Below are 226,786 nucleotides of genomic sequence, written 5' to 3' on the forward strand. Positions count from 1 at the left end.
TAGCCGAACGATTGCAGCTGCGCGTCGGTGAATTCCCCGGCCCGGACGGTGAGCCAGTCCTTGTCGGTCGGATGCCACCAGCGATGCACCGCCGCGGTGCCGGGGCGTTGGGTGGGAAACGCGTAGTACTGGAACGTCTTGCTCTGGTAGCCCCAGGCGGTCATCTGCGCATCGGTGGCCATTCCGGCGGGCATGTCGATCCAGTCCTTGTCCACCGGGTGCCACCAGCGGAAGACCTCGACCATGTCGCCGCTGCCGATCAGGCTGACGTAGAACTGAGGCCCGGTCGGGGCCTGGTATCCGAAGGACTGCAGCGTCGCGGTGGTCGGCTGGTTGCCGTGTGCCGGTACCGAAATCCAGTCCTTGTCCGTCGGATGCCAATATCGCCGGACCGCGGACGGCGCGCCGACTCCGGGCTGCAAAATCTGTTGTTCCGAGGAGTGCTCCGCGAATTCAGTGCTCATGAACATCTTCTCCCCACGTGACTTCGAAGCGAGTGACTAGGGGGATGTCGTCCGAGCCCGCCGAATAGTTTGCTCCGCAGCGCAATTGTGATGGTGTACGCACCGGAGTCGAGTGGTCGCACGATGTCGGCAACTGTGCTCGAGCCGGCGCGAGTTACGAGGTCAGGGCGGGGAGGGTTTCGCTGAGGGGGCCGCGGACGACGGCTGTCGCCATGGAGTCGTAGGGCGTTTCGGAGCCGTTGCAGATCACCACGGCGGATCCGGACCGGGAAGCGACGCTCACCAGCGAGGCGGCCGGCTGTACCCGTAGTGAGGATCCGGCCACCAGCAGCAGGTCGCTGTCGGAGACGGCGGTCCGAGCGGCCCGGAGCAGGTTCTGGTCCAGGTGCTGGCCGAACGAGACGGTGGCCGACTTGAGGATGCCACCGCACACCAGACAGGGCGGATCGGTCTCGCCCGCGCGGACGCGCTCCAGCGTCGAGCGCATGTCGCGGTGGTCATCACAGGACAGGCAGACGGACTCGAACATCGTCCCGTGGAGTTCCAGCACCCGCTCGGGTGGAGAGCCCGCCTTCTGATGCAGCCGGTCGATGTTCTGGGTGATGATCCACGTCGGAGACAGGCGCTCGAGCGCGTAGTGCGCGGCGTTCGGCGTCGCGTCCCAGCCGGGGTGCACCAGCCGAGCCTGCCAGGTCCGCTCTCGGACCTCACGGCTGCCTTGGTAAGCCTTGAGGTTCGACATCTTTTCCGCGGCCGGATCGCGGGTCCACAGGCCCTGCGGGCCGCGGAAGTCGGGGATCCCCGAATCCGTGGAGATCCCGGCGCCGGTCAGTGCGACGACCCGGCCGGCGCCGGCCACGAGTGAGCGGGCGGTGCTCAGGGTGCTGGTCACCGGCCCATCATGCCTCTACTTGAGCGCGCTGCCCGCCTGCCAGTCCGCCCACGACTTCGACCAGTCGCCGTAGAGGTCCCACACCGGCAGCTGCGGGCCACCGGAATTGGTCACCTCGACGACGTCACCGAGCCCCATGTTCTGGTAGAACCACTGGGCGTTGGCCGCGTTGAGGTTGATGCAGCCGTGCGACACGTTGGAGCTGCCCTGCGCGCCGACGCTGTTCGGGTTCTCGTGGACGAACTCGCCGTCGTTGGAGATGCGCAGCGACCACTTCTCGTTCGCCTTGTAGTACCCCGGCTGGCCCTGGCAGACGCCGTAAGTGCACGAATCCATCACGTAATTCTCGTGTTTGTCCGAAATGACGTGGGCGCCCAAATGCGTCGGCGTGGCGTCCTTGCCCATGGAAATGGGCATCGACTTCGCCAGCTGGCCATTGTGGAAGATCTGCATCTGTTCGGTGTTGCCGTCGGCCTTCGCGACCCACGAATCGTGCACTTTGTACGTTTCGGTGCGATCGGTCGCGCCGTATACGCCATTGCCGAAATCGACGCCGTAGATCATCGCCGACACCTTGAGCGTCGTCCCCGGCTGCCAGTACACCTTGGGGCGGTAGTGGACGTTCTTGTCGTCGATCCAGTACCAGGAGCCCTCCTGTTTCGGCGTGGACTCCACGGACAGCTTCTTCTCCACCTCGGCCTTGTTCTTCACCGCCTGGCCGAAGGCGAACACGATCGGCTGCCCGACGCCGACGCCGGCGGACGTCACCGCCGCGGGAGCCGGGATCAGGTTCGGGTTCGCCTGTTGCTTCGGACTCAGCGTGGAAACCCTGCTCTGCTGCTCGACGGGCTTCCCGTCGGTGCCCTGGGCGTGCGCCACGATCTTGTAGGTGCTGCCGTAGCCGAGCGGTTCGGTGGTCTTCCAGCTGAGCCCGTCGCTCGCCAGTTCACCCTTCACCTGGCTGCCCTTGTCGGCGTTGCTGACGGTGACGTCGATCAGCTTGCCGTGCTCGGCCTTGACCACCACCGGGGTCGCCGGATTGACGTTCGTCCCGCCTGCCGGATCGATGGTCACCGAAACCGGATTCGTGTCCGGTTCGGCGCTGGTGCCGGGTGAAGTGGTGCCGCCCGAAGGCGAGCATGAGGAGATCAGCACCACCGAGGCGAGAATTCCGGCCGTCGAAAGTAATGTCTTCTTGGGAAACATATGGTTCTCTTTTTATGTCGCGCTATCAGCGGAAAGTTCTCTCTTTCAAAACTACGCGACGAAGAAGACGTGATCGATGCCGGTCGGTTGCTCGTCACTACACAACGAGACCGGGAGCACCATAAAGACCCGGGCCATCGACACTCAATTCACCCAAATAGGTCTTCGCGGACTCGTAAGCTTCGGCGGTCAGCGCGGTGGTGTGGCTGAAGTCCAGCGGGCTGACCCGCACCGGCTTCGGCCCGGGCACGTACACCACGGGCACTTCGGCCGCGGCGATCGGCGCCTCCAGGACCGCCTGGTTCCGCATGCTGATCATCGCGGTGAACATCAGCACCTCGGCGAAGGTCTGCGGGGTGCCGGGCATCTTGCCGGGGAAGGCGCAGTCGAGGACGACGAGCGATTTCGCGCCCATGGCGAGCGCTTGGCGCATCGGCACGTTGGCGACCAGGCCGCCGTCGTAGAGCATGCGCTCCCCGAACGGCACCGGCGGATAGATCCCCGGAATCGCGCAGCTGGCCAGCAGGGGCGCCAGAACGGGCCCTGAGCGGATGAGGAGCGGTTCGGCGGTGTCGACGTCCGTCGCGACGACACCCAGCGGCAGCGCGAGATCTTCGAACCGGACGCCCTCGCCGATGTGCTCGTCGACGATCGCGGCGAGACCGGTGTTGGGGAACAGGTTGGTCTTGCTGTGCCGGAGTGTCCGCACCTGGCTGAACACGCCACCGGGGAACGCCTCGTGCCGGGTCATCCGCGACCAGATCCGGTCCAGCCGAGCACCCGATTCACCCCCGAGGGCGAGCACGGCGGCGTTCAGCGAACCCACCGAGGTACCGACGACGAGGTCCGGGGTGATCCCGGCTTCGGTCAGGGCACGCAGCATCCCGACCTGCATGGCCCCGAGACTGCCGCCGCCACCGAGCACGAAACCGAGGGGCTGGGGCAGGTTCAGGGCGGCCATACCCGGGAATTTAGTCGTCCGCGCCGATCTTCGCCGGAGTGGCTTCCTCGGCTGTGACGGCGAGCGCCTTCTTCTTCTTGTAGCGCAGCAGGAAGTACACGGCGACGCCGACGAGCACGCCGACGATGATCAGGCCACCGGTGTTGAGCGCGCCTTCGACCTTCTTGGCGGCTTCACCGAGAGCGGCGCCGATGCCGATGTGGATGGCCGACCAGCAGGCCGCGCCCGCCGCGGCGGCGGGCAGGAACTTGCGGAAGGGCAGGCCCGACGTGCCCGACGCCGCCGGAGTCAGCGTGCGGATCACCGGGAGGAACCGCGCGAAGAACACCGCCCACGCGCCTCGCCGTTCGAGCACGCCCGTCGCCTTGTCCCAGGCGTCGAGGCCGTACTTGCGGATCAGTTTCGTCTCGCGCAGACGCGGACCGAAGCGTTTGCCGATCGCGTAGCCGAGCGAGTCGCCGAGTGCGGCGCAGACCGTCACGACGGCCCACAGAGTCAGGAAACGGGAGACCGAAGTCGCCGTCGTTGCCGCGACCAGCAGCCCCGATTCACCGGGGGCGATGAAGCCGAGCCCGATGGTGCACTCGGCGAACACCAGTCCGCCGGTCGCCGCGACCAGTCCCGGTTCCGGGAGACTCTGCAGCCAGTTCAGAAGATCGGTTACCAACGCCACCAGGTCACTTTACTGATTCGTGACCTGGTGGGTGGTGATGTCGCGAAGAGGGTGACCGGAGTCACCTGGCCAGCAGCGAGCTGGCTTCCTGCGCGGCGGGACCTTCGGCGGCCAGGTGGGCCAAGTTCTTCGACAGCGGCTCGCCGCGGTGGGCCTTCGTCTGCGCGAACAGGCGTCCGGCGCGGTACGAGGAACGGACCAGCGGCCCGGCCATCACTCCGGCGAAGCCCATGGCCTCGGCGGCGTTCGAGTGCTCGACGAACTCTTCCGGCTTGACCCAGCGGTCCACGGGGTGGTGCCTGGGCGAGGGACGCAGGTACTGGGTGATCGTGAGGATCTCGCAGCCGGCGTCGACCAGGTCCTTCATCGCGGGCGCGACCTCTTCGGGGGTCTCGCCCATGCCGAGGATCAGGTTCGACTTCGTCACCAGGCCGGCCTCGCGAGCGCGGGTGATGACTTCCAGCGACCGCGCGTAGCGGAAGCCGGGGCGGATGCGCTTGAAGATCCGCGGCACCGTCTCGACGTTGTGCGCGAGCACCTCGGGGCGGGAGCCGAAGACTTCGGCGAGCTGGTCGGGATCCGCGTTGAAGTCCGGGATCAGCAGCTCGACACCCGTGCCCGGGTTCAGCGTGTGGATCTGGCGCACGGTTTCGGCGTACAGCCACGCACCGCCGTCTTCGAGATCGTCACGGGCGACGCCGGTGACCGTCGAGTAGCGCAGGCCCATCGCCTGGACGCTTTCGGCGACCTTGCGGGGCTCGGTGCGGTCCAGCTCGGCGGGCTTGCCGGTGTCGATCTGGCAGAAGTCGCAGCGCCGGGTGCACTGGTCCCCGCCGATCAGGAAGGTCGCCTCGCGGTCTTCCCAGCATTCGTAGATGTTGGGACAGCCGGCTTCTTCACAGACGGTGTGGAGGCCTTCGCGGCGCACCAGGCCTTTGAGTTCGGTGAACTCCGGACCCATCCGGGCGCGCGTCTTGATCCACGACGGCTTCTTTTCGATGGGAGTCTGGGAATTCCGGACCTCGAGCCGCAACAACTTGCGGCCATCTGGGGCAGCACTCACACCGCCACCCTACGCCCGCCGGAGCAGTGGCCGCCGCTCACGCGGGGTCGGGGGTGACGCCCGTCAACTTGGTGGTCACGTCCCACAACGCGGCGCCGAGCGACTCGCTCCTCGCGGCGGCCAAAGGCCGCACTTTGACCGGCGCGCCGCGAAGCCCGCCGAGCCCGCGCGGGCCGATGTAGTCGCCGCCTTCGACCTCGGGAGCCGTTGCCGCGAACAGCTGCGGGAGCGTGCCCTGGCGCGCGTTCTGCGCGATGAAGATCTCGCCGATCCGGTTGCCACCGGCGACGAGCGCGCGCACCACGGGGTTGCGGTAGGAGCGAGCCATCCCGGAACCGAGCCCGGTCCACGTGTAGCCCGGGTGGGCCGCCACGCTGATGACGTCTTCGCCCGCGGCGCGCAGCCTGCGGTCCAGTTCGAGCGCGAACACCTGATTGGAGAGTTTCGACTGGCCGTAGGCCGAGCCCGGGTTGTACATCCGGCGCTCGAAGTTCGGGTCGGCGATGTCGATGCGCGCGCCGGTCGCCGCGACACTCGACAGGGTGACGACACGCGCCGAGGAGCCGTTGCGCAGGGACGGCATCAGCAGCCAGGTCAGCACCGCGTGCCCGAGATGGTTCGTGCCGAACTGGGTCTCGAAGCCGTCCTTGGTGTGGCCGCGCGGGGTCGCCATCACGCCCGCGTTGTTGACCAGGACGTCGAGCTTGTCACCCGACAATTCCTGGACCTTCTTCGCGGCTTCGCGGACCGAGCCGAGGTCGGCGAGGTCCAGCCGCACGAGTTCGGGCGCTTGCCCGGTCGCGGCCGCGCGCACCTGTTCGAGCGCTTTGGCGCCACGCTCCGGTGATCGGCAGCCGAGCAGCACGCGGGCCCCCTTGCCCGCGAGCACCTCGGACATCCGCAGCCCGAGGCCTGAGTTCGCCCCCGTGACGAATACGGTCCGGCCGGTCTGATCCGGGATGTCGGCCTCGGTCCAGCGCGCGTGAGCAGCCATGCCGGTCACCTAACTACATCGTCGCCTGTGCCGCTACGCCAGGTCAGGCGCTCGGCGCGAGCAACCGGAGCAGGTGACCCATGGGGCTGCGGCGACGGGCGGGCTTCGCGTGCCGTCCGTGCCGGAGCAGGGTGGCGAAGGCGCTGCCGACCTTGGTGATCTCGTCGGCGGGCTCGTCGCCGTCGGCCAGTCCCGCCGTCAACGCGAGGGTGCGCAGTTCGGCTTCGTGCGACGGGATCAGCGCGGGGCACCGGTCGAGGGCCGCGTCGAGAACGGCGCGGAGGGTCTCGTGCTCGGCCGTGGCGCTGTTCCAGGCGCGGGTGACGGCTTCGACCCGGTCGAGCGCGAGATCCTGATCGGCGTAATCCGGATCGGTCATCTCGGCGCGGAGGTGACCGGCGAACACCTGGTTCCACTTGTACCGAAGTGCGAGCAGAAGCTCGTCCTCGGTCGCGAAGTACTGGGTGGCGCCAGGGATTTCTTCGAGTGAGATCGCGTCGGACGGCTGGTGACCCGCCTGGCGCAGTGCGGCTTCGAGGATGTCGCGCCGCCGGTAGAAGTCGTTCCAGCTCATGATGTGGGCTCCCCTCCGTGACCCGGTTCATACCGCAGGTTTGCGGCATACTCCCGGTACGGACCTGACAGCAGTCAACATACCATGGGTATGGACCGGGACCGGCGGCGTAAAGTTGTGAAGGTGGCGACAATGAGGTCAAGGCGGCTGGACTATTCCGAGTCCACCCGGTCGGCACTCGTCGAGAGTGCCGTGGAGCTGTTCACCAAACGCGGGTACGCCGGCACATCTCTCGACGAGATCGCCAAACGGGCCAGGGTGACGAAGGGTGCGCTCTACCACCATTTCAGTGGGAAGCAGGCGCTGTTCGAGGCTGCCTTCGACACGGTCGAGAGCCAGGTCTTCGACCGGCTCGAGAAGATCATGAACGGTCCGGCCTCGCCGTGGGAGCGGGCGCTCTCCGGGCTGCGCGGCTTCCTGCAAAGCTGCCTCGACCCGGCGTACCAGCGCATCGCGATCCACGAGGCGCCGGTGGTCATGGGCTGGGAACGCTGGCGCGAGGCCGAGGAGCGGTGCAGCTTCGGCCTGGTCCGCACCGGGATCCAGTCGCTCATCGAGGTCGGCGAGGTCGACGACGTCCCGGTGGACGTCACCGCGCGGCTGCTGTTCGGCGCGTTGTCCAGCGCCGCCATCGAGATCGCGAGTTCGCCGGAGCCGAAGAAGGTCAGCGCCCAGGTCGAAGAGGTCTTGGTGCGGCTGCTCGTCGGATTCCGCCGTGTCCCGCCCGCCGAGCACGGGAAAGCGAGCTGACCGCGCCCTGGCTAGGGTGGCGGCGTGGACCTCAGGATCTTTACCGAACCCCAGCAGGGGGCCAGTTACGAAGACCTGCTCCGGGTGGCCAAGGCCACCGAGGACGCGGGTTACGACGCCTTCTTCCGCAGCGATCACTACCTGAAGATGGGCTCGGCGACCGGGCTGCCCGGACCGACCGACGCGTGGATCACCCTCGCGGGTCTCGCCCGGGAGACCCGCCGTGTGCGGCTGGGCACCCTCGTCACCGCCGCCACGTTCCGGCATCCGTCGGTGCTCGCGATCTCGGTCGCGCAGGTGGATCAGATGTCGGGCGGCCGCGTCGAACTCGGCCTCGGTTCCGGCTGGTACGACGATGAGCACACCGCGTACGGCCTCGACCTGCCGCCGATGAAGGAGCGCTTCGACCGCTACGCCGAGCAGCTCGCCGTCGTCACCGGGCTGTGGGAGACGCCGGAAGGGGAGACGTTCTCCTTCGACGGTGAGCACTACAAGCTCGTCGACTCGCCGGGCCTGCCGAAGCCGGCGCAGCGGCCCCGGCCGCCGGTGATCATCGGCGGTGGCGGCAAGAAACGCACCCCGGCGCTCGCCGCCCGCTATGCGGACGAGTTCAACCTGCCGTTCGTGGGCCCGGACGTCGCCGCGGAGCAGTTCGGCCGCGTCGACGACGCCGCCCGCGAGATCGGCCGCGACCCCAAGGAGATCATCCGCTCCGCCGCGCTCGTGGTCGCCGTGGGTCGCGACGACGCCGAGGTCGCGAAGCGCGCCGGCGTGCTGGGCCGCGAGGTCTCCGAGCTGCGGGAGAACGGGCTCGCGGGGACGCCGTCGGAGGTCGTCGAAAAGGTCGGGCAGTGGCGGGAGAAGACCGGGATCACCCGGCTCTACCTGCAGCTGCTGGACCTCTCGGATCTGGACCAGATCGAGTTGATCGCGTCCGAGGTCGCCCCTCAGCTGGACTGACGTTTCGCGCGTGAAGGCCCCCTTCCCTCGGCTCAGCCGAGGGAAGGGGGCCTTCACGCGCTTCTCAGTTCTGCAGGGCGAAGGTGACGCCGGGGGCGGCCGGGGCTTCGGGGCGCGGGAGCCAGCGCTCGTCGCTCACCGGAAGGTCGCCTTCCAGCGCCGCCAGCACGGCGTCGCGCGCCATCGGCAGCACCGACGCCACGGTGACCTCGCGGTCGAGCTCGTAGGAAAGCGACGTCACGCCGGCGTCCCGGATGCCGCACGGGACGATCTTGTCGAAGGCGCCGAGGTCGGCGTTGCAGTTCAGCTCGAACCCGTGCATGGTCACGCCACGCTGGACACGGATGCCGATCGCGGCGATCTTCCGCTCCGGGCCGCGGTCGTCGGCGGGGATCCAGACGCCGCTGCGGCCCTCGACCCGGCCGGTGTGCACGCCGAGCTGGTCGCAGACGGTGATCAGGGCCTCTTCGAGCCGCCGCACGTAGTGCACGACGTCGATCGGGTCGGCGAGTTTGACGATCGGGTACCCGACCAGCTGGCCCGGCCCGTGCCAGGTGATCTTGCCGCCGCGGTCGACGTCGATCACCGGGGTGCCGTCGGTCGGCCTGTCCTCGGCTTCGGTGCGCTTGCCCGCGGTGTACACCGACGGGTGCTCCAGCAGCAGCATGGTGTCCGGGCCGTCACCGTCGGCACGGGCTGTCACGTGCTCTCGCTGGAGTTCCCAGGCTTCGGTGTAGTCGATCGTCCCGATCTCGCGGACGTCGACGGGCTCGGTGGAGGCGCGGCATGACGTGGTCGAAGAGCTCACGTCAGCGACACTACGCCGGGTCTTTCGGCAGGGGGAGCAGGCCCAGTCCGGCCGCCGCGATCAGGCCGACGCCGCCCACCGCGAGCACGGAACCCGCGGTGTCGGTCAGCCAGTGCACGCCGAGCACGATGCGGCAGAGGGCACCCGCCACCGTCGCCGCGGCGGCGATGATGATGATCGCCAGGCGCGCGAGGTGCGGACGGGTCCACGCGCACAGCAGTACCGCGACGAACCCGGTGCACGCGACGGCGACGACGTGCCCGCTCGGATAGCTCAGATCGGGGAATTCGCGCGGCCGCTCCCGGTAGAAGACCGGCTTCGCGATCAGGCTGGTCATCCGGCACAGCAGCAGGACGACGGCGAGTTTGACGCACAACACGGTCAGGTTCCGGCGGCGCCAGGCGAGCACCACCAGCACCGCGCCCAGCACGAACGGCAGGACCGGGCCGAGGACGTTTGTGACCAGGCCCGCCACCTGACCGGCAGGCTCGGTGTGCTGGCCGCGGAACGCGTCGGCGAGCGCGACGTCCACCGGCGGCGGCCGCTCGTCGACGGACAGGCCGAGGACGACGAAGCCGATCAGCAGGAGGAACCCGGCGAGGGTGTACAGACCGCGCCGCACGGTCATGTCGCGGCGGCCAGCGCGTCCTCGAGGGTCGGATGGCGGAACGCGTATCCCGCCTCCTCCAGCGCACGCGGCATGGCACGCTGCCCGAACAGCGCCATCTCCTCGGCCGCCTGCCCGAGGGCGATCTTCATGGCGAAACCGGGCACCTGCCAGATCGCCGGCCGGTGCACGGCGCGGCCCAGGGCCTTCGTGAAGGCGGCGTTCGTGGCGGGCTGCGGGCCGGAGAGGTTGACCGCGCCGGACAGCGTTTCGTTCTCCAGCGCGAAAACGATCGCGCCGACCTCGTCGTCGAGCGAGATCCACGGCATGTATTGCTTGCCGTCACCGAGTTTTCCGCCGAGCCCCAGGCGGAACAGCGGGCGCAGGACGTCCAGTAGCCCGCCTTCGCGCGCGAGCACCAGCCCGGTGCGGATGCGCACGACGCGGACGCCGGCGGTGGCCGCCGTCTCGGTGGCGGCTTCCCAGGCGGTGCAGAGTTCGGCGAGGAAACCCCGGCCCACCGGGCTTGTTTCGTCCACAAGGGACGGACCGGCGTCGCCGTAGTAGCCGACGGCGGAGGCGTTGACCAGTACGGGGATGCCGTGTTCGGCGACGGCTTCCGCGAGGACCTCCGTCGGTTCGACCCGGCTGTCGAGGAGGACCTGTTTGCGGGCCGCGCTCCAGCGCCCGGGCAGCAGCGGCGCTCCCGCGAGGTTCACGACGGCGCCGACCCCGTCGAGTGCGCCGTCCGCTATCTCGCCGGCGGGAGGATCCCAGCGGCGTTCGTCGGCCGCCCGCTCTTCCCGGCGGACGAGCCGGACCACTTCGTGCCCGGAACGGCGCAACCGTGTCGTGAGGGAGGTACCGATCAGTCCGCTCGCGCCCGCGATCAGAACTCGCATGATCCGATCGTGTCCTATCCGCGATCCGGGCGCACGCTCAGGTTCTTCAGTTGCCCGGCGACGTCGGACGCGGCGGTGAGCAGCACCAGCACCGGGATCGTCGCGGCGGGCCGGAGCCGGTAACTGCCGCGTTTGTCCTGCTCGACGATCCCGGCGCCGGTCAGCGCTTTGAGATGGTGGTACAGCTGGCCCGGCGAACCGAGTTCGGCGGCCTCTTGAAGGGCGGGCGCGGTCTGCGCGCCCTTCTCGGCCAGCGTCCGCACGAGTGCCACCCGTGCGGTGCTGGACAGGGCCGCGAGCACTTCGACCCGCGGCCCGTCCGCGAACGCCAGCATCGGACCGGGCGTGACGCTGATCGCCCAGTTCAATTCGAACGGCTCGGTCAGTTCGCCGTGATAACCGACCAGACCGCCAGGGCTCGCCGCCGGTTCGGTCTGCTGGCTGTGTCCTCCTTCGAGCGCGGCTACCCGTGCTTCGAGGGCGGCGATCCGCTCGGCGAACTCGGCGTTCATACCGGTTATCTATACCGCCGCCTCAGTGAAGCGCTTGTTCCAGGGCGGTGAACCGGGCCGGGTCGGACAGCGCCGCGAGCAAGAGGTCGATGAGCGGCAGGGCGTTCTGCATGTCCTGGTCGCTCACGCCGGTGAGCAGGACCGCCGCCGTGCCCGAACGTCCGCCCGGCCAGCGGACGGAAAGCCCGATGGTCAGCGAACGCGGCAGGCTTCCGCCCTTGAAGAGCACTTCGCTCGCTCCGGGCGGTACGCGATCCGAGAGCGGTTGTGCGAGGATCTCGCGCGCGGGTGTGTAGAGGCCTTTCGCGATGCTTCGGTGAAGCGAGAACAGATCCGACGCCGAGCCTTGGCCGTGTCCCTTGGCCCACGGCCATTGGGCGTCGGAGGTGCCGGGCATCTCGGGCCAGCGCTTGAAGGCTTCGGCGCGGAACCCCGGATCGCGGACGAACCGCCGCGCGACCGCGTCGCCCATCGCCCGCCGGACGGCGACCGGGCTACCGGGTCGAGGCGCGTACTCCGACATCATCAGCATCAGGACCTCGCCGCCGAGCGATCGGGTGTCCGGCCGGAACCAGCCGCCTCGCGCCGCCGCGTGCCGGAGGGCGGGATCGCCCAGCCGGGTGCGGAGATAGTCCGCGGCGGCGTTGTCGCTGAAGAAGATCATCGCTTCGGCGAGCCTCGCCAGGGGAACACGCTGTTCGGGGTCCTTGGCGATGCCGTAGTCGTCGCAGGGGACGCCCAGCCAGTTGAGCGCCTGGAAATGCGCGCGGCCGTCGGAGACGAAGGGGTGGTGGGCGTCCCAGTCGCCCATCCGGATCTGTTCTTTCGGGTCGAGCCTGCCGTCGGCCACCGCGACGGCGTACGCGCTGAGATGCACGACTTTGACGGACGAGGCCAGAACGCGCCGGACGTCGGCATTGCGCGAGGCGCGCCGACCCGCGCCATCGTCGATCAGGACGGAGACATCGCTCTGGTGGGCGGCGATCCAGTCGAGCCAGCCCTGTTCGGTCGCCGTGTCCGGCTGGGCCGCGGTCGCGGTTCCCGGCAGCAGCAACGCGGCCGAGCCCGCGGCGGCGCCCGCCAGCAGATGGCGTCTCGTCAGCATGGGTGACGTCCCTCCTCTTGTTTTCCGTAATTCCGGAATACTAGAGTAAGAGACGCCTGTCAAACCCCGCAATTCGTCATCTGGTTGCGGTAGTTGGTCATGCCCACTACCGCAACCAGATGACGAATTGCGGGGAGAAAGAGGAAGGCCCTCGCCCCGCCGAAGCGGGACGAGGGCCTTCACGGACCACCGGAGGATCAGAGACCGAGCTCGTCCTCGAAGTTGCCCTCTTCCAGACGCTGCTTGATCGTCGTGACGAAGCGGCCCGCGTCGGCCCCGTCCACCAGGCGGTGGTCGTAGGTCAGCGGCAGGAACGCCATCGACCGGACGGCGATCGTGTCGTTGCCGTCGGCGTCCGCGATCACGACCGGGCGCTTCACGACCGCGCCGGTCCCGAGCATGCCGGACTGCGGCTGCACGATGATCGGCGTGTCGAACAGGGCGCCGTTGGAGCCGATGTTCGTGATCGTGAAGGTGCCGCCCGACAGCTCGTCCGGCTTGATCTGGCCCGAACGCGCGCGGCCCGCCAGGTCGGCGATGCGGTGCGCGAGACCGGCGAGGCTGAGCTCACCCGCGTCGTGGATGACCACCGACAGCAGACCCTTTTCGGTGTCCACCGCGATCCCCAGGTGCACCGCACCGTGGTAGGTGATCTCCTTCGTGTCCTCGTTGTAGGACGCGTTGACGTTCGGGTGCTGCTTGAGCGCCTCGACGGTGGCCTTCGCGAAGAACGGCAGGAACGTCAGGTTGACGCCCTCGCGCTCCTTGAAGGCCGCCTTCGCCCGCTGGCGGAGCTTGGCGATCTTCGTGACGTCCACCTCGTGGACCTGCGTGAGCTGCGCGGAAACCTGCAGCGACTCGCGGGTCTTCGTGGCGGTGATCTGGCGGATCCGGCTGGCCTTCTGCACGGTGCCGCGCAGGGCCGCGAGCTCCGGCGAAACCGCGGCCTTGCGCGGAGCCGACGGGGCGGCGGCGGGGGCCGGGGCGGCGGCGGGCTGCGCGGCGGGAGCCGGGGCGGCCTTCTGCTTGGCCTCGGCGGCCGCGAGCACGTCCTGCTTGCGGATGCGGCCACCGACACCGCTACCGGACAGCGACGACAGGTCGATGCCGTGCTCCGAAGCGAGCTTGCGGACCAGCGGCGTCACGTACGGCGCGTTGTCCGAGCCGTTGTCGCTGCTCGCCGCCGGCTTCGGGGCCTCGGCCTTGGGAGCCGGGGCGGCCTGCGGAGCCGGGGCGGGCTTCGGCGCGGGAGCCGCTTCGGCCTTGGGCTCGGGCTTCGGTTCCGGCTTCGGCTCGGGCTTGGGTTCCGGCTTGGGTTCGGGCTTCGGCTCGGGCTTGGACTCGGCCTTCGGGGCCGGGGCGGAACCGGCGGCACCGATCACCGCGAGCACACCGCCGACCTCGACGGTCTCGTCCTCGCCGGCGCGGATCTCCAGCACGGTGCCGGCGACCGGGGACGGGACCTCGGTGTCGACCTTGTCCGTGGAGATCTCGAGCAGCGGCTCGTCGACCTCGACGCTCTCGCCGACCTGCTTGAGCCACCGGGTGACGGTGCCCTCGGTGACGCTCTCGCCCAGCTCGGGCAGCTTCACCTCGGTGCCTTCGCCGCCCGAAGCCGGCGCGGTGTCCGGCTGAGACGGAGCGGAAGCCTCTTCCTTCGCGGGCTCCGGCTCCGGCTCGGGCTGCGCCTCTTCGGCGGCCGGCTCGGCGGAACCGGAGGACTCCGGCACCCCGCCGGTCCCGTCGTCGATGACGGCGAGCTCGCCGCCGACCTCGACGGTCTCGTCCTCCTGCGCGCTGATCTTCACGACCTTGCCGGCGACCGGGGACGGGACCTCGGTGTCGACCTTGTCCGTGGAGATCTCGAGCAACGGCTCGTCGACCTCGACGGTGTCGCCCTCCTGCTTCAACCACCGGGTGACGGTGCCCTCGGTGACGCTCTCACCGAGCTCCGGCAACGTGACGGAGTAGGCCATCGTTCGCTGACTCCCTTGATATGTCTTGCTTGGTCTGGTTCTTCGACGGTGAGACGTCAGCTGTGGACGTGCAGCGGCTTGCCCGCGAGGGCGAGGAACGCTTCACCGAGGGCCTCGGTCTGAGTGGGGTGCGCGTGGATGAGGGGAGCCACGTCCTCGGGGAACGCCTCCCAGCTGTAGATCAGCTGCGCTTCGCCGATCAGCTCGCCGACGCGGTCGCCCACCATGTGCACGCCGACGACCGGCCCTTCCGGAGCCTTGATCAGCTTGACCCCACCGGAGGTCTTGAGGATCTGGCTCTTTCCGTTGCCGCCGAGGTCGTAGGTGAAGGTGGTGACGTCGGAGCCGTACTTCTCCTTCGCCTGCGACTCGGTGAGGCCGACCGAAGCGACCTCGGGGTGCGAGTAGGTGACGCGCGGGATGCCGCTCTCGTCGATCACGCGCGGCTCCTGGCCGGCGATCTCCTCCGCGACGAAGATGCCCTGCTGGAACCCGCGGTGCGCGAGCTGCAGGCCGGGGACGATGTCACCGACGGCGTAGACGTTCGGCAGGTTGGTGCGCAGGCGGTCGTCGGTGAGGACGAAGCCGCGCTCCATCTTGACGCCGGCCTCCTCGTAGCCGTGCCCGGCCGAGTTCGGGCCACGGCCCACGGCGACCAGCAGCAGATCGGCTTCGAGCGTCTCGCCGGACTCCAGCGACACGCTGACGCCGTTGTCGTCCTGCTTGGCGCCGGTGAACCGGACGCCGGTCTTGAAGGCGATCTTGCGACGGCGGAAAGCGCGCTCGAGCTGCTTGGACGCGTACTCGTCCTCGTTCGGCACCAGGCGGGGCAGCGCCTCCACGATGGTGACGTCGACGCCGAAGGACGCCCAGACGGACGCGAATTCGACACCGATGACACCACCGCCGAGGACGATGACCTTCTTCGGGATGTAGTCCAGCGAAAGCGCCTGCTCACTCGCGATGATGCGGCCGCCCAGCTCCAGGCCGGGCAGCGTCTTCGAGTACGAGCCGGTGGCCAGGATGACGTTCTTGCCGGTGTAGCGGGTGCCGTCGACCTCGACGGTCGTGCCGCCGACGAACGTCCCGGTGCCCTCGACGAGGTTCACCTTGTGCGCCTTGGCCAGGCCCTGGAGGCCCTTGTACAGGCGCGAGATGATCCCGTCCTTGTACTTGTTGACGCCGGCGATGTCGATACCTTCCAGCACGGCCTTGACGCCGAAGGTCTCGGCGTCGCGGGTCTCGTCGGCGACCTCCGCCGCGTGCAGGAGGGCCTTGGTCGGGATGCAGCCTCGGTGGAGGCACGTCCCGCCAAGCTTGTCCTTTTCGATCAGGGTGACGGAAAGGCCCAGCTCGGCCGCGCGGAACGCGGCGGCGTAGCCGCCCGATCCGCCACCCAGGATCACAAGGTCGGCGGAGGTGTCGGTCACTTCAATAACTCCTCGGCAAGCGGTAGGGGTGGTGCTCTGGCGCCGCTTTGCGCGGTATACGCGCGCGCGGACACTTGCCATCTTGTCACTACGTGTGGAGAGCCTGCGACCTAGGCCGCGTCCTGTGACCCACGGGACACGACCCGCGCGGGTCGCCACGGTGAGCACACACCCGAGTCGGGATAATGGACACTGGACGCGAGTGGGAAGTGAGGTGGTCGGAGTGGGTCTGTTCGACTCGCTGCGCCGGCGCTCTAAAGGCGGGCAGAAGCCCGGTACGCTGCGGAAAGCCTCTTCAAACGACTTCAAGCACCTCGAAGAGTGGGCGGCTTCGAGGACCGGCGTCGAGGCTTATGTCGAGCCCAAGACCAACGTCACGGAGACCACTGTCGTCCTCATCGCCCACGACGGCGAGTGGACCCGGCGCCGGATCGAGAGCCTGGACGCGGCGCAGCAGTTCGGCCGCAAACGGTCGATCCCCGTGTACGAGGTGGCGCGGGTCGGCTACCCGAAGCGGATGCGGGAGTACACCGAGCGGAAGAAGCGCGGCGAAGCCTGAAGTCGCCTTGTCCACGCGAAAGTGCCGCTTCGGTCCGGGTGGTCGTGAGTGGCAAGTGTCGTTCTAACGACACTTACCACTCACGACCACGGTGACCGAGGCCCTCACGGACTTTCACGCGGATTGCGCCAAAAGGAGTAGGTGCCGCTCCAGCAGCGCCCGGAACGTCGGATGCACCGTCGTGCCCAGCGCCGGGTCGATCTCGACCGTCCGCCACTCGTCGCCCGCGGCCGTCAGCAGCACGACGGCCGGTTCCGCGATCACGACGACACCGCCTTCCGCGCGGAGTTCCGCTGTCCCGAGCAACCGCGGGAAGACGACGTCGGCGGGCAGGCCGTCGCAGGTCTGCAGGAACTCGCGGTAGTCGTCCGGCAGCTGGAGCCCTAGCCGCGCTTCGGCGGCGCCGATGGTGCGAAGGGACGCGGCCGGGGGAGCGGTGCCGCCGCCGCGCAGCCGCAGGATGCCCGCGATCATTTCGCGCCAGGAGCCGGTGTCCGGCGGGTAGCGTTCGTACAGCGCCGCGACCAGCGCCCCGGCACAGACTTCCGGCCACTCGCCGAGCCCGAGCGGGTCGGCTCCCGCGATCAGACGTGCTGCGAGCCGTCGTGTCGCGGCGAGCACGGCGACGTCCGGGCGGCCCTGGCGCGACGCGATCTCCGCCCAGGCGTCCAGATCGCCTCGCGCGACGGCTTCGCGCAACCGGTCCGGCCGCGACGGCCCGAGCTGCGCGACGGCCTCGCCGATCGGGGAACCGCCGAGCAGACCGTCGAGATCGGACGCCCGCCGGGCGAGGTACTCCTCGTGCGCGCGTTCCTCGGCGTCGAGATCGAGCGGAGTCAGCGCCGCGGCCCACTCCGGCCGCGTCCCTCGCGCCTCGAAGAGCATCGCCCACGCGCGGGCCCGCACCGCGCCGGGCACGAGCGCGGTGACGGGGCGTTCGGTGAGCGCGTGCCAATGCGTGACCAGCCTGTCGGCCTCCGTCATCGCCCCGGAAACGGCGAACAGCAGCGCCGCGTGCGCGATCCGATCGTCGAGCGCCGCGTCGTCACCGCTCAGCACGTCCTTGATCGCGCCTTCGAGATACGCGTCCTTGTCCACGGGACCGACCTTGCCACAACGAGCGGCCTACGAATTCGGCGGACGGCCCCCGCTCCGAAAGGCAGGAATGAAGACGCACGGCCGCCGGACGCTCGGAATCATGGTGAGTACAGGGAATCCCGTTCCCGCAGACCTCGAACCGAGCGCCGTCTTCCCCACCGGCCAGCTCCCAGACAGACGGGTACGAGCCGTGCGTCCTTTCCGTATCGATGTTCCGCAGTCCCAGCTCGACGACCTCGCCCGGCGGCTGGACAACGTCCGCTGGCCGGATCCGGGCCCCGTCTCCGGATGGGAACGCGGTGTCCCACTGGACTACCTGCGGGAGCTCACCGAATATTGGCGCACCCGATACGACTGGCGGGCGGCCGAGGCGCGGTTGAACCGCCATCCCCAGTTCACCACCGAGATCGACGGCGCGAACGTCCACTTCCTCCACATCCGTTCGCCGCGGCCCGACGCGACGCCCTTGCTGCTCACCCACGGCTGGCCCGGGTCCTTTGTGGAATTCCTCGACATCGTCGAACCGTTGACACAAGGGGATCCCGCCTTCCATCTGGTGATCCCGACCATCCCCGGCTTCGGCTTTTCCGGTCCCACCGGTCAGGAGGGCTGGGACGTGCCGCGGGTCGCGCGCGCGTGGGCGGAACTGATGCGACGGCTCGGCTACGACCGGTACGTCGCGCAGGGCGGCGACTGGGGGAGCGTGATCTCGCTGCAGGTCGGGCTCGCCGACCCCGAGCACGTCGCCGGTGTGCACCTCAACATGCTCGTCACGTTCCCGCCGCCGGATCCCGCGGCGATGGCGGATCTGGACAGTGAGGATCTCGCGCGGCTGGAACACGGTCAGTGGTTCGCCGACGACGGGATCGGCTGGCAGAAGATCCAGTCCACCCGGCCGCAGACCCTTTCCTACGCGCTGACGGATTCGCCGGTGGGGCAGCTGGCCTGGATCGTGGAGAAGTTCCAGGAGTGGAGCGGCTCGACGACGGTGCCCGAAGAGGTCTTCGACCGCGACGACCTGCTGACCAACGTGATGCTCTACTGGCTCACCGGGACCGCCGGTTCGAGCGCCCAGATCTATTACGAGACAACGCATCTCACCCCTCAGTTCATCAGCACGTGGGGCGGGCCGTGGCCGCTGACGATGCCGGTCGGGGTCGCCGTGTTCCCCGCCGACGCCACCCGGCCGATCCGCAAGTTCGCGGAGCTCAGCCTGCCGACTTTGGCGCGGTGGACCGAATACGACCAGGGCGGCCACTTCGCCGCGCTGGAGCAGCCCGGGCTTCTCGTGGAGGACGTGCGGAAGTTCGTGATCTCGCTGGGGGACTAGGCCGGGGGGCCTGGGAATGACCGATCCATATCTAGGGGAGAGAGCGGAAACACTATGTACGAACGGATACGTGTCGAAGACGTGCCCGAACGATTCAATGTCACCGAGTACTTCCTCGATCACGCCGAGGATCACCGGATCGCCTTGATCGACGACGGCGAACCGGTGTTCTACGGCGAGCTCAAGGCCGTGACGAATCAGGTGGGGCACGCGCTCCGGCACATGGGGGTCCGTCGGGGCGACCGGGTCCTGCTCGCGCTCAACGACGGCGTGGAGTTCGTCGCCAGCTGGTTCGCCGCGCAGAAGATCGGCGCCGTGACGGCGGAGATCTACAGTTTCCTGCACCCGAAGGACTTCCGCTATTACCTGGACTACGTGTCGCCCGCCGTCGTGGTGGCCGACGCGTCCACAGTGGACAAAATGCGGGAGGCGGGGGCGAAGAACCTCCTCGTGGCCGGAGTGGCCGCGGAGGAGCTGCGTGACGACGAATGCGCCTTCGACGAGATGACCGCGGACTGGCCCTCCGAGCTCGAGGCCGTCGCGACCCTCAGCGACGAAGAGACCATCTGGAAGTTCACCTCGGGCAGTTCCGGCGCGCCGAAGGCATGCCCGCATCCGACGCGGAGCCCGCTGCTCAACTACGACTGGTTCGCCCGTGGCGTGCTCGACCTGGGCCCGAACGACGTCGTTCTCGCCGTTCCCAAGCTTTTCTTCGGCTACGCGCGGGACATGGTCGCGCTCTATCCGTTCCGGGTCGGCGCGACGGGCATCATCTTCAACGAGCGCACCACCGTGGAGAAGATCTTCGAACTGGTCGCGCGGCACAAGCCGACGATCCTGGTGAACGTGCCGACGATGATGAGCGCGATGGTCGCGCATCCCGACGCGGCGAAGCAGGACTTCAGCTCGCTGCGCGCCTGCCTTTCCGCGGGTGAGGGACTGCCGCCCGACCTGCACCGGCGGTGGAACGAGGTCTTCGGGGTCGAGGTGATCGACTGCCTGGGGTCGGCGGAGGGGTACCACGCCTATCTTTCCAACCAGCCGGGGCAGATCCGCAGCGGCAGCCTGGGGCGGCTCGTGCCCGGGTACCAGGCCGCCCTGGTCGACGATTCCGGGCAGCCGGTGCCGGACGGCGAAATCGGGCGGCTGGAGCTCGTCGGCCCGACGTCGGCGAGGGAATACCGTGGGGCGCCGGAAAAGACCGCGGAGACCTTCGTCGCGGAGAACACCATCCGGTTCGGGGATCTCTTCGAGCGGGACGCCGAAGGCTACTTCTACTACCGGGGCCGCGCGGACGACCTGCTCAAGGTCCGCGGCGTATGGGTCGCGCCCGCCGAGGTCGAGAACTCGCTGCAGGCGCACCCGGCGGTCGTGTCCTGCGCGGTGGTCGGCTACGAGGAAGGGGGACTGACGAAGCTGCGCGCCTACGTCATCACCTCGGATCCGCTGGAGGCCGAAGACCTGCGGGACTTCGCCAAGGCGAACCTTTCGCCGCACAAGCGCCCGCACGACTTCCGGTTCGTCGACGTCATCCCGAAGACGCCTTCGGGCAAGCTCGACCGGCGCGCGCTGCGCGGGGAAAGGAAGCCTCACGATGTTTGAGGTGGATGTCGCCGGCTACCTGGCCCGGCTCGGGGTGCTCGACGAGCACCATCCTTCGCCGCACGGACTGCGGGCACTGCACCGCGCCCATGTCGAGCGCGTGGCCTATCAGACGGTCGACATCCACCTCGGCAGGCTCACCTCGGTCGATCCGCGGGCGAGCGCGGACCGGATCGTCCGGCTCGGCCGGGGTGGGTACTGCCTGGTGCTCAACGGGGCGTTCGGCGCGCTGCTGGACGCACTCGGGTATCGGATGCGGCGGCATCGCGGCGCCGTCTTGATCCGTCGGGACCGCCCCGCGCCCGCGCTCGGCAACCACCACGCGCTGACCGTGCACGACCTGCCGAGCGAGGACAACCCGAGCGGGCAATGGCTGGTCGACGTCGGTCTCGGCGACGCGCTCCACGAGCCGTTGCCGCTGGTCGCCGGCGAGTACCGGCAGGGTCCGTTCACCTATGACCTCCGGCCGTCGCCGACGCTCTCGGACGGGTGGCGGTTGGGCCACGACCCCGCCGGGGCCTTCGTGGCGATGGACTTCCTCTCGGAACCCGCCGTGCCCGCGGATTTCGCCGCCAGGCACATCGAACTCTCGTCCGCGCCGAACTCCCGGTTCGTCCAGGTGTTCTCGGCGCATCGCCGGGACGCGACCGGGGCGGACGCGCTCCGCGGTTGCGTGCTCTCCCGGATCGGGACCGGCGCCGACGCCGGTCCGCGCGAGCTGGCCCGCCGCGAGGAATGGTTCGAGGCGCTCGGCGACATCTTCGGAATAGGTCTCGGTGACCTTACCGACGCGGACCGTGAGCGGCTGTGGCGCAGGGTCCGCACGGCCCATGGGGTATGGCGCCAAGGGCGCAGTCCAGAAGACGTCATCAAACCGGCGATTCGGACAGGATTAATCGCGTAATAACCGGGCCGATCAGCAGAGGGGCCATAATCATGTCCAGTGGAAAGGCCGGGCGTGTCGGGACATTAGAGGGACTTCGCGGGGTGCTCGCACTCGGGATTCTGCTCTATCACGTCGCCTTCATGACCGGAGTAGCCAGTTTCATCGATCAGCCCGGCCACCCGTTCTGGGGTGTCTTAATCGACGGCCTGATGATCCTTTTGCCGCCGTTCTTCGTGATGTCCGGCATGTTTCTTTTCCGCGCACATGCGCGGAACACCGTCCTCGGGACGAAGAAGCCGTCGACGAAGTCCTTTCTGTGGGGACGCGCGCTGCGCATTCTTCCCGGGTATTGGGTCTTGGTGATCGTCGGTCTGCTCACGATCAACCTGACGGCCATCGACGGCGCCGGTGACATTCTGCGCCCGCTCACGATGCTGCACTTCTTCTGGTGGGAAGGTCAGCCGGTCATCGGGCTCGAGCACACCTGGACGGTGCCCGCCGAATTCACGTTCTATCTGCTCATGCCGATTCTCGGGTGGATGGCACACCGATTCGCGCGGAATGGTGCGACGCCGGCGCAGCGTGCTCGCCGGATGCTGATCCCGCTCGCCGGTTTCTCGCTGATCGGCTTCGGCTGGATCCTGCTGACCAACTTCCCGGGCTTCACCGCGCCGTCCCAGCTGTGGTTCTGGCCGATCTACTTCTTCCCGGTGTTCGCGGTCGGCATGGCGCTGGCGGTGCTGGCGGCCTACGCGGAGGTCGCGCCGCGGAAGCCCGCGATCTATCGCATGGTGCTCAAGCGGCCGAACCTGTTCTGGGTCGTCGCGCTGGCGCTGTTCGCGGTCTACACCTGGAAGCCCATCGGCATCCCCGGTATGGGTGACGTTCCCGCCATGCTGCAGGAGTTCCTCGGCTTCTTCCTCGGCCTCGCCTTCGCGGTGCTGCTCGTGCTGCCGCTTTCGGTGCCGGGTGCCACGTCGAAGTTCCAGGAGCGGGTGCTGGCCAATCGGCCGATCCGGTTCGCGGGCAAGATTTCGTTCGGAATCTACCTCTGGCACGTGGTGATCGTCGAATACTGGTTCGCCAATGGCAGCATTTTCGGTGTCGAAGCCGTGCACGACATCGTTTTCCGCGGTACGACCGGATTCTGGCCGATGCTCGCGTTCGTTCTCGGCTTCACCGTGGTCGCGGCGACGCTCAGCTATTACCTGATCGAGCGTCCGGCGCAGCGATTGCGTCACCGTCGCGCCAAGGCGCCTGTCACCCCATTGAGTGTTACCGGTGACCAGCAGCCGCAGCCGGACACCCGTGCCGCCTGAGGCGTGATCGGAATACAGCAACCAAGGAGATGCTTCACCGAATCGGGCGACCCTATCGTTCGCTTCGAGGCGGCCTATGAGGTCGTCCTGATTCGGACTCCTGTTTTCGGGAATCTTCAGAGAGGAAACCGATGAGTGACATCCAGGCGAAAGTCCAGCAGGTACTCGACGAAGCCGTGGCATCCGGCGCGGAACGAGGCGTGCAGGCGGCCGTCTATCAGAACGGAAAGCTGGTGGTCGACGCCGCGGCCGGCGTGACCGACGCCGAGTCGAACACGCCGGTCACGCCGGACACGCTGTTCTTCGCCACCTCCACCGGCAAGGGCCTGACTTCCACGATCGTCCACGTCCTCGCCGAGCGCGGCGTCCTCGACTACGACGAGCCGATCGCGAAGTCGTGGCCGGAGTTCGCGGCCCACGGCAAGGAGAACGCGACGCTGCGCCAGGCGCTCTCCCACACCATCGGGCTGCCGGAGATGCCGGGCGACATCACCCCCGAGGGCCTCGCCGACTGGGACGCGGTCTGCTCCTTCATCGCCGACTCCGAGCCGTGGTGGACGCCGGGCACCAAGACCGGTTACCACGCGCTCAGCTTCGGCTACATCATCGGCGAGGTCGTGCGGCGCAAGACCGGCAAGCCGATCGACGAGGTGCTGGACGAGGTCGTCGCCGGCCCGCTCGGGATCTCGAAAGAGGTCTTCTTCGGCGTGCCGGAGTCGGAGCTGGGCCGCGTGGCCAAGCTGGAGGACGTGGAGGGCGCGGCCGAGGCGCTCGCCTCCATGCCCGCCGACATGCCGCTGTTCAAGGCCGTCCCGCTGGGCGTGGCACCGCAGGCCGACATCTACAACCGTCCCGGTTACCTCAAGGCGAACGTCCCCGGTGGCGGCACCATGACCGCGCGCGGCGTCGCCCGCGTGTTCGCGGCACTGGCGGGCGAGGTCGACGGCGTCCGGCTCATCTCGGACGAGCGTCTCCACGAGGTCGCCAAGCCCGCGGCGACGGACGAAGACCAGATCTTCGGCTTCCCCGCCACCAAGACGCTGGGCTACGACTTCGGCATGCCGTTCAAGAACGCCGCCGAGACCCCGAACGAGTTCGGCGCGGGTGGTCTCAACGGGTCGGCGGCCTCGATCGACATCGCGACCGGCACGGCCATCGCGGTCAACAAGAACCGCATCACGATGGGCGACTACAGCCTCTTCGAGAAGGTTGCGGAAGTTGTCCGCGAGCACGTCAGCTGAACCCCGTGGTGACGGCGACGCCGAAGACGTCGCCGTCACCACTCCGGGCGAGGCGACGACCGCCGAGGGTTCCCACGACACCGCGTACAGCACCTATCTGGCGCTGGACACGCTCCTCGCGATCCAGCGGCCGAAAACCGAACAGCACGACGAACTTCTCTTCGTGATCGTCCATCAGATCCACGAGTTGTGGTTCAAGCAGTTGCTGCACGAGCTCGGTAACGCGCAGAGGAGCCTGGCCTCGGCGGCCGACGGCCCCGCCCTCCGGGCGCTCAGGCGCACCCGGTCCATCATCCGGGTCCTGATCACCCAGATCGACGTACTCGAGTCGATCACACCGGAACAGTTCGACGCGTTCCGTGAGTTGCTCGGTGGAAGCGGGCACCAGTCCGCGCAGTTCCGGGAGATCGAGGTCGTCTTCGGCCGAAGTGACCGGTTCGCCGCCGAGCAGTTCGCGCCGGGCAGCCCCGATCGCAAGCGGATCGAGGGCAGGCTCGGGGAGCCCGCGTTGTTCGATTCCCTCCTTCGTTACCTCGCGGCGTCGGGTTATCTCCCGGCGCCGCGGGGCGCGCGGGTGGCTCCGGACAGTCCCGAGATCCAGAAGGCGCTGCGCGCCGCGTATCGCGACGACGGGGTGGCGGCACAGATCTGCGAGCGATTCGTGGATCTGGACCAGCTGCTGCAGGAATGGCGGTTCCGGCACTCCGTGCTCGCCAGGCGGGTCATCGGGGACCAGACCGGCACCGGTGGCTCCACCGGTGCCGCGTACCTGCGTGAATCCGTTTTCAAGCCGTCCTTTCCCGCGCTGTGGCACGTGCGGGACACCGGGTGGGCGGCGGACTAGGAGAGGACGTCAGGTGGAAGCGGTGGATGCGTCGTCCATAAGGGACGGTGTCGGTGTGGGGGGCGTCAGGCGCCCGGGGAGGCACCGGTCCCCGGTCAAGGCGCTCAATCACCTCCACCGGTGGTGGCGGGGTGGCGCGTCCGCGGCTTCCTTCCCCTACCGGCCGGTCCTCGGGCACTTCCAGGCGGTGGGCCGCAATCACGCGGACCCCGGCCTCGTCGCCACCCTGCGTGCGGCGCGCGACGTGCTGCCCGCGGGCCATGACGACGTCCGCGCGCTGGTCCTCCGGCAGTGGCTGCCCAGCACGGTCGACCAGGAGGACGGCGACTACGACACCTACGCCGGTGTCTCGCTGCTGAATCTCCTGGCCGACTCGTACGGCTCCGGCGAGGTGGTGGACGACACGCTCGACGCCCTGCAGGTCGTCATCCTGGCCGATCTGCTGCGTTACGAGACGTCGGCCCTCGCCGAGGAACCCGATCTGCTGCGTCAGCAGGTCCGCGTCAAGGCGTGTCTGCGCGCCTTGGCGCGGGCCGACGAGCTCGCCCCGCGAGCCCGCGGCCTGGTTCCGGCGAACCCGTTGGGGGACAACGCGATCCGCGATCTCGGCAGGGACGATCTCCTGGCGCGCGGCGCCGAACTGTCCCGGGCCGTGCGGTCGGCGGCGTCCCCCGCGATGCGGGACGCGGTCGAATTCGCGATGCTCCCGACCACCTGGCTGCACGACGAAGTCATGTTCATCCGCAGCATCCAGTCGTTCGAAGTGGTCTACCGGCAGGTGGCACGCTGCCTCGAACGGGCGACCGCGGCGCTGGACGCGGGCCGTCCGGCCGCGGCGTCGGACGAACTGCGGGACGCGACCAGGCGGATCACCGCGACGAGCATGCTGTACCGGATCCTCACGTCCATGCCGCCGGACGCGTTCGCGATCATTCGCGCCTACACGCACGGCCGCAGCGCCGTGCAGTCCCGGTCCTTCCGGCTGGTGGAGCAGTACAGCGCTCCGGCGGCCGAAAGCGAGTTTCCCGGACCGTCGCTGCAAGAGGTGTACGAAGCGCGGCTCGCCGCCGGGGGACCGGCGTCACTGAGCTATCTCACCGAGACGATGCGCGGCCTCGACTCGGCGTGGCGGTTGATGAAGCGCACCCACTGGGGCATCACCCTCAAGGTCATCGGGAGGGTGCCGGGCACCGGGGGGACCGCCGGTGCGGCCTATCTGGAGCAGGCGGCGGCTCGTCCGCTGTTCCCCGTGCTGCATCCGCGGCAAGACGACTGGAGGGACCGGATTGCCTGAGCACGAGGGCGACTACCGCGCGCTGCGCCGGAAGATCATGGGATACATCGTCTCCCAGGCGATCTTCGCGGTGACCGATGCCGGCGTCGTCGACCTACTCGCCGAAGGGCCGGTCGAGGTGGAGACCCTCGCCGGCGAAGCCAGGGTGGACGCGGACGCGTTGACCCGCTTCCTGCGCGTCCTCGTCGCCGAGGACCTGTTCGTCGAAGAGCCGCGTGGCACCTTCGGGTTGACCGCGAGCGGAGAACTCCTGCGATCCGACCAGCCGGGTTCACTGCGGCATCTGGTCACGCTGATGCGGGGGGAGTCGTACCTGGCCTGGCAGGACGCCGGGCATTCCCTCCGCACCGGGGAGGCGGGTTTCGACGCCGTGTTCGGCAAGCCGCTGTTCGAATGGCTGGCCGCGCACCCTTCGCAGGCGGCCGACTTCGACGCCGCCCAGGCGGGTCTGGTGGCGAAGCGGATGGAACCGCTGTTGGACTCGGCTTGGTGGGATTGGAGCGGTACGTCGTCGGTCGTCGACATCGGCGGCGGCAACGGCACCCTGCTCGGTGCGCTGCTGGCACGCCACGGTCACCTGACCGGGCGGTTGTTCGACCAGCCGCATGTCGTCGAGCACGCCGACCTGACCGCGCACGGCGCCGGCGTCGCCGGCCGCTGCGAGGTGGTCGGCGGGGACTTCTTCGCCGCGGTCCCCGGCGGCGCCGACGTCTACCTGCTGGCGCAGATCCTGCACGACTGGAGCGACGAGGACGCCGTTCTGATCCTCCGCCGGATCCGGGAGGCGATCCCGCCGCACGGCAGGCTGCTGATCCTGGAACAGATCATTCCCGACGACGACCGGCCACATCCCGAGAAGCTGCTCGACCTGCACATGCTCGTGCTGCTCGGCGGGCGCGAACGCGGGGAGGCGGAATGGCGCGGGCTGCTCGTCGAGGGCGGTTTCGACCTGGTGGAGGTCCACCGCGGTCCGCGTTCTTCGCTGCTGGTGGCCGCCTCGGCCTCGTGACCTGAGTATCTGAAGGCCCCCTTCCCTGCGCTCGCGCAAGGAAGGGGGCCTTTTGTCGTTGGAGGCGGCGCCGGCGTGGGCGAAACTCGCGTGATTGAAGACGTAACTAGTGGAGTTGCCCCCGGATGGCGGACACGGGGTTTTCACGCGGCTTGTTGGTGACTGTAGTTGGTTCGGGTTTCGTGGGGTGTGCGGTGGCCGAGTGTCGAATGTAGACGGTTGTGGTTGTAGTAGTGGAGGTAGCGGTAGAGGTCGTGTCGTGCCTGGTGGCGGGTGGGCCAGATGGTGGTGCCGATCTCGGTTTTGAGGGTGGCGAAGAACGCTTCGGCGACGGCGTTGTCGTAGCAGGATCCGGTCCGTCCGATCGAGGGCCGGATCCGGTGTTCGGTGAGCGCGGCGCGGAACTGGGCCGAGGTGTATTGGACGCCGCGGTCGGAGTGGAAGACCGCGTCGGGGTGGATCAGGCCGCGTGCGGTGGCCAGGGTGATCGCGTCGCAGACCAGGTCGGCGCGCAGGTGATCGCCCATCGCGTGCCCGACGATCTCGCGGTTGTGCAGGTCGATCACCGTGGCCAGGTAAAGCCAGCCCTGGAACGTGGGCAGGTAGGTGATGTCCCCGACGAACCGACGACCAGGATGCTCGGCGGTGAAATCACGGCGGATCACGTCCGCCACCGGTGTCACCGCAGCAGCGGCGGGTTTGGTCAGGCTCCGGCGTTTGCGGCGGGTGATCCCGGCCAGGCCCTGCTCCCGCATCAGCCGCTCGACTCGTTTGTGGTTCACCACGTGTCCGCGGCGGCGCAGCTCCGCGGTGATCCGGGGCTGCCCATAGGCGCCCCGGTGCTGCGTGTGGATCGAGGCGATCACCGCTATCAGCTCCCGCTCCTGTTCCGCCGCGGCCTCCCGGGCCGCCTCGGCGGCGGCCCACTCGTGGAAACCCTGCCGGCGCAGACCCAGGACCTGGCACAACCGCTTCACGCCGAACTCGGCGCGATGCTCGGAGATGAACCGGTAGCGGTAGATCATCGATCCATCTCTTTGGCAAAATAAGCGGCTGCTTTGCGCAGGATCTCCTTCTCTTTCTGCAGCTCAGCGACTTGTTTCCGCAGTCGTTGGACCTCGTCGGTGACCGCGGGATCCTCCACCGGCCCGACTTCAGCGGCTTGCTTGGCGGTGTTCACCCACGACCGCAGGGTCTCGTGATTGACACCCAGCTCACGAGCGATCTGACGCAACGGCCTGTCACTCGTGTTGACCAGCTCGATCGCGTCACGACGGAACTGCTCCGGATACTTCGACCTGCGAGACACCAGGACATCCTCCCTCCAGACCAGCGTCTGGAATCAAGGTGTCCGCTCCCAGGGTGCAACTCCACTAGCGTGATCAGACGCGGCACACGTGAGTTACGTCTTCAAGCACGCGAGTTCCGTCTCTGATCACGTGAGTTACGAGTTCGGCTCGGCCGGCACGTGTGATCAGGTGGACGACACGCGTGATTGGACGGACGACACGCGTGATGGGGCGGACGTGAAAGATCCCCTCCGGCGAAGGGGAGCCGGAGGGGATCGGGGGAGGGATCGGTGCGGCGGGGTCAGCCGTTGAACATCGTGGAGCGCAGCCGGGCCAGGTCGTCGAAGGACGAAAGGTCCGGCACCGTCCAGCCGTTCAGGTCGTACTCGCCGAGGCACTTCTCGGCGAACTCGCGGTATTCGTCGAGTTGCCCGCCCGCGCGCTGGCCGGCGAGCAGCTCGAGCCGGATCGACTCGTGGTTGCCCGAGTAGTTGCGTTCGTACAGTTCGTGCCTGCCGCCGAATTCGGTCCCGACGGCGTCCCACAGCAGTTTCATCACCTTGACGCGTTCCTCCGCGTCGGCGCCGTGCGAGCCGCGGAGGTACTTGTCGAGGTACGGCCGGATCTCGGGATTGCGGAAATCGTCCGTGGTGGAGTTGACGTAGATCAGGCCGCTCGCGACGTCCTGCTGGATGATCTCCTTGATCTTCGGATACGCGAGCTGCATGAACCACCGGTAGGCCTGGCCGTACTGGGGGTTGGGCAGCACCGCGCCGTTCTTCCACGGCACCGGATTGCGCGCGGCCGCGTCCGAAAGTCCCCAGAAAAGGTTGCGCCAGGCCAGAACCTCGCCCACGCGGGTCTGCACGCCGCGGAAGTTCAGCGTGCCGGTCAGTTCGAGGGCCTTGATCAGCAGCCCGACGATGAAGTCGAGTTTGACCGCGAACCGGGTACAGCCGTGGAACGCGGCGCGCTCCATGAACCCCGACTGGCTGGAGAACACCTGGACCTTGCCGAGGTGGCCGTGGACGAAGACGTTCTCCCAGGGGATGAGCACCTTGTCCAGCACCATGAGCGTGTCGTTCTCGTCCATCCGCGAGGAGAGCGGGTAGTCGAACGGACTGCCCATCACCGCGGCCGACGCGCTGTAGGACGGACGGCAGACCAGCTTCAGGCCGGGCGCGTTCATCGGCACGGTGGCCATGATGGCGAACTTGCGGTCCTTGATCGGCAGGCCTACGTGCGCGAGGAAGTTGTAGTGGGTGAGCGCGGACCCGGTCGCGACCACCTTGGCGCCGCTGACCACGACGCCGGCGTCGGTCTCCTTCTCGACGTGGACGAAGACGTCGGCGACCTCGTCCGGCGGGCGGTCCCGGTCGACGGGCGGGTGCACCAGCGCGTGGTTCCAGTAGAGCACCTTCTCCTGCGACTCCCGGTACCACCGGCGCGCGTTGTCGGCGAAGGGCTCGTAGAAGTCCGCGTTGGCGCCGAGCGTGCCCAGGAACGAGGCCTTGAAGTCGGGGCTGCGGCCCATCCACCCGTAGGACGCCCTGGCCCAGGTCGCGATCGCCTGCTGATCGGCGACCAGGTCTTCGGCGCTGTGCGGCGTGGTGAAGAACCGGTGCGTGTAGCCGTCGCCGGAGTCGGTCGGCCGGGTCAGCACGTCGTGCGTTTCCGGCGCGTGCAACGAATCGTAGAGCCGGGCGATCATCCGCACGGGATTGTGGAACGCGGGATGGGCCGTCACGTCCTTGACCCGCTCGCCGTAGAGGTAGATCTCCCGGCCGTCCTGGAGGCTCTGGATGTACTCGTCCCCGGTGAAGGGGCGCGTGCCGGGCGCGGTCACAGCGAACCCAGCGTCGCGTCGGGGTTCGTGACGACCTTGCGCAGCACGGTCAGATAGTCGGCCAGCAGATCCGACATCGTGTCCGCGGTGAACCGGTTGGTGTTGAACCCGAGGCTGCCGACGGCGTCCGTGCCGGGGCCGAGGTGCAGCGTCCAGAGGATGCCGTCCGGGACGTCGGAGCCCGCCGGCTGCGACAACTCGCGGCGCCACAGCTTCGTGAACTTGAGGTCGCCCACTTCGACCGCCTTCATCATGTGCGGCGACCTGAGCGCCTGGAACGCGCCGACCTGACGGTGCTCGTCCATCGCCGGCACCATCAGCTGCGGTGCCTCCGCCATCAGGTGCATGAACGGGATGTCGTGCGAGTACGCCTCGACGCAGACCCGCCGGGTCAGCGCGATCGCGTCGCCGACCGTGGCGCAGTCCCGCAGATCCGTGCGCAGCGGCATGAAGTTGACGAACGAGCCGACGGTGTCGCGGAACCTGCTGTGCCCGCGGCCCGGCGTGAAGGTCGGAGTGACCACGTCGGTCACTCCGGTCAGCTTCCGGAGCAGGAGCTGGTGCGCGGTGAACAGGACCATGAACGGCGACGACTTGGTCTTGCTCGCCAGTTCCGTGGTCGCGGCGACGAGATCGGCGTCGATCCGGAACCGGTGCCACGCCGTCTCTTTCGGGATCCCGCTCGACCTCGGCAGGTCGGTGGGCAGCGTGGTGACCCCGGCGCCTTCCAGCGTCCTGCGCCAGTAGGCGCGTGCCTTGTCCGCCGCCGGGCTCGCCAGGTGCTCGCTTTCCCAGCGCGCGTAGTCCTGGTACTGCAGGGTTTCCGGCAGCTCGGGCGGTTTGCCCGCGCTCCGGTCCCGGTAGCAGGCGCCGATGTCGCCCGCGATCCGGTCCATCGCCCACGCGTCGGCCGCGGTGTGGTGCGCGTTGAGCATCAGGACCGAGTCGTGCTCGCCGAACCGGCCGAGGACCGCTTGGACCAACGGGAGTTCGTTGACGTCGTTGCCCTCGGCCTCGACCTCGTTGAGCAGTTCTTCGATCTGCCGCTGACGGTCCCCGGTCGGCGAAAGCTCGCGCACCGTGAGGCGGGGTTGCGTCGGCGGCTGGATCGACTGGTGCGGTGGATCCTGATCACGGACGACCACCGTGCGCAGTGCCTCGTGCCGCGCGACGACGTCGTACAGCGCCCGGCGCAGCAGGTCGAGGTCGAGACTTCCCTCGACCTGCCACGCGCCGACGACGTGGTAGAGCGGGCCGAACGGTCCGTCGGTGGGGCCCGCGTCGAACATGCGCAGGAATTCCTGGGCTGCGGTGAGCGGAATTCGGTCCGTGGGAGCGTCCGTGACGGACATGGCTGCACCTTTCGTTGGCGGCCGGTGTGGATGAAGTGCTTTCTCCGACGTCAGGAACGGACCCAGCTCAGCCCGTCGTCCGAGGCACGGAGGCCGCCCGGTTCGAGCGCCGCGCCTTCGCCGGACCTGGAACCGAGCAGAGCCCTGCCCTGCAGGCCGGCGCCGGCCTTGAGCATCCGGGTGAGGACGGTTCCGTTCGCGGCTCCGCCGGGCTTGTGCTCCACCGATTCGACGGTCGCGGCGAGGTCGTCGGCGGTGAGCCGGAGATCGTTCGAAGCGACGCCGCCCACCAGTTCCACGAAGGCCTCGACATCGTTCGAAGCGCTTTCGGAGACCTTGCGCGCCTGCCAGAAGTAGGAGTCCTCGGACTTGTTCATGTCGTAGAACCCGATGAGGAACTCGTGGAAAAGGCCGTACTCGCGCCGGTATCGCTTTTCGAACTCGGCGAAGGCCGCGTCCTCGTCGACCGTTCCGGCGAGGCAGCCGTTGATCGACCTGGCCGCGAGCAGACCGCCGTAGGTGGCCAGGTGCACGCCGGAGGAGAAGACGGGGTCGACGAAGCACGCCGAGTCGCCGACCAGCACCATGCCCGGGCCGGAGAAGCGGGAGTTGCAGTACGACCAGTCCTTGCGGACGCGGTACGAACCGTACGGCCCCTCGGTGATCCGCTTGGCGTCGCCGAGGATGTCCTTGATCCGCGGGCAGGCGTCGATGAACCGCCGCATCGCCTCGTCGGGGTCGCCCTGCACCAGTTCGGCGGAATCCTGGTGGACCACGGCGCCGACGCTGGTCAGATCCGGGCTCAGCGGGATGAACCAGAACCAGCCGTGCTCGAAGGCGACGCTGAAGATGTTGCCCGCGTTCGGCGCCGGAAGCCTCCCGGCGCCCTCGAAATAGGTGAAGAGCGCGAGGTTCCGGAAGAACGGCGAATAGTGGCGCTCGGCCCCGGACGCCTTGAAGAGACGGCTCGTGTTTCCCGAGGAGTCGACGACGTAGCGCGCGAACACCTCGTGCACCTTGCCGTCGGAATCCTTGTAGTGGACGCCGCGGACCCGGCCGGTTTCGTCGGTGATCGCCTTGACCACGGAGCTTTCCTCGCGGACCTCGACGCCGTGCTTGCGCGCGTTGCGCAGCAGGATGTCGTCGAACTTCATCCGCTCGACCTGGTACGCGAACGACGTCGGGCCGGGCATCTTGCTGGAGACCGCGAACTCGAAGGTCCACGGCTCCGGGCGCTTGCCCCATTTGAACGTGCCACCGCGTTTGACGGTGAAACCGGCTTCGGCGACCTCCTTCTCGACGCCGAGAATCGGGATCACGCCGTGGACCGTCGCGGGCAGCAGCGACTCGCCGATCTGGTAGCGGGGGAACTTTTCCTTCTCCAGCAGGAGAACCCGGTGTCCGGCCTTGCTCACGAGGGTGGACACGGTCGAACCGGCCGGCCCTCCTCCAACCACGATGACGTCGTACTGCGGCGAACTCACCGGTTCTCCACCTCTTTCCGTTCAGGGGACGGCCTGACCACCATCGTCGCTGGCGGCCAGGCCGGATCACGACTTCCGGATTGCCGATTGCGTTGAGAGGAAAGGCGAAACTGGCTTTCGCGACACGGCCACCGGTCTTGCGCAGGGGCCAGGTGGTCGTGAGTGGTAAGTGTCGTTAGAACGACACTTACCACTCACGACCACGGTGACTCAGGCCGCGGCGTTGAGGCCGAGCCGGTCGGCGGCGGCGCGGGCGGCGTCGATGTCGTCGTGCTCGAGGACCATGTGCGGGTCCTGCAGTTCGAACCAGCCGACGCCCGGCGCGCAGCGGTCGTAGCCGAGCAGTCGCCGCACCTCCTCCGGGTACGCCAGCACCTTTTCCTTCGGCACCGCGAGGTACTGGTTCTCCTCCTGCCGCAGGCTGCCGAGGTCCAGCGAGAGGGTCAGCCCGGTGCGCGGCTTGTCGGTGTCGTTGCGGCCACCGCTGTGGTAGGTGCCGCCCTGGAAGATCAGGCCCGATCCGGCGGGCATCGCGGCGGGCACGCACTCGGCGTAGCGCGGGGCGCGGGTGTCGTCCCAGAGGTGGCTGCCCGGGATGACCAGCGTGGCGCCGTTCTCCGCGGTGAAATCGCTCATCGCGAGCATGAGCTGCATCCGGATCACCGGGCCGGGGTGCGGGCGCAGGTACAGGGTGTCCTCGCGGTGCAGGGGCTGCTTGCCCTGGCCGGGGTCGATCTGGATCGCCTGGCTGGCGCTGATCTGGATGCTCGGCGTCATCTCGATCTGCGACCGGCCGATCCAGATCGGGACGGGCTTCTGGATCAGGCGGCGGGACGCGCCGAGGTAGAGCGGCTGGGTCACGATCGGCGTCAGCCGCGTGGTGCGCGCGAACAGCGAGGAGATGCGACGCGTGCGGTGGCCGTCGTAGCCGACCTCGCAGTAGTCGGAGTCCTGCAGATCGGGGCCGAGGTCCTCCCACAATCCCGCCAGTGTCTCGGAATCCGCGAAGTTCTCGATGATGATCGCGCCGTCGCGTTCCATGATCTCGGTGACGTGGTCGAGATCCGCGTCCGGACCCACATGCTGCAGCTCAGCCATGTTCATCGCCTTTCTGGTGCCGGGAGTCGCCGCCGGTCGACTTTGCCGATGGCGTTGCGCGGGAGCCGTTCCCGCAGGACCGTGAACAGGATCGGCGGCATGTCCCGCCCGAGCCGTTCACGCAGTGCCGTCCGCCAAGCCCGCGGCGGCCGTCCATCCGGTGCCGCGCCGGGCGCGGGCACCACATAGGCGACCAGCTGGGCCGCCAGGCCGTGGTGGTCGGTCTTGGCGACGACGGCGCATTCGACGATCGTCTCCTGCGCCGAAAGGGTCAGTTCGATGTCGGTGAGTTCGATGCGGTGGCCCGCCACCTTGACCTGGTTGTCACTGCGGCCGCGGAATTCCAGCGCGCCGTCGGCGCGACGGCGGGCGAGATCGCCCGTCCGATAGGTGCGGACGCCTTCGTCGAGCCCGGATTCCGTGCGCAGCGGCCGGAAGGCGGCGTCCCGGCCGGCGGCGGCGCCGGTGTACCCGGGGGAGACGTACGGGCTCAGCACGACGATCTCGCCGGTGACGCCGTCGGGGCAGGGCCGGTCGTGCTCGTCGACGACGAGGATCCGCCGTCCGGGGATGGCCCGCCCGATCGGGACGGCCTCGGTATCCGGCTCGGTGATCGGATGCCAGGTCGCCGCGATCGTCTCGGTCGGTCCGTAGAGGTTGACCAGCCGGGCGGCGGGCAACGCCGCGCGGAGCCCGCGCACGAGGTCGCCGGACACGGCTTCGCCCATGAGCACGAACTGCTCGAGTGACGTCAGCCTGGCGGCGAGGTCGTGTTTTTCGATCGCGCGCACGATCTCGGCGGCGAAGCTGGGGATCGTCTGGAGATGCGTGATCCCGTTGTCCCCCAGCCATTCGGCCAGTTTCACCGGATGCGCCCGGACGCCCTCCGGTACCGGGTGGACGGTCCCGCCCGCGACCAAGGTGGCGAAGAGTTCGATCAGCGCCGGGTCGTGTTCCGGCGTGACCCATTGCGCGACCCGTGATCCCGGGCCGATACCGAACTCCGCGGCGAACCAGGTGGTGAACTGCGCGAACGCGGCGTGCGTCTGCGGCACGCCCTTGGGCACGCCGGTCGACCCGGAGGTGTGCGCGACGTAGGCCCGGCCTGATGGGTCCACTGTAGACGGTGCTGCGAGCCCTTCGGTGCCGAGCCCGCCGGCGTCGACGAGCTTGCCGCCGCACTCGTCCCGGTACCACGACGCCAGCGCGTCGTCCGTGCCGTCGCCGTCGATCAGCAGGTACGCCGGGCGGAGATCACCGAGGATCACCCGGCCCCGCTCGCCGAGGTCGCCGGTGCCGAGCCAGGACAGGTGCGCGCCGGCGCCGAGCACGCCGAGCAGCGCCGCGATCCGCGTCTCGCCCTGCGGCAGGCGGACCGCGACCGCTTCGTCGGTGCCACCGAGGGCGGCGGTCACCGCGGCGGCGCGGTCCACCAGTTCCCGGTAGGACAGATTCCCGCCCTCCCAGTGGATCGCCGTGGCCTCCGGGGTCCGGTCGGCGTGGGCGCGGACGAGCTCGTGGACCAGTTCGGACACCATTTCGCCCGCTCTCAGCCGATCGAAAGGGAACTAGGGGTACGCGGCACGTCGCAGTCGGCGTTGTAGTCGTCGAGCAGCCGCTGCGCCTCTTCGGTGGCCTGCCGGAACCGTTCGGCCGGAACGGCGTCCCGGACGAGCACGTCCTCCAGCGCCTGCGTCATCGCCGCGTTCACACCGGCCGACGGGCCGATGACGGGTCCGCGCGCGGCGGCCGAGCCGTCGCCGGAGCGGAGCTGCTCGGTGCCCGCGCGCTGGTACGGGTGCTCGGCGAACCAGCCCTGGTCCGCCAGCAGGAGGTCCGCGGTCCCGGTGACCGGCACGAAACCGTGCGCGCGATGCCAGGCGGCGGCGTTGACCGGATTGGCGAGATACTGCAGGAAGGCCAGCGCGCCGTCCCGGGTGACCGGGTCGATGTCCCTGGCGAGCCACAGGGAATCACCGGAGACCGGATTCCCGGCGTAAGGCGCGTTCTCGTTGCGCGGCATCGGGCCGACGCCGACCTCGAAACCCTGGCCGCGTCCCGTCCGCACGAGATCCCACGCCGCCTTCGACGAGTCGACGACGAACGCCGTCCGGCCGCTCGCGAACGCCTGGAAGTTCCCCATCCAGTCGCCCTGGGTCCCGGTGTAGTGGTAGAGCCCGTCCTTGTGCAGGCGGCGGCACCAGTCCACCCACGCCAGCATCTCCGGCGAGTCCAGTTCGACCCGGTTCGCGCGGCCGTCGCGGCCGTTCCCGTTGTCGGCGAACACCCCGCCCTGGGCGGAGACGGCCTGCTGGACCAGCCAGCCGTGGATCGGCCAGGTGATCGAACCGGGGCCGATCTTCTGGCAGGCGGCCGCGATTTCGGCCCAGGTGCGCGGAATCTCGGTGATTCCCGCCGCGCGCAAAAGATCCATGTTGGCGTACAACAGGAATGTGGTCACGCTGAACGGCTGGGACAGGAGCTCTCCGCCGCGCCCGGTGTAGGCCTCGCGCAAGGCCGGTTCGAGGTCGTTCAGCACGACCGGTTCGCCGAGGATCTCCTCGCGTCCGGCGACCGCGCGTTCCACCGAGGTGAACATCGGCAGGCCATCCCGGTCGAGCGTGTCGAGGGCGAGCCTGCTCGCGCTGGCGTAATAGCCGGCCACGTCGGGTGGTTCGGCGGCGCGGGCGACCTCCTCCGCCATCGCGGGGAAGGGATGCCCGGTCACCTCGATCAGGTAGTCCGGGTGCGCCCGGCCGAATTCCTCGGCTCGATCCCGGACGGGATCGAGGAACGGCCTGCCGTCGTAGGTCTGGAACGGGTAGTCCGCGAACCAGACGCGCACGACGACGCGGCCGTCCGGCGTTCTGCGGATCGGGCGCATGTATCCCTCCAAGTGCGATTACGCTGCCGCTCCAGCACATACGTTCTCACCTGTTCGGGGCTACTTTTCCTTTGCGGACCAGGCCGGACGGAGCCGCAAGTCTGAAGGTGCGGGCGGCCGGACGACGCGCCCATAGTGGGGGAGTGACTATGGATACAGCTGCCCCCCGAGCCGCCGGGCGCCGCGAGTGGATAGGCCTCGCCGTCCTGGCCTTGCCGACCATGCTCGTTTCGCTGGACATCAGCGTCCTCTTCCTCGCGCTCCCGCATCTGGCCGCCGATCTCGGCGCCAGCGCCACGGAACAGCTGTGGATCACCGACATCTACGGGTTCCTGATCGCCGGTTTCCTGGTCACCATGGGCACCCTCGGTGACCGCATCGGCAGGCGCAAGCTCCTGCTGATCGGCGCGACCGGGTTCGGTGCCGCGTCGGTGCTCGCCGCCTTCTCCGGCAGCCCCGAGATGCTGATCGTGTCCAGGGCGATCCTCGGTTTCGCCGGCGCGACCCTGCTGCCGTCGACGCTGGCCTTGATCAGCACGATGTTCCAGGTGCCGCGGCAGATGGGCGTCGCGATGGCCATCTGGGGGACGGCCTTCATGGCGGGCGTCGCGCTCGGCCCGGTCGTCGGCGGCATCCTGCTTTCGGTCTTCTGGTGGGGTTCGGTGTTCCTGATGGCCGTGCCGCTGCTGGCGATCCTGCTGATCGCCGGACCGCTGCTGCTACCGGAAAGCCGCGCACCGGAGTCGGGACGGATCGACCTGGGCAGCGTGGCGTTGTCGCTGCTGGCGATCCTGCCGCTGGTGTACGGCCTGAAGGAGCTGACCAGGACGGGCGCGGGTGTCGTGCTGCCGATCGTCGCCATCGTGATCGGCGCGACCGCCGCGACCCTGTTCGTGCTGCGCCAGCGCAGGCTCGAAGATCCCTTGCTCGACCTCAAACTCTTCCGCAACCGCCAGCTGAGCGCGGCGGTGCTGATCGGGCTGATCGTGGGCGCCGTCCAGAGCGGCACCGGGCTGTACATCGCGCTGTATCTGCAGACGGTCGAGGGATTCGGCCCGCTGCAGGCCGGGCTGTGGCTGCTCGTCCCGAACGCGGCGCTCGTCATCGGCATCAACGTCTCGCCGAAGCTCGCCCAGCGCTTCCGGCCGGGCTACGTGCTCGCCGCCGGGCTCGCGGTCTCGGCGGTGGGGCAATTCCTGCTGACCCAAGTGGACAGTGCCGACGGGCTGGCGCTGCTCGTGATCGGCGTGAGCGTCGGCTACCTCGGGGTCGGGCCGGCTTCCGCGCTCTTGAACCACCTCGTGATGGATTCGACCCCGCCGGAGAAGGCGGGCTCCGCGGCGTCGCTTTCGGCGACCGGTGGCGAATTGGGCGTCGCGGGCGGGATCGCCGTGTTCGGCAGCATCGGCGCGGCCGTGTACGGCAGCACCCTGCTCATCCCGGACGGCGTTCCCGCGCCGGCCGCGGGTGCCGCGGAAGAAAGCATCAGCGGTGCCGTCACGGTCGCGGGCGAGCTGGAGCCCGCCGTCGGGGCTTCGCTGCTCGATTCCGCGCGCGAAGCCTTCACCAGCGGCCTGACGACCATCGCCGGGCTGAGCGTCTTCCTCTTCCTCGCGCTGGGGGCGCTCGCCGCCTTCCTGCTTCGGAACGTCCGGCCCGTCGAACACGAAGAGGCGGGGACCGAAACGGGGGACGAGGTGGAGGCGGGCCAGTCGCCCGACTCGGTGCCGACCCGCGGCTGAGCCGACGGCGACAGCACGACCAAGTGGGCACGGTATCGCGGGTGAAGTCTGCCCGGACCAAGGAACGGCCGGTCGAACGGCCAAGGGTGGAGGCGAATCCGGATGGGGCAACTGATCGGAGACCGGGCCGTCGTGCTCGGCGCTGGCATGGCTGGATTGCTGACGGCGCGGGTGCTGTCGGAGTCCTACCGGAGTGTCGTCATCGTCGACCGGGACGAGGTCGAGGGAGTCGAGGGGGCCCGCCGCGGTGTGCCCCAGGGGCGGCACGCGCACGCGTTGCTCGCCAAGGGACAGCAGATCCTGCAGGAGCTCTTTCCCGGTCTGGACGGTGAATTGGCCGCGTCCAACGTGCCCGCCGGCGACCTCGCGGGTGATCTCCGCTGGTACTTCAACGGGCAGCGGCTGGCTCCGGCGCGGTCCGGGCTGATGAGCGTCTCCTCGACCCGCCCGGTGCTGGAGCTCCACGTGCGCACCCGGGTCGCGGCGCTGCCCCAGGTCAGCTTCAAGACGCCGTTCGCCGTGCGCGGCCTGCGCACCGGCGGCCAGGGCCGGATCATCGGGGTGACGATCGCCGGCGATGACGGCGAGATCGAGGAACTCGCCGCCGATCTCGTGGTGGACGCGACCGGCCGCGGCTCACGGTCGCCGGTCTGGTTGAAGGAGCTGGGTTTCGCCCCGCCCGAAGAGGACCGCATCGTCATCAACCTCGCGTACACGACCCGGCGGTTCCTGCTGAACTCCGACCCGTACGGCGCGGACCTCTCGATCAACCCGGTGGCCTCGCTCGACAACCCGCGCGGCGGGTTCTTCCCGAAGCTCCACGACGGCAGCTCGATGCTGTCGCTGACCGGGATGCTCGGCGACCACCCGCCCACCGACCCCGAAGGGTTCCTCGCCTTCGCGAAAACCCTTGCCGCGCCCGAGATCTACGAAGCCGTCAAGCACGCGGAACCACTGGACGACCCGGTCACCTTCAAGTACCCGGCCAGCGTGCGGCGCCGCTACGAGCGGCTGGTCGACTTCCCGCGCGGGTTCCTGGTGATCGGCGACGGCGTGTGCAGCTTCAACCCCGTCTACGGGCAGGGGATGACGGTCGCCGCGCTGGAGGCGACGGTGCTGCGGGAGCAGCTCGCCCAGGGGATCGAGCCGGACGCGATCCAGTTCTTCCGCGCGATCGCGCCGCTGATCGACTCCCCGTGGGACATCTCGGCGGGCGGTGACCTCAACTTCCCCGGTGTGGAAGGGCCGCGCACGCTGAAGGTCCGTATGGGCAACGCGTTCATGGGCAAGCTGCACACCGCCGCGACGCGCGATCCCCGGGTCACCGAGGCCTTCTTCCGGGTCGCCGGTCTGGTGGATCCCCCGCAGGCGCTGATGCGTCCGTCGATGATTCTCCGTGTCCTTCGCAATTCCAAGCCGGCCGCCGATACCGGGCGGCTGCCCGTCTCCGAGCAGGTACACGTCGAAAGTGGGAGCAGAAATGACCAGTGAGAACGTCAGCGCAGCCGGTCGGATCGAGGCGATCTGGAAGGACGTGCTGGACGTCCAGGAGATCCGCCAGGAGGACACGTTCTTCGAATTGGGCGGGCAGTCGGTCACCGCGGTCTTCGTCGTCGAGCGGATCGAGGCGGAGTTCGGTGTCTCCCTCGACATCGGCGACCTCTTCGAGGACCCGGATCTCGCCACGTTCACCCAGGACGTGCTTTCCCGCAGCCGTAAAGCGGCGTGACGGCATGCCGCTGCGAAGGCTGCCCAACGGGTGGGAAATCGCGCAGGTCGATCCGGGCGAGGCCGCGTTCCTCTACCGGGAGATCTTCGTCGAGCGGTCCTATCTCCGTGACGGGTTCCCGAATCCCACGCCGGAAGTGATCTTCGACATCGGGGCCAACATCGGCATGGCTTCGATGTTCTTCGCGCAGACCTTTCCGGACGCGTTCATCGTCGCGGCGGAACCCGCGCCGGAGCCGTTCGCCGCGCTGACGGAGAACTTCCGCAGGCACGTGCGCGGCGGGGTCACGCACAACGTCGCGCTGGCCGACCGGGAGGGCACGCGGCGGCTCGGCTACTACCCGAACGCCACTGCCGAGTCGGGGTTCTACGCCGACCAGGACAGCGAGACGGAACTCGCGCGCCGTCTCCTGGTGGAGCGGGGGCTTTCCCCGGCTCAGGCCGAGGCGGTCGCCGAGTCCCGGCACAAGCTGTCCTACATCGACTGCCGGACGACCACGGTGTCCGCGCTGATCCGCGAGCACGCGGTCGACCACGTCGATCTGCTGAAGATCGACGTGGAGAAGAGCGAGATCGAAGTACTGGCGGGGATCGAGGAGCCGGACTGGGGCCGCATCCGCAACGTCGTCATGGAGATCCACGACTTCGACGATCGGCTGCATCAGGTCCTGACCCTGTTGAAGGAACGCGGTTTCACCTGCGAGACGGAGCAGGAGACCGAGCTTTCGGCGTCCGACATCTTCATGATCTACGCGACGAAACCGGTCTGAGTCTCCGCCGCAAACGTGGAGACGTCCCGGCGGGTGCTCCTGTCCGAGGATAGAGCAGGAATGCTTGTGCGACAACAGTTCTGACACGGAAAGGGAACACGATGCGGGTGATGTTCTGTGTTTTCCCCGCACCGGCGCATTTCCTGCCGCTGGTCTCCTACGCCTGGGCGCTCCAGGCGGCGGGACACGAGGTGCGCATCGCCGCGCCGTCGGGGCAGGACACCGGGATCACCTCGGTCGATTTCGACCGGGTGGTCACGGCCACCGGGTTGATCCCGGCGGTGTGCGGGGAGCCGGAGCCGCTCGCGGTGCACGACCGCGGCCATCCCGGCTGGCTGGACCTGCTGCCGACCGAAGCGGAGACCGCGCGGTTCTCCAAGGTGCTCGACCTCGACGCCGCCGGCCTCCACGTCTGGGAGATGTTCCACTGCTTCCAGGTGCTCGCGGCTCGTGACTACCATCCGCCGAAGCCCCGGCAGGACGTGCTGGCGCTGGTGGACTTCGCCGTCGAGTGGCGGCCGGATCTGGTGCTGTGGGATCCGTGGCTCCCGGGCGGTGCCGTGGCGGCGCGGGTTTCCGGCGCGGCGCACGCACGGGTGCTGAACGCCCCCGACTACTCCGGTTTCGTGCTCGACCGGATCGCGCGGCGGCGGGCCGAAGGCGTCGACGTGCCGGAGGACCCGCTGACCGCGACCGTCCGCCCGCTCGCCGAGCACTTCGGCCTCACCCTGGACGAGGAGCTGCTGCTCGGCCAGTGGACGGTCGATCCCTTCCCCGACGGTCTGCGGCTGCCGAGCCGGGTCCCGTCGGTGTCGGTGCGCAACGTGCCGTTCAACGGCGCGGCACCGGCGCCGGACTGGCTGCACACTCCCTCCGATCGGCCGAGGATCGGCCTGTCACTGGGGGTTTCGGTCCGCAAGTTCATGAAGGGCGACTGGGGCCGGACGGCGAAGCTGCTCGACGCCGTCGCCGATCTCGACGTCGACGTGATCGCCACCCTCGACAAGAACCAGCTCGCCGACCGCCCGGCAGGTGTGCCGTCGAACGTCCGCACCGTGGACTACATCCCGCTCAACCAGTTGCTGCCGACCTGTGCCGCGCTGATCCATCACGGCTCGACCGGCACCTTCGCCTCGGCGACGGCGTTCGGGGTGCCGCAACTGATCTGCGACACCGATGAGCCCGTCCGGTGCTACGGGAAACCCACCGAAGACGGGATCGAATGGCGGTTCGACTGCCAGAAGCAGCTCACCGCCACCGAGACCGCCGAGGTGGTCACCCGGCACGGCGCCGGTTTCCGCATCGATCACCAGAAGCAGAGCGCGGAGGAGATCCGGGATCGCGTCCGCCGCGTGCTCGAGGAGCCGTCCCACGCCGAAGGCGCGGCGGCTCTGCGGCGGGGCTGGCTGGCCACGCCCGGGCCGACGGAGATCGTCGGCGTCCTGGAACGGCTGACCGCCGAGAACCGCGCCTGAGACGAGAGGAAGCGACATGAGGATCCTGGTGACCGGAGGGGCCGGATTCATCGGCTCGGAGTTCGTCCGCGCGGCGTTGCGCGGCGAACTGCCGGGGCTTTCCGAGGCCGAGATCACCGTCTTCGACAAACTGACCTATTCGGGGAATCTGGCCAATCTCGCTCCGGTCGCCGAAGCGGCGGGATACCGGTTCGTCCGCGGGGACACCGCCGATCCGCATGCGGTGGACGAGATCGTCGCCGGGCACGACGCCATCGTGCACTTCGCCGCCGAGACCCACGTCGACCGTTCGATCGTGAGCGCGGCGCAGTTCGTGCAGACCAACGTCGCCGGGACCCAGCTGCTGCTGGAGGCCGCGCAGCGGCACGGCGTCGGCCGGTTCGTGCACGTCTCGACCGACGAGGTCTACGGCTCGATCGACTCGGGCTCGTGGACCGAGCAGTCACCGCTGGACCCGAATGTCCCTTACGCCGCCGCGAAAGCCGGTTCGGACCTGCTGGCGCTGGCGTTCCACCGCACCCGCGGGCTGGACGTCGTCGTCACCCGGTGCACGAACAACTACGGGCATTACCAGTACCCGGAGAAGGTGATCCCGTTGTTCATCACCAATCTCCTCGACGGGAAGTCCATCCCGCTCTACGGCGACGGGCGCAACGTCCGTGACTGGCTGCACGTCTCGGACCACTGCCGCGCGCTCGCGATGGTGCTGAACAGCGGCCGCGCCGGCGAGGTCTACCACATCGGCGGCGGTACCGAACTCGACAACAACGGCTTGGTCGAGCGGCTGCTCGAGGCCTGCGGCGCGGGCTGGGACCGGGTGCGGCACGTGCCGGACCGGCTCGGGCACGACCGTCGCTATTCCCTGGACATCACCAAGATCCGCGACGAACTCGGTTACGAGCCGCGAGTCCGGTTCGAGGACGGCCTCGCGACGACGATCGAGTGGTACCGCGACAACCGCAGCTGGTGGGAGCCGCTGAAGGCCGACGCCACCGTCACCAGGGCGGCGTGATGGAGCCGAAGATGATCAACGTCTTCCAGCCGTCGCTGGGGGACGACGAACTGGCCGCCGTCGGCGAGGTGTTCAAGACCTCCTGGATCGGGCGCGGTACCAAGGTCGCGGAGTTCGAAGAGGCTTGGGCGGCGCACCTCGGCGTCGGACGTTCGCACGTCACCTCGACGAATTCGTGCACCGAGGCGACCTTCCTCGCGATGGAACTGTTCGGTATCGGTCCCGGCGACGAAGTGGTGCTGCCGACGGTGAACTTCGTCGGCGCGGCCAACGCCGTCGCCGCGCACGGTGCCCGGCCGGTCTTCTGCGACGTCGACCCCGAGCTGCTGAACCCGACGGTGGAGGACATCGAACGCTGCCTGACCCCGAAGACCCGCGGCGTCCTGCTGCTGCACTACGGCGGACGGCCGGGACATATCGTGGAGATCGCGAAGCTGTGCCAGGAGCGCGGAATCTGGCTCATGGAGGACGCGGCCAACGCGCAATCGTCCTCTGTGGACGGTAAGGCGGTCGGGACCTTCGGCGACATCTCGGCGTGGAGCTTCGACTGGGGCAAGATCGCGGTCGCGCTGGACGGCGGGATCCTGTACGCGAAGGACCCCGCGGTCACGGCCGAGGCGGCGAAACGCGCGTACCTGGGAATGGCGCAGTCGAGCGGTTTCTCCGAGGCGCACCGGACACAGACGAGGTGGTGGGAGTTCGAGGTCTCCTCGTTCTCCCGGCGGTCGATCATGAACGACGTCCAGGCGGCCGTCGGAACCACGCAGCTCGCCAAGCTCCGCGACTTCGTCAAGCGCCGGCGGCTGATCGCGGAGTTCTACGATTCCGCGATCGCCGAGGTGCCGGGGCTCCGCACGCCGCCGCCGCTGCCGGACGGGCACGAGAGCTCGTACTACATCTACTGGGTGCAGATGGATCCGGCGATCCGCGACGCCGTGGCACGGCAACTGTTCGACGAGGGGATCTACACCACGTTCCGCTATCAGTTGCTGCACAAGGTCGACGCCTACGGTTCGGACGCCGTGCTGCCCTCGGCCGAGAAGGCCGCGGCCTCGACCCTGTGCCTGCCGATCCACCAGGCGCTGAGCGACAGCGATATCGGGCGGGTCGTCGACACGCTCGCACGGGCCGTGCGGGACCGGACTCACGGCTGACCCGATCCGAGAACAGGGAGCGAACATGACATACGGGCACGATCACGTCGAACTGTACGACCTGGTTTTCCGCAGCCGGGGCAAGGATTTCGGGGCCGAGGCCGAGGAACTGGCCGCGTTGATCCGTGACCGCAAGCCGGGCGCCGCGACGCTGCTCGACGTGGCCTGCGGGACCGGTGCCCACCTCGAACGGCTCGCCGGGCTGTTCGACGAGGTCGAAGGGGTGGAGATCGCGCCGGCGATGCGGGAGTTCGCGCAGCTGCGGTTGCCGGACATCGACATCCACCCCGGTGACATGCGGGACTTCGACCTCGGGAAGAAGTACGACTCGCTGATCTGCATCGGCAACGCGGTCGCCTGCATGCTGTCGAGCCACGACCTGGACAAGGCCGTCGCGCGGATGGCGGAGCACCTCGACCACGGCGGCGTGCTCGTGGTCGAGCCCTGGTGGTTCCCGGAGAACTTCATCGACGGCTACGTCGGCGGGCACGTGGTGCGCGAGGACCGCCGGGTCGTCTCCCGGCTGACCAGGTCGGTGCGCGAGGGACTGACCACGCGGATGGAGATCCGGTTCACCGTCTCGGAACCCGAAGGCATGCGGGCCTGGACCGACGAGCTGGTGACCAGTCTGTTCACGCGCGAGGAGTACGAGCTCGCCTTCGAACGGGCGGGCTGCACGGTCGAGTTCCTCTCGGACCCGCTTCAGCTGTCGGACGGCCGGGCCAACGCGCCGGGGCTGTTCGTCGGCGTGCGCAAGTAAGCAGGGCTTCGCACCCCAAGCCCGGGGTGAAGGGCGGGCGGTTTCAACTGGTTGTTGCAAGTAGTGCTTTGTCGAGTGCTTGTGCTGGTGTGAGGAGGCCGAGTGTAGGGCGTGGTCGGGTGTTGAGGCGTAGGGCGATCGCGTCGCAGTGGGTTTGGGTGAGGTGGCGCAGGTCTGAGCTTTTGGGCCAGTACTGGCGTAGCAGGCCGTTGGTGTTCTCGTTGCTGCCGCGTTCCCAGGGGCTGTGTGGGTTGCAGAAGTAGACCTGCAGGCCGGTGTCCAGGGTGAACTGGGCGTGCTGGGCCATTTCGTTGCCCTGGTCCCAGGTCAGCGACCGTTTCAGTTCGGTGGGCAGGGTAGTGATCATGCTGGTGAGCAGTTCCCGGACTTCGACGGCCTTGTGTGTGTCGGGCAGGGGGGCCAGCAACACGAATCGGGAGTGGCGTTCGACCAGGGTGATGACCGCGCCCTGGCCGACTGCCCCGAGGATCAGATCGCCTTCCCAGTGCCCGGGCACTGCCCGGTCGGCGGCCTCGGCGGGGCGTTCACTGATCGGGGTCATCCCGGTTATCCGGCCCTGGCGGCGGCTGGAGGTGCTGGTGCGTGACCGGCGCTGGTCACGGCCTGACCGCAGGTGCTCGGTGAGTTCGTTGCGCAGTTCACCACGAGTCTGGATGAACAGTGACAGGTAGATCGTCTCGTGACTCACCCGCATAGCCTGATCGTCGGGGAACAGCGTCGGCAACATCAGGGAGATCAGCCGGGGTGACCAGTCTGCTTCCAGCAGACCGGTCACCACCGCCGCCAACTCACCGGCCAGCAGATGGGCTTTCGGGCGCCGGCCGCGTTCGACGGCCAGGCGCTGGGCTCGGTCGGCCCGATAACGGCGAGGCCGGCCAGTGACCTTGCTTCCGGGCCTGGAACACCGCGGCCCACCACCGCGGCGTACTTCTCGTGAAATCGTCGAGGGTGACTTACCCAGAACCTTCGCCACCGCGTCCTGGGTAAGACCTTGATCCAGACCATTCTGGATCTTCTCCCGCTCCTCGCGCGTCAACCGGGCTCCTGGCATGACGACCTCCCTATCAGCCGCCACTACTTGCAACAACCGATTGAGACCGCCGCGCTTTCCCCGCGTCGGATGCGGGGAAAGTCCCCTTCACCCCGCCCGTCAACCCCCTTTCGCCCCGGCCGCGCCCGACGCGCGACCGGGGCGAAACCGTGTCCTGACAAGGAAAAACTCACGCAACGCTAGAGAAGACCCACGGCGAGTCCCGGTGCGACCGTAGTGGTGAGGGCGCCGGAGAGACCAGGCGGCGACACCGCGGCGACCATGCGGGACCCGAGCGACGAAAGGTGAACACAAGTGACGACAGCAGAGACTGCGGTGCCTGTGCAGATCGACGGGGAGACGCTCGACATCCCGGGTGTGCGCAAGATCGCCGAGGACGGCAGCCCGGTCGAGGTCACGTCGGAGGCACTGGCCAAGGCGACCAAGAGCCGCCGCGTTTTCGAGGACATCGCCCGCCAGGACATCCCGATCTACGGGGTGACCACCGGCTACGGCGAGATGATCTACATGCTGGTCTCCACGGCCAAGGAGACCGAGCTGCAGACCAACCTGGTGCGCAGCCACAGCGCGGGTGTCGGTCCGCTGTTCGCGGAGGACGAGTCCCGCGCCATCGTCACGGCGCGCCTGAACGCACTGGCCCGCGGTTACTCCGCCGTCCGCCCCGAGGTGCTGGAGCGGCTCGCCCTGTACCTGAACGAGGGCATCGTCCCCGCCATCCCGGAGATCGGCTCGCTGGGCGCGAGCGGTGACCTGGCGCCGCTTTCGCATGTGGCGACCACCCTGATCGGCGAGGGCTACGTGCTCGGCCCGAACGGCAAGGTCCCCACCGGCCGGGTGCTGCGCGAGCGCGGTATCGAGCCGCTGAGCCTGAAGTTCAAGGAAGGCCTCGCGCTGATCAACGGCACGTCGGCGATGACCGGGGTCGGCTCGCTCGTCCTCGACCGCGCCTTCGCGCAGCTGCGCCAGGCCGAGATCGTGACGGCGCTGATCGTCGAGGCGCTGCAGGGGTCGAAGAGCCCGTTCCTCGCCGAGGGACACGACCTGGCCCGCCCGCACCCCGGCCAGATCGACACCGCGGCCAACATGCGCGCGCTGACCAGCGGCAGCAAGCTGACCGTCGAGCACGCCCGGCTGCGCGACCAGGTCGCCGCCGGCGCGGACGAGACCGGTGACGGGGTCGCCCGCACCCAGGTGTACCTCCAGAAGGCGTACTCGCTGCGGGCCATCCCGCAGGTGCTGGGCGCGGTGCGCAGCACGCTGAACCACGCCGCGGACACCGTGCGCGTCGAGCTGAACTCCTCGAACGACAACCCGTTGTTCTTCGAGGGCCAGGAGATCTTCCACGGCGCGAACTTCCACGGCCAGCCGGTCGCGTTCGTCATGGACTACACGACGATCGCGCTGACCCAGCTCGGCGTGCTCTCCGAGCGGCGGACCAACCGGGTGCTCAACCGGCACCTCAACTACGGTCTGCCGGAGTTCCTCGTGGCCGGCGATCCCGGCCTCAACAGCGGTTTCGCCGGCGCGCAGTACCCGGCGACGGCGCTGGTGGCGGAGAACCGCACGATCGCCCCGGCCAGCACGCAGAGCGTGCCGTCCAACGGCGACAACCAGGACGTGGTCAGCATGGGCCTGATCGCCACCCGCAACGCGCGCCGCGTGCTGGCCAACAACCAGTACATCCTGGCCGTGGAGTTCCTGGCGGCCGCGCAGGCGGTCGACATCTCCGGGCGGCGCGACGGGCTCAGCCCGGCTTCGCTGGCCACCTACGAGAAGGTGCGCGAGCTGGTGCCGACGCTGGACCAGGACCGCTACATGGCCGACGACATCGAGGCCGTCGCCGCCGCGCTGGCGCGGGGCGAATTCCTCGAAGCGGTCGAGTCCGCGGGCGTCGAACTGCGCTGAGCCGGTCCCGGTGGTCGTGACTGGCGTTTCGGGTTCTAAGCCGAAACGCCACTCACGACCCGCGCTTGACCAGGGCCGAAGGCTCCTTTCACCGCATTAGACGCGGCGAAGGGAGCCTTCATCCCACCATCGACCCGCCCGAGAACACGCCACGTTCGACGTTCGGCTCAATAGAACCCGAAACGCCACTCACGACCCGGGTGACCCAGGGCACGACCGGAGTGGCCGGAGGCACGCCGCGCGGGCAGAATCGCCGCCATGGCGCTGCCCTTCGGACCTCCGGTCGCCCCGATGCTCGCGAGGCCGCTGACCGCGATCCCCGAGGGCTGCTTCTACGAGCCCAAATGGGACGGCTACCGCACGATCGTGTTCCGCGACGGGGACGACGTGGAGATCGGCAGCCGGGGCGAGCGGCCGATGACCCGGTACTTCCCGGATCTCGTCGAGGCCGCGCGCCGTCAGCTACCCGAGCGTTGTGTGGTCGACGGCGAGGCGGTCGTGTTCGCCGAGGACGGTCAGGGATTGGACTTTTTCGCCCTGCAGCAACGGGTTCACCCGGCGGCCAGCCGCGTGAAGCAGCTCAGTGAGGACACACCGGTGTCCTTCGTGGCCTTCGATCTGCTCGCCCTCGGCGACCTCGACCTCCGTGAAGAACCGTTCGAGATCCGCCGCGCCCGGTTGGAAGAGGCGCTCGCCGACGCGGGGCCGCCGGTCCACGTGACCCCGGCGACCAGGGACATCGACCAGGCGCGCCGGTGGTTCGCCGAATTCGAGGGCGCCGGCATCGACGGCATCATCGCGAAGGACCCGAATCAGCCTTATCAGCCCGGCAAACGGGTGCAGGCCAAGATCAAGCACGTCCGCACCGCGGACTGTGTCGTCGCCGGCTACCGGGTGCACAAATCGGGCCCGGACCGGATCGGTTCGCTGTTGCTGGCGTTGTACGACGACATCGGCGCGTGGGCGGGTTTCGAACGGTGGGTGACCCTCGTCGACGGCCTGGCCCCGGTCGGCGTCTCGGCCGCGTTCAGCATGGCCCGGCGCGAGGAATTGTTCGAAGAACTCCAGCCGCTCGTCACGGATTTCGACCGGCATCCCTGGGGATGGATGGCCGACACCATCGAGGAACGCAAACGACTCGGCCAGGGCGCGAGCCGGTGGAACCGCGAGAAGGACCCGACGTTCGTGCCGCTGCGGCCCGAACGAGTGGTGGAGGTCCGGTACGACTACCTCGAAGGCGTCCGGTTCCGGCACCCGGTCCAGTTCGTCCGCTGGCGCCCGGACCGCGATCCGGAATCCTGCCGGTACTCCCAGTTGGAAAGGCCCGTCCGGGTCGATCTCGATCGGGTGATCGGGGCGAATCGTCCGATACGGCACGAATAGAGAAGTCCCGAATCCCCGTTCACGGCATAGTTGCCTGGCGACTATAAACTGGATTGGGGATAATAGTGAGTGGCACCAAACGAACGAACTCGTCCTCGGCCGGCGAGGAGATCCGCGTATCGGGCGCACGTGTCCACAACCTGAAGGACGTCACCCTGTCCGTGCCGACCGGGAAGATCACGGTCTTCACCGGTGTCTCCGGCTCCGGCAAGTCGTCCGTGGTGTTCGACACCATCGGTGTGGAGGCCCAGCGCCAGCTGTACAGCACGTTCCCCTGGTTCATCCGCAATCAGCTGCCGCGGTACGAGCGGCCCGCGGTGGACGCGGTGGAGCGGCTCGGCACGCCGGTGCTCGTCGACCAGAAACCCCTCGGTGGCAGCGCGCGTTCGACGGTCGGCACGATCACCGACATCCTTCCCGTGCTGCGCACCCTGTTCGCCCGGCACGCCGACCCCGAACACGGGCGGCCTTCGCAGTACTCGTTCAACAACCCGCAGGGCATGTGCCCGGACTGCGACGGGCTCGGCAAATCCGTGCGGCTCGACCTCGACCGGATGCTCGACACCTCCAAGTCCCTCAACGACGGCGCGGTGCTGTTCCCCGAGTACAAGGTCGGTGGCCCGGACTTCCAGATCTGGGCGAATTCCGGGATGTACGACCCGGACAAGCCGCTCAAGCGGTTCACCAAGAAGGAAATGGAAGACTTCCTGCACGGCACCGGCGGAAAGGTCACGGTCAAGACCAAGAACACCTCCTTCGCCACGAATTACGAGGGTCTCGAAGACCGGTTCACCCGGCTCTACCTCAAGCGCGACATCAGCACGCTGAGCGAGCGCAAGCGGGAGACCGTCAAGCAGTTCGTCACCGACGGCGAATGCGCCTCGTGTGGCGGCACCCGGCTCAACGCGGCCGCGCTGGCCACCAAGATCCAGCGCAAGAACATCGCCGAATGGGCCGCGCTGCAGGTGGACGAGCTGATCGAACTGCTCGGGAAGCTCACCGGCGCGACGGTGAAGGCCATCGCGGACAACGCGCGGGTCGGCCTGGAGCGGATGGCCGCCATCGGTCTCGGCTACCTGACCCTCGACCGGCAGACCTCCACCCTCTCCGGTGGTGAGGCGCAGCGCCTGAAGCTGGTCCGTCACCTCGGCAGCGACCTGACCGGCATGCTCTACATCTTCGACGAGCCGAGCACCGGCCTGCACCCGCACGACGTCGGCAGGCTCACCGCGCTGCTGAAGGCGTTGAGCGACCGCGGGAACACCGTCCTCGTCGTCGAGCACGACCCGGACGTCATCGCGATCGCCGACCACGTCGTGGACCTCGGTCCCGGCGCGGGTGTGCACGGTGGCGAGGTCGTCTTCGAGGGCACGGTCGCCGCGCTGCGCAAGTCGTCGACGGCCACCGGCAAGGCGCTGAGCGCGCCCACGAAGCTCAACACGACGCCGCGCACCCCCACGGGCAAGCTCCCGGTGAAGAAGGCCGCGCTGCACAACCTGAAGAACGTGTCGGTGGAGTTCCCGGCCGGGGTGCTCACCGCGGTCACCGGCGTCGCCGGATCCGGCAAGTCGACGCTCGTCGAGCAGGTCTTCCTCGCCGAGTACCCGGACGCGATCTTCGTGGACCAGAAGCCGATTTCGGCCTCGCTGCGGTCCACGCCGGCGACGTTCATCGGCGTGATGGACGGCATCCGGAAGCTGTTCGCCAAGGCGGGCAAGGTTTCGGAAGGCCTGTTCAGCTTCAACTCCAAGGGCGCCTGCGAGGAGTGCGAGGGCCGCGGGGTCATCATCACCGAACTCGCGTACATGGACCCGGTGACGAGCGAATGCGAGAGCTGTGGCGGCCGCCGGTTCACCGACGCGGTGCTCGAACACGAGCTGCGCGGCAAGTCGATCGCCGACGTGCTGGAGATGCCGATCTCCGAAGCGGCCGAGTTCTTCACCGAGCCCGCGCTGGCGCCGAAGCTGAAGGCGCTGGTCGAGGTCGGCCTCGGCTACCTGAGCCTCGGCCAGTCGCTCAGCACGCTCTCCGGCGGTGAGCGCCAGCGGCTCAAGCTGGCGAACGAACTGCACCGCGAGGGTTCGGTGTTCGTGCTCGACGAGCCGACCACCGGCCTGCACCTGTCCGATGTGGACACGTTGATGGGGATTCTCGGTACGCTGGTCGAAAAGAACAACACGGTCATCGTGATCGAGCACAACCTCGACGTGATCCGCCAGGCCGACTGGATCATCGACCTCGGCCCGGAGGGCGGGACCGCCGGCGGCGAGATCGTCTTCACCGGCAAGCCCGCGGATCTGGTGAAGCACGGCACCTCGCTGACCGGACAGCACCTCAAGCGGCACTGCGGTTGATCGGAGGCGGCACTCGGACATGGCGGCCAAGTACCTTCAGCTGCAGGTGCGTTCGCCCGGCGGCGAGCGCACCGTCCGAGTGTCCAATCCGGACAAGGTCTATTTCCCGGACCTCGGCGCGACGAAGCTCGAACTGATCGAGTACTTCGTCGCGGTCGGGGCCGGGCTGCTGACCGCGACGCTGCACCGCCCGACCACCCTCGAACGGTGGCCGGGCGGTGTGCAGCCCGAGTCCAAACTCACCGAATGGAACGGCGCGCGCGGTTCGGCGTTCTTCCAGAAGCGGCTTCCCAAAGGCGCACCGGACTGGGTCCGGACGGTCCGGGTCCCGGTGAACGACGACATCGTCCTCGACGAGGTCTGCCCGACCGAACTGGCGGTGCTGGTGTGGGGAGCGAACCTCGGCACGCTGACCTTCCACACGTGGCCCGTCCGTGAAGGCGATCTCGGCCGCCCGGACCGGCTCCAGATCGACCTGGATCCCGGCCCCGGACGCACGTTCGCCGACATCGTCCTGGTGGCTCAGGAGCTGCGTGCGCTGCTGGCGGAGTTCGGGATGACCGCCGGCCCCAAGACCTCCGGCAAGGGCGGCCTGCACGTCCTGGTGCCGATCGCGCCGAAGTGGTCCTTCGCCGACGTCCGCCGGGCCGCGATCGCGCTGGGCCGGGAACTCGTCCGGCGCAGGCCCGAGCTGGTCACCATGGAGTGGTTCAAGAAGAACCGCGGTTCGCGCGTGTACTTCGACTACAACCAGGTCGCCGCGACGGTCGGTTCGGCGTACTCGGTGCGCCCCACCGCACGCGGCCTCGTGTCCGCCCCGCTGACCTGGGACGAGCTGGCCGACGCCGAGCCTGCCGATTTCGACATCCGCACCATGCCCGTCCGCTTCGCCGCCGTGGGGGACCTGCACGCGTGGCTGGACGACGCGGGCCACGATCTGACGCCGCTGCTGGAGCAGGCCGAGCGCGACGAGCGCGCCGGCCTTCCCGACCTGCGCTGAACCGCGGCTTTCCTCGGCAGGTCAGGAGACGCCGCCTTCGCGTGCGCGGACGACCATGGATCTGGAGACAGCCCGTAGCACCAGCAGGCGAACGATCACTTCCATCAGGAGGCACGATGCAGGACGTCATCAGGACAATCGACACCTGTCGGGTGTGTGGCGCCGATGACTGGCTCGAGGTCTATTCGTTCGGTTCGCACCCGTTGGCGAACGGTTTCCTCGAGCCGACGGACCCGCTCCCCGAAGAACCCGCCTTCCCGTTGGACGTCGTGGTGTGCCGGGACTGCCGGCTGATGTCGATCCGGCACGAGGTCCGGCCGGACGTGATGTTCAGCGACTACGTCTACGTGACCTCGGAGTCCGCGCTGATCGCCGGGCACATGGAGCGGATCGTCGACTGGGCGCACGAGCGCGCCGGCCTCACCGAGGGCGACCTGGTCGTCGAGCTGGGCAGCAACATCGGCACCCAGCTGACCTACTTCCAGCGCCGCGGGCTGCGGGTGTTCGGCGTGGACCCGGCCCGCAACCTGATCGAGATCGCCAACGAGAACGGTGTCCCGTCGCGTGCCGCGTTCTTCGGCCGCGAATCGGCGGCGCGGGTCGCGGCCGAGCACGGCAAGGCGAAGTTCGTGCTGGGCAGGCAGTGTTTCGCGCACATCCCGGACGTGCACGACGTCCTCGACGGGGTGACGTCGGTGATCGCCGACGACGGCGTCCTCGCCATCGAGGTGCCCTACCTGGTGGATCTGCTGGCGGAGAACCAGTTCGACACGATCTTCCACGAGCACTTCTCGTACTATTCGGTGTCCACTTTGGACCGGCTGTTCACCTCGCACGGTCTCCGGCTCGTCGACGTCCAGCGGGCACCGGTGCACGGCGGGTCGATCATCGTCTTCGCCACGCCCCAGGACAGCCCGGTGGCCACGCGGGACACCGTCGGGGCGATCCTCGGGCACGAGCGCGCGCTCGGGCTGCACAGCGACCGGCCGTACCTGGAGTTCGCGGCGAACACCGCGTCGGTGATCGACCACATCCGCGACTTCGTACGCGGCCTGGTCGCCATGGGCAAGCGGGTCGCGGGCTACGGCGCGCCGTCGAAGGGCTGCGCGCTGCTGCAGTTCTGCGGGCTCACCGCGGCGGAGATCGAGTTCGTCACCGACACCACCAAGGGCAAGCAGGGCAAGCTCACCCCGGGTACGCACATCCCGGTGTGCTCGCCGGAGGAGGCCAAGGACACGCCTCCGGACTACTACCTGCTGCTGGCGTGGAACTACGCCGACGAGATCATCGCGAACGAGCACGAGTTCCTGGACGCGGGCGGGCGGTTCGTGGTCCCGATCCCGTCGCCTCGCGTGGTTTCGAGCCGGTGGCGGGACGCCGCCGCGGCCTGAGCCGGACCCGCCGATGCCCCGTCGCTCCCGCGACGGGGCATCGTGCTTTCCGTACTTCGCGTGATTGAAGCCGTAACTCACGTGATCAGAGCCGTAACTCGAGAGTTACGCCTTCAATCACGCGAGTTACGGCTCTGAGCAAGCGAGTTACGGTTTCGAGCCCGCCTACGGTCAGGGGCGCGGCACGGGAAGCCGGCTCGATCGCCGCTGCCGCGGCACCTCCACCAGCGTCCCCTCCCGCCTCGCGAACCACGTCGCGAGCGGAGCGGCCATCGCGGTCGAGATGAGCGCCATCAGCACCAGCATCGTGAACAGCGTGGGGGACAGGACACCGAGCTGGAGCCCGACGTTCAGCACCACGAGCTCGGTCAGGCCGCGGCAGTTCATCAGGGTGCCGATCTGCAGCGAACGGTTCCAGGTCTCGCCGACGCTGCGGGCCGCGATCGCGGCACCGCCGAGTTTGCCGACCACGGCCACGAACACGATCGCGGCGCACCACAGCCACAGCCCGCCGTCGGCCAGCAGGCCGATGTCGGTCCGCAAACCGCTGTAGGCGAAGAAAAGCGGCAGCAGGACGGCGGCGGTCAGCCCGCCGGTGTTCTGGCGCAGCCACGATTCCGCCGCGTTGTCGCGCGGAAAGACGAGGCCGAACATGAAGGCACCGAACATCGCGTGCACGCCGATCCATTCGGTCGACATCGCGCACAGCAGCACACCGACGAGCGCGAGCGGGGCCAGTTTGCGCAGGGCGCTCTCGGAGGTGCGCCGCGCGAGCCGTTCCAGCAGCGGCCGGGCCACCAGGAGCAGGAACGCGATGAACACCGCCGCCAGCACCAGCGTCACCACGACACCGGTCATCGACGACGCCGTCACGAGGGCGACGACGACCGCGAGCAGCGTCCACGCCGTGACGTCGTCCACCACCGCGCAGGTCAGCGCGACGACGCCCACCTCGGTACGGAGGAGCCCGACGTCCTGGAGGATCCGGACCAGCACCGGCAGCGCGGTCACGCTCAGCGAGACACCGAAGAACAGCGCGAACGCGAGGAACCCGATGCCTTCCGGCGCGAACCGCGTGTAGGCGAAGACCGCGAGCGCGACGCCGAGCAGGAAGGGCACGGCGATGCTGACGTGGCTGACCACCACCGCGAGATGGCCTTTGCCGCGCAGCAGCCGGGTGTTGAGTTCGAGGCCGGTGAGGAACACGAACAGCACGACCCCCACCTGGGCGAGGGCGTTCAGTTCCGGCAGCACCGAGGGCGGGAACAGCGCCGCCGCGCCTTCCGGCCAGGCGGCACCGAGCGCGGACGGGCCGAGCAGGATGCCCGCCGCGATCTCCCCGATGACCGGCGGCTGGCCGATCCGCTGCAGGAGCGCCCCCACGAGCTTGCAGGCCGCCACCACGACCGCGATCGCGAGCAGGAGGTGCGCGAGAGGGTGCCCGGCGACGGTCTCCACCGCGGTCGTGGCAGTGCCTCCGCCGTCGCCGCCGACGAGCAGGCCGACCGTCAGCAGCACCGGCGCGACGACCAGCAGGCCGTAGACGGCGATCGCGCGGCCGCGCCGCGTTCGTGTGCTCGGTTGCTCGGACATTCCCATCACTCCCTCATCGTGTGCGCCGCGGGACGATCGGTCAGGCCGCGCGGCCGAGCGGCTCACGCGCCAGATCCACCAGAACCCGCACGGTGTCCGCTGTGGACGGTTGGGCGGCGATCTCGGTGGCCACGTCCGCCGCGGCGCGCGCGTACCCGGGCCGGGCGAGCACCTCGCCGGTGCGGGCGGCCACGGAGGCGGGGGTCACCTCGTCCGGCAGCAGGCGCAGCCCGGCGCCCGCTCGCACCACGGCTTCCGTGTTGTCGAACTGGTCGTCGAAGACGGGCAGCATCACCTGCGGCCGTCCGGTGGCGAGCGCGGTGAGCGTGGTGCCCTGTCCGCCGTGGTGGATCACCGCGTCGCAGGCGCCGAGCGATTGGGACAGCGGCAGCCAGCCGAAGTGCCGCACGGCGTCCGGCAGGGCGGGCCAGCGGGCCGCCACGGTTTCGGAGACGGCGACCACGAGTTCGACGTCCAGTTCGGCCAGCGCGAGCAGGACCGGATGCCAGGCCGACACGACGTCCTCGCCGATGCGGGGGACGACGGTGCCGAGCGTCATGCAGACGCGGGGCCTGGTGCGGCGTTCGAGCGCCCAGCCGGGGACGAGCGCGTCACCGTTGTACGACTCGTGGCGCACGCTGAGGTGCCCGCCGGCGTAGGGCAGCCGCAGCCCGGGCGGCCACGGGTTGAGCGAGGCGCGCGGGGCGGGCAGACCGGCCAGTCCTCTGGCGGCGAGCGTGGGCCGGAGTTCGTCGGCCGCGGCGATCCGGTACTGCGGCAGTGCCGCGCGGCCCCAGTGCAATTCGACCTGGGGGATGCCGAGGGTATGCGCCGCGATCGGGCCGGCGAATTCGGCGCGCTCGCTGACGACGAGGTCAGGCCGCCAGTCGCGGAGCAGCCGCTCGGTACGGGGGAGCCGCTGGCGGGCGATCCGGCCGAAGGCCCGCCCGTTGGCGTACTCCTCGTCCTGAACCCCGCCGTGGGTCACCAGGTCGACGAAGTCCGCCGCCGGTCCGCACGAGGCGACCGGCAGCCCGGACCGGACGGCCCCGGCGGTGAAGCCGTCCGTGGTGACCATGAGGACGTCGTGTCCCGCCGCCCGGCAGGCCCAGGCGAGGGGCACCAGTGGGTAGAAGTGTCCCGGCAGGCCGATCGCGGTGAAGGCAATGCGCACATCGATCAAGGTCGCATTCGCGGTCCGGCACCCGCGTCTTGTGGGTTGCGACCCGGAACGGTCGCAAGCCCCTGGCGCGTGTCGTCCATCTGATCACGCGTGACCGCCGGAACGGTACGGAAGCCGCTGAGGGGGCCAGTGCCGCCGGAACGGCACTGACCCCCCTCATGACGTTCTACGAGGCTGTATCAGCCGTTCGCGGCGATGTCCGCGAGGACCGCGGCGATGGTGCGGACCGGGACGCCGGTGCCGCCCTTGCCGGTGTAACCCCACGGACCGGAGGTGTTGAACGACGGGCCCGCGATGTCGATGTGCACCCAGGGCAGGTCCTCGGCGACGAACTCGCGCAGGAAGATGCCCGCGGCGAGCATGCCGCCCCAGCGGTGCCCGGTGACGTTGGCCAGGTCGGCGAGGCGCGAGTCGAGGTCGGCGCGCAGCTCCTCCGGCAGCGGCATGGCCCAGCCGCCCTCACCGGTCGCCTGCGCGATGGAGGCGACGCGGTCACGGAACTCGTCCGAGCCCATGACGCCCGCGGTGCGGTTGCCCAGCGCGACGACCTGCGCGCCGGTCAGGGTCGAGGTCTCGATCAGGTAGTCGGGGTTCTCCTCGCCCGCGCGCACGATGGCGTCGGCCAGGACGAGACGGCCTTCGGCGTCGGTGTTGAGCACCTCGACGGTCTTGCCGCCGTACATGCTGAGCACGTCGCCCGGCCGGTACGAGGTGGCCGAGGGCAGGTTCTCCGCCAGCGGGATGTGCGCGACGACCTCGAGCGGGTACTTCAGCTTCGCGGCCAGCACCACGGAAGCGAGCACGGCGGCCGCGCCCGACATGTCCGAGGTCATGTGGTCCATGTTCGCGGCGGGCTTGATCGAGATGCCGCCCGAGTCGAAGGTGATGCCCTTGCCGACCAGCGCGACCTTCTTCGAGGCCTTCGCGGGCTTGTAGGCGATGCGCAGCAGGCGCGGCTGACGCGACGAACCGCCGCCGACGCCGAGGATGCCGCCGAAGCCCTTGCGCTTGAGGGCCTTCTCGTCGAGGACCTCGAAGTCGAGGTTGTCGGCCTCGGCCAGCGTCTTCGCGCGGTCGGCGAAGGAGGCCGGGAACAGGTCGTTCGGCGGGGTGTTGATCAGGTCGCGGGCGACGATGACCGACTCGGCGATCAGGCCGGCGGCCTTCAGCGTCGCCTTGTGGTCCTTGGCGGCGCCCTCTTCCGGGCTCACGAAGTCGACCTTGGCGACCGGGCCGTCGCCCTTCTCGGAGCGGTACTCGGTGAAGGAGTACGCGCCGAGCACGGTGCCTTCGACGGCGGCCTGGAGGTCGATCGCCGACAGCGTGACGAACGCGCGGTCGGTCCCGCTCAGCGCCCGCGCGGCGGCACCGGCGCCCCGGCGGACCTGCTCGGCGGTGACGCCGTTCGCGCCCGCCTTGCCGAGGCCGACGGCCAGCACGACACCGGCGGACAGCTTGCCCAGCGTCGGTACCTTGACGACCTCGTCGGCCTTGCCGGACGCGCCGAGGGTGCCGAGGACGTCGGCGAGCTTGCCGTCGAAGGCGGAATCGGCGACGGAGGAGCCGGCGGCGAGAGCCAGACCGTCCTCACCCTGCAGGGTGCCGATGACGACGACGTCGGCGCGCGTCTTGGCAAGCGCCGCTTCGGCGTTCTCGGTCAGGGCAAGCTTCGGCACGGTCACTTCTGGCTCCTCGCGCGTTCGCGGTGGTACCGGGCGGCCGCCCGGTTGGATCGTGAGCCATGCTAATGACAGGGGGACCTGGGGGAACAGCGGGGCCGACCGGGTAACTGGATGACACTGGAAGGGAGACGGCGTGCGGCTGGCTGGCGGTCTGCTCATCGCACTGGCGGCGGGCACCTCCGGAGCGGATTACTGGGTACTCGCCGCCGTCGTGGTCGCGGCCGTGCTCGCCGTCGCGGCGGAGGCGCTGCTGCCGCCGGTGGGCGATACCCGGCCCGACCGGATCGTGGGCTCCGTTTCACGCCTGGGCCTGGTCCTGGTCTTCGCGACGACGTTCGGCCAGTACGTCTTCCCGTCCGCGCCGGGAGCCGCCGCCGCGGTGTTCGCCGTCGTGGTGACCGTCGCCGATCTGGCCGGGGTCCGCCTCGGTGACCACGCCGCCCGCTGGGTCACCGGCCTGCTGCTGGCCGCGGCCGCGTCGCTGATCGCCATCTGCGTCGGGATCCCGCCGCTGGCGCAGTTCATCGCGCCGGACCCGCCGTCCGTGCCCGGGCTCGGCCTCGCGGTGCTGGTACTGCTGCCGTTCCTGCTGCCCCGCCGTCCCGGCGCGGGCCGCGCCGCCGCGGTGGGCGCCGTGGCCGTCGCGATCACCGCCGTCGCCCTCTATCAGCTGGGGCCGGTCCGGCTGGGGCTTTCGGCGACGTCGTTCCGTGAGCTCCTCGCCGCGGCCGACGCGGTGTCGCTCCTGCCGGTGCTGACGGTCATGGCCGCCGTGGCGACCGTTCCCGTCGCGGTGGACGCCTTCACCGACGGCCGCGAGCGGCTTTCCCCGGAACGTCCGAAGGCGACACTCGCTTGTGGACTGATCGTGGCCGTCGCGGCGGCCTTCGCTGGGCCGGTCGTGGCCCTCGGGCTCGCGGGAGTGGGAACGCTCGCCGAACTGGTTCTGCGGGTCCGCGCCCGTCGGTACCGTTCGAAGAGTGACCGTTCAAGGCGTGCATGATCCTCTCTGGACCCCTGGCGACACGGTCGTCGAACGCTTCCTGCGACCGGACGGCTCGATCGGCCAGCACCACCCGCTTCGCGTCATCTCCGACGACGGCACCGTGCTGCTCGGCTGGCTGCCCGCGGACACCCCGATCGTCGGCAGCAGGCTCGCCGACGGGCGGCTCCTCCGCGAGGCGCCGCTGGAGGAGCGGTTCCGGGTGCCGAGGGTGCGCGTGGCCGACCTCTGGCGCGACACCTCGACGCTGCGCCGCATCGCCGACGACGAATGGTCGTCGGTCTGGTGGTTCTTCGACGCCGCCGGCCGCTTCCTGAACTGGTACGTCAACCTCGAAGTCCCGCTGGGGCGCACGCCGTCGGGACCGGACCGCATCGACGGCATCCTCGACGTCGCCGTCGAGCCCGGTGGACGCTGGCAGTGGAAGGACGAGGACGAGGCGGAGGAGGCCGTCCTCGCCGGCCGCCTCACCGCCGGTCAGCTGGAGCGGCTGCGCGCCGAGGGCGAGCGGATCGGGGCACTCGCGGACGCCGGGCGGTTCCCCTTCGACGGGACGTGGACCGACTTCCGGCCCGACCCGGACTGGCCGGCGCCCGGCCTCCCCGAGGGGTTGCTCTAGCTCACCTGGAGGAGCAGGAGCAGCACCAGCACGACGTTGATCACCGTGAGGATGACCACCGACTTGGTGGACAGCTCGCGCGGGAACACCTTGCCGTGGATGCTCCTCCACCAGAAGATGCCGAAACCGCCGGCGACCAGGCCGAGGAACGCGCCGAAGCCGCTGTCGAGCAGGGCCCAGCCGTCCATCATCAGCACGCCGGTGCCGAAGGTGAGCAGCACGGCCGTCGCGAAGGTCTTGACGTCGGCCCCCGCGCCGGGGGCGGCGGGCTTGGCCGGGTGGGCCGGTTGGGCGGGCTGCATCTGGTTGTACGTCACGCCGCCATCCTAGGGCGAAGACCCTCCCGTGTTCGTCCTGACGGACAGATCGCGGGAGGTAAAGATATGCGGACGTCCGACTAACGTGGGTCCGACCAAGCGTTATCGTCTTAGTCATGACGACCTCGACGCAGTTCACCCACCTCCCGCACCCGAGCCCCGCGAGCCCGGAACGCGTCGCGGACGTATTGGCCGCACCCGGCTTCGGCCTGCACTTCACCGACCACATGGTGACCGTGAAGTGGAGTGCCGAGCAGGGCTGGCACGACGCCACCGTCGGGCCGTACGCGCCACTGACACTCGACCCGGCGACCTCCGTGCTGCACTACGGCCAGGCGATCTTCGAAGGTCTCAAAGCGTACCGCCAGCCGGACGGCACGATCGCGGCGTTCCGGCCCGACGCGAACGCGATCCGGTTCCGGAACTCGGCCGAGCGCCTCGCCATGCCGCAGCTGCCGGTGGAGACCTTCCTCGACTCGATCCGCGAGCTCGTCGCGGTCGACGCCCGCTGGGTCCCGACGAAGCCGGGCGAGTCGCTGTACCTGCGGCCGTTCATGATCTCCACCGAAGCCGGGCTCGGCGTCAACCGGCCCGCGAACGAGTACCTCTACGCGCTGATCGGCTCGCCCGCCGGCTCGTACTTCTCCGGCGGCGTGAAGCCGGTGAGCGTCTGGCTGTCGACCGAATACGTGCGCGCCGTCCCCGGCGGCACCGGCGAGGCGAAGTGCGCGGGCAACTACGCGGCGTCCTTCGTCGCGCAGGCACAGGCCGTGGCGAAGGGCTGCGACCAGGTCGTGTGGCTCGACGCGGTCGAGCGGCGCTGGGTCGAGGAAATGGGCGGGATGAACCTGTTCTTCGTCTTCGGCTCCGGTGACGAGGCCCGCGTCGTGACCCCGGAACTGACCGGCTCGCTGCTGCCGGGCGTGACCCGCAAGTCGCTGCTGGAGCTGGCGAAGTCGTTCGGGCACCAGGTCGAGGAGCGGCGCATCTCCACCGAAGAGTGGGAGAAGGCGGCGGCTTCGGGCGAGCTGACCGAGGTGTTCGCCTGCGGGACCGCGGCGGTCATCACGCCGGTCGGGCACGTGAAGCACGCGGGCGGCGAGTTCTCCGTCGCGGGCGGGCAGCCCGGCGAGCTGACGATGAAGCTGCGCGCCGCGCTGACCGGGATCCAGGAGGGCACCCGGCCCGCACCGGAAGGCTGGATGTACCCGCTGGGCTGAGGCTCGAAGTACGTGAAGGCCCCCTTCATTGCGCTAGACGCAATGAAGGGGGCCTTCACGTACTTGAGGGGTCGCCCGGTCGCGGCTGTTCGCGGTCGTCGTGGCCGGTGTCGCGAAAGCCACTTTCGGGACACCACACGTCCCGAAAGTGGCTTTCGCGACGTGTGCGCCAGCCTCGGACGCGCGAGGTAGCGAAGGTCTCCTTCCCTGCTCTCACGGTAGGGAAGGAGGCCTTCACGGGCTTGCTCGAGCCCGCCGCTCACGACCGCACTCACCGCCAGCAGCGGGCTCCCGTGAGGCTGAACGAAAGGGTCGTTCAGGACAAGAAACGTCCTGAACGACCCTTTCATGACATCCAGGAGGGGTCGTCAGCGTCAGGAAGGCGGAGCCTCGATCAGCGGCCCGCTCACCCCGGCCTGCTCGTGCGTGGCCATCTCCGCGAGCACCCGCGTCGCCATGAACACCAGCGGCAGCGCCGCGACCGCGCCCGTCCCCTCGCCGAGGCGCACGTCCAGGTCCAGGATCGGGTCCAGGTCGAGGTGTTCCAGCGCCAGCGCGTGCGCGGGTTCGCCGCCACGCTGGCCCGCGGCCCACCATCGCCGCGCGCCGGGGACGAGTTCCTCGGCGACCAGCGCGGCCGCGGAGGCGACCAGGCCGTCCAGGATCACCGGCGTCTTCCGGAGCGAGGCCTGCGCGAGGAAGCCCGCCATCGCCGCGATGTCGGCGCCCGCGGCGGTGCGCAGCAGGGCGACCGGGTCGGCCAGCACGGTCCGCGCGCGCCGCAGCGCGTCCCGGACCGCCGCGGCCTTGCGCATCCAGGCGTTGTCGTCGATCCCCGACCCGCGGCCGACGACGGCCACCGGCTCACTGCCGGTCAGGGCCGCGACCAGCACCGAGGCCGGCGTGCTGTTGCCGATCCCGAGGTCGCCCGCGATGAGCAGGTCGGCCCCGCCGTCGACCTCGGCGTCGGCGATCGCCCGGCCCGCGCGGACGGCGGCACGCGCCTCGTCGTCGGTCAGCGCGTCCTCGACGTCGATCGAGCCGGAGCCGCGCCGCACCTTGAACTCGCCGATCGACCGGGTCGCGGGGGCGTCGCTGTCGACGGCCATGTCGACGACCCGGACGCTCGCGCCCGCCGAAGCCGCCAGGACGTTGATGGCCGCGCCGCCGGTCAGCATGCTGCCGACGAGTTGCGCGGTGACCTCGCTCGGATAGGCCGAGACGCCCTTCGCGGCGATGCCGTGGTCCCCGGCGAACACCACGACCCGGGGCCGCGTGAACGGCCGCGGCGGAGACTGGCCCTGGCACGCCGCGACCCATACGCCCAGTTCTTCGAGCCTGCCCAGCGAACCGGCCGGTTTGATCAGTTTCGAGTGCAGGGCGATCGCCGCCGAGCGCGCGTGTTCGTCTGGCTGCTCGACTTCGGCGAATTCGAGGATTTCGTCGTCCAACGCCCTGCCCCTTCGGATCGCTTCGGTGGCCGGGCCCAACCTACCCACCCGCCTGTGTCAGAGTTGCCTGTGGCTCAGACGAAGGCCGCCGGGGTGGTGCTCGCGAGCGGAGCGGGCACCCGGGTCGGCGCCAAGCTCAACAAGGTGTACCTGCCGGTGGCGGGAAAACGGGTCGTCGCGTGGTCGCTCGACGCCTTCGCCCGCGTGCCCGGAATCGACGTGCTCGTGCTGGTCATCCGGCCGCAGGACACCGAACTCGCGCGGGAGGTGCTCGCCGCGCATCCGGGTGAGGTCGAACTCGTCCACGGCGGCGCGACGCGTCAAGGTTCGGAGCTGAACGCCTTGCGCCACTTGACTTCCCGTATCGAGAGCGGCGAGATCGACGCGGTACTGCTGCACGACGCGGCCCGTCCGCTCGTCACGCCGGACCTGATCGCGGACGTCCTCGCCGGCACGCGGCGGTACGGGGGAGCGGTGCCCGGCGTCGCGGCCGACGACATCGTGCGCGTCGACGGCGACACCGTTTCCGGTGCGCTGCCCGGGGCGATCAGGGTGCAGACACCGCAGGGTTTCCGCGCCGCTCCGTTGCTCGAAGCCTACGAAACGGCCGAGCGTGAGGGTTTCGTCGGCACGGACACCTCTTCGTGCATGGAAAGGTTCTCCGCGCTGCCGGTGCGGTGGGTTCCGGGCAGCGCGGAGAACCTCAAGATCACCTACCCGCACGACCTCGTTGTCGCCGAGCAGGTGATCGGCCGAGGTTAGGGATCTCCCTGGTCGGCCTTGGTCGGTATGGCGGGCAGGATGGTGACCGGCCGTCGTGCTTCCATCGGGATCACGCAGTCCGGATGTGGTTGCAGCAGCTGGATCGGCGCGGTGGCGTCGCCGGGCGGCGGGATGGTGAGCACCGCGCGCAGGGTCCAGTCGGCCGTCGAGTGGTACTGCCACGAGACGAGTGCCGGCTGGAAGACGTCCGTGTCGGCGAGGGTGGTGACGCGGAAGGCGCTCGCCCGTTCCTCGCCGCGCAGGATGAGGACGTCTGCGCAGGTGTCCCACTGGAAGACCGCCGCACACACCTCCGGCTCCTCCCTGGGGCCGAAGATGTAGACGACCCACCTGCGTCTTCGAAGCTCTTCGAGCAGTTCGTCGATGCTCAGATGGTTCATCGAGCCCCCCAACGGGTTTTGGGAACTCTGCGGAGAGTAACAGGTGTACTAGAGCACCGTCCAGAATGTGTACTAGTACGTAATAATGGGGTGTGAGCAGGATCCTTGGTGCTCGCCCATTGGTGTGCTAGAACGCTTGTGCGCACCGCGCGACCTTGTGAGGAGTCACCTTGCCCGCCGTCGATCGACCCGAACCGCCGTATCTCCAGATCGCGGGAAGCATTCGCGACGACATCGTTTCGGGCAGGCTCAAGGAAGGCGACGCGGTCCCGTCCGCGCGGGAGATCGCCAGGAACTGGAACGTCGCGATGGCGACGGCGATGAAGGTGCTCTCGACGCTGCGCGCCGAAGGTCTGGTCCGCGCGGTACGCGGGATCGGGACAGTGGTGCAGACCAGGGCGCTGCACCGCTCCGCGCACGATCGGACGATCTCGATCGCGCGAACCGGCAAGGTCTATCCACCGGGCCACTACGCGAAAATCCGCGAAGCAGGCCTCCTGCCCGCCCCGGACCGGGTGGCGGGCGCGCTCGGAATCGATGAAGGTACTCCGGTGATCCGTCGGCGGCGCACCACATATGCGGGCGAAGGCCGGCCGGTGTCGACGTCGGTCTCGTGGTTCGACGGCGCCGTCGCGGCGAAGGCTCCCTTGCTCTTCGAGCCGGTGCGGATCGTCGAAGGCACGGTCAAATACGTTGCGGACCGGACAGGTCGTGTTCTGGCGTCGACCCATTCTCAGCACGCCGCGGGGCTGGCGGGTGCCGAGGAGGCGGCGGAACTCGGCGTGGCCGAAGGTTCGGCGATTCTGTTGAGTCGCAACAGGTTTCTGTCCGCCGAGGGTGACGTACTCGAGTACGGCGAATCGGCGGCGTTGCCGGACCACTGGATTTTTTACGAATACGACATCGAGGACGGGGCATGAAGCACATTCACGCGGGTAAGGTCCGGGACCTTTACGAAATCGACGGCGACATTCTGCTCGTCGCCTCGGATCGCGTTTCGGTCTACGACGTCTCGCTGCCGACCCCGATCCCGGACAAGGGCGCGCTGCTGAACCAGCTTTCCGCCTGGTGGTTCGAAAAGATGGCCGACGTGGTGCCGAACCACGTCCTCTCCACGACGGACGTCCCCGCCGAATTCGCCGGGCGCGCCATGCGGTGCAAGCCGTTGAAGATGATCCAGGTCGAGTGCATCGCGCGCGGTTACCTCACCGGTCTCGGCATGCGTGAATACCGGCGCGACGGCAAGGTTTCCGGCGTTGAACTGCCCGCCGGTCTCGTCGAGGCGGACAAGCTGCCCGAGCCGATCTTCACGCCGACCACGAAGATCTCCGACACCGGCCACGACGAGTTCATGACCTTCGCCGACGTCGTGAACGAGATCGGCAAGGAGACCGCGGACCGTCTCCGCGAGCTGACGCTCGAGGTCTACACCAAGGGCGCGGAGCACGCGGCGAAGAACGGCATCATCATCGCCGACACCAAGATCGAATTCGGGTTCGACGCCGACGGTGTGCTGACGCTCGGGGACGAGGTGCTCACGTCGGACTCGTCGCGGTTCTGGCCCGCCGACGAGTACGAGCCGGGCCGGACGCAGCACGCCTTCGACAAGCAGTTCGTCCGCGACTGGTCCACGACGACCGGCTGGGACAAGACGCCGCCCGGCCCCGCCATCCCGGACGAGATCGTCGAGGCGACCCGCAAGCGCTACACCGAGGTCTACGAAAGGATCACCGGGAAGACCTGGATTCCCGGTGGTGGTCATGCCTGAACAGCAGGTCTACGACCCGTACCGGCTGATCGACGACGTCGAGGGCCTGCTGATCCAGCGGGGCCACCGGCCGGAGCGGCTCGACGGCCGCACCGGCGACCGGGTCGCCGGTGCGAGCAGGTTGCTGCGGGGCCTGGGCATCGATCCCTTGCGCGCCCCCGGTGACGCCCTCGACCTCGACGGCCAGATCGCGTACCACTCCCGCGTCCACGGCGACTGACGCAAGTAGGTGACTGATTGCGGGAAAAGCGTCCGCGATCAGTCACCTACTTGCGACGGGATCAGGGCGAGCGGGTCAGCGTCGGGTCGGTCTCGGTGACGCCGTCGAGGGCCTCGTCGATCGCGGCGAGCAGATCCGCGTCCAGCTTCACGCCTGCCGCCTTCACGTTCTCGTGCACCTGCTCCGGCCGCGAGGCGCCGATGATCGCCGAGGCGACGTTCGGGTTCTGCAGGACCCACGCCACGGACAGCTGGGCCATGGTCAGGCCCGCCTTGTCCGCGATCGGCTGAAGCCGCTGGACGCGCTCGAGGACGTCGTCGTTGAGGAAGCGGGCGACCATGTTGGCGCCGCCCTTCTCGTCGGTCGCGCGGGAGCCCTCGGGCAGCGGCTGGCCGGGCTTGTACTTGCCGGTGAGCACGCCCTGCGCGATCGGCGACCAGACGATCTGGCTGAGCCCTTCGCGTTCGGACGCCGGGATGACCTGCGCCTCGATGACCCGCCACAGCGCGTTGTACTGCGGCTGGTTCGAGATGAGGGGCACCTTCAGTTCGCGCGCGATCGCCGCGCCCTGGGTGATCTGCTCGGCGGTCCACTCGGAAACGCCGACGTAGAGCACTTTGCCCTGGCGGACGAGGTCCGCGAAGGCGAGGAACGTCTCTTCGAGCGGCACGGTCCGGTCGAAGCGGTGCGCCTGGTAGAGGTCGACGTAGTCGGTGCCGAGGCGCTTCAGCGAAGCGTTCGCCGACTCCATGATGTGCTTGCGGCCGAGGCCCTGGTCGTTCGGGCCCTTGGGACCGGTCGGCCAGTAGACCTTGGTGAAGATCTCCAGGCTTTCGCGGCGCAGGCCCTTCAGGCCGCGGCCGAGTACCGATTCGGCGGCCGTGTTGGCGTAGACATCGGCGGTGTCGAACGTGGTGACGCCGACGTCGAGCGCCGCCTTGATGCAGGCCTGGGCCTGGTCCTCTTCCACCTGGGACCCGTGGGTGAGCCAGTTGCCGTACGAGATCTCACTGACATTGAGGCCGCTGCGGCCCAGTCGTCGAAACTCCATGGACGCGACTCTACCCCAGGCCGTTAGCCACGCTAACGACCCGGGTTTCGCCTGCTCAGTGCTGGTCGGTGAACCCGAGGCCGCGATCGACTTCGGCAGGGCGGGTTCGCGCTCCGGCGCTTCCCCGGATGCGTCTCAGCTCCGCCGCTGGGCTCAGACCTTGTCGCCGGGCTTCACGCGCGGCTTCGGAACCCGCAGCTTGCGGATCTGGCTCGCGCGGATGAAGGAGTACCAGCCGACGGACGTGCCCTTGATCGTCTCGTTCGGGAACTTCAGGCGGACCATCTTCGCGATCCGGCGCCCGCTGAGGAAACCCTCGACGATCATGCCGAGCAGCATCACGGTGCACAGGAGCGTCGCGTACCGCTGGACCTCGGGGTACGGGAGGATCAGCGCGACGAACACCAGGATCGCCAGCGGCATGAACAGGCCGAGCAGATTGCGCCGCGAGTCGACCAGGTCACGGATGTAGGCCTTGACCGGGCCACGGTCACGGGGGAGCAGGTACTTGTCCTCGCCCGCCATCATCCGCTCACGGCGTTCCTTGGCGGCATTGCGCTGCTTGAGCTTGTAATCCGGGTCGGCCTTCGCGGATTTCCGGAGCTCCTTGTTGCGCTTCATCGCCTCCCGCATGGTGGTCGGCGGGGGCGCCACGGGGCCACGGCGCTTGGCCTCGGCCTCACGCCGCTTGGGCGTGGCCTTGCCCTTCCCGGGCGTGTACGACTTGGCCTGGACCTCGACGGCCTCGTCGCCGGGGGTCTCGGTGTCCGTCGTGGCGGAGTCTGTGGTGCTACGGCGCAGGAACCTCACCCCACCAGGGTAGTCGCGGGCGTCACGGTGCCACGCACCAGGCCGAGCGATATGTCACCATGGTGGGGAACAGATCGGGACTCCGACGTGTTGGACCATGTGCAAGACGAGTACCCGCAGCGAGTTCGACCAGAGGGAGAACCATGACGACCGCTGAGCAGGCAGCCGCAGCTCAGGCCGAAACCGCCGAGGAGACCCACGGCGTCACGTTGACCGACGCCGCCGCCAGCAAGGCGAAGGCCCTGCTCGAGCAGGAGGGCCGCGACGACATGCACCTGCGCATCGCCGTCCAGCCCGGTGGGTGCGCGGGCCTGCGCTACCAGCTGTTCTTCGACGAGCGCACGCTCGACGGTGACCTGTTCCGTGACTTCGACGGCCTTCGTGTCGCCGTCGACCGGATGAGCGCGCCGTACGTGTCGAGCGCCGTGATCGACTTCGTCGACTCGATCGAGAAGCAGGGCTTCACGATCGACAACCCCAACGCGACCGGAAGCTGCGCCTGCGGCGACAGCTTCCACTGATCCGCGTCGAGGCATGAAGAAGGGCCGCGAACCTCACCCAGGTCGCGGCCCTTCTTCATGCCCGGAACGGGATCAGACGTAGGCGTCCAGATCGGCGACCTGGGCGAGGCAGCGCTCGTCCACGGTCCAGGGCGGAGCGCTCTGCCGGGGCAGGGGCAGGTTCTCGGCCTGGAGGGACGACGGGATACCGGCACAGTCGGCGATGAGTTCGCCGATCGATTCCGGTTCGAGGTGATACGTGGAAGTGGTCACGAACGACAAGCTAATGACTCGTGTTCGAGTAGGACACCACTACCAACCGGTAGTGTCGATGGCCGTGCCCGAAGCAACCCGTATGGGGCATGACCTGCGGGTAACTTAGCCGTCCTCGCCTCGGCGGGGCCGACCGATCAAGGAGAACCGGTGGCAGACAACGCCAGGATCGCGGTATCCGGCAGTATCGCAACCGACCACCTCATGCACTTCCCAGGCAGGTTCGCCGAGCAGCTCATCGCCGAGCAGCTGCACCGGGTGTCCCTGAGCTTCCTGGCCGATGACCTCGTCGTCCGGCGGGGCGGGATCGGCGCGAACATCGCCTTCGGGCTCGGGGTCCTGGGCAAGCGTCCGATCCTGGTCGGTGCGGTGGGCTCCGACTTCGCCGACTACCGGTCTTGGCTCGAGCGGCACGGCGTCGACACCGCCGGGGTGCTGGTCTCCGAGGTCGCGCACACCGCCCGCTTCGTCTGCACCACCGACGAGGACCTCTGCCAGATCGCCACCTTCTACGCCGGCGCGATGGCTGAATCCCGCAACATCGAGCTGGAGCCGGTCGCCACGCACGCCGGTGAACTGTCGCTCGTGCTGATCAGCCCGGACGACCCCGAAGGCATGGTCCGGCACGCCGAGGAGTGCCGCCAGCGCGGCTACCCCTTCGCCGTGGACCCGTCGCAGCAGCTGGCCAGGATGGACGGCGAGCAGGTGCGCGCCTTCGTCGAGGGCGCGAAGTACCTGTTCAGCAACGACTACGAATGGGAACTGCTGCTCCAGAAGACCGGCTGGTCCGAGGCCGACGTCCTCGACCGGGTCGGCATGCGGATCACCACGCTCGGGGAGAAGGGCGTCGAGATCGTCGGTAAGGACGGCCTCGCCCTGCAGATCGGCGCGGTCCCGGAGCGCGGCAAGGTCGACCCGACCGGCGTCGGCGACGGCTTCCGCGCCGGGTTCATCGCCGGTATCGACGGCGGGCTCGACCTGGAGCGTTCGGCGCAGCTGGGCTCGCTGATCGCCGTGCTGGTGCTGGAGACCGTGGGCACGCAGGAATGGTCCTTCGACCGCGCCGACGTCCTGAGCCGCCTGAAGGAGGCCTTCGGACCGGAGTCCGCCGAGGAGATCGCGGCGGTCCTGCCCGCTTGAGCCTTCACGTGCGGCGGGTCAGGATGGCGGCGAGTTCGGCGGGCCGGGACAGGTGCGGGCAGTGCCCGGAGTCGATCTCGATGGCGGTGACGCCGAGCCGCTCCCGTGCGGCTCGGCGCAGCCACTCCGGCCGGAGCGTGCGGTCCCGCGTGGGGACGATCACCGTCGACGGGATCTCCGGCGCGGGTCCGGCGGGATGCGTCGCGAGCACCGCGGGGTTGAACGACCGCAGGCTGTCCAGCGCTTGCCGTTCGGTCTCGGGATCGCAGTCGTGGAAGAGGAATTCCGACGCCTTCGCGGGATCCGCGGCCGGATCCACGCCGATCCAGTCCGGTTCGAGCACGTCCCGCGCCTCGTCCCGCAGGCTCCGGCCGCCGGCGAAGTCGGGGATGTAGGCGGCGACCCACACCATGGCCCGCGCGTCGAGCGCTTCGGCGATCGCGGGGAGCAGCACCCCGGATCCGGAATGGGCGACGACGACCGGGCGTCCGCCGCCGTACTGCTCCCGCACGTGCTGCGCGTAGCCCTCGACCGGCAGATCCACCGGGGTCAGCAGGTCCACGGCGATCGCGCGGTGCCCGGCGGTGGTGAGCAACTTGGCCACGCGGTCCCAGCTCGCCGGGCTCTGCGTCGTGCCGTGCACGAGGACGAAGTCCATCGCTCCATGCTGGCCTCCACCGGGTGAACGGTGAAGGCCAGCGTCACGAGTCGTGACTAGAGCTTCACCGGGTAGACGGGTTCCGGCACCTCGGGCTTGATGCGGTTCTCGACGAAGATGCCGTGCCAGAGCATGAACACCAGCAGCGCCCACAGCTGGCGGCTGCGGTCGAGCTGTCCGGCCTTGTGCTCTTCGAGCAGCGCCAGGACGGCCTTCTTGTCGAGCAGGGCGTCGGTCTGCGAGTCCGAGATGATGCCCTTCGCCCAGTCGTACATCTCGTTGCGCAGCCACAGCCGGATCGGCACCGGGAAACCGAGCTTGCGCCGGTTCAGCACGTGTCCCGGGATGATCTTCGCCAGCGCCTGGCGCAGCGCGTACTTCGTGGTGCCGTGCGCGAGCTTCTGGTCGAGCGGGATGGTCGAGGCGACCTTGAACACCTCGGCGTCGAGGAACGGCACGCGCAGTTCCAGCGAGTTCGCCATGGTCACCTTGTCGGCCTTGACCAGGATGTCGCCGCGCAGCCAGGTGTAGAGGTCGACGTGCTGCATCCGCGCGACCGGGTCCCAGTTCTCGGAGATCTTGTACCAGGGCGCGGTGACGTCCTTGAAGCCGATGCCGTCCTCGTACGTGCGCAGCACCTTGCGGAGCTGGTCGTCGCGGAAGTTGCGCGCGTTGCCGTAGTAGCGGTCCTCCAGCGGCAGCGCCCCCCGCCGCAGCAGGTCCTTGCCGCGGGTGCCCTCCGGGATCTTCGTGGAGACCTTGCCGATGATCTTCCGCATCCCGCCGGGGATCTTCTCGAACGGCGCCAGCGAGATCGGCTCGTTGTAGATCGTGTAGCCGCAGAAGAGCTCGTCGGCGCCTTCGCCGGACAGCACCGCCTTGACGTGTTTGCGGGCTTCGCGGGCGATGAACCACAGCGGCACCAGCGCCGGGTCGGCCACCGGGTCGTCGAGGTACCAGACGATGAGCGGCAGCGCCTCCATCATCTCGTCCGCCGACACCGTGCGGACCACGTGCTTCACGCCGATCGCGGCGGCCGATTCGGCGGCGACGTCGACCTCGGAGTAGCCCTCGCGCTCGAAGCCGGTGGTGAACGCGATCAGGTTCGGGTTGTGCTCCTTGGCCAGCGTCGCGGTCGCGGTGGAGTCGATACCGCCGGAGAGGAACGCGCCGACCGTGACGTCCGGGTCGGAGATCATGTGCTTGCCGACCGAGTCGCGCATCACATCGGCGATGCGCTCGTACAGTTCGTCGGCCTCGGCCTGGCTGTTGACCGGCTTCGCGGTGAACTGCGGGTGGAAGTACCGGGTGAACTCGACTGCACCACCGGGGACGACCCGGAACGACGTGCCGGACTCGACGCGGCGGATCCCGGTGTGCATCGACTCGGGCTCCGGCACGTACTGCAGCACCAGGTAGTGCTGCAGGGCCGTCTTGTCCAGCTCGTCCTCGACCCCGAGCACGCCGGAAAGCTCCAGCAGGCTCTTCTTCTCACTGGAGAAGGCGACCTTGCCGGGGCCGGCGGAGTAGAACAGCGGCTTGATGCCGAACGGGTCGCGTGCGCCGAAGACGACCTTTTCCTGGGAGTCCCAGATCATGAAGGCGAACATCCCGCGCAGTTTCTTCACCGCGTCGTCGCCGAGGTAGTGGTACGCCGCGACGATCGCCTCGCCGTCACCCTCTGTGGCGAATTTCGCACCGTGCTCGGCGGCCAGCTCGTCACGCAGCTCTTTGTAGTTGTAGATCTCGCCGTTGAAGTTCAGCGTGTAGCGCTCGGGGGCCTCCGGCGGACCCCAGATCAGCGGCTGGTGGGCGTGGTCGACGTCGATGAAGGCCAGGCGGTTGAAGCCGTAGACGACCTCGGCGTCGGCCCAGGTGTCGTGCTCGTCGGGGCCCCGGTGCCGCTGGCAGCGCATGGCCGCGTCGACGGCGTCACGGGCGCTCGCCGCGTCGGCTTCGGTCGAACAGATCAGTCCAAGCAGGCCGCACACGTCTAGTTCACACACCTCTTGTTGGCCGAGCGGGGGAGAAGGGCCCAGTATGCCGGTGGGTGTGTACACCCGGATGTGGTGGGGGATACGCGTGTTGGGGTTACCCCTTAGTCAGCGCGGCGCCGCAACTCGGCTAGGCTCCGCCTGTCACGAAGATCGGTCGAGGAGGCTCTGGGTGAAAGGGCAAGGCGCAGTGGGAAATCCAGAGCGCACCCCAGTTAAGCGGGCTGGTCGCGTCGCAGCGCTCGCCGCGCTGGTGATGCTGACGGCGACGGGCTGTTCCGGGGACGAGATCCTCCGCTTCGGCTGGCCGGTCGGGGTGACCCCGCAGGCGCACGACATGCGGACCCTGTGGACGTGGACCGTCATCGCCGCGCTGGCCGTCGGTGTCATCGTCTGGGCACTGATCTTCTGGACCGCGATCTTCCACCGCAAGAAGAAGACCGCCGACGGCGCGGAGGAGGAACTGCCCCGTCAGTTCCAGTACAACATCCCGCTGGAGATCTTCACGGTCGTCGTCCCGACGATCATGGTCTGCGTGCTGTTCTTCTTCACCGCGACCACCGAGAACCGCGTGCTCGCCGAGACGGAGAACCCGGACGTCACGGTCGACATCGTCGCGTTCCAGTGGAACTGGGAGTTCAAGTACAAGAGCGACTCCAAGAACCACGAGGACCCCGAGATCACCACGGTCGGCAGCTCGACCGAGATCCCGCTGCTGGTCCTGCCGACGAACAAGACGATCCAGTACAACCTGCGGTCGGCCGACGTCATCCACTCGTTCTGGGTGCCGGAGTTCCACTTCAAGCGGGACGTCATGCCGGACCCGGAGAAGAACAACCAGGACTTCACCTTCCAGAACTCGATCGACAAGGAAGGTTCGTTCGTCGGCCGCTGCGCCGAACTGTGCGGCACCTACCACTCGGGGATGAACTTCGAGGTCAGGGCGCTCTCGCCGGACAAGTACGCGCAGTACATCCAGCTCCGCGGCACGGTGAACCCGAAGAGCGGCAAGCCGAACACGGCGTCCGAGGCGCTGACGGCGATGAACTGTGGCGAGCTGTGCTCGCCCTACGCAGTCACCACCACCCCGTTCAACACCGACCGCACCGCGCGGGTCGCGTCCAACTGACCCGGCTGTTCGAGCCCGAAACAGGAGTGAGGCAACGTCCATGAAGGTCGAAGGACGGATTTTCTTCCTCGTCGCGGTCTTCTCCGTCGTCGTGGCGGGTATCTACGCGTACATGACCGGAACGATGACCCGGGACGGCGTCGAGCCGGTCGGTGTGGTGGCCCTGATCCTCACCGGTGGCCTGGCCTTCCTGGCCGGGAGCTACCTGCAGTTCGTGGCGCGGCGCATCGAGCCGCGGCCGGAGGACCGGGAAGACGCCGAGATCAGCGACGGCGCCGGTGAGCTGGGCTTCTTCAGCCCGGGCAGTTACTGGCCGGTCGGTCTCGCGGCGGCCGCCGCGCTGACCGGTGTCGCGCTGGCGTTCTTCCACATCTGGTTGCTGATCATCGCGCTGGGCCTGGTCATCGTCGCCATCGGCGGGCTGGTGTTCGAGTACCACACGGGCCCGAACCACGAGTGACGCCTTGACGCCGAAAGCGGCGCCTCGGTCTTCGGACCGGGGCGCCGTTTTCGCGTGGTGTGGTGGTCCGTGAAGGCCTCCTTACATTCGCCCCCGGCACCGCACCCTTGAGCCGCAGTACGTGAAGGCCCCCTTCATTGCGTCTAGCGCAATGAAGGGGGCCTTCACGTACTGCCGAAACGTCACTCACGACCCGCTGGCCCGAGCGGCCACCGCCCTCTCAAGCGCCGGCGCGGGCTTGGGTGCTCGCTTCGGCGCCAGCGCCGCGGCCAGGACGGCCAGCATCCCGACGCCCTCCGGCCACGTCGGCCGGTGCCCGTAGGCGAGGACGTCCACCACCACCGCGACCACCGGATAGACGTAGGACAGCAGCGCCACCGTCGTGGTCGGCAGCTTCCCGATGCTCGCGTACATCAGGACGTACATCAGCGCGGTGTGCACGGTCCCGAGCAGGACCAGCCACAGCAGCCCCGAGGCGTCCGCAGGCAGCGGCGTGACGAGCAGGGCGGGTGCGAGCACGATCGTGCCGGTCACCAGCTGGACGGCAGCCAGGACGTGCGGGCGGACGTGCTTGAGCTGCTTCGCGACGAAGGAAGCGCCGGCGTACAGCGCGGCCGCGCCGAGGGCGAGCGCGATCCCCTCCAGCCGTACGGGTTTCCCGTCGGCGCCGTGCGCGGACAGCGAGATGAGCGTCACCCCGCCGAACGCGATCAGCGCCCGGACCAGCTGGCTCTTCGCCATCTTCTCGCCGAGGAACGCCGCCGCGAGACCGACCAGCATCAGCGGCTGGGTGTGGTAGACGACCGTACTGACCCCGATCGACGACAGCGAGTACGAGGCGAACAGCAGGACCCAGTTGCCGACCAGGAACAGCCCGCCGAGGACGGCGAGCAGCAGGTCGCGGCGGCTGAGTGTCCACGGGCGGAGCCAGCCCCGGGCCGAGCTCCACACCAGGAGCAGCAGGCCGCCGACGAGGCTCCTGGCGAACGCCACGGCGGGGGCTTCGGCGCCGCTTTCGAGAACGACGGCACCGATCGTGCCGGAGAGTGCCATCGCGGCGGTCCACTGCAAGACGGGATTGTTCTTGTTCATGGCGACCACTTTCGGCCGCTGGGCTGCTTTCGACCAGTGTCAGAGATGACATCGACCGCAAAACTTGTGACACACTGCGTGGATGGAGGTGAAGAAGGTCGCGGTGGTGCTCGCGGACCAGGTCTCGCCGTTCGAACTGGGCGTCGCGTGCGAGGTCTTCGGCACCGATCGCAGTGCGGACGGCATCGAGGGCTGGGATTTCGCGGTGTGCTCACCCGGCGGCGAGAACGTCCTGAGCTGGTCCGGTTTCGGGCTCGATGGGCTGGAGAGCCTGGACTTCGCGGCGTCGGCGGATCTGCTGATCGTCCCGACCTGCGCGCCGCGCAGCGCGAGCCCGCCGGAGCCGGTGCTCGAAGTCCTGCGTGACGCGGCGAGCCGGGGCGCCTGGGTCGCGGGCTTCTGCGCGGGTGTCTTCTCGCTCGGGTACGCCGGGCTGCTCGACGGGCGTAACTGCACCGTGCACTGGGTCTACGAGCAGGAGTTCCGGTCGCGCTTCCCGACGGCGAAGGTCGATCCGAAGGCGTTGTACGTCGACGACGGCGGCGTCCTCACCAGCGCGGGAACCGTCGCCGCCGTCGACCTGTGCCTGCATCTGGTGCGCGAACTGCGCGGTGTCGCCGCGGCCACCACGCTGGCCAGGCGGATGGTCGCGGCGCCGCATCGGGTCGGCGGGCAGGCGCAGTTCGTGCAGGCGCCGGTGCCCGAGACCGCCGCGCCGGACGACACCGTGCTCGCCGAAGCGCTCGAATGGATCGAGCGGCGCTTGGATCAGCCGTTCACCGTCGCCGAACTCGCCCGGCGCAGCGGGTTGGGGGAGCGCACCTTCCTGCGCCGGTTCTCGGCGGCCACCGGGACGACGCCGCACCGGTGGCTCACCGAACGCCGCCTCGACCGCGCGCAGTCCTTGCTCGAAGAAGGCCGTCTGTCCATTGAGGACATAGCGGTGGCCTGTGGTTACGCCTCCGCCGCGGCGCTGCGGCATCAGTTCGGCAAGCTGCGCGGGACCAGCCCGAGTGCTTATCGCAGAACGTTTTCCCCCGGCTAGATTTCCTGCCCCACGGTGACATGGACATGGTCGGGGACCTCGTCGTGCTTGTCGCCGACGGTGAGCGTTCCGGTCGGTTCGAACAGCAGCAGCGACGCACCGTCCACTGAGGACGGTTTGTGATACGTCCCGCGCGGGACGACGAACATCGAGCCGCGCGGCAGGGTGACCACCCGCTCACCGCCGCCCTCGCGCAGCGCGATGTCCAAGGTGCCGTCGAGGACGAGGAAGAACTCGTCGGTGTTCTCGTGGACGTGCCAGACGTGCTCGCCCGCGACCTTGGCGAGGCGGACGTCGTAGTCGTTGACGCGGGCGGCGATCCGCGGGCTCCAGATCTCGTCGAAACCGGCCAGCGCGGTGTCCAGATCGATCGGTTGCTTGCTCATGATCCGATCCTGGCCGCTGGACCACCGCGGCGGTGAGTGCTAGGAATCGCATATGTCGCATGATTCCTCGCATGAGGTCGCCGTCCTGGTCGACGAAGGATCCAACCCCTTCGAAATGGGCGTCGCGACCGAGCTCTTCGGCCTGCGGCGGCCGGAACTGGGCAGGCCCTGGTACGGCTTCACCCTGTGCGCCGCCGAGCCTTCCGTGCGCATGCACCTGGGCATGTTCACGCTCACCGGGGTCGCCGGGCTCGAAGCCGTCGAGGCCGCGGACACGGTGATCGTGCCCAACCGGCCCGATCCGGAGATGCCGGCCAGGGAGGAGGTGTTGGCGGCCATCCGTGCCGCGGCCGCGCGGGGTGCCCGGCTGGTGAGCTTCTGCACCGGTGCCTTCACCCTCGCTCAGGCGGGTGTCCTGGACGGACGGCGCGCGACGACCCATTGGAAGTGGGCGGGACTTTTCCGCGAGCTGTATCCCGAGGTGCTGCTCGAGCCGGACGTCCTCTTCGTCGACGACGGCGACGTCCTGACCGCGGCGGGCAGCGCGGCCGCGCTCGATCTGGGGCTGCACCTGATCAGCCGGGACCACGGCGCCGAGATCGCCAACGCGGTGAGCAGGCGGCTGGTGTTCGCCGGGCATCGCGACGGCGGCCAACGGCAGTTCGTCGAGCGTCCGCTGCCGCCGGTGCCGGACACCTCGCTGGCGCCGGTGCTCGCCTGGGCGCGGGCACGACTGGACCGCCCGCTCACGGTCGCCGACCTCGCCGCGCGGGCTGCGGCCAGCCAGGCGACGCTGCACCGGCGGTTCCGCGCCGAACTGGGCACGACGCCGCTGGCGTGGCTCACCACGGAACGGATCGCGCTGGCGTGCCGGCTGATCGAGCGCGGGGAGCAGCGGCTGGACCTGGTGGCGCGGGCTTCGGGGTTCGGTACCGCCGCGAACCTGCGTACGCAGCTTCGGCGGGCCACGGGTCTGACGCCTACGGCTTACCGGGCGCGCTTCAGCACCGCTTCGTGACCCGGTGTCCCTTGCCCACCCCGAGTACATGAAGGCCCCCTTCCTTGCGCCACGCGCAAGGAAGGGGGCCTTCATGTACTCGCGCAAGCTCTTCGCGCGCGCCCTGTTGTGATTACTGGTGCCTGTGGGCCGACAAGTCCGTGAAGGCCTGGGACAAACCGCCGGCAAGGGTCAGGCGAAGGCGATCCACCGGTTCAGCAGGTCGGCCGCCGCACCGGAATCGACGGCCGAAGCCGCCCGCGCGAACCCGGCCGCCAGATCGTCTTCCAGCGACCCCGAGAACCCGGCGAAGACCGCCAGCGCGGCCGCCGAGTTGAGCAGCACCGCGTCCCGGACCGGGCCGGTCTTCCCGGCCATCACCTGACGGAACACCTCGGCGTTGTGCGCCGCGTCGCCACCGCGCAGGTCCTCCGCGGTCACCCGGGGGAGGTCCAGCGACGCGGGATCGAAGCTCCGCTCGGTGATCTCGCCGCCGGAGACCACCCACACCGAACTCGTGGTCGTGGTCGTGAGCTCGTCCAGGCCGTCGTCGCCGCGCACGAGCAGCACGGTCATGCCGCGCCGCGCGAACACCTCGGCCAGCACGCGGGTCTTGTCCTCGTAGGCGCAGCCGATCAGCGAACTGCGCGGCTGCGCCGGGTTGGTCAGCGGGCCGAGCAGGTTGAACGTCGTCGGCACGCCGAGCTCGCCGCGGGTCGGGCCGGCGTGACGCAGGGCGGGGTGGAACTTCGGCGCGAAGCAGAAGCCGATGCCCAGTTCGTTCACGCTGCGCTGGACCATCTCGGGCGGCAGGTCGATGGTGACGCCCAGCTCCTCCAGCACGTCGGCCGCGCCGGACTTCGACGACGCGCTCCGGTTCCCGTGCTTGGCCACCGGCGCGCCCGCCGCGGCCGTCACCACCGTGGCCATGGTGGAGATGTTGACGGAGTTGGACCGGTCGCCGCCGGTGCCGACGATGTCCACCGACGGCCCGTCGATCGTCACCCGCCTGGCGTGCGCCAGCATGGCGTCGGCCATGCCGGAGATCTCCGCCGGTGTCTCACCTTTCGAACGCAGCGCGACGGCGAACCCCGCGATCTGGGAGGGTGTCGCCGCCCCGCTCATGATCTGGTCCATCGCCCACGCGGTGTCCTCCTCGGACAGATCCGCGCGCGCGATGAGCTGGTTGAGCAGGGCGGGCCAGGTTTTAGCGGCCGCGCTCATCGGCTCAGCCGTGCACGGCCGGCACCCGCCGGGCGCGCAGCACGTCGGCGACGGTTTCGGCGGCGGTCAGCGGGTCGAGCGGGTGGACCAGCACCGCGTCGGCCTGCGACCAGGTCGCGAGCCAGCGGTCGTCCTTGCGCCGCACCGACACGACGATCGGCGGGCAATCCTCGATCTCGTTCTTCAGCTGACGGGTCAGCCCGATGCCCCCGGTCGGCTGCGCCTCGCCGTCGAGGATGGCCAGGTCCACGTTGCCCGCGTCCATCTCGACGAGGACCTCGGAGATGCCGGACGCCTCGGTGTAGTCCACCCGGCCGAGGTCGGCTGCGGGCCTGCGGCCGACGGCGTTGATGATCGCCTCGCGCACCTCCGCCTTGTGGCTGAACACCAGGATCCGCATCGCCTGCTCGCCCATGAGCGCGCCTCCGCCTCGTCTAGTCATGTCGACCCCGCGATGTTATCCGCCATGACCGACATCACGTGGACGCACCCGACGGCTGGAGCGCGTCCCAGCCCAGCGAATCCCCGCCGAGCCGCTGCGCGAGGCCCGCCATCCGTGACCGTTCCTGCGCGCAGTGCAGTGCGTCGAGGGTCTGCACCCGCACCGCGTGCGCGAGGGCGAAGCCGCCTTCGTGGTCCTGTTCTCGCAGCTCCCAGCCGTCCTGGGCGAGGATCGAGGCCGCCTCCGCCACCTTTTCGGGCGGCAGCTTCAAGTGATGGCGCAGGATCGCGGGCGCTTCGGCGACCCAAGCGGGTGATCTGGCCAACGCCGAAGAATCCGCCTCGGCGGGATCGAAGGCCTCCACGACGATCTCCACGCCGGGCGTGTCGACCGTCAGGCCTGGGAGCTTCGGCTTCTTGACCAGGTCACGGAGCCGATCTAGTAAACCCATGAGTAGCCCTGTTCCCACTTTCGTTCAGATGTGACCCGACACGCACGCGACTTGCCGTGGACCCACCCGGCGGGCCCCGTGCGTGAGAGGACATAATGCGACGCGTGACAACGGCAGCTCCCACCATCAGCCAGCGGGTCCACTCGCTGAACCGGCCGAACATGGTCAGTGTCGGCACCATCGTGTGGCTGTCCAGCGAACTGATGTTCTTCGCCGGACTGTTCGCCATGTTCTTCACCGTGAAGGCGCAGAACGCGTCCGGCCAATGGCCGCCGCCGCTGCACGGTGAGCCCTTCCACCTGAACATCGCGCTGGCGATCCCGTTCACCGTGATCCTCGTGGCGTCGTCGTTCACCTGCCAGTTCGGCGTGTTCGCCGCCGAAAAGGGTGACGTGTTCGGCCTCCGCCGCTGGTACATCATCACGTTGATCATGGGCGCGATCTTCGTGGGTGGCCAGGCTTACGAGTACCTGAACCTGATCCACGAGGGGCTGACCATCCCGTCCGGCGCGTACGGCACGGTCTTCTACCTCGCGACCGGGTTCCACGGCCTGCACGTCATCGGCGGGCTCATCGCGTTCGTGTACTTGCTCATCCGCACCAAGCTGAGCAAGTTCACCCCGGCTCAGGCCACCTCGGCGATCGTCGTGTCGTACTACTGGCACTTCGTCGACATCGTGTGGGTGGGCCTGTTCGCGGTGATCTACATCCTTCCGTGAACGAAGCCGCCACCACGACCTATCGGCCTGAACTGACAGCAAGGGTTGCCGCAAGATGACCTCCAGCAAGAACAACACGGAGCGCCGCTTCCGCAAGCGGTCGAAGGCACGCAGGCGGTTCGCCGGCGCGCTGGCGCTCGGGATCGCGCTGCTGAGCGTGGGCGGGTTGTACGCCGTTTTCGCCCCGGAGCCGCAGACCGCGCAGGCGCAGGGCGAATCCGCCCTCCTGCGCGAGGGCGAGAAGCTCTACAACAACACGTGTATCGAATGTCACGGGCCGAAGCTCGAAGGTGTCACCGACCGTGGCCCGAGCCTCATCGGCATCGGCGACGCGGCCGTGTACTTCCAGACCTCCACCGGCCGCATGCCGGCGGTCCGCCAGGAAGCCCAGGCGCAGCGGAAGCCGCCGAAGCTGACCGAGGCCGAGATCAACGCGCTGGGCGCCTACATCCAGGCCAACGGCGGCGGCGCGCAGCGTCCCGCCGAGAAGGGTGACGCGCTGCGCGGCGAGGACGTCGCGCGCGGCAGCGAGCTCTTCCGCCTCAACTGTGCCTCCTGCCACGGCTTCACCGGCCGCGGCGGCGCGCTCTCCTCGGGCAAGTTCGCCCCGAACCTGGACCCGGCCACGGAAGAGCAGATCTACACCGCGATGCTCACCGGGCCGCAGAACATGCCCAAGTTCTCCGACCGGCAGCTGTCGCCGGAGGAGAAGAAGGACATCATCGCGTTCGTGAAGTCCGTGAGTCACGGGAACAACTCACCCGGCGGTAGCTCGCTCGGCGGTCTTGGCCCGGCCTCGGAGGGCGCGATCGCGTGGATCGTCGGGATCGCCGCGCTGATCGGCGTGACGTTGTGGATTGGATCGAAGGCATGAGCGCCGAAGGGCCGAAGCCGCCGACAGAGGCGGAGTTGGCGGACATGGATCGCGACCAGCTGGTCAAGCTGGGTACCGCGCTCGACGGGGTCGAGATCGTCGAGTACCCGACACCCTGGCCGGTCGAGGGGACGAAGGCGGAGAAGCGCGCCGAGCGCTCTGTCGCCCTCTGGTTCGTGCTGGCCGCGCTGTCCGGCTTCGCGTTCGTGGTCCTCATCGCGTGGCCGCACTGGTTCGAGTACAAGGAGCCGGGTACCGACGGCTACACCAAGTACACGCTGTACACGCCGCTGCTCGGGGTCACCCTCGGGCTGGCCGTGCTCAGCATCGGTATCGGTGTGATCCTCTACACCAAGAAGTTCATCCCGGCCGAGGTCTCGGTCCAGGAGCGCGGGGACGGCGGTTCCAAGGAGGTCGACAAGGCCACCATCATCGCCCAGCTCGCCGACTCGGGCAGCCGCAGCACCATCGCGCGCCGCTCGATGATCAAGCGGTCCGCGGGCGCCGGTGCCGGTGTGCTCGGCCTCGCCGTCGCGGCGCTGCCGGTCGCGTCCTTCATCAAGGACCCGTGGAAGGACACCGAGAACCGCGACTCGCTGTGGCACTCGGGCTGGAAGAAGAACTTCCCGGAAGAGAAGGTCTACCTGCGCCGCAACACCGGTCGTCCGCACGAGATCTCCCTGGTCAAGGCCGAGGACCTCGACGCGGGCGCGATGGAGACGGTGTTCCCGTACCGCGAGTCCGAGAAGGACGACGAGCACGCGCTGTCGGCCGCCTTCAAGCGCGTCGACAACCCGGTCATGCTGATCCGTCTCCGCCCGACCGACGCCGCCAAGGTCGTCAAGCGTCAGGGCCAGGAGGACTACAACTTCGGCGACTACTACGCGTACACGAAGATCTGCAGCCACGTGGGCTGCCCGACCTCCCTGTACGAGCAGCGGACCAACCGCATCCTCTGCCCCTGTCACCAGTCGCAGTTCGACGCGCTCCACTACGCCAAGCCGATTTTCGGGCCGGCGACCCGGCCCTTGGCCCAGCTTCCGATTACAGTGGACTCTGAGGGCTACCTGATCGCGCGCGGAGACTTCAACGAGGCCGTCGGACCGGCCTTTTGGGAGCGTAAGTCATGAGTTCACTCACCACCCCGACGAAGGGGACGAACCCGGTCGAGAAGGCCGCGGGCGCTGGTGCGAAGTGGGCCGACGACCGGTATCACCTGGCCAAGGGCATGCGGCACCAGCTCAACAAGGTGTTCCCGACGCACTGGTCGTTCCTGCTCGGCGAGATCGCGCTCTACAGCTTCATCATCCTGTTGCTGTCGGGTGTCTATCTCACGCTGTTCTTCGACCCCTCCATGGAGGAGGTCGTCTACAACGGCAGCTACACCGGTCTGCAGGGCGTCGAGATGTCGCGGGCCTTCGCGACCACGCTGGACATCTCGTTCGACGTCCGCGGCGGTCTGTTCGTCCGCCAGCTGCACCACTGGGCCGCGCTGATCTTCGTGGCTTCGATGATGGTGCACATGTTCCGGATCTTCTTCACCGGCGCGTTCCGGCGCCCGCGTGAGGCGAACTGGGTCATCGGCGCGCTGCTGCTGGTCCTGGGCATGTTCGAGGGCTTCTTCGGCTACTCGCTCCCGGACGACCTGCTCTCCGGTACCGGTATCCGCGCGACCCTGTCGGGCATCGTGCTCTCGGTGCCGGTCATGGGCACCTGGATCCACTGGGCGCTGTTCGGCGGGGAGTTCCCCGGCAACGAGATCATCCCGCGTCTGTACACGATCCACATCCTGCTGCTGCCGGGCATCATGCTCGGCCTGGTGGCCGCGCACCTCGCGCTGGTCTGGTACCAGAAGCACACGCAGTTCCCCGGCGTGCGCCGCAAGGAGACCAACGTCGTCGGCGTTCGCATCATGCCGGTCTTCGCGCTCAAGGGCGGCGCGTTCTTCGCGCTGGTCACCGGCGTCATCGCGCTGATGTCGGGCCTCTTCCAGATCAACCCGATCTGGAACATCGGCCCGTACAACGCGGCGCAGGTCTCGGCGGGTTCGCAGCCGGACTGGTACATGGCCTGGGCCGACGGCTTGCTCCGGATCTGGCCCGCGTGGGAGCTCTATCTCGGGAACTACACGGTCCCGGCGGTGTTCTTCGCCGGTGGGCTCGGGATGCCGATCCTGATCGGGTTGTTGCTGACGTATCCCTGGATCGAGCGAAAGCTGTCCAAGGACACCGCGCACCACAACCTGCTGCAGCGTCCGCGCGACGTCCCGGTGCGGACCTCGCTGGGCATCATGGCCTTGACGTTCTTCGCGGTCATCATGCTCTCGGGCTTCAACGACATCATCGCGTTCGCCTTCGACATCTCGCTGAACGCGACGACGTGGGCGGGCCGGATCGGTGTCCTGCTGGCACCGCCGGTCGCGTACTACATCACCTACCGGATCTGCCTCGGCCTCCAGCGGGCCGACCGCGAGGTGCTGGAGCACGGTGTCGAAACCGGCATCATCAAGCGCCTGCCGCACGGTGAGTTCATCGAGATCCACCAGCCGCTCGGCCCGGTGGACGACCACGGCCACCCGCTCCCGCTCGAGTACCAGGGCGCGTCGGTGCCGAAGAAGATGAACAAGCTCGGCTCGGCCGGGCACGCCGTCGCCGGTTCGACCTGGTCCCCGGACCCGGTCGAGGAGACGATCGCGCTGGAGCGGGCCCGGTCCAACGGGCACGGCAACGGCAAGGTCGACGACATCGGTGGCGAGCCGTCGGAGGAGCGCAAGGAGATCACCTCCGGGCACTAGCTCGTCGGATACGTGTGAAGGCCCCCTTACCTCGGTTGAGCCGAGGGAAGGGGGCCTTCACACGTTGAAGCGTCAGCCGGTGACCTTGAGCTCCAGGGGACGCATGTCGTCGTCGCTGGGGACGACGGTCAGGCCCGCGGCGGTGAGGACGGCGGTGAGCGCCGTCCGCATCGCCGCGTGGACGGCGATCTGCTGCCGCACCCGAGGATTCTCCTTGTCGCCGGCCACCAGGAGCCGAAAGGCCTCATCACGCCAAGGCCTTGCCACCACCCAGTCGACCCAGACCCCGCAGGCACCCTCGAAGACGTCCACCTCGATCACGGCACCTCCGGCGTCCCGGTGATCGTCCGGATCAGGCTCGACGATCACCGGGAATCCCGCCGCCCGCAGCACGGCTTCGGTCCGGTCGCCCAGAGCGAGCAGCCGTTCCTGTTCGGCGGGATGGACGCGGCGGAGCGAAGTCATCCGCCCGCTCCGCTGCCCACCAAGACGCGCTGTTCCGCTTCGGCGGCCGTCGCCGAACCGGGGAAGAGGCCGCGCCTCTTGTAGGACTTCTTGATCATGTCGATCAGGCTCCCCTTGTAGATCTTGTCGATCTCGGGATCACCGGTCCACGGTACCGAGAAGGACGTTTTGAGGTCGGGCGCCATCTTGCTGACCCAGTCCCGTTTGCAGTCGGGGCACGGTTCGCGTTCGCTGTAGAGGCCCTTGATGTTCTTGGGATCGAAACCCTGCTCGATGACCTGCTCGACGATGTGCTGCTCGGAGTGGCGGCCGGCGTCGTTGCTGTTGCCCGCCACGTAGCCGTCGGGGAGCTTCCCGTGCGGGTCCTTGTAGCCGGGGAGATAGGCGACGGCGACGTTCCGGCTCGTTCCGTAGCCGTTTCCGATCCGGTAGTCGAGCGCGATGCTCGGCAACGTTCCCCCGTTGTCACCGTGATCCACGAGCCCACAGGTGAAATCGGGGATGTCCGCGGCTTTCGCGGTGGCCGGTACCTGGCTGATCCGGTTGCACCATTTGCGGATGGCGTTGAAGAGCGGTTTGACCTTGTCCGCGACCTTGCGGAAGATCGCGGACTTGTTCAGGAACTTGGAAATGTTCTGGATGATCTTCACGACCGCCGAAGCCACTTTGGGCAGCTTCAGGAAGACGACGACGATCGACGCGACGTTGACCACGGTCCAGATGCAGGCCTCGATGTTGCCTTCACCGAAACACCGCTCCGCGTCGCGCCAGCCGATCACCTCGAGCAGGACTTCGGCCCCGATCTCCACCAGGAACGACGTCACACTGCCGCCGTTCTTGGACTGCTCCGCGGCCTGGCGGTACTCGTCCAGCAGCATCCGCCCGAATTCGGTCGTCGAGAGCATGGCGATTTCTTCTTGGGATAGATCGGGCAGCCCGGCGCCCGTCTCCTCTGCCGCGCGGCGTCTCGCTTCCTCTTCTTCCTTGCGTTGCTGGTCCTCCGCCCGGTCGGCGGCTTGCTGGGCTTCGGTCGCGCTCTGCCGTGCCCGTTCCGCGGCGGCGGCCGCGTTGCGCGCGTGTTCTTCGGCCCGGTCGGCCGCCGCCCTGGCTTCCGCCGCCGAGGCTTCGGCGGCGGTCGCCGCGTCCCTGGCGAGTTGAGCGTCCTGTTCGGCACGCGACGCCGAGTCCCTCGCCGCCTGTGCCTCACGTTCGGCCGCGGCGGCGTTCCGGCCGGCGATGGCGGCGTCGGCGTTGGCCTCGTTGGCCGCCGCACGCGCGGTTTGCGCGTCGGCGCGGGCGGCCGCGTCCGACGCGTTCGCCCGCTCGCCCGCGGCGCGAGCCAGCGCGCCTTCGGCTGCGGCGACGGCTGCCGCTTCCTGCGCTTCGGCCGCCGAGTTCGCCGCTGCGGCGGCCGATGCCGCTGCCCGCGCCGCCGCTTCGAACGCGGGTTTCACCTCTTTCTGCGCCCGAGCAGCGGCTTCGGCGGCCCGATCCGCCGCCAGCCTCGCTTCGGCGGCCCGGTCGCGGGCCGCTTGCGCCTGCTCGGCTCCGACCGCCCTGGCCTGGTTGGCGACCAGGATGACGAAATCGGCGTCGAGGTCCGAACCCGCGTACGGCGCGACGACGGTGATCGCCCGGTTGGCCGGATCGGTGATCGCGCTCGACGACGACCGCGCGGCGGTGGACGCCCGCAGGGCGATATCCGCTTGCGTGGCCGCGGAGACCGACTCGGTGAACGCCGCGTCGGCCTCGGCGCGGGTACGCTCCGCCGCCATCAGCGAACGCATCGCCTCGCCGGCCGCTTGTTCCGCGAGCTGAACCGCGTTCCGTGCCGCCTCGGCCGCCTTGGTCTCCTCGGCGGTCGCCTCGGCCGCCTTCACGTTGGCTTGGGTGGCGTGGTGATGGGTCTCCGCCGCCGAGGCCTCGGCCCGGTTCGCCGCGTGGTTGGCCGCGGAGGCGGCGGCACGGGCTTCCTGAGCCGCGGCGCGGGCCCGTGCCGCCGCTCGGGTCGCCTCGCCCGCCGCTTGCCTCGCGACCACGGCGGCGCCGGTCGCCCGGCTGGCGGCGTCGCGGGCCGCGGTGGCCGCGGCGGTCGCGTTGTTGGCCTCGTTCCGCGCCGCACTGGCGGCGTTCTTCGCGTCGGTCTCCGCCGCGGTGCCCCGTGCGGCGGCTTCGGCCGCGTTCAGCGCTTCCGCCTTCGCCTGCGCGGTCTGCTTCAGCCGTTCCGCGGTGAAGGCGGCGTCGCGAGCGGCTTTCGCCTTCCCTTCTTCGCCCACCGCCCGCTGTTCGGCTTCCCCTGCGAGCTGTTCCTGTTCCTGCGCGCGGAGGTTGGAGTCGTTGGCGATGCCGGCTTGGCGCTGGGCTTCGCCGCGGTGACGACGTGCTTCCGCGGCCGCTTGGTCGGCACGCTGACGGGCGGCGGCCGCGTTGGCCCGCTCGGCCTCGGCGACCCTACGGGCGCTCTTCGCCCTGTCCCGCTGCCGTTCCGCTTCCTCGCGGTGTGCGCGGGTGCGTTCGGCCGAGGCCCTGGCGGCGTTGGCCGCGGTTTCGGCCGCTTCGCGAGCCTGCTTGGCCCGGACGGCCGCGTCCTTGGCCGCCACCGCCTGCACTCGTGCCGCTTCCGCCACCTGTGCGGCGGCGAGCGCGTGCTCTTCGGCGTGCAGACCCCATTGGCGAGCCTGCTCGGCGTGTTTCTCGGCGCGTTCCTGGGCGTTGCGTGCCTGGTCGGTGGCTTCGGTGGCGTCGATCGCGTGCTGTGCGGTCTCCGAGGCGTGGACCGCCGCCTGCCCGGCCGCGCTCATCCCTCTCGCCATGTCGGCCCACTGAGTTCCGTAGGGGAGTCCGACGGCGACGAGTTCGGCGGCCTGGACGCCGGCCTGCTCGGCCGCGCGCACGCCATCGGCCGCGGCGTCGCGGGCGTTTCCGACCTGACGGGCGGCCTCGGCCTTGACCAAGGTGAAGGAGTCGGGAGGGTGGTTGCCCGCCGCGTCGTTCGCGTCCAGGATCTGCTTGGCCTTGCGGGCTTCGTTCCCCGCGAGCACCATCGCGTTCGCGATCCGCTGGAGCGCGCGCAGCGCGTCCCCGTGCGCCACCATCAGGTTCCGCCGCGCGGTCATCGCCCGCGCGGCCCGCTTGGCGAGGTCACTCAGCTGCTCGGCGGCCCGTGCCGCGGCCTCCTGATCACGGATCTGCTTTTCCCGCTCTTCGGCGTCACGTTTCGCCGCGGCGAGGTATCCGGTGTTCAGGAACTCCGCGATCGCCGCGTCACCCGCGTCGAGCGCGGCCTGTGCCGCCGTCTTCACATGGTGCCCGGCGACGCCGAGCAGTGTCGTGACCCTGGCGCGCAGCTGCTCGGCACGTGCCTGGCCGCCCGCCGCGATCTGTGCGTCGCGCTCCCTCGCGATCTCCTTGCCGTAGGCGAGGAACTGCTCGCGGTCGGTATCGCTTCCCGCGAGGACTCGGTGGACCTCGGCGTTGAAGATCGGCCCGCCGGTGCCCGCCATCGCCTGGATGGTGACCCGGTTCTGGCGCGCGGTCTCGGCTTCCCGCGCCGCGGCCCTCGCCTTGGCGGCGTCGAGGCCGGCTTCGAGGAATTCGTGCAACGCGGCTTCGGTGCCCGCGTCGAGCGCCGCGCGCGCGGCCTCACGTACTTCGGGCTCCTCGGCCAGCTCGGCGTGATCGGCGATGATCTGCCGGACGACGGGACTGCCCACCAGGGCGGGTACGCCCGATCGGCCGTCCCAGCTGCGGTACGGGTCTTCCGGCAGAGGACGGGCCGGGGACGTCGGTGGTGGCGTGGTCGGTGGTGGATCGTCGGCCGCGACCGCGGGCGCCGGGTGAATCAGCCCGGCGAGTACGGCGGTGGCCAAGAAGACAAGGAACGTTCTCAGTAGATATCTCGTTCTCGACATCAGAACCCCCAGGTATCGGTGAAAAGAACTACTGCGGGGTGAATGAGGTGCCTTGCCGGTGTACCCGGCAAGGCACCTCGGAATTGTCAGTTGTAGTACTCTTTCGCGCCTTCGGCCGCGGTGTGTTCGATCCTTCCGTTCTGGAAGTAGCTCACGCGTTTACCGGGTACGCCGGGGAAATCCATTTCGTCGGAAGTGGGATAGCCGAGCCTGCTTCGTTCGTATTGCAGTGCCGCCCACCGATCGAAAATGGCCCCGTAGATCAGCTTCGGGCCGATGCTCGGGTGGTACCAGATGCCTCTGGGGCCGGCGAACAGGTTGCGCATGCCCTTCCCGTCGGGCAGGTATCCCGTGTCCCCGCTGGGGATGTATCCCGGAATGTTCCGGCCGCCGGATTCGAGGTACTTGTTGAGCAGCGGGTCCATTACCCGAACCACGCCGTGCTGGGCCGACCAGAAGGCGCCACCCTTCTGGAAGCGTTTGTGCCGGATGCCGTTCAAGATGTTTTCCGGCTGGGTCTGCGGGCCGAGGCCGTTCCAGCCCCACCAGTCCTCGTTGAGCCAGCGCTCGTCGATCTTCGTGGTGATCGCGGGGTTGGGGCCGACGGGAATCCAGCTGATGTCGGCGGCGAAGTTGCCGTCGGTGTCGAAGTTGTTCTCCTTGCTCTGGCCGTTGGCCGCCCACAGCTCGCCCCAGTACTGTCGCAGGAAGCGGCCCGGATGCGCCTTCGCCTCCAGCGTCACGTTGGTCGGATTGCCGTCCCTGCCCGCCTTGGCGCACCAGGTGGCGTTGAGTTTGTAGACGTCGGTGCCGTCGTTGCCCGCCAGCTGGACCCGCAGGTTGGGCGCGATGCGCAGGTAGCTGCCGACCCGGGTGGCCGATTCGAGCGAGAAGCAGTTCGGGTCGGCGAGCCCGGGGACGATCTTCCAGGTGGCGTCGCCCAGTGGTGCGGTGACGACATTCGACGGCTGGGTTCCCGGGGTGGCCCAGGCATCGCCGCCGGCACTGCGGACGTGCCAGCCTCGCCGCCCGGCGGTGACTCCGGCGAACGCCTGTTCCAGCACGGTGTACTGGCCCTTGGCGAGGAAGTCCTTGACCTGGTCCCAGGTCCCGTTCGCGGCGACGTCGCCCGCCGCCGCGGCGAGCCGGGGACGGAGCCTGCTCGCGTCGGCCTTGGCCTTGATGTCGCGGACCTTCTGCCGGTCGGCCTCCTCCCGCTCCCGCAGGATCCTGGCGTCGTCCCTGGCGCGGGCCTCGGCGACCCCGGACCTGATGTAGCGGTCCCAGTCGGCCGCCACCCCGGCGAGGGCGGCGATGGCCGCGTCCTTGATCTCGCGGTGCGCGGGGTCGGCGAGTTCCGGGGTCTTGAGCAGCTCGCGGATGAAGTCATCGTCGGCGAGGTCGAGCCAGGCCGCGACGGCGATGACGGGAACCTTGTCGCAGGCGTCCTTCTTCGCCATCCTGGCGGCTTCCCTGCGGGCGGCTTCCTGGTTCTCCTGGTTCAACCGGTCGAGGTAGTCGAGCTGGTCCTGGTGATTCAGCGCCCGGATCTTGTTCTCGATGAAGTCCTTCCACACCGCCGCGTCACCGCCGAACGCGTCGAAAGCGCCCTGCTTGAGTTTCGGCTGTTCCGGCTTCGCCTTCTGGTACACCTTGTAGATGAACATCTGATCGTTGTCGTTGAGCATGACGTCGTCGAAACCGACGATGTCGGCGTCGATCAGGATCTCCCGGCGCAGCTGGACGGTGCGGTCCCAGGCCTCCTGACGACGCTGCCGTTCGACGCGGTCGCGGGCGGCGAAATCGAAGACACCGGTGCGGATGAACGCCGTGGCGTCGGGAGCGGCGTTGTTGTCGAGCATGACCTTGTAGACGCGGTAGGCCTCGGCCTTGGTGACCGGGAAGTTCGTCGCGTTGATCTTGTCGTAGACCTTGAAGACGAAATTCATGTCGGTGGCTTCGCGCCATTCCTTGGTGGCTTCACCGACTTCGATCTCGAAAACCGCGCGCACCTTTTCGGTTTCGGTCGCGCTCGGCAGTTCGGCCGCGGCTGCGTCCGGGCTTTCGCGGGGAACCGGTGCCTCGGGGGCGGACGGGGCGGGCGCCTCGACGGTCGGGCTCGACGGTGCCGGGGGAGCGGCGTACCCGGTGGCCGGGGTGAACAGGCCGCACAGCACGGTCGCGGCGGTCAGGACGGCGATACTTCCGGCTGGTCGTCTGCCGACGATCAGTGATCTTCGCATTTCGCATACCTTTGTTCGGACGAAAAGGTCAGCCGGGGGCTAGGGAGCGTTTCCCAGGCCCCCGGCTGGAGCAGGACGGACTCGGTCAGCCGACGGACATGAACACGAGGATTTCGTGCGTGCCGGCGTTCCAGGTCATGTAGCCGTGCTCGAAATTGCTCTGGCGGCCGATGGGGATGGTGAACTCGTCGCTGGTCGGGAAACCGAGCCTGCCGTTTTCCGCGCCGAGTGAATTCCACCGGTCGCGAATGGAGCCCATCACGAATTTGGCTCCGGTCGACGGCGTCCAGTAGATCGCCATGTTGTGGCCGTGGAAGTTGATCATCGACCGGTTGGCCCCGTTGAGCTGGTTGGTACTCGGCAGCAGCCACTTGTGCCCGCCGAGGCTCAGGTACCGGGTGAGGATCTCGCCGTTGATGAACTTCGCGCCGGTCTCCGGGCCCCAGTACAGGCGGCCGTTGGTGAATTCGCGGAACCGGACACCCGCGTCGTGAATTTCCGCCGCCTTCGGATTACCGGCGAGCCCGCGCAGGCCGTCGTTGTTGAACCAGTCCAGCATCAGCGGCGTCGACACCTCCGGATTCGGTGCGACCACCCGCCAGTGCGAGTCCTCGACGAAGAGCCGGTCCGTGTCGAACCAGTTCCCGCCACCCTGCTGGGCGATCCAGAGCTGCGCGTCGATATGCCGCATGATCCGGCCGGGGTGCGCCTTCGACTCCAGCTGGACCTCGCCGCCGTTGCGCCGCGGGCACCAGGTGGCGTCCTTCTTGAACTGGTCGGTGCCGTCGTTGCCGTGCAGTTTGACCCGCAGATCCTGCTGCCGCAGGTAGTTCCCGGCGCGGTCGGTGGACTCCAGGGAGTAGCACAGCGGATCGGCGAGCCCGCTCGCCACCTTCCAGGTCGCGTTCGGCAACGGCTTGGTTCCGTCGGTGCCGGGGTTCCCGGTGGTGATCCACGCGTCGCCCCCGCCGGTGTGGACGTGCCAGCCCCGGACGCCGGGGGTGTAGGTCCCGAACGACTGGGTCAGCACCTCGTACTGGCCCGTGCGCAGGAACGTGATCACCGCGTCGCGGTTGCCCGCCAGCGCCACGTTGGCCGCCGCGACCAGCCGCGGCCGGAGCCCGCTGTTCTCCGCGCGGACCTTGAGCTGCCGGACGGCGTCCCGGTTGGCCTGGTCTTCCTGCGCTTCACGGCGGGCCTTGTCCCGCCCGGCCGCCGCCTTGAGCCCGGTGTCGATGAACGCCTTCCACGCCGCCGGGTCCGTGCTGCGGGAGGCGCGCTCGGCCGCGTCCTTGACCTCGATGTTCGCCGGGTTGGCCAGTTCGGGCAGCCGCAGCAGCTCGCGGACGAAGACGTCGTCCTCGGCGTCCAGCCAGACGTTCTGGAAGGGGGCCGGGATCTCGGCGACGGCGGTGCGCCGCTTGATGTCACGCTCTTCCCGGGCCGCCTTCTCGGCGTTCTCCTGCCGGAGGCGTTCCAGGTGTTCGATGATGTCCTGTTCGGCGAGGTCGAGGATGGTGACCTCGATGAAGGTTTTCCAAACGGCGGCGTCGCCCTTGTACGCGGCCATCGCACCGCTCTGGACCTTGGAGCCGCTCTTGGCCCGGCTGGCGACCTGGAAGACGAAGTTCCGGTCGGTGAGGTCGAGCAGCACGGGGTCCAGCGGGATGATGCGGGCGTTCTCCAGCGCCTTCATCCGCGCGCCGATCCGGTCCCGCCGTTCGATGTCGCGGAGGATCTTCTCGTCGTGATCGCGCTGGACGAATTCGTGGATACCGGTCCGGATGAACGCCGAGGCGTCGGCGACGGTGAGACCGTAGATCCGAGACGCTTCCGCCTTGGTGCGGGGGAAGGCGTCGATGCTGATCTTCTCGTAGACCTTGAAGACGAAGTTCTTGTCGGACAGCCTCAGCCAATCGTCGGTCGCCTCACCGACTTCGATGGCCTCCACGGCCAGCACCTTGTCCCGCTGTGACGCCGGGGGAACCGTGGTCGACTCGAGGTCGGGTTCCGCGGTGGGCACGGCGGGCGGCACACCCTGGCCGGGTGGTGTTTCGGCCGCACCCGCCGGTGCGCCCACCAGCCCGGCGAACACGGCGGCGACGGCGGCCACCACGATGCCACGGCTGAGCCATGGCCTTGACATGGACGTTCTTCGCATACCCCAGTCACCTATTCTCGAGAGGAAGCCGCCGCGGGAAACCGGACGGCGGGATGATCAGCTCGGGTTCTTGATCCGCTGCTCGCCTTCGAGGGCCTTCCGCAGCAAGGACTCCCAGTACTCGACGTTTTCGCCGGAGAGGGACCGGTTGTCCGTCCAGTCCCCTTCGACCGTCCTCGCGGGGTCGATGATCGCTTTCCAGTTGGGGTTCTGGGCGGCCTGCTGCGCGGCGAGCAGGATGGCGTGCCAGGTTTCCGCCTGCCGCTGGGCGAAGTCCCTCGCCTCTTCCCATTTCGACCGCACCGGCGAAACCTCGGTGCCGACCTTGCGCCAGGCGGCCGCGGCTTGGTCGCGGGCCTCCTTGCCTGCTTCGCCTTCGATTTCCCGTGCGGCCTTTTCGGCGGCTTCGGCGTCGACGATCAGCTGGGTGATCGTCAGTTGCCACTGGCGGTTCTGGCGCAGCATCTCTTCGCGGAAGGTCTCGATGTCCAGCCGCGCGCCCTGTGCCCAGCCCCAGGCGAAGAAATCGGTCAGGTCGTCGTCGGTCGATCCCTCGCGGACCGCGTAGGCCGCGGCGAATCTCACCTGGGTGCCCGGATCCCGCTCGGCGAGCATCCGCACGTATCGGCGGTCCTCCTCGACGAGGGCACGTTTCTGCTCGCCGAGGTCGGCGCGGAACTTCTGATCCCGCGCCTTCGCGGCTTCGTAGCCGCCGCCGTGACAGAACTGTTCCCGTTTGGCCGCGGTCGCCGTCAAATGGTGGTTCGCCGCGTCGTGGACCTCCGGCGAGTAGGCCCGGAGATGGGTCTCCAGCAGTCGCCGGAGGAATCGCTTGTTGCCTTCGTCGCGGTTGAGCGCTCGCTGTGTCGCGTATTCGAGCCCGCCGCCGGGATAGCGGAGGAACTCGATGGACGCCGCCTCCGGGTCTTCGCTGAGCAGAGCGATCCACGCGTCCGTCTTCACCGTGCTGTGGACGCTGTATCTGGCGTGGGTCAGGACCTCCCAACGGGCGATCTCACCGGGTGTCATCGCCGCGGCCGTGGCGTGCACTCCGGTTTCGGCGGCGAGCCCCGCCGGAACGGCGATCGTCCCGGAGAACAACGCCGCGGCGCAAAGCGCGCAGGACAAAATACGCTTGTACACTCCAAGCCCCCAGTCAGCTTCGGTGCAGGTTGAATTAACGGGGACCCTTCCCGGACGGCGCCGGGAAAGGTGTCGGTGGCAACGGCGTCCGGAATCGGGACCGGAGCCGGCGATGAATTCGAAGTTCTTCGAATCCTTGTCGGGAAAATGCCCGCGCTTACCCGGCGACTATTTCAGTCACCGAGAAAGGCTTCGTCAGTGGCCGCGTACCCGGCGGCTTCGGTGATGGATCGGCAAGCCGCTCCCGCCGACGGGCGGTGCGGTGGCTCGCGTGGAGTGAATATGGCGGCGATCGCCGCGATCCCATGACGGATCGATCATCGGTACGTACCCCGGAATCCCCAGTACCGGAATTCCCCCAGTGAAATTCCGATTCTGATCCCACCTAACCGCGACTGGCCGGTTCGCGCAAGATGCACCCCGCTGGTGAAAAAGTCACCGGCGGGGCGGGATTCTTGTTTTTCCTCAAGCTCCTTCGACGCCGATGTCGAACGCGGACTCGCTGTCCGCCTTCGAGTAGGAGCGGAACGCGATATGCGTGACCGTGCTCAGCACGCCGGGGACCTTGCCGATCTTCGCCGGGATCAGATCCGCGAGGTCCTCGTGGGCCGCGACGCGGACCGAGGCGATCAGATCGACATCGCCCGCACAGGAATAGACCTCGCGGACGCCCTCGATGTCCGCAATCGCCTGCGCCGCCTCGGGGATGGCATCGGCCTCGACCTGGATCAGCACGATCGCCGTGATCAAAGGGGTCCTCCTACGTCGGTGAATCCGGTGCCGGAATCCTAGCCCGCCACTCGTTCCAGCGCCGTCGCGCTCGCCGCCAGGTCGAGCCATTCCTGCCAGCCGCCCGCTGCGGCGGGCTCCGCCCAGGGATGCGTCGTGCGCACGAGCCGGACGCCAGGGCGGGTCAGCCAGCGCAGCAGGATGCCGATCTCCTCCGGGAGCGCGCCGAACAGCGGGCCGGGCCCCGGGATCACCGTCTCCGCGGACGCCACGAGCATCTCGACGACCGGCATCGGCGGCACCCCGCGCCGCGCGACCCCCGCCGACGCGAGTCGGCCGTGCCGGATCACCGCCAGTTCCCAGCCGCCGTTCCCGTCCGGCCCGGCGGCGATCAGCTCCGGGATACCGGCCAGCGCCGACTGCCGGTGCGCCCGGCCGACCGCGCGGATCAGCCCGGCCAGCTGATCGCGATGCTGGGCGGCCTGTTCGTAGTGCTCGGCCGCGGACAGCCGGGCCAGCTGATCGGCGGCGGCCCGCAGCGGGCGTCCGTCCGTCCCGGCGATGAGCCCGGACACCGCCAGCACGCTCGGCCGGTACGCCTCGACCGTCTGCTTCCCGGCGCACGGCGCCCCGCAACGCCCGAGCTCGGCGAGGACACAGGGCGTCCCGTTCGGCGCGGTGGCCGAGATGCGCTGGGTGCACGTCCGCAGGCCCGAGGCGCCGGCGAGGGTGTCCGCGGCGGTCCGGGCGTCGGTCTGGGTGCGAAAGGGCCCCAGCATCCCGTCTCGCGGCATGCGGACCACCGACAGGCGAGGGAACGCCTCCTCGGTCAACGCGACCCACCACGCGTGCCGTGGGTTCTTGGAACGGCGGTTGTACATCGGGCGGTGGGCGGCGATCAGCCGCAGCTCCCGGACGGCCGCTTCCAGCGCGTGCGCGCATTCGACCGCGTCGACCCGTTCGGCCAGCGCGACCATCTCCCTGATCCGGCCCCGGCTTTCCGAACCGGTGAAGTACTGCCGCACCCGGCGCCGCAGATCGGACGACGTCCCGACATAGAGGACCTCGTCGCTCGGGCCGCGGAACAGGTAGACGCCGGGCCTCGACGGCAGGTGCTCGGCCAGCGAGCGTTTGCGTCGCTGGGCGGAGGTCACCTCGGGCAGGTAGTCCAGCAGCTCCTCGAGGGTGTGGACGCCGAGGTTGCCCACTCGTTCCAGCAGGGCGTGCAGGACGTCGACGGTGGCGCGTGCGTCCGCGAGCGCGCGGTGGTTCGGCGTCGTGCGCGCGCCGAACAACGCGGCCAGCGCGGAAAGCCGGTAGCTGGGCGTCTCGTCGCGGGAGATGACCCGGCGGGCGAGCCGGACAGTGCAGACGACGGCCGTCTTCGGCCAGTGGTAGCCGTGGCCTTCGCAGGCCGCGCGCATGAAGCCGGTGTCGAAGGCGGCGTTGTGCGCGACGAGCACGGCACCGGAGATGAACTCGAGGAACGCGGGCAGCACCCGCTCGATGCGGGGAGCGTCGTAGACCATCGCGCCGGTGATGCCGGTGAGCTCGACGATCTGCGGCGGGATCGGCATCCCCGGATTGACGAAGGTGGCGAATTCGCCGACGACCTCGCCGGCGCGGATCTTGACCGCCCCGATCTCGGTGATCCCGTCCGGACCGGGTTTCGTCCCCGTGGTCTCCAGGTCGAATACGACGAAAGTGATATCCCGCAAAGGAGTTCCCAGCTCGTCGAAGGCGAGTTGCGCCGCGCCGGGCCGCCGTCCGGTGTCCATGGTCGGGCACAGTAGGGGCGGGCACCGACAATCCCGGGCGTCCCATCCAGCGCGCCCCGAGGGCATGGGGCCTACGCTGGAGCGATGCAGCCGCAGCCCGCAGTGCCCGAAACGCCCGAGGACGCCACTGGTGGCCCCTCGGGTCTCGTGGCGTCGGCGGGTGCGCAGGAGACGGCCGACGAGGTGCCCGCCGAAGGCTGGACGGCCTTGCCCGAGACCGTACGTGAGCGGATCGCCGAGCTGGCGGCCGCCGCCGTCGGCAAGCTGCCGGTCGCCGACGTGCCGAGGCAGCTGCGCCCGGTCGCGAAGTTCGCGCCGGCGAAACGCGCCAAACTGGGCGGGACGGCGTTGCTCGCCGCGCTGGGGGAGTCTTCGCAGTTCCGGGTCGCGGTCACCGAATGGCTGCGTGACCACCGCAAGGACGCCCTGGACCCGAACGCCCCCGATTCCGTCGCCGCCGCGGCCGCCGCCGTGCTCCTCGGCGAGGCGGGCGCGGCCGGGCGGGTCCGGCTGGTGGCGAAGAACGCCGAGGAGACGGCGTTGCGCGCCGAACGCGACGCCGCGCTGGCCCGTAACCAGCGGCTGGAGGCCGAGCTGGCCCAGTTGCGCGGAGAGTTGCGCGCGGCCAAGGAGATCGCCAGTGGCGCGCGGGGAGAACGCGACGCCGAGGTCGAGAAGCTGTTGAAGCGTTTGCGGGAACAAGGTGTCCAGCTGCGCCAGGCGAAGGACGCCGTCGCCGAGGCCCACGCTCAGCTGGAGAGCGGCGGCGCCGAGAGCGCTGAGGAGATCAAGGCGCTGAAGGCACAGCTGGACCGTGAGAGGCAGCGAGTCGCGGCAGAGCGGGCGCGGGCCGAGAAGGCCGTCACGGACGCCGAGATCGCCCGTCAGTCCGCCCGTGAGGCGCGTCAGGCCGACGAGGTCAGGCTCGGGCTGCTGCTTGACACGATCGAAGGCGCCGTCGGCGGGCTGCGCCGGGAACTTTCGGTGAGCGCGCGGGGACAACGGCCGGCGGACATGGTCCGCGGCGCGACGTCGGGTATCGGGGCGGGCGGCAAGATCCAGGACGTCACGGGGCTCGACCGGCATCTCGCGCTGCCCAACGTGCACCTGATCGTCGACGGCTACAACGTCACGAAGACCGGATATCCGGAGCTGGCGTTGTCCGACCAGCGAGACCGCCTGATCCACCAGCTCTCCGCGCTCGCCGCGCGGACTTCGGCCGAGGTCACCGTGGTGTTCGACGGCGCCGGTGTGCTTTCCGTGCCGGCGGCGGTGCCGCGCGGGGTGCGGGTGCTGTTCTCCGAACGCGGCGTCCTCGCGGACGACGTCATCCGGTCCCTGGTCGCGGCGGAGCCGCCCGGGCGGCCGATGGTGGTCGCGAGCACGGACCGGGCGGTGGCGGACTCGGTGCGGCGCAAGGGCGCGCACCCGGTGCCGTCCGCGGTGCTGGTTTCACGGCTCAGCCGGGTCTGAGGCGCGTCTCGTGAGTGGTAAGGACGGTTCTAACCGTCCTTACCACTCACGAGCACGTCGGACAGGTGATGCGTTCGGTCGTCGGTCGCCACCCCTCCCGGATGAGGACCACCCGCACCTCGGCCGCGACTTGGCACGGCGAATTCCGGACGTCATGCCAGCCGTAGACCAGACGGGCCCGGTCGGCGAGTTCGGCCGCGTTGTCCCGCCGCCGATCGCGGAACGCGACGGCGTCCATCGCGTGGGTGGCTCGTCCGTCCAGCCGGACGGTCAGTGCCGCGCCTCGTGAGTCGTAGGTGACGTCCTCCCACAACGTCTTCCCGTCGACTTCGACCGCTGTCTGCCGGTCACCCGGCGGCAGGCCGTGTCTTTCTTCGACCTGTTCCTTGAACTCCACTTCGAGCGCTGACATGAGGCCTCCGGCCACCAGTTCGAGACCTCGCTGGATCTCGGCGCGGAAGCGGAAGGGCGGACGCATCGAGACGCAGTCCCGCATCGCGGAGACCGGGACCTTGCTCCGGCTGACGAGGTCGACGACGACGTTCACCGCCTCCCGTGCGCCGGCCTGGGAGACCGCCAGATCGACGATCGTGTCCGTGCGTTTGGTCCGTGGCGGCCATGCCTCGGCGGCGGAGTACGGAAGCGCTCGCGACCTGTGCACTTTCACCAGTGAAGGCTGGGAAATCGCGGAACTCGAATAGGGCACGGTGATCTCGATCGGCCCTTCCTCGACCGGCAGGAGACACCATTCCTCAGCCGCGGTGCGATGGCTCAGCACCGCGTGCCCGCCTCCGTAGCGGAGCGCGGCATGAATCCTGGCCGATCTCGGGAGAGGACCGGTGAAGGTCGCGTAAACCCGCGGCAGCACACGCTGCCAGCGTCCTGCCTCCAGGTTCGCGACGATGTCGGCCTTGCTGTGTCCATAGGCCAGCAGCTGGGCTCTGGACACGATGCCGTGCTGTTCCCGCAGCAGAACCGGCCAGCTGGGTCGTTGTTCGGCCGGAATGGCTTCTTCCGACCAGCGTTTGTGTAGGGGCACACGTCCACGGTGGCCCGGACGGAAGGCCGAAAAGGAGGTGTGGGTGAAAGTTGTGGATGGCGGGAGCGGTTGTGGACAGCTCGCGTCTCGTGAGTGGTAAGGACGGTTCTAACCGTCCTTACCACTCACGAGGCCGAAACTGTCGGTGGTCGCTCTTAATGTGCACCTCACCACTGAAAGTGAGGAGCCCCAGATGCCCGACAAGGCCATCGCCGACATAGCGGACATAGAGACGCTCGTCATCGATTGCGACCGGTGCGCGGTCCGCGGTGACGCATGTCATGACTGTGTCGTCAGCGTCCTCCTCGGCGCGCCACCGGCGCTCGAATGGGACGCCGACGAACGAAGAGCGATCGACGCGCTCGCGGAAGCGGGGATGGTCCCGCGCCTCCGGATGGTCGCGGTCGTGGAGCAGGAGCGCCGGAAAACCGCCTGAGACACGCCACTACCGGGGCATTCGGCGAGTGGTCGATACGATCGGGTGAACGGTAGGTAGTCGTGACAGGTCCCAGCATGTAACGCCCGTCACATGTTTCCGCTCATGCTGGTCCGAAGGTGTTTCGGCGCATCACGGAGAGTTTTTGCGCCTGACATGGTGGACGTCGTGCCCGTGGTTTCGTAACCTGTCCGAGATCTCGTGGCCGGAAGTCGTCGCCAGACGACGACACGGGATCGCCACCGAGGCAGCTTTGTCGGGGAGTTGCATCAGAACCAGCCATGCGCCAAACCTGTTGCGATAGCTCTCGGCCAGGCGCAAGGCGGGAACGCGGGGAACCGCGCGGGCCTCACGGCCGGCGACGCGGCTTCGCGGAAGAGGGCCCCCGACCTCTTCGTCCCGGGTTCCGAGTCGGTGGCCGACAGCAAAGGAGACACGCGCGACCGTGCAGTCGCATCCAGTGAAGCGCGTGGTGTCAGGAGCTTTGGCCGCGGCCGCGGTGATCACCGCGGTGACCGTCGTCCAGGCACCCGCCACTGCCGCCCCAGGCCCCGCCCTCCAACAGCCCCCGTCCGGCTCGGAAGCGCTCGCCAAGTACCGCGACCTCGCGGCGCAGGCGGAGAAGGCGAACGAAGACCTTCTCAAGGCGAAGGACGACCTCGCCGCGAAGCAGAGCGAGCTCGACAAGGCGACCGCCGACGCCGCCGCCGCCAAGGAACTCGGTGTCAAGGCGGCCGGTGACGAGAAGACGTTCCAGGCCGAGGTGAACAAGTTCGCCGGTGCCTCCTTCACCAGCGGTGTGCAGCTGAACAAGCTGTCGTCGCTGCTGTCGGGCGCGTCGACCCAGGACTTCCTGGAGCGCTCCTCGGCGCTCGAGGTCCTCGCCGCGAACAAGAACACGGCTCTGAACAACCTGAGCGGTGCCGTCGCCCAGGCCGCGGCCGCTGCCAAACAGGCGGCGGACGCGCAGAACGCGGCCACCGCGGCCCGTGACACGGCCGCCAAGCTGACCACGGACATCGAAGCGCGCCAGAAGACGCTGAACGACCAGCTCGCGGAGATCCAGCGCGCGAGCAACAACCTCAGCGCCTCGGATCGCAACGCCCAGAAGGACAAGGGCGGCGCGTTCCCCAACGTCCCCGCTCCGGGTCCCGCCGCGGCGACCGCGCTGGCGGCCGCGAAGAGCAAGCTCGGCAGCCCGTACGGCTGGGGCGACGTCGGCCCGTCGTCGTTCGACTGCTCCGGTCTGATGCTCTGGGCGTACAAGCAGGCCGGGCTCACCCTGCCGCGCTCCAGCCGTCAGCAATCGACCTTCGGCGCCGCGGTGCAGCGTTCGCAGCTTCAGCCGGGTGACCTGGTGTTCTACAACTCGCCGGTCTCCCACGTCGGCATGTACGTCGGCAACGGCATGATGGTGCACGCGCCGACCACCGGTGACGTCGTCAAGGTGTCGCCGCTGCAGAACAACTACGTCGGCGCTCGTCGCCCGACGGCCTGACGAACAGACGAAAAGGGGCGGTACCGCGCAGGCGGTGCCGCCCCTTTCGCATGCGGCGGGCCAAGTAACCTGCAGGGGTGCTGAGGACCCTGCTGGTGACCAACGACTTCCCGCCCCGGCCAGGCGGTATCCAGAACTACCTGAACTCGCTGGCCACCCGCCTGCCCGCGGACGACCTGGTCGTCTACGCACCGTCCTGGGAATCGAGCACCGGCTCGCACGGCGAGTTCGACGCCGCCGCCCCGTTCGAGGTGGTGCGCCATCCGACGTCGCTGATGCTGCCGACCCCGGGCGTGCTCAAGCGGGCCAAGGAGATCATGCGCGCCCGCGACTGCGAGGCCGTCTGGTTCGGCGCCGCGGCGCCGCTGGCGTTGCTGGGTCATCCGCTGAGGTCGGCGGGTGCCCGCCGGGTCCTGGCGTCCACGCACGGCCACGAGGTCGGCTGGTCGATGCTGCCGGGCTCCCGGCAGGCGCTGCGGCGCATCGGCGACACCGTCGACGTGATCACCTACGTCAGCAAGTACACGCGCTCCCGGTTCTCGGCCGCTTTCGGCCCGATGGCGGGGTTGGAGATGCTCCCGTGCGGTGTCGACACCGCGCTCTATCGCCCCGATCCGGCCGCGGGCAAGGAGATTCGCGAGCGCCACGGTCTCGGCGACCGTCCGACGATCGTCTGTGTTTCGCGGCTGGTCCCGCGCAAGGGCCAGGACATGCTGATCAAGATCCTGCCCGAACTTCGCGAGCGGATCCCGGACGTCGCGCTGCTGATCGTCGGCGGCGGCCCGTACCGCAAGACGCTCTCCGGGCTCGTCGGCGCGCTGGGCGTCGAAGACAGCGTCGTCATCACCGGATCGGTGCCATGGCAGGAGTTGCCCGCGCACTACAACGCGGGTGACGTCTTCGCGATGCCGGCGCGGACGCGCGGAAAGGGGCTCGACGTCGAGGGCCTTGGCATCGTGTACCTGGAGGCCTCGGCGACCGGGCTGCCGGTCGTCGCCGGGAATTCCGGTGGCGCGCCCGAGACGGTGCTGGACGAGGTCACCGGGCATGTCGTCGACGGCCGTGACGAGCAGCAGTTGCGGGAAACGCTGGCCGCGTTGCTGGCCGATCCGGTGCGGGCGCGGCGCATGGGGGCGGCCGGTCGCGCATGGGTCGCCGAGAACTGGCGGTGGGACACCATGGCGGGCAGGCTCTCCGGGCTGCTCGATGGCGACCCCGTCGCGGCGGTGCGCTGAGAGTCAGGGTTCGTAGCGCGCCGGGTGCTTCGGATCGTCGACGCGGATCACCACGTCGGACAACGCCGACGGGTCGACTTCCCGTTCGTAGCGTTCGTAGGCGGGGAGCGCCCATTCGTCGGGCACGCGCCGCTTGAGCGCGGCGGGGGAGAGCCACAGGTGCACGCTGAGGTCGAAGGCGAGCCCGGCCCCGAACAGGAATTCGCCGTCCAGCAGGACGACGCCGCCCTCGGGCAGGGCGACGCGTTCAGCGCGGGTGGCGCGATCGCGAACGGGATCCCACAGCGACGGGAGAACCAGGCCGCTGCCGTCTTCGGCGAGCGGGGCCAGCACCTCGCGACGGAGGGCGCCCAGGTCGAGCCAGTCGCTGTAGCGCGAATCCGGATCCTCCTTGCCGCGTTCGAAGCGCAGCGAGGCGGGCCTGAGGAAGTCGTTCGCCGAGATCCGCAACGTCGCGTGACCGGCGACCCGCAGGGGATCGACCAGGGCGTCGGCGAGTTCTGTGGTGTTGGTCGCACCGGCCGCACCGTCGATCGCGACCGCGATCCGGCGGCGGCCCGTGATCGCCGTGATGCGCTGGGTCAATTCGGAGACCAGCAGAACGGGAGAAATCGGACGGTAGCGCACAGACAGAGATCCTCCACCCGAACCGGTGACTGTCGCACGGTACACCCGATGGAATGATGGCCCGGTGGCAAAAGCAACGGCCAAGACAGCCGGAAGTGGTTGGCAGGTAGGCGTTTCCCAGACGGTGCCGTTCACCAGCACCCAGGTCTGGGACTTCCTGGTCGGACGCGAGGGCGTGGGGATCTGGCTCGGCCCGGGCGCCGAGCTCGGCACCGAGCTGGGCGCGGCGTACGAGACGGCGAACGGGACGACCGGCGAGATCCGCGGCCGCTCCGAGGGCGACAAGCTCCGGCTCACCTGGCGCCCGAAGGACTGGGACCACGACTCGACCTTGCAGATCACGGTGAACGGCACCGACCAGAAGACCACGCTCCGGTTCCACCAAGAATGGCTCGCGGGCGCCGACGAGCGCGAAGAACAGCGGGCATACTGGACCGACGTGACCGAACGAGTGGTGGCCGCGCTGGCCGAACGCTGACCCGCGCGCCGGGGAAGGCGTACCGATGGGGGCAGCCGAAAGCGTGCGGAACCTGGCCGAGGATCTCGTCCAGGAACCACACCGGATCTCCGAGCTGTTGCGGGCGGAAGGCCCGGCCCGCAAGGTGCGGATGCCGCGCGGACTGGACGTCTGGATCGTCACCGGATACGCCGAGGCCCGCGCGATCCTCGCGGATTCCCGAGTCGGCAAGGATCCGGCGGCGATCCGGCGGCTCTTCGAACGCGACGGCTTCGAATCCGCGGCCGACAACGCCGTACGCGCACTCGGCGGGCACATGCTCAACTCGGACCCGCCGGACCACACCCGGCTGCGCAAACTGGTCAACCAGGCCTTCACCTCGCGCACGGTTTCCCGGCTGCGGCCGAGGATCGAGCAGATCACCGCGGAACTGCTGGACGGCATCGGCGACGCGGAGCGTGCCGACCTCCTCCCCGCTTTCGCGGTCCCGCTGCCGATCCGGGTGATCTGCGAACTGCTCGGCGTCCACGCGGGCGACCAGCCGGCGTTCGCGACGTGGTCGAGCACGATGGTCGCCTGGTCGACGCCGGAGGAGCTCCAAGCCGCGGCGGCGAAGATGCACGCGTACCTCGTCGACCTCATCGAGGAAAAGCGCGCCGAACCCGCCGAAGACCTGCTGTCGGGCCTGATCCACGCCAGCGACGAAGGCGATTCGCTCTCCGCCGAGGAATTGCTGGCCATGGCGTTCCTGCTGCTGGTGGCGGGGTTCGAGACGACGGTCAACCTGATCGCGAACAGCGTTTTCGCGCTGCTGCGCGAGCCGGATCAGCTGGCCGCGCTCCGTACCGATCCCGCCCTGCTGCCCGGCGCGATCGAGGAATTCCTGCGCTACGACGGCGCGATCCACCTGGCGACCATCCGGTTCACCAAGGAACCCGTCCCGGTCGGTGACGTCGAGATTCCCGCCGGTGAGTTCGTGCTCGTCTCCCTGCTCGGCGCGAATCGCGACGCCGGACGGTTCGAAGACCCGCACCGGCTGGATGTCACGCGGTCGGCGACCGGGCATCTCGCGTTCGGGCACGGCATCCACTACTGCGTCGGCGCCCCGCTGGCCCGGCTGGAGGCCGAGATCGCGTTGCGCGGGCTGCTGGAGCGGTTCCCCGCGCTGAGCCTGGACGCCGAGCCGGAAAGCTTGCGGTGGCGGGAAAGCACCCTCGTCCACGGGCTGGAAACCCTCCCTGTGCGCCTGCGCTGAGGAGCGGGTGTCGTAGGGTCGCCGGATGGACGCCGCCGAACTCCTCGCGCTCGACGCGGAACACGTCTGGCACCCGTACGGGCCGATGCCGAGCACGATCGATTCCCTGCTCGTGCGGGAGGCGAGCGGGGTCCGGCTCACTCTCGACGACGGCCGTGAGCTGGTCGACGGCATGTCGTCCTGGTGGGCGGCGATCCACGGCTACCGGAACCCGGTGCTGGACGCGGCGCTGGCCGAGCAGGCGGGCCGGATGAGTCACGTGATGTTCGGCGGGCTCACCCACGAACCGGCCATCCGGCTGGCGAAGACGCTGGTCGATCTCGCTCCGGACGGGCTGCGGCACGTGTTCCTGTGCGATTCCGGGTCGGTGTCGGTCGAGGTCGCCGTCAAGATGTGCCTGCAGTACTGGCAGTCGGTGGGGCGCAAGGAAAAGCGGCGCCTGATGACCTGGCGCGGCGGTTACCACGGCGACACGTTCACGCCGATGAGCGTCTGTGATCCCGAGGGCGGGATGCACTCGCTGTGGCGCGGGATCCTCCCGGATCAGCTCTTCCTGCCCAAGCCGCCCGGCGATTTCGCCGACGAGCCGGATCAGGCGTACCTCGAACTGCTCGCGACCGAGATCGAGCGGCACGCGGGCGAGCTGGCCGCGGTCATCGTCGAGCCGGTGGTGCAGGGCGCCGGCGGCATGCGGTTCCACCCGCCCGCGTACCTGCGCGCGCTGCGCGAGATCACCGAGGCCAACGACGTCCTGCTCGTCTTCGACGAGATCGCCACCGGTTTCGGCCGCACCGGCACGATGTTCGCCGCCGAGCACGCCGGCGTCACGCCGGACGTACTGTGCCTCGGCAAGGCGCTGACCGGTGGTTACCTCACGATGGCGGCGGCGTTGTGCACGCCGGAGATCGCCGACGGGATCTCGCGTGGCGAGCTGCCGGTGCTGGCGCACGGCCCGACGTTCATGGCGAACCCGCTGTCCTCGGCCGTCGCCAACGCCTCGTTGGGGATCTTGGCCGAAGGCGGCTGGAAGTCCGACGTCCCGCGGATCGAGGCGGCGCTGAAGGCCGGGCTCGAACCGGCTCGCGAGCTGCCCGAGGTCGCCGACGTGCGGGTGCTCGGCGCCATCGGCGTGGTGGAACTGGACCATCCCGTGGACATGGCGGTGGCGACCGAGGTCCTCACCGCGAACGGGGTCTGGCTGCGCCCGTTCCGGAACCTGATCTACACGATGCCGCCCTACATCTCCGAGGCGGACGACCTCGCCGCGATCACCTCCGCAATGGTCTCGGCCGCACAAAAAGCGTAAAAACGGCGAAATTCAACCCAAAGAGTGTGACTGCGGCCACAGCAAACCGGAGAGGCCACGCTGGGTACAGAGCGTGGTCGCGAGTTGATCTTGGTCAAGCGAACGGGCGAGTCCGATCGAGGTCCAACTCGGGCACTTTGTCCTGAAAGCGTGATATGCCCTAGTTCCCTGGTGCACAAGCAAACCTGAGAAACCTTTGCGTAGCGGACTTTTGCGCGCGGATCGGGTTTCCTGCCCCCATGATCGACATCGTTGGTGACGAGCACGACACCGGGCCCCCGGGCCGCCGCAATCCCGCATCGACCCTCCTGAAGAACCTCCGCCACGACCTCCCGGCTTCGGTCGTCGTCTTCCTCGTGGCCGTCCCGCTTTCGCTCGGCGTCGCACACGCCGCCGGAGCCCCCTTGCTCGCCGGACTCATCTCCGCCGTCGTCGGCGGAATCGTCGCGAGCCTCTTCGGCGCCTCCGTTCTGCAAGTCAGCGGTCCCTCCGCCGCGCTGACCATCGTCATCGCGGAGACCATCGCCACCTTCGGCTGGGCCGCCACCTGCGCGATCACCGCCGCGGCGGGCGTGGTCCAGATCCTCTTCGGCGTCTGCCGCGTCGCGCGGGCGAGCCTGGTGATCTCGCCGGCCATCGTGCACGGCCTGCTCGCCGGGATCGGCCTGATCCTCGTCCTCGGCCAGCTGCACGTGGTGCTCGGTGGCACGCCTCGGAGTTCCGCGATCGAGAACGTCCTCGCGCTGCCGGGCCGGATCGTCGGGCACCACGACCAGGCCGCGCTGATCGGTGTCGTCACCGTCGGTGTCCTGCTGGCCTGGACCCGGATGCCGCGCTCGGTGCGCCGCGTCCCCGGCCCGCTCGCCGCAGTCGCGCTGGCGACCGGCCTTTCCGTCGCGGCCGGGATGGACCTGCCGCGCGTCGACCTCCCGAACGGCTTGCCAGGGCTGGGTTTCGTCCCCGAGGCGCCGTCCGGGTCCTGGGCCGCGATCATCGCCGCCGTCCTCTCCATCGCGCTCATCGCCAGCCTGGAGAGCCTCCTTTCCGCCGTCGCCATCGACAAACTCCGCGACGGACGGCGTACCGACCTCGACCGCGAACTGATCGGGCAGGGCCTGGCGAACGCCGCCTCCGGTTCGCTCGGCGGGTTCCCGGTCACCGGCGTCGTCGTGCGCACCATGACCAACTTCGAAGCGGGCGCCCGCACCCGGATGTCGGCGATCCTGCACAGCGTCTGGATCCTCGGCTGCTGCCTGTTCCTGGCGGGCGCCCTGCGGCTGATCCCGCTCGCCGCGCTCGCCGGTCTCCTCGTCTACGTCGGCGCCAAACTGGTCAACCTCACCAATCTCCGTGAGGTTCGCCGCCACGGTGACGTGCCGGTCTACCTCGCGACCCTGCTCGGCGCGGTCGCGGTCAACCTGCTCACCGGCGTGGCCGCGGGAATCGTGGTGGCGCTCGCGCTGATGCTGCGCCGGATGCTGTTCTCCGGGATCCACGTCGAACGGGACGGCCCGCGGAGCCGCGTCGTCATCGAAGGCGCGCTCACTTTCCTTTCCGTGCCAAGGCTCACGACCGTCCTGACCCAAGTTCCCGAAGGTTCGGAGGTGACGCTCGAACTGTGCGTCGACTACCTCGACCACGCCGCTTTCGACTGCCTGCGCGGCTGGCAGCGCGCGTACGAACGCGCCGGGGGAACCGTGATCGTCGACGAGATCGGGCATCCGTGGTTCGGGCGCGGCAAGGCGGGCGTGCCGACCGTGCGCCGCGGCGTCGCGTCCCGCGTGGTGCCGCGGTGGCTCGCGCCGTGGTCGCAATGGCAGGCCGAACATCTCGAACTGCCGAGCCAGCGCGGCGGCAGCGTTCCGTTGTGCCGTGGTGCTTCGGAGTTCCAGCGGCGGACGGCGCCGTTGCTGCGCAGCACGTGGGACGGGCTGGCGAACGGGCAACGGCCGCACACGTTGTTCGTCACCTGTGGCGATGCGCGGATCGTGCCGAACTTGATCACCACCAGCGGGCCCGGCGACCTGTTCACCGTGCGGAACATCGGAAATCTCGTCCCGCACGCCAGTGCCGAGGCGGATTTCTCGGTGGGGGCGGCGATCGAGTACGCCGTCGGGCTGCTGCGGGTGCGGGAAGTGGTGGTGTGCGGGCATTCCGGCTGCGGGGCGATGAAGGCGTTGCTCGGTGACGCGCCCACCGGTCTCGTGCACCTCGGTGGCTGGCTGCGCCACGGCGAGGCGACGTTGCGGCGCAGGGGAAGCGAAGGGCCGCTGCTGCTCGACGGCGCCCGTCCCCGGCACGAGGCGGATCTGCTCGCCTTGCACAACGTGGTGCAGCAACTGGAAAACCTGCGCTCGTACCCGGTGGTGGAGGCCGCGCTGGCGCGGGGCGAACTCCGGCTGACGGGGATGTACTTCGACGTCGGGAAGGCGAATGTGTACCTGCTCGACGAAGCGCTGCGGTCGTTCACGTCGGCGGCGGCCCCGGTGAAGTCCTGAGTTCTCCGCAAGTCCGTGAAGGCCTCCTTGCCTGCCTTCAGGGTAGGGAAGGAGGCCTTCACGGACGGTCGAATTGACCGGGCGGCCGACCGATACATCCCAGGATTCGGGAGCCCATAAGGCTTTTCGCAACGCACGAGACACCTCCGGGCAACAGAACCGGCCGAAAGTGGGCCACGCCACCCGCCAGTGGAGTGATATTCACTCGATAGGGTGGTGCATATCGGACAATTCACCAGTTACCTGGTGATCATGATGGTGATCATCAAGAAACCTCTCGCCGTGCTCCGGCACGACCTGCCCGCCTCGTTGGTGGTGTTCCTCGTCGCCGTCCCGCTCTCGCTCGGGATCGCTCTCGCGTCAGGGGCGCCGATCGTCGCGGGGTTGATCGCCGCCGTGGTGGGAGGTGTGGTCGCCGGCGCACTCGGCGGCTCCGCGCTCCAGGTCAGCGGCCCGGCCGCCGGGTTGACGGTGATCATGGCCGAGACCATCGCGACCTTCGGCTGGGCGACCACCTGCGCGATCACCGTCGTCGCGGGCGCGCTCCAGATCCTGCTGGGCCTGAGCCGCATCGCCCGCGCGGCGCTCGCGATCTCGCCCGCCATCGTCCACGGCATGCTCGCGGGCATCGGTGTCACGATCGTCCTCGGCCAGCTCCACGTCGTGCTGGGCGGAACGGCCCAGAGCTCGGCGCTCAAGAACATCGCCGAACTGCCCGCGCAGATCGTCGGCCACCACGACACCGCCGCGCTGATCGGCGTGCTCACCATCGGCATCCTGCTGCTGTGGCCGCGGCTTCCCGCGTCCGTCCGCAAGGTGCCCGGCCCGCTCGCCGCGATCGCACTGGTGACCGTGCTGTCCGTCGCCGCCGGGATGACCCTGCCCCGCGTCGACCTCCCGGGTGACCTGCTCAACATCCGCTTCGCCCCCGAATTCCCGGACGCGGGCTGGGGCGCGTTCGCCGTCGCGGTCATCACCATCGCGCTGATCGCCAGCGTGGAAAGCCTGCTGTCGGCCGTCGCCGTCGACAAGATGCACACCGGACCGCGGTCGAACCTCGACCGCGAACTGATCGGGCAGGGCGCCGCGAACATGACCTCCGGCGCGCTGGGCGGCCTCCCGGTCACCGGCGTGATCGTCCGCAGTTCCACGAACGTCGCCGCCGGCGCGCGCACCCGCGTGTCCGCGATCCTGCACGGCGTCTGGATCCTGGTGTTCGTCGCCGCGTTCGCCGGGCTGATCCAGAACATCCCGCTCGCCGCGCTGGCGGGCCTGCTCGTCCACGTCGGCGCGAAGCTGGTGAACCCCGGCCACATGAAGCAGGTCCTCAAACACGGCGACCTGGGGCTGTACCTGGTGACGCTCGCCGGGGTCGTCGTCTTCGACCTGCTCACCGGCGTCCTGCTCGGGATCGCGCTTTCGGTGCTGCTGATGCTCCGGCGCACGGTGTGGTCCGGCATCCACGCCGAACGCGACGGTGACGAGTGGCGCGTCGTCGTCGAAGGCGTTCTGACGTTCCTTTCGGTACCGAGGCTCAGCCGGGTGCTCGCGACCGTTCCCGACGGCGCGAAGGTGACCCTGGAACTGGTCGTCGACTACCTCGACCACGCCGCCTTCGAGAGCCTTTCGAACTGGCAGCAGGCGCACGAACGCGCCGGCGGGCAGGTGGTCGTGGACGAGATCGGGCACCCGTGGTTCGCCAACGGCAAATCCGGCGATCCCACGCTGACCAGGACGGCCGCGACGGGTTCGGTGCCGCGGTTCCTCGCGCCGTGGTCCGACTGGCAGGCCAAGGACATCGAGGTGCCCGGCCAGCGCGGCGGCCCCACCCTGCGCGGGGCGACCGAGTTCCAGCGGCGCACCGCCGCGCTCATGCAGCCCGCGCTCAGCAAACTGGCGGGCGGCCAGTCGCCGCACACCCTGTTCATCACCTGCGGTGACGCGCGGATCGTGCCGAACATGATCACCACGAGCGGACCCGGCGACCTGTTCACCGTCCGCAACATCGGGAACCTGGTGCCCGCCCGCCGGGCCGACCCGTCGATGGGTGCCACCGTCGAGTTCGCCGTCGGCGTGCTGAAGGTGCGCGAGATCGTGGTCTGCGGGCACTCCGGCTGCGGTGCGATGCAGGCCCTGGCGACCGGTGCCCCGGATGGCGCGCCGATGCTGGCTTCGTGGCTGCGGCACGCCGAGCCGAGCGCGAACCGCGAGGTGGGGGTGACCCTCGACGGCGAACGCCCGGAATCCGAGGTCGACCGGCTGGCCCTGCAGAACGTGCTGCAGCAGCTGGAGCACCTGCGCCACTACCCGCTGATCGCCGAGGCGGAGGCACGCGGCGAACTGCATCTGACCGGGATGTACTTCGACGTCGGGGCGGCGCAGGTCTATCTGTCCGATGAGGAGAGCCCGGCGTTCGCACCGGTCGGCGCCGTCGCCACCGTGCCCGAGCAGGGGAGCTGACCGGCCCGTTCAGCCATCCTTCACTCCGACCCACTAAGTTCAACGCACGTGAGCATGCTGGTCATGACCGGCACCGGTACCGGTGTCGGCAAGACGATCTCCACCGCCGCCATCGCCGCTCTGGCCGCCGGTCAGGGCCAGCGTGTCGCCGTGCTGAAACCGGCGCAGACCGGAGTGGGCCCGGACGAGCCGGGCGACCTCGCGGACGTGCTCCGGCTCGCCGGCCCGGTCACCACCCGTGAGCTGCGAAGATATCCGGATCCGCTGTCGCCGGAGGCGGCCGCCAGGCTGTCGGGACTGCCGACGCTGGCCCCGAGCGAGATCGCCGCCGCGGCGAGCGACCTCAACGGCGAACACGACCTCACGCTCATCGAAGGCGCGGGAGGCCTGCTGGTCCGCTTCGACGCCGACGGGGCGACGCTGGCCGATGTCGCGTGGTCGCTGGGCGCGCTGGTCATCATCGTCGCCGAGGCCGGCCTGGGCACGCTCAACGCGACCGCGTTGACCGCCGAGGTCGCCACCAAACGCGGGCTCACCGTGGCCGGGGTGATCATCGGCTCGTGGCCGGACGAGCCGGATCTGGCGGCGGTGTCGAACCTGGCCGACCTGCCGGTCGCCGCCGGTGCCCCGCTGCTGGGCGTGCTGCCCGCCGGACTGGGCACGGCCGGGCCCGAGGAGTTCGCCGACCGGGCCAGGGCCGGCCTCTCGCCGTGGTTCGGCGGGGAGTTCGACCCGGAATGCTTCGTCGGCCGCGCGTCGGCCCAGAAGTGACCTGCGTCGCTGTGGCCGAGGCGCCCGGTCGTGCACGATGATGTGCCTTCGCTTCACCGCCCCACCCCGAACAGGAGCCGCCTCGTGACCACTGCCCCGGAGACCGTCGACATCCTCGCCGTGGCGCGTGACCAGGTCCTCGAGCGTGGTGTCGGGCTCAGCGAAGAGCAGATCCTCGAGGTCCTGCGCCTCGACGACGACCACCTGACCGACCTGCTGGCGCTGGCCCACGAGGTCCGGATGCGCTGGTGCGGCCCCGAGGTCGAGGTCGAGGGCATCATCAGCCTCAAGACCGGCGGCTGCCCGGAGGACTGCCACTTCTGCTCGCAGTCCGGCCGTTTCCCGACGCCGGTGCGGTCGGCGTGGCTGGACATCCCCGGCCTGGTCAAGGCCGCCCGCCAGACCGCCGAGACCGGCGCGACGGAGTTCTGCATCGTCGCCGCCGTCCGCGGCCCCGACAAGCGGCTGCTCTCGCAGGTCCGCGAGGGGATCAAGGCCATCCGCGAGGACGGCAACGACATCCAGATCGCCTGCTCGCTCGGCATGCTCACCCAGGAACAGGTCGACGAGCTCGTCGAGATGGGCGTGCACCGCTACAACCACAACCTGGAGACCGCGCGCTCGCATTTCGCGAACGTCGTCACCACGCACACGTGGGAGGAGCGCTGGGAGACCCTGCGCATGATCCGCGAGGCGGGCATGGAGGTCTGCTGCGGCGGCATCATCGGCATGGGGGAGAGCATCGAGCAGCGCGCCGAATTCGCCGCGCAGCTGGCCGAGCTGAACCCGGACGAGTGCACGATGAACTTCCTCATCCCGCAGCCGGGCACGCCGTACGAGGGATACGAGGTCGTCGAGGGCAAGGACGCGCTGCGCACCGTGGCCGCGTTCCGGCTGGCGATGCCCCGTCCGCTGCTCCGCTTCTCCGGCGGCCGTGAGCTGACCTTCGGCGACCTGGGTACCAAACAGGGCATGCTCGGTGGCATCAACGCGATCATCGTCGGCAACTACCTGACCAACCTCGGCCGCCCGGCCACCGCGGACCTGGCGATGCTCGAGGAGCTGAAGATGCCGGTGAAGGCGATCAGTGACGTCCTCTGACGAACCCGCGTTCTGTGTCCACTGTGGACAGATGTCCGCCGGTGGCGCGGAACATCCCGCTTGCCACAACCCGAGAACGGCACTCGAACCGCCGCGCTACTGCACGTACTGCGCGCGGCGGATGGTCGTCCAGATCACCCCGGTCGGCTGGACGGCCCGGTGCAGCCGTCACGGTGAACTCGCCGGCTGACTTCCCGCGATTCGTCCTCTGAACGCGGTGGTTGCACGCGCAACGACCGCATTCGGAGGACGAAACGCGGTGGAGGCGCGTGCGCTGGGGGCGTCATTGGTTACGCTCTGCACAAGCAGCACGAGGGAGGAGTCCGGGGTTGGGCGAGACGACCGGTAAACCGGCGCATCTGTCTTCCAGCGTGCCCGACCCCTGGTCGGTGCCCGTCCTGCCGAGGCCGCACCGCCCGCACCCCAAGGTCGTCGTCAAGGCCGATCTGCTGCCCGCGATCAGCGTCCTGTCCACGGCGGGCCTGCTCGGCTTCCCGCTGGCCTGGCTGTGGTCGCGGCTCGCGCCGCCCCAGCGGATGCGCGTGATCAACGACCGCGGCACCCTCGCCCCGCTGGAGCTGGAGAGCTGGCACCGCTTCGACGATCTGGCGATCTACGGTTTCCTCGCGCTCGGAGCCGGGCTGCTGATCGGCATCGTGACCTGGCTGCTCCGGGAGCGCCGCGGTCCGGTCGTCCTGATCGCCGCGACCGGCGGCGCGACCCTCGCGGGCTGGCTGGGGACGACGATGGGCGTCGCGTTCGCCAACGGCCGCTACGAGATCGCCTCGACGCCCGCAGTCGGCGACGTCATCACGAAGGCGCCGCAGATCGAATCCCCGTGGATCATGCTCGCCGCGCCGTTGATGACCACGCTGGCGTACACGTTGCTGACCGCGTGGAACGGACGGGAAGACCTGGGCCGCCGCCTCGGCTGACGGATTTCCTCTAGGGTGGGCCGGGACACATCTCTAGGGGGCTTTCTCTTGACCGACGACATCGAGGTTTCCCGGCACAACGCCGTCCGCTTCCCGGGTATCAGCCCGCGCGCCTACGAACACCCCGTCGATCGCGGCGCGCTGGCCACACTGCGCGCCGTTCCCGGGTTCGCGCAGGTCGTGAAGGCGGTTTCGGGCTTCTACGCCGAACGCGGCGAGCGGCTGATGGCCCTCGCGTCCGCGATCAGGGTCGGCCCGAAGCAGTATCCGGAGCTGGACAAACTGCGCAACGAATGCGCCGAAACGCTCGACCTCGATCGCGTGCCGAACCTGTTCGTCGCCCGCAGCCCCGAGGTCAACGCGCAGACGATCGGCATGGACGAGCCGTTCATCGTGCTCAACACCGCGGCCGTCGAGGCGATGGACCTCGCGTCGCTGCGGTTCGTGATCGGGCACGAGATGGGGCACGTGCTGTCCGGGCACGCGGTGTACCGCACCATCATGATCCGGCTGATCGGCCTGCAGATGTCGATGTCGTGGACGCCGGTGAGCGCGATCGGCATCCGCGTCGTCATCGCGGCGCTGCGCGAGTGGTACCGCAAGGCCGAACTGTCCTGCGACCGCGCCGGTCTGCTGTGCTCGCAGGACCCGACGGCGGCGTTGCGCTCGCAGATCCTGGTCGCGGGAGGTATCGACCCGTCGAAGATCGACATCCCGGCCTTCCTGCAGCAGGCGGCGGAATACGAGTCGGTCGAGGACATCCGCGACAGCTACCTGAAGCTGCGCTACGTCGAGACGATGTCGCATCCGCTGGCCGTCGTGCGCGCCGCGCAACTGCAGAAGTGGGCCGCGTCGGAGGAGTACCGGGGGATCCTGGCGGGTGAGTACCCGCGCCGCGACGAGGACGCGCCGTCGTCCAACTGGACCGACGACCTGAAGTCGGCCGCGAAGTCGTACAAGGACTCGTGGACCAGCTCGGCCGACCCGCTGACGAAGGTGTTCAGCGATGTCGGCGAGGCGGTGTCCGGGGCGGCGGGCAAGGTGTGGAGCAAGTTCGGCGGGGGCAACGGTTCGGACGAGGGTGCTGCGCCGGAGTCCGGCAAGTAGCGCTCGAGGATCTAGTTCAGGTTCGAGGGGCGGGTGAACTCGCCGAGTTCCCCGGGTGGCATCGGGACCGCGCCGAGCGTGTTGAGGAACCCGGCCTCCCGCGTCAGCAGCCGGCACGCGATCCGCAGCCGCCGAAGCGGGTTGGTCTCCTCCAGCAGGCGCTGCCGGTCCTCCAGTGGGAGCAGGCAGTCCGAGGTGAGCCGGTACGCCAGCGCCGCGATGTCGCCGTCGTCGGGCGGGGTGGTCCAGTCGTCGGCGTCCCAGGCGGATTCGCAGTAGCGCCGGTGTGCGGCCTTCGCGACGTCGGCGAGCCTGTTCACGGTGTCGCCGGGTACCGAGGCGACCCGGTCGTCGGGCACCCATTCGACCGCGCCGATCAGGTACGGCGCGGAAACGCTGTCGATCTCGAGCAGCCGGAACCGGCGCCGCGCGGTGGTGACGACGTCGAATCTGCCGTCCGGCAGCCGTTTCGCCTCGCGCAGCACCGTGCTGCAGCCGACTTCGTGGACGTGCTCCGGCCCGCTGACCTCCCGGACCATCGCCGAACGCAGGGCGACCACCCCGAACTCGCGCTCCGGGACGACCTCGCCGACAAGGTCGGCCATCAGCTGCCGGTACCGCGGTTCGAAGATGTGCAACGGAAGGTGTGTTCCGGGCAGAAGCACGGTCTGTAGCGGGAACAGCGGCAAGATCGCCTTCCCGGTGGACTCCTCGCTCGGCTCGGTCACCCGTTCAAGGTACGGGGACCGGGAGGACTTCGCAGGGCGGTCACTTCCCGGCGGGCGGGCGGAAGACCGCGAACGGGTCGGTGATCTGCATCCCCTTGCCCGCGAAGGAGAAGAGCGCCGCCGGACGTCCGCCGCTGCGCCCGGGCGGGGCGGTGTGCCCGGTGGGGACCAGCAGCCCGCGCCGGGACAGCACCCGCTGCAGGTTCGTCGCCGACACCCGGTAACCCAGCGCAGCCGAGTACAGGCCCCGCAACGCCGATACGGTGAACTCTTCCGGGGCGAGCGCGAAGCCGAGATTCGTGTAGCAGAGCTTCGAGCGGAGCCGGTCCCGCGCGCGCAGGACGATGGACTCGTGGTCGAACGCCGTGCGCGGCAGCTCGGAAACGTCGTGCCACTCGGTGTCTTCGGGGACCTCGGGGTCCACATCGGACGGTACGAGGCCGAGGAACGCCGTCGCGACGACGCGGGGCCCCGGCACCCGGTCCGGCGCGCTGAAGACCGCCAGCTGCTCCACATGCTTCAACTGGCGTACGTCGACCTTCTCCGCGAGCTGCCGCCGGATGGACGCCTCGACGTCTTCATCCGGGCGAAGCCTGCCGCCGGGAAGAGACCAGCGGCCCAGATGTGGATCGAGCGCGCGCCGCCACAGCAGGACCCGGAGTGTGTCGGAGCGCACTTGCAGGACCGCTCCCAAAACCTCGTGGGCGAGGGGGGCCTGGGTGTTAAGATGACTTCGCACGGTTTTCGATTATAAGGCGAAAACCGGAGATCGGTCCAGGAGGGCCAGAACGATGACGAGCACCCTGCAGAACGACCTGACCCCGTACGGCGGAGTTGTCGCCGACGCCGCCTGGGCGGAGGAGGTGCGGAGCCTCGCTCGCAAGCGCGACGCCGTCCTGCTCGCGCACAACTACCAGGTCCCCGAGATCCAGGACATCGCCGATTTCACCGGCGACTCCCTCGCGCTGAGCCGTATCGCGGCGAGCAGTGAAGCGTCCACCATCGTCTTCTGCGGCGTGCACTTCATGGCCGAGACGGCGAAGATCCTGGCGCCCGAGAAGACCGTCCTGATCCCGGACGCGCGGGCGGGCTGCTCGCTCGCGGACTCGATCACCGGCGCCGAACTGCGCGCCTGGAAGGCCGAGCACCCGGGCGCGGTCGTCGTGTCGTACGTGAACACCACGGCCGAGGTCAAGGCGGAGACCGACATCTGCTGCACCTCGTCGAACGCCGTCGACGTGGTCGCTTCCATCCCCGCTGACCAGGAGGTTCTCTTCCTGCCGGACCAGTTCCTCGGTGCGCACGTCAAACGCGTGACCGGCCGGGAGAACATGCACATCTGGGCCGGGGAGTGTCACGTGCACGCCGGGATCAACGGCGCCGAGCTGGCCGAGAGGGCCTCGGAGAACCCGGACGCCGACCTGTTCATCCACCCGGAATGCGGCTGCGCGACCTCGGCGCTGTACCTCGCCGGCGAGGGCGCCGTCGCCCCCGAGCGGGTCAAGATCCTCTCGACCGGCGACATGGTCCACGCCGCCCGCGACACCAAGGCGAAGTCGGTGCTCGTGGCCACCGAGATCGGGATGATCCACCAGCTGCGCAAGGCCGCGCCGGAGATCGACTTCCGCGCGGTGAACGACCGGGCGTCCTGCCGGTACATGAAGATGATCACGCCGGCCGCCCTGCTGCGCTCGCTGCGCGAGGGATCCGACGAGGTCCACGTCGACGCCGAGACCGCCGCCCGTGCCCGCGCTTCCGTGCAGCGCATGATCGAGATCGGGCAGCCTGGCGGCGGAGAATGACCGACCAGGTTACCGCCCTTCAGGCGAAAACCCATCCGGTCTGGGAGGCCGCCGCCGATCTCGTGGTGATCGGCAGCGGCGTCGCCGGGCTGACCGCGGCGCTGCGCGCGCGGGAGCTCGGCCTGCACGTCCTGGTGGTCACCAAGGCCGCGGTCTCCGACGGGAACACCCGCTGGGCGCAGGGCGGCATCGCGGTCGTGCTGGAGGGTGAGCACGAGCGAGGCGATTCGGTCGGCAAGCACGCCGAGGACACCCTCGTCGCCGGTGCCGGGCTCTGCGACGAGGACGCTGTGCGGTCGATCATCGCCGGTGGCCCCGACGCGGTGGCCCGGCTGCGCGCCGAGGGCGCCCGTTTCGACCCGGCGGCCGAAGGGCGGCCCGAGCTCGCCCGTACGCGGGAAGGCGGGCACAGCGCGTTCCGCGTCATCCACGCCGGTGGCGACGCGACCGGTGCGGAGGTCGAGCGGACGCTGGTCGCGACGGCCGGTGACCGGCGGATCCCGGTGCTGGAGAACCACATCGCCGTCGACGCGATCCGCACGCCCGCGGGCGAGGTCGTCGGTGTGACCGTCCTGGACCACAACGGGGTGCCCGGCGCCGTCCGGGCGCCGGCGGTGCTGCTGGCCAGCGGCGGGCTGGGGCAGCTCTACCAGGCGACGTCGAATCCCGAGATCGCCACGGGGGACGGGCTGGCGCTCGCGTTGCGCGCCGGGGCGCAGGTCGCGGACGTCGAGTTCGTGCAGTTCCATCCGACGGTCCTGTTCACGCCCGGTGCGCGGGGCCGTCTCCCGCTGGTCACCGAGGCGGTGCGCGGCGAGGGCGCGACGTTGCACGACGCGACGGGCGCTTCGGTGATGCGGGGAGTCCATCCCCTCGGAGATCTCGCGCCACGGGACGTCGTGTCGGCGGCGATCACCCGTCGCATGGTGCAGGCGCCCGGCGGTATCGACGACCACGTTTTCCTTGACGCCACGGGGATCTCCGGGTTCGCCAAGCGATTCCCGACTGTGCACGCGGCGTGCGCGGCGATCGGGCTGGACCCGGCGAAGGAGCCGATCCCGGTCACGCCGGCGGCGCATTTCGCCTGCGGTGGCGTGGTGACCACTGTGGACGGGCGCTCCGGTGTCCGCGGTCTCTACGCGGCGGGCGAGGTCGCCAGAACCGGCCTGCACGGCGCGAATCGGCTGGCCTCCAACAGTTTGCTCGAAGGCCTGGTCGTCGGGCAGCGGGTGGCGGAGGCGGTCGCCATCGATCTCGCCGCCGGCTTGCTCGCCGACCCGCGCCGCGGTGTGCTCATGCCGCCGGCGAACGTCGCGGTGGCCGATCGCGACGCGTTGCAGCGGGCGATGAGCCGGTACGCCGCCATCGGCCGGGACGCCGAAGGTCTTTCGGTCGTGGGTTCGGTGCTGGATCTCTCGGTGACGGAAAGTCCTTTGTGGACTCCCCGGATCGTGGAGGACGCGGCGCTCACGCTGGTGGCGGAGGCACTGGTCGCGGCGGCGGCGCGCCGGACGGAGTCCCGCGGCTGCCACGTGCGGACCGATTTCCCCGAACGCGACGACAACGTCTGGCAACGCGGTCAGCTCATCCGGCTCAGTCCTTCGGGGCAGCCGGTGCTGGCCGATCCGATCGCTTTGGAGGGTGTGGCATGACCGAATTCTCCCCGTGGGTCACCAAGGCGCTGGCCGAGCACGGTCTCGACGTCGCCGATGTGCACCGTGTCGTCACGACGGCCCTTGCCGAGGATCTGCGCTACGGTCCCGACGCGACGACGAACGCCACCGTGCCCGAATCCGCCCGCGCGCTGGCCGAACTGACACCGAGGACGGCAGGCGTGGTCGCCGGGATCCCGGTGGCGCTGGCGGTGTTCGACGTCGTGCTCGGTTCGGATCTGGAGATCCTGGCCGCCCGCGACGACGGCGACCGGCTGACCGCCGGCGAACCCGCGCTGGTGCTCCGCGGTCCGGTGCGCGGCCTGCTCACCGCCGAACGCACCGCGCTGAACCTCCTGTGCCACCTGTCCGGTATCGCCACCGCGACCGCCGCCTGGGTGAGCGCCCTGGAGGGGACCGGTTGCCGGGTCAGGGATTCCCGCAAGACGTTGCCCGGGCTGAGGTTGCTGGAGAAGTACGCCGTGCGGGCGGGCGGCGGGGTGAACCACCGGCTCGGGCTCGGTGACGCGGTGCTGATCAAGGACAACCACGTGGTCGCCGCCGGTTCGGTGACCGCCGCGCTCACGGCCGCGCGCGAGCACGCGCCGGAACTGCACTGCGAGGTCGAGGTCGACGACCTGGCCCAGCTGGAGGAGGCACTCGCCGCGGGCGCCGACGAGGTGCTGCTGGACAACTTCACCCCCGACGAATGCGCGAAGGCCGTCGACCGGCGGGACGAGGTTTCGCCGAAGACCAGGCTGGAATCCTCGGGCGGTCTGCGGCTGGACGTCGCGCGGGCGTACGCGGAGTCCGGGGTGGATTTCCTCGCCGTCGGAGCGCTCACGCATTCCTCACCCGCGCTCGACCTCGGGATGGACCTCCGCTGATCTCCGGCACTAGAATTCCCTTGTGTGACAAGGGAATTCTGGAGGAATGGTGGGCTTTGCCGGTAAAAGTGCCGTCGCGGGATGCGTGGCTTTCATGGCATCGCTCGGCATCGGAGTCCCGTCGGCGGCGGTCGCCGAGCAGTGCGCGAACCCGACGGGCACCTACACCGCGGCCGTCCCGTGGGGACAGCGGCTGATCGATCCCGTGCGGATCTGGCCGCTGTCCCGCGGCACCGGGCAGCTGGTCGCGGTGATCGGCACCGGGGTCGACGGCGGCAACGGCCAGTTCGCACCCGGCCAGCTCCTCGGCGGCCAGGGCACCCAGGCCGACGACTGCGACGGCCGGGGCACCATCGCGGCCGGGATCGTCGGCGCGCAGCCGGATCCGTCCACCACGTTCACCGGTATCGCGCCGGGTGCCAAGATCCTGCCGATCCGCTACACGCAGGTGAACGGCGGCGGTGACCCCGGGCAACTCGCATCCGCCATCGAAACCGCGCTGAACCGCGGCGCCGGGATCATCCTGATCGCCGTCCCGGCCGCGTCCGACAGCCCCGCGCTGACCGGTGCCGTCTCGCGTGCCAGGGAGAAAGGCGCGCTGGTCATCTCGCCCGCCGCGGGGTCGCAACAGGGCCAGACCTCCTACCCGACCGCGACACCCGGCGTGCTCGCCGTGGGATCGACCAACCAGGCCGGTGAGGCGGTGCAGACGGAGGCCGGTTCCTACGTGGGGATCTCCGCGCCCGGCGCCGAACTGGTCAGCACATCCGCGGGCGCGGGCGGGACCGTGGCGCACCGATGGCCGGTGAGCGACCCGAGCCTGGCCGCCGCGCACGTCGCGGGAGTCGCCGCGCTGGTGCGCGCGTATCACCCGGAGCTGTCGCCGGAGCAGGTCGTCACGCGGCTGACGCTGACCGCGCATCGCGGCCCGACCGGTGGGCACGATCCTCGGCGGGGCTGGGGCGCGATCGACGCCTACGCCGCCGTTTCCGCCTCGATCCCGGCCGGTACACCCGGTCCGGGAGGACCGCCGAACACCGGCCCGGACACCTTCGTCGTCCCCGCCGCCGCGCCCGCGCGGGCCAACGCGGACAAGGTTTCCGGTGTGCTCGCCCTCTCCGGGGTGGCCGCGGCCATCGCGGCGGGCGTGGTGGTGGCCGCGGTCCGGCGGGGCAAGCGCCGGGGTTGGAAGCCTTCGCGATTCCGCGCCTCGTGAGCGGCGGCGGTGTACTGGGGGACACCGCCGCCACTCACGAGGTCTTTTCGCGACCCCCTGGGGTTTAGGGGACGACAGGTACGCAGGCCGTCGAGCCCACGATGGCCACGCCGTCGCCGGCGCGGGAGACGTGCACGTTGAAGTCGGCGCCGTCGCGGCTGAACTGCGCGATCAGCTCACGCGGGTTGCTGCGGTCGCGCGTCCGCCAGCCCTGGCTTTCCAGCAGGGGCAGGACGACGTCGACGAGTTTGCGGATCGCGTCGGTCGCGTCGTCCACCCGGAGGCCGTACTGCCAGCAGAGCAACCGGCCCGGCTGGGTCGGGTCGCAGTCCAGCTCGCCTTCCACGGTGCGCTCCGCGGCGGAGCCGAAGATGCCCGCGACACCGTCGATGACCGCCGTCAAGTCCTCGGCCAGCGGGTCGAGCTCGGTGTTCCTGGTGATCATGACCAGCCCCTCACAAGCCTCGTCCGACGCCTTCGATGACCATCTCGCGCAGCGAGCCGCCGGTGAAGCCCTCGTGCGTGACCGCGCCGCCCGTGATCACACCGTAGATGTTGTTCCATGAATCGGAACCCGGCTTGAGCACACCGCTGTGGGACTCGAGGCCCCACTGCAGATCGCCGTTCGCGTCGCGGCCGGTTTCCAGTTCGACGACGCCGGGGAAGCGGTCGGGGTCCGCTCCGTGGCCGGCGCCGAGCCATTCGACGAGCCCCGCGTTGCCCTGTGCCACCACGATCGGGTCGAAGGGAGCCGTCATGGAGTACCGCTGCACACCGGCCTGGCTGGCCGGGAGGTCGTCCGGGCCCCAGATCCCGTGCCCCATCCCCGCGGACTCGACGTGCAGCACCTGGTCGGCCTTGAGCCCGAGCTGCTCGGCGAGCCCCACGGTCGCGCCGCCGTAGCTGTGCCCGACGGCGGTGACCACGACGCCCGGTCCGGCGTGACTGTCGATCTGGCCGCGCAGTTCGTCGCCGAACGCCTTGAGATCGGGCGCCATCGCCTGCGCGTAATGCGCGGCCGGCCCTTCGGTGACGACGCTCTGCGGGAAGACCCCGTCGGCCCAGACCACCATCGCGGTCCGTCCGGTGGCGTCCGCGGCGACCAGGCTTTTGCCGAGGTCGGCGTAGCTCTGGAAGTTGCCGAACGAGGTGTTGACGCCGGGGACGAACAACCCGACGTTGCGCGTGCCCGGTTCGATGCGGCCGACCAGTTCGGCGATACGCCCGTTGCCGGACGGATCGAACCGCAGGATCTGCCGGTCGTTGGCGAGGATGTCCTCGTACAGCGCGATCCGGGTGCGCGCGTTCGCGATGTCGTCGGCTTTTCCGCCCTGTGCCAGGAGGTTCGCGAGCCGCTCGCGTTCGGCGGTCAGCGCGTCGGTGACCTTCGTGCGGTTCTCGGCGATCGCGGTGGCCCACGAGCCGGTGTCGGCCGCGCCGCCGACGCCGGACGGATTCCCGGCCTTGGGCAACGGGTTCTCCGGCATCAGCGACCGGTACGAGGCGGCGATCTGGACGTCGGCGCGCCGGTAACCGCCACCCGCGGAGGTGAGCCCTTGATGGATCACCGTCGCCTTGGTGATCTGGCCGTCGAGTTTGCCCGCGACGTCCTTGATCGTCTTGGCGTACGTCGCCGAAGCCGCGCTGGACGCCGAAACCTGGCCGAACGCGCTCGCGGGGACGTTTTCACCCGCCAGCGCGGTCTGCGCGGTCTTGAGTACGCCGGCGCGCTGTTCGAGTTCGGCCGCCGCCGCTTCGAGCCTGGCGGGGGCGACTCGGTAACCGCCCGCACTGGATGCCATCACCGAGCCGCCTCTCCTGGTGGAAAACGATCAGTACTGTTCGGGTTCTTCGCCGAGCACGGCGGGAGCGACCGGGGCCGACTGACCCCAGACGTTCTCGGTCTCCACGAGCCACGGCGGGATACGCCGCCCGGAACCCATGTCGCCGCCCGCGCCCATGCCCATCGGCATCATGGGCATCATCGGCATCGCGCCCTTGGCCGCCGCCGCGCCCGCGGCACCGGCCGCTCCGCCCGCCAGGCCGCTCATCGCGCTGCCCGAGCCGCCGTCGCCTGCCAGACCGGAGAACGCGGCCGGGACCTCACCGGGGCCGGAGACCCCGCCGCCGCCCGCGCCGATCGCGCCACCGTCCAGCGAGGGCGCTCCGCCACCGCCGATCGGGATGCCGCCGCCGGCGCCGCCCGCGGTCGCGCCCGTCCCGCCGGCACCGCCGCCGATGACCTCGCCGTCCTTCTTCTCGTCCTTGGGGTTCTTGCCGTTCGCCCACGCGGGCACCCGCGGCATGATCGAGCCGAACCGGCCGAACGCGGCGGCCGAGGCAGCGGCGAGACCGGCGGTGAACATGTCGCCGAACAACGGGTTCGATTTGGGCACCTGACCCGGTTGCCCGGTGGTGGGCGGCGTGGAGCCGTCCGAGGGCAGCGGGTGTGTGTTGTCGCCGGGAACCAGCCCGACACCGGGCGTTCCGCCGATGCTGTTGCCGACCGAACCACCCGGGGTGGTGCCACCACCGGTGACCGGCGGCGGGGTGACGGCGTTCGGCGAGGCCGGAATGGACTCCTCCACGGAGGAGTACTCACCCGCGAGCTGGGTCATCACCACGATCGCCTTGCCGTGCGCCGCGCTGGCCGCGCCCGCGGCCTGCTGCTGCGCTTCGACGTTCGCGATGGCCTGCTGCCGCTGCTGTGCGGCGTTGATGATCGTCGCCTGCGACGAATCCGGCGGCAGCAGCGGCGGGTTGACGGCCAGCGCGAGGTCCGCGGGGGAGACGTCGGGCACCGCGACCGGCGGCGGCATCTCCTTCTTGGCCTTCACCAGCGCGTCCGCGGCGTCCTCGAGGAGGTTGTTCATCGCCTGCGCGGTCTGGGCGACCTTGCGGATTCCGCCGACGAGGTCGCTGATCATCGTGTGGTACTTGTCGGCGGCGCCACCGGTCCAGTTGCCGGAGAACTCCTTCAGCTCGCCGGTCAGGTTCTCGGCCTGTTCGAAGAGCCCGAGGCCGGTGGACTGCCATTTGTGGGCCGCGTGGCGCGCCGTGTTGGGGTCGCCCGCCTGCAGCATCGCGTAAAGCTGCTGGTGCGAGTACGCGGCGAAGTTCGTGTGCGCGGTCTCGGTCATCCCTTGTTCCCCCCGCCGTTCGAGCCGCTGTTGCCGCCCAGCACGCCCCCGAGGACGTTGAGCAACGGATCGAGTAGCCCGGTCTGCTGGCTCGCGTGGTTGATGTCGCCCGCCACCGAGTCGTCCGCCGCCGCATAGCCGTCGGCGACGGTCGTCGTGACGTCCTGCGCGAAGGTGATCGCGCCCTTGACCTGATCAAGCAGACCCTGCATCTCGGCGACGGCCGCCTGGTGCGCCTTGGTGAGTGAACCCGCCTCACCGAACTCGCCGAACAGCAGCGGCTGTTCGGTCAGGGTCAACAGGAAGTCGTTCGGCTTGGACATCGCGTGGATCTGGGTCTCCAGTTCCCGCACGAAGTCCTTCAGTGATTCCAGATGGACGTAGTACGACTGGTCTTGCATTGATCCCGGCTCTCTCGTGAACGGCCACGCCGACAAGGGGACGACTACGCGCAAAGCCGGCCGGCCGGTGCCGAGGGGGGTGAAAGCACCGGCCGGCCGACGGATGGGGACGATCAGCCGGCGAACAGGCCCTGGTTACGGTTCTCCAGGCTGTGCTGGAGATCGTGGGCGTCGCCGACCTTGCCACCGAACTGCGCGATGATCGCCACGATGTCCGCGGTGGCCTGGCGCAGGCGGGTTTCAGACGCACGGGCGGCCTCACCGGCGGAGCTGCCGGAGGCGTACCAGGTCTGGGTGATCGGCTGCAGGTTGGTGTGCAGCTGTTCGAGCTGGGACGTGAGCGCCTTGGCCTTGGCGGCCAGCGAGGCCGAGCTGTGCTGCAGCGCGGCGAAGTTGATTTCGACGACGTCAGCCATGATGGGTGGTCCTCTCGCGGATCAGGGGTTCAGCCGGTGGATCACGGTCTGGTCGACGACTCCGCTGACCCCGGTGAGGCTTTCCCGGACCTGCTCGTCACCCGAGTTGTAGTTCCGGTTGCTCTCGTGCACGAGGCGCGACATCGTGTTGAGCTCGTTCACGGCGATGGTCATCTTCTCCTGCAGACGGCGCTGCAGATCCCAGAACGCGACCGCCTGGTCACCCTTGTAGTTGTGCAGGGTCTGGGTCAGCTCGCTCTCCAAGCTGGCCATCGTGGTCTTGGCGTTCGACGCGGTCTCCTCGAACCCCTGGACGGCGCGCGCCATCGCAGCTGCGTCTGCCTGATATCCCGTACCGGTCATTGATGGGCCACCTCCTCTCATCTCGCTGGAAATCCCGGTGAGCACCAGGGGACGCCCTGTCTGCTCTTGTGAAGGACACGCTAGAAAAGAGGTGAGTGCGGTCAAACGGCACAACTGCCGGTCGCGCTGACGGCACTATTACCCACAGGTCGGCGGTAGGGCTTTCCCCACCCTCGATCAGGGGGAGCGCTCCAGTGTCCGGATCGGAGCTTCCCGGCACGCTCGATCCCATGGTGGACAAGGGATCCAGGGTTGTCTTGCATCGACCGTTGATGATCTTGGCGGCGGCGATGGCGGTGCTCGGGGTCGTGGCGCTCGGGGGTCTCGTTTTCGACGATCGCAGCCTCGTCAACGCGCCCATCTGGCTCAAACCGCTCAAGTTCACGATTTCCGTGGGACTCTACGCGGTGACGCTGGCCTGGCTGATCGGGCAGCTGACCCGGGGCAAGCGGCTCGGCTGGTGGCTCGGGACGGTGTTCGCCGCCGGGCTCGGCCTGGACATGGCGCTGCTGTTCTGGCAGATCGCCATCCGCGGCCGGACACTCCACTTCAACCGGGAGACGCCCGCCGATCAGTGGATCAACAACATGGTCGCGAACGGCGCCTTCACCGGCTGGGGAGCGACGGCGGCCATCGCACTTCTCCTGTTGTTCCAACGTCTTCCCGACCGGGCGATGAACTCCGCGTTACGCGCGGGTGCCGCCCTGTCGGTCGCCGGAATCGGCGTCGCGCTGCTGATGTTCGGGCCGAACGAACAGCAGATGGCCCAGTTCCGCGCCGGCGAACGGCCGTCGGTCCTCGGCGCCCACGCGGTCGGTGTACCCGACGGTGGCCCGGGGCTGCCGGTGCTGGGATGGAGCACCGTGGGCGGGGACATGCGGATCCCGCACTTCTTCGGGATCCACGCGATCCAGGTGCTGCCACTGGTCGCCTTCGGGCTGCTCAAGCTCGCCCGGCGGTATCCGGTGCTCGAATCGGAGTTCGTGCGGCGGAATCTGGTGCGGACCGCTTCGGTGGGTTTCGCGGGGGTGCTCGTGCTGCTCACCTGGCAAGCTCAGCGAGGACAGTCCATCGTGCACCCGGATTTCTGGACGCTGGTCGCGGGTGTGGGAATCATCGCCGTCGTGGCGGCCGGTTCGGTTCTTTCGCTTCGTGTTTCGCGGCCGATGCATCAATTGAGGTGATTTCGCCGGAAAGGGGACCGTTCGGGGTGAACAAATAGCCGGACGAGCTTCCAGCCGATCCGGAGCCCGGGGTGTCCGATCGCTGGCCGAGCTCAAGCCTGCGATGCCAAGGTCGGTTCCGGGTACCGGTCGACGGAAAAGTCGAAGTGCGCCTGGACGGGCGAAAAGGGACCGTTCGGGGTGAACGGTCCCTTTCCGGGTCAGACTCCCGCGGTGGTGCGGATCCAGTCGCGGCTCGCGGCGACGCTGGCGTAGTTCTGGGTTCCCTGCGGGTTCGTGCCGGAGTTGCTGCCGGTCGAGCAGACCCCGACCTGGACGCCGTTCGAAAGCTGCGGGCCGCCCGAATCGCCGTGCCAGGCGGAACCGTTGACGCCGACGCTGGCGATGGCCTGGCCGCCGTACGCGTCGCTGCTGGTGCCGGTGATGCGGACGTCGGCCGTCTTCAGGACACTCGACGGCGGGTTGTTGCCCTGCGTGCGGCCCCAGCCGTAGATCTGGTTGGTGGTGCCGTTGGCCGGGTTCGCGGTGCCGAGCTTCATGTACGTCGTGCTGACCGCGGCCGTGAGGTGCAGGAGGGCGATGTCGCTGCTCGGCGCGGCCTTCTGCTGGTCGACGTCGGCCTCGGTGCCCTGGTTCAGGTTGACGTTGCCGACCTTGACGTGCATGCCGGGCTCGTTGAGGCAGTGCTTCGCGGTGAGGACCCATTGCGGCGCGATGATGGTGCCGGAGCAGTTGAAACCCCCGTACGCGGTCGCGTCGTTCCAGTAGATCTGGGCGCCCCACGGCGCGGAACTCACGGTTCCGCCGCCGATGATGTCCTGGCTCGCGTTCGCGGCGGGGGTGGCGGCAAGGGTCAGCGCCGCGGCGGCACCGGCCACCGCTGCGACTATCTTGGACATACGCATGAATACGCCCTTCGGCCTGCGTCGGGATTCCGTTTCGGTTTCACCAAGTTAGGCGGCGGTAAGGGTTTTTGTAACCTACCGAAGTCGGTTATCCGTCCTGCGTGAATTCCAGAATCGGGTGGATGCTGCCTTTTGCCGTGGACGTCCGTTGTATCCGGATTCCCGGGCCGTGGTTCGCCTGCCGACGTCTAGGGTGTTCGCGTGACGACAGTGATCGTGCTCAACGGCGGCTCCAGTTCGGGTAAGTCGGGAATCGCCAGGTGTCTGCAAGCGGTGTTGCCGGATCCCTGGCTCACCCTCGGCGTGGACACCTTGATCGACGCCATGCCGTCCACGGTGGACGACGGGATCGACTTCGCGGCGGACGGTGGGGTGAGCGTCGGATCCGGTTTCCGGCGGCTCGAGAACGCGTGGATGGCCGGTGTCGCGGCGATGGTGCGTGCCGGGGCCCGGGTCATCATCGACGACGCGTTCCTCGGCGGGGCCGCGTCACAGCGGCGGTGGCGTGAAGCGTTGGCCGGAATCGAGGTGCTGTGGGTCGGGGTCCGGTGCGACGGCGCCGTGGCCGCCGGGCGGGAGATGGCGCGGGGAGATCGGGTCACGGGGATGGCTGAGACACAGGCCGAAGTCGTGCATCGAGGCGTGGTTTACGACCTTGAGGTGGACACCGGGGTGAATGAGGCCTTGGTTTGTGCGCGAGAGATCGCGGCTCGGGTCGGGTGATTTCGGTGGGGCGCTGGTTATGGCGGTGATCTGCCTGGCGTCGACCGAGACTGGGCGAAGACGCGATGCAGTCGCGAGCGTGGACTCCAAAGTGGACAGATCACTCAGGGCATGACTGAGCCACGAAGGTGCCTCTTGAGAAACCTTCGTCGAAGTCGGGCGGCGGCGCTTTAGAAGGGTGGCGGGTTGTCCTTCGGTCGTGGGTTGTGGAGTGGTTCGGGGGTGGTGGTGTAGGTGTGGCCGGTGGGGGTGGTGATGGTCATGCTGCCGTTGCCGGTGGGGTGGGTGGTCCAGCCGGGTTCTTCTTTGAGGAGGTTGTGGATGGTGCAGGCGGCGTGGCAGTTGTGGTGGTCGGTGGTGCCGTGCCGGGCCCAGGTGGTGATGTGGTCGATTTCGGAGAACTCGGCCGGGCGGTGGCAGCCGGGGTGGGTGCATTCCCGGTCGCGGGCTTTGATCAGGCGGGCGAGTGAGGCCGGGGACCGGTAGGTGCCGGGGCTGGCTTCCAGGAGCTGCCCCGTGGCGGGGTCGGTGATCAGCCGGGACCAGGTCGAGCCGGGGTCGGCGGCGATCTCGCGGGCGAGCCAGCCGGGAACGGGTCCGTAACCGGCCAGGGTCGCGGGGTCTTCCCGGGCGCCGGTCAGGGTCAGTAAGTCGACATAGACATGGACATGCGCTCGTGGTGTCCCGTGGCCGTCCTCGGCCAGCAGCCGCTCGGCGAAGATATCGGCCCGGTGCTGATCGAGGGTGCGGGACTGATCGGTCCGGCGGCGTTTCTTCGCCGTCTGGCTCAGGGACGCGTAGATCGAACTGGCGATTTCGGCGGGGAGCCAGCCCGACAGTTTCGACATGGTCTCGTCCTCGTGTTCCAGCGACACATGCCGCAACGCGCGTTTGCTCTCGGCGCGTTCCCGGTAGCCGCCGGGATCGAACTTCTGCACCGCGTGATCCACCGACTTCCGGATCGCGGCAGGGTCACGCCCGGCCAGACGCGTGGCCATCCACGCATCCACCCGGCCGGCGACCTCATCGGACACCTCCCGGGTCAACTGAGACACCTTCGACGCCTTGAACAGATCGATATCACCGCGCTCCAACGCCGCCAACGTGTGCGGCAACCGCCCCACCAGCGCACACGACGTCTCGACCAACAGAAACGCCTGATTACGAGAGACCGAGAACGCCAACGCGACCTCCTCGGTCACCGATCTTCGCGACCCACCCACCCCAGCGAAACCCGCTATCGAACGCACCTGCCGCCCCTGCGCCCGACGCAACACAACCTCCTCCCCACAAGCAACATCCAGAAAACGAGCAGCCTTCGGATTAAAAGCAAAAGATGTGGCCATGACCAAGATCATACTCGAACACAAGTTCGAACGCCACTGATATGGATTCGACTGGTGAGTACGCCGCCTCCAGGCTTCACTTTGCTGAACGCTTGGGCAGGGTCAGGTCATCCTAGTGCCTGTGCCTGTCGGTGAGCTCGTCCTGCGTTGCCGGGTGAGTGCGTGTTGCAAAAAAGCTGGGGGTCAAACAGTCATTGTGCCGCATGGGATATTGGTCGTATCGCAGAGGGTTGGCGGGTGACGTGATGCGCCGTTGCAGGCGATCTTGAGGCAAGTGCGCGAGATTCCACTGGGAAACAAGAAAACCTAGCGCGCCAGACTTGCTTCGCCTTAATCGCAACAAATGCAGAAGTCACCCCACGACAGGAACGGCCTCCGAAACGTCCCGCACAAGTTCCTCGACGTCCTGCCCCCACCGGGAAACGATGACCAGATCGCGACTGGGGTCGATCCACAGCAAGTGCTGATCCGCGTTGCCCCGCGCGGCACGACCGGTCGGCGGCGCGGAAGGGAACGGGTTGAGCCACCAGAGATAGCCGTAGTCCGGCTTCAGCGGACAGGGCGTCCAACTGCGTTCGATCCAGCTTTTGCTGAGCAACCCGTCGTGGAGACAGAGCAGACCGAGCAGGGAGAGATCGGCGGCGGAGATCCACAGCCCGCCTCCCCAATGGGCGCCGCCGCTGACCACCGGGACGGTCTCGCCGCCGATGGTGGTCAGCGAGTTCCGATAGCCGTGCCAGGACCACGTATCCGACGCGCCGAGCGGACCGAGGACGTGTTCGTCCAGCACCGAAGGCAACGCTCGGCCGAAAAGGTGGGTGAGGGCCAGGCAAAGGAGGTTGACACGAACGTCGTTGTATTCCCAGGCCGAGCCCGGCGTTCCGTCGCGGCGAGGGCCGTCCAGCCAGGACGGTTTGCCCCAAAGGTACCCATCCCATTCGCTGATCTGTTGCAACAGGTGATGCCAGGTGATCGAGGCCCCGGCCAGCTCCGGCAGGTCCACAGTGTCCGCCACAGGCCGGTTCGGGTCGGGGAGCAGGCCCTGGTCGAACGCGACCCCAGCGACGATCGACACGACGCTCTTGGTGACGCTGAAGGCCATTTCCGGCGTATCGGGATCACCCCACGCGGCGATGCGCTCACCGCCGTGAAGGATCACCCCGCTGGTTCCCGACGCCGGCCGCAGCGGCCCCAGCACCTCACGGTGCGAACGTTCCTTCACCTGACTGGCCAGATACGCGCTCATGTCGCCGATGCCCGGCGTGACGCGCTCGGCCTGTGCCGCCGCGGCGGCGTGGACGGCGGGCAGATCCAGTGCCATGCCTCCGAGATTAGTCCTCCACGGGCTTCGTCCAAGCCACCTGCACCAGCCCCGTCCCGTGCCGCCGCGACACCAGCACACCGCGTCCGGCGGGCTGAGGCCCGGGCTTCACCTCGCCGAGCAGCGCTCCTTCGTCCCGCGACCCGGACATCACGAGACCGGGGGAACCCAGCTCCCGAATCCGTTGCAGCACAGGCTCGAACAGGGATCGCCCGGCACCGCCGCTGCCGCGCGCGATGACGAGGTGGAGCCCGATGTCCCGCGCCTGCGGCAGGAATTCCAGCAGCGGCTGCAATGGATTGCGGCCCACGGTGGCGACCATTTCGTAGTCGTCGACGAGGACGAACAGCTCCGGACCCCGCCACCACGACCGGTTCCGCAGCTGATCCGGAGTGACGTCCGCACCGGGGAGCCGGTTCCGCATGGCCTGCTGGCATTGGTCGATCAGCCCGGTCAGCACGGTTTCGGAACCCGCGTAGCCGAGCAGATGTGAATCCGGCACCGCGCCCAGCAATCCTCGCCGGTAATCGGCGACGACGATCGCGGCCTCTTCCGCCGAGTACTTCGACACGATGCCTTGCGCGATCGCGCGCAGGAGCGAGCTCTTGCCCGACTCCACGTCACCGAAGGCCAGGAAATGCGGTTCGGTGGCGAAGTCGAGATACACCGGCCGCAGGTTCGATTCCGCGATGCCGAGCGTGATCTGCTTGCGCGGCCCGGCTTCCAGCGAGTCCAACGGGACCTCGGGAGGCAGCAGCCGGACCTGCGGCGCCGCCGCACCCTTCCAGGCGGCGGAAATCCGGCGGTTCAGGTCCAGGCCACCGGCGCCGACGGTGTCCGGGCGCTGATCCGAGTCGATCCGCGGGAGTGCCGCGAGGAAATGCAGTTTGTCCGCGGTCAGCCCTCGTCCCGGCCGGTCCGCCGGGACGTTCTGCGCGATCTTGCGGTCGATCAGCGAGTCCGCCGGCTCACCGAGCCGCAGCTCGAATTTGGTCCCGATCGCGTCGCGCAGCGGCGCCCGCATGCCCATCCACTGGTTGATCGAGACGACGACGTGGATGCCGAAACCGAGCCCGCGCGAGGCCAGGCTGGTGATCTGTTCCTCCAGCTGCTCGTATTCCTGGCGGATCGTGGTCCAGTTGTCCACGAACAGGAAGACGTCGCCGAACTCGCGGCCTTCCGTGCTCTCCCGGAACTCCGAACGCCGCTGGCGGAACGTCGTGATCGATTCGATCCCGTTGGCGGAGAAGAACTCCTCGCGCTGTTCGAGCAACGTCGTCAGTTCCGCTACGACACGGCGGCAGCGCTGGGCGTCGCGCCGGGTCGCGTAGCCGGATACGTGGGGAAGCCCGGCGATCGGCGCCAGCGCGCCACCGCCCATGTCCAGCACGAACAGCTGGACCTCTTCCGGGGTGTGGGTGAGCGCGAGCATCGCGGCGATGTCCCGCATCAGTGTGCTTTTGCCGCTCTGCGGCGCACCGACGATCAGCGCGTGCCCGGCGGCACCGGAGAAATCGGCCCACAGCATGTCGCGCCGCTGTTCGAACGGCTTGTCCACCAGGGCGACCGGGATCATCAGCTTGCCGTTGCCGCCCCAGCCCAGCGGGCACAACCCTCGCGAGGGGTCTTCGCCGAGCGGCGGCAGCAGCTGGTCCAGGGTGGGCGGTTCGGCGAGCGGCGGAAGCCAGATCTGGTGCGCCTCCGGGCCTTTGCCTTCGATCCGCGAGATCATCGCGCCGATGATGGTCTCGCCGGTGCCCTTTTCGACCGGCGCCTCGGCTTCGACGGTCACCGGGATCTCGACCGGGGCCAGCGTGAACGGCATCAGCCCGAGACTCTGTCCGTCCTTGCGCACGATCTTGCTGCGCGGCGGCAACTCGCCCGAGACGTACGCGGCCTTGAGCCGGATGAGGGTGTCGTTATCGGACTTCAGATACGCCGAGCCCGGCACGGGCGGCAGCTGGTAGGCGTCGGCGACACCGAGCACCGCGCGGCTCTCCGACGCGGAGAACGTCCGCAGGCCGATCCGGTAGGACAAATGCGAATCCAGCCCGCGCAGCCGTCCCTCCTCCAGCCGCTGCGAGGCCAGCAGCAGATGGATCCCGAGACTCCGGCCCAGCCGGCCGATCGCGACGAACAGGTCGATGAACTCCGGCCGTGAGGACAGCAGCTCGCTGAATTCGTCGATGATCACCAGCAGCGACGGCAACGGCCGCAGGTTGGCGCCCGATTCCCTGGCCTTTTCGTAGTCCCGCACCGACGCATAGTTTCCGGCCGCGTGCAGGAGTTCCTGACGGCGCAGCAGTTCGCCGTTCAGCGCGTCCGCCATGCGGTCGACCAGCGCGAGATCGTCGGAAAGGTTGGTGATGACGGCGCAGGTGTGCGGCAGCCCGGTCATCCCGGCGAAGGTCGCGCCACCCTTGAAGTCGATCAGCGCGAGGTTCAGCTTCTCCGACGAATGCGTGACGGCGAGCGCGGTGACCAGCGTCCGCAGCAGCTCGCTCTTACCGGATCCGGTCGCACCGATGACCAGCCCGTGCGGCCCCATCCCGCCTTCGGCCGATTCCTTCAGGTCGAGTTCGACCGGCCTGCCTTCGGGGTTGACGCCCAGCGGGATCCGCAGCCGGTCCCGCGCGGACCGCGGCGCCCAGGTGACCTCGGTGTCGGTGTCGCGCGGATCGCCGATGCCCAGCAGCCCGGCCAGCCCGAACGTCGCCGACATCGGCGCCTCGCTGACCACCGCCGCGCCCTGGAACAGCGGCGTCAGCATCCGGGACAGCGCTTCGGCGGCACCGCGGTCCAAGGTGTCCGGCTTGCCGAGGAAACCGAGCCGTTGCTCCGTCCCGTCGCCGACGACCATGCCGAGCTGCTCCGGGCTCATGTGCAGGCTCAGCAGCCGTTCCGACGAGACCGCCCGCGGCTGTTCCGCGCCGATCTCGATCACGGTGACGCCGAGCCTGCCCTCCTCGGCGACGAGCCGCGTGTCGCCGTGGGTGTGCCCGCCATCCACGATCACGACGATATGCGGCAGGTCCAGCCGGGCGTCCGGCCGCCGGGTGAACGCGGGCCGGTCGCCGAGGTCGGGGCCGAGGAGTTCGGCGAGCTTCCCGGCACCGGCGTCGACGAGCCGCCGCGGACCGGCGGCGTCGGCGGCGGTGGAGGCGACATGCGGCAGCCACTTCGCCCATTCCCAGTCGTGCAGCCGGTCGTCCTTGACGCACAACGCGATCCGCAGGTCGCCGGGGGAGTGGAAGGTCGCGAGCTGGGTCAGCAGCGCCCGCGCGGTCCCGAGCGTGTCCGGGCGGCGGCCGGACAGGACGACCTGCGCGAAAGACCGCAGCGAGACCGCGACGGGGAGTCCGTCGACCGTCGAATAGGTACGGATGAAGTGTTTGAGGTTCGTCGAGCACACCGGGTCGAGGTCCTCCAGCGGCACGGTCTGCGGCGCCTTCAACGGTGTCGCCAGCCGCTGCGGCCCGGTGCCGATCCGCACCTGCCCGAACTGGGCGTCGGACCGGCGGCGATCCCACAGCCTGCCCGTCTCGACGCAGGCCCACAGGTCCGCCGGGTCGGGTTGCAGCGCCGTCATCGCCGCGCGCTGGTTGTCCGCGATGTCCCGGACCTGACCGCGCAAACCGGTCAGGTACCGCTGGTAGTCCCGGCGTTCCTCGTTGATCTGCGCCTTCTTCTGCGCGCCGCCGCGGCCGAGTGACATCACCACCATGCCCACCATCGCGGTGAGGAACAACGCGCCGAAGATGTACGTCATCACGCCGCCGTCGCGTCCGATGTAGACGAACGACATGGCGCCCATGCCCAGCATCATCGGCATGAACATCAGCAGCTGCATGGCTCCGCCGGAGGAGCCCTTGGGCAGCATCGGCGGGGACTGCAGGACGATTTCACCGGGCTGCTCGCCCAGGGCCGGCAGGCGGTCGCGAGTGGCGCTCATCAGGGTCTTTCTGGCCGCTTGTGGGTAATCCTGCCGATCATTCTGGCCACTCGTGCCGCCCTTGCGGTGGGTACTTTTGCCGTCCGCTCACGTCTGGTGGCGAACTTACGCTGCTGGTCAACGCAGACGTGGGGGAAAGAGAAAAGGAGAGCCATGGTCGGCACGGGCGAGTACCGGGCGGAGCCCGAGGCCATGCGCTCGGCGGTCGGGAACCTGGGCGGCATCATCATGCAGGGCATCAACGTCGTCGCCGACCTCGAACGCACCGTCCTTCAGCCGATGTCGTTCGCCACCTTCGGCAGCGCGGTGGCGGCGGCCAACACGGCCATGCAGAGCCAGCAGGTGGTCGCGGTCCGGACGCTCCTGCAGCTGCTGCAGCAGATCAACGGCTTCATCAAGAGCAGTGCGGACGCCTACCAGGCCGCCGACGAGGCGGTCGCGGGCGGATACGGCGGCCGTCCCGGCGGCGGCGCGGGTTCGACGTCGTCGTCGATCTGGGGCAACTCGCACGCCTCCGAGCTGGCGACCCTGGCCATCAACGACAGCGCCGGCGGGCAAGGCGAGCCGTCGTCGGTCGGCAACGTGCTGCGCTACCTGGGGGACGCGCGGCTGGGACAGCTCGGCGACCACCCGATCACCGACACGCGGTTCCACGGCGTCTCGGATTTCAACGACTGGCTGGCCGGTGACGCCGACAACCAGGCGCGGGTCGGGGTCATCGAGGTCTACGCCGGTACGGCGCGCAACTTCGGCGACGTGCCGGGCGGGGTGCACAGCGGCGACGTCGTCGTGGTCGAACCGCTCCTGTTCTCCGACAGCAAGCCGATCATCGCCATCGCCGGAGAGGGCGGGCTGCTCTACAACCACGGAATCGTCGACGCGGACATCAACGGCCTGGCGAAGGTCAGTGTCTACCGCCCGGCTTCCGTCTGACTTCCGGCCTGAGGAGCGACCATGCTGACTTACCCCAATTCCAGTGCGATGGACGCCACGGCGTCCTCGGGCGGGCCGATCACGATCCTGCCGCAGATCCTCACCGGCCAGCCGGAGCAGATCGCGAAGCACGTCCTCGAAGTGCTCAAGAAGGCCAACGAGTTCCTCACCATGTACAACGAGGTGACGAAGGCCGCCGAGCAGCTGGGCAAGATCTGGTCCGGCGCCGCGTCGGATTCCGCGTTGAAGAAGATCACCGACTCCCTGAACTCGCTGACCAAGATCATCCAGGTCGTGCAGAAGGGCGCCGAACTGCTCGGCATCGCCGGGACGCTGATCAAGACCGCCCAGACCGCCTACAAGGCGGTGGTCTCGGCGGTGAACCCGACGGTCGCGGGCCTGATGTCGAATCCGTGGACCTACGGTGCCGCGGTCGCGCTTTCCACCGCCACCAGTGCTTCGCTGCGCGCGTTCATCACCGCGATCGGCGCGCTGCTGAAGGCGCTCGGCGTGGTCGACCTCGCCAACCAGATCACCCAGATCGCCACCATCATCGGCGAGGTCCAGAAACTGTTCGGGCACAACGACGCCGGGGACAACGGCGCGGCGGGCAACTCGGCGGTCTCCGGCACCCCGGTCACCAATCCGCAGGCGCCGGGTTCGGTCGCCAGCGGTTCGGGACAGGCGGCCATCGGCGGCTCCGGTGGCGGTGCGGGCGGTGGTTCGACGCCGGGCGAGACGCCGCCGTTCACCCAGTACCGGCCGCCGGCGCTGGGCGGGAACGGATCCCAGGGCAACTGGCCCGGCGGCGCCGACGCCTGGATCCCGGTGGACAGACCCTCCGGCGGTGGCGCGGGTTCCGGAGGCTCGTACCCCGGGGCGGGCGCGGGCAACGGGAACACGGTCACCATCACCACCGACCTGAGCACCGGCAAGTCCACCGTGCAGGCGCCGGGCGGCCAGGACATCGATATCGACATCGACATGAACTACGGCGGGAAGCACTTCGAGCAGCACATCGATATCGATGCGGGAGCTGACTCACCGGCGAAGGGCAGGTAGCCGTGTGGGGAAGCGGTGTGGTCGACGCGTCGGGCGTCGTCAGTTCGATCCTGTCGAACTACCGGCGGCTCGTGGTCGAGTACCAGCGGCGGGTCACCGGTGATCCTTCGGCGCTGACCGCGGCCGGCCAGCGGTGCGGCGACCGGGCATCGACGGTTTCGGGCCGGGCGGACGAGATCGGCAAGGCGGCGAAGGCGCTCAACGCGTCTTGGGAGGGCGACGCCTACACGGCGTTCTCCGCCTCCGCCACGAAACTGAGCCAGGAACTCGGCGAGCTCGGCACGAAACTGAGCGACCAGTCGAACCGGCTGCGGGCGGGCGCGCAGGCCCTGCAGGGCGCGAAGTCCTGTGTGGACTCGATCCTCGCCCAGTTCGACCAATACGCCGCGCAACTCATCAGCCAGGCGCGGACGGCGAACGCGAACGCGGTCAACGCGTTCATCTCCGCCGCCCGGCAACTCGGCGAGCGGGCCGCGCAGGCGGCGCAGGAGATCGCCGACGAGCTGAGCGAAGAACTCGCGCGGCTGTTCCCGCCGGAGGGCACCGGCCGGATCGAGCACGAACTCGGCAAATGGGGCCGCGGCCCGCTGTACTGGCTCAACGGTGAAACGCTCGACGGCCGTAAACGCCCGCGCTCGCATCCTTCGTGGTTCGGCAACTCCGGCTGGAAGAAGCTCACCTGGGACGGCCTGGAAGGCACACGCGCCCCGCGAGCGGGTGACACCCCGTTCGGCAGGCCGAAGCCGGAGAGCCTCGGCGAAAAGGCCTGGGGCAACACCGAGATCACCTACGCCAAGTGGAAGCAGGAGCAGGACGGCTTCACCCCGGGGTGGGACGCCAAGATCTCCTCGCAGGGCTGGGACGTCAAGGCTTCCGGGCACGCCGAATTGGCCGCCTTCAAGGAAGAACTCGAACGCAAGGGCGAGTGGGGCGTCGCTTCGGGCAGTGCCAAGGGAACCGCGTTCGTCGGCGGTGAGGTGAACGGTTCGCTGCAGGCGGGCGCGCACGGGGTCGGTGTGCACGCCAACGCCTTCGTCGGCGGCAAGATCGAAGGTGAGCTCGCGGCGGACGTGGCCGGGGTGGGTGTCGGCGCGAGCGGCACCCTCCAATATGGACTCGGCGCGCAGCTCGACGGCCAGGCCGTGTACGACGCCGGGCATATCAAGGTCAACTTCAAGGCGGGTGTCGCGCTCGGCCTCGGTGCCGGGATCGGCGCGAAGATCGACATCGACCTGCCGAAGATCGCGGACACCGTCGGCGAGTACGGCGGCGCGGCCGTCGACGCGGTCAGCGGCGCGGCGGGCCAGGCGGCGGACGCCGTCGGCGAGGCGTGGGACGACGCGATCACCTACGTGGGCACGTGGTGACGGGGATGAGCGAAACGATGACGCAGGACCGGGTCTCCCTCCCGCTCGGATTCGACATCCCCGAGGGCTGGGTGCCGGTCGAGCCGGCCTCCGTCGGTGCCGAGGGCGCGGTCTTCGTGGCTGTGCACTCCGGGACGTACGCGGAGTTCACCCCGAACATCGCCCTGAGCATCGGGCAACGGCCCGACCAGGCGGAGATCACCGGTATCGCCGATGAGGCCGTCGAACGCCTCGGCCGGTCCACGGCCGCGCTCGAAGTGGTGCGGCGCAAGGTGATCGGCACCGGGATCGCGCCGGGGGTGACGCAGGTGCTGCGCATCCGCACCGGCGAAGGGCAGGATCTCGTACAGACGCAGGTGTTGCTGACCGTGCCGGGGGCGTCCCCGGCCGAGCGGCTGATCCTCGAAATCGCCTGTACCGCAACACCCGAGGCGGCCCGTGGCCTCGGCGACGACTTCCGGCGGTTCGTGGGCAGCGTCCACGTCCGGCGGGATTTCACCGCTGATGAAGGAGAAGACTCGTGACCACCGACCCCTACGCCATGCCGGACATGGACGAGTTGCTGGACCAGGTCCGCAAGCAGACCGAAGAGGTGCAGCGTATCCAGCGTTCGGTCGAGGCGATGGAGGTCAAGGCGCACTCGCGGCAGAACGAGGTCACCGTCGTGCTGCGCGGTGACGGCCGGTTCACCTCGATCGACATCGACCCGCGCGCGGTGCGGCAGTACGACGCGCGCAACCTCTCGGAGATCGTGCTGGAGGCGGTCAACAACGGGCTGCAGAAACTGGCCGAGGCCAGCAGCGCCAAGTTCGCCCCGGTCATCGAGTCCGCCAAGTCGATCGAAGCATGACGGCCGCGATCGCGGGCTCCACCCGGCGCGTCACGGTGGTGACACCGAGGGCGCGCGTCGACGTGGCGCTGCCGCAGCAGAGCACGTTCGCCGAACTCGTCCCGCAGCTCGTGCGGCTCGCGGGCGCTTCGGGGCAGGCGTCGGCCGAGCATCCCGGCTGGGTGCTGTCCCGGCTCGGCGGTGCTCCGCTCGCGCTCGGGCTCACGGTCGCCGCGGCGCAGGTGCGCGACGGCGAAGTCCTCCATCTGACCCCGCGGGAACGCCCGCGGGGTCCGCTGCTGTTCGACGACGTCGTCGACTCGATCGCCAGCGTCGCCGAGTCGGGCACCGGGCGGTGGGGGCCGTCGGTGGCACGCAAGGCGGGCATCGTCGCGTCCGTGGTGCTGCTGCTCGCCGGCGGGCTGCTGGTGCAGGCCGCGGCGTCCGGCAGTGTGCTGGCGCCGATCGGCACCGGGCTGCTCGCGCTCGTCCTGGTGCTGGGCGGTGGCGCGCTGAGCCGCGCGTACGGCGACGCGGAGGCCGGTGCCGCCGGCGCGCTCGCCGGGGTCGGCGCGGCCTTGCTGGCGGGGATGTCGATCCTGCCGCCGCATCCGTTGTTCTCCCTGTCGGCCGGGCCGCTGGCCGCCGGGCTCGCGATCGTGACCGTCTATGGCGTGATCGCGGCCGTTTCGGTGGCGGATCGGCTGCCTTGGTTCGTCGCGGTGACGGTGGCGGCCGGGCTCGGCGCGATCACGACCGCCATCGTCCTGCTGGCCGACGTCCGCCCGGTTTCGGCGGCCGCCGTGGTCGCCGTCGTGGCGACGGCGCTGGCCGCGGTCGCGCCGATGATGGCGCTGCGGCTCGGCAGGCTGCCGCTGCCGCGGGTGCCCGACGACATGGACGCGTTCCGTGCCGACGAGAACCCTTCGCTCGGCGAGGACATGGTCGGCGGCACGACGTACGCGCAGGCGTTGCTGACCGGGCTGCTCGTCGCGCTCGGGCTCGTCGTGGTTTCGGCGTCGGTGGTCCTGTCTTCGTCCGGCGGGGCTTGGGAAGCGGGTTTGTGCGCGCTGCTGGGGCTGGCGCTGATGCTGCGCTCGCGCGCCTTCGCCGGCCGCTCGCAGCGGGTCGTGCTCATCGGTTTCGGTGCGGCGGCGCTGGCGGCGGCCGGATTCTGGCTCGCCGCGAGCGGTCCGCGGTCGTACGTCTTCGCCGCGGGCTGTGCCGTCGTCGTCGCGGCGGGCGTCTGTCTCACCTACGCGACGCGTGTCGCGAAGGGACGCCGTTCTCCTTACTGGGCAAGGACTCTCGATATCGTCGAGTTCCTGGTGCTGCTCTCGCTGATCCCGTTCGTCGGCATGATCGCCGGCGTCTACGAGGCCGTGCGGGGCTGATCGCTCTCTTCCCGCGATTCGTCATCTGGTTGCGGTAGTCACCCCACGCGATTACCGCAACCAGATGACGAATTGCCTTACGTCCGCGGAGGACTCCTTCCCTACCCTCAGAGAAGAAAGGAGTCCTCCCCGGCCCGTCCCCTCAGTTCTCCAGCGCCAGCGGCAGGGTCCGCCGGACCGCCGCCGCGTGCCGTCCGTGCAGCGGGGTCGCCGCGATCCCGCCCGGCCGCACCGGTTCCGCTCCCGGTCGCCCGCCGACCCGGATGGTGACCTCGGACTTCTCGCGCCCGCCGGGGGAGCGGTACAGCGTGTACGAAGTCGCGGTGAACGCCGAGCCGGGGACGTGAAGATCCAGTGTCCGCGCGAGATCCCGCTCCGACCGGGGCCGGTAGCAGACCTGCGACGCGCCGCTCCAATCCCAGGAACGCCAGCCGTCCACCGGCGCGCCCTGGCCACTGCCGAGCGCGACACGCAGGTTTTCCGCCACCTCATCGGCTTCGAGCACGGTGCTCTCGAACCCGGCTTCGGCGAGTGCGCCCATCAGGCGTAGCGCCGCGCAGGCGGTGCTGCGCAGCGCGCCGAGTTCTCCGCCGCCTCTGGCGAGCGCGGCGATCGGCGCGTCCTCGGGCCGGTACCGGACGGTGAGCCAGCGGACCCGCAGCAAGGACTGTCCATTAGGGACTGTCCAGGTCAGCAGTTGCGCACTGGACAAAGGGATTCCGGTGCTCGTGTACGCCTCGCGCAGAATGCCGACGAGCCTTTCCGGCGAGGGTGCCACGGCGCCGGGGGTGAGCCGCACGATGGCGCTCCACCCGTCGCCGACTTCGGCGACCCCGAAACGGTTGCCCGCGCGGTCGACGTGCTGGCGCACCCGGACAGGACCGGCGAGCCGGTGCAGCGGATCGGGGACCTCGTTCTTGTCGCGGCGCTTCAGCCGATACCTGGCCCAGGTGAGTGCCCAGCCCGCGGCGTGGCGTCCGGCGAAGCGGACCGAAGTCGTCAGCACGAGGACGCCGGCGACGGCGACGATGCTGATCCACGCGGCCTGCGGGATCCCGTCGACGGTGAGGGCCAGCAGGATCGCGATTCCGGCGATCTCCCAGAGCGCCGCCTGCAGCGGGCGGATCGGCAGCAGCCAGGGCAGCGGCGCCGCGCCCGCGACCCCGCGCGGGGGCGCCTGTTCCGGGACCGGGCGGGCCGGGGCTTCAACCGACAAGGAATTCCCCTCCTCCGTGCACGCGCACGACGGTAGCCGCGCCCCGCGCGGGGGAGGGGCGTAAAAATTACCCTCACCGCGAACCAGGCCGGAACCTAACGTGAGCACCCTTGAAACGGGCGGGCACGAACGGCGGGGGACGGGAGCGTGTGGACGCAGCGGGACCAGATCCAGGCCTACCAATTCCTCCGCAGGAGACTGGTTTCGGCACTGGTCTCGGCTGACGCCAACCATCCGGTCGCCCCCAGCCGCAGGCTCGTCATCGGGACCCTGTGCGGCCTCGGCGTCGCGTTGCTCGTCACCGCGGTGTTCGGCGTGATCGGCCTGCTGAACCCCTCCGGCGGCAAGGACTGGCTGGCGGGCGGCAAGGTGATCGTCGAAGAGGGCACCGGCGCTCGCTACATCCTCGGCCAGGACGGCGCGCTGCACCCCGTGCTCAACTACGCCTCCGCGCGGCTGATGGCGGGCGGCAACGGCGAGGCCACTGTGACCGTCCCTTCGGACAAGCTCGCGAAGGCGCCGAGGGGTTCGCAGATCGGCATTCCCGGCGCCCCCGATTCGCTGCCCGCGGCGGCCGCGCTCGTGAACACGCCGTGGACAAGCTGCTCGCGGACGACCCAGGATGCGCCCGCGTCGGCCGAACCGGAGACGACGGTGCTCCTCGGCGCGCCCGCGGCCGGGGTCGACCTGCCGAGGGATCAGGCCGTCGTGGTCCGTGTCCCCGACGGTGAGCGCTACCTCGTGACGGCGGGACGACGCTTCAAGCTCACCCCGGAAGCCGCAACGGCGCTGCAGTTCGACACCTATCCGGTGATCGCGGTGTCCTCCCGGTGGATCGGTACCGTCGCCGCCGGACGCGATCTGGCCTACCGCGCGGTCGAGGACGCCGGACGGCCCGGCCCGGGGGTCGGTGGCACCGCGACGAAGGTCGGTTCGGTGCTCGGCGTCGTCGACGCGATGGCGTCGCCCAACGACGCGACGTCCTACTACCTCGTCCGCGCCGAAGGGCTGGAGCCGATCGGCCAGACCGAGGCGAGCCTGCTGATCAACACCCCGGAGAACGCGGACGCCTACACCGGTGTCCCAGCGCCCGTCGCGGTGCGCGCGGCCGACGTCGCCGCGGTGCCGAAGGTCGCCAAGGCGAGGACGGGCGGGGCCGATCCCGCGGAGTATCCGGACCGGATCCCGCGAAAAGCACCCGTTACCGGACAGTCCGTGACGTTATGCGTGCAGGGTTCTCGAATCGTTATCTCCGCGCAGGTCCCCTTGCCGCAAGGTGCGAAGGCGATCCCGGTGACGGCGCGGACGGACGCGCTGGTCGCCGACGCCGTCTTCGTGCCTCCGTCGGGAGGCGCGGTGGTGGCGGAATCCGGTTCCGGCACGGTCTACGTCGTCACCGACACGGGCCTGAAGTACCCGGTGGCGAGCTCTGAGGCCCTCGCTTCCCTCGGGTACGGCCAAGCCGAACGGCAACCGGTTCCGAATGGATTGCTGGCACTGGTGCCGCGCGGGCCCGCGCTGGATCCGGCGCAGGCAGGCCGTGCGGTGTCGGCGGCGATGGGCGGGACGGGGTGATCGGGAACGTGCGGACGACCGAAGACAGGCCGGAGACCGACCGGGTCGACGTCGCGGTGATCGAAGACCATCCGCTGTACCGGCACGCCGTGGTCCGGGTCCTCACCGAAGCCGAGGGGATCGAGCTGGGCGCCGTGGTCGATTCGGTCGCCCGGTTCCACGTCCATCCGCAGCCGCCCGGCAGTGTGGTGCTGCTCGACCTCGGCCTGCCGGGGATCGCCGGGGCGGCCGCCGTGCTCCAGGTCACCGAACTCGGGCATCACGTGCTCGTGGTGTCCGCGCAGGCCGAGCCCGAGCAGGTGCTCGGCGCGATCGCCGCCGGTGCCAAGGGGTTCCTGTCCAAGGACGTCGACGTCGACGAGCTGCTGACCGCGATCAGGACGGTCGCGCGGGGCCGGGCCTACGTTTCCGCGGTGGTGGCCGGGATGATCATCAAGGACAACGCCGACCGCCCCGCCGCGGCTCCGGACGTCGCGCTCTCCGCGCGGGAGAAACAGGTCCTGCGGCTCGTCGCGGCGGGTGAACGCGACGTCGACATCGCCCGCATCCTGGGCATCGGAGTTCGGACGGTCCGCGGTTATCTGGACCGGATCCGTGACAAACTCGGAGAGAGAAGGCGGGCCGGTCTGGTCCGCAAGGCCATCCAGCTCGGGCTCGCGTCTCCGCCGGAGGTGCCCGGCCCGTCTCGGCCGATCGCGCCCCGCGCCGACGCGGGCGGATTCGAAGGACGCCGGTGAACGCAGACGAGCAGCAGCCGAAACGCACCACACCGATCAACGTCGGGGTGATCGAAGATCATCCGCTGTACCGGGACGCCGTCGCGCGTGTCCTCACCGAAGCGCCCGACATCGCGCTGGGCGCCGTCGCCGACTCCGTCGCGCGGTTCGCCGTCCAGGAGCAGCCGCCCGGCAGCGTCGTCGTCCTCGACCTCAAGCTGCGCGGTGTCCAGGACGCCGCCGCCGTGCTCGAAGTGGGACAGATGGGGCATAAGGTGCTCGTGGTGTCCGCGCACGCCGAGCAGCCCGAGGTACTGGGCGCCATGCAGGCCGGGGCGAAGGGCTTCCTGTCCAAGGACGTCGACGGTGACGAACTCCTGCGCGCCATCCGCACCATCGCCGAGGACAACGCCTACGTGTCGCCGACGCTGGCCGGGATGATCATCCAGGACAGCGAAGACCGCCACGCCGGGCCCAAGATCGTCCTGTCCGAGCGGGAAAAGCAGGTCCTGCGGCTGGTCGCGGCGGGCGAACGGGACGTCGACGTGGCGGAGATCCTGAACATCAGCGTGCGGACCGTGCGGTCCTACCTCGACCGGATCCGGGACAAGACCGGGGAACGGCGGCGGGCCGGGTTCGTCCGCGTGGCGATCCGGGAAGGCCTGCTGCGGTAACCGCTTCGGGCCTCGTGAGTGGTAAGGACGGTTCTAACCGTCCTTACCACTCACGAGGCTGGTCCCGAGAAATTCACCCGCAGCGTGTACACCGAGCTCGACGCGGTGATGAACAGGTCGTTCCGCCGCGGCCCGCCGAAGGTCAGGTTCGAACACACCTCCGGCACCCGCAGCTTCCCGATCCGCGTGCCGTCGGGCGCGAAGCAGTGCAGGCCGTCGTGCGCGGCGGCCCAGACCCGGCCCGCGGCGTCCACGCGCACGCCGTCGAAGCCGCCGGCGTCACATGTCGCGAAGACCTCGCCGCCGGAAAGCCGTCCCTTGTCCACGGAGAAAACCCTGATGTGGCTGGGTTTCTGCCGCGTGTCCGCGATGTAGAGCAGCGACTCGTCGAGCGAGAACGCGAGCCCGTTCGGGCGCGAGAAATCCTCCGCGACGATCCGTACGGAACCGTCCACCGGATCGACCCGGTAGACGTGGCAGGCGCCGATCTCGCTTTCCGCCTGATGGCCTTCGTAGTCGCTGTCGATGCCGTAACTCGGGTCGGTGAACCAGATGGCGCCGTCCGAGGACTCGACGACATCGTTGGGGCTGTTGAACCTCTTGCCTTGATAGGTGTCCGCGAGAACGGTGGTCGTGCCGTCGTGTTCGGTGCGTGTCACGCGGCGGCCGCCCTGTTCGCAGCTGACGAGCCTGCCCTGGCGGTCGACGGTGTGCCCGTTGTGGAAGCCGGCGGGCTCGCGGAACACGCCGACCGCGCCGGTGGTCTCGTCCCAGCGCAGGACCCGGTCGTTCGGGATGTCGCTGAACACCAGGTACCGGCCTGCCGGGAAATAGGCGGGCCCCTCGGTCCACCGGCAGCCGGTGTGGATCCGCTGCATCCATTCGTCCCCGTTCACGCGGGCGAACCGCTCGTCGAGGACTTCGAAGTGCGCCTTGACCATGTCCATGGAAACCCCAGTGCTCTGAATGAGATATTGCGATCATCATGAACCGCCGAACTTGATATGGTCAACCTATGGATGACGTAGATCGCATGCTGCTCACCGCGCTGCAGCAGGACGCGACTCAGGCGTACGCCGCGCTCGGCAAGGCGGTCGGTCTGTCCGCGGGCGCAGCGCACGAGCGGGTCCGCAAACTGCGCGAACAGGGCGTCATCCGGCGCACGACCGTCGACGTCGACCCCGCGGCGGTCGGGCGGGGCGTGATGGCGTTCGTGCTGGTCGAGGCGGGCTCGTGGATGGGCGACGCACCGACCAAGGCCGCGCTGGAGGCGTTGCCGGAGGTCGTCGAGGCGCACATCATCGCGGGCCCGGCCTCGCTGCTGGTGAAGGTCCGCACGCCGACCACCGAGGAGCTGCAGGCGTCACTGCGCAGGCTGTACGCGATCGAGGGCGTCACCGGGACCCAGACGATCGTGGTGCTCGAATCCTTCTTCGAGCGATCTGTGGACGCTACAGCCGACGGTTCGCCAGCACCCCCGTCGCCGCCCGCGCCTTCCCGCTGACCGCCGGATCCACGTCGACGACCACGAGTTCCGGTCCGGCGCCCAGCTGGGTGTGGACGCGGCCGAAGCCGTCGGAGACCGTGGAGTAGCCGATCCCGGTGGGTGCCTTGGGGTTCACCGGGGTCGAGGTCGTGGCCGGATCAGCCTGCCCGCAACCCAGCACCCAGCAGCCGGAGTCGAGCGCGCGGGCGCGCACCAGGACCTCCCACTGCTCGCGTTTGCCCTCGCCCGCGCCCCACGACGTCGGCACGAGGACGATGTCGGCGCCGTCGTCGGCCAGCTTCCGGAACAGTTCGGGGAAGCGGATGTCGTAACAGGTCGCGACGCCGAACGTGGTCCCGTCGACCTCGAAGGTGACAGGCGCGGTACCGGGCGCGACCGTGTCGGACTCCGCGAATCCGAAGGCGTCGTACAGATGGATCTTGTCGTAGCCGAAGTGATGCCCCGCGCCGGTGACGAGCAGGGTGTTGCTCACCCGTCCGTCGGGCGACGGCGTGAACATGCCCGCGACGACCACGACGCCGTGCTCTTCGGCGAGGGCGGCCACAGCGGACGCCCACGGTCCGTCCAAAGGCTGCGCGACCGGCCCGAGCGGGATGCCGAAGCGCGCCATCGCCGCCTCCGGGAACACGACGATCCGGGCGCCTTCCCCCGCCGCGGCCGCCACGCCCTCGCGAATCAGCTTCAGGTTCGTCTCGGGATCCTCGGCGGCCGTGAGCTGGCACAACCCGATTCGCGGCACGGAGGCCTCCCTTATCGTGGGATCGCTGGTCACCACCCCAGTGTGCCTGCTCGGGGTGATCCGGCCACCTCGTACCCTTGACCCATGCTGAACCGTACCGACCTGCGTGGACAGGTCCCGTCCGTTGCCGAGCTCAGGCGCACGCTCCCGCGTGCCGAGTACGACGTGGACGCGGCGCTGCATCACGTACGGCCGGTGGTCGAGGCGGTCCGCGATCGCGGCGTCGAGGCGGTTCTCGAGTACACCGAGAAGTTCGACAAGGTCCGCCCCGGCGGTGTCCGCGTGGCCGCCGCGGAGCTCACCAACGCGCTCGCGAACCTCGATCCGGCCGTCCGCGAGGCGCTGGGGGAGTCCATCGCCCGCGCCCGCAAGGTCCACGGCGACCAGCGCCGCCAGGACGTCACGACCGAGGTCGTCGACGGCGGCACCGTCACCGAGCGCTGGATCCCGGTCGAGCGCGTCGGGCTGTACGCGCCGGGCGGGCTCGCGGTGTACCCCTCGACCGTGGTGATGAACGTCGTCCCGGCGCAGATCGCCGGCGTCGGCACGCTCGTGGTGTGCTCGCCGCCGCAGGCCGCGTTCGGCGGGCTCCCGCACCCGACGATCCTGGCCGCCGCCGAACTGCTCGGCGTCGACGAGGTCTGGGCCGTAGGCGGGGCGCAAGCCGTCGCGCTGCTCGCGTACGGCGGCACCGACACCGACGGCGCCACGCTGGAGCCGGTCGACGTCGTCACCGGGCCCGGCAACATCTATCTCACCGCGGCCAAGCGGCTGCTGCGTGGCATCATCGGCATCGACTCCGAGGCGGGCCCGACCGAGATCGCCATCCTCGCCGACGAGACCGCCGACCCGGTGCACGTCGCCGCCGACCTGATCAGCCAGGCCGAGCACGACCCGCTCGCCGCGAGCGTGCTGGTCACCACGTCCGAGGAGCTCGCGGACGCCGTCGACAAGGAGCTGACCGGCCGCGTCGCCGCCACCAAGCACTCCGAGCGCGTGACGGAGGCGTTGGGCGGCAAGCAGTCCGGCATCATTCTCGTGTCCACTATGGACGATGGTATCCGCGTCGTGGACGCGTACGCCGCGGAACACCTGGAGATCCAGACCGCGGACGCGCCGTCGGTGGCGGCCCGCGTTCGCAACGCCGGCGCGATCTTCGTCGGGGCGTACGCGCCGGTCTCGCTCGGCGACTACTGCGCCGGGTCGAACCACGTGCTGCCCACCGGTGGCTTCGCGCGGCACTCGTCCGGGCTCTCGGTGCAGAGCTTCCTCAAGGGTGTGCACGTCGTGGACTACAGCCAGGACGCGCTGCGCGAGATCGCCGGCCGCGTCGTCGCGCTGGCGAACGCCGAAGACCTGCCCGCGCACGGCGAGGCGATCACGGCGCGGTTCGAAGGGGGGCGCGCATGACCATCGGCGAGGACGTCACGCTCGGCTCGCTCCCGCTGCGGGAGGACCTGCGGGGCAAGACCCCGTACGGCGCGCCGCAGCTCGACGTGCCGATCCGGCTCAACACCAACGAAAACCCGTACCCGCCACCGGACGCGCTGGTCGCCGACGTCGCCGAGGCCGTCCGCGCCGAAGCCGCTTCGCTGCACCGCTACCCGGATCGTGACGCCGTCGCGCTGCGCCAGGACCTGGCGGACTACCTCGCGGTGTCCACCGGCGTGCTCGTGTCGGAGTCGAACGTGTGGGCCGCCAACGGGTCCAACGAGATCCTGCAGCAGATCCTGCAGGCCTTCGGCGGTCCCGGCCGCTCGGCGCTGGGTTTCGAGCCGTCGTACTCGATGCACCCGATCATCTCGGCGGGCACCCGCACCGACTGGCTGCCGGTGCCGCGCCGCGACGATTTCACGCTCGACACCGAGAAGGCGGCCGCGCTGGTGCGCGAACGCCGTCCGGACATCGTGTTCGTGACCAGCCCGAACAACCCGACCGGCGGGTCGATCCCGTTCGACGAGCTGCGCGGGCTGCTCGAAGCGGCGCCGGGCATCGTGGTGGTCGACGAGGCGTACGCGGAGTTCTCGTCGCAGCCGAGCGCCGTCGAGCTTCTCGAGGAGTACCCGGCGAAGCTGATCGTGTCGCGCACGATGAGCAAGGCGTTCGCCTTCGCGGGCGGGCGGCTCGGCTACCTGGCGGCCGCGCCCGCGATCGTCGACGCGTTGCAGCTGGTGCGGCTGCCGTACCACCTCTCGAAGCTCACGCAGGCCGCCGCGCGCGCCGCGCTACGGCACGCGGACGCCACCCTCGCCTCGGTCGCCAAACTCGCGGCCGAACGCGACCGTGTGGTGGAAGCGTTGCTGGGCTTGGGATTCACGCCGGTCCCGAGCGACGCGAACTTCGTCCTCTTCGGACGGTTCGCGGACGCGCCCGCGACCTGGCAGTCCTATTTGGACAACGGTGTGCTGATCAGGGACGTCGGCATCGAAGGGCACCTGCGGGTGACCATCGGGACGCCGGAAGAGAACGACGCCTTTCTCGAGGCCAGCAAGGAGGTGCCGCGATGAGTCGCGTCGGCAAGGTGGATCGCACCACCAGGGAATCGTCCATTTCGGTCCAGCTCGACCTGGACGGCACGGGGCAGGTGGAGATCGACACCGGTGTCCCGTTCTACGACCACATGCTCACCGCGTTCGGCGTGCACGGCTCGCTCGACCTCAAGGTGCAGGCGACCGGTGACGTGCACATCGACGCGCACCACACCGTCGAGGACACCGCGATCGTGCTCGGCCAGGCGCTGCGGCAGGCGCTCGGCGACAAGAGCGGCATCCGCCGCTTCGGCGACGCGTGGATCCCGATGGACGAGACCCTCGCGCACGCCGCGATCGACGTCTCCGGGCGCCCGTACTGCGTGCACCTCGGCGAGCCGGAGCAGTTCAACAGCTTCACCATCGGCGGGAACTACCCGTTCGTGCTGACGCGGCACGTGTTCGACTCGCTGTCGTTCCACGCGCAGATCGCGCTGCACGTGCGGGTGCTGCACGGCCGCGACCCGCACCACATCGCGGAGGCCGAGTACAAGGCCGTCGCGCGTGCGCTGCGCGCCGCCACCGAGCCGGACCCGCGGGCGGGCGGCATCCCGTCGACGAAGGGCGTCCTCTAACTCTCGCAATCAGTCACCTGGATGCGCGAATGTCGCATCCAGGTGACGAATTGCGTTGTAGGTGTTGAGGAGAACGCCGGACGGGGTCGCGGTGGTGCCGACGAACCCCAAGGAGCACGCCGGGGTTCCGTCGGCGAAGAAACGCTTGCCTGTGCCCAAAAGGAGCGGGTAGACGGCCAGCACGACTTCGTCCGCGAGCCCGTTTTCGAGCAGCGTCGACGTCAGTGTGGAGCTGCCCGAGAGGATGAGGTCCGGGCCCTCCTGTGCCTTGATGTGGCGAACGCCTTCGACGAGGTCCGGGCCGACACCCTCGAACGGGCCCCATTTCAGGCTTTCCGGCCGATGGGTGACGACATATTTCGTCGCCGCCTTGAGCCGGTCCGCGAGCGGGTCGCTCGGCGCGTCCGGCCAGTACTCCGACCAGAGCTCGTACGTGCGACGGCCGAGCAGCAGGTCGAAGCTTTCGGGATGCGCGGCCATGACGGCCTCCCGGCCTTCGGGTGTCCGGTAGGGCATGTTCCAGCCGCCGTACGGGAAGCCGTTCCCGTCTTCGGAATGCTGGATCACGCCGTCGAGCGAGATGTGTTCGATGATCTTGAGTCTTCTCATTTCGTCTCCAGCAGTGCGTCGAGTTGGGGCATCGCGGCGCGGAAGCCCTCTTCCATCCCGGGGATCGTCTTCTCCATGGCTTCGACGCTGGAAAAGTGCGTCACATGGATCATCCGCGACCCGGTGGGCGTCGCCTCGAAGGTGAAGGTCATCGAGGTGGGCATGTTCTCGTCGTCGGCGTTGTCCTCGCCGTCTTCCGCCTCGAACGAGTCGATGGGGTTCACCGAGGTGAACTTCCAGGAATTGGCCCATTTCTCGCCGTTCGGCCCGGACAGGTAGTACTCGGCGCGGCCGCCCGCCCGGAAATCGTGATGGGTGAACGTGGCGGGCGCGAACGGTGGTCCCCAGAAGCGCTCTAACTGCCTTGGATCCTACCAAGCCGCCCAAAGCCGCTCTTGCGGAACGGGAAAGTCCGCCACGACGGTGAGACTGAGCTTTTCGGGCTCCTTGGTGACCGAGGTGATCGGCATCGTCATTCCCCTTCCCGGAGGACATCGTCGAGCTGCGCCACACGCTGGCGCCAAAGAACTTCGTAGGAGTCGAGAAGCTCGGTGGCGCGCTGGAGCCGCTCGCGGTCGGTCGAGACCAGCTGTTCGCGGCCGTTGGCGCGTTTCCGGACCAGGCCCGCGCGCTGGAGCACGGCGACGTGTTTCTGCACGGCGGCGAAGCTCATCTCGTACTGCGCGGCGAGATCGGAGACCGACGGCGTTTCCGTGATCGCCCGCGCCAGGATGTCTCGGCGCGTGCCGTCGGCCAAGGCGCGGAAGAGCCGGTTGAGCGACTCCTCGCTCTCCCCTCGAAGTACAACCATGTGGTTGTACGTTAGCCGCGTCCGGTCACGAGGGTAAGGTGCGGGCCCGGCGCGGTCGTGGCGGCGGAGGTGTGGCAGGGTGGCGGTCGTGAGTAACACGACCATCGCTGTGCTGCTGTTCGCGCTCGGCGGCTTCCTGATCGGCGGCGTCTACGCGACCTGGAAGAGCGTCAAGTTCATGGCCGTCGTGCTGGGTATCGGCGCGGTGCTGGCGATCGGCGGCGCCATCGCCTGGCTGGCCTGACCGCCGCACGCTTCTCTGACCGGAGTACGTGAAGGCCCCCTTCACTGCGTCTAGCGCAGTGAAGGGGGCCTTCACGTACTTGCTACTTCGAGGCGTCGACCAGCTCTCGCTCGTCAGGCGCGTCCAGCTGCTTCGCGAGCTTCTCGCCTTCGACGTCCACATCGGGCAGTAAGCGATCCAGCCACTTCGGCAACCACCAGGCACCGCGGCCGAGCAGGGACATCAGCGCCGGCACGATGGTCATCCGGATCACGAAGGCGTCCACCAGCACCCCGAACGCCAGCGCGAACCCGATCGACTGGATCAGCGACGATTCCGCGAGGACGAACCCGGCGAACACGCTGATCATGATCAGGGCGGCGGCGACCACGACGCGGGAGCCGTGCCGGAAACCGGTCACCATCGCCTGCTGCGGTTCGGCGCCGTGGACGTATTCCTCCCGCATCCGCGTCACCAGGAACACCTGGTAGTCCATCGCGAGCCCGAACAGCACGCCGATCAGCAGGATCGGCAGCATGCTCATGATCGGCCCGGTCGTCTTCACCCCGAGCAGGTCGGTGAGCCAGCCCCACTGGAACACCGCCACCACGGCGCCGAACGTCGCGACCACGGAGCCGAGGAAGCCCAGAGTCGCCTTCAGCGGGACCACGATCGACCGGAACACCAGCATCAGCAGCAGGAACGCCAGCCCGACGATCAGTGCGAGATAGGGCAGCATCGCGTCGGCGAGTTTCTCCGAGACGTCGATGTTGGCCGCGGTCTGGCCGGTCACCGCCAGCGACGCGCCGGTGGCCGTGCCCAGCCCCGCGTTCAGGCCGCGGATGTCGCTGACCAGGTCTTCGGTCGCGGTGCTGCTCGGACCACTCTTCGGGATGACGGTCAGCAGCGCCAGGTCGCCGTCCCGGTTGGTCTTCGGCGGCGTGACGATCGGGCGTTCGGGGAGGCCGCCGATACCCGCGGCCGCCTGCTGGAGCGCGGCTTGGCGGTCGGTGCTGCCGCTCAGGTCGACGACGATCACCAGCGGGCCGTTCGCGCCCTCGCCGAAGCTGCGGGTGACGGTGTCGTAGGCCTTGCGCTGGGTGGTGTCCGGCGCGGCGGTGCTGTCGTTCGGCAGGCCGAGCTGCATGCTCGCGGCCGGGATGGCGACGATCGCGAGACCGGCGATCGCGGCGATCAGCACCGGGATCCGGCGGCGGGCCACGAAACGCGCCCAGCGCTCGCCGTGTGTCGTCGCGCTTTCCTTGCGGCGCAGGCGGATCTTGCCGCCCGCCAGTTTGCCGCCCGCGAAGCCGAGCACGGCGGGCAGCAGGGTGAGCGCGATGACGACCGCGATGGCGACGGTGATCGCCGCGGCGATGCCCATCTCGCCGAGGAACGGGATGCCGACGACGGTCAGGCCCGCCAGCGCGATGATCACGGTCAGCCCGGCGAACACGACCGCGGAACCCGCCGTGCCGGTGGCGCGTCCGGCGGCTTCCTCCGGATCCCGGCCGATCGTGAGTTCGTGCCGGTAGCGGGAAACGATGAAGAGCGCGTAGTCGATGCCGACGGCGAGGCCGATCATCAGCGCGAGCACGGGCGTGTTCGTGTTCAGTTCGAGGAAACCGGACGCCGTCGTGATCCCCGCCATGCCGATGCCGACGCCGATGAGCGCGGTCAGCAGCGGGATCCCGGCCGCGAGCAGCGAGCCGAAGGTGATGATCAGGACGACGGCGGCGACCGCGACACCGAGACCTTCGGTGGCGTTCGTGGCGGGCATCGCCTGGACGGCGTCACCGCCGAATTCCACCGTGTACCCGGCTGCCTTGGCGGAATCCGCGGCGGCCATCAGGCCGTCGCGGTCGGCGTCGGTGAGCTCGAAGCCCGGGACGCGGTAGCTGACCTGCGCCAGCGCGACATGCTTGTCGGGCGAGATCGCCCGCTCTTGCAACGGGTCGACCACCCCGGCGACCTTCGGCGCGTCCTTGAGCCCCTTGACGAGCCCCGCGATCGCGGCCTGCCCGCCGGCGTCGGTGATGTCACCGGGCGTCGAGATGACGACGCGCGCCGTCGCGCCGCCGGCGGCGGCTTCCGGGAACCGGTCGGCGAGCTGGTCGATCGCCTTCTGCGATTCGGTGCCGGGAATGGTCACCGAGTTCGAAAGCTGGCCGGACAGGGTCAGCGCGCCCGCGCCGAGGGCCACCAGGACAGCGGCCCACACCGCTGTCACCAGCGCCCGGCGCCGGAACGAGAACCGGCCCAGGCGGTACAGGAAGCTGGCCACGAAAGTCTCCCGTTCACTCGTTCAGGTTCATTTCAAGCTAGCCGATCGGCTAGGGGGCTACAAGCCGATCGGCAAGTGTGTGACTAGCCGCACGGCTAGTACTCGTTTGGTCAGGAGGCCACGCTTGACGTAATCTCCGACGGCTGAACGAGGAGGGAACATGGACGTCGTCCACGTGGAGGACACCCGCACGCGACTACTGGGCACGGCGTTGCGGCTGTTCACCGAACACGGCGTGGAAGGCACCTCGCTGCAGATGATCGCGGACGCCCTCGGCGTCACCAAGGCAGCCGTCTACTACCACTTCAAGACGAAGGCGGAGATCACCGAATCCGTCGCCGAACCCGTGCTGCGGGAGCTCGAAGGCATCGTCGACGACGCCCGCGCCCAGCGCACCCGGGGCGCGCAGATCGACCACCTGCTCGACGGGTTCGTCGATCTCGTGGTGCGGCACCGCGCGCTGGTCGCCCTGTTCTCCAGCGACCCCGGTATCGCCCGCGCGATCGAGAAATCCGTCCACCGCTCGGAAAGCTTCAAGAACCGGCTGCTGGAGATCCTCGCCGGGCCGGAGCCGGACGCGCTGGGGATGGTCACCGCGCAGGTGCTCCTGGCCGGTATCGCCCTCGCCGGTGGTTCACCCGAGGTCACTTCGCTCGACGACGAGACGCTGCGCGAAACGCTCCTCAGCGTCGGCCGCAAGCTCTACAACCGCCCGCGCCGCCGTTCGTGACCGATGTGTTCAAGACAGGCGCCGCGATCCGCGCGACCCTGTCGGTATGAACATCGATCTGAACGCGGCGGCCACGTTCATGGCCACCCAGGCCCGGCTGCTCGACAGGCGGCGCTTCGACGTCCTCTTCCGCGACGGCGACCCGGCCGCGGCGCTCGCCGCGCTCGAGGCGTACCGCAATCCCGACGGTGGCTACGGCCACGGGCTCGAACCCGACTGCCGCTCGGTGACCAGCCAGCCCGCCGGCGCGCTGCACGCGTTCGAGGTCTTCGCCGACGTCGGCAAGTCGACAAGTCCGCGTGCGGCCGAACTCTGCGACTGGCTCGCCTCGATCTCCTTGCCCGACGGCGGGATCCCGTTCGCGCTGCCGATGCCGGATCCGTCCGGCAGCGCGCCGTTCTGGGCGAGCGCGGATCCGGCGGTCTCCTCGCTGCAGATCACCGCGATCGTCGCGGTGACCGCGCAGCGCGTCGCGGCGCACGATCCCGCGGTCGCCGCACATCCCTGGCTCGCGAAGGCCACAAGATACTGCCTCGATGAGATGGAGAAGCTCGACGAGGCGCCGCACGCGCTCGTGCTCGCCTTCGCGATGAAGCTGGTGGACGGGCTCGGCGACACGCGCCTGGTCGAGAAGCTCGGCCGATTCGTCCCGGACGACGGCGTGGTCGCCGTGGGTGGCGGGATCGAGGGCGAGGCCATGCGCCCGCTCGATTTCGCACCGGAACCCGGTGGCCCGGCACGGAAGCTCTTCCGGCCCGGCGTCATCGAGGCGGATCTGCGGCGGGTGGCGGGCGGGCAGCACGGCGACGGCGGCTGGCGTGTCGACTACACGAGCTATTCGCCCGCCGCCGCGCTGGAGTGGAACGGCATGTTCACCGTGAACACGTTGTCGCTTCTCCGGAAGAACGGGCTGGTCTAGGGGAGTCTGCGCAGGAATCGCGGCGGAACGGCGGCGGTGAGCCAGACGCCGTTCGCGCTCACCTGGAACTCGTGTCCGGCGGCGGACATCTCCCGGGCGTCCACGGTGAGCAGCACAGGGACGCCGCGCCGCGCCCCGACGGCCCGAGCGGTGTCCACGGTCGCCGAGAGATGCACGGCATGCCGTTTCATCGGCTTGAGTCCCTCGTACAGGATCGCGTCGAGGAACCGGGAGACCGTGCCGTGGTAGAGCACGTCCGGTGGGATCGCGGCGGGCAGTGCGAGGTCGACGTCGACACTGTGGCCCTGGCTGGCGCGGATCCGCAGCCCGGCCTCGTCGAAGGCGAAGCGCCGCTTGTCGTTGCCATCGACCACTTCGTCGAGTTCGGCGCGGGTGAGCGGCAAACCGTTGCGCCGCAAGGCCACCAAGAGCGTGTCGACGTCGACCCAGCCGTCAGGGGTGAGGGTGATCCCTATGTCGCCGGGCGCGTGCCGCAGGTGCCGGGAGAGCCGTTTCGAGACTCGGATGAGGTTCTTCTTATCCATTTCGAGTCACAGTGACGCACATCCGGCCCCCGCGTGGCAACGGAATTCAGATGCCACCCTCGGAAGCCGGGCGCAGCTTCCCCGCGCCGGGGCCGAATCGGGACATCTGGTCGTCGGCGTTGTAGAGCCCGCAGCTGCGCAGGGAGAGGCAACCACAGCCGACGCATCCGGTCAGCCTGTCGCGCAGGCGCTGCAACGCGTCGATCCGCGCGTCGAGTTCGTCCTGCCAGCCCCGCGAAAGGCGGGCCCAGTCGGCCTTGGTGGGGGCGTGGTCCTTGGGCAGGGTCTCCAGTGCCGAGCTGATGTCGTCCAGGCTGAGCCCGACCCGCTGCGCGGCGCGGATGAAGGCGATCCGGCGCAGCACCGAACGCGAGTACCGGCGCTGATTGCCCGCCGAGCGCTCTGAGCTGATCAGCCCCTTGTCCTCGTAGAAACGCAAAGCCGTATGGGGCACGCCGCTGCGGTCGGCGACCTGCCCGATGCTCAGGTGTTCAGCCAGTCTCGTCACGTCGCCAGATTAGCCTTGACTTCGACCTAAGTCGAGGTTGCAACCTCGGTTCATGACCACCGACACCAAGACCGGCTACGAGGATCTGCCGAGGCTGATCTCGTTGATGACCGGGGACGAGAAGCATCAGGCGGCCGCGGAGTCCACTGTGGACGTCCTGTGGGTGCTCTACGACCGTGTGCTCGACATCACCCCGGAGAACGTCCGTGATCCGGGCCGCGACCGCTTCCTCCTGTCGAAAGGCCACGGCCCGATGGCCTACTACGCGGTGCTGGCGAAGAAGGGCTTCATCCACGAGGAAGAACTCGCCGGCTGGACTTCGGCCGAGTCCCGGCTCGGTCACCATCCCGACCGGGCGAGGCTTCCCGTGGCCGAGATCTCCAGTGGTTCGCTGGGCCACGGGCTTCCGCTGGCCATCGGCACCGTGTTCGGCCTGCGCGCCAAGGGATTCCGTGACGCCAAGGTCGTCACCCTCATCGGCGACGCAGAGCTCGACGAGGGCTCCAACCAAGAGGCCATCGCGGTCGCCGGCCGGATCGGCATGCCGCAGCTGACGGCCGTCGTCGTCGACAACTCCTCGGCCACGCACGGCTGGCCCGGCGGGATAGCCCGCCGGTTCGAGGTCGAAGGCTGGACGACCCGCACCGTCGACGGCCGCGATCACGACGCGCTCCACGAAGCCTTCACCGCACCCCATCCGGACCGGCCGCTCGCCGTGGTCGCGACCGTCGAGCGAAAGGCCTGAACCCGTGAACATGCGTGAAACGTTCCTCGAAGCCGCCGCCGAGGCGCTCGACACCGACCCGAACGTCGCCGTCGTGCTCGCCGACATCTCCGCGGCACAACTCGCCTTCGCCGCGAGGAAACATCCGGACCGGGTGCTCAACGTCGGCATCCGCGAACAACTGATGATGAGCACCGCGGGCGGCCTCGCGCTGGCCGGGATGCGCCCGATCGTCCACACCTTCTCGTCATTCCTCGTGGAGCGGGCTTTCGAGCAGGTCAAACTCGACCTCGGGCACCAGGACGTCGGTGCGGTGCTGGTGTCCTCGGGCGCGTCCTACGACATGCCGACCGCCGGGCGGACACACCAGGCACCAGGGGACGTCGCCCTCATCGACACGCTCCCGGGCTGGACCGTGCACGTGCCGGGGCATCCCGAGGAGGCCCGGCGGCTGCTGCTCGAGTCCATCCCGGGCGACGGGCGCGTCTATCTCCGGCTGTCCGCGCAGGAGAACGCGAAAGCGCATCTGGGCGCGGGCCTGCAAACACTGCGTGAAGGCGGGCGAGGTGTGGTGGTGGCCGTCGGGCCGATGCTCGACCGGACGCTGGAGGCGACCGCCGATCTCGACGTGACCGTGCTCTACACCTCGACCATCCGGCCCTTCGACGCCGCCGGGCTGCGCGCCGCCGTCGAGGCCGCGGGGGCCACCGACGTCGTGCTGATCGAGCCGTACCTCGCGGGAACGTCGGCGCACGCGGTGACCGACGCCTTGTCCGAAACGCCGCACCGGCTGCTCTCCCTCGGTGTCCGGCGGGACGCGGAAGTGCGCATCTACGGCGAAATGGCCGATCACGACCTCGCGCACGGCCTCGACGCCGGCTCGATCGCCTTGTCGGTCAAGGAATTCCTCCGCTAGCGTGCTGCGCCGAAAATCGGTGCGCCTCATTCGGTGGATCCGGGAAGCCGGGCCGCCGGGAAGGCCTACGAATTTCCGGCGCAGGACGCTAGCGTCACCGGGATGACGAAGATCCGCCCGCTCGCGCTCGGGGTCATCCGCCGCGGCGAAGACCTTCTCGTGTTCGAAGGCCGTGACCACGCCAAAGGCGAGACCTACCATCGCCCGCTCGGCGGCGGGATCGAGTTCGGGGAGACCGCCGCCGAGGCGTTGCACCGCGAATTCCAGGAGGAACTCGCGGCGGAGCTGACCTCGGTCGAGCAGATCGCCGTGCTGGAGAACGTGTTCACCTACGAAGGCAGGCCAGGGCACGAGATCGTGTTCCTGTTCACCGCCGACCTGACCGACAAGGCCTTCTACGAGCGCGACGAGGTCGGCGTGGTGCTCGACGACGGCGCGCGCGTGCACTGGCTGCCGATGTCCGACGTGGCGAGTGGCAAGGCGATCCTGTACCCGGACGGACTCGCGGCCCTCCTTTCAGCGCAGCACTGACCGCGTGGTCGGTGTCAGTTCCCGTTGTTGCCAAGGGCGTTCGAGTTTGCCCGCCAGTTCGGCACCTGTCCGGTCGAGGAGTTCGCGGTGTTCTTCCGTGGACTTCGTGAACCAGACGAACACCGACTCGTTCTCCCGCACGGGAAGGCGGGGAAAGGTGTTCTCCGCGGGCTCCGTTTCGAAGTGGCCGAACGTGTCCAAGCCGGATTCCCGCAGGACGGGCGCCACATGGTCCGCGAAGTACGCGGAGAACTCCTTGACCGGGACGGCCGGATGGCACACCGTCACCAGCACCCGGGAATCGCCGGCGCCGTCCGGATCGGGGAACCCCGGCCCGGACGGGCGCAGCAGCAGGACGTCCGAGGCGTCGATCATCGTCTCGTTCGCCGCCGGGCCGTGCTCTCGCCACACGGGCCCGTGGTAGAACGCTTCGAGCGCGGCCCGCCTCGCCTCCATGTCCCGGAAACCGCGCAGCCACACGAACTTGTCCGGCTCCGCCGGCTCGCGGAAGAGGCCGAACAAGCGCATGCCGCAGGCTTCCTGGCTCTCCACGAACTCGCGCTCGAAGAGCTCGATCAGCTCGTCCCGGCGGCCGGGGTGCAGCGTGTACCGGCGCAGCTCGACGACGGACTGGAACTCGGGGGAATCGGTCATGCGCGGACCATAGAGGCCCGCACCGACAGTTTCGGGCCCTCAGTTCCTGTCGGTGAACCCGCGTCCGCGATACGTCGACGGGAAGACGCCCTGCCACCGCGATGGCGGGGCCTTCGGCCAGGGCGGGCTCCGCCAACCGGCTCTCAGCCGAGCAGGAACGAGCGGATCTGGCCGGCGACGGGCTCGGGGGCCATCCAGAAGGCACTGTGGTCGTGGTCTTCCAGCGTCAGCACGGTGACGTTCGGCAGGATCGCGGCCAGCGCCTCGGCGCCGGTGCGCATGAACGCCTCGCCGTTGCCGCCGACGGCGACGGCGATCGGCGCGTCGATGCTCCAGCGGTCGGTGGGCAACGGCGTGCCGTCCTGGAGCCCGCGCCAGATCCGGCCGTCGTAGGCGTAGGTGTGGGCATAGGACTTCGTCTTCTCCCAGGACGGGTCCTGCGTGATCATCGGGAGGTATTCGGCGGGGACGCCGACCACCTCGCTCATGAAGTATTCGCCTGCCTCGCTGCGCTTGCCCGCCGCGACGAGCGCTTCCATGTGCTCGACGGAATCGGCGGGAACCGGCGGCCGGGAGCCGTCGACGATGAACGGAGGCTCATAGAGGTAGAGGCCGGTGACCTTGTCGCCCAGGGCGCTGGCCGCGTCCAGCACGATCCCGCATCCGCCGGATCCGGAGGCCAGGGCCGCGGAGCCGCCGAGGACGTCGATCAGCGCCGAGATGTCCTCGATCTCGCGCGCGGGGTCGTAGGGCTGCGGGTCGCCGCTGGCGCCGCGGCCGCGGCGATCGAAGCTGAGCACGGTGAAGTCCTTGGCCAGCGCCGTGTACAGGCCGGCGACGGAGGTGTGGTCCTCCGCGACATTGCTGACCACGATGATCGCGGGACCCGAGCCGGTCTTTTCGTAGGCGATGGTGGTGCCGTCGGCCGAGGTGATGGTGTCCATGGTCGGTTCTCCGTCTGTGGTGTCGGTCGGGGTGTTCAGTACGTTGTCGAGCCGTTCGAGCGCCTCGAGGTAGCCATCGGCCATTTGCTGTTCGACAGCGCGTTGCAGGGCGGCGCCGTCGGCGAAAACGGCGCAGACGTCGACGGTGCAGCCGGTCCCGGCGGCGGCGAAGGTGACCGTCGTGGGGAAGGTGTCGGTGCCGTCGAGCCGCCACGCCTCGTCGGCGAACGCGTCCTCGTAGGCCAGCTCGGCACACGGCTCCACCACGGTGTACGTGGCGACACTGCGTACCGCGGCGGCCGACCCGTCCTCCGGCGCGATCTGGAACCGCCAGCGACCGCCGGGGCGCACGTCCATCTCGTAGACGGTGGCCGCCCAGCCCCGCGGGCCCCACCAGCGACCGATCGCCTCGGCGTCGGTCCACGCCCACCAGGCGCGGTCGACGCCCGCGGCGTAGGTGCGGCTGATGTGGACGGTGTTGTTCGTCCTGTCGATCACGATGCCGTCGGACACGGCCGAGCTCCTCACGCGTTCGGTTCGGGGGCGCGGTCGCCGTCGAGGAGTGAGCCGAGACGGTCCATCCGTCCCACCCACAGCGCCGCGAAACCTTGCACCCAGTCGCTGATCAAAAGCATCGCTTCGGGGTGCAGCCGGTAGATCCGCTGCTGGGCCTGCTTGGTCATTTCGACCACGTCGGCCTCCGCGAGCAGCCGCAGGTGCCGGGACACCTGCGGCTGGCCGAGGCCGAGCGCGTCGACGATGGCGCCGACCGGCCGAGGCCCCTCTTTGAGCAGCTCGACGATCCGGAACCGGTTCGGCTCCGAGATCGCCGCCAGTCGCTGCTGCACGGTAGCGGTCATGCGATGAGCATACACGACGCTATATATACGCGCAAATAGATATACGGGACAGACGCCGGCCCCCCGCCGACGTGCGGGAGGATCAGCGGAAGGCGGCCAGACCGGTGACCGACTGGCCGAGCGAGAGCGCGTGCATCTCTTCGGTGCCTTCGTAGGTCAGCACGGTTTCCAGATTCGACATATGCCGCATCACCGGGTACTCCAGCGAGATCCCGTTGGCGCCGAGCATGGCGCGCGCGGTCCTGGCGACCTCCAGTGCGGAGCGGACGTTGGCGAGCTTGCCGAAGCTGACGTGGTTGTGGTGCAGCGTCCCGGCGTCCTTGAGGCGTCCGATCCGCAGCGCGACCAGCCCGGCGCGGTTGACCTCGACGACGAGATCGGCGAGCTTGCGCTGGGTGAGCTGGAACCCGGCAAGCGGTTTGCCGAACTGTTCCCGGCTCAGCGTGTACTCCAGCGCGGACTCGTAGCAGGAGCGGGCGGCGCCGACGACGCCGAACAGGATCCCGTAGCGCGCCTCGTTCAGGCAGGACAGCGGTCCACGCAAGCCCCTGACCTCAGGGAACGCCGCGGAATCGGGAAGGCGGACGCCGTCGAGCACGAGTTCCGCGGTCAGCGAGGCCCGCAGCGACAGCTTGTGCTTGACCTCGTTCGCGGTGAAGCCCGGCGTGTTCGCGGGGACGACGAAACCGCGCACGCCTTCGTCGGTCTGGGCCCAGACGACCGCGACGTCGGCGACGGTTCCGTTGGTGATCCACATCTTCGTACCGCTCAGCACCCAGTCCGAGCCGTCGCGCACCGCGCGGGTCCGCATACTGCCGGGGTCGCTGCCGGCGTCCGGTTCGGTCAGGCCGAAGCAGCCGAGCGCCTCACCGGCGGCCATCCGGGGCAGCCACTCCTGCTTCTGCTCCTCGGTGCCCCATTTGTGGATCGCGTACATCGCCAGCGAGCCCTGCACCGAGACGAAACTGCGCAACCCGGAGTCGACGGCCTCCAGCTCCCGGCAGGCGATGCCGTAGGCGACGGCGCTGGTCCCGGCGCAGCCGTAACCCTCCAGATGCATGCCGAGCAGTCCGAGCTGCCCGAACCCCTTGGCGAGCTCGGCGGCGGGCAGAGCGCCCGTTTCATACCACTCGGCGACGTGGGGCAGGAGCTGGTCCTGCGCGTAGGAGCGCACGGCATCACGCATGGCCCGGTCCTCGGCGGTGAGCTCGGCGTCGAGATCGAGGAAGTCGCGCGGATCCGGGCTGCTGCTCATGCGGTCACTCCTGGTCGGCTCGGTGGGTCGTCTTCCTAAGAAGAAAACCACACACGCGACCGGAGTCGGGTGTCAATGATTCCGGCAGCCGGTGGTCTTCGTCACCTGAACCGATGCCGTGGCCGTCCGGGCGGGGGTGGAGCGCCGCTTCTGCGCCGGGATCAGCAGCTCCGCGAAGGTAGGGAAAGGCACGCTCTCGATGTCGTCCCGCCAGGCGCTGAGCAGGCGAGTCAGTTCGTCGGCGTCCTGCATCGTTCCTCCATAAGTGCAGGGCGGTCCTGCGCCGGCCTTTCACTCGGAGTCGCTAATACCCAGAAGAGTGAAGGTCGAAACGGGGAATCCGGGAAAAATCCGGTCCGCTAGCCTGGTGTGCGTGGCTACTCCTCGCGTGGTGATCCTGGACTACGGGTCCGGCAACCTCCGCTCCGCCGAACGCGCCGTCCAGCGCGTCGGCGCCGACGTCGAGGTCACCGCCGACCCGCATGCCGCGCTCGAGGCCGACGGCCTGGTCGTCCCCGGAGTCGGTGCCTTCTCCGCCTGCATGGAAGGGCTGCGGTCGGTGTCGGGGGAGAAGATCATCGGCAAACGCCTCGCCGGCGGCCGCCCCGTGCTGGGCATCTGCGTCGGCATGCAGATCCTGTTCGAACGCGGTGTCGAGCACGGTGTGGAGGCCGAGGGTGCCGGTGAGTGGCCGGGCACGGTCGACAAGCTCGAGGCCGACGTCCTGCCCCACATGGGCTGGAACACCGTCCGTGCCCCGGAGGACTCGCGGCTGTTCGCCGGTCTGGACGCGGACACGCGGTTCTACTTCGTGCACTCCTACGCCGCGCGGACCTGGGAACTGGACTCCGGCCTCGCCGGGCAGCAGCCCAAGGTGACCTGGGCGAACCACGGCCAGGACTTCGTCGCCGCCGTCGAGAACGGGCCGCTCTGGGCGACCCAGTTCCACCCCGAGAAGTCCGGGGACGCCGGGGCGCACCTGCTGCGCAACTGGCTGAAGAGCCTGTCTTAGAGTGGGCGCGTGACTTTCACGCTCCTTCCCGCCGTTGATGTGGCCGATGGCCAGGCCGTGCGACTCGTCCAGGGCGAGGCCGGCACCGAAACCTCCTATGGCAGCCCGCTGGATGCGGCGCTCGCCTGGCAGCGCGACGGGGCGGAGTGGATCCATCTGGTGGACCTCGACGCCGCGTTCGGCAAGGGTTCCAACCGCGAACTGCTCGCCGACGTCGTGGCCAAGCTCGACGTCCAGGTGGAGCTGTCCGGCGGCATCCGCGACGACGCCTCGCTGGAGGCCGCGCTGGCCACCGGTGCCCGCCGGGTCAACCTCGGCACCGCGGCGCTGGAGGACCCGGAGTGGACCGCGAAGGTGGTCTCCTCCTACGGCGACCGCGTCGCCATCGGGCTGGACGTGCGGATCACCGAGGCCGGGCACCGGCTGTCCGCCCGCGGCTGGACGCAGGACGGCGGTGACCTCTGGGAGGTCCTCGACCGGCTCGACCGCGACGGCGCGCAGCGCTATGTCGTCACCGACGTGAGCAAGGACGGCACCCTCCAGGGGCCGAACATCGACCTGCTCCGCGAGGTCGCCGCCCGCACCGACGCGCCGGTCATCGCCTCCGGCGGTGTGTCCAGTGTGGACGATCTTCGCGCGCTGGCCGCGCTGGCCCGCGACGGTGTCGAGGGGTCCATCGTCGGCAAGGCGCTCTACGCCGGCGCGTTCACCCTGCCCGAGGCGCTCGCGGCCGTCGCGGAGTTCTGAGCTTTACCTCCCGGGTAATCGACGCCACGCGCCGGTTCGGTCAGGATTCCTTCCAGGACAACGAAACCTGGAGGACACCATGACCGCCTACGGACTCGCCCACCTTCGCCCCGCCGCCGTGCTGGCCGAAGAGGTCTTCGAGTACATGGAACGGATCCAGGCCACGCTCGATCCCTTCGGCGGCAGGTTCCTCGTGCACGGAGCCGGGGTTCACGTCGTCGAGGGGGAGTGGCCGGGGGCGCTCGTGCTCATCGAGTTCCCGAGTCTCGACGCCGCGCGGGAGTGGTACGACTCGCCCGCGTACCGGGAGATCCTGCCGCTGCGGGCCGACCACATCCCCGGCGACCTGATCCTGGTGGAGGGATGCGGGCCGGACCACGACTCGGCGGCGCTGGCGGCTTCGCTGCGGGCGTTGCAGGCCGCCTGACCTACTCCGCCAGCTTGATCGCGATGCCCACGGTCCGGTCCTTCGGCCCCCGCAGCCTGCTGAAGAACATCGTGACCCGCCCGGTGATCCCGTACTTCCGCGCGATCACCTTGCGCACGCGTTCGGTCTCGTCGAGGTCCAGCAGCCGCGCCGCACCCGCGACGACGTCGCCGTGGGTCTTGGCGCCGCGGAAATCGCAGGCCTGGACCTCGACGCGGCCGCCGTTGCGGATGCGCTTGACCTTGCCCGCCTTCCGCTCGGACCAGATCACCAGTTCGCCGCCGTCGCCCGCCGCCCAGACCGGGGTCGGCACCGGGGCGCCGTTCTTGCGGAAGGTGGTCAGGACGACGTACTTCTCGGCGGCGATCCGCTCGAACTCCGATCCCATGTGGAAAGTCTAGGTTGTTCAAGGGCTAGGGCGTCCGGCGACGCAGCGTCGCCGCGCCGAGCACCAGCGCGGCCAGGGCGCACGCCCCGACGATGATCAGGTTCCGGAGCAGCGTCGCGTCCACGGTGCCCGACGTGGTGACCCGCGTGAGCGCTTCGACGGCGTACGAAAGCGGCATCACGTTCGAAAGCCAGTTCAGGAGCCAGCCCATTTCCCCGCGCGGAACGAACAGCCCGCACAGCAGGATCTGCGGCAGCACGAACAGCGGCATGAACTGCACCGCCTGGAACTCCGTCCGCGCGAACGCGCTCACGAACAGGCCGAGCGCCATCCCGAGAAGGGCGTCGAGGACGGCGATGAGCAGCAGCATCCCGATCGAGCCCGCGATGTCGAGGCCCAGCCAGGCGAGGGAGACCCCGGCGGCGACGCCGACCTGTACGACCGCGATCGAACCGAACGCGATCGCGTAACCGAAGAGCAGGTCCATCCTGCCGATGGGCAGGGTCATCAGTCGTTCCAGGGTCGCCGTGGTGCGCTCGCGCAGCGTGGTGATCGAGGTGATCAGGAACATGATCAGGAACGGGAAGACGCCGAGCAGCGCCGGGGCGACCCGGCTGAACACCGCTTCGGAGTTGAAGACGAAGCGCAGCAGCACCATAAGCAGCGACGGGACGACGATCAGCATCGCGACGGTGCGCGGATCGTGCCGGAGCTGCAGGAGGATGCGACGGGCCGTGGCGAGCGTCAGCGAGGGGTTCACGAGGTCACCTCCGTCTCCCGGACGAGCCGCAGGAACGCCTGCTCCAGATCGGTCGTCCCGGTGCGTTCGCGCAGTCCGGCCGGGGTGTCGTCGGCAAGGATGCGGCCTTCGCGCATGAGCAGCAGGCGGTCGCATCGCGCGGCCTCGTCCATGACGTGGCTGGACACGAGCAGCGTGGCCCCGCCCTCGGCGAGGCGGCGGAACATCGCCCAAAGCTCGTCGCGGAGCACGGGATCGAGGCCGACGGTCGGTTCGTCGAGGACGAGCAGTTCGGGTTTCCCGAGCAGCGCGACGGCGAGGTTGGCGCGGTTGTGCTGGCCGCCCGACAGAGAGCCGACGAGCTTGCCCGCATGGTCGGCGAGCCCGACTTCGGCGATCACCCTGTCCACATCGGACATCGGCGCGCGAAGGACGGAAGCGAAGTAGCGCAAGGCTTCCGTGATGGTGAGGTCGGCGTAGATGGCCGGGTTCTGGGTGGCGTAGCCGATCAGCCGCCGCAGCGGCGGGCTGCCCGCGGGATGGCCGAGGACGGTGACCTCGCCCGCGGCGACGATCTGCACGCCGACGATCGCGCGCATGAGCGTCGTCTTGCCGCAGCCGCTCGGCCCGAGCAGGCCGGTGACGCGACCGCGTGGCGTCCGGAACGCGATGTCCTTGACGACCTCGTGACCGCCGCGGACGATCCTCAGTCCCGTCACGGAGATCGCTGAATTAGCCATGTGTTTAATTCTGCGCCCGTTGAGAAGCGTGAGTCAAGGGGGCGCATCGAACTACGCGATCGTCACCGCGGCCCCAGCGGCGGCGCGAGAAGGTCCCTTTCCCTCGGCTCAGCCGAGGAAACTGAAGCCGGGCAAGGGCGGCTGTGGCGTGGCGGGAAACCTCACGGGACCAGGACGAGCTTGCCCCGGACGTGGCCGCCTTCGCTTTCGTCCTGTGCCGCGGCCGCTTCGGCGAGCGGGTACACCCGGGCGATCGGCAGGTCGAGCTTGCCTTCGGCGGCGAGTGCGGCGCCTTCGGCCAGCGAGCCGGGGACCTGCTCCGCCGGAGAACCCGAGGTGAAGCGGACACCGTGGCCGGCCGCGTCCGGCGCGGCGATGGTGATGACCCGCTTCGGGCCACCGGTCAGCTCGACGAGGGTGGCGAGCGAGCCGCGTCCGGAGGCGTCGAAGGACGCGTCGACGCCCTGAGGCGCGACGACACGTACGCGCTCGGCGAGCCCTTCGCCGTACTGAACCGGGACGGCACCTAGTGAGCGCAGGTAATCGTGGTTCGTTTCGCTCGCCGTGCCCACGACCGTGAGCCCGCGTGCGACGGCGAGCTGGACGGCGATGGTGCCGACGCCGCCCGCGGCGCCGTCGATGAGCAGCGTCTCGCCCTTCTGAAGATCCAGGAGGTTGAGAGCGCGGTAGGCGGTGTTGACGACCGCCGGCAGCGCCGCGGCCAGCTCCCAGGAGAGCGCCTCGGGCTTGCGGATCAGGCCCGCGGGTTCCGCGAGGACGTACTCCGCGTACCCGCCGATGCCGGACCCCAGGACCTCGTCACCGGCCGCGAAATCGGTCACTCCCTCGCCGACCGCGTCGATCACGCCCGAGATGTCCCCACCGGGGACGGCGGGGAACTTCGCGGGATACACCTCGGCCATCAGCCCGGAGCGGATCTTCCAGTCGATCGGGTTCACACCCGCGGCCCGGACGGCGACCCTGACCTGGCCGGGACCCGGCACGGGAAGCTCGCGTTCGAGGACGCGCAGGACCCCGGAGTCGCCGTACTCGGTGAACGCGATGGAGCGGTAGGTGTCCGTCATGCCGTCGACAACCGCCGTCCGCCCGTCACTATTCCGGCGGTTTCCCGAACCAGCTGTAGTCACCGGGAATGATCTGCAGGCCCTCGGCGATGTCGAGCAGCGTCGCCCGGTCCCGGTTGCCCGACACGGTGAGCCAGCGTCCGCCTTCGACCTGGACGGCGACCGTTTCGTCCAGCCGCCCGAGCCGCCCGTTCCGCGAGGGGAGGGCGAAACCGTCGAGGCCCCGGAGCTTGTGCGGCACGGGCGCGGCGTCCCCCGCGTCCGGCCGCTCGCCGCCGAGCCTCGCCGTGACCACCGCCGGAGCGGTGGGCTGCCCGGCACGGGTGGCTTCGAGCTCGGTCGTGCCCCCGTCGACCATCATGGCCAGGCTCACCCCGGACAGCTCCAGCTCGGCGGGCAACCTGCCGAACCGCAGTTCGCCCGAAACCCGGGCACGGCCGTCCCGGACCATCTCGTCCGCGATCCGCTGACCCACGCCGCGCGGGTCCCGCACACCGTGCAGGGTCAGGTTCAGCACGTACGCGTCGTCGGGTGACCAAGTCAGCATCGTCGCGTCGCCGGTGACCTCCGAGACCATGCCGACCCTGCCGTGCACGATGATCTGGTTCGGCGCGGGCGCGATCGTCCACGGCCCGCGCCGCTCGTCCAGCGGAGTGGTGGTCAGCTGGACCTGGCCTGCTTCGCCGCCACTCCACGTCCTGGTCTGAGGCCCGGGATAAGGCTTCGCGGCCCGGTTCATCTCCTTGAACCCGTCGGGCAGCCAACCCGGTTTGTACGGCAGCACCGACCAGTCCGCGTCGCGCGGCGAGGCCGGCGGGACCGCGGTGTAGGCCCGCAGGCTCAGCGGCACGCCGAGCGCGATGATCGCGACCGCCGCCGCGACCAGCGCCAAAGCCATCTTCGGACGGCTACGGGACCGTTGGGTCAGTGCTTCGCGGATCTCGGCCCCGTCGGGCGCCCGCGTCGCCAGGTGTTCGAGGCTCTCCCGGATCAGGTCCTCGGTGTGCTCGTCACTCAGTCGGGTCATTTGCGGGCTCCCGTGGGCACGGACGGGGACGGCTCGGTTTCCCGCAGCGTCGCGAGCGCGCGCGAAATCTGGCTGCGCACGGTCGACGTCGCGCAGCGGAGTACCGCGCCGATCTCCTCGTCGGAGTAGTTCTCGTAGTAGCGGAGCACGATCGCGGCGCGTTGTTTGCGCGGGAGCTTCGCGAGCCGGTCCAGCATCGCGTCGCGTTCGTCGTACTCGATGGCGTGATCGGAGACCGGCGGGCTCATCAGGTCGAGTGCTTCCGGTGACGACGGCGTCACCCGGCGGACCGCCAGCCGCCTCCGCCAGGAGAGGTACTCGTTGGTCACCATCCGGCGGACGTACGTCGGCGGCGAGTCGATCTTCGGCCAGCGCTCCTGAGCACGCAGCAGCACCTCCTGGACGATGTCCTGCGCCAGGTACGGGTCGTCGGTCAGGACGGTCGCGTAGCGCAGGAGCCCGTCCAGGCGATCCGCGACGAACTCGTCGAAGGTCGCAGGCACGTGTCTCCCTCAGCCGGTGGTCTCGCTCTGATGACGCGCGAGACCACCTTGGTGATGCATCGGGAGCCGAACTTTCTCGGCGCCGGGGGTCAGGTAGTACTGCGCGACCGGGGCCAGCATCGCGACGATCTCCTCCTCCGAGGCGTTGACCAGCGGCGGGAGCCCGATGACGTAACGCAGTAGCGCGAACCCGATCATCTGCGCGGCGATCCCGGCCACCCGCACCTTCGGCACGCCCCGAGCTTCGGCGACCCGCGCCAGCACCGCCCGCTCCAGGAACTGCCGCATCATGGTCGCGACCTGCTCGTTGGTGGTCGCGGAGCGGATCATCGCCAGGAACGGCGCGCGGCCGTCCGGCGCCTGCCAGAGGCCGAGGAACGCGCGGACGAGGCGTTCGCCGATCTCTTCTTCGGGACCTTCGAGGATGCGGGGGACCAGTTCGCCCGGGTCCACCGGCAGGTTCATCGACGCGGCGAAGAGCCGCTGCTTGGTACCGAAGAAATGGTGCAGCAGCGCCGCGTTGACCCCGGCTTCGGCCGCGATGCCGCGGACGGTCGCCCCGTCGTAACCCTGTTCGGCGAACTTGCGCCTCGCCGCGTCGAGGATCTCCTCCCGCGTCTCGGTCTGCCCCGGCCGCCGCCCCGCCTGTGCCATCCCGCGAGCTTAGAACGGCTCTTGACTACGCTTGTCCCCATGTCAGTCGCAGTCAGGGTCATCCCGTGTCTCGACGTCGACGCGGGCCGTGTGGTGAAGGGCGTCAACTTCGCCGACCTGCGCGACGCCGGCGACCCCGTCGAGCTCGCCCGCCTGTACGACGCCGAGGGCGCGGACGAGCTCACCTTCCTCGATGTCACGGCTTCCTCCGGGGACCGTGAGACCACCTTCGACGTCGTCCGCCGGACCGCCGAGCAGGTGTTCATCCCGCTCACCGTCGGCGGCGGCGTGCGCACGAACGACGACGTCAACCGGTTGCTGCGCACGGGCGCGGACAAGGTGAGCATCAACACCGCCGCCATCGCGCGGCCGGAGTTCCTGCGCGAGGCGTCCCGCCGGTTCGGCGCGCAGTGCGTCGTGCTGTCGGTGGACGCGCGCCGGGTCCCGGAGGGGACCGAGCCGACTCCGTCCGGCTTCGAGGTGACCACGCACGGCGGTCGCCGCGGCACCGGGATCGACGCCGTCGAGTGGGCCGCGCGCGGCGAGGAACTCGGCGTCGGCGAGATCCTGCTCAACTCGATGGACGCCGACGGCACCAAGAACGGTTTCGACCTCGAACTCCTGACCCAGGTGCGGGCGGCGGTCCGGGTCCCGGTGATCGCCAGCGGTGGCGCCGGCGCGCTCGAGCACTTCCTGCCCGCCGTCGAGGCAGGCGCGGACGCCGTGCTCGCGGCCAGCGTGTTCCACTTCGGACAGTTGAAGATCGGCGAGGTCAAGAGCGCGCTGCGCGCCGGGGGAGTCGTGGTCCGGTGATCCTGGCCAAGTGGAAGGCCTCCACCGAGGTCAAGGTCGTCTGCGCGCTGTTGCTCGGGCTTCCCCTCGCCTATATCGCGATGGCCGTGATCCTCATGTTCGCGCCGTACTCCACCGCGAGGACGTTCCTGCTGCCCGGGACGTCGCTGGTCCTCGGCGGTCTGGTCGTGGCGGGGCTGGTGCTGAAGATGTCTTCGGCGCGGTTCGCCGGTTTCGTCGTCAGCTTCCTGTTCGGGTTGCTGCACGCGCTGTCCATGCTGGCGGCGGAACTCTTCTGGGTGAAGATCGTCTCCGGGCTGCTGTTCGCCGGGTACATCTACACGGCGGTCCTGCTCAACTCGATGCCGGTGAAACGGCACCTTCTCGGAGCCACGAATGACGCTTGACCCCGCCCTCTCGGATCGCTTGAAGCGCAACGCGGACGGGCTGATCGCCGCCGTCGTCGTCGAACACTCCACATCGGACGTCCTGATGATGGCGTGGATGGACGACGAGGCGCTCGAGCGCACCCTCACGACGCGGCGCGCCACCTACTATTCGCGCAGCCGCAAGGAATTGTGGGTCAAGGGCGAGACCTCCGGCCACGTCCAGCACGTGCGCGAGGTGCGGATCGACTGCGACGGCGATACCGTCCTCCTGCGCGTCGACCAGACCGGCCCGGCCTGTCACACCGGCACGCACACCTGTTTCGACACCGACGAACGGCTGTTGCTGGCCGACGAGAGCGAGAACCCGTGAATGTCGTCGCCAACGTCCTGGTCGGCATCGTCGCCCTGATCCACCTGTACATCGTCGTGCTCGAGATGTTCCTGTGGACCACTCCGCGGGCCCGCGCCTCCTTCGGCACCACCGAGGAATTCGCGAAGGAAAGCTCCGCACTCGCGGCGAATCAGGGGCTGTACAACGGTTTTCTCGCCGCCGCGTTGATCTGGGGCCTGATCGCGACCGACAGCACCGCTTGGCAGTTCAAGATCTTCGGCCTCGCCTGCGTGATCGTGGCCGGGCTCTACGGGACGGCGACGGCGAGCAAGAAGATCTTCTTCGTGCAGGTGGTCCCGGGCACGCTGGCGCTGATCGCGGTACTGATCGCCGGCTGATGAGACCGGGGAGTGAAGAGCCGCTCGACGACGAGTCGTTCGAGCTGGACGACGCCGCCGTGTTCGACCTCATCGATCTGGACGAGGAAACGGAACGGCTCCGGCGGCTGAGCCTCAAATCCTCGTGGCTGCTGCCCCTGTGGGGGCTGCTCTGCGCACTGGGGATCTCCGCGATCGTCAACCAGGCGGTGGAGGGCGGCAAGACCGGCGCGCTCGGAGCCCTGCTGCTGAGCCTCGGGGTCGCCGCGGTCATCCTCTCGGCGAGGTCCGCCGCCGGCTGGCGACGAAGGTACCTGTCGGCGAAGACGGACGGCTGGCGGTTCGCCCGGGTCACCGTGAAGCCCGACCACGGCAGGGTGCTGAACCGGCTGCCGATCGCGCTCCACCTCGTGTTCGACGACGGTTCCGAGACCGTGTTGCGTCCGACGACCTGGACGTTGCGCTCGTGCCGCCGTTACCGGGAGAACCCCGACGCCAAGGTGTGGGTCGCGGGTGAGGGCGAGGATTTCGTCGTCCTGTTCACCGACGGCTGGGTCGCCCCCGTTCCCTACGCGTTCCCGGCGCGCCCCGAGTTCCCGAGTGAGACCACCTCGCGGGAAGGACGCTCGGAGGGCTGAGGCGCCTGCTCACTTGCACGCGCGCCGGGCGCTCACGGTTGCCCTGGAGCGAGATGCGACTCGTCGGCCGGAAAAGCCACTTCTCTCGATTAACCTCAGCGCATGAAATTGGGGCGAAGATCAGCCAAGCGGGACAGCCCGAGACGACGCCCGCGGGTCGCCGGGAGGCCTCGCTCCACTCCGGACGATGACGTGGCCGAAAGCTTTGTGGCGCCGACGATCCACGAAGAAGTGGCCACTCCTTTGATCGGGAAACTGTCGATTCTCGAACAACGGGCTACGGCTTGGACGGTGTTCTGGATGGCCTACTTCGTCGTGTGCCGGATAGTTTCGGAAGATCCTCGATTCGAGGTGCTGTCCCCGCTGTCTTTGGCGGCCTTCTACGGTATTCCGGCGTGTCTGTACGCCGCCTGGCTCTGGAAGAGCCGCCGTCGCTCCGCTTCGAAGACCGGTTTGCGCGAGGCCACGGCGACGGTGCGGCCCGGCTGGTTGTACCCCAGGATCGACGTCTATCTCGAGCGCGATTACAAGCTGCTTCAGACGCGACGGTCGCTGAGGATCGCTCCTCGTTTCGAAGGACTCGAGAAGGTTCCCGTCTTCGTCGGCGGCGAGGGAACGGACATGATCGTGATCTTCCCGCGCGGACGGTTCACGAAGGACACGCTCTACGCCGTTCCCGTCAAGGAGATCGAGCCGGACACGCGCTGAGACGGCCGAGTCTTTCGCGACGTCTTGCCCTCGAGATGCACGTATGTACGGTTCTGCGCGGGGGTCGTGAGTGGTAAAGGTCGTGAGAACGACACAAAACACTCACGACCCCCTCGCAAGGACACGCAAATCGCCTGAATCGGAGACTTCGGCCTTGCTCTGAGTCCTTTGTGGACAGTCAAGGCCGCCTCGGCACGCTTTCGCACGCCATGGCAGTGGCGCAGACCGGCGGCTATGCGACTTCGCCGAGACCCTGACCTTCAGGTAGGCGAGGAGGCCTTCACGGCACGCGCACCGGTCAGTCGATGTCGCCGGTCAGATACCGCTGCACCGTCGGCGCGATCGCGGTCACCAGCGGCTCGATCTCGCTCGACGCCATGGGTTCGAACTTCGCGACGTACCGCACCAGTCCCATTCCGACGAGCTGGGAGGCGCAGAGCGTGGTCCGCAGTTCGACGCGGTCCGAGCCCAGCCCGCCGATGACCTTCGTGAAGAAGTTCTGGAAGAACCCGCGCAGTACGGCCGCGGCCTGTTCATGCCCGGCGACGCTGCGGACGAGCGCCTGGAAGACGTCACCGCCCGCGCCGTCCCATCGGGTGAGGAAGGTGCGGACGATCCGTTGGCCGAATTCCTCGTCGGGCCCGTCCTGAAGTGCCGCGAGCAGTTCGTGCGGATCGAAGGGGAGCTTCAGGATCGCTTGGGCGAACAGCCCCTCCTTGCTGCCGAACCAGTGATTGACCATCGCCGCGTCGACCCCGGCGCGGGTCGCGATCGTGCGGACGGTCGCGCCGTCGAAGCCGCTCTCGCCGAACACCGCGCGCGCCGCTTCGATCAGCGCGGTACGGGTGTCCTGCCCGCCGGGCCGCCGTCCCCGGCGCCGCGCGGTAGTGTCTTCACCAGCCATGGCGCCATCATGACCGGACCCGGCCCGAAATTCAACATTCTTTGAATTCATCCCCGCGTCCCCGTCCGCACGGGCGTTGCAGCACAATGAGCGACATGGTCAGCGCCGCAAACGCCAGCCCGTCGGGGCTCGGCTCGGTCAGCCCTTCGCGCGACGAGTTCCGCGTGCTCGCCGAGGGCCGTCGCGTCATCCCCGTTGTCCGCCGCGTGCTCGCCGACGGTGAGACCCCCATCGGGGTCTACCGCAAGCTCGCCGCCGACCGGCCGGGGACGTTCCTCTTCGAATCGGCGGAGAACGGCGCGTCCTGGAGCCGATGGTCGTTCATCGGCGTCGACAGCCCCGCCGCGCTGACCGTGCGTGACGGCAAGGCGGTCTGGACGGGCACCCCGCCGGTCGGCCTGCCGACCGAGGGCGACCCGCTCACCGTGCTGCGTGAGACCGTCGCCGCGCTCCACACCGAGCAGCTGTCCGGGATGCCGCCGCTCACCGGCGGGATGGTCGGCTATATCGGCTACGACGCCGTCCGCTGGCTCGAACGGCTTCCCGAACTCGCCGAGCGCGACCTCGACATCCCCGAGCTCACGATGCTCCTGGCGACCGATCTGGCCGCCTTCGACCACCATGAGGGCACCGTCACGCTGATCGCCAACGCGGTCAACTGGGACGACTCGCCCGAGCGCGTCGACGCCGCGTACGACGACGCGGTCGCGCGGTTGAACGCGATGACCAAGCAGCTGCACGTCGCCGCCCCGGCCACGGCCGCGGTGTTCGACCGCCCCGCGCCCGAATTCACCCGCCGCCGCACGAAGCCGGACTTCCACGCGGCCGTCGAGAAGGCGGTCGAGGCGATCAAGGCGGGCGAAGCGTTCCAGATCGTGCCGTCGCAACGATTCGAGATCGAGACCCAGGCCGACGCGCTGGACGTCTACCGCGTACTGCGCACGTCCAATCCGAGCCCGTACATGTACCTGCTGCGCCTGGACGGCTTCGACATCGTCGGGTCGAGCCCGGAGGCGCTGGTCACCGTCCGGGACGGCCGCGCGACCACGCACCCGATCGCGGGTACCCGCTGGCGCGGCGCCGACCCGGAGGAGGACGCGCAGCTGGCCAAGGACCTGCTGGCGGACGAGAAGGAACGCGCCGAGCACCTGATGCTCGTCGACCTCGGCCGCAACGACCTCGGCAAGGTCTGCAAGCCCGGCACGGTGCGCGTCGTCGACTTCTTCGACGTCGAGCGCTACAGCCACGTCATGCACATCGTCTCCACGGTCACCGGCGAACTCCTCGACGACAAGACGGCCTTCGACGCCGTCGCCGCCTGCTTCCCGGCGGGGACGCTCTCCGGTGCGCCGAAGGTCCGCGCGATGCAGCTGATCGAGGAACTGGAGCCGACCCGCAGGGCCCTCTACGGCGGTGTCGTCGGGTATCTCGACTTCGCCGGGGACGCCGACACCGCGATCGCGATCCGCACCGCGCTGATGAAGGACGGCACCGCGTACGTCCAGGCCGGTGGCGGAGTCGTCGCGGACTCGGTGGCCGACTACGAGGACAACGAGTCGCTCAACAAGGCCCGCACCGTGCTGTCCGCCGTCGCGGCGGCGCAGACGATGATCGCGGCGGACGAACTCGACCCGGCGGGTGACAGCACCCGTGTCTGATGCCCCGGCGAAGAAGGCCAAGCGTCCACTGTGGATCGCCGTGGTGGGCCTGCTGCTGGGCGCGGCCGCGCTGTGGGGTTCTTCGCAGCTCGTGTGGTTCGCGGAGTTCCGTGACGGCGGCGTGCGAGGCACGGTGCTGTACACGGAAATCGGTTCACAGCGCGCGGTTGCGCTGATTCCCCTGGCGTTGCTGGCGCTCGCCGGCACCGCGGGCCTGATCGCCACCGGCGGCTGGCCACGCCGCGTGCTCGGCGTGGTACTCGCCGTGGCCGGTCTCGTCGCGGTGTGGATCGGCGTGGCGGGCGGCTCGTTGAGCGGGTTCGCCGAGGGACTGCCGGTCGCTCAGATGCTGGGAGCCCGCGGGCTCGCGATCCTCGGGGGAATTCTCGTGACGGCGGGCGGGTTGGCAGCCATCAAGGGCGCGGGCCGGATGCCTCGCCTCGGCGCGAAGTACTCGGCGCCCGGGGCGAAGAAGAAGGCCGCCAAGGATCCGGAGACCGAGCTGTGGGAGGCGCTGTCCGAAGGCGAAGATCCCACCGCGACCCGGTGATGGCCGCGGAAAACGCGCGTTTTCGAGATCTACGCCGCGAAAGATGACACGGTTGGCATTCGGAGTAACGGACATACCCGGAACCAGGCCGTATCCGTGCGGGGGTTAGCATCGTTTCGGCGGGAAGGGGAAGGTTTTTGTGAGCGACCTTGCGAAGGAATCAGTGAGTACGACGGCCGGTGAGGTACTCCGGTGAGCGTGCTCGAAGACATCGTCGCCGGCGTCCGTGCCGATCTCGCCGAGCGCGAGGCGGTTCTGCCGTTCGACGAACTGAAGAAGCGTGCGACCCAGGTCGCGCCCCCACGTGACGTGCTCGCGGCCCTGCGCGAGTCCGGTATCGGCGTCATCGCCGAGGTGAAGCGGCGCAGCCCGTCCAAGGGCGATCTGGCCGAGATCCCCGATCCGGCCGCGCTGGCGAAGGACTACGCCGACGGCGGCGCCAGGGTGATCAGCGTGCTGACCGAGCAGCGCCGGTTCGGCGGTTCGCTCGCCGACCTCGACGCGGTCCGCGCGGCGGTCGACATCCCGGTGCTGCGCAAGGACTTCATCGTCAGCCCGTACCAGGTCCACGAGGCGCGGCTGCACGGCGCGGACATGGTCCTGCTGATCGTGGCGGCCCTGGAGCAGAACGCCCTGATCGCGTTGCTGGACCGGGTCGAATCCCTTGGGATGACCGCGCTGGTCGAGATCCACAACGCCGAAGAGGCCGACAAGGCCCTCGAAGCCGGCGCGAAGGTGATCGGCGTCAACGCCCGGAACCTGCACACCCTCGAGGTCGACCGGGACGTCTTCTCGCGGCTGGCCCCCGGCCTGCCGATGGACGTCTTCAAGATCGCCGAGTCCGGCGTGCGCGGCCCCGGCGACCTGATGTCCTACGCGGGCCACGGCGCCGACGCCGTCCTCGTGGGCGAAGGGCTCGTCGCTTCGGGCGACCCCAAGGGCGCGCTGGTCAAGCTCGTCACCGCCGGATCGCACCCGGCCTGCCCGAGGCCTTCTCGATGACCACTGAGTACCACGAAGAACCGCACGGCAAGCACGATCCGGACGACCGGGGCTACTACGGCCCGTACGGCGGCCGGTTCATGCCCGAGGCCCTGATCGGCGTCGTCGACGAGGTCGCGGCCGAGTACGACAAGGCGCGGAACGACCCGGAGTTCGTCAACGAGTTCCGGCGTCTGCTGCGTGACTACGCCGGCCGTCCGTCGCTGCTCACCGAGGCCGAGCGCTTCGGTGAGCACGCCGGCGGCGCCCGGATCTTCCTCAAGCGCGAGGATCTGAACCACACCGGTTCGCACAAGATCAACAACGTGCTGGGCCAGGCGCTGCTCACCAAACGAATGGGCAAGAAGCGGGTCATCGCCGAGACCGGGGCCGGGCAGCACGGCGTGGCCACCGCCACCGCCTGCGCGCTGCTGGACCTGGAATGCATCGTCTACATGGGCGAGGTCGACACCGAGCGGCAGGCGCTGAACGTGGCGCGCATGAAGCTGCTCGGCGCCGAGGTCGTCCCGGTGAAGACCGGTTCGCGCACGCTCAAGGACGCCATCAACGAGGCCCTGCGCGACTGGGTCACCAACGCCGACACCACGCATTACCTGTTCGGCACGGCGGCGGGCCCGTATCCGTTCCCGATGATGGTGCGGAACTTCCACAAGATCATCGGCGAGGAGGCCCGCGTCCAGATCCTGGAGCAGGCCGGACGCCTGCCGGACGCCGTCGCGGCCTGCGTCGGTGGCGGATCCAACGCGATCGGCATCTTCCACGGCTTCATCGACGACCCGGACGTCCGGCTCGTCGGTCTCGAACCGGGCGGAGAGGGCATCGAGGGCAACCGCCACGGCGCCACGCTGACCAAGGGCACCCCGGGCAACCTGCACGGCGCGATGACGTACCTGCTGCAGGACGAGGACGGCCAGACCGTCGAGTCGCACTCGATCTCCGCGGGCCTCGACTACCCGGGCGTCGGCCCGGAGCACTCGTGGCTCAAGGACAGCGGCCGCGCCGAGTACCGGCCGGTGACCGACGCCGAGGCGATGGACGCGTTCAAGCTGCTGTCGCGCACCGAGGGCATCATCCCCGCGATCGAGTCGGCGCACGCGCTGGCCGGTGCGCTGGTGCTCGGCCGCGAACTCGGCCCCGAGGGGCTGATCATCGTGAACCTGTCCGGTCGTGGCGACAAGGACATGGACACGGCCGCGAAGTACTTCGGCCTGGTGGAGAACGCATGAGCGGGTTGAGTGACGTCTTCGCCAAGACGCGCGAAGAGGGTCGCGGAGCGCTGATCGGCTACCTCCCGGCGGGCTTCCCGACGGTCGACGGGTCCAAGGACCTGCTGGCCGCGGTGGTCGACGGCGGTGCCGACCTGGTCGAGGTGGGCGTGCCCTACTCGGACCCGGTGATGGACGGCCCGACCATCCAGGCGGCTTCGGTGAGCGCGCTCTCCGGTGGCTTCAAGCTCAAGCACCTGTTCGAGGTCGTCGAGTCGGTGTCGTCGCGCGGCGGCAAGGCCGTCGTGATGACGTACTGGAACCCTGTGCACCGCTACGGCGTCGACCGCTTCGCGCGGGACCTGGCCGCCGCGGGCGGGCTCGGCCTGATCACCCCGGACCTGATCCCGGACGAGGCCGACGAGTGGATGGCCGCCTCCGAGCAGCATGGTCTGGACCGGATCTTCCTGGTCGCGCCGTCCTCCTCGGAGGAGCGGATCGCCAAGACCGTCGAGGCCGCTTCCGGCTTCGTGTACGCCACCGCCGTGATGGGCGTGACAGGCGCCCGTGACCAGGTCGGCGTGCACGCCGAGGACCTGGTCGCGCGCACCCGCGCGCATACGGACCTGCCGATCGGTGTCGGTCTCGGCGTCCGTTCCGGCGAGCAGGCGGCGCAGGTCGCCGGTTTCGCGGACGGTGTCATCGTCGGCTCCGCGCTGGTGACCGCCGCCGCGAGCGGCTTGGACGCGGTCCGGGAGCTTTCCGCCGAACTGGCCGCTGGTGTGCGGAAGACAGTCGCCCCCGCTTGACCTGATCGCGCGTGAAGGCCCCCTTCCCTCGGCTCAGCCGAGGGGAGGGGGCCTTCACGCGCTACCGCTCAGTGCCGCCACCGCTGCGCTTCGGTGATCTCCTCCGGGCTCGCGAGCGCGAACCGCTCGATCTCCGCCCGCCGCACGTCCACGATCGTCCTCGCCAGCGGAGCGCCGAACGCGGCCGCCAGGTCCTTGTCCGCCTCGAACGCCGCGACGGCGTCCTCCAGCCGCAGGGGCAGTCGCTCGATCCCGCGGGCGGCGCGCTCCTCCTCGGTCAAGGTTCCGGGGTCGACGTCGAGTGGCTCCGGCAGGGACGCTTTCTCATCGGCTCCCGCCATCCCGGCGAACAGCAGGGCGGCCGCTAGCAGATACGGATTCGCGGTCAAGTCGAAGCATTTGACCTCGAGGTTCGCCGCCGAGTCCCGGTTCCCGGCCACGCCGCGCACCAGCCGCAGCGGCGTCTCCCGGTTCTCCAGCCCCCACGCGGTGTACACGCCCGCCCAATGGTGCGGTTCCAGCCGCAGATAACTGACCACCGACGGGGCCCCGATCGCGAGCAACGCGGGCAGCCGCCGCAGGATGCCCGCGCTGAACGACTCCGCGACCGGTGTCAGCCCGAAAACCCTTTCCCCGCCGGAGAAAAGGTTCCGCGCACCGTCCCAGACGCTCAGGTGCACGTGCCCGCCGTTACCGACGCCGGCGGGCGCGAACTTCGGGGTGAAGGACGCCTTCAGCCCGTGCTGCCGGCTGAGCGCGCGGATCGTCTCCTTCGTCAGGACGGCGACGTCGGCCGCGCGCACCGGGTCGGCCGCGGTGACGGACAGCTCGAACTGACCGTCCGCGTACTCGGGGTGGATCTGCTCCACCCCGGCTCCCTGTTGGTCCAAAGTGGACACCAGGGTGCGGAGATAGTCCGCGTGCTCGGAAAGCCTCGCGTAGCCGTACGCCGGGCCCGCGGTGGCCGACGTCGGATCGTCCGGGGCGCCGGCATCGGTGATCACCCATTCGATTTCGAAACTCATCCGTGCCCGGTGCCCGCGGGCGGCGAGCCGGTCCACCGCCGTCGCCAGCAGGGCTCGCGGATCCTGCGGATGCGGCTCGCCCTCCTGATCGAGTTTCGTGACCGGCGCCCAGGCCCAGCCGGGCTGCCCGGCGAGCACGGTCAGCGCGTCGAGGTCCGGATGGAGCCGCAGATCCCCGACCGGGCCCAGGGAATGCTCACCGCCGGTGATGACGTCGTCCGAGCCGAAGAAGTCGAAGGACTTCGAAGCACCGACACCCCACGCCGCCGCGGACGGCAACGTTCGCAGCGGCACCGCCTTGACGCGCGCGATCCCGGCGTTGTCCACGAAGGTCAGCGCCACGAGCTCGACACCCCGTGCCCGGAGCTCCCCGGTGAGGGCGGTCGCGCGGGCGGTCAGTGCTTCCCGGTTCACCATGGTTCCTCATCCTGGCCTTGATCGGAGTCCCTTGCCACGCCCGGACGCGGCCATAGGGTGAGGCCGCACTCGTCGATCACGAGAAGGGACGCGCTCATGCCGGGAACCCCGACCCTGCCGTTCGTCGCCAGGACGAGGCTGGTGGATCACCACTGCCACGGCGTCGTCACCGGTGATCTGGGCCGGATCGAGTTCGAACAGCTGCTCACCGAGGCCGACACCGTCTCGTCACTGGGCACGACCCTGTTCGACTCGCTGATCGGGCTCGCGGTGCGGGCCCGCTGCGCCCCGGTGCTCGACCTGCCGCCGCACGTCCCGGCCGAGGTCTACCTGGCCCGCCGCGCCGAGCTGGGCGCCACCGAGGTCAACGCGCGGTTCCTGCGTGCCACCGGCACGACCGAATTCCTGCTCGACGGCGGCTTCCTGCCGGACACGCTGACCACGACCGAGCAGTTCGCGGCCCTCTCCGGCGCCCGCGCGCGGGACATCGTCCGGCTCGAACAGGTCGCCGAAACGGTGATCGGCTCCGCCACCGCGGCCGGATTCGCGTCGGACTTCGCCACGGAACTGGCGAGACGCGCCACGACCGCGGTCGGGTTCAAGTCCATCGCCGCCTACCGGGTAGGCCTCGACCTGGCGGGGGAGCGCCCGACGGACGCCGAGATCACCGAAGCGGCCGGCCGCTGGCTCGCGCGGATCGAGGCGGGCGAACCGGTCCGGCTCGCGGACGAGGTGCTGCACCGGTTCCTGATCTGGACCGGGATCGACCTGGCCCTGCCGATCCAGTTCCACGTCGGCTTCGGCGATTCCGACGTGGACCTGCATCGCTGCGATCCACTGCTGCTCACCGGGCTGTTGCGGGCCACCCGGTCACACGGGGTGCCGATCATGCTGCTGCACAACTATCCCTTCCACCGGAACGCCGCGTATCTGGCGCAGGTCTTCGAGCACGTGTTCATCGACGTGGGACTCGCGACGCACAACGCCGGTCATCGTGCGCCGGCGATCATCGCGGAGACAATGGAGATCGTGCCGTTCGGGAAGCTGCTGTTCTCCACGGACGCGTTCGGGCTGGCCGAGCTGTACCACCTCGGTACGGCGCTGTTCCGGCAAGGACTGTCCGACTTCCTGTACGCGGGGCTCAGTGCGGACGTACTGTCCGAAGTGGACGCGCATCGGATAGCGGCGCTGGTGGGGCACCGCAACGCCGAACGGGTGTACGGACTGGAGGGGACATGACGGAACTGGACGACCTGCAGGACCGGTGGGAGGCCGCCGTCGAGGCGGAACTGCCGTCGGCGATCGAACTGCGGCACCGGGTGCACGCCGATCCGCGCGCGTCGGGGGACGAGGAGGACACCGCGCGGGTCGTCGTCGAGGCGCTGGGCATCGACGAAGGCGTCCGGGTCGCCAAGACCGGGCGCGCCGTGCTGCTCCCGGGTACCGCGCCGGGACCGGGCGTGGCGCTGCGCACCGAGCTGGACGCGCTGCCGATCACCGAGCGTACCGGCGTCCCGTGGGCCTCGGAGACGCCGCTGATGCACGCGTGCGGGCACGACGTCCACATGGCCGCGCTCGTCGCCACCTGCCGCGCGGCCGCCGTCGTCGGCGTGCCCCGGCCGCTCCTCGCGCTCCTGCAGCCGCGTGAGGAGACGTCGCCGTCCGGCGCGCTGGACATCGTCGACTCCGGCGTGCTCACCGAGTACGGCGTCGAGTCGGTCATCGGCGCGCATGTGCAGCCCAGGCTCGCGGCGGGGGTGGTTTCGGCGGTGCCGGGACCGGTCAACGCCTCCACCGACGAGTTCGACGTCGTCGTCCGCGGTCAGGGCGGGCACGCCGGCTACCCGCATCTGCTGCGGGATCCGATCCTCGCGCTCAGTCAGATCGTGGTGAGCCTGCAGCAACTCGCGAGCCGCCGGGTCGATCCGGTGTTCGGCGCGGTCTGCTCGGTCGGGCGGATCGAAGCCGGGACGACGGCGAACGTCGTGCCGAACGAGGCCCGCCTGTCGGGCTCGCTGCGGCTGATGCGCGCCGAAGACCGCGACCTCGCGCTGGAGGGGCTCGCCGAGGTCGTCCACGGCACCGCGAAGGCACACGGCTGCCGGGCCGAACTGGAAATCAGCCCGTGCGAACCGGTGCTGCACAACGACGCCGGGCTCACCCAGCGGGCGCACCGGTGGCTCGTCCGGACGGGGGTGGGCGTGGACACCGATTTCCGGTCGTTCGGCGCCGACGACTTCGCGAACTACTGCGGGATGACCCGCGGGCTGATGATGTTCGTCGGCCTCGGTGACACCGCGGGCGCGCCCAGCCTTCACGACGAAGTGTTCCTGCCGCCCGACGCCGCCATCGGGCAGGTCGCGTCCGCGCTGATCGCGGGCTATTTGGCCGCCGTCGAGGGCTGACGCCCCCAAGAAGTGGATGAAGCGCTACGGTGGCCGACGTGAATACCGCCTCGGCAGCGTTCCTCGCGACCATCCCCAGTCCCGACCAGGGCGTCTGGCATATCGGGCCGGTCCCGATCCGGGCCTACGCGCTCTGCATCATCGCCGGCATCATCGTGGCGATCTGGCTGGGCGAGCGACGCTGGGTGAACCGCGGCGGCACGAAGGGCACGGTCATCGACATCGCGGTCTTCGCGGTGCCGTTCGGCCTGGTCGGCGGGCGGTTGTACCACGTCATCACCGACAACCAGCTGTACTTCGGTGAGGGTAAGAACCCGCTCAACGCGCTGAAGATCTGGGACGGCGGCCTCGGGATCTGGGGTGCCATCGCGCTCGGCGCCGTCGGCGCGCTGATCGCCTGCCGCCGCAAGGGGATCCCGCTGCCCGCGATGGCCGACGCGCTCGCGCCGGGGATCGTGATCGCGCAGGCCATCGGGCGGATCGGCAACTACTTCAACCAGGAGCTCTACGGCGCGCACACCGACCTGCCGTGGGGCCTGGAGATCTACCAGCGCTACAACCCGACCAACCCGGACGACTTCCTGAACGGCGTCGCGCTCGGGCATGTCCCGCTGCCGGACAGCCCGGTGCACCCGACCTTCCTCTACGAGCTGATCTGGAACCTCGGTGTCGCGCTACTGGTCATCTGGGCGGACAAGAAGTTCCGCCTCGGCCACGGCCGCGTGTTCGCGCTGTACGTCGCCGGGTACACCGCGGGCCGGTTCTGGATCGAGATGATGCGGACCGACACCGCGAACCACATCCTCGGCCTGCGGGTCAACGTGTGGACCTCGATCCTGCTGTTCGCCGCGGCGATCGTGTACTTCGTCCTGGCCGCCAAGCGGGGGCCACGGGAAGCGCCGGAAACGTTGTGGAGCAAGGACGTGCCGCGGGAGGAATCCGCCGAGCCCGCCGATGAGACGCATGCGGACGTGGCGGCGGCTCCGGACACCGTCCGGGACTCCGCCGCGGACAAGGCGACCGAGGACCCGAAGCCGGACCCCGAGAAGTAGCGGTTCCAAGCCTTCAGGGCGAGACCAGGCCCCGTCCGGTCACCAGGGGCAGGTCCAGCGCGGTCAGCAGTCCGGGCGGAGCCGCCACCACCGCCGGGATCGCGTTCACCAGCCGCATCGCGGTCGCCTTCAGCCCGGCCGTGTTGTGGTCGCCGTCGCTGCCGACCAGACGCAGGTCCAGCACGTAGTTCGGCTCCCCGGTGACCTGGACGCGGTAGCAGCCCTGCCCGCTCGGCTGCGGCCAGTCCGGCCCGAGGTCGCCGCGCAGGCGCGTGATGTGCTCCAGCACGCACACCGCCCGCCCGCCGCGCATGCCGCGCACCTCGAACCGCAGTGCCGCCGCCGTGCCCTCTTTGATCGTTCCCGAAGCGATCTCGAAGGTCTCGGGAGCCGGGAGCCGTTCGTAGACCTCCTCGACGGCGTCGAGTTCGACGTCCAGCCCGGCCGCGAGCTGCCGCACGACGCTGCCCCAGGCCAGCGACAGCACGCCGGGCTGCAGCAACAACGGCAGATCGTCCATCTCCCGGCCGAAGCCCATGATGTCGAACAAGACCTTGCCGTTGTCGTACGTCGAATAGTCGAGGATCTCCAGGCAGCGCACCTCGTCGATCCGTTCGCAGACCCCGGTGAGCACCAGCGGCAGCCAGTCGTTGGCGAAGCCGGGGTCGACACCGTTGACCCACAGCGAAGCGCCGCCTTCGCGGGCGGCCTCCCGGATCGGCTCGATCATCTCCGGGGGGACGACACCTTCGGGGTACTGGAGGAACACGGGGCTGCTGGACACCACGTTGATCCCCGCGCGCAGGAAGCGTTTCAGGTCTTCGACGGCCTCGGGCAGCCGGTCGTCGGCCATCGCCGTGTAGAGCACGCAATCCGGCTTCAGCGCGATGAGGGCGCCCGCGTCGGTCGTCGCGGTGACGCCTAACGGCCGCCCGAGCCCGGCCAGTTCCCCGGCGTCCACACCCGCCTTGGCCTCGCTCGAGACCCAGACCCCGGCGAGTTCGAGATCGGGGCGGGCGTCGATCCCGGCCAGCGCGTGGCGGCCGACGTTCCCGGTACTCCACTGGACCACGCGCACGGCGTTCGCCTCCTACAGATCGGGCAGACCGAGTTCCAGGTTCGGAGCCTGCAATCCACCGTCGACTTCGATGATCTTGCCGGTGACGTACCGGCCCGCGCCCGACGCCAGGAACACGACGGTGGCCGCGATGTCCTCGGCCTCGCCGATCCGGCGCAGGGGAGTGGCGGCCTCCATCCGGCCGCGCAGCTCGTCGTTGCCCACCACCACTTCGAGCGCGGAGGTCGCCACCGAGCCGACCGAGATCGCGTTCACCCGCACCTTCGGCGCGAGATCGGCCGCCGCGAGCCGGGTGTAGTGCGCCAGCGCGGCCTTCGCCGTCCCGTACGCGGCGAAGCCACGGCCGGTCACCCGCCCCATGACCGACGAGATGTTGACGACCGAACCGCCCGTCTCCAGCAACGACGGGGCCGCCGCGACGGTCAGCGCGTGGGCGGTGGAGACGTTGAAACGAAAGGCTTCTTCGAGGAACTCGGCGGTGGTTTCCAGCAGCGGCCGTGGATAGGTTCCGCCGACGTTGTTGACGACCAGGTCCAGCCGCCCGAACTCGGCCGTCGCGATCCGCGCCAGCTCACCCGCGGTGGCCGGGTCGCTCAGGTCGGCGGGGACCACGTGCGCGCGGCGGCCGGTGGCGGCGACCAGGGCGGCCACCTCGTCGAGCTGGGTTTCGGTGCGGGACGAGATCACCACGTCGGCACCGGCCTCGGCGAGCGCCACGGCCGTCGCCGCGCCGATCCCGCGTCCGGCGCCGGTGACCACGGCGACCTGGTCGGTGAGCCGGAAACGGTCCAGGATCATACGCGGAACTGTAACAGGTTCTAGTTGACCTGGCTCTGGCGTGCGAAAGCCCCCGGGAGTGACTAGGGTCGCCTCATCGCCTCATCGCCTCATCGCCTCATCGCGTCTCGTGACATCCCGGAACGGGACATATACTTAGCGGAACGAACTACTGCGACCTCATCAGGAACTGTGTCGTTCCGGGCGTTCATATCGTTACCCATCGGCGGGCTTTCCCGCCCGCCGAACTGATGCCGACGTGTTTCACAGGTGTTAAAGTCGCGCTAACGAACGGGCCATCGTCGTCCCGTGCGCATTCCCCCGGCCGGCCCCGCCCGGCCGCTGAGCACAGACGACGAAGGAGGTCCCTTCATGATCTTCTCCGCCATTCCAGGCAAACAGGGTCTCTACGATCCCGAATCCGAACAGGACTCCTGCGGTGTGGCCATGGTGGCCGACGTCCGCGGGCGGCGTTCGCACGGCATCGTCACCGACGGCCTGTCCGCGCTGACCAACCTCGATCACCGCGGCGCCGCCGGCGCGGAGCCGACCAGTGGTGACGGCGCGGGCATCCTGCTGCAGCTCCCGGACGAGCTGCTGCGGGCCGAAGTGGACTTCATCCTGCCCGAGGCGGACGCCGACGGTCACCAGACCTACGCGACCGGGATCGGTTTCCTGCCCTCGGACATCGAGGAGCGGACCAAGGCCATCGCCCTGATCGAGCGGATCGCCGATGAAGAGGGCCTCGACGTCCTCGGCTGGCGTGAGGTCCCGGTCGACGCGGACCGCGCCGACATCGGCCCGACGGCGCGTTCGGTGATGCCGCATTTCGTGATGCTGTTCGTCGCGGGCGCCGAGGCCGACGGGCGATGTCCCTCAGGTCTTGAGCTGGACCGCCTGGCCTTCTGTCTCCGTAAACGCGTCGAGAACGAGAGCGTGACCGCGGGCTGCGGCACCTACTTCCCGTCGCTGTCCTCGCGGACCATCGTCTACAAGGGAATGCTGACCCCCGAGCAGCTCCCGCTCTTCTTCGCCGACCTGACCGACACCCGGCTCACCAGCGCCATCGCGCTCGTGCACTCCCGGTTCTCCACCAACACCTTCCCGTCGTGGCCGCTGGCGCATCCGTTCCGGTTCGTCGCGCACAACGGCGAGATCAACACCATCCGGGGCAACCGCAACCGGATGCGCGCCCGTGAGGCGCTGCTCGAATCGGACCTCATCCCCGGCGACCTCACCCGCCTGTATCCGATCTGTTCGGCCGACGCGTCGGACTCCGCCTCCTTCGACGAGGTGCTGGAGCTGCTGCACCTCGGCGGCCGGTCGCTGCCGCACGCGGTGCTGATGATGATCCCCGAAGCGTGGGAGAACCACACCGGGATGGACGCACAGCGTCGTGCGTTCTACCAGTTCCACGCCAGCCTCATGGAGCCGTGGGACGGCCCGGCCTGCGTCACCTTCACCGACGGCACCCTCGTGGGTGCGGTACTGGACCGCAACGGCCTGCGCCCCGCCCGATGGTGGCGTACCGCGGACGATCGCGTCGTGCTGGCCAGTGAGGCGGGCGTCCTCGACGTCGCCCCCGCGGACGTCGTGGCCAAGGGCCGCCTCAAGCCCGGCCGCATGTTCCTGGTGGACACCGAAGCCGGCCGGATCGTCGACGACGAAGAGGTCAAGTCGGAGTTGGCGAAGCAACTCCCGTACGAGGGCTGGCTGCACGCCGGTCTGCTGCAGATCGCCGACCTGCCTGACCGCGACCACATCGTGCAGAGCCACGATTCCGTGCTGCGGCGCCAGCTTTCCTTCGGCTACACCGAAGAAGAGCTGAAGATCCTCCTCGCGCCGATGGCGGTGAAGGCGGCCGAGCCGATCGGCTCGATGGGGTCCGACACCCCGCCCGCGGTGCTGTCGCAGCGTTCCCGCCTGCTCTACGACTACTTCAAGCAGAACTTCGCGCAGGTCACCAACCCGCCGCTGGACGCGATCCGCGAAGAGCTCGTCACGTCGATGAGCCGGATCATGGGGCCGGAGCGGAACCTGCTCGCCCCCGGCCCGGCTTCCTGCCGCCACGTGCAGCTGCCGTATCCGGTGATCGACAACGACGAGCTCGCCAAGCTGATCCACATCAACGACGACGGCGACCTTCCCGGCTTCGCGTGCAGTGTCCTTTCCGGACTGTACGAAGTGGACGGTGGTGCCGACGCGCTGGCGTCTGCGATCGAGCGCGTCCGGCGCGAGGCATCCGAAGCGATCGCGGCGGGCGCGCGCACGCTAGTGCTGTCCGACCGCGACTCCGACCACCGCATGGCGCCGATCCCGTCGCTGCTGCTCGTCTCCGCGGTGCACCACCATCTGGTGCGCACCAAGGAAAGGCTCCGCGTCGCGCTGGTCGTCGAGACCGGTGACGCCCGCGAGGTCCACCACATCGCGCTCCTGCTCGGCTACGGCGCCGCGGCGGTGAACCCGTACCTGGCCTTCGAGACCATCGAGGACATGATCTCGACCGGTGGCGTCACCGGCATCGAGCCCGCCAAGGCGATCCGCAACTACGTCAAGGCGCTCGTGAAGGGCGTCCTGAAGATCATGTCCAAGATGGGCATCTCGACCGTCGGCGCGTACACCGCGGCGCAGGTCTTCGAATCCTTCGGCCTGGCCCAGGATCTGCTCGACGAGTACTTCACCGGGACGTCGTCGAAACTCGGCGGCGTCGGGCTGAGCGTGCTCGCCGAAGAGGTCGCCACACGTCACCGCCGGGCGTACCCGGACAACCCGACCGACCGGGTCCACCGTGGACTCGAGACCGGCGGCGAGTACGCGTACCGCCGCGAGGGCGAACTGCACCTGTTCACCCCGGAGACCGTCTTCCTGTTGCAGCACGCGACGAAGACCGGCCGGGAAGAGGTGTACAAGAAGTACTCCGACGAGGTGCACCGCCTGTACCGGCAGGGTGGCGCGCTGCGCGGGCTGTTCTCCTTCCGCGAGGGCGCGCGCGAGCCCGTCCCGCTGGACGAGGTCGAGCCCGTCGAGGCGATCTTCAAGCGCTTCAACACCGGCGCGATGTCCTACGGCTCGATTTCGGCCGAGGCTCACGAAACGCTCGCCATCGCGATGAACCGCATCGGTGGCCGGTCCAACACCGGTGAGGGCGGGGAAGACCCCGAGCGGCTCTACGACCCGGCACGGCGCAGCGCGATCAAGCAGGTCGCGAGCGGCCGGTTCGGCGTCACGAGCGAGTACCTGGTCAACGCCGACGACATCCAGATCAAGATGGCGCAGGGCGCGAAGCCGGGTGAGGGCGGGCAGCTACCGCCGAACAAGGTCTACCCGTGGATCGCACGCACGCGGCATTCGACGCCGGGCGTCGGGCTGATCTCGCCGCCGCCGCACCACGACATCTACTCGATCGAGGATCTGGCACAGCTGATCCACGACCTCAAGAACGCCAACGAAAACGCCCGCATCCACGTGAAGCTGGTGTCCTCACTCGGCGTCGGCACGGTCGCGGCGGGCGTGTCCAAGGCGCACGCGGACGTCGTGCTGATCTCCGGTCACGACGGCGGCACCGGCGCCTCCCCGATGAACTCGCTCAAGCACGCGGGCACCCCGTGGGAGATCGGACTCGCCGAAACGCAGCAGACGTTGCTGCTCAACGGTTTGCGCGACCGGATCACCGTGCAGGTCGACGGCGCGATGAAGACCGGCAAGGACGTCGTCATCGCCGCGCTGCTCGGCGCGGAGGAGTACGGCTTCGCTACGGCGCCGCTGATCGTCGAAGGCTGCGTCATGATGCGCGTCTGCCACCTCGACACCTGCCCGGTCGGCGTCGCGACCCAGAGCCCGGAGCTGCGCAAGCGGTACACCGGCCAGGCCGACCACGTCGTGAACTACTTCCGGTTCGTCGCCGAAGAGGTCCGGGAAACGTTGGCGGCGCTCGGTTTCCGCACCCTCGACGAGGCCATCGGGCACGCCGAGATGCTGAACACCGACGAGGCGGTCGAGCACTGGAAGGCCTCCGGTCTCGACCTCGCGCCGATCTTCGAGATGCCGACGGAGACCCCGTACGGCGGGGCGAAGCGGCGCACGCGAACCCAGGACCACGGCCTGGAGCACGCGCTCGACCGGACGCTGATCCAGCTCGCCGAGGCGGCGCTGGAGGACGCGCATCCGGTGCGGCTCGAACTGCCGGTGCGGAACGTGAACCGGACCGTCGGCACGCTGCTCGGTTCCGAGATCACCCGCCGCTACGGCGGCGAAGGTCTGCCCGAGGACACGATCCACGTGCTGCTGACCGGTTCCGCCGGGCAGTCGCTCGGCGCGTTCCTGCCGCGTGGCATCACGCTCGACATGGTCGGCGACGCGAACGACTACGTCGGCAAGGGCCTTTCGGGCGGGCGGATCATCGTGCGCCCGCATCCGGACGCGAAGTTCGCCGCGGAAGGCCAGACCATCGCCGGGAACACGCTCGCTTACGGTGCCACCGGCGGCGAGATGTTCCTGCGCGGCCAGGTCGGCGAGCGGTTCTGCGTGCGCAACTCCGGCGCGGTGGTCGTCGCCGAGGGCGTCGGAGACCACGCCTTCGAATACATGACCGGCGGGCAGGCCGTGGTGCTCGGCCCGACCGGGCGCAACCTCGCGGCGGGCATGTCCGGCGGGGAGGCCTACGTGCTCGACCTCGACCGGGGCAAGGTCAACGAGGAGATGGTGAATCTCCAGACCCCGTCGTCGGACGACCTCGCCTGGCTCAAGAAAACCGTGCAGAAGCATTACGACCTCACACGTTCGGCCGTGGCCGCGTCGCTGCTCGGCGACTGGCCGCGTCGCTCGGCGGCGTTCACCAAGGTGATGCCCCGCGACTACCAGCGTGTCCTTGACGCGGCGAAGGCGGCGCGCGCCGCCGGCCGCGACGTCGACGAAGCGATCATGGAGGCCGCTCGTGGCTGATCCGACGGGTTTCCTGAAGTACGAACGCGAAGAGCCGAAGAAGAAGTCCAAAGAGGACCGTCTCGCCACCTGGGGCGAGGTGTACGCCGAGGTGGCACCCGCCGAGCGCAACGAAGAGGTGCGCAAGCAGGCCACGCGGTGCATGGACTGCGGCATCCCGTTCTGTCATTCCAGCGGTTCAGGTTGCCCGCTGGGCAACCTGATCCCGGAGTGGAACGACCTCGTACGCCGCGGCGACTGGGCCGCGGCGAGCGACCGGCTCCACGCCACCAACAACTTCCCCGAGTTCACCGGGAAGCTCTGCCCCGCGCCGTGCGAGGCGGGTTGCGTCCTTTCGGTCTCGCCGCTGTCCGGCGGTCCGGTCGCGATCAAGCGGGTCGAGCAGACGATCGCCGACCAGTCGTGGGAAGCGGGCTACGTGCAGCCGCAGATCTCGGCGGTGTCGTCGGGGCAGCGGGTCGCGGTCGTCGGTTCCGGCCCGGCCGGGCTCGCCGCCGCGCAGCAGCTGACCCGGGCCGGCCACGAAGTGACCGTCTACGAGCGGGACGACCGGCTCGGTGGCCTGCTGCGGTACGGCATCCCCGAGTTCAAGATGGAGAAGAAGGTCCTCGACCGTCGGCTCGCGCAACTCCGCAAGGAGGGCACGAAGTTCGTCACCGGCTGCGAGGTCGGCGTCGATCTGACCGTCGAGGAACTGCGGGCGGGCTACGACGCGGTGGTCCTCGCCGTGGGCGCGCTGCGCGGCCGCGACGACACGACGACGCCTGGCCGCGAGCTGGCCGGGATCCACCTGGCGATGGAGCACCTGGTCCCGGCCAACAAGTACGTCGAGGGCGACGGCCCGTCGGCGGTGGACGCGGCGGGCAAGCACGTCGTCATCATCGGCGGCGGTGACACCGGGGCCGACTCGTACGGCACCGCGACCCGCCAGGGCGCGCTTTCGGTGACCCAGCTGGATCAGTATCCGACGCCACCGTCCACAAGGGACGACGAGCGGTCGCCGTGGCCGACCTGGCCGTACATCCTGCGCACCTACCCGGCGCACGAGGAGGCGGGCGAGCGCAAGTTCGCCGTCGCGGTCACCCGGTTCATCGGCGACGACGAGGGCAACGTGCGCGCGGTCGAGCTCCGTCAGGTCCGCGTGGTCAAGGACCCGGAGACCGGCAAGCGCATGGTGACCCCGGTCAACGACGAGGTCGAGGAACTGCCCGCCGACCTCGTGCTGCTCGCGATCGGGTTCGAGGGTGTCGAGCACATGCCGCTGCTGGACGGGCTCGGGCTTTCGCTGACCAAACGCGGCACGCTCTCGTGTGGCGCGGACTGGCAGACCTCCTCGCCCGGCGTGTTCGTCTGCGGCGACGCGCACCGCGGCGCGTCGCTGGTCGTGTGGGCGATCGCCGAGGGACGCTCGGTGGCGAGCGCGGTGGACGCCTACCTGACCGGTGCCTCGGACCTGCCCGCTCCGGTGCACCCGACGGCGCTGCCGCTCGCGGTGGTCTAGGTCCGGACAGCGTCGCGACATGGGCGGGCCGGTGGAAGGCTCCACTGACCTCCGGTAGCGCGGCACGCGACTGGACGGACGACACGACTGGCGGCCGGGGTATGCCGGGTGTCGTCCCTCTGGACTCGCGTGTCGTCCGTCCAAGCACGTGTGTCGTCCGTCTGATCACGCGAACAGACCGCTCGCGAGGCCCAAGACCGACGTCAGGCCCCGTTCCTCCCGAAGGTGGAGCCCCCGGATCATGCTCCGGGCCGACGCGGTAGGCGGCCGGCCACGCCAGGCTTTCGACATGAGAAAAACGTTGGCGATACTGGCTTTCCTGCCACTGACCATGGCCGTCCCAGCGACCGCCGACGCGGCCCCGGCGCTGAAGTGGACGTCACCGTGCCCGGACTACGGCGTGACACCCTCACCGACCGAGGGCCTCGAATGCGCGAGACTCAAGGTGCCGCTGGACTACGCCGACCCCGGCGGGCGGACCATCGAACTCACTGTTTCCCGTAAGGCGAGCACCTCGCCCCAGCGCCGAGGTGTGCTGCTGATGAACCCCGGCGGCCCCGGGAGCCCCGGCCTGGCGATGCCCGCGCAACTCGCGCAACGACAGGGACAGTCCGGCCTGCTCGACAGTTACGACGTCATCGGTTTCGACCCGCGCGGGACCACCTACAGCACGCCGGTGACCTGCGACCTCACCGAGGAACAGCGGTTCATCCTCGTCGGCCCGTACGCGGAAGGCCCGCGCGACGTCGCCGAGAAGGCGGCGAAGTCCCGTGTGGTGGCGAAGCAATGCGCCGAGTCGAAGACAGCGGATCTCCTGCCTCAGATGACCACCGCCAACACCGCGCGCGATATGGACCGGATCCGCGAGGCGTTAGGGGAGGGGAAGATCTCGTACTACGGCGTCTCGTACGGGAGCTATCTCGGTGCCGCCTACGCGTCGATGTTCCCGGCGCGCACGGATCGAATCGTGCTGGACAGCCTTCTCGGTCCCGACGGGCTGGACGTCCGGGCGCACCAGCGCTTCGCGGACGGCTTCGATGACCGCTTCGGCGACTTCACGGCTTGGGCGGCGGCACGGGACGATGTCTACCACCTGGGGCGGACACCGGCCGAGGTGACGGCGAAGTTCGTCGAACTGGCCGAAAAGCGCCCGGGAATCCGAAGCGACACCTGGGGAGCGCTGTACGACGACGCGAACTTCCCGGGTCTCGCCGAGAAATGGTCCGCTCCGACAACGAAGGCGCGGGGCGGGCCGCTCGACTCCGACAACCACGCCGCGCTCCAGCTTCAGGTGCTCTGCAACGACTCCGACTGGCCGGAAAACATTCGCTACTACCAAAAGGCGGTCGAGCGGGCCCGCGTGACGCACCCGATGTTCGGCCCTGCCTCCGCGAACATCACCCCCTGCGCGTTCTGGCCGGTCGAACGCCGCGAACCGCCCGTGCGGATCCACGACCGCGGTCCGTCGAACATCCTGCTGGTACAGAATCTCCGCGACCCGGCGACACCGCTCGTCGGCGCCCGTGAAATGCGGGCGGCGCTGGGTGCGCGGGCGAAGTACGTCGCCGTGGACGCCGGCGGGCACGGCGTCTTCACCCAGGAGAACGCCTGCGGGAACGACGCCGTCGTGCGCTATCTGCGGGACGGCGACCTCCCGGCCGCCGACACGCTCTGTCCGGCTTGATCAGGAGAACAGGAAGACGATCAAACCGATCCAGCCGAGGCCGCCGGCCAGGATCCCCAGCAGGATCCCGGCGGCGGCTTCGGCGAAGGTGTCTTCGCCCAGCTTGACGCGGGCCCAGCCCAGCCAGGCCACCAGCAGTCCGCCGAGCAGCATCACCGGCCCGAAGGTGAACACCAGCACGGTGACCGCGGCGGATTCGGGCGACGTGTACGGCGAAATCCCGAAGCCGGATGCGCGCTTTATCGACCACCCGACGGCGAGGGTCACGAGCGCCGAACCGAGCAGCGCCAGAAGCGACGGCCAGACGAGGCCCTGGCCGTCACCGACCACGATCGCGATCGGTGCCAGGAGCATCCAGGCGATCGGAGCCACGAGATGCGTGCCCAGCCGCGCGAAGCCGTCCACAGATATCCCCACGAGCAAGATTAACTCGCCGCGTGCGCCGTATTTGGGCCGAACGGCCGCTTGTACGCCCGGTAGCAGGACAAATACTTTCGAAATGTCGTGCAAGTCATACGGCGATTCACGGTGGCGAAAGGTGGTACGCCATGAAGAGGACGGCTTCCCGGACGGGGATCCTGGCGGCGCTCGTCGGGCTGGCGGTGACGGCGCTGACCGCCGTCGCGAGTCCCGCGCACGCCGGACCGGTCCAGCATCAGGCAGCGACCGACGCGCAGGCTGTGGCGGCCTATTGGACGCCCGAGCGGATGCGGTCGGCGGTGCCGATCGAACGGCTGGTCCAGGCGCCCGCCTTCACCCCGAAGGAGGTCGCGAAGGGCAAGAGCACGATCATCCAGAGCATCCCGAACGGTGGCGGCGCGTGGACCGGGGCCGGCAAGGTCGTCCAGACCGCGGGCCGGGTGTTCTTCACCATGGGCGGGCGGAACGCGTCGTGCTCCGGTGACGCGGTCACCAGCGCCAACGGCAGTGTCGTGATCACCGCCGGGCACTGCGTGAAGTACCAGGGCGCCTGGCACACGAACTGGACCTTCGCGCCTGGCTACGACAACGGCAACACGCCCTACGGCACGTGGGCCGCGAAGAGCACGCTGACCACGCCGCAGTGGGAAGCGAGCGAGGACATGAACTACGACATCGGCGCGGCCGTGGTCAACCCGCTCAACGGGCAGAAGCTGACCGACGTCGTCGGCGCGCAGGGGATCGCGTTCAACCAGGCGCGCAACCAGTCGATGTACACGTTCGGGTACCCGGCGGCGGCCCCGTACGACGGCTCGAAGCTGATCTACTGCAGTGGGAGCACGTTCACCGACTTCCTGCTCACCAAGGACCACGGGATGAACTGCAACATGACCGGCGGTTCGAGCGGCGGCCCGTGGTTCCTCAACTTCAGCGAGGCGACCGGCGCGGGCGTCCAGGCCTCGGTGAACAGCTTCGGCTACACCTTCCTGCCCGGTTACATGTTCGGCCCGTACTTCGGCACGGACGCGCAGAACCTCTACAACAAGGCGCAGGCCGCCTGATCAGCCCGCCGCCCGTCCACGTTTTGGGACTTTCGTCCCGGTGGGCGGGCGGCTTTCGGCGCGGCATATCCTGGTCCGGTGAACTGGACAGTGGACGTTCCCGTCGACACGCTCCCCGAACTGCCTCCTCTGCCTCCCGAGCTGCGTGATCGGCTCGACGACGCGCTTTCCCGGCCCGCGGCGCAGCAGCCCGAGTGGCCGGACGCCGAGCTGACGAAGCGTGTCCGCGGCGTGCTGGAGAGTGTGCCGCCGATCACCGTCCCCGCCGAGATCGACCGTCTTTCCGACCGGCTCGCCATGGTCGCCCGCGGCGAGGCGTTCCTGCTTCAGGGCGGCGACTGCGCGGAGACGTTCGAGTCGAACACCGAACCGCATATCCGCGCCAACCTGCGCACCCTGCTGCAGATGGCCGTCGTCCTCACCTACGGCGCGAGCCTGCCGGTGGTGAAGGTCGGCCGGATCGCCGGCCAGTACGCGAAGCCGCGTTCGGCGTCCACCGACGCGCTCGGCCTGCCGGTGTACCGCGGCGACATCATCAACTCGCTCGTCGCCAAGCCCGAACTCCGCGTGCCCGACCCGGGCCGGATGATCCGCGCCTACGCGAACGCGGGCGCCGCGATGAACCTCGTCCGCGCGCTCACCGGCGCCGGCATGGCGGACCTGCACCAGGTGCACGACTGGAACAAGGACTTCGTGAAGTCCTCGCCCGCCAGCGAGCGCTACGAGGCGCTGGCCTCGGAGATCGACCGCGGCCTGCGGTTCATGTCGGCCTGCGGCGTCACCGACACCTCGCTCCAGTCCACCGAGATCTTTGCCAGCCACGAGGCGCTGCTGCTGGACTACGAGCGTTCCATGCTGCGGATGGACCGCGCGGACGCGGCGAACCCCAAGCTGTACAACCTGTCCTCGCACTTCCTGTGGGTGGGCGAGCGGACCAGGCAACTCGACGGCGCGCACATCGCCTTCGCCGAACTGCTGGCCAACCCGATCGGCCTCAAGATCGGCCCGACGACCACGCCGGAGCAGGCCGTCGAGTACGTCCGCCGCCTCGACCCGCGCAACGAACCCGGCAGGCTGACGCTGATCGCCCGGATGGGCAACGGCAAGGTCCGCGAGGTGCTGCCCGCGATCGTCGAGAAGGTCGAGGCGTCCGGGCACAAGGTCATCTGGCAGTGCGACCCGATGCACGGCAACACGCACGAGTCCTCGACGGGCTACAAGACCCGGCACTTCGACCGGATCGTGGACGAGGTCCAGGGCTTCTTCGAGGTGCACCGCAAGCTCGGCACATACCCTGGCGGCATCCACGTGGAGCTGACCGGCGAGGACGTCACCGAATGCCTCGGCGGCGCGCAGGAGATCTCGGATCTGGACCTTTCCGGCCGGTACGAGACCGCGTGCGACCCGCGCCTGAACACGCAGCAGTCGCTGGAGCTGGCGTTCCTGGTCGCGGAGATGCTGCGCGGCTGACGCGCCTCGTGAGTGGCAAGGACGGTTCTAACCGTCCTTGCCACTCACGAGCTGTCAGGCGGTGTCCAGCAGTCTCGCGGCCGACTTGAGTACCCCGTCCCGCAGCGAACCCACGTCCGAAACCGCCGCCCCGTTCGCCTGAAGTCCGATGTGGACCGAGTCGCGATAGGTCGCCACCGCGATGCCGACCGCCTGCCGCGGCGCCAGCGGCACGAACGGGTACACGCCGGCGACCTTCGTCCCATCGAGGGTGAGCCGGTTGGGCGGCACCGGCACCGTGGTGATCACGAGGTCGAACAGCAGCGGCGCGGCCAGCCCGGCGGCCTTGGAACCGAGCCGGTGCAGCATCGAGGGCATCCGGTCGGCGAGCAGCGGGAACGCGCCAGGTCCCCGCGCGGGGCCCGCCGCCTTGTTCCGGCTCATTTCGCGTTGGACGGCCAGCAGCCGCTCGGCCGGATCGTCGAGGCCGACCGGCAGTTCGCAGAGATAGCCGGACAGCTTGTTCCCGCCGAGTTGCTCGGCGGAGCGCCCGCGCACGCTGACCGGGATGAGCGCCCGCAGCGTCCGGTCGTCGGCGCGCTGGCCGCGGTTGATCATCCACTCGCGCAGCGCGCCGCTGAGGATCGCCAGCACGACGTCGTTGGCGGTCCCGCCGTGGGCCCGGCGGATCCGCCGGATCTCGGCGGTGTCCAGCCGGACGAGGCCGAGCCGTCGTTCGGTCGACGGCGGCGCGCTGATCGGCGACAGCGGCGAACGGGTCGCGCGGACGACCGAAGAGGCGATCCCGGCCTGTGCCAGCGTCGAGCCGACGGCTTCCTTGACAGCGTCCACAGGGGAGCGGGGCGCGGGCGGCACGGACCCGCTGTGCGGACGCCTCGGCGCGCGCGGGAGTTCGTCGAGCAGGCCGACGGCGACGGCGTACGCGCCCGCCCCGTCGGTGAGGGCGTGGTGCAGTTTCAGCAGCAACGCGAACTCGCCGTCCGGCAGGCCGGTGACGAGATGCAAGTCCCACAAGGGTTTTCCGGTGTCGAGCGGCCGCCCCATCCAGTGCGAGGCGTAGGCGGACAGCGGGTCCGGTTCGTACAGGGAGCTCAGGTGATGATGTGAAATATGTTCACTGGCAACGAAATCCGGGTCTTCGGCCCAGACGGCGGCACCGGGCGGGAACAGCGCGGTACGGGGGCGCTGACGCAGCTTCGGAAGCCGTGCGGCCCGCTCGGCCAGCAACGCGGTCAGCCTCCGCGCGTGCACCTGCCCGTGCGGGCGGAAGGTGACCACCGCACCCATGTGCATGGGCGTCGTTTCGCTTTCCAGGCAAAGGAAAGCGACATCGAGTGCGCTCAGCTGGGGGCCTGACATAGTGACCTTTCTCGGAACCGGGGGCGATGGCACAACTGCACCAGCCTGACATGACGAGCGGGTGGTCGTCATGTTTCAGTGGCGCTAACTACTGCTGGTTTCACTCGAACGATGGGATCACGCTCGGACATGGACCACGGCTGTGCGGCAGATGGTGGACAAGTGCGTCCCGGGTAACTCGTTGGCGGATCATCCGAGGAAACCGGCAGACTGAACCACCATGACCGACGAACCGAAGCGCCCCGAACCGCCGCTCACCGGCGACGAGCGCACGCAGCTGAACGGCTTTCTCGACTTCCTTCGCGCCACCGTCGTGTGGAAATGCTCCGGCCTCACCGACGAGCAGGCCCGCCGTCCGCTCGTCCCCAGCGAACTGACCACCGTCGCCGGTCTGCTCGGGCATCTGACCCTCGTCGAGCAGTACTGGTTCAACGTGGTGCTCAACGGGCAGGAGGACGTCTGGAAGGAGGCACTGGAGACCGATCCGGACGCCGAGTTCCGGGTCGCCATGCAGACCCCGATCGAGCAGCTGATCGCCGCCTACGAGGCCGAGTGCGAGCGGAGCCGCAAGATCGTCGCCGCGATGGGGCTCGACGACGAGGTCCCCTTCCGCGGCGATCGCAAGGTCAACGTCCGGTTCGTGGTCGCGCACATGATCGAGGAGACCGGCAGGCACGCCGGCCACCTCGACCTGTTGCGCGAACTGACGGACGGTCTCACCGGGGAGTGACGCGGCGAGGGGGCAACGGGAAGAACCCGCTGGTCCGCTCGACGTACGTCGCGTATCCCGGCCGGGAACGCCGTAAACCCTTCTCCAGCAGAGGTTTTCCGGTTCCCCTGGCCAGCGTGTACGTCATCGCGATCGGCGACAGGATCGTCGCCGCCCCCACCCAGCTCGCACACGCCAGCAGGTACAGGCCCCACCACACGCACGCGTCGCCGAAGTAGTTCGGATGCCGGGTGTAACGCCACAGGCCGCTGTCGAGGACCTTCCCCTTGTTGTCCGGGCCGGCCTTGAAGCGCCGCAGCTGCTCGTCGCCGATCGTCTCGAATCCGAAGCCGATCAGCCACAGGGCGACGCCGAGCCACGCAGTCACCCCGAAGGTGTCGCCGTACATCGCGAACTGGACCGGCAGCGAGACGAACCAGAGCACCACCGCCTGGACCAGGTACACGCGGACGAAGAGCTTGAGCGCCGGATTCTCCCCGGCGCTCTCCGCCATCCGCACGTAGCGCGGGTCTTCGGGCAGCTTGTGGTTGCGCAGGTGCAGGTGGACGCCGAGGCGCACACCCCAGATCGTGGTCAGCAGCGCGGTGACGAGGCGCAGCGCCACCGACCCGTCCCCGAGCGGCGCCGCCACCAGCGCGACGATCGCGAAGCCCGGCCCCCAGAATGTGTCGACGGTGTCATACCGCTTGCGCCACCGCGCGATGCCGAAGGTGACGACGAAGGCCAGCAGCGTCGCGCCCGCCGTGATCGCGAGGGTCCCGCCGAGCGGCATCAGGACCACTCCCGGGTGGCGGGCAGCGCGCTCAAGCCCTCGTCGGAGGTGCGGACCGCCAGGATCTGGTCCACGCCCATCCGGTTCTCCTCGAACGCCAGCGCCCCGCCGACCAGGTACAGCCGCCAGACCCGCGCACCGGATTCACCGATCAGCGCGACGACGTCGTCCCAGTTGCTCTCGAGCGTCTTCTCCCAGGCCCGGACCGTACGCACGTAGTGCTCGCGCAGCGCGTGGACGTCGCGGATCTCGAACCCGGCGGTCTCCAGATGCCCGAGCGTGCGGCTCAGCGGCCGCATCGTCATGTCGGGGGCGATGTAGCGCTCGATGAACGCGCCGCCGCCGGGGGCCACCGCGCCGCGGGACATCTGCTGCAGGACCAGCCGTCCGGTGGGCTTGAGCATCCGGTACAGCGTCCGCGTGTACTCGGGGTAGTTCTCTTCGCCGACGTGTTCACCCATCTCGATGGACGCGACCGCGTCGAACGGCTCGCCTGCCAGCTCGCGATAGTCCTGCCGCCGGACCTCGACCCGATCCTCCAGATCGTGCTGGACGAGGCGGCCGCGGACGTGCTGCAGCTGTTCCGCCGACAGGGTGATCCCGACGGCCTGGACCCCGTGGTGTTTCGCCGCGTGGACCAGGAGCGAGCCCCAGCCGCAGCCGACGTCGAGGAGCCGCATCCCCGGGCGCAGGCCGAGCTTGCGGCAGATCAGTTCGAGCTTGTCCCACTGGGCCTGTTCGAGGTCGTACCCCTCCTCCTCGGACGTCCAGTACGCCGAGGAGTAGGCCATCGATTCGTCCATCAACAGCTGGTAGAAGGCGTTGCCGAGGTCGTAGTGGTGCGCGATGGCCGACTTGTCGCGAAGCAGCGTGTGCAGCTTCCCGGACAGCCGGGCCTCCTCGGCGGGCGGTGCGGGCGGCGGCCCGACGACGCCGAGTCCCACCGCGAGCCGGAGCGCCTCGGCCCATTCGCGCGGGCCCAGCTTCGCACCGCGCACGGCACCCGAACGGGTCAGCGCCCAGATCCGGCGGAATCCGTCGGCGAGGTCGCCATCGACATCGAGATCACCTGAGACGTACGCCCGGGCCAGGCCCAATTCGCCGGGCGCGTAGAGGAGACGGCGCAGGGCTCGGCGGTTGCGGAGTACCACGGTCGGGGCATCCGGCGGACCGGCGCGTACGCCGTCCCAGGTACGCAGGCCGACCGGAAGAGAGCCGCCGAGGAGCCGCTCGACGAACGGGACTAGGCGCGACACGGGACTGTTCGGCATAGTCGTGATTCGCTCCTGGACCGGAAAGGGATGGGTCGGATGCCGAGCCGGTTCACGAGATCCAATCCTCGTCCGAGCCGGCTCCGAATGCTTCACGTGCACACCAAGGGTCAACGCATCGGAGTCATCGGCAGCGGCGTAGCCGGCCTCACGGCCGCGTACCTGCTGCAACGCCGCCACGAGGTACTGCTGTTCGAAGCCGACGACAGGCTGGGCGGGCACGCGCACACCCACGACGTCCCGAGCGCGCACGGTGGCACCGTCGGCGTCGACTCCGGGTTCATCGTGCACAACGAACGTACCTATCCGAATCTGCTGCGCCTGTTCGCCGAACTGGGCGTCGGCACCCGGGACACCGAGATGTCGATGAGCATCCGCTGCGACGGCTGCGGTCTCGAGTACGCCGGCGCCAAGGGACTGAAGGGCTTGTTCGCCCAGCCGCGCAACGTCGCACGCGGCAGCTATCTGCGGATGCTCGCCGAAGTCAAACGCTTCCACCGGCACGCGAAGCGCGTCCTCGAAGCGCCCGAGGCCGGGGACGTCACCCTCGGCGCTTTCCTCGCCATCGGCGGGTACACGAAGTACTTCGTCGACCACTTCATGCTCCCGGTCGTCTCGACCGTCTGGTCCGCCGACCGCACCGACACCCTGAAGTACCCCGCGCGGTACCTGTTCGAGTTCCTGCGCAACCACGGCATGCTGTCGATCGGCGGGTCCCCGAAGTGGCGCACCGTCGCCGGCGGCTCCCGCGAGTACGTCGAGCGCACCGCCAAACAACTGACCGCCGTGCACCTGTCGACCCCGGTCCGCTCGGTCAAACGCACCGCGCGGGGGATCGAGGTCCGCGACGACGCCGACACCCGGCATCGGCTCGACAAGGTCGTTCTGGCCACGCACGCGGACCAGGCGCTGAAGCTGCTCGCTTCGCCGACCGAGGCCGAGCGCGAGGTGCTCGGCGCGTTCCAGTACTCCAGCAACGAGGCGTGGCTGCACACCGACACCAGGGTGCTCCCGGCGGCGGACTCGGCGCGGGCGGGCTGGAACTACGCCACCCCGTTCTGCGGTGCGGGCCAAGGCGCGGTCCAGGTGTCCTACGACATGAACCGCCTGATGCGGCTCGACGAACCGACCGGCTACGTAGTCACGCTCAACCCCGGCACTGGGCCCGAAGCCGGTTCGGTGCTGGCCAAGATGACCTACGAACACCCCGTCCACACCCCGGAATCCGTGGCCGCCCAGCGGCGCCTGCCCGAGCTGAACGAAGACAAGGTCGCCTTCGCGGGCGCGTACCACGGCTGGGGATTCCACGAGGACGGCTGCGCGTCCGGTGTCCGCGCGGCGGAGAGCTTCGGGGTGCGCTGGTGACCGTCATGGCCGTGCTCTACGACTCCACGGTGGCGCATGTCCGGCGCACCGATCCGCCGATCTCGTTCGCCCACCGGATCTACCTGTGGTTCGTCGACCTCGACGTGCCGCCGAAGCTGCCGTGGTGGCTGCGGCCCTTCGCCCGTTTCGACCCGCGAGATCACTTCGCGCCCGAGGACACCTCCAGCATCAGGTCCAAATTGGACCACTGGCTCGCCGCGCGCGGCGTCGACCTCCGCGGCGGCCGGGTGCTGATGCTGGCCGGCGCGCGGATGCTCGGCCACAACTTCAACCCGATCACCCTGTACTGGTGCCACCGGCCGGACGGGGGACTCGAATGCGTCGTCGCCGAGGTCCACAACACCTACGGCGGCAGGCACGCGTACCTCCTGCGGCCCGACGCGGACGGGAACGCCTTCGCGGACAAGGAGTTCTACGTCTCGCCGTTCCAGCCGATGGACGGCGAGTACCGGATGGAGGTGCCAAGGCCGGGGTCGCTGCTCTCGGTCAAGATAGCCCTCCGTCGTGACGGGCGGACGCCGCTGACCGCGTCGCTGCGCGGCGTGCGGCGGCCCGCCACCGCCAAGTGGCTGACGCACATGCTGGTGACCCGTCCGCTCATGCCGCATCGGGTCTCCGCGCTGATCCGGCGGCATGGGGTCAGACTGTGGTTGAAGAAGGCTCCGATCACCCGGCGGACGCCGCAGACGGCCGGAGGCACGCTTGATGGATGAATCGGCACGCCCGCGCCGGATGGCGCCCGTTCCCGGTGAAGGCGAATCGGCCGGTCCGACGGCCGAGGAGCTGCTCGTCCGGGTCGCGAAGGGCGACGAGCGCGCCTTCGACGGGTTGTACGACCAACTCGCCGGTCCGGTCCTCGGCCTCGTGCGCCGGATCCTCCGTGACGCCGCGCAGTCCGAAGAGGTCACCCAGGAGGTCATGGTGGAGCTGTGGCGCACGGCCACGCGCTACTCCCCGGAGCGGGGGAGCGCGCTGAACTGGGCCATGACGCTCGCGCACCGCCGTGCCGTCGACCGCGTCCGCTCGGCGCGCGCCAGTTCGGACCGCGAGGTCAAGGCGACCTTCGAAGCCGCCCGTGCCCGGCCCTTCGACGAGGTGGCCGAGGCGGTCGCGGCCCGCTGGGAACAGTCGCAGGTACGCCGCTGTCTCACGAGCTTGACCGAGTTGCAACGGGAATCCGTGCTGCTCGCCTATTACCAGGGTTATACCTATCGCGAGGTCTCAGAGGTGCTGCAGACCCCGCACGGAACCATCAAGACCCGGCTCCGGGACGGCCTGATCAGGCTCCGGGACTGTTTGGGGGTGACGGCATGACCATGCCCGAGATGCACACGCTCACCGGCGCCTACGCCGTCGACGCGCTGTCCGAAGTGGAGCGTGCCCAGTTCCAGCGGCACCTCGCCGAATGCGCGTCGTGCGCGCAAGAGGTCCTCGAACTGCGGATGACCGCGACCCGGCTCGGTGCCGCGCTGGCCGAAGACCCGCCGCCCGAGCTCAAACGCCGCGTGCTCGCCGAGGCGATGGCGACCAGGCAGCAGCCGCCGGAGACGCGGTTCGGCGCCGGGGAGCGCGTCAAGGACCGGCGTCGCGCCCCGCGCTGGGCGATCGCCGCGGTCGCGGCGGCGGTCGTCGGGCTGGCGGGCACCGCCGTGTTCGGCGGGATCGCCTACGACAACCACTCGCAGCTGACCGCCGCGCGGGAGCGGGCGGCGGAGTACGCGGACCGGTACGCCCCGGTCGCCGACGTCCTTTCGGCCGCCGACCTCCGGACCGGGCACGCCGAGACCTCGGCGGGCGGTGGCGGGACCGTGATGATGTCGCGCTCGAAGGACCGGCTGGTGTTCATGGCGGCGCAACTGCCGGCGAACGAACCGGGCCGGATCTACCAGGCCTGGCTGATGTACCCGGGCACCGCGCCCAAACCCGCCGGGCTCATTTCCGGTGGTCAGGACGGTGCGCTGCTGGTCGCCGACGGTCTCGGCGGGGCCGAGAAGTTCGCGCTCAGCGTCGAACAGGCGGGCGGATCACCGACGGGATCGCCGTCGAAGGACGTCGTCATGGTCATGTCCATGCCCACCTGATCTCCGCCTTTACCAGGCCGCCGTTCGCCGCCGCGAGCGGGTCTCGCTCTTGCGCCCGCGAACATGTTGTGGCAAAACACCTTTGCGACACACGGCGTGGCTACTGGATTCGAGCCAGCCTGGTGCATACCGTCCTGCTTCAACGTCGGCAGTTGACATAACTCTCAATCTGAACTTCAGCTCGAGGGTTCGGTCCAGGCTCAGCGACCGGCGGGCAGCACGAGCACACACGATCAGGAAGGCGGCTCCGATGACGCCCCCGCACAACTACCTTGCGGTGATCAAGGTCGTCGGTATCGGCGGCGGCGGAGTGAACGCCGTGAACCGCATGATCGAGGTCGGCCTCAAGGGTGTCGAGTTCATCGCGGTGAACACCGACGCGCAGGCACTGCTCATGTCCGACGCCGACGTCAAGCTCGACATCGGCCGGGAACTGACCCGCGGCCTCGGTGCCGGCGCCGCCCCCGAGGTGGGGCAGAAGGCCGCCGAGGACCACCGCGAAGAGATCGAAGAGGTCATCAAGGGCGCCGACATGGTGTTCGTGACCGCGGGTGAGGGCGGTGGCACCGGCACCGGTGGCGCGCCGGTCGTCGCCCAGATCGCCCGCAAGCTCGGCGCGCTGACCATCGGCGTCGTCACCCGCCCCTTCACCTTCGAGGGCAAGCGCCGCAGCAAGCAGGCCGAAGAGGGCATCCAGCAGCTGCGCAACGAATGCGACACCCTCATCGTCATCCCGAACGACCGGCTGCTGCAGCTGGGCGACATCGGTGTCTCGCTGATGGACGCCTTCCGCTCGGCGGACGAGGTCCTGCTCTCAGGTGTCCAGGGCATCACCGACCTGATCACCACGCCGGGTCTGATCAACCTGGACTTCGCCGACGTCAAGAGCGTCATGTCCGGCGCGGGCTCCGCGCTGATGGGCATCGGCTCGGCGCGCGGCGAGGGCCGGGCGATCCAGGCGGCGGAGAAGGCGATCAACTCGCCGCTGCTGGAAGCGTCGATGGACGGAGCGCACGGCGCGCTGCTGTCGATCGCGGGCGGGTCGGACCTCGGCCTGTTCGAGATCAACGAGGCCGCGTCGCTGGTGCAGGAATCCGCGCATCCCGACGCCAACATCATCTTCGGGACGATCATCGACGACTCGCTCGGCGACGAGGTCCGGGTCACCGTGATCGCGGCCGGTTTCGACGCCGGCACCCCGACCCACAAGAAGCTCGACCCGCCGGCGTTCGGCTCCCGGTCGAACTCGACCGCGTCCGCACAGGCCGGTCAGGTCAACGGTGGCGGGGCGACTCCGGTGCAGAGCCCGCCTTCGGGTGCCACGCCGGTGCCGTCGACCGGTTCGAACGGCTACCCGGTCGCGCCGCCGCGCACGCACACGCCGATGCCGTCCTCCCGAAGCGAGGGCAACGGTTCGATGACCGGCGGGCTCCCGCAGCCCGGCGGCGGTTCGCGCGGCTACTCGCCGATCGGGTCGAACTCGAACCACGGCAGCCTGCCCGGTCGCGCCACGCCGGTGCACGACGACCCGTCGGACGACGAGGTCGACGTTCCCCCGTTCATGCGGCGGTAGTTCTCGCCAGTACGTTCCGTGAAGGCCTCCTTGACCACTGTCGAGGGGGCCTTCACTCAGGTCTAGGAGGAAACGCGTGCGGGTACGGCGGATTGTCACGACCAGAGCGGGCGGGGCTTCCCGGCCGCCTTACGACACCTTCAACCTCGGTGATCACGTCGGTGACGACGCGGGCGACGTCTACGCCAACCGCAAGCGCCTCGCCGCCGAACTCGGCCTCGCCGAGGACAGGCTGGCGTGGATGGAGCAGGTCCACGGCCGGACCGCCACCGTCGTCGACGGTTCGGAGACCTCCGCCGCCGAAGCGACCGACGCGCTCGTGACCGCCGAACCCGGCCTTGCGCTCGTGGTGCTCGTCGCCGACTGCGTACCGCTTCTGCTGGCCGACGCCGAAGCCGGTGTCGTCGCCGCCGTCCACGCGGGCCGCGTCGGCGCCAGGGTCGGTGTCGTCCCCGCCGCGATCGAGGCGATGCGTTCGGTCGGCGCCGAGCCGGCCCGCACCGAAGCGCTGCTCGGCCCCGCGATCTGCGGCGACTGCTACGAAGTCCCCGCCGAAATGGCCGCCGACGTCGAGAAACACGTGCCGGGCAGCGCCTGCAAAACCCGCAAGGGCACGCCGGGGCTCGACCTGCGCGCCGGGCTCTGGCGGCAGCTGGCCGACCTCGGCGTCGGCAAGATCGGCGTCGATCCGCGCTGTACCAACGAAGACAAAACGCTCTTCAGCTTCCGCCGAGACGGCACCACCGGCCGGATCGCGGGCATCACGTGGCTGGACGCGTCGTGAGCGACACCCGGCGGGACGAACTCGCCGCCTCCCTCGCCGAAGTGGAAGAGCGGATCGCCGCCGCGTGCAAGGCCGCCGGCCGCGCCCGCGACGAGGTCAAGTTACTCGCGGTCACCAAGACCTTCCCGGCTCTCGACGCCGCGCTGCTCGCCGACCTCGGCGCGCTCGACCTCGCCGAGAACCGTGATCAGGAAGCCGGCGCGAAAGCCGAAGAGGTCGCCGGTCTCCGCCCGGACGCCCGGATCCGCTGGCATATGGTCGGCAGCCTGCAGCGGAACAAGGCCAAATCGGTCGTGCGCTGGGCGGACGAGGTCCAGTCCGTCGACTCCGAGCGCCTCGCCGACGCACTCGCGAAGGCGACCAAGTCGGCGCTGGATTCCGGGCAACGCGATCACCCGCTGGACGTCCTCATTCAAGTAAGTCTCGATGACGATCCGAAGCGCGGGGGCATTCGGTTGAGCGAAGTGAGCCATTTGGCGGAGCGGATAGCCCATGTGGGTGATATTCGCCTCCGAGGGCTTATGGCGGTGGCGCCGCTGGGTACTGATCCCGCGGAGGCGTTCGGGAAACTCGCTCGTGCGTCGGAGCGTCTACGGGAAGAACACCCAAATGCCCGTGAGATCTCCGCCGGAATGAGCAATGATCTCGAGCAGGCGATCACGCACGGCTCGACCTGTGTGCGTGTCGGAACCGCGTTGCTCGGTGGGCGCGGTTTAGCCTCGCCCTAGGGAATACCGTCTCGTCGTTACGGGGAGTGGCGGCGAGGGCGGGGGAGTACGGTGCGGGACGCGGCTAAGGCTAGGGAGAGGCATGAGCGCGCTGCAGAAGCTGAAGGCCTACTTCGGGATGGTGCCCGCGGACGAAGACGGCTATGACGTCGAGGATGACTACCGCCGAGGCTATGCCTCAAAGGAATATGTCGACGACGAGTACGACTACGACGATGAGCCACCGGCCCGGTCACGGGGTGGACGTTACCGGGACGTCGATGACACGTATGACGAGCCCGCGCCGCGGCCTCGGTCACGCTCCGTGGCCAGCCCGGAGCCTGCCGTCCACGGAGCACTGGCGATCGACCGTCAGCCGGAGCCGGTCGCGCGGCTGCGGCCGGTCACCGAGCCGGTGCGTCCGCCGGTGCGTGACCCGTTGAGCCGGATCACGACGCTCCACCCGACGAGCTACGCGGAAGCGCGGGCGATCGGGGAGCACTACCGGGAGGGCATCCCGGTGATCATGAACCTCACGGAGATGGAGAACGCGGACGCGAAGCGTCTCGTCGACTTCGCCGCGGGGCTCGCTTTCGCGTTGCGCGGATCGATGGACAAGGTCACCAACAAGGTGTTCCTTCTCTCACCGCCCGATGTGGATGTCACCGCGGAAGACCGCCGACGGATTGCCGAAGGCGGATTGTTCCTGCGCGGCTGATCACCCGGTGACCGTTGAGCGCAGCCGGATGTGATTTTGTCGACTCATCGCCATCCGCGGCCCGTCAACTGCGTCTTTTGACGTGAGGCATGGCAGAGTGGTTACGTGAATGCTGTGTTGCTGGTCGTCTGGTACGTGCTGTTCGCCTTCTGGCTCCTGCTGACGGCACGGATTGTCGTCGAGCTCGTGCGTGCTTTCGCTCGCGAGTGGCGTCCTGCCGGAGGGGTTGCGGTAACGCTCGAGACCATCTACACAGTGACCGACCCACCGGTTCGTCTGTTCAGACGAATCATCCCGACCGTACGAATCGGCGGCGTCGGACTGGACTTATCGATTATGGTGCTGCTGTTGGTTGTGTTCTTCGCGATGCAGCTGGCAACGCCAGGGTGATTTTCGGGGAAGCCCCGGTGGACCTGCAGGCCATGGAGTGCGTGAGGTGATCTGATGTCGTTGACCCCCGCTGACGTGCATAACGTCGCGTTCAGCAAGCCGCCCATTGGCAAAAGGGGCTACAACGAGGACGAGGTGGACGCGTTCCTCGACCTGGTGGAGACCGAGCTTGCCCGGTTGATCGAGGACAACAACGAGCTGCGGCAGCAGGTCGAACAGCTCGACAACGAGCTCGAGACCACCCGTGGTGAGCTCGAGAACGCCAAGGCCGGCGCCGTCGGCCCACCGCCGCAGGTACGCGACGAGCCGTCGCGCCGCCTGGCGCCGGTGCCGCCGCCGCAGTCGGCGATGGAGCAGACCCAGGCCCACTCGATGGTGCCGGACAACGGGGAGCCCAACGTCCAGGCCGCGAAGGTGCTCGGGCTGGCGCAGGAAATGGCCGACCGGCTCACCGCCGAGGCCAAGACCGAGTCGGACGGCATGCTGGCGGAGGCCCGGACCAAGTCCGAGCAGCTGTTGTCGGACGCGCGGTCCAAGTCGGACTCGATGGTGAACGAGGCGCGCACGCGCGCCGAGACGATGCTGAACGACGCGCGAACCCGTGCCGAGACCTTGGAGCGCCAGGCGCGCGACAAGGCGACGACCATGGAGCGCGAGGCTCAGCGCAAGTACACCGAGACCATGAACAACATGAACGCGGAGAAGGGCTCGCTGGGCAAGAAGATCGAGGAGCTGCGCACGATCGAGCGGGAGTACCGCACGAGGCTGCGCGGGTTCCTCGAGTCCCAGTTGCGTGAGCTCGACGACCGTGGTTCGGCCGCTCCCGCGTCGGCGTCTTCGTCGAACTCGGGGCAGTCCTCGTCCTCCGGTGGCGGACAGGGCTACTCGTTCGGCCCTCGGGCCGAAGCGGGCTGATCCCGGCCCCGCCTGATTTCTACCCAGTGGAACGGCCTCGGCACTCTCCGGAGGGTCGGGGCCGTTTCGCTTGGCCCTCGTGTTGTAATTCACCGTGCTCTACATCGTCCTGGTACTGGTACTGGCGGCTCTGGGGCTGCTCGTCGCGGCGCTCATCACCGCGAACTCCCTGTGGGCTTGGATCTCCATCGGTGTCTCCGTCGTCGCGGGGTTGCTGCTCCTCTTCGACCTGCTGCGGCGCCGGAAGAAGCGCGCTCCCGTCGAGGAAGAGGCGGAGGACCCGGGCGAAGACGCCTCCGAAGACGCCGAGGCCGCCGAGCCCGCCGAGGGCGAGGAAAAGAAACCCGAGGACGTCGAGCAGACCGTCTTGATGCCGGCAGCCGGTGAGCTGGGCGACGAGGAAGAGGTTCCGGACCCTCAGCGCACCGGCGACCCCGGCGAAGAGAAGAGCGACCCCGAGGATGTGGCGGTCGTCTCCGAACTCGAGACCGAGGTCGTGGTCGTCGACGAGTACCCGCGTTATCACGTGACTTCGTGCGAATGGCTCGAAACCCGGGACACGATCCCGCTCGGCATCGGCGAGGCACGGCAGCTCGGCTTCACGCCGTGCGCGCTGTGCACGCCCGACGCCGAGATCGCCGGACAGCACCGCCAGAAGGCTTAGAGCTTCTGGGCCGCTTCGCCGACCGCCACGACGTCGGCGGCGATCGTGTCGAGCACCAGGCGCTGCTCCTCGTCCGCGTCGTGAGGCACCTGGATCTCCGCTGGCTCTACGGTCCCGAGCGTGCGCGCCGCCTCGTCGACGGCGTCCGCCGCTCCGGCCGAACCGGGCCGCAGCAAGAGCGACGACGCCGTGACGGACAGGCCGCGCAAGGCTTCGGCCGCGTTCTCCAGCGCGTCCCGCTGCCCGGGTGCGGGTTCCTTGGTGCCCGGCTCCGCGGTTCGCAGGCCGTGATGCGCGACCGCGGCGGCACGGAACTCACGGCCGAGCGTCCGCGGGTCGACGTTCTCGCCGCGCAGTTTCCGCGCCACCGAGCCGAGCAGCGCGCGGGTGGCGCCGACGGCGGTCTCGAACCGTTCCGCCGGGCCGGGTTTCGGCACGCCGGGGATCGCGGCGAAACCGAACAGCAGGGCGATGGCGCCGGCGAGCACCATCAGGAGCAAGTACTCGACGAGTACGTAACGCGGGTCCAGATGTCGGGTGGTCGCGTTCATACCGACCGACATCAGGACCATACAGCCGTTGAAGATCGCCGGACGCGTCTGCATGACCGAGAACCCGCCGAGTAGCGCGACGAGTCCGATCGGCAGCAGAAACCCTTGCGGCAGAAGCCAAAGAACGAGAGTGAGCACGACGGCGCCGCCGAGTGAGCCGCCGATGCGCTGCCAGGCCTTGCTGAGGCTGTCCCGCCATTCCGGTTGCATGATGGCGAAGGTGCCGAGCAGGAACGACACGGTGAGCGGGTCGCCTGGCCGGAAACCGGCGACCACCAGCGCCAGCCCGACGCCGAGCCCACAGCGGAGCGCGTGCCGGAACTGCGCCGACCGCCAGGAGAACGCGCCGCTCAACTCGATTCTGCGCAGTTCTTCGCGAAGTCCTTTCGGAACGTCCACACGCGACTCGTCACGTTCGGCCGTCGCGGTCCGGATGGTCTCGAGAGCCTCCCAGAGCGCGGTGACGAGCCTCGCCGTGGCGCCCGGAAGCCCAGTGGGTTCCTTGCGCCGTACCGGTTCGACTTCGTCCGGTGCGCCCGGGCTCCGGACGGCGTCGGCGAGCCTGGCGGCTTCTTCTCTGGCGGCGTCGAGCGTTTCACCGATTTCTTCGCTGTCCAGTCGTCTCCGCCGGATCTCCAGCAACCCGGTCGCCGCCCGATATCGGAACATGCCGCCGAGGACTCGGCCGGTCCAGCGACGAGGCCGATCCGCGAGCCAAAGCCTGGCCGCGCGCTCCTGTATTTCGGATGTACCCGTCGCGAGCGCGTCGGCCAGCGCGTCCCGGGTCGGCTTGGCGGGATCTTTCGCGCCCATCAACGCCCGCAACAAGATCACGACGCCGACCGCGAGCGCGGGCGCGCCCAGGATCTGCCCGGCCGACGCCGTTCCGGTCAGCTGGAAGCCGTATCCGAACAACGACGCCATCCCGAGCCCCAGCCCGACCGTGACGAATCGTTCCCCGAGCACGGGCAACAGCCCGGCGACGACCACGATCACCATCAACAGCCCGATCGCCGCCCACTGAGACACCGCGCCCAGCAACCGCGGCACCCCCACCGCGAGGATCAGCGCGGGCGCGAACCACGCCAGCAGCCGCAGATCCGCCCAGAGCGGCCCACCGACCGCCGCCATGAGACAGAAGAGCGCGGTGAGGGCCGCCAGGACGGCCGCGTTGCCCAGCCCCAGGAGGAATCCGAGGCCGCTGACGCCGCCGAGGACGACCAGCAGGACGATGAGGAGTCCGGGCCCTTTCATCGGGCCTCGCAGAACGACATGACCGTCAACATAGAGGCGGCGGTGGGGACGGCAACTCGGGCCCTGGTGGAGGGATGGGTGGTCGTGCCGGTAACTCGCGGCGAGTCGTGGGAAGGCAATTCGCGTCCTGAGGCTATCTGATGTTTATGGGCGTCTTCGCGTTCTTAAAGGCGCTTCGCCGCTTAAGGGCCCCTTCGCCAATGTTATTTTGGCCAATTTTCTTTGCTGGGCCGTTTGAGCTAGCTCATGTGTTCGAGTGAGGGTAGTTTTGGGGTCATGGCCAGCGATGATGCATTCCAGGGGACGTCCACCGATTGGTGGCGCGTCGATACCGCGACGCTGCATGCCCGTAAACAGGAACTGGAAGTCTTGAAGCGGCGGGCGGATGCGGAGCAGAACGCGATCCTGGCGGAAATCAATTCCCGTGGGGTGCGCGGATGCAGCGGGCATTCGACCTTGGCGGCATTGATATTCGAGGACTTCCTGGTGACCGACAAGGAAGCTTCCGCCCGCGCCGACCGCGTCCTGGCCCTGCACTCCGGCCCCTCGATCGGCGGTGAGGCTGAACCACCGCTGGCCCCGTTGACCGCTCAGGCTGCTGCGGAGGGCGCGATCGGCGGGTCGCAGGTCGACGCGATCATCCGCACCCTGGCCCGTATCCCGTCCAGCGTGCCGGAGGAGGAGGTGAGGGCGGGGGAGGCGATCCTGGTCGAGTTGGCTCGTCGGGCGGGGCCGCGGCAGATCGCCCGCGCCGGACGGCGTCTGCTGGACGAACTCGACCCCGACGGGAAAGAACCCCGTAACGAGGACCCGAAGGACACTCGGCCGGAGTTGCGGTTCGTCAAGCACCGCGACGGCACTCTCGGCCTGAAGGGCACCCTCGATCTGGAGACCTATGCCCGGTTGAAATCCGATCTGGATCCGATGGCCAAGCCGCATAAGGCGATCGACGGGCTGCGGGACTCCCGCAGCCAGGACGAACGCTATGGGGACGCGTTCACCGACTATGTGCGGTTGAAGACGACCAGCCGTAACCTTCCCGGCCAAGCAGGCGAGGCGACCCACATTTTGGTCACCATGTCCTACGACGACTTGATCCGGGATATCGGCGAGGCGCACCTGGATCTGGTGGGGCCGATCAGCGCCACCGATGCCCGCATCCTCGCCTGCGACGCCCGCGTGCGACCGGGTGTTCTCGGCACCGCGGGCGAGCCCTTGGACATCGGCCGGTCGAAACGGACCGTGTCCCTGGCCCAGAAATACGCGCTCACTCTCCGCGACGGCGGTTGCGCGTTCCCGGGCTGCGACATGCCCGTACCGCGCTGCACCGCACACCACATTGTCTTCTGGCGGCACCACGGCGAAACGAAGATCGACAACCTCGTGTTGCTGTGCACCAAACACCACCGCCTCATCCACCACAGCGAATGGAAAGTCCAGATCGCCCAAGACGGACTGCCAGAGTTCACCCCACCCGCCTACCTCGACCCCACCGGGACGCCGAGACGGAACACGATGCACCTCAGGACATAGGCCGAACCCCGAAGCTTTCGAAGTCGAGTCGCGCCGGTGCCGCCTCGCCGACCCCGCTTTGCAGGACCAGAGGCCGGCTCGAGACCGTATAACGCCCTACACGCCCAGGCTCTCAGAAGGCTGCGGGGTGGACTTGTCGCGCCGTGTTCCAAGGGACACGTTCAAACGCGACAAGATCAGTAAAGGCAAGGACCGATTCGTCGAGCCGTTGGAAGATCAGCCCGCCCTCGTGCGTCTCCTCCAGTTCGCCCGCGACCAGCGCCAGCGGCCGTGCCCCGATCCGGAAGTGAACTTCGGCCAGGAAATGCCGCTCGGGGAAGACAGTGACGCGATCGATCCAACCGGTGGGCAACTCGGGAAAGGACCGCCAGCGATAGATCCCGTTCCAACGGCCGTCGTCATACGCTTTGTCCGACGAGTGGCCGTGGAGGCCGAAGCCGTCGTCGTCCTGGTAGGTGCCGATCTCCACCGCGGTGCCGTCGTCCAGCCAAGTCTGAAGCCAGTACAGCTGAAGGCAAGGAACGTCGGGGTCGGCGAAGTGCGGGCCGGTTCCCGCAGCATCTTCCCGCAGTGCCAGCTCCACGCCGGCCCATCTGTCGACCCGCTTGCCGCCCAGGGCCGTGAAGGTGGGTGTCTGTCCGGCGAGCCGGCCTTCTCGCGTCATGCCCGCAGTATCGCTAAAACCGTCGACCTCTCACTGCGCATTGCCGCCGGCTTCGAGGGAGGCGAGCCTGGGCCGAATTCCTCGGAGGGGCGACGGGGCTCGTCGAGAAACCGTCACCACGCGCCATCCCTCGGAGCTTCGCGATCGTCCCCACTGCGGGGGAAGCCGGAGCCGGCACACGAACGATAAGCCCACCCCGGACAACCCGGTTGCCCCCGCGCGCTACCCTTGAATGAACTGGCACCGATCCGGCCATCACCGGGGAGCCTCCGGAAGAACAGGGCCCAGGCCCTCAGTAGAACCGGACGGGTACGGCCCGTCACAGCCGTCGAATGAGCGGCCCAGCCGGAACACCAACCGGCCGGGCAAGCGGGGTGGTACCGCGGAACGCGCCGGAAACGGCCGTCTCGTCCCCGTGTGGGCGCGAGCCCGTACGAGTGAGACGAACCGCGAGGAGCACCGAAGATGTATCCCAAGGCACAGATGGACGGCGAGACCGGCGTCCCGTCCCAGCCTTCGTTCCCCGAGTCGGAAAAGCGCGTCCTCGCGTATTGGGAATCCGATCGGACCTTCCAGGCCTCGATCGACGCTCGCGACCCCGGCGTCAACGGTTCGAACGAGTACGTCTTCTACGACGGACCGCCGTTCGCCAACGGTCTCCCGCACTACGGTCACCTGCTCACCGGGTACGTGAAGGACCTGGTGCCCCGTTACCAGACCATGAAGGGCAAGCGCGTCGAGCGCCGCTTCGGCTGGGACACCCACGGCCTGCCCGCCGAACTCGAGGCCATGCGCCAGCTCGGGATCACCGAGAAGTCCGAGATCGACGCGATGGGCATCGACGTCTTCAACGAGGCCTGCCGCGAGTCCGTGCTGCGCTACACCGGCGAATGGCAGGACTACGTCACCCGCCAGGCCCGCTGGGTCGACTTCGACAACGACTACAAGACGCTCGACCTGTCCTACATGGAGTCGGTCATCTGGGCGTTCAAGCAGCTGTGGGACAAGGGCCTGGTCTACGAGGGCTACCGCGTGCTGCCCTACTGCTGGCGCGACGAGACCCCGCTGTCCAACCACGAGCTGCGGATGGACGACGACGTCTACGCCAGCCGTCAGGACCCGGCCGTCACGGTCGGTTTCCGCTTGGAGGGCAACGACAACGAGCTCGACGGTACCTATCTGCTGATCTGGACCACGACGCCGTGGACGCTGCCGTCCAACCTCGCGACCGCGGTGCACCCGGATGTGCGGTACGTCGTGGTGGAAAGCGACGGCAAGCGGTTCCTGCTCGCCGAAGCGCGCGTCGCCGCGTACGCCCGCGAGCTCGGTGAGGAGGGCGAATTCAGTATTGTCGGGCACTACACCGGCACCGAGCTGCTCGGAACCCGTTACGCCCCGCCGTTCCCGTACTTCGCCGGGCACGAGAACGCGCACCGCGTGCTGTCCGCGGACTACGTCACCACCGAGGACGGCACCGGTGTCGTCCACATCGCGCCCGCCTACGGTGAAGAGGACAAGGTCGTCACCGACGCGGCGGGCATCGTCCCGGTCACGCCGGTGGACGCGCAGGGCAAGTTCGACGCGACCGTCTCGGATTACGAGGGCCAGCAGGTCTTCGACGCCAACCCGAACATCATCAAGGATCTCAAGAACGGCACCGGTTCGGCCGGCCGTCAGGGCGCGGTCCTGCTGCGTCACGAGACCTACGAGCACCCGTACCCGCACTGCTGGCGCTGCCGCAACCCGCTGATCTACCGCGCCGTCTCGTCGTGGTTCGTCGCGGTGACCGAGTTCAAGGACCGGATGGTCGAGCTGAACCAGCAGATCACCTGGTACCCGGAGAACGTCAAGGACGGTCAGTTCGGCAAGTGGCTGGAGAACGCCCGCGACTGGTCGGTCTCCCGCAACCGGTACTTCGGCACGCCGATCCCGGTGTGGCAGTCCGACGACCCGGCGTACCCGCGCACGGACGTCTACGGCTCGCTCGACGAGATCGAGCGTGACTTCGGCGTGCGGCTGGAGAACCTGCACCGGCCCTTCATCGACGAGCTGACCCGGCCCAACCCGGACGACCCGACCGGGAAGTCCACCATGCGCCGGATCGAGGACGTGCTGGACGTCTGGTTCGACTCGGGTTCGATGTCGTACGCGCAGGTGCACTATCCGTTCGAGAACACCGAATGGTTCGAGCACCACTACCCGGGCGACTTCATCGTCGAGTACATCGGTCAGACCCGCGGCTGGTTCTACGTCCTGCACGTGCTGGCGACCGCGCTGTTCGACCGGCCGGCGTTCCGCACCTGCATCTCGCACGGGATCGTGCTCGGCTCGGACGGCCAGAAGATGTCCAAGTCGCTGCGCAACTACCCGGACGTCAACGAGGTCTTCGACCGCGACGGCTCCGACGCGATGCGCTGGTACCTGATGGCGAGCCCGATCCTGCGCGGCGGGAACCTGGTCGTCACCGACAAGGGCATCCGCGACGCCGTCCGCCAGGCCGTGCTCCCGCTGTGGAACTCGTACTACTTCCTGGCGCTCTACGCGAACGCCGAGGGCGTGGAAGGCCAGTGGCGCACGGATTCGAAGCACATCCTCGACCGGTACGTGCTGGCGAAGACGCACGAACTGGTGACCGACGTCGAGCACGCGCTCGACACCTACGACGTCGCCGGTGCGTGTTCGACGGTCCGTGACTTCCTCGAGGTGCTGACGAACTGGTACGTGCGCCGGTCGCGTGACCGGTTCTGGGCGGGCGAGCAGGACGCGATCGACACCCTGCACACCGTGCTGGAGGTGACGTCACGGGTGGTGGCACCGCTGCTGCCGCTGACCACCGAGGTCGTCTGGCGCGGGCTGACCGGCGGCCGTTCGGTGCACCTGACCGACTGGCCGAACGCGCTCGACCTGCCCGCCGACGCGGCGCTGGTGACGGCGATGGACCGGGTGCGCCAGGTGGCGTCTTCGGCGCTCTCGCTGCGGAAGTCGAACAAGCTGCGGGTGCGGCTGCCGCTGGCCAAGCTGGTCGTCGCCGCGCACGAGGCCGACTCGCTGCGCGACTTCACCGACATCCTGCGCGACGAGGTCAACGTCAAATCCGTCGAGCTGACCACGGACGTCGCCGCACACGGCGGTTTCGAGGTCGCGGTGAACGCCCGCGCCGCCGGACCGCGGCTGGGCAAGGACGTCCAGACGGTGATCAAGGCCGTCAAGGCCGGTGAGTGGACGACGTCGGAGAGCGGCGCCGTCGTGGCCGCCGGGATCGAGCTCGTCGAAGGCGAGTACGACCGGCGTCTGGTCGCCAAGGGCGGTGGCGCGGCCGCGGAGCTGCCCGGCGGCGCCGGGCTGGTGCTGCTCGACACCGAAGTGACCGACGAGTTGGCGGCCGAGGGCTTGGCCCGTGACCTGGTCCGGGTCGTGCAGCAGGCCCGCCGCGACGCCGGGCTCGACGTCGCCGACCGGATCGCGCTGACGGTCGACGCGCCGGAAGAGGTGGTCACGGCCGCGAAGACGCACGAGGAGTTCATCGCGTCGGAGACGCTGGCGACTTCGGTGGCCTACGGCGATGTCGCCGATGGCTCGGCCGGGACGGTCGGTGAGGGCACGAAGGTGACCGTGGCGGTCACCAAGGCCTGACCCTCGCAAGCGACATGAAAGGCCCCTTCATGGCAAATTTTGCTATGAAGGGGCCTTTCGTCGCAGTCGCGAGGTGCCGATCACCGGGATCACGAAACGGATTCGGATCAGCCGCTTTCCCGTCCGAAGCACGCCTTGCGCGAGGGAAATCGGCAGGCTGGCGCCCGGGGCGCGCGAGGGGCGCGCCGTATGGGGGAGAGCGAATCCATGAGTCCTGCCCGGAAAAGAGGCATCCTGATCGGCGCCGCGCTGGCGGTCGTCGCCGTCGTGGTGGCCGCGGTGGTGCTGCTGGTCAAGGAGGACCGGGCGCCCGCGGCCGCCGTCGGCCCGGGGGAGTCCACCGCGAACCCGCAGGACAGCCCGGCGCAGGTCGCCACCCGGTTTCTGCGGCTGTTCGACACGGGTGACCTGACCACCGCCCCGGTCGACGATCCGGCGGCGGCCACGGCCGCGTTGACCGGGACGCGAAACGCTCTCAGCGGGGCCTCGGTCAAGACCTCCCTAGGCGAGGTCCCGACGACGCCGGGTGACGCGACCTCGACGTCGGCCACCTTCCACACCGCGTGGACTTTCGCCGGCAACAGCGTCTGGAAATACGAAGGCAAGCTGGACCTGGTGCGCAATGCCGGGAAATGGGTCGTCCGCTGGGCGATGTCGGTGATCCACCCGAAGCTCGAAGCCGGGCAGCGGCTCGCCGTCGCTCCGGTTTCGGCCAAACCGATCGTGGCCGACCGCGACGGCAAGGCCCTCGTCGGCGGTGACGCGGCGGGTGTCGCGCCGATCCTGCAAGGCGCGTTGTCCAAGGTCGCGTCCGAGCAGAACGGCGGCACCGGAACCCCGGCCACCGTCACCGTGTCGCGCGTCGACGCCTCCGGCAAACCGGTCGAAACGCTCTTCGGGCAAGCCGTCGAGACCGACAAACCGCTGGCCTCGACGGTGAGCGTGGCCTCCCAGACCGCCGCCCAGAAAGCCGTCGACGGCTTCCAGGGGCCGGCGATCATCGTCGCGATGAAGACGTCGGGTGAGCTCCTGGCGGTCGCGCAGAACGGCGCGGCCGGGAACCGGCCGGACGCGCTCAACGGCTTGTATTCGCCGGGTTCGGCCTTCAAGATCGCCACGGCGACCGCGGCGTTGCAGCAGGGCGGCGTCACCGCCGACTCCCCGTTGGCCTGCCCGGGCAGTGAACAGATCGGGACCCGCACCCTCAAGAACGACAACGGGTTCGACCTGGGGACCGTCTCGTTGAAGACGGCGTTCGCCGCGTCGTGCAACACGACCTTTGGGCGGCTTGCCAAGCAGCTGCCCGCGGACGGTCTCGCGAAGGCCGCGAGCCAGTTCGGCCTCAACGCCGACTTCGAGATCCCTGGGCTCGCGACGGAGACCGGGAAAGTGGAGCCGTCCGGCAGCGGTGACGAGCAGGTCGAAGCCGGGATCGGGCAGGGGAGGGTTCAGGTCAGCCCGCTGGGCGCGGCGCTCATGGCCGCGACCGTCGCCACCGGGAAACCGGTGGTCCCGAAGCTGTGGCAGGGACTGGAGACCAAGGTCAACGCCGGATATCAGGCACCGCCGGCCGGGGTGCTGAACCAGGTCCGCGCGATGATGCGCGAGGTCTGCACGACTGGGACCGCGAAGGCGCTGAAGGGCAGTGGAGCGGTCTTCGGCAAGACCGGGACGGCACAGTTCGGATCGGGTGCGGACGCCAACGGCTGGTTCGTCGGCTACCGCGGGGACGTCGCTTTCGCCGTCATGCTCCAGGGTTCCAATGACTCCAAACCCGCGGTGCAGCTGGCGGCGAAGTTCCTGGCGGGCTGACGCTTCGGCGGTCACCGAACCGTGGGTCTTCTACGGTGAACGCATGGAGACGATCGCCCTGGCCGAAGTCGCGGCCGTGCTCGCCGATCCGAGCCGCGCGTCGATGTGTCTCGCGCTGCTCGACGGGCGAGCTTGGACGGTGACCGAGCTGGCGGGCGCGGCCGGAGTGGCCGCGTCGACGGCGAGCGAGCACGTGACGAAGCTGGCCGAGGCAGGCTTCGTCGTGCGGGTCAAGCAGGGGAGGCACAGTTACGTCCGGATAGCCGACCCCCGGGTGGCGGAACTGATCGAGCATCTGGCGCAGCACGCCGAACACCGGCCGGTGAAGGGGTTACGGTCGTCGGTGCGGGTGAAGCGGCTCGAGTTCGCGAGGACCTGCTACGACCACCTCGCCGGGACGGTCGGGGTCGCGCTGCGGGACGGGATGCTCGCCGCCGGGTTGATCGACGACGCGGGCGGCCTGACGCTGACCGGTCGCGGACGGGAGGTGCTCGACGCGCTCGGGGTGGAGATCGACGACGGGCGCCGCCCGATGCTGCGCGACTGTCTGGATTGGACGGTCCGGCGTGATCATTTGGCGGGCCGGGTGCCCGCGGCGTTACTGTCTCACGGAGTGGGCGCCGGCTGGTTGTCCCGTGAGGGCAACCGCGCGGTGAAGGTCCTTCCCGCGGCGGAAAAGCCGTTCGCGGTACTCGGCGTCGACCTGGTGGCCCTGCGCAGTCCCTAGTGGACAGTCTGTAACACAGGTTGCCCGGGCGCTTTCCGACCGGTACACGAACGTGTGACGAGCACCGCCTCACTATTCTGGAGCCCTCACGGCGACCGGAACGGGAGGCGACATGGAGCAACTCCCGCTCATCCTCGGCACCGGTGGCGCCGTGCTTCTCGTCGCCGTGATCGCCGTCCGGGTGTCGATCCGCGTCGGTCTTCCTTCGCTGCTGCTGTATCTGGGGATGGGGGTCCTGCTCGGCGAAGCCGGGTTCGGCATCCAGTACGACAACCCCGAGCTCACCCAGTCGCTCGGCCTCGCCGCGCTGGTGATGATCCTGTCCGAAGGGGGCCTCACCACCCGGTGGTCGGCCGTGAAACCGTCGCTGGGCATCGGAATCGCACTGTCCACAGTGGCCGTTGTGGTGAGTATCGCGGTCACCGGCGCCGCCCTGCACTGGTTGCTGGGCCTGGACTGGCGGATGGCGTTGCTGTGGGGCGCGGTACTGGCCTCGACCGACGCCGCCGCGGTCTTCTCGGTGCTGAGATCCGCGGGGATCGGCAAGCGGCTCGTCGGCGCGCTGGAGATCGAGTCGGGGATCAACGACGCCCCGGCCTACATCGCCGTCGTCGTCCTCGCCGAGGGCGCGACCATCGACTGGTCGCTGCCGCTGCTGGTGGTCTACGAACTCGCCGCCGGGCTGGTGATCGGCCTGGCCTTCGGCTGGGGCGGGGCGTTCGCGTTGCGCCGGGCGGCGCTTCCCGCCACCGGTCTGTACCCGCTGGCCACGGTCGCGGTCTGCGTCGTGGCGTATTCGAGCGGGCAGCTCGCCCACGCGTCGGGCCTGCTCGCCACCTACGTCGCGGCCCTGGTGCTGGGGAACTCGAAGCTGCCGCACCGCTCGGACACGCTGTCCTTCGCCGAAGGGCTCGGCTGGCTCGCGCAGATCGGCCTGTTCGTGTTGCTCGGCCTGTTCGCCTCGCCGAGCAGGATCTTCGAAAGCCTGGTCCAGGGCCTGGTCGCGGGCGCGGTCGTGCTGCTGCTCGCCCGCCCGCTGTCGGTACTGCTGTCGGCGCTGCCATTCAAGATCCCCTGGCGAGAACAGGTGTTCCTGTCCTGGGCCGGGCTGCGCGGGGCGGTCCCGATCGTGCTCGCGTTGATCCCGCTGTCGTCCGGCGTGCCGGGCGCGCAGGAGCTGGTCGACGCGGTGTTCGTGCTGGTCATCGTGTTGACGCTGCTCCAAGGGGCCACGCTGACCCCGCTCGCGAGAATCCTCGGGCTGGCCCAGCACGCCGAGGCGCACGAGATCGACGTCGACTCCGCGCCGCTCGACGAGATGGGCGCGGAACTCCTGCAGGTCCGGATCCACAAGGGATCGAAGATGCACGGCGTGTACCTGGCCGAGCTGCGCCTGCCGGTGGGGGCGACGATCAGCCTCCTCGTCCGCGACGGCTCCGGCTTCACGCCGAACAAGAACACCCGGCTTCAGGAGCACGACCAGTTACTCGTCGTGACCACCGCCGAAGCCCGTGACGCGGCCGAACGACGCCTGCGGGCCGTTGACCGCGCGGGCCGTCTCGCCAGGTGGAAGGGCGAATCCGGCCAGTAGGTCACGAACCGCCACCAGCTGTTCGTCGGTTGATCTCAGAAACTTCTTCCCATTTGTACTCCTTTTGGATTACTTTCCCCGCAATCGACTCCATCGAATGGGTGAGTGTCACGGGGTAAGGAGTACGCAAGGTGACGAAGCTTCCTGCGCGGTTCGCTGGTCTGGGGGTCACTGCCGCACTCGTCGGGGTGGTTCTCTCTGCTCCCGCCGCCTCCGCGGCCGGCGCCTTTCCCGCGTTCGGGCTGCCCTTCGAGCCGGGCCAGTCGGTCTACTCGGCGGGGATCCACTCGGACAACGGCACCTCCGGCGTGAAGAACGCCATCGACTTCAGCCCCGGGGACAAGACCGTTCGCGCCCCGCTGGCGGGCACGGTCCGGATCCAGCACTGTTCCGGCGGCGACTGGGTGACCGTCGACCACGACGGCGGCTGGCGGACCGGGTACTACCACCTGGAGGGCATCGCGGTCACCGACGGCCAGAAGGTCGCCCCGGGCGACGCTCTCGGCCGGACCGGCAACGCGCTGCCCTGTGGTGGCCGCAGCACCGGCGCCCACGTGCACTTCACCCTGTGGACCCTGCCCGCGGCCGCCGCGCAGGGCGGCGACTCGCGCGACTTCGGGGTCGGCGCGGGCAACTGGAACGGCCTGTCCTACGACGAGGTCTCGACCAAGGTCGCCGAGGCCTACGGCGAAGCCGTCGACGGCAAGACCTTCGGCGGCTGGCAGTTCACCGCGGGCACCGATCAGTACTCCGGCACCGCGACCGAGGTCTCCTCCCGCGCGACCGTCCCGCTGCCCGGCCGATTCCGGGTCTGACCTGCCGTTGCCCGGCGCGGCGCGGCGCCGGGCAGCGGTTCTTCCCGCTTGCGGAGCACGTGAGCGGCGTCTCAAGATGCGGACAAGGGCTGGCTCGATCGGCCGCCCATCCGCTAACTTCGTCCGTAGGTCACGAGTGTCAGCGTCAAGCCCCGGCTAGCTGACCGGCAACCCTCCTTCCGCGGTGGGGTGCCCCGGGTGAGGACCTGGCTCGTCGCGTGGTGCGACGGGCAAGCGCGGGATCCTCGGTGGGTCCCCTGGCCCGGAGGATGACGATGACTCTCGCTCTCGAACGCACCAGCACCCCCGCTGAAGACGTTGCCCCGCACCGGATCCCGGCGGTCGCGTGCGCCGATCTCCGGGTTCCGCTGGTCACCGGCGGCGACATCGGATACGCCAACCTCGATCACGCGGCGAGCGCTCCCTGCCTGGACAAGGTGCGTGCCGCGGTCGACGAATTCCTGCCCTGGTACGCCAGTGTGCACCGCGGCGCCGGCTTCGCTTCGCAGGTCTCGACCAAGCTTTACGAGCGTACGCGCGGAATCCTGCGTGACTTCGTCGACGCGCGGTCGACCGACACCGTCGTGTTCACCCGCAACACCACCGATTCCTTCAACCTTCTCGCGCGCAGCCTGCCGAAACACACCTCGGTCGTCGTGTTCGACACCGAGCACCACGCCGCGCTGCTGCCGTGGAAGGGACCGAACGTCCGCCGGATCGAAACCCCTCGGACCCGCCTCGCCGCGGTGTCCGCTGTGGACGAAGCGCTCGCGGACTGCCCGCAGGGCCCGCGGCTCGTCGTGCTCACCGGCGCGTCCAACGTGACCGGGGAACTGTTGCCCGTCAAGGAGATCGCGGCCATCGCGCGGCGGCACGGCGCCCGGATCGCGCTCGACGCGGCGCAGCTCGCACCGCACCGGAAGATCTCGGTGCGCGAACTGGACGTCGATTACGTCGCGCTCTCGGGGCACAAGCTGTACGCGCCTTTCGGGGCCGGCGCGCTGATCGGCCGAGCCGACTGGCTGCGTGCGGCTCAGCCGTACCTCGCCGGTGGCGGCGCGACGAAGCTCGTCAACCGTGACTCCGAAAACCTCGGCGTGGTCTGGAATTCCGGCCCCGAGCGGCACGAAGCCGGTTCGCCCAACACCGTCGGCGTCTACGCGCTCGGCGTCGCCTGCGAAACCCTGGCCGCGAACTGGGACGGGATCGTCGCCCACGAGGAGGAACTGCTGGCGCGCCTGCGCCGCGGTCTCGCCGCCATCCCCGGATTCGGCGAACTGCGGCTGTTCGACGCGCCGGTCGATCGGGTCGGCACGCTCAGCTTCGTCGTCGACGGCTTCGACCCGGGCTGGCTCGCCGCCGTGCTGTCCGCGGAATACGGCATCGGCGTGCGAGACGGCGCGTTCTGCGCACACGTGGCGACCAAACGGCTGATCGCCGTGGCCGGTTCGACGGGGCAGCAGGCCGTGCGGGTCAGCCTCGGCCTCGGCAGCACCACCGAGCACGTGGACCGGATCGTCCTGGCGCTGCGCCAGATCGTCGCCCGCGGTGCCCGCTGGCAGTACGAGAAGCCCGAAGGCCGCTGGGTGCCGGAGAACGATCCGCGGGAGCTTCCCCCGTTCTGCGCCTGACCCACTACCCTCACCCCGCATGGGGAACGAGCGACCGCGTTACTGGTTTCCGCTGGCGTTGCTGGGGTTCGCCCAGTTGCTGGTGGTGGCTTTCGGCGGGATGTGGTCCGGGGGATGGTTCGCCTACGCGCCCGCCGCTGGACGGCGGTTCCTGACCCAGGATCTGTATGGGGTCGGTGATGGCGGGTACGCGAGCTTGTACGGCGTCGAGATGAGCCGCGAGACCGCTGCCGCGCTGGACGCGTCGTTCGACATCGCCGGCCGGACCGACGGCTGGCTGTTCGCCGTCCTCGCGGTCTACCTCGGCACGGTGCTGTTCTATGCCATCCGGACGAAGGCCCTGCGCTGGTGGAAGGTCGCCGCGATCGCGCTCGGTGGACTGGTCGCCATCGTGCTGGCGGATCTGGTCGGCTACTGGGAATTCGATCTCGACGGCGACACCCGGAGCGCGATCCTGCTGACGCTCGGCCTGGCCGGGCTCGCCTGGCTGGAGCGCAGCGTCCTGGTCCTGGTCGTGGCCGCGGCGTTCGTGCTCTGCGCGATCGTGTTCGCGCGAGGACAGCTCGCGCTGGTGCTGTCGTCACTGGTCGTGCTCGCCGGGGCGTTCGCCGCCCTGCTGAGCAGGCCGAAGGCGGCCGCCGAGGAGTCCTGAACACGCTCAGTGGACAATGGGGGAGTGAGTACAGAGCCCGAAACGGCGCCACCGTCGCCACCGCTGCCCAAGAAGCGCGTCGCCGTGGTGTTCGCCGTCGCCGCGGTGCTGTGGGGGATCGACCTCCTCACCAAGCAGATCGCCGTGTCCACGCTGGAGGGCAAGCAGCCGGTCGAGTTCCTCGGCGGGCTCGTGTACTTCCAGCTCGTGCGCAACCCCGGGGCCGCCTTCTCGATGGCGACCGGGCTGACCTGGGTGCTCGCGCTGGTCGCGATCGCCGTCGTGATCGCCATCGTCTGGCTGTCCCGGCGGCTGCGCTCGGTCGGCTGGGCGATCGGCCTCGGCCTGGTGCTGGCGGGCGCGCTCGGCAACCTGACCGACCGGATCTTCCGCGCGCCCGGCCCGCTGCAGGGGCACGTGGTCGACATGATCTCCGCGTTCGCGCCGAACGGGCAGGGCTGGGCGATCTTCAACGTCGCCGACTCCGCGATCTGCGTCGGCGGCGTGCTCATCGTGATCCTTTCCTTGCTGGGCAAGGACTACGATGGAACGTCTACAAAGGACAAGAAGAAGGCGGCGAGCGAATGAGCGCGCGGATGTTGCCCGTTCCCGACGGGCTCGACGGCATGCGCGTCGACGCGGGGCTGGCGAAACTGCTGGGACTTTCCCGCACGGTCGTGGCGGAACTGGCCGAATCCGGCGAGATCCTCCTCGACGGCAGGCCCGCCGGGAAGTCGGACCGGCTGACC

The 226,786-nt window shown here is 69.1% G+C and carries 216 protein-coding genes, 1 pseudogene and 1 riboswitch (2 of these 218 only partly in view); of the genes and pseudogenes, 124 read left to right on the forward strand and 93 right to left on the reverse strand.

The features are described 5' to 3' along the window. The 8 genes from BLW75_RS37400 to BLW75_RS37435 all read right to left on the reverse strand — a co-directional run. Positions 1-464 carry the beginning of a glycoside hydrolase family protein gene (locus BLW75_RS37400; RefSeq protein WP_143055415.1) on the reverse strand. Its footprint begins 940 nt before the window's first position, so only the first 464 of its 1,404 coding nucleotides appear in the window; its start codon is at positions 462-464; the stop codon falls past the left edge of the window. Between the two features lie 154 nt (positions 465-618). Then, a complete protein-coding gene (locus BLW75_RS37405; RefSeq protein ID WP_091599172.1) occupies positions 619-1,356 on the reverse strand; it encodes an SIR2 family NAD-dependent protein deacylase in 738 nt (245 codons plus the stop codon). Between the two features lie 15 nt (positions 1,357-1,371). Beyond that, on the reverse strand, positions 1,372-2,562 hold the full coding sequence (locus BLW75_RS37410) for a L,D-transpeptidase (RefSeq protein ID WP_034324090.1): 1,191 nt from the start codon (positions 2,560-2,562) through the stop codon (positions 1,372-1,374). 97 nt (positions 2,563-2,659) lie between these two features. Beyond that, positions 2,660-3,523, reverse strand: a complete 864-nt coding sequence (locus BLW75_RS37415) for a patatin-like phospholipase family protein (RefSeq protein ID WP_034324093.1) — start codon at positions 3,521-3,523, stop codon at positions 2,660-2,662. A gap of 10 nt (positions 3,524-3,533) precedes the next feature. Further along, positions 3,534-4,196, reverse strand: coding sequence for a DedA family protein (locus tag BLW75_RS37420; RefSeq protein WP_034324095.1), 663 nt, complete (start codon positions 4,194-4,196; stop codon positions 3,534-3,536). Between the two features lie 61 nt (positions 4,197-4,257). Beyond that, positions 4,258-5,259 (reverse strand): lipoyl synthase, encoded by a 1,002-nt coding sequence (lipA, locus tag BLW75_RS37425; protein WP_034324098.1) that lies wholly within the window; start codon positions 5,257-5,259, stop codon positions 4,258-4,260. A gap of 37 nt (positions 5,260-5,296) precedes the next feature. After that, positions 5,297-6,253: an oxidoreductase gene (locus BLW75_RS37430; protein ID WP_034324141.1), complete on the reverse strand. Its 957-nt coding sequence runs from the start codon at positions 6,251-6,253 to the stop codon at positions 5,297-5,299. A gap of 43 nt (positions 6,254-6,296) precedes the next feature. Continuing rightward, positions 6,297-6,827, reverse strand: coding sequence for a hypothetical protein (locus BLW75_RS37435; RefSeq protein ID WP_034324101.1), 531 nt, complete (start codon positions 6,825-6,827; stop codon positions 6,297-6,299). Between the two features lie 132 nt (positions 6,828-6,959). Here BLW75_RS37435 and BLW75_RS37440 point away from each other — a divergent pair, with 132 nt between their 5' ends. Next, positions 6,960-7,577 (forward strand): TetR/AcrR family transcriptional regulator, encoded by a 618-nt coding sequence (locus tag BLW75_RS37440; protein ID WP_034324103.1) that lies wholly within the window; start codon positions 6,960-6,962, stop codon positions 7,575-7,577. Between the two features lie 24 nt (positions 7,578-7,601). Next, positions 7,602-8,537, forward strand: coding sequence for an LLM class F420-dependent oxidoreductase (locus tag BLW75_RS37445; RefSeq protein WP_034324106.1), 936 nt, complete (start codon positions 7,602-7,604; stop codon positions 8,535-8,537). Between the two features lie 64 nt (positions 8,538-8,601). On the opposite strand, the gene lipB is transcribed toward BLW75_RS37445, so the two are convergent. From lipB to lpdA, 7 genes are all read right to left on the reverse strand, one after another. Beyond that, positions 8,602-9,345, reverse strand: coding sequence for a lipoyl(octanoyl) transferase LipB (gene lipB, locus BLW75_RS37450; RefSeq protein ID WP_034324109.1), 744 nt, complete (start codon positions 9,343-9,345; stop codon positions 8,602-8,604). Positions 9,346-9,355: 10 nt separating this feature from the next. Next, positions 9,356-9,973: a phosphatase PAP2 family protein gene (locus BLW75_RS37455; protein ID WP_034324111.1), complete on the reverse strand. Its 618-nt coding sequence runs from the start codon at positions 9,971-9,973 to the stop codon at positions 9,356-9,358. Next, positions 9,970-10,854, reverse strand: coding sequence for a TIGR01777 family oxidoreductase (locus BLW75_RS37460; RefSeq protein ID WP_034324114.1), 885 nt, complete (start codon positions 10,852-10,854; stop codon positions 9,970-9,972). The genes BLW75_RS37455 and BLW75_RS37460 overlap by 4 nt, the downstream gene beginning before the upstream one ends. A 14-nt stretch (positions 10,855-10,868) precedes the next feature. Then, positions 10,869-11,366 carry an ArsR/SmtB family transcription factor gene (locus BLW75_RS37465; protein WP_034324117.1) on the reverse strand — a complete coding sequence of 166 codons (498 nt, stop codon included), beginning with the start codon at positions 11,364-11,366 and terminating at the stop codon, positions 10,869-10,871. Positions 11,367-11,388: 22 nt separating this feature from the next. Further along, the gene (locus BLW75_RS37470; RefSeq protein ID WP_034324120.1) at positions 11,389-12,471 is read right to left on the reverse strand and encodes a serine hydrolase; all 1,083 of its coding nucleotides are present in this window, start codon (positions 12,469-12,471) and stop codon (positions 11,389-11,391) included. 197 nt (positions 12,472-12,668) lie between these two features. After that, entirely contained in the window at positions 12,669-14,447 is a 1,779-nt protein-coding gene (sucB, locus tag BLW75_RS37475; RefSeq protein ID WP_034324122.1) for a 2-oxoglutarate dehydrogenase, E2 component, dihydrolipoamide succinyltransferase, read from the reverse strand. Positions 14,448-14,503: 56 nt separating this feature from the next. Further along, positions 14,504-15,877, reverse strand: coding sequence for a dihydrolipoyl dehydrogenase (gene lpdA / locus BLW75_RS37480; protein WP_034324125.1), 1,374 nt, complete (start codon positions 15,875-15,877; stop codon positions 14,504-14,506). A gap of 214 nt (positions 15,878-16,091) precedes the next feature. On the opposite strand from lpdA, the gene BLW75_RS37485 reads away from it, so the two are divergent. Then, a complete protein-coding gene (locus BLW75_RS37485) occupies positions 16,092-16,436 on the forward strand; it encodes a hypothetical protein (RefSeq protein WP_034324128.1) in 345 nt (114 codons plus the stop codon). A gap of 114 nt (positions 16,437-16,550) precedes the next feature. Here the strand turns inward: BLW75_RS37485 and BLW75_RS37490 are convergent, their stop codons facing one another. Further along, positions 16,551-17,534, reverse strand: coding sequence for an SMI1/KNR4 family protein (locus BLW75_RS37490; protein WP_034324130.1), 984 nt, complete (start codon positions 17,532-17,534; stop codon positions 16,551-16,553). A 190-nt stretch (positions 17,535-17,724) separates the two neighbouring features. Between BLW75_RS37490 and BLW75_RS37495 the strand changes: the two genes are divergently transcribed. The 8 genes from BLW75_RS37495 to BLW75_RS37530 all read left to right on the forward strand — a co-directional run bounded on the left by BLW75_RS37495 (position 17,725) and on the right by BLW75_RS37530 (position 27,059). Next, a complete protein-coding gene (locus BLW75_RS37495; protein ID WP_034324132.1) occupies positions 17,725-18,864 on the forward strand; it encodes an epoxide hydrolase family protein in 1,140 nt (379 codons plus the stop codon). Between the two features lie 81 nt (positions 18,865-18,945). Next, entirely contained in the window at positions 18,946-20,466 is a 1,521-nt protein-coding gene (locus BLW75_RS37500; RefSeq protein ID WP_034324143.1) for a benzoate-CoA ligase family protein, read from the forward strand. After that, a complete protein-coding gene (locus tag BLW75_RS37505; RefSeq protein WP_091600127.1) occupies positions 20,459-21,370 on the forward strand; it encodes an arylamine N-acetyltransferase family protein in 912 nt (303 codons plus the stop codon). The genes BLW75_RS37500 and BLW75_RS37505 overlap by 8 nt, the downstream gene beginning before the upstream one ends. Next, positions 21,274-22,671 (forward strand): acyltransferase family protein, encoded by a 1,398-nt coding sequence (locus BLW75_RS37510; protein ID WP_143055416.1) that lies wholly within the window; start codon positions 21,274-21,276, stop codon positions 22,669-22,671. The genes BLW75_RS37505 and BLW75_RS37510 overlap by 97 nt, the downstream gene beginning before the upstream one ends. A gap of 131 nt (positions 22,672-22,802) precedes the next feature. Beyond that, positions 22,803-23,912 (forward strand): serine hydrolase domain-containing protein, encoded by a 1,110-nt coding sequence (locus BLW75_RS37515; RefSeq protein WP_034324135.1) that lies wholly within the window; start codon positions 22,803-22,805, stop codon positions 23,910-23,912. Continuing rightward, entirely contained in the window at positions 23,890-24,756 is an 867-nt protein-coding gene (locus tag BLW75_RS37520) for a tryptophan 2,3-dioxygenase (protein ID WP_091599181.1), read from the forward strand. The genes BLW75_RS37515 and BLW75_RS37520 overlap by 23 nt, the downstream gene beginning before the upstream one ends. 55 nt (positions 24,757-24,811) lie before the next feature. Beyond that, entirely contained in the window at positions 24,812-26,050 is a 1,239-nt protein-coding gene (locus BLW75_RS37525) for a tryptophan 2,3-dioxygenase (RefSeq protein ID WP_143055417.1), read from the forward strand. Then, positions 26,043-27,059, forward strand: a complete 1,017-nt coding sequence (locus tag BLW75_RS37530; RefSeq protein WP_241784169.1) for a methyltransferase — start codon at positions 26,043-26,045, stop codon at positions 27,057-27,059. Before BLW75_RS37525 ends, BLW75_RS37530 begins: the two co-directional genes overlap by 8 nt. Before the next feature lie 143 nt (positions 27,060-27,202). Here BLW75_RS37530 and BLW75_RS37535 read toward each other — a convergent pair whose 3' ends face one another. The 8 genes from BLW75_RS37535 to BLW75_RS37570 form a co-directional block, all read right to left on the reverse strand. Further along, positions 27,203-28,084, reverse strand: a complete 882-nt coding sequence (locus tag BLW75_RS37535; RefSeq protein WP_091599097.1) for an IS3 family transposase — start codon at positions 28,082-28,084, stop codon at positions 27,203-27,205. After that, positions 28,081-28,368 (reverse strand): transposase, encoded by a 288-nt coding sequence (locus BLW75_RS37540; protein ID WP_167373563.1) that lies wholly within the window; start codon positions 28,366-28,368, stop codon positions 28,081-28,083. The genes BLW75_RS37535 and BLW75_RS37540 overlap by 4 nt, the downstream gene beginning before the upstream one ends. 281 nt (positions 28,369-28,649) lie before the next feature. Then, positions 28,650-30,194: a 4-hydroxyphenylacetate 3-hydroxylase family protein gene (locus BLW75_RS37545; protein WP_034324490.1), complete on the reverse strand. Its 1,545-nt coding sequence runs from the start codon at positions 30,192-30,194 to the stop codon at positions 28,650-28,652. After that, complete coding sequence (locus BLW75_RS37550; protein WP_034324486.1) at positions 30,191-31,546, reverse strand: condensation domain-containing protein; 1,356 nt, start codon at positions 31,544-31,546, stop codon at positions 30,191-30,193. The genes BLW75_RS37545 and BLW75_RS37550 overlap by 4 nt, the downstream gene beginning before the upstream one ends. Positions 31,547-31,596: 50 nt before the next feature. Then, positions 31,597-33,030 (reverse strand): tryptophan 7-halogenase, encoded by a 1,434-nt coding sequence (locus BLW75_RS37555; RefSeq protein WP_034324483.1) that lies wholly within the window; start codon positions 33,028-33,030, stop codon positions 31,597-31,599. Between the two features lie 210 nt (positions 33,031-33,240). Next, on the reverse strand, positions 33,241-34,128 hold the full coding sequence (locus tag BLW75_RS37560; RefSeq protein ID WP_091599191.1) for a phytanoyl-CoA dioxygenase family protein: 888 nt from the start codon (positions 34,126-34,128) through the stop codon (positions 33,241-33,243). Positions 34,129-34,130: 2 nt separating this feature from the next. Continuing rightward, positions 34,131-35,666, reverse strand: a complete 1,536-nt coding sequence (locus tag BLW75_RS37565) for an amino acid adenylation domain-containing protein (protein ID WP_034324481.1) — start codon at positions 35,664-35,666, stop codon at positions 34,131-34,133. Between the two features lie 11 nt (positions 35,667-35,677). After that, on the reverse strand, positions 35,678-37,012 hold the full coding sequence (locus BLW75_RS37570; RefSeq protein ID WP_198935867.1) for an extracellular solute-binding protein: 1,335 nt from the start codon (positions 37,010-37,012) through the stop codon (positions 35,678-35,680). A 149-nt stretch (positions 37,013-37,161) separates the two neighbouring features. Between BLW75_RS37570 and BLW75_RS37575 the strand changes: the two genes are divergently transcribed. The 8 genes from BLW75_RS37575 to BLW75_RS37610 all read left to right on the forward strand — a co-directional run bounded on the left by BLW75_RS37575 (position 37,162) and on the right by BLW75_RS37610 (position 45,653). Continuing rightward, a complete protein-coding gene (locus BLW75_RS37575) occupies positions 37,162-38,754 on the forward strand; it encodes an MFS transporter (protein WP_034324478.1) in 1,593 nt (530 codons plus the stop codon). 102 nt (positions 38,755-38,856) lie between these two features. Next, complete coding sequence (locus BLW75_RS37580) at positions 38,857-40,245, forward strand: FAD-dependent monooxygenase (RefSeq protein ID WP_034324476.1); 1,389 nt, start codon at positions 38,857-38,859, stop codon at positions 40,243-40,245. Then, complete coding sequence (locus BLW75_RS37585; RefSeq protein WP_034324473.1) at positions 40,235-40,483, forward strand: phosphopantetheine-binding protein; 249 nt, start codon at positions 40,235-40,237, stop codon at positions 40,481-40,483. Before BLW75_RS37580 ends, BLW75_RS37585 begins: the two co-directional genes overlap by 11 nt. A 4-nt stretch (positions 40,484-40,487) precedes the next feature. Continuing rightward, on the forward strand, positions 40,488-41,252 hold the full coding sequence (locus tag BLW75_RS37590) for an FkbM family methyltransferase (protein ID WP_034324471.1): 765 nt from the start codon (positions 40,488-40,490) through the stop codon (positions 41,250-41,252). 110 nt (positions 41,253-41,362) lie between these two features. Beyond that, positions 41,363-42,727, forward strand: coding sequence for a nucleotide disphospho-sugar-binding domain-containing protein (locus tag BLW75_RS37595; protein ID WP_198935866.1), 1,365 nt, complete (start codon positions 41,363-41,365; stop codon positions 42,725-42,727). 16 nt (positions 42,728-42,743) lie between these two features. Then, a complete protein-coding gene (gene rfbB, locus BLW75_RS37600) occupies positions 42,744-43,739 on the forward strand; it encodes a dTDP-glucose 4,6-dehydratase (protein ID WP_034324466.1) in 996 nt (331 codons plus the stop codon). An 11-nt stretch (positions 43,740-43,750) separates the two neighbouring features. After that, the gene (locus BLW75_RS37605) at positions 43,751-44,893 is read left to right on the forward strand and encodes a DegT/DnrJ/EryC1/StrS aminotransferase family protein (RefSeq protein ID WP_034324495.1); all 1,143 of its coding nucleotides are present in this window, start codon (positions 43,751-43,753) and stop codon (positions 44,891-44,893) included. Positions 44,894-44,918: 25 nt separating this feature from the next. Continuing rightward, positions 44,919-45,653: a class I SAM-dependent methyltransferase gene (locus tag BLW75_RS37610; protein ID WP_034324463.1), complete on the forward strand. Its 735-nt coding sequence runs from the start codon at positions 44,919-44,921 to the stop codon at positions 45,651-45,653. Positions 45,654-45,696: 43 nt separating this feature from the next. Here BLW75_RS37610 and BLW75_RS37615 read toward each other — a convergent pair whose 3' ends face one another. Further along, on the reverse strand, positions 45,697-46,725 hold the full coding sequence (locus BLW75_RS37615; RefSeq protein WP_091596790.1) for an IS30 family transposase: 1,029 nt from the start codon (positions 46,723-46,725) through the stop codon (positions 45,697-45,699). Between the two features lie 294 nt (positions 46,726-47,019). Between BLW75_RS37615 and cmdF the strand changes: the two genes are divergently transcribed. From cmdF to BLW75_RS37640, 5 genes are all read left to right on the forward strand, one after another. Then, positions 47,020-48,630 (forward strand): tyrosine 2,3-aminomutase, encoded by a 1,611-nt coding sequence (cmdF, locus tag BLW75_RS37620; protein ID WP_034321446.1) that lies wholly within the window; start codon positions 47,020-47,022, stop codon positions 48,628-48,630. Between the two features lie 258 nt (positions 48,631-48,888). Next, the gene (locus BLW75_RS37625) at positions 48,889-50,013 is read left to right on the forward strand and encodes an ATP-dependent DNA ligase (protein ID WP_034321445.1); all 1,125 of its coding nucleotides are present in this window, start codon (positions 48,889-48,891) and stop codon (positions 50,011-50,013) included. Between the two features lie 65 nt (positions 50,014-50,078). Continuing rightward, positions 50,079-52,367, forward strand: a complete 2,289-nt coding sequence (locus BLW75_RS37630; protein ID WP_091599194.1) for an ATP-binding cassette domain-containing protein — start codon at positions 50,079-50,081, stop codon at positions 52,365-52,367. A gap of 19 nt (positions 52,368-52,386) precedes the next feature. Next, a complete protein-coding gene (locus BLW75_RS37635; RefSeq protein ID WP_091599197.1) occupies positions 52,387-53,367 on the forward strand; it encodes a DNA polymerase domain-containing protein in 981 nt (326 codons plus the stop codon). 116 nt (positions 53,368-53,483) lie between these two features. Further along, entirely contained in the window at positions 53,484-54,758 is a 1,275-nt protein-coding gene (locus tag BLW75_RS37640) for a class I SAM-dependent methyltransferase (protein ID WP_034321444.1), read from the forward strand. Positions 54,759-54,929: 171 nt separating this feature from the next. Here the strand turns inward: BLW75_RS37640 and BLW75_RS37645 are convergent, their stop codons facing one another. From BLW75_RS37645 to BLW75_RS37655, 3 genes are all read right to left on the reverse strand, one after another. Continuing rightward, a complete protein-coding gene (locus BLW75_RS37645; protein WP_034321442.1) occupies positions 54,930-56,351 on the reverse strand; it encodes a cation:proton antiporter in 1,422 nt (473 codons plus the stop codon). 40 nt (positions 56,352-56,391) lie between these two features. Beyond that, on the reverse strand, positions 56,392-57,525 hold the full coding sequence (locus BLW75_RS37650; protein ID WP_143055418.1) for a nucleotide disphospho-sugar-binding domain-containing protein: 1,134 nt from the start codon (positions 57,523-57,525) through the stop codon (positions 56,392-56,394). Positions 57,526-57,713: 188 nt separating this feature from the next. Then, a complete protein-coding gene (locus BLW75_RS37655; RefSeq protein WP_034321438.1) occupies positions 57,714-59,216 on the reverse strand; it encodes a leucyl aminopeptidase in 1,503 nt (500 codons plus the stop codon). A gap of 133 nt (positions 59,217-59,349) precedes the next feature. Between BLW75_RS37655 and BLW75_RS37660 the strand changes: the two genes are divergently transcribed. Together BLW75_RS37660 and BLW75_RS37665 are read left to right on the forward strand one after the other, a co-directional pair. Continuing rightward, entirely contained in the window at positions 59,350-60,219 is an 870-nt protein-coding gene (locus BLW75_RS37660; RefSeq protein ID WP_034321435.1) for a hypothetical protein, read from the forward strand. Continuing rightward, complete coding sequence (locus BLW75_RS37665; protein WP_034321431.1) at positions 60,212-60,838, forward strand: ribonuclease FAU-1 family protein; 627 nt, start codon at positions 60,212-60,214, stop codon at positions 60,836-60,838. Before BLW75_RS37660 ends, BLW75_RS37665 begins: the two co-directional genes overlap by 8 nt. Here the strand turns inward: BLW75_RS37665 and BLW75_RS37670 are convergent. Beyond that, a complete protein-coding gene (locus tag BLW75_RS37670; protein WP_034321430.1) occupies positions 60,835-61,155 on the reverse strand; it encodes a hypothetical protein in 321 nt (106 codons plus the stop codon). The genes BLW75_RS37665 and BLW75_RS37670 overlap by 4 nt on opposite strands. A gap of 116 nt (positions 61,156-61,271) precedes the next feature. Between BLW75_RS37670 and BLW75_RS37675 the strand changes: the two genes are divergently transcribed. Then, positions 61,272-62,375, forward strand: a complete 1,104-nt coding sequence (locus tag BLW75_RS37675) for a branched-chain amino acid aminotransferase (RefSeq protein ID WP_034321428.1) — start codon at positions 61,272-61,274, stop codon at positions 62,373-62,375. Between the two features lie 374 nt (positions 62,376-62,749). Here BLW75_RS37675 and cobT read toward each other — a convergent pair whose 3' ends face one another. Beyond that, on the reverse strand, positions 62,750-63,826 hold the full coding sequence (gene cobT, locus BLW75_RS37680) for a nicotinate-nucleotide--dimethylbenzimidazole phosphoribosyltransferase (RefSeq protein WP_034321425.1): 1,077 nt from the start codon (positions 63,824-63,826) through the stop codon (positions 62,750-62,752). A 93-nt stretch (positions 63,827-63,919) separates the two neighbouring features. Between cobT and BLW75_RS37685 the strand changes: the two genes are divergently transcribed. Further along, entirely contained in the window at positions 63,920-64,588 is a 669-nt protein-coding gene (locus tag BLW75_RS37685) for an IspD/TarI family cytidylyltransferase (protein ID WP_034321422.1), read from the forward strand. Here BLW75_RS37685 and BLW75_RS37690 read toward each other — a convergent pair. Further along, the gene (locus BLW75_RS37690) at positions 64,585-64,989 is read right to left on the reverse strand and encodes a hypothetical protein (RefSeq protein ID WP_034321419.1); all 405 of its coding nucleotides are present in this window, start codon (positions 64,987-64,989) and stop codon (positions 64,585-64,587) included. The two genes, BLW75_RS37685 and BLW75_RS37690, sit on opposite strands and share 4 nt — an antisense overlap. A gap of 170 nt (positions 64,990-65,159) precedes the next feature. Between BLW75_RS37690 and BLW75_RS37695 the strand changes: the two genes are divergently transcribed. The 3 genes from BLW75_RS37695 to BLW75_RS37705 are packed head-to-tail and all read left to right on the forward strand — an operon-like array spanning position 65,160 to position 66,977. Continuing rightward, the gene (locus tag BLW75_RS37695; RefSeq protein ID WP_034321417.1) at positions 65,160-65,909 is read left to right on the forward strand and encodes a GntR family transcriptional regulator; all 750 of its coding nucleotides are present in this window, start codon (positions 65,160-65,162) and stop codon (positions 65,907-65,909) included. Next, complete coding sequence (locus tag BLW75_RS37700) at positions 65,906-66,757, forward strand: phosphoribosylaminoimidazolesuccinocarboxamide synthase (protein WP_034321413.1); 852 nt, start codon at positions 65,906-65,908, stop codon at positions 66,755-66,757. Before BLW75_RS37695 ends, BLW75_RS37700 begins: the two co-directional genes overlap by 4 nt. Next, positions 66,750-66,977 (forward strand): hypothetical protein, encoded by a 228-nt coding sequence (locus BLW75_RS37705; protein WP_034321469.1) that lies wholly within the window; start codon positions 66,750-66,752, stop codon positions 66,975-66,977. The genes BLW75_RS37700 and BLW75_RS37705 overlap by 8 nt, the downstream gene beginning before the upstream one ends. Before the next feature lie 61 nt (positions 66,978-67,038). On the opposite strand, the gene BLW75_RS37710 is transcribed toward BLW75_RS37705, so the two are convergent. Further along, positions 67,039-68,028 carry an aldo/keto reductase family protein gene (locus BLW75_RS37710; RefSeq protein ID WP_034321410.1) on the reverse strand — a complete coding sequence of 330 codons (990 nt, stop codon included), beginning with the start codon at positions 68,026-68,028 and terminating at the stop codon, positions 67,039-67,041. A 153-nt stretch (positions 68,029-68,181) separates the two neighbouring features. Next, on the reverse strand, positions 68,182-68,838 hold the full coding sequence (locus BLW75_RS37715) for a DUF3043 domain-containing protein (RefSeq protein ID WP_034321408.1): 657 nt from the start codon (positions 68,836-68,838) through the stop codon (positions 68,182-68,184). Between the two features lie 143 nt (positions 68,839-68,981). Here BLW75_RS37715 and BLW75_RS37720 point away from each other — a divergent pair, with 143 nt between their 5' ends. Continuing rightward, complete coding sequence (locus BLW75_RS37720) at positions 68,982-69,359, forward strand: HesB/IscA family protein (protein ID WP_016336060.1); 378 nt, start codon at positions 68,982-68,984, stop codon at positions 69,357-69,359. A 72-nt stretch (positions 69,360-69,431) separates the two neighbouring features. Here the strand turns inward: BLW75_RS37720 and BLW75_RS37725 are convergent, their stop codons facing one another. After that, complete coding sequence (locus BLW75_RS37725; protein WP_034321406.1) at positions 69,432-69,620, reverse strand: hypothetical protein; 189 nt, start codon at positions 69,618-69,620, stop codon at positions 69,432-69,434. Between the two features lie 141 nt (positions 69,621-69,761). Here BLW75_RS37725 and BLW75_RS37730 point away from each other — a divergent pair, with 141 nt between their 5' ends. After that, on the forward strand, positions 69,762-70,751 hold the full coding sequence (locus BLW75_RS37730) for a carbohydrate kinase family protein (RefSeq protein WP_091599200.1): 990 nt from the start codon (positions 69,762-69,764) through the stop codon (positions 70,749-70,751). Between the two features lie 4 nt (positions 70,752-70,755). Here BLW75_RS37730 and BLW75_RS37735 read toward each other — a convergent pair whose 3' ends face one another. Together BLW75_RS37735 and asnB are read right to left on the reverse strand one after the other, a co-directional pair. Continuing rightward, positions 70,756-71,409, reverse strand: coding sequence for an alpha/beta fold hydrolase (locus BLW75_RS37735; RefSeq protein WP_034321404.1), 654 nt, complete (start codon positions 71,407-71,409; stop codon positions 70,756-70,758). Between the two features lie 56 nt (positions 71,410-71,465). Next, positions 71,466-73,400: an asparagine synthase (glutamine-hydrolyzing) gene (asnB, locus tag BLW75_RS37740; RefSeq protein WP_034321402.1), complete on the reverse strand. Its 1,935-nt coding sequence runs from the start codon at positions 73,398-73,400 to the stop codon at positions 71,466-71,468. Between the two features lie 193 nt (positions 73,401-73,593). Between asnB and ctaC the strand changes: the two genes are divergently transcribed. Both ctaC and BLW75_RS37750 read left to right on the forward strand, forming a co-directional pair. Continuing rightward, complete coding sequence (gene ctaC, locus BLW75_RS37745) at positions 73,594-74,532, forward strand: aa3-type cytochrome oxidase subunit II (protein ID WP_034321399.1); 939 nt, start codon at positions 73,594-73,596, stop codon at positions 74,530-74,532. A gap of 40 nt (positions 74,533-74,572) precedes the next feature. Continuing rightward, on the forward strand, positions 74,573-74,992 hold the full coding sequence (locus BLW75_RS37750) for a cytochrome c oxidase subunit 4 (RefSeq protein WP_034321396.1): 420 nt from the start codon (positions 74,573-74,575) through the stop codon (positions 74,990-74,992). A gap of 186 nt (positions 74,993-75,178) precedes the next feature. Here the strand turns inward: BLW75_RS37750 and BLW75_RS37755 are convergent, their stop codons facing one another. Beyond that, positions 75,179-76,084, reverse strand: a complete 906-nt coding sequence (locus BLW75_RS37755; RefSeq protein ID WP_034321393.1) for a DMT family transporter — start codon at positions 76,082-76,084, stop codon at positions 75,179-75,181. Positions 76,085-76,166: 82 nt separating this feature from the next. Here BLW75_RS37755 and BLW75_RS37760 point away from each other — a divergent pair, with 82 nt between their 5' ends. After that, complete coding sequence (locus tag BLW75_RS37760; protein ID WP_034321390.1) at positions 76,167-77,129, forward strand: GlxA family transcriptional regulator; 963 nt, start codon at positions 76,167-76,169, stop codon at positions 77,127-77,129. On the opposite strand, the gene BLW75_RS37765 is transcribed toward BLW75_RS37760, so the two are convergent. Further along, positions 77,126-77,515: a cupin domain-containing protein gene (locus BLW75_RS37765; RefSeq protein WP_034321387.1), complete on the reverse strand. Its 390-nt coding sequence runs from the start codon at positions 77,513-77,515 to the stop codon at positions 77,126-77,128. The two genes, BLW75_RS37760 and BLW75_RS37765, sit on opposite strands and share 4 nt — an antisense overlap. A 52-nt stretch (positions 77,516-77,567) precedes the next feature. On the opposite strand from BLW75_RS37765, the gene BLW75_RS37770 reads away from it, so the two are divergent. Next, positions 77,568-78,533 (forward strand): helix-turn-helix domain-containing protein, encoded by a 966-nt coding sequence (locus BLW75_RS37770; RefSeq protein ID WP_034321384.1) that lies wholly within the window; start codon positions 77,568-77,570, stop codon positions 78,531-78,533. Between the two features lie 171 nt (positions 78,534-78,704). Here the strand turns inward: BLW75_RS37770 and trpD are convergent, their stop codons facing one another. The 3 genes from trpD to BLW75_RS37785 all read right to left on the reverse strand — a co-directional run bounded on the left by trpD (position 78,705) and on the right by BLW75_RS37785 (position 80,629). Beyond that, the gene (trpD, locus tag BLW75_RS37775; protein WP_034321382.1) at positions 78,705-79,736 is read right to left on the reverse strand and encodes an anthranilate phosphoribosyltransferase; all 1,032 of its coding nucleotides are present in this window, start codon (positions 79,734-79,736) and stop codon (positions 78,705-78,707) included. Positions 79,737-79,740: 4 nt separating this feature from the next. After that, on the reverse strand, positions 79,741-80,151 hold the full coding sequence (locus tag BLW75_RS37780; protein WP_016336048.1) for a hypothetical protein: 411 nt from the start codon (positions 80,149-80,151) through the stop codon (positions 79,741-79,743). Between the two features lie 61 nt (positions 80,152-80,212). Further along, complete coding sequence (locus BLW75_RS37785; RefSeq protein WP_034321378.1) at positions 80,213-80,629, reverse strand: hypothetical protein; 417 nt, start codon at positions 80,627-80,629, stop codon at positions 80,213-80,215. A gap of 95 nt (positions 80,630-80,724) precedes the next feature. On the opposite strand from BLW75_RS37785, the gene ctaE reads away from it, so the two are divergent. The 4 genes from ctaE to qcrB are packed head-to-tail and all read left to right on the forward strand — an operon-like array spanning position 80,725 to position 85,016. Continuing rightward, a complete protein-coding gene (ctaE, locus tag BLW75_RS37790) occupies positions 80,725-81,348 on the forward strand; it encodes an aa3-type cytochrome oxidase subunit III (RefSeq protein ID WP_091599208.1) in 624 nt (207 codons plus the stop codon). Positions 81,349-81,403: 55 nt separating this feature from the next. After that, positions 81,404-82,222, forward strand: coding sequence for a cytochrome bc1 complex diheme cytochrome c subunit (qcrC, locus tag BLW75_RS37795; RefSeq protein ID WP_034321372.1), 819 nt, complete (start codon positions 81,404-81,406; stop codon positions 82,220-82,222). After that, positions 82,219-83,352 carry a cytochrome bc1 complex Rieske iron-sulfur subunit gene (gene qcrA, locus BLW75_RS37800; RefSeq protein WP_034321369.1) on the forward strand — a complete coding sequence of 378 codons (1,134 nt, stop codon included), beginning with the start codon at positions 82,219-82,221 and terminating at the stop codon, positions 83,350-83,352. The genes qcrC and qcrA overlap by 4 nt, the downstream gene beginning before the upstream one ends. Then, a complete protein-coding gene (qcrB, locus tag BLW75_RS37805; RefSeq protein ID WP_034321365.1) occupies positions 83,349-85,016 on the forward strand; it encodes a cytochrome bc1 complex cytochrome b subunit in 1,668 nt (555 codons plus the stop codon). The genes qcrA and qcrB overlap by 4 nt, the downstream gene beginning before the upstream one ends. Positions 85,017-85,088: 72 nt before the next feature. Here qcrB and BLW75_RS37810 read toward each other — a convergent pair whose 3' ends face one another. The 7 genes from BLW75_RS37810 to BLW75_RS37840 all read right to left on the reverse strand — a co-directional run bounded on the left by BLW75_RS37810 (position 85,089) and on the right by BLW75_RS37840 (position 97,446). Next, positions 85,089-85,481, reverse strand: coding sequence for a hypothetical protein (locus tag BLW75_RS37810; protein ID WP_091599211.1), 393 nt, complete (start codon positions 85,479-85,481; stop codon positions 85,089-85,091). Beyond that, the gene (locus BLW75_RS37815; RefSeq protein WP_034321362.1) at positions 85,478-89,350 is read right to left on the reverse strand and encodes a nucleic acid/nucleotide deaminase domain-containing protein; all 3,873 of its coding nucleotides are present in this window, start codon (positions 89,348-89,350) and stop codon (positions 85,478-85,480) included. The genes BLW75_RS37810 and BLW75_RS37815 overlap by 4 nt, the downstream gene beginning before the upstream one ends. 128 nt (positions 89,351-89,478) lie before the next feature. Then, positions 89,479-91,635, reverse strand: coding sequence for an AbfB domain-containing protein (locus BLW75_RS37820; protein WP_091599214.1), 2,157 nt, complete (start codon positions 91,633-91,635; stop codon positions 89,479-89,481). A gap of 85 nt (positions 91,636-91,720) precedes the next feature. Further along, positions 91,721-93,781 carry an AbfB domain-containing protein gene (locus BLW75_RS37825; RefSeq protein ID WP_143055419.1) on the reverse strand — a complete coding sequence of 687 codons (2,061 nt, stop codon included), beginning with the start codon at positions 93,779-93,781 and terminating at the stop codon, positions 91,721-91,723. Positions 93,782-93,853: 72 nt separating this feature from the next. Continuing rightward, positions 93,854-94,939 carry a hypothetical protein gene (locus BLW75_RS37830; protein ID WP_091599219.1) on the reverse strand — a complete coding sequence of 362 codons (1,086 nt, stop codon included), beginning with the start codon at positions 94,937-94,939 and terminating at the stop codon, positions 93,854-93,856. Positions 94,940-95,404: 465 nt separating this feature from the next. Next, entirely contained in the window at positions 95,405-95,689 is a 285-nt protein-coding gene (locus tag BLW75_RS37835) for an Lrp/AsnC family transcriptional regulator (protein WP_005154220.1), read from the reverse strand. A gap of 38 nt (positions 95,690-95,727) precedes the next feature. Further along, positions 95,728-97,446 (reverse strand): DEDD exonuclease domain-containing protein, encoded by a 1,719-nt coding sequence (locus BLW75_RS37840; RefSeq protein ID WP_034321353.1) that lies wholly within the window; start codon positions 97,444-97,446, stop codon positions 95,728-95,730. Between the two features lie 84 nt (positions 97,447-97,530). Here BLW75_RS37840 and BLW75_RS37845 point away from each other — a divergent pair, with 84 nt between their 5' ends. Next, positions 97,531-98,919: an NYN domain-containing protein gene (locus BLW75_RS37845; protein WP_034321351.1), complete on the forward strand. Its 1,389-nt coding sequence runs from the start codon at positions 97,531-97,533 to the stop codon at positions 98,917-98,919. 46 nt (positions 98,920-98,965) lie between these two features. Here the strand turns inward: BLW75_RS37845 and BLW75_RS37850 are convergent, their stop codons facing one another. Then, a complete protein-coding gene (locus BLW75_RS37850; RefSeq protein WP_034321348.1) occupies positions 98,966-99,958 on the reverse strand; it encodes a hypothetical protein in 993 nt (330 codons plus the stop codon). Positions 99,959-100,151: 193 nt separating this feature from the next. Here BLW75_RS37850 and BLW75_RS37855 point away from each other — a divergent pair, with 193 nt between their 5' ends. From BLW75_RS37855 to BLW75_RS37865, 3 genes are all read left to right on the forward strand, one after another. Next, a complete protein-coding gene (locus BLW75_RS37855) occupies positions 100,152-100,394 on the forward strand; it encodes a hypothetical protein (RefSeq protein WP_034321455.1) in 243 nt (80 codons plus the stop codon). 445 nt (positions 100,395-100,839) lie between these two features. After that, the gene (locus BLW75_RS37860) at positions 100,840-101,892 is read left to right on the forward strand and encodes a C40 family peptidase (RefSeq protein WP_198935828.1); all 1,053 of its coding nucleotides are present in this window, start codon (positions 100,840-100,842) and stop codon (positions 101,890-101,892) included. Between the two features lie 77 nt (positions 101,893-101,969). Then, a complete protein-coding gene (locus BLW75_RS37865) occupies positions 101,970-103,127 on the forward strand; it encodes a glycosyltransferase family 4 protein (protein ID WP_198935827.1) in 1,158 nt (385 codons plus the stop codon). Positions 103,128-103,130: 3 nt separating this feature from the next. On the opposite strand, the gene BLW75_RS37870 is transcribed toward BLW75_RS37865, so the two are convergent. After that, positions 103,131-103,754 (reverse strand): nucleoside/nucleotide kinase family protein, encoded by a 624-nt coding sequence (locus BLW75_RS37870; protein WP_034321338.1) that lies wholly within the window; start codon positions 103,752-103,754, stop codon positions 103,131-103,133. A 124-nt stretch (positions 103,755-103,878) separates the two neighbouring features. Here BLW75_RS37870 and BLW75_RS37875 point away from each other — a divergent pair, with 124 nt between their 5' ends. The 10 genes from BLW75_RS37875 to BLW75_RS37915 all read left to right on the forward strand — a co-directional run bounded on the left by BLW75_RS37875 (position 103,879) and on the right by BLW75_RS37915 (position 115,644). Beyond that, complete coding sequence (locus BLW75_RS37875) at positions 103,879-104,232, forward strand: SRPBCC domain-containing protein (protein WP_034321336.1); 354 nt, start codon at positions 103,879-103,881, stop codon at positions 104,230-104,232. Between the two features lie 25 nt (positions 104,233-104,257). Further along, entirely contained in the window at positions 104,258-105,466 is a 1,209-nt protein-coding gene (locus BLW75_RS37880; RefSeq protein ID WP_034321334.1) for a cytochrome P450 family protein, read from the forward strand. A 25-nt stretch (positions 105,467-105,491) separates the two neighbouring features. Then, complete coding sequence (locus tag BLW75_RS37885; protein ID WP_034321331.1) at positions 105,492-106,772, forward strand: adenosylmethionine--8-amino-7-oxononanoate transaminase; 1,281 nt, start codon at positions 105,492-105,494, stop codon at positions 106,770-106,772. Between the two features lie 239 nt (positions 106,773-107,011). Beyond that, complete coding sequence (locus tag BLW75_RS37890; RefSeq protein WP_034321327.1) at positions 107,012-109,270, forward strand: bifunctional SulP family inorganic anion transporter/carbonic anhydrase; 2,259 nt, start codon at positions 107,012-107,014, stop codon at positions 109,268-109,270. A gap of 252 nt (positions 109,271-109,522) precedes the next feature. After that, positions 109,523-111,730 (forward strand): SulP family inorganic anion transporter, encoded by a 2,208-nt coding sequence (locus BLW75_RS37895; protein WP_425266436.1) that lies wholly within the window; start codon positions 109,523-109,525, stop codon positions 111,728-111,730. Positions 111,731-111,778: 48 nt separating this feature from the next. After that, positions 111,779-112,501 carry a dethiobiotin synthase gene (gene bioD / locus BLW75_RS37900; protein ID WP_034321324.1) on the forward strand — a complete coding sequence of 241 codons (723 nt, stop codon included), beginning with the start codon at positions 111,779-111,781 and terminating at the stop codon, positions 112,499-112,501. A gap of 84 nt (positions 112,502-112,585) precedes the next feature. Further along, positions 112,586-113,602 carry a biotin synthase BioB gene (gene bioB, locus BLW75_RS37905; protein ID WP_034321321.1) on the forward strand — a complete coding sequence of 339 codons (1,017 nt, stop codon included), beginning with the start codon at positions 112,586-112,588 and terminating at the stop codon, positions 113,600-113,602. Further along, positions 113,589-113,792, forward strand: a complete 204-nt coding sequence (gene bsaP, locus BLW75_RS42555) for a biotin synthase auxiliary protein BsaP (RefSeq protein ID WP_143055420.1) — start codon at positions 113,589-113,591, stop codon at positions 113,790-113,792. The genes bioB and bsaP overlap by 14 nt, the downstream gene beginning before the upstream one ends. A gap of 139 nt (positions 113,793-113,931) precedes the next feature. Beyond that, positions 113,932-114,537 (forward strand): DUF2567 domain-containing protein, encoded by a 606-nt coding sequence (locus BLW75_RS37910; protein WP_034321318.1) that lies wholly within the window; start codon positions 113,932-113,934, stop codon positions 114,535-114,537. A 48-nt stretch (positions 114,538-114,585) separates the two neighbouring features. Continuing rightward, positions 114,586-115,644 (forward strand): M48 family metallopeptidase, encoded by a 1,059-nt coding sequence (locus BLW75_RS37915; RefSeq protein ID WP_034321315.1) that lies wholly within the window; start codon positions 114,586-114,588, stop codon positions 115,642-115,644. An 11-nt stretch (positions 115,645-115,655) separates the two neighbouring features. Here BLW75_RS37915 and BLW75_RS37920 read toward each other — a convergent pair whose 3' ends face one another. Beyond that, complete coding sequence (locus BLW75_RS37920; RefSeq protein ID WP_034321312.1) at positions 115,656-116,372, reverse strand: LON peptidase substrate-binding domain-containing protein; 717 nt, start codon at positions 116,370-116,372, stop codon at positions 115,656-115,658. Between the two features lie 40 nt (positions 116,373-116,412). Continuing rightward, positions 116,413-117,048, reverse strand: coding sequence for an NUDIX hydrolase (locus BLW75_RS37925; RefSeq protein ID WP_034321308.1), 636 nt, complete (start codon positions 117,046-117,048; stop codon positions 116,413-116,415). 115 nt (positions 117,049-117,163) lie between these two features. Here BLW75_RS37925 and nadA point away from each other — a divergent pair, with 115 nt between their 5' ends. The 4 genes from nadA to BLW75_RS37945 are packed head-to-tail and all read left to right on the forward strand — an operon-like array spanning position 117,164 to position 121,929. Further along, on the forward strand, positions 117,164-118,174 hold the full coding sequence (gene nadA, locus BLW75_RS37930) for a quinolinate synthase NadA (protein WP_034321305.1): 1,011 nt from the start codon (positions 117,164-117,166) through the stop codon (positions 118,172-118,174). Further along, on the forward strand, positions 118,171-119,826 hold the full coding sequence (locus BLW75_RS37935; protein WP_091599222.1) for an L-aspartate oxidase: 1,656 nt from the start codon (positions 118,171-118,173) through the stop codon (positions 119,824-119,826). The genes nadA and BLW75_RS37935 overlap by 4 nt, the downstream gene beginning before the upstream one ends. Next, positions 119,823-120,713: a carboxylating nicotinate-nucleotide diphosphorylase gene (nadC, locus tag BLW75_RS37940; protein ID WP_034321302.1), complete on the forward strand. Its 891-nt coding sequence runs from the start codon at positions 119,823-119,825 to the stop codon at positions 120,711-120,713. Before BLW75_RS37935 ends, nadC begins: the two co-directional genes overlap by 4 nt. Positions 120,714-120,759: 46 nt before the next feature. After that, positions 120,760-121,929 (forward strand): S8 family serine peptidase, encoded by a 1,170-nt coding sequence (locus tag BLW75_RS37945; protein ID WP_034321299.1) that lies wholly within the window; start codon positions 120,760-120,762, stop codon positions 121,927-121,929. A 64-nt stretch (positions 121,930-121,993) separates the two neighbouring features. Here BLW75_RS37945 and BLW75_RS37950 read toward each other — a convergent pair whose 3' ends face one another. The 6 genes from BLW75_RS37950 to BLW75_RS37975 form a co-directional block, all read right to left on the reverse strand. Continuing rightward, positions 121,994-122,374 carry a hypothetical protein gene (locus BLW75_RS37950; protein WP_034321296.1) on the reverse strand — a complete coding sequence of 127 codons (381 nt, stop codon included), beginning with the start codon at positions 122,372-122,374 and terminating at the stop codon, positions 121,994-121,996. A gap of 10 nt (positions 122,375-122,384) precedes the next feature. Then, positions 122,385-123,731, reverse strand: coding sequence for an alpha/beta hydrolase (locus tag BLW75_RS37955; protein WP_034321293.1), 1,347 nt, complete (start codon positions 123,729-123,731; stop codon positions 122,385-122,387). Positions 123,732-123,761: 30 nt separating this feature from the next. After that, positions 123,762-125,069, reverse strand: a complete 1,308-nt coding sequence (locus BLW75_RS37960; RefSeq protein WP_091599226.1) for a WXG100 family type VII secretion target — start codon at positions 125,067-125,069, stop codon at positions 123,762-123,764. Next, positions 125,066-125,470: a hypothetical protein gene (locus BLW75_RS37965; protein ID WP_034319402.1), complete on the reverse strand. Its 405-nt coding sequence runs from the start codon at positions 125,468-125,470 to the stop codon at positions 125,066-125,068. The genes BLW75_RS37960 and BLW75_RS37965 overlap by 4 nt, the downstream gene beginning before the upstream one ends. 113 nt (positions 125,471-125,583) lie before the next feature. After that, positions 125,584-125,886 carry a hypothetical protein gene (locus tag BLW75_RS37970; RefSeq protein ID WP_005155348.1) on the reverse strand — a complete coding sequence of 101 codons (303 nt, stop codon included), beginning with the start codon at positions 125,884-125,886 and terminating at the stop codon, positions 125,584-125,586. Positions 125,887-125,907: 21 nt separating this feature from the next. Further along, positions 125,908-126,249 carry a WXG100 family type VII secretion target gene (locus tag BLW75_RS37975; protein ID WP_076153289.1) on the reverse strand — a complete coding sequence of 114 codons (342 nt, stop codon included), beginning with the start codon at positions 126,247-126,249 and terminating at the stop codon, positions 125,908-125,910. 230 nt (positions 126,250-126,479) lie between these two features. Between BLW75_RS37975 and BLW75_RS37980 the strand changes: the two genes are divergently transcribed. Next, on the forward strand, positions 126,480-127,433 hold the full coding sequence (locus tag BLW75_RS37980) for a hypothetical protein (RefSeq protein ID WP_034319439.1): 954 nt from the start codon (positions 126,480-126,482) through the stop codon (positions 127,431-127,433). A 200-nt stretch (positions 127,434-127,633) separates the two neighbouring features. On the opposite strand, the gene BLW75_RS37985 is transcribed toward BLW75_RS37980, so the two are convergent. Further along, positions 127,634-128,332 (reverse strand): S1 family peptidase, encoded by a 699-nt coding sequence (locus BLW75_RS37985; RefSeq protein WP_034319400.1) that lies wholly within the window; start codon positions 128,330-128,332, stop codon positions 127,634-127,636. 207 nt (positions 128,333-128,539) lie between these two features. Here BLW75_RS37985 and cpt point away from each other — a divergent pair, with 207 nt between their 5' ends. Beyond that, positions 128,540-129,061, forward strand: coding sequence for a chloramphenicol phosphotransferase CPT (gene cpt, locus BLW75_RS37990; protein ID WP_241783939.1), 522 nt, complete (start codon positions 128,540-128,542; stop codon positions 129,059-129,061). 170 nt (positions 129,062-129,231) lie between these two features. Here the strand turns inward: cpt and BLW75_RS37995 are convergent, their stop codons facing one another. From BLW75_RS37995 to eccCa, 3 genes are all read right to left on the reverse strand, one after another. After that, entirely contained in the window at positions 129,232-130,263 is a 1,032-nt protein-coding gene (locus BLW75_RS37995; RefSeq protein ID WP_034319396.1) for an HNH endonuclease signature motif containing protein, read from the reverse strand. Between the two features lie 496 nt (positions 130,264-130,759). Further along, entirely contained in the window at positions 130,760-131,728 is a 969-nt protein-coding gene (locus BLW75_RS38000) for a serine hydrolase domain-containing protein (protein ID WP_241783936.1), read from the reverse strand. 10 nt (positions 131,729-131,738) lie between these two features. Then, positions 131,739-135,680: a type VII secretion protein EccCa gene (eccCa, locus tag BLW75_RS38005; protein WP_091599232.1), complete on the reverse strand. Its 3,942-nt coding sequence runs from the start codon at positions 135,678-135,680 to the stop codon at positions 131,739-131,741. A gap of 153 nt (positions 135,681-135,833) precedes the next feature. Here eccCa and BLW75_RS38010 point away from each other — a divergent pair, with 153 nt between their 5' ends. From BLW75_RS38010 to eccD, 6 genes are read left to right on the forward strand one after another with little or no spacing between them, the layout of a single operon-like run. After that, positions 135,834-136,613 (forward strand): WXG100 family type VII secretion target, encoded by a 780-nt coding sequence (locus BLW75_RS38010; protein ID WP_034319392.1) that lies wholly within the window; start codon positions 135,834-135,836, stop codon positions 136,611-136,613. A gap of 21 nt (positions 136,614-136,634) precedes the next feature. After that, entirely contained in the window at positions 136,635-137,675 is a 1,041-nt protein-coding gene (locus BLW75_RS38015; protein ID WP_034319388.1) for a hypothetical protein, read from the forward strand. A gap of 17 nt (positions 137,676-137,692) precedes the next feature. Beyond that, positions 137,693-139,042 (forward strand): WXG100 family type VII secretion target, encoded by a 1,350-nt coding sequence (locus BLW75_RS38020; protein WP_091599235.1) that lies wholly within the window; start codon positions 137,693-137,695, stop codon positions 139,040-139,042. Between the two features lie 5 nt (positions 139,043-139,047). Beyond that, positions 139,048-139,566 carry a hypothetical protein gene (locus BLW75_RS38025; protein ID WP_091599238.1) on the forward strand — a complete coding sequence of 173 codons (519 nt, stop codon included), beginning with the start codon at positions 139,048-139,050 and terminating at the stop codon, positions 139,564-139,566. Next, positions 139,563-139,892 carry a YbaB/EbfC family nucleoid-associated protein gene (locus BLW75_RS38030; RefSeq protein ID WP_016336001.1) on the forward strand — a complete coding sequence of 110 codons (330 nt, stop codon included), beginning with the start codon at positions 139,563-139,565 and terminating at the stop codon, positions 139,890-139,892. The genes BLW75_RS38025 and BLW75_RS38030 overlap by 4 nt, the downstream gene beginning before the upstream one ends. Then, a complete protein-coding gene (eccD, locus tag BLW75_RS38035) occupies positions 139,889-141,265 on the forward strand; it encodes a type VII secretion integral membrane protein EccD (RefSeq protein WP_034319382.1) in 1,377 nt (458 codons plus the stop codon). Before BLW75_RS38030 ends, eccD begins: the two co-directional genes overlap by 4 nt. Positions 141,266-141,407: 142 nt before the next feature. On the opposite strand, the gene BLW75_RS38040 is transcribed toward eccD, so the two are convergent. Then, a complete protein-coding gene (locus BLW75_RS38040) occupies positions 141,408-142,481 on the reverse strand; it encodes a type VII secretion protein EccE (protein WP_034319379.1) in 1,074 nt (357 codons plus the stop codon). A gap of 147 nt (positions 142,482-142,628) precedes the next feature. Between BLW75_RS38040 and eccB the strand changes: the two genes are divergently transcribed. The 3 genes from eccB to BLW75_RS38055 are packed head-to-tail and all read left to right on the forward strand — an operon-like array spanning position 142,629 to position 145,446. Further along, a complete protein-coding gene (gene eccB, locus BLW75_RS38045; protein WP_034319375.1) occupies positions 142,629-144,056 on the forward strand; it encodes a type VII secretion protein EccB in 1,428 nt (475 codons plus the stop codon). Beyond that, positions 144,053-144,793 carry a response regulator transcription factor gene (locus BLW75_RS38050; protein ID WP_034319371.1) on the forward strand — a complete coding sequence of 247 codons (741 nt, stop codon included), beginning with the start codon at positions 144,053-144,055 and terminating at the stop codon, positions 144,791-144,793. Before eccB ends, BLW75_RS38050 begins: the two co-directional genes overlap by 4 nt. Continuing rightward, on the forward strand, positions 144,790-145,446 hold the full coding sequence (locus tag BLW75_RS38055) for a response regulator (protein ID WP_034319368.1): 657 nt from the start codon (positions 144,790-144,792) through the stop codon (positions 145,444-145,446). The genes BLW75_RS38050 and BLW75_RS38055 overlap by 4 nt, the downstream gene beginning before the upstream one ends. 50 nt (positions 145,447-145,496) lie before the next feature. On the opposite strand, the gene BLW75_RS38060 is transcribed toward BLW75_RS38055, so the two are convergent. Continuing rightward, positions 145,497-146,393, reverse strand: coding sequence for an SMP-30/gluconolactonase/LRE family protein (locus BLW75_RS38060; protein WP_034319365.1), 897 nt, complete (start codon positions 146,391-146,393; stop codon positions 145,497-145,499). A 68-nt stretch (positions 146,394-146,461) separates the two neighbouring features. On the opposite strand from BLW75_RS38060, the gene BLW75_RS38065 reads away from it, so the two are divergent. Next, positions 146,462-146,950, forward strand: a complete 489-nt coding sequence (locus BLW75_RS38065; RefSeq protein WP_034319362.1) for an Lrp/AsnC family transcriptional regulator — start codon at positions 146,462-146,464, stop codon at positions 146,948-146,950. On the opposite strand, the gene BLW75_RS38070 is transcribed toward BLW75_RS38065, so the two are convergent. Then, entirely contained in the window at positions 146,898-147,692 is a 795-nt protein-coding gene (locus tag BLW75_RS38070) for a carbon-nitrogen hydrolase family protein (protein WP_034319359.1), read from the reverse strand. The genes BLW75_RS38065 and BLW75_RS38070 overlap by 53 nt on opposite strands. A gap of 84 nt (positions 147,693-147,776) precedes the next feature. Between BLW75_RS38070 and hisD the strand changes: the two genes are divergently transcribed. Genes hisD through hisB form a run of 3 tightly spaced genes read left to right on the forward strand, consistent with a single transcriptional unit; the run spans position 147,777 to position 150,795 of the window. Further along, positions 147,777-149,102 (forward strand): histidinol dehydrogenase, encoded by a 1,326-nt coding sequence (hisD, locus tag BLW75_RS38075; RefSeq protein ID WP_034319357.1) that lies wholly within the window; start codon positions 147,777-147,779, stop codon positions 149,100-149,102. Continuing rightward, positions 149,099-150,199, forward strand: a complete 1,101-nt coding sequence (locus BLW75_RS38080; protein ID WP_034319354.1) for a histidinol-phosphate transaminase — start codon at positions 149,099-149,101, stop codon at positions 150,197-150,199. The genes hisD and BLW75_RS38080 overlap by 4 nt, the downstream gene beginning before the upstream one ends. After that, entirely contained in the window at positions 150,196-150,795 is a 600-nt protein-coding gene (gene hisB, locus BLW75_RS38085; RefSeq protein WP_005155296.1) for an imidazoleglycerol-phosphate dehydratase HisB, read from the forward strand. Before BLW75_RS38080 ends, hisB begins: the two co-directional genes overlap by 4 nt. Before the next feature lie 9 nt (positions 150,796-150,804). On the opposite strand, the gene BLW75_RS38090 is transcribed toward hisB, so the two are convergent. From BLW75_RS38090 to BLW75_RS38100, 3 genes and pseudogenes are all read right to left on the reverse strand, one after another. After that, positions 150,805-151,404 carry a dihydrofolate reductase family protein gene (locus BLW75_RS38090; RefSeq protein WP_091599241.1) on the reverse strand — a complete coding sequence of 200 codons (600 nt, stop codon included), beginning with the start codon at positions 151,402-151,404 and terminating at the stop codon, positions 150,805-150,807. Then, positions 151,401-151,763 (reverse strand): annotated as a pseudogene (locus BLW75_RS43815) (SRPBCC family protein); the annotation flags it as partial. The gene BLW75_RS38090 and the pseudogene BLW75_RS43815, both read right to left, overlap by 4 nt. Before the next feature lie 113 nt (positions 151,764-151,876). After that, positions 151,877-152,215 carry an ArsR/SmtB family transcription factor gene (locus tag BLW75_RS38100; protein ID WP_034319351.1) on the reverse strand — a complete coding sequence of 113 codons (339 nt, stop codon included), beginning with the start codon at positions 152,213-152,215 and terminating at the stop codon, positions 151,877-151,879. A gap of 88 nt (positions 152,216-152,303) precedes the next feature. Between BLW75_RS38100 and BLW75_RS43060 the strand changes: the two genes are divergently transcribed. After that, positions 152,304-152,459 (forward strand): hypothetical protein, encoded by a 156-nt coding sequence (locus BLW75_RS43060; RefSeq protein ID WP_167373564.1) that lies wholly within the window; start codon positions 152,304-152,306, stop codon positions 152,457-152,459. A gap of 82 nt (positions 152,460-152,541) precedes the next feature. On the opposite strand, the gene BLW75_RS38105 is transcribed toward BLW75_RS43060, so the two are convergent. Further along, positions 152,542-154,722 carry an MMPL family transporter gene (locus BLW75_RS38105; protein WP_034319349.1) on the reverse strand — a complete coding sequence of 727 codons (2,181 nt, stop codon included), beginning with the start codon at positions 154,720-154,722 and terminating at the stop codon, positions 152,542-152,544. Between the two features lie 160 nt (positions 154,723-154,882). Here BLW75_RS38105 and BLW75_RS38110 point away from each other — a divergent pair, with 160 nt between their 5' ends. Together BLW75_RS38110 and BLW75_RS38115 are read left to right on the forward strand one after the other, a co-directional pair. After that, a complete protein-coding gene (locus BLW75_RS38110) occupies positions 154,883-155,452 on the forward strand; it encodes a TetR/AcrR family transcriptional regulator (RefSeq protein ID WP_034319346.1) in 570 nt (189 codons plus the stop codon). Between the two features lie 46 nt (positions 155,453-155,498). Beyond that, positions 155,499-156,371 (forward strand): hypothetical protein, encoded by an 873-nt coding sequence (locus BLW75_RS38115; protein WP_034319343.1) that lies wholly within the window; start codon positions 155,499-155,501, stop codon positions 156,369-156,371. On the opposite strand, the gene BLW75_RS38120 is transcribed toward BLW75_RS38115, so the two are convergent. Both BLW75_RS38120 and soxR read right to left on the reverse strand, forming a co-directional pair. Continuing rightward, on the reverse strand, positions 156,368-156,916 hold the full coding sequence (locus BLW75_RS38120) for an RNA 2'-phosphotransferase (RefSeq protein WP_034319340.1): 549 nt from the start codon (positions 156,914-156,916) through the stop codon (positions 156,368-156,370). The two genes, BLW75_RS38115 and BLW75_RS38120, sit on opposite strands and share 4 nt — an antisense overlap. A gap of 46 nt (positions 156,917-156,962) precedes the next feature. Continuing rightward, positions 156,963-157,424, reverse strand: a complete 462-nt coding sequence (soxR, locus tag BLW75_RS38125) for a redox-sensitive transcriptional activator SoxR (protein WP_016335982.1) — start codon at positions 157,422-157,424, stop codon at positions 156,963-156,965. 52 nt (positions 157,425-157,476) lie between these two features. Between soxR and BLW75_RS38130 the strand changes: the two genes are divergently transcribed. The 3 genes from BLW75_RS38130 to BLW75_RS38140 all read left to right on the forward strand — a co-directional run bounded on the left by BLW75_RS38130 (position 157,477) and on the right by BLW75_RS38140 (position 159,595). Continuing rightward, positions 157,477-158,169: a thiamine pyrophosphate-dependent enzyme gene (locus tag BLW75_RS38130; protein ID WP_034319337.1), complete on the forward strand. Its 693-nt coding sequence runs from the start codon at positions 157,477-157,479 to the stop codon at positions 158,167-158,169. A 4-nt stretch (positions 158,170-158,173) separates the two neighbouring features. Further along, on the forward strand, positions 158,174-159,064 hold the full coding sequence (locus tag BLW75_RS38135; protein WP_034319334.1) for a transketolase family protein: 891 nt from the start codon (positions 158,174-158,176) through the stop codon (positions 159,062-159,064). 102 nt (positions 159,065-159,166) lie between these two features. Then, positions 159,167-159,595 carry an NUDIX hydrolase gene (locus tag BLW75_RS38140; protein ID WP_034319422.1) on the forward strand — a complete coding sequence of 143 codons (429 nt, stop codon included), beginning with the start codon at positions 159,167-159,169 and terminating at the stop codon, positions 159,593-159,595. On the opposite strand, the gene BLW75_RS38145 is transcribed toward BLW75_RS38140, so the two are convergent. From BLW75_RS38145 to BLW75_RS38165, 5 genes are all read right to left on the reverse strand, one after another. Further along, complete coding sequence (locus tag BLW75_RS38145) at positions 159,581-160,249, reverse strand: NIPSNAP family protein (protein WP_034319331.1); 669 nt, start codon at positions 160,247-160,249, stop codon at positions 159,581-159,583. The two genes, BLW75_RS38140 and BLW75_RS38145, sit on opposite strands and share 15 nt — an antisense overlap. Positions 160,250-160,392: 143 nt before the next feature. After that, the gene (locus BLW75_RS38150; protein WP_143055421.1) at positions 160,393-161,706 is read right to left on the reverse strand and encodes an alpha/beta fold hydrolase; all 1,314 of its coding nucleotides are present in this window, start codon (positions 161,704-161,706) and stop codon (positions 160,393-160,395) included. An 11-nt stretch (positions 161,707-161,717) separates the two neighbouring features. Further along, positions 161,718-162,053, reverse strand: a complete 336-nt coding sequence (locus tag BLW75_RS38155; protein ID WP_034319328.1) for an ArsR/SmtB family transcription factor — start codon at positions 162,051-162,053, stop codon at positions 161,718-161,720. Between the two features lie 82 nt (positions 162,054-162,135). Beyond that, a complete protein-coding gene (locus BLW75_RS38160; RefSeq protein ID WP_034319325.1) occupies positions 162,136-163,308 on the reverse strand; it encodes an acyl-CoA dehydrogenase family protein in 1,173 nt (390 codons plus the stop codon). Between the two features lie 72 nt (positions 163,309-163,380). Next, positions 163,381-163,560 (reverse strand): hypothetical protein, encoded by a 180-nt coding sequence (locus BLW75_RS38165; RefSeq protein ID WP_034319322.1) that lies wholly within the window; start codon positions 163,558-163,560, stop codon positions 163,381-163,383. Positions 163,561-163,696: 136 nt separating this feature from the next. Between BLW75_RS38165 and hisH the strand changes: the two genes are divergently transcribed. The 3 genes from hisH to BLW75_RS38180 all read left to right on the forward strand — a co-directional run bounded on the left by hisH (position 163,697) and on the right by BLW75_RS38180 (position 165,494). Next, on the forward strand, positions 163,697-164,320 hold the full coding sequence (gene hisH / locus BLW75_RS38170) for an imidazole glycerol phosphate synthase subunit HisH (RefSeq protein WP_034319319.1): 624 nt from the start codon (positions 163,697-163,699) through the stop codon (positions 164,318-164,320). A gap of 9 nt (positions 164,321-164,329) precedes the next feature. Further along, entirely contained in the window at positions 164,330-165,067 is a 738-nt protein-coding gene (priA, locus tag BLW75_RS38175) for a bifunctional 1-(5-phosphoribosyl)-5-((5-phosphoribosylamino)methylideneamino)imidazole-4-carboxamide isomerase/phosphoribosylanthranilate isomerase PriA (RefSeq protein ID WP_034319316.1), read from the forward strand. A 79-nt stretch (positions 165,068-165,146) separates the two neighbouring features. Further along, complete coding sequence (locus BLW75_RS38180; protein WP_034319313.1) at positions 165,147-165,494, forward strand: DUF1330 domain-containing protein; 348 nt, start codon at positions 165,147-165,149, stop codon at positions 165,492-165,494. 1 nt (position 165,495) lies between these two features. On the opposite strand, the gene BLW75_RS38185 is transcribed toward BLW75_RS38180, so the two are convergent. The 7 genes from BLW75_RS38185 to BLW75_RS38215 all read right to left on the reverse strand — a co-directional run bounded on the left by BLW75_RS38185 (position 165,496) and on the right by BLW75_RS38215 (position 170,630). Continuing rightward, entirely contained in the window at positions 165,496-165,882 is a 387-nt protein-coding gene (locus tag BLW75_RS38185) for a PPOX class F420-dependent oxidoreductase (protein ID WP_034319310.1), read from the reverse strand. 25 nt (positions 165,883-165,907) lie between these two features. After that, entirely contained in the window at positions 165,908-166,642 is a 735-nt protein-coding gene (locus BLW75_RS38190) for an ABC transporter permease (RefSeq protein ID WP_034319307.1), read from the reverse strand. Beyond that, entirely contained in the window at positions 166,639-167,361 is a 723-nt protein-coding gene (locus BLW75_RS38195) for an ABC transporter ATP-binding protein (RefSeq protein WP_034319304.1), read from the reverse strand. The genes BLW75_RS38190 and BLW75_RS38195 overlap by 4 nt, the downstream gene beginning before the upstream one ends. A gap of 161 nt (positions 167,362-167,522) precedes the next feature. Continuing rightward, positions 167,523-168,446: an NADP-dependent oxidoreductase gene (locus BLW75_RS38200; protein WP_034319301.1), complete on the reverse strand. Its 924-nt coding sequence runs from the start codon at positions 168,444-168,446 to the stop codon at positions 167,523-167,525. Positions 168,447-168,474: 28 nt separating this feature from the next. Beyond that, positions 168,475-169,473 (reverse strand): hypothetical protein, encoded by a 999-nt coding sequence (locus tag BLW75_RS38205; RefSeq protein ID WP_034319299.1) that lies wholly within the window; start codon positions 169,471-169,473, stop codon positions 168,475-168,477. Next, positions 169,470-169,976, reverse strand: coding sequence for an RNA polymerase sigma factor (locus BLW75_RS38210; protein WP_034319296.1), 507 nt, complete (start codon positions 169,974-169,976; stop codon positions 169,470-169,472). The genes BLW75_RS38205 and BLW75_RS38210 overlap by 4 nt, the downstream gene beginning before the upstream one ends. Before the next feature lie 9 nt (positions 169,977-169,985). Continuing rightward, a complete protein-coding gene (locus BLW75_RS38215) occupies positions 169,986-170,630 on the reverse strand; it encodes a TetR/AcrR family transcriptional regulator (RefSeq protein ID WP_241783932.1) in 645 nt (214 codons plus the stop codon). Between the two features lie 39 nt (positions 170,631-170,669). On the opposite strand from BLW75_RS38215, the gene hisF reads away from it, so the two are divergent. The 6 genes from hisF (at position 170,670) to BLW75_RS38245 (ending at position 173,865) form a co-directional block, all read left to right on the forward strand. Then, positions 170,670-171,443: an imidazole glycerol phosphate synthase subunit HisF gene (hisF, locus tag BLW75_RS38220; protein ID WP_016335963.1), complete on the forward strand. Its 774-nt coding sequence runs from the start codon at positions 170,670-170,672 to the stop codon at positions 171,441-171,443. After that, positions 171,440-171,829 (forward strand): hypothetical protein, encoded by a 390-nt coding sequence (locus BLW75_RS38225; protein WP_034319290.1) that lies wholly within the window; start codon positions 171,440-171,442, stop codon positions 171,827-171,829. Before hisF ends, BLW75_RS38225 begins: the two co-directional genes overlap by 4 nt. Next, positions 171,819-172,181, forward strand: coding sequence for a phosphoribosyl-AMP cyclohydrolase (gene hisI, locus BLW75_RS38230; protein WP_034319286.1), 363 nt, complete (start codon positions 171,819-171,821; stop codon positions 172,179-172,181). Before BLW75_RS38225 ends, hisI begins: the two co-directional genes overlap by 11 nt. Then, positions 172,178-172,540, forward strand: coding sequence for a DUF1304 domain-containing protein (locus tag BLW75_RS38235; RefSeq protein ID WP_034319282.1), 363 nt, complete (start codon positions 172,178-172,180; stop codon positions 172,538-172,540). The genes hisI and BLW75_RS38235 overlap by 4 nt, the downstream gene beginning before the upstream one ends. Beyond that, the gene (locus BLW75_RS38240; RefSeq protein ID WP_034319279.1) at positions 172,540-173,157 is read left to right on the forward strand and encodes a hypothetical protein; all 618 of its coding nucleotides are present in this window, start codon (positions 172,540-172,542) and stop codon (positions 173,155-173,157) included. The genes BLW75_RS38235 and BLW75_RS38240 overlap by 1 nt, the downstream gene beginning before the upstream one ends. A gap of 192 nt (positions 173,158-173,349) precedes the next feature. Further along, a complete protein-coding gene (locus BLW75_RS38245) occupies positions 173,350-173,865 on the forward strand; it encodes a hypothetical protein (RefSeq protein ID WP_143055422.1) in 516 nt (171 codons plus the stop codon). A gap of 298 nt (positions 173,866-174,163) precedes the next feature. Here the strand turns inward: BLW75_RS38245 and BLW75_RS38250 are convergent, their stop codons facing one another. Next, positions 174,164-174,769 carry a TetR/AcrR family transcriptional regulator gene (locus tag BLW75_RS38250; RefSeq protein ID WP_034319272.1) on the reverse strand — a complete coding sequence of 202 codons (606 nt, stop codon included), beginning with the start codon at positions 174,767-174,769 and terminating at the stop codon, positions 174,164-174,166. 95 nt (positions 174,770-174,864) lie between these two features. Here BLW75_RS38250 and BLW75_RS38255 point away from each other — a divergent pair, with 95 nt between their 5' ends. The 5 genes from BLW75_RS38255 (at position 174,865) to trpA (ending at position 179,993) form a co-directional block, all read left to right on the forward strand. Beyond that, entirely contained in the window at positions 174,865-176,427 is a 1,563-nt protein-coding gene (locus BLW75_RS38255) for an anthranilate synthase component I (protein WP_034319269.1), read from the forward strand. Then, on the forward strand, positions 176,420-176,977 hold the full coding sequence (locus BLW75_RS38260; protein ID WP_198935808.1) for a Trp biosynthesis-associated membrane protein: 558 nt from the start codon (positions 176,420-176,422) through the stop codon (positions 176,975-176,977). The genes BLW75_RS38255 and BLW75_RS38260 overlap by 8 nt, the downstream gene beginning before the upstream one ends. Before the next feature lie 192 nt (positions 176,978-177,169). Continuing rightward, complete coding sequence (trpC, locus tag BLW75_RS38265; protein ID WP_020630310.1) at positions 177,170-177,979, forward strand: indole-3-glycerol phosphate synthase TrpC; 810 nt, start codon at positions 177,170-177,172, stop codon at positions 177,977-177,979. Further along, complete coding sequence (trpB, locus tag BLW75_RS38270) at positions 177,976-179,205, forward strand: tryptophan synthase subunit beta (RefSeq protein ID WP_091599247.1); 1,230 nt, start codon at positions 177,976-177,978, stop codon at positions 179,203-179,205. Before trpC ends, trpB begins: the two co-directional genes overlap by 4 nt. Beyond that, positions 179,202-179,993 (forward strand): tryptophan synthase subunit alpha, encoded by a 792-nt coding sequence (gene trpA, locus BLW75_RS38275; protein WP_034319260.1) that lies wholly within the window; start codon positions 179,202-179,204, stop codon positions 179,991-179,993. Before trpB ends, trpA begins: the two co-directional genes overlap by 4 nt. 68 nt (positions 179,994-180,061) lie before the next feature. Here trpA and BLW75_RS38280 read toward each other — a convergent pair whose 3' ends face one another. Beyond that, positions 180,062-181,435, reverse strand: a complete 1,374-nt coding sequence (locus BLW75_RS38280; RefSeq protein ID WP_034319258.1) for a glutamine synthetase family protein — start codon at positions 181,433-181,435, stop codon at positions 180,062-180,064. Positions 181,436-181,531: 96 nt separating this feature from the next. On the opposite strand from BLW75_RS38280, the gene BLW75_RS38285 reads away from it, so the two are divergent. Genes BLW75_RS38285 through lgt form a run of 3 tightly spaced genes read left to right on the forward strand, consistent with a single transcriptional unit; the run spans position 181,532 to position 184,892 of the window. Then, entirely contained in the window at positions 181,532-182,674 is a 1,143-nt protein-coding gene (locus tag BLW75_RS38285) for an amidohydrolase family protein (protein ID WP_034319253.1), read from the forward strand. After that, entirely contained in the window at positions 182,671-183,840 is a 1,170-nt protein-coding gene (locus tag BLW75_RS38290; RefSeq protein ID WP_034319250.1) for a M20 metallopeptidase family protein, read from the forward strand. The genes BLW75_RS38285 and BLW75_RS38290 overlap by 4 nt, the downstream gene beginning before the upstream one ends. A gap of 29 nt (positions 183,841-183,869) precedes the next feature. Then, entirely contained in the window at positions 183,870-184,892 is a 1,023-nt protein-coding gene (gene lgt / locus BLW75_RS38295) for a prolipoprotein diacylglyceryl transferase (RefSeq protein WP_034319247.1), read from the forward strand. A gap of 13 nt (positions 184,893-184,905) precedes the next feature. Here lgt and BLW75_RS38300 read toward each other — a convergent pair whose 3' ends face one another. Then, positions 184,906-185,970: an NAD(P)H-dependent amine dehydrogenase family protein gene (locus BLW75_RS38300; protein WP_034319245.1), complete on the reverse strand. Its 1,065-nt coding sequence runs from the start codon at positions 185,968-185,970 to the stop codon at positions 184,906-184,908. Positions 185,971-185,982: 12 nt separating this feature from the next. Further along, the gene (locus BLW75_RS38305) at positions 185,983-186,768 is read right to left on the reverse strand and encodes an SDR family oxidoreductase (RefSeq protein ID WP_034319243.1); all 786 of its coding nucleotides are present in this window, start codon (positions 186,766-186,768) and stop codon (positions 185,983-185,985) included. Between the two features lie 351 nt (positions 186,769-187,119). Here BLW75_RS38305 and gltB point away from each other — a divergent pair, with 351 nt between their 5' ends. From gltB to BLW75_RS38320, 3 genes are all read left to right on the forward strand, one after another. Further along, positions 187,120-191,688: a glutamate synthase large subunit gene (gene gltB / locus BLW75_RS38310; RefSeq protein WP_034319240.1), complete on the forward strand. Its 4,569-nt coding sequence runs from the start codon at positions 187,120-187,122 to the stop codon at positions 191,686-191,688. Next, positions 191,681-193,189, forward strand: coding sequence for a glutamate synthase subunit beta (locus tag BLW75_RS38315; RefSeq protein ID WP_034319237.1), 1,509 nt, complete (start codon positions 191,681-191,683; stop codon positions 193,187-193,189). Before gltB ends, BLW75_RS38315 begins: the two co-directional genes overlap by 8 nt. 289 nt (positions 193,190-193,478) lie before the next feature. Then, entirely contained in the window at positions 193,479-194,873 is a 1,395-nt protein-coding gene (locus tag BLW75_RS38320; protein ID WP_034319413.1) for an alpha/beta hydrolase, read from the forward strand. Here the strand turns inward: BLW75_RS38320 and BLW75_RS38325 are convergent, their stop codons facing one another. After that, positions 194,874-195,290, reverse strand: a complete 417-nt coding sequence (locus BLW75_RS38325; RefSeq protein ID WP_241783930.1) for a hypothetical protein — start codon at positions 195,288-195,290, stop codon at positions 194,874-194,876. Between the two features lie 131 nt (positions 195,291-195,421). On the opposite strand from BLW75_RS38325, the gene BLW75_RS38330 reads away from it, so the two are divergent. Together BLW75_RS38330 and BLW75_RS38335 are read left to right on the forward strand one after the other, a co-directional pair. Then, positions 195,422-196,354, forward strand: a complete 933-nt coding sequence (locus tag BLW75_RS38330; RefSeq protein ID WP_034319231.1) for a trypsin-like serine peptidase — start codon at positions 195,422-195,424, stop codon at positions 196,352-196,354. Between the two features lie 78 nt (positions 196,355-196,432). Continuing rightward, positions 196,433-197,824 (forward strand): class II 3-deoxy-7-phosphoheptulonate synthase, encoded by a 1,392-nt coding sequence (locus BLW75_RS38335; RefSeq protein ID WP_034319228.1) that lies wholly within the window; start codon positions 196,433-196,435, stop codon positions 197,822-197,824. A 54-nt stretch (positions 197,825-197,878) separates the two neighbouring features. Here the strand turns inward: BLW75_RS38335 and BLW75_RS38340 are convergent, their stop codons facing one another. Further along, positions 197,879-199,183, reverse strand: coding sequence for a wax ester/triacylglycerol synthase family O-acyltransferase (locus BLW75_RS38340; RefSeq protein ID WP_198935807.1), 1,305 nt, complete (start codon positions 199,181-199,183; stop codon positions 197,879-197,881). A gap of 220 nt (positions 199,184-199,403) precedes the next feature. On the opposite strand from BLW75_RS38340, the gene BLW75_RS38345 reads away from it, so the two are divergent. Beyond that, positions 199,404-199,913, forward strand: coding sequence for a DinB family protein (locus BLW75_RS38345; RefSeq protein WP_034319222.1), 510 nt, complete (start codon positions 199,404-199,406; stop codon positions 199,911-199,913). On the opposite strand, the gene BLW75_RS38350 is transcribed toward BLW75_RS38345, so the two are convergent. Together BLW75_RS38350 and BLW75_RS38355 are read right to left on the reverse strand one after the other, a co-directional pair. Then, complete coding sequence (locus BLW75_RS38350) at positions 199,900-200,685, reverse strand: DUF1295 domain-containing protein (RefSeq protein ID WP_034319411.1); 786 nt, start codon at positions 200,683-200,685, stop codon at positions 199,900-199,902. The genes BLW75_RS38345 and BLW75_RS38350 overlap by 14 nt on opposite strands. Continuing rightward, a complete protein-coding gene (locus tag BLW75_RS38355) occupies positions 200,685-201,956 on the reverse strand; it encodes an SAM-dependent methyltransferase (RefSeq protein ID WP_034319219.1) in 1,272 nt (423 codons plus the stop codon). Before BLW75_RS38355 ends, BLW75_RS38350 begins: the two co-directional genes overlap by 1 nt. 87 nt (positions 201,957-202,043) lie before the next feature. Between BLW75_RS38355 and BLW75_RS38360 the strand changes: the two genes are divergently transcribed. From BLW75_RS38360 to BLW75_RS38410, 11 genes are all read left to right on the forward strand, one after another. After that, the gene (locus tag BLW75_RS38360; protein WP_034319216.1) at positions 202,044-203,321 is read left to right on the forward strand and encodes an NAD(P)/FAD-dependent oxidoreductase; all 1,278 of its coding nucleotides are present in this window, start codon (positions 202,044-202,046) and stop codon (positions 203,319-203,321) included. Between the two features lie 5 nt (positions 203,322-203,326). Further along, on the forward strand, positions 203,327-204,055 hold the full coding sequence (locus tag BLW75_RS38365; protein WP_034319408.1) for a DUF1365 domain-containing protein: 729 nt from the start codon (positions 203,327-203,329) through the stop codon (positions 204,053-204,055). Next, the gene (gene sigK, locus BLW75_RS38370) at positions 204,048-204,656 is read left to right on the forward strand and encodes an ECF RNA polymerase sigma factor SigK (RefSeq protein ID WP_034319213.1); all 609 of its coding nucleotides are present in this window, start codon (positions 204,048-204,050) and stop codon (positions 204,654-204,656) included. The genes BLW75_RS38365 and sigK overlap by 8 nt, the downstream gene beginning before the upstream one ends. Continuing rightward, positions 204,653-205,423, forward strand: a complete 771-nt coding sequence (locus BLW75_RS38375) for an anti-sigma factor (RefSeq protein WP_034319210.1) — start codon at positions 204,653-204,655, stop codon at positions 205,421-205,423. The genes sigK and BLW75_RS38375 overlap by 4 nt, the downstream gene beginning before the upstream one ends. A 250-nt stretch (positions 205,424-205,673) precedes the next feature. Next, positions 205,674-206,996: a cell division protein FtsZ gene (gene ftsZ / locus BLW75_RS38380; protein WP_034319208.1), complete on the forward strand. Its 1,323-nt coding sequence runs from the start codon at positions 205,674-205,676 to the stop codon at positions 206,994-206,996. A 76-nt stretch (positions 206,997-207,072) separates the two neighbouring features. Next, positions 207,073-207,780: a peptidoglycan editing factor PgeF gene (gene pgeF / locus BLW75_RS38385; RefSeq protein ID WP_034319204.1), complete on the forward strand. Its 708-nt coding sequence runs from the start codon at positions 207,073-207,075 to the stop codon at positions 207,778-207,780. Further along, positions 207,777-208,508, forward strand: coding sequence for a YggS family pyridoxal phosphate-dependent enzyme (locus BLW75_RS38390; RefSeq protein WP_034319201.1), 732 nt, complete (start codon positions 207,777-207,779; stop codon positions 208,506-208,508). Before pgeF ends, BLW75_RS38390 begins: the two co-directional genes overlap by 4 nt. Before the next feature lie 82 nt (positions 208,509-208,590). Next, positions 208,591-209,205 carry a cell division protein SepF gene (locus BLW75_RS38395; RefSeq protein WP_034319198.1) on the forward strand — a complete coding sequence of 205 codons (615 nt, stop codon included), beginning with the start codon at positions 208,591-208,593 and terminating at the stop codon, positions 209,203-209,205. 114 nt (positions 209,206-209,319) lie between these two features. Further along, positions 209,320-209,595, forward strand: coding sequence for a YggT family protein (locus tag BLW75_RS38400; protein WP_005155180.1), 276 nt, complete (start codon positions 209,320-209,322; stop codon positions 209,593-209,595). 54 nt (positions 209,596-209,649) lie between these two features. Beyond that, positions 209,650-210,510 (forward strand): DivIVA-like cell division protein Wag31, encoded by an 861-nt coding sequence (gene wag31 / locus BLW75_RS38405; RefSeq protein ID WP_034319194.1) that lies wholly within the window; start codon positions 209,650-209,652, stop codon positions 210,508-210,510. 94 nt (positions 210,511-210,604) lie between these two features. After that, the gene (locus BLW75_RS38410) at positions 210,605-211,174 is read left to right on the forward strand and encodes a hypothetical protein (protein WP_034319192.1); all 570 of its coding nucleotides are present in this window, start codon (positions 210,605-210,607) and stop codon (positions 211,172-211,174) included. Here the strand turns inward: BLW75_RS38410 and BLW75_RS38415 are convergent. Further along, on the reverse strand, positions 211,171-212,979 hold the full coding sequence (locus BLW75_RS38415) for an FUSC family protein (protein WP_034319188.1): 1,809 nt from the start codon (positions 212,977-212,979) through the stop codon (positions 211,171-211,173). The genes BLW75_RS38410 and BLW75_RS38415 overlap by 4 nt on opposite strands. A gap of 276 nt (positions 212,980-213,255) precedes the next feature. Here BLW75_RS38415 and BLW75_RS38420 point away from each other — a divergent pair, with 276 nt between their 5' ends. Beyond that, positions 213,256-214,512 carry an HNH endonuclease signature motif containing protein gene (locus tag BLW75_RS38420; protein WP_034319184.1) on the forward strand — a complete coding sequence of 419 codons (1,257 nt, stop codon included), beginning with the start codon at positions 213,256-213,258 and terminating at the stop codon, positions 214,510-214,512. A 112-nt stretch (positions 214,513-214,624) separates the two neighbouring features. On the opposite strand, the gene BLW75_RS38425 is transcribed toward BLW75_RS38420, so the two are convergent. Next, positions 214,625-215,176 (reverse strand): hypothetical protein, encoded by a 552-nt coding sequence (locus tag BLW75_RS38425; protein ID WP_034319181.1) that lies wholly within the window; start codon positions 215,174-215,176, stop codon positions 214,625-214,627. A gap of 465 nt (positions 215,177-215,641) precedes the next feature. Here BLW75_RS38425 and ileS point away from each other — a divergent pair, with 465 nt between their 5' ends. The 9 genes from ileS to BLW75_RS38470 all read left to right on the forward strand — a co-directional run. After that, positions 215,642-218,809 (forward strand): isoleucine--tRNA ligase, encoded by a 3,168-nt coding sequence (gene ileS, locus BLW75_RS38430; protein WP_034319179.1) that lies wholly within the window; start codon positions 215,642-215,644, stop codon positions 218,807-218,809. 207 nt (positions 218,810-219,016) lie between these two features. Then, positions 219,017-220,621: a penicillin-binding transpeptidase domain-containing protein gene (locus BLW75_RS38435; RefSeq protein WP_034319176.1), complete on the forward strand. Its 1,605-nt coding sequence runs from the start codon at positions 219,017-219,019 to the stop codon at positions 220,619-220,621. A gap of 43 nt (positions 220,622-220,664) precedes the next feature. After that, complete coding sequence (locus BLW75_RS38440; RefSeq protein WP_034319173.1) at positions 220,665-221,348, forward strand: ArsR/SmtB family transcription factor; 684 nt, start codon at positions 220,665-220,667, stop codon at positions 221,346-221,348. A 112-nt stretch (positions 221,349-221,460) separates the two neighbouring features. Beyond that, positions 221,461-222,939 carry a potassium/proton antiporter gene (locus BLW75_RS38445; RefSeq protein ID WP_034319170.1) on the forward strand — a complete coding sequence of 493 codons (1,479 nt, stop codon included), beginning with the start codon at positions 221,461-221,463 and terminating at the stop codon, positions 222,937-222,939. A 131-nt stretch (positions 222,940-223,070) separates the two neighbouring features. After that, positions 223,071-223,754: a M23 family metallopeptidase gene (locus tag BLW75_RS38450; RefSeq protein WP_034319168.1), complete on the forward strand. Its 684-nt coding sequence runs from the start codon at positions 223,071-223,073 to the stop codon at positions 223,752-223,754. A 128-nt stretch (positions 223,755-223,882) separates the two neighbouring features. Continuing rightward, a riboswitch (SAM riboswitch) is annotated at positions 223,883-223,997 on the forward strand. 32 nt (positions 223,998-224,029) lie between these two features. Then, on the forward strand, positions 224,030-225,385 hold the full coding sequence (locus BLW75_RS38455; RefSeq protein ID WP_034319166.1) for an aminotransferase class V-fold PLP-dependent enzyme: 1,356 nt from the start codon (positions 224,030-224,032) through the stop codon (positions 225,383-225,385). Positions 225,386-225,404: 19 nt separating this feature from the next. After that, complete coding sequence (locus tag BLW75_RS38460; RefSeq protein ID WP_091599254.1) at positions 225,405-226,037, forward strand: hypothetical protein; 633 nt, start codon at positions 225,405-225,407, stop codon at positions 226,035-226,037. Between the two features lie 24 nt (positions 226,038-226,061). After that, entirely contained in the window at positions 226,062-226,625 is a 564-nt protein-coding gene (gene lspA, locus BLW75_RS38465; RefSeq protein WP_034319164.1) for a signal peptidase II, read from the forward strand. Beyond that, a protein-coding gene (locus BLW75_RS38470; protein WP_034319162.1) for an RluA family pseudouridine synthase crosses the window boundary here: on the forward strand, positions 226,622-226,786 show its beginning. 762 nt of this gene lie beyond the right edge of the window; the window shows 165 of its 927 coding nt (coding positions 1-165); it begins with the start codon at positions 226,622-226,624; its stop codon lies off the right edge, out of view. Before lspA ends, BLW75_RS38470 begins: the two co-directional genes overlap by 4 nt.

Source organism: Amycolatopsis lurida (assembly GCF_900105055.1).
Lineage (GTDB): Bacteria > Actinomycetota > Actinomycetes > Mycobacteriales > Pseudonocardiaceae > Amycolatopsis > Amycolatopsis lurida.

What these genes read in the sequence shown, in the direction of transcription:
- BLW75_RS37410 (WP_034324090.1), bottom strand. Translation starts at nt 2,562, where the DNA reads ATGTTTCCCAAGAAGACATTACTTTCGACGGCCGGAATTCTCGCCTCG.
- BLW75_RS37415 (WP_034324093.1), bottom strand. Translation starts at nt 3,523, where the DNA reads ATGGCCGCCCTGAACCTGCCCCAGCCCCTCGGTTTCGTGCTCGGTGGC.
- BLW75_RS37430 (WP_034324141.1), bottom strand. Translation starts at nt 6,253, where the DNA reads ATGGCTGCTCACGCGCGCTGGACCGAGGCCGACATCCCGGATCAGACC.
- BLW75_RS37435 (WP_034324101.1), bottom strand. Translation starts at nt 6,827, where the DNA reads ATGAGCTGGAACGACTTCTACCGGCGGCGCGACATCCTCGAAGCCGCA.
- BLW75_RS37440 (WP_034324103.1), top strand. Translation starts at nt 6,960, where the DNA reads ATGAGGTCAAGGCGGCTGGACTATTCCGAGTCCACCCGGTCGGCACTC.
- BLW75_RS37455 (WP_034324111.1), bottom strand. Translation starts at nt 9,973, where the DNA reads ATGACCGTGCGGCGCGGTCTGTACACCCTCGCCGGGTTCCTCCTGCTG.
- BLW75_RS37460 (WP_034324114.1), bottom strand. Translation starts at nt 10,854, where the DNA reads ATGCGAGTTCTGATCGCGGGCGCGAGCGGACTGATCGGTACCTCCCTC.
- BLW75_RS37465 (WP_034324117.1), bottom strand. Translation starts at nt 11,366, where the DNA reads ATGAACGCCGAGTTCGCCGAGCGGATCGCCGCCCTCGAAGCACGGGTA.
- BLW75_RS37470 (WP_034324120.1), bottom strand. Translation starts at nt 12,471, where the DNA reads ATGCTGACGAGACGCCATCTGCTGGCGGGCGCCGCCGCGGGCTCGGCC.
- sucB (WP_034324122.1), bottom strand. Translation starts at nt 14,447, where the DNA reads ATGGCCTACTCCGTCACGTTGCCGGAGCTCGGTGAGAGCGTCACCGAG.
- BLW75_RS37505 (WP_091600127.1), top strand. Translation starts at nt 20,459, where the DNA reads ATGTTTGAGGTGGATGTCGCCGGCTACCTGGCCCGGCTCGGGGTGCTC.
- BLW75_RS37515 (WP_034324135.1), top strand. Translation starts at nt 22,803, where the DNA reads ATGAGTGACATCCAGGCGAAAGTCCAGCAGGTACTCGACGAAGCCGTG.
- BLW75_RS37535 (WP_091599097.1), bottom strand. Translation starts at nt 28,084, where the DNA reads ATGATCTACCGCTACCGGTTCATCTCCGAGCATCGCGCCGAGTTCGGC.
- BLW75_RS37550 (WP_034324486.1), bottom strand. Translation starts at nt 31,546, where the DNA reads ATGTCCGTCACGGACGCTCCCACGGACCGAATTCCGCTCACCGCAGCC.
- BLW75_RS37560 (WP_091599191.1), bottom strand. Translation starts at nt 34,128, where the DNA reads ATGGCTGAGCTGCAGCATGTGGGTCCGGACGCGGATCTCGACCACGTC.
- BLW75_RS37565 (WP_034324481.1), bottom strand. Translation starts at nt 35,666, where the DNA reads ATGGTGTCCGAACTGGTCCACGAGCTCGTCCGCGCCCACGCCGACCGG.
- BLW75_RS37570 (WP_198935867.1), bottom strand. Translation starts at nt 37,012, where the DNA reads ATGCGCCCGATCCGCAGAACGCCGGACGGCCGCGTCGTCGTGCGCGTC.
- BLW75_RS37575 (WP_034324478.1), top strand. Translation starts at nt 37,162, where the DNA reads ATGGATACAGCTGCCCCCCGAGCCGCCGGGCGCCGCGAGTGGATAGGC.
- BLW75_RS37580 (WP_034324476.1), top strand. Translation starts at nt 38,857, where the DNA reads ATGGGGCAACTGATCGGAGACCGGGCCGTCGTGCTCGGCGCTGGCATG.
- BLW75_RS37585 (WP_034324473.1), top strand. Translation starts at nt 40,235, where the DNA reads ATGACCAGTGAGAACGTCAGCGCAGCCGGTCGGATCGAGGCGATCTGG.
- BLW75_RS37590 (WP_034324471.1), top strand. Translation starts at nt 40,488, where the DNA reads ATGCCGCTGCGAAGGCTGCCCAACGGGTGGGAAATCGCGCAGGTCGAT.
- BLW75_RS37595 (WP_198935866.1), top strand. Translation starts at nt 41,363, where the DNA reads ATGTTCTGTGTTTTCCCCGCACCGGCGCATTTCCTGCCGCTGGTCTCC.
- rfbB (WP_034324466.1), top strand. Translation starts at nt 42,744, where the DNA reads ATGAGGATCCTGGTGACCGGAGGGGCCGGATTCATCGGCTCGGAGTTC.
- BLW75_RS37605 (WP_034324495.1), top strand. Translation starts at nt 43,751, where the DNA reads ATGATCAACGTCTTCCAGCCGTCGCTGGGGGACGACGAACTGGCCGCC.
- BLW75_RS37610 (WP_034324463.1), top strand. Translation starts at nt 44,919, where the DNA reads ATGACATACGGGCACGATCACGTCGAACTGTACGACCTGGTTTTCCGC.
- BLW75_RS37615 (WP_091596790.1), bottom strand. Translation starts at nt 46,725, where the DNA reads ATGCCAGGAGCCCGGTTGACGCGCGAGGAGCGGGAGAAGATCCAGAAT.
- BLW75_RS37625 (WP_034321445.1), top strand. Translation starts at nt 48,889, where the DNA reads ATGGCGCTGCCCTTCGGACCTCCGGTCGCCCCGATGCTCGCGAGGCCG.
- BLW75_RS37635 (WP_091599197.1), top strand. Translation starts at nt 52,387, where the DNA reads ATGGCGGCCAAGTACCTTCAGCTGCAGGTGCGTTCGCCCGGCGGCGAG.
- BLW75_RS37640 (WP_034321444.1), top strand. Translation starts at nt 53,484, where the DNA reads ATGCAGGACGTCATCAGGACAATCGACACCTGTCGGGTGTGTGGCGCC.
- BLW75_RS37645 (WP_034321442.1), bottom strand. Translation starts at nt 56,351, where the DNA reads ATGTCCGAGCAACCGAGCACACGAACGCGGCGCGGCCGCGCGATCGCC.
- BLW75_RS37675 (WP_034321428.1), top strand. Translation starts at nt 61,272, where the DNA reads ATGACGACCTCGACGCAGTTCACCCACCTCCCGCACCCGAGCCCCGCG.
- BLW75_RS37690 (WP_034321419.1), bottom strand. Translation starts at nt 64,989, where the DNA reads ATGAACCATCTGAGCATCGACGAACTGCTCGAAGAGCTTCGAAGACGC.
- BLW75_RS37700 (WP_034321413.1), top strand. Translation starts at nt 65,906, where the DNA reads ATGAAGCACATTCACGCGGGTAAGGTCCGGGACCTTTACGAAATCGAC.
- BLW75_RS37705 (WP_034321469.1), top strand. Translation starts at nt 66,750, where the DNA reads ATGCCTGAACAGCAGGTCTACGACCCGTACCGGCTGATCGACGACGTC.
- BLW75_RS37710 (WP_034321410.1), bottom strand. Translation starts at nt 68,028, where the DNA reads ATGGAGTTTCGACGACTGGGCCGCAGCGGCCTCAATGTCAGTGAGATC.
- BLW75_RS37720 (WP_016336060.1), top strand. Translation starts at nt 68,982, where the DNA reads ATGACGACCGCTGAGCAGGCAGCCGCAGCTCAGGCCGAAACCGCCGAG.
- BLW75_RS37735 (WP_034321404.1), bottom strand. Translation starts at nt 71,409, where the DNA reads ATGGACTTCGTCCTCGTGCACGGCACGACGCAGAGCCCGGCGAGCTGG.
- BLW75_RS37750 (WP_034321396.1), top strand. Translation starts at nt 74,573, where the DNA reads ATGAAGGTCGAAGGACGGATTTTCTTCCTCGTCGCGGTCTTCTCCGTC.
- BLW75_RS37755 (WP_034321393.1), bottom strand. Translation starts at nt 76,084, where the DNA reads ATGAACAAGAACAATCCCGTCTTGCAGTGGACCGCCGCGATGGCACTC.
- BLW75_RS37760 (WP_034321390.1), top strand. Translation starts at nt 76,167, where the DNA reads ATGGAGGTGAAGAAGGTCGCGGTGGTGCTCGCGGACCAGGTCTCGCCG.
- BLW75_RS37765 (WP_034321387.1), bottom strand. Translation starts at nt 77,515, where the DNA reads ATGAGCAAGCAACCGATCGATCTGGACACCGCGCTGGCCGGTTTCGAC.
- BLW75_RS37770 (WP_034321384.1), top strand. Translation starts at nt 77,568, where the DNA reads ATGTCGCATGATTCCTCGCATGAGGTCGCCGTCCTGGTCGACGAAGGA.
- trpD (WP_034321382.1), bottom strand. Translation starts at nt 79,736, where the DNA reads ATGAGCGCGGCCGCTAAAACCTGGCCCGCCCTGCTCAACCAGCTCATC.
- BLW75_RS37780 (WP_016336048.1), bottom strand. Translation starts at nt 80,151, where the DNA reads ATGGGCGAGCAGGCGATGCGGATCCTGGTGTTCAGCCACAAGGCGGAG.
- BLW75_RS37785 (WP_034321378.1), bottom strand. Translation starts at nt 80,629, where the DNA reads ATGGGTTTACTAGATCGGCTCCGTGACCTGGTCAAGAAGCCGAAGCTC.
- ctaE (WP_091599208.1), top strand. Translation starts at nt 80,725, where the DNA reads ATGCGACGCGTGACAACGGCAGCTCCCACCATCAGCCAGCGGGTCCAC.
- qcrC (WP_034321372.1), top strand. Translation starts at nt 81,404, where the DNA reads ATGACCTCCAGCAAGAACAACACGGAGCGCCGCTTCCGCAAGCGGTCG.
- qcrA (WP_034321369.1), top strand. Translation starts at nt 82,219, where the DNA reads ATGAGCGCCGAAGGGCCGAAGCCGCCGACAGAGGCGGAGTTGGCGGAC.
- qcrB (WP_034321365.1), top strand. Translation starts at nt 83,349, where the DNA reads ATGAGTTCACTCACCACCCCGACGAAGGGGACGAACCCGGTCGAGAAG.
- BLW75_RS37810 (WP_091599211.1), bottom strand. Translation starts at nt 85,481, where the DNA reads ATGACTTCGCTCCGCCGCGTCCATCCCGCCGAACAGGAACGGCTGCTC.
- BLW75_RS37820 (WP_091599214.1), bottom strand. Translation starts at nt 91,635, where the DNA reads ATGCGAAGATCACTGATCGTCGGCAGACGACCAGCCGGAAGTATCGCC.
- BLW75_RS37825 (WP_143055419.1), bottom strand. Translation starts at nt 93,781, where the DNA reads ATGTCAAGGCCATGGCTCAGCCGTGGCATCGTGGTGGCCGCCGTCGCC.
- BLW75_RS37840 (WP_034321353.1), bottom strand. Translation starts at nt 97,446, where the DNA reads ATGGACACCGGACGGCGGCCCGGCGCGGCGCAACTCGCCTTCGACGAG.
- BLW75_RS37845 (WP_034321351.1), top strand. Translation starts at nt 97,531, where the DNA reads ATGCAGCCGCAGCCCGCAGTGCCCGAAACGCCCGAGGACGCCACTGGT.
- BLW75_RS37855 (WP_034321455.1), top strand. Translation starts at nt 100,152, where the DNA reads ATGCCCGACAAGGCCATCGCCGACATAGCGGACATAGAGACGCTCGTC.
- BLW75_RS37880 (WP_034321334.1), top strand. Translation starts at nt 104,258, where the DNA reads ATGGGGGCAGCCGAAAGCGTGCGGAACCTGGCCGAGGATCTCGTCCAG.
- BLW75_RS37885 (WP_034321331.1), top strand. Translation starts at nt 105,492, where the DNA reads ATGGACGCCGCCGAACTCCTCGCGCTCGACGCGGAACACGTCTGGCAC.
- BLW75_RS37890 (WP_034321327.1), top strand. Translation starts at nt 107,012, where the DNA reads ATGATCGACATCGTTGGTGACGAGCACGACACCGGGCCCCCGGGCCGC.
- BLW75_RS37895 (WP_425266436.1), top strand. Translation starts at nt 109,523, where the DNA reads ATGATGGTGATCATCAAGAAACCTCTCGCCGTGCTCCGGCACGACCTG.
- nadA (WP_034321305.1), top strand. Translation starts at nt 117,164, where the DNA reads ATGACGAGCACCCTGCAGAACGACCTGACCCCGTACGGCGGAGTTGTC.
- BLW75_RS37935 (WP_091599222.1), top strand. Translation starts at nt 118,171, where the DNA reads ATGACCGACCAGGTTACCGCCCTTCAGGCGAAAACCCATCCGGTCTGG.
- nadC (WP_034321302.1), top strand. Translation starts at nt 119,823, where the DNA reads ATGACCGAATTCTCCCCGTGGGTCACCAAGGCGCTGGCCGAGCACGGT.
- BLW75_RS37945 (WP_034321299.1), top strand. Translation starts at nt 120,760, where the DNA reads ATGGTGGGCTTTGCCGGTAAAAGTGCCGTCGCGGGATGCGTGGCTTTC.
- BLW75_RS37950 (WP_034321296.1), bottom strand. Translation starts at nt 122,374, where the DNA reads ATGATCACCAGGAACACCGAGCTCGACCCGCTGGCCGAGGACTTGACG.
- BLW75_RS37955 (WP_034321293.1), bottom strand. Translation starts at nt 123,731, where the DNA reads ATGGCATCCAGTGCGGGCGGTTACCGAGTCGCCCCCGCCAGGCTCGAA.
- BLW75_RS37960 (WP_091599226.1), bottom strand. Translation starts at nt 125,069, where the DNA reads ATGACCGAGACCGCGCACACGAACTTCGCCGCGTACTCGCACCAGCAG.
- BLW75_RS37965 (WP_034319402.1), bottom strand. Translation starts at nt 125,470, where the DNA reads ATGCAAGACCAGTCGTACTACGTCCATCTGGAATCACTGAAGGACTTC.
- BLW75_RS37970 (WP_005155348.1), bottom strand. Translation starts at nt 125,886, where the DNA reads ATGGCTGACGTCGTCGAAATCAACTTCGCCGCGCTGCAGCACAGCTCG.
- BLW75_RS37975 (WP_076153289.1), bottom strand. Translation starts at nt 126,249, where the DNA reads ATGACCGGTACGGGATATCAGGCAGACGCAGCTGCGATGGCGCGCGCC.
- BLW75_RS37980 (WP_034319439.1), top strand. Translation starts at nt 126,480, where the DNA reads ATGGTGGACAAGGGATCCAGGGTTGTCTTGCATCGACCGTTGATGATC.
- BLW75_RS37985 (WP_034319400.1), bottom strand. Translation starts at nt 128,332, where the DNA reads ATGTCCAAGATAGTCGCAGCGGTGGCCGGTGCCGCCGCGGCGCTGACC.
- BLW75_RS38000 (WP_241783936.1), bottom strand. Translation starts at nt 131,728, where the DNA reads ATGGCACTGGATCTGCCCGCCGTCCACGCCGCCGCGGCGGCACAGGCC.
- eccCa (WP_091599232.1), bottom strand. Translation starts at nt 135,680, where the DNA reads ATGAGCGCCACTCGCGACCGCCTGCCGGCCCTGGGCGAGCAGCCCGGT.
- BLW75_RS38010 (WP_034319392.1), top strand. Translation starts at nt 135,834, where the DNA reads ATGGTCGGCACGGGCGAGTACCGGGCGGAGCCCGAGGCCATGCGCTCG.
- BLW75_RS38015 (WP_034319388.1), top strand. Translation starts at nt 136,635, where the DNA reads ATGCTGACTTACCCCAATTCCAGTGCGATGGACGCCACGGCGTCCTCG.
- BLW75_RS38025 (WP_091599238.1), top strand. Translation starts at nt 139,048, where the DNA reads ATGAGCGAAACGATGACGCAGGACCGGGTCTCCCTCCCGCTCGGATTC.
- eccD (WP_034319382.1), top strand. Translation starts at nt 139,889, where the DNA reads ATGACGGCCGCGATCGCGGGCTCCACCCGGCGCGTCACGGTGGTGACA.
- BLW75_RS38060 (WP_034319365.1), bottom strand. Translation starts at nt 146,393, where the DNA reads ATGGACATGGTCAAGGCGCACTTCGAAGTCCTCGACGAGCGGTTCGCC.
- BLW75_RS38065 (WP_034319362.1), top strand. Translation starts at nt 146,462, where the DNA reads ATGGATGACGTAGATCGCATGCTGCTCACCGCGCTGCAGCAGGACGCG.
- hisD (WP_034319357.1), top strand. Translation starts at nt 147,777, where the DNA reads ATGCTGAACCGTACCGACCTGCGTGGACAGGTCCCGTCCGTTGCCGAG.
- BLW75_RS38080 (WP_034319354.1), top strand. Translation starts at nt 149,099, where the DNA reads ATGACCATCGGCGAGGACGTCACGCTCGGCTCGCTCCCGCTGCGGGAG.
- hisB (WP_005155296.1), top strand. Translation starts at nt 150,196, where the DNA reads ATGAGTCGCGTCGGCAAGGTGGATCGCACCACCAGGGAATCGTCCATT.
- BLW75_RS38090 (WP_091599241.1), bottom strand. Translation starts at nt 151,404, where the DNA reads ATGAGAAGACTCAAGATCATCGAACACATCTCGCTCGACGGCGTGATC.
- BLW75_RS38100 (WP_034319351.1), bottom strand. Translation starts at nt 152,215, where the DNA reads ATGGTTGTACTTCGAGGGGAGAGCGAGGAGTCGCTCAACCGGCTCTTC.
- BLW75_RS38110 (WP_034319346.1), top strand. Translation starts at nt 154,883, where the DNA reads ATGGACGTCGTCCACGTGGAGGACACCCGCACGCGACTACTGGGCACG.
- BLW75_RS38115 (WP_034319343.1), top strand. Translation starts at nt 155,499, where the DNA reads ATGAACATCGATCTGAACGCGGCGGCCACGTTCATGGCCACCCAGGCC.
- BLW75_RS38120 (WP_034319340.1), bottom strand. Translation starts at nt 156,916, where the DNA reads ATGGATAAGAAGAACCTCATCCGAGTCTCGAAACGGCTCTCCCGGCAC.
- BLW75_RS38130 (WP_034319337.1), top strand. Translation starts at nt 157,477, where the DNA reads ATGACCACCGACACCAAGACCGGCTACGAGGATCTGCCGAGGCTGATC.
- BLW75_RS38140 (WP_034319422.1), top strand. Translation starts at nt 159,167, where the DNA reads ATGACGAAGATCCGCCCGCTCGCGCTCGGGGTCATCCGCCGCGGCGAA.
- BLW75_RS38145 (WP_034319331.1), bottom strand. Translation starts at nt 160,249, where the DNA reads ATGACCGATTCCCCCGAGTTCCAGTCCGTCGTCGAGCTGCGCCGGTAC.
- BLW75_RS38155 (WP_034319328.1), bottom strand. Translation starts at nt 162,053, where the DNA reads ATGACCGCTACCGTGCAGCAGCGACTGGCGGCGATCTCGGAGCCGAAC.
- BLW75_RS38160 (WP_034319325.1), bottom strand. Translation starts at nt 163,308, where the DNA reads ATGAGCAGCAGCCCGGATCCGCGCGACTTCCTCGATCTCGACGCCGAG.
- BLW75_RS38165 (WP_034319322.1), bottom strand. Translation starts at nt 163,560, where the DNA reads ATGCAGGACGCCGACGAACTGACTCGCCTGCTCAGCGCCTGGCGGGAC.
- BLW75_RS38180 (WP_034319313.1), top strand. Translation starts at nt 165,147, where the DNA reads ATGACCGCCTACGGACTCGCCCACCTTCGCCCCGCCGCCGTGCTGGCC.
- BLW75_RS38185 (WP_034319310.1), bottom strand. Translation starts at nt 165,882, where the DNA reads ATGGGATCGGAGTTCGAGCGGATCGCCGCCGAGAAGTACGTCGTCCTG.
- BLW75_RS38195 (WP_034319304.1), bottom strand. Translation starts at nt 167,361, where the DNA reads ATGGCTAATTCAGCGATCTCCGTGACGGGACTGAGGATCGTCCGCGGC.
- BLW75_RS38200 (WP_034319301.1), bottom strand. Translation starts at nt 168,446, where the DNA reads ATGACGGACACCTACCGCTCCATCGCGTTCACCGAGTACGGCGACTCC.
- BLW75_RS38205 (WP_034319299.1), bottom strand. Translation starts at nt 169,473, where the DNA reads ATGACCCGACTGAGTGACGAGCACACCGAGGACCTGATCCGGGAGAGC.
- BLW75_RS38215 (WP_241783932.1), bottom strand. Translation starts at nt 170,630, where the DNA reads ATGGCACAGGCGGGGCGGCGGCCGGGGCAGACCGAGACGCGGGAGGAG.
- hisF (WP_016335963.1), top strand. Translation starts at nt 170,670, where the DNA reads ATGTCAGTCGCAGTCAGGGTCATCCCGTGTCTCGACGTCGACGCGGGC.
- hisI (WP_034319286.1), top strand. Translation starts at nt 171,819, where the DNA reads ATGACGCTTGACCCCGCCCTCTCGGATCGCTTGAAGCGCAACGCGGAC.
- BLW75_RS38240 (WP_034319279.1), top strand. Translation starts at nt 172,540, where the DNA reads ATGAGACCGGGGAGTGAAGAGCCGCTCGACGACGAGTCGTTCGAGCTG.
- BLW75_RS38250 (WP_034319272.1), bottom strand. Translation starts at nt 174,769, where the DNA reads ATGGCTGGTGAAGACACTACCGCGCGGCGCCGGGGACGGCGGCCCGGC.
- BLW75_RS38255 (WP_034319269.1), top strand. Translation starts at nt 174,865, where the DNA reads ATGGTCAGCGCCGCAAACGCCAGCCCGTCGGGGCTCGGCTCGGTCAGC.
- trpB (WP_091599247.1), top strand. Translation starts at nt 177,976, where the DNA reads ATGACCACTGAGTACCACGAAGAACCGCACGGCAAGCACGATCCGGAC.
- trpA (WP_034319260.1), top strand. Translation starts at nt 179,202, where the DNA reads ATGAGCGGGTTGAGTGACGTCTTCGCCAAGACGCGCGAAGAGGGTCGC.
- BLW75_RS38280 (WP_034319258.1), bottom strand. Translation starts at nt 181,435, where the DNA reads ATGGTGAACCGGGAAGCACTGACCGCCCGCGCGACCGCCCTCACCGGG.
- BLW75_RS38285 (WP_034319253.1), top strand. Translation starts at nt 181,532, where the DNA reads ATGCCGGGAACCCCGACCCTGCCGTTCGTCGCCAGGACGAGGCTGGTG.
- BLW75_RS38290 (WP_034319250.1), top strand. Translation starts at nt 182,671, where the DNA reads ATGACGGAACTGGACGACCTGCAGGACCGGTGGGAGGCCGCCGTCGAG.
- BLW75_RS38305 (WP_034319243.1), bottom strand. Translation starts at nt 186,768, where the DNA reads ATGATCCTGGACCGTTTCCGGCTCACCGACCAGGTCGCCGTGGTCACC.
- gltB (WP_034319240.1), top strand. Translation starts at nt 187,120, where the DNA reads ATGATCTTCTCCGCCATTCCAGGCAAACAGGGTCTCTACGATCCCGAA.
- BLW75_RS38320 (WP_034319413.1), top strand. Translation starts at nt 193,479, where the DNA reads ATGAGAAAAACGTTGGCGATACTGGCTTTCCTGCCACTGACCATGGCC.
- BLW75_RS38330 (WP_034319231.1), top strand. Translation starts at nt 195,422, where the DNA reads ATGAAGAGGACGGCTTCCCGGACGGGGATCCTGGCGGCGCTCGTCGGG.
- BLW75_RS38340 (WP_198935807.1), bottom strand. Translation starts at nt 199,183, where the DNA reads ATGTCAGGCCCCCAGCTGAGCGCACTCGATGTCGCTTTCCTTTGCCTG.
- BLW75_RS38345 (WP_034319222.1), top strand. Translation starts at nt 199,404, where the DNA reads ATGACCGACGAACCGAAGCGCCCCGAACCGCCGCTCACCGGCGACGAG.
- BLW75_RS38350 (WP_034319411.1), bottom strand. Translation starts at nt 200,685, where the DNA reads ATGCCGCTCGGCGGGACCCTCGCGATCACGGCGGGCGCGACGCTGCTG.
- BLW75_RS38355 (WP_034319219.1), bottom strand. Translation starts at nt 201,956, where the DNA reads ATGCCGAACAGTCCCGTGTCGCGCCTAGTCCCGTTCGTCGAGCGGCTC.
- BLW75_RS38360 (WP_034319216.1), top strand. Translation starts at nt 202,044, where the DNA reads ATGCTTCACGTGCACACCAAGGGTCAACGCATCGGAGTCATCGGCAGC.
- BLW75_RS38365 (WP_034319408.1), top strand. Translation starts at nt 203,327, where the DNA reads ATGGCCGTGCTCTACGACTCCACGGTGGCGCATGTCCGGCGCACCGAT.
- sigK (WP_034319213.1), top strand. Translation starts at nt 204,048, where the DNA reads ATGGATGAATCGGCACGCCCGCGCCGGATGGCGCCCGTTCCCGGTGAA.
- BLW75_RS38375 (WP_034319210.1), top strand. Translation starts at nt 204,653, where the DNA reads ATGACCATGCCCGAGATGCACACGCTCACCGGCGCCTACGCCGTCGAC.
- ftsZ (WP_034319208.1), top strand. Translation starts at nt 205,674, where the DNA reads ATGACGCCCCCGCACAACTACCTTGCGGTGATCAAGGTCGTCGGTATC.
- BLW75_RS38395 (WP_034319198.1), top strand. Translation starts at nt 208,591, where the DNA reads ATGAGCGCGCTGCAGAAGCTGAAGGCCTACTTCGGGATGGTGCCCGCG.
- wag31 (WP_034319194.1), top strand. Translation starts at nt 209,650, where the DNA reads ATGTCGTTGACCCCCGCTGACGTGCATAACGTCGCGTTCAGCAAGCCG.
- BLW75_RS38415 (WP_034319188.1), bottom strand. Translation starts at nt 212,979, where the DNA reads ATGAAAGGGCCCGGACTCCTCATCGTCCTGCTGGTCGTCCTCGGCGGC.
- BLW75_RS38420 (WP_034319184.1), top strand. Translation starts at nt 213,256, where the DNA reads ATGGCCAGCGATGATGCATTCCAGGGGACGTCCACCGATTGGTGGCGC.
- BLW75_RS38425 (WP_034319181.1), bottom strand. Translation starts at nt 215,176, where the DNA reads ATGACGCGAGAAGGCCGGCTCGCCGGACAGACACCCACCTTCACGGCC.
- ileS (WP_034319179.1), top strand. Translation starts at nt 215,642, where the DNA reads ATGTATCCCAAGGCACAGATGGACGGCGAGACCGGCGTCCCGTCCCAG.
- BLW75_RS38435 (WP_034319176.1), top strand. Translation starts at nt 219,017, where the DNA reads ATGAGTCCTGCCCGGAAAAGAGGCATCCTGATCGGCGCCGCGCTGGCG.
- BLW75_RS38440 (WP_034319173.1), top strand. Translation starts at nt 220,665, where the DNA reads ATGGAGACGATCGCCCTGGCCGAAGTCGCGGCCGTGCTCGCCGATCCG.
- BLW75_RS38445 (WP_034319170.1), top strand. Translation starts at nt 221,461, where the DNA reads ATGGAGCAACTCCCGCTCATCCTCGGCACCGGTGGCGCCGTGCTTCTC.
- BLW75_RS38455 (WP_034319166.1), top strand. Translation starts at nt 224,030, where the DNA reads ATGACTCTCGCTCTCGAACGCACCAGCACCCCCGCTGAAGACGTTGCC.
- BLW75_RS38460 (WP_091599254.1), top strand. Translation starts at nt 225,405, where the DNA reads ATGGGGAACGAGCGACCGCGTTACTGGTTTCCGCTGGCGTTGCTGGGG.